Source organism: Roseicyclus marinus (assembly GCF_036322625.1).
Lineage (GTDB): Bacteria > Pseudomonadota > Alphaproteobacteria > Rhodobacterales > Rhodobacteraceae > Roseicyclus > Roseicyclus marinus_A.
This window is the reverse complement of the sequence record NZ_AP027266.1, coordinates 1,366,966-1,592,820: the sequence shown is the minus strand read 5'-3', so window position 1 is coordinate 1,592,820 and position 225,855 is coordinate 1,366,966. Positions and strand designations below refer to the sequence as shown.

Below are 225,855 nucleotides of genomic sequence, written 5' to 3'. Positions count from 1 at the left end.
GCGATTTCGCGCTCTTCATGGGCCAGCTTTTCCGCCGCCCGCACCAGGTGGTGGCGCTTGCCCCCTCCTCCCGCTTTCTCTGCGCCGAAATGGCGGCGGGTATCGACCCCGCAGCGGGTCCCGTGATCGAATTGGGGGCCGGCACCGGCAACATAACGCAAGCCATCCTCGATCGCGGCGTAGCCCCCGAAAACCTCCATTCGATCGAGATGAACCCCGATTTCTGCGAGCGCCTGCGCGCACGCTTTCCCCGGATCAACGTGCACCAGATGAGCGCGGGCGATGTCGGCACCCTGCCTGTCGCAGGCGCACAGGCCGTGATCTCGGGCCTGCCGCTCCTGTCCATGCCGCTGGCGCTCCAGCGCGACATCCTCACCGGCACCTTCCAGCGCGTGAAACCCGGCGGCAGTTATGTCCAGTTCACCTATGGCCCCAAGCCCCCCGTGGCCCGCGCTGTGCGCGAGGAACTGGGGCTCGACTGGACGGTCTCGCGCAAGATCTGGTGGAACATGCCCCCCGCCCGCGTCTATCGTTTCACCAAACCCGCCTGAGGCAGCTTGGCCGCATTGCACGACGCGCAAGGGGCCGCTAAACGGCATGCAACGGCATACCGGAGGGATCAAAATGACCGCCACACGCACAGAATCGGACAGTTTCGGCCCGCTCGAGGTGCCCGCCGACCGCTATTGGGGCGCACAGACCCAGCGGTCGATCATGAATTTCCCCATCGGCTGGGAAAAGCAGCCCGTGGCCATCGTCCGTGCCCTGGGCGTGATCAAGCGCGCCTGCGCCGAGGTGAACAAATCCACCGGCAAGCTCGACGCTGATCTCGCCGATGCGATGATCGCCGCAGCCCAGGAAGTGATCGACGGCAAGCTCGACGACCATTTCCCCCTCGTCGTCTGGCAGACCGGCTCCGGCACCCAATCCAACATGAACGCGAACGAGGTCATCTCGAACCGCGCGATCGAGATGCTGGGCGGTACCATCGGCTCGAAAAAGCCGGTCCATCCCAACGACCATTGCAACATGGGCCAGTCCTCGAACGACACCTTCCCGACCGCGATGCATATCGCCGCCGCCGTCACGGCACATGAGGTTCTGATCCCCGGCCTCGAAAAACTGGCCGAGGGGCTCGAGGCCAAGGCGCGGGCCTTCAAGGACATCATCAAGATCGGCCGCACCCATACGCAGGATGCGACGCCCCTGACGCTCGGTCAGGAATTCTCCGGCTATGCCATGCAGATCCGCAACGGCATCGCCCGGATCAAGCTGGCGCTGCCCGGCATCTACGAACTGGCCCAGGGCGGCACCGCCGTCGGCACGGGGCTCAACACCGACAAGGGCTGGGATACCGCCGTCGCCGCCCGGATCGCCGACATCACCGGCCTGCCCTTCATCACCGCCCCCAACAAGTTCGAGGCGCTGGCCGCCCATGACGCCATGGTCTTCATGTCGGGCGCGATCAAGACGGCGGCCATGGCCTGCTACAAGATCGCCAATGACATGCGCTTTCTCGGCTCCGGCCCCCGTTCGGGCCTTGGCGAACTGATCCTGCCCGAGAATGAACCGGGTTCCTCGATCATGCCGGGCAAGGTGAACCCGACACAGGCCGAAGCCATGACGCAGGTCTGCGCCCATATTCTCGGCAATGATGCGGCCATCGCCTTTGCCGGGTCGCAGGGTCATTTCGAACTGAACGTCTACAACCCGATGATGGCCTATAACCTGCTGCAGAGCATGACGCTTCTGGGCAATGCCGCCGACAGCTTCACCGAGCGTATGCTGATGGGCACCGAGGCGAACGTGGACCGCATCGGCAAGCTGATGCGCGAAAGCCTGATGCTGGTGACGGCGCTTGCGCCCACCATCGGCTATGACAATGCGACCACCGTGGCCAAGACCGCCCACAAGAACGGCACCACCCTCAAGGAAGAGGCGATCCGCCTCGGCTTCGTGGACGAGGAAACCTTCGACCGCGTCGTCCGCCCCGAGGACATGATCGGACCCAAGGGATGATCGCCCCGCGCGCCCGGGTTCTGCTGATCTGCCTTGCGCTTGTCGCAACGGCCTTTCTCGGCACCGGGCGCGCAATTGCGCAGGAACCCGCCTTGGCGGAGCTGATCACCGACCGGCTTGCCCTGATGCAGGATGTGGCGGCGTGGAAATATCTCCACGCCCTCCCGGTCGAGGATCTCCCGCGCGAGGCCGCCGTGCTCGAGGCGATGGCCGCACAAGCCACGTCCCTCGGGCTTGATCCCGCCCCCCTCGTCGCCTTTTCCGCCGCCCAGATCGACGCGGCAAAGGCGATCCAGTCCTGCTGGTTCGCGCGCTGGACGGACGGGTCTTTTCCCGCCCCGACCCAAGCGCCCGATCTGGCCGCCGTGATCCGCCCCGAAATCCTGCGCATCGATGCAGCGCTTGTGGCGCTCGTGGCTGCGGGACAGGTGCCCTCGACCATGCCGCCCCCCAGTCTCGACTGCCTCGCCCCGCAAACCGCCGCCACCTTGGCCGAGGCAGCCCTCGGCCTTGCGGGCGCAGGCTGACGGGGGGAAATCACATGGCGCGCGACGTGATCAATCTTGGCCGGGTCCGCAAACAGCGCGCGCGCGACGAAAAGCGCCGGACCGCCGACGCCAATGCCGCACGTTTCGGCCGGACCAAGGCCGAACGCGCCGCCGAAGCCGCCCGCCTGCGGGCCGAGGCCGCCCATCTCGACGCCCACCGCCGCGATCCCGCCGATCCTGCGGGGGAGCCCGAGGCATGAGCGGTACCTCCCGCCCGCGCAAACACTCCCTGACCCTGCGCGGTCACCGTACGAGTGTCTCGCTCGAAGATGCCTTCTGGACCGAGCTTCAGCGGCTCGCCGATCTGGAGGGGAAATCGGTGAACGAGCTGGTCGCGGAAATCGACGCCGCGCGGGGGGTTAAATCCGGGTTAGCCTCCGCCATCCGCGTTCACGTTCTGGAAAGAGTGAAGGCTGAATCTTAGGGCTCCGTTAACCGGAATCGGGGAAAACGGGGTATGGACAGGACACCGCCCCATCTCTCGCCCGAGGCGTATCTGGCCGATGTCTTCGGCAGCAAACTGGTGCGGAACGGCAAGGTGATCCGCAGGTCGCTGCGCGATGTGGATCGCTACTTCGGCCGCGACGCCTTTGTCGAAGAAGTGTACCGCCGTGGTTTTCGCGCGATAGAGAATGCGGGCCAGATCATCATCTTTTGCAACGCGGAACCCGTGCGCATCCTCCGCCCGAAATCTGCGCAGCATCCCGTCGCCTAAGCCGCCGGAAAACCCGGGTTTTCCGGCCTGGAAACCTCGAGGTTTCCAAGCCGTTTTCCTCGAGGAAAACGGCCGCATCTCACACGTCGACCCCAAGCCAACGCGAATGTGACGCGATGGCGCGTGACGCTCCCGCCGGAACAGGCTAGACGAAATTCATGTTCGGGATCGACCTTTTCGACGCCAGCCTTTTGCCCGCGATGCTCGTGGCCTTTGCCGCGGGCATCCTCAGTTTTCTCAGCCCCTGCGTCCTGCCCATCGTGCCGCCCTACCTCGCCTACATGGGCGGCATCACCATGGCCGAGATCGACGGCAACGCCCGCGCCGCGCGCCGCAAGGCCTTGATCGCGGCGCTTTTTTTCGTGCTCGGCCTATCCACGGTCTTCGTCTTCCTCGGCTTCACCGCCTCGATTTTCGGCCAGTTCTTCCTCCAGAACCAGATCCTTCTGGGCCAGATCGCGGGGGCCGTGATCATCGTCTTCGGCCTGCATTTCCTTGGCGTCATCACCATCCCGATCCTGAACCGCGAAGCGCGGCTCGACGCGGGCGATCAGGGCGGATCGGCCTTTGGTGCCTATATCCTCGGCCTCGCCTTCGCCTTCGGCTGGACACCCTGCATCGGTCCGCAACTGGGCGCGATCCTGTCCATCGCCGCGACCGAGGCGAGCGTATCGCGCGGCACGACGCTTCTGGCGATCTATGCCGTGGGTCTCGGCATCCCGTTTTTGCTGGCCGCTGGCTTCATCGACCGCGCGATGGGCGTGATGAACCGTATGAAAAGACATATGAAAACCATCGAACGCATCATGGGCCTCCTGCTCATCGGCGTGGGCGTGGCGCTCATGACAGGGGCGTTTTCCGCCTTTTCCTTCTGGCTGCTCGAGACCTTCCCCGCGCTTGGCCTTTTGGGCTGATCGGCCCTATCCCTGCCGCAATCCCGCAGTATCCTGCGCCGCATGACCAAGGTGGCGCGCAGGCATGTGTTCTATATCCCCGGCTTCGACCCGGTGCCGCCGCGCGCCTATCGGGAACGCTACCGGCGCGAGGCTGCGCGGCAGGCTGCCCTGTCCGGCTACGAGATCACGAAAGCCAAGGCCCCAGATGGCGCGCGGTTCGGCTGGGGCGTGAGCGCAAGGATCGAAGGACAGGAGGTCACGACCGGCTTCGAAATCCTCCATTGGGCCGATATCGTGCAGGCGGGGATGCGGGGCGGCATCCTTGCCACCTACCTGGGGCTGGTGCGCACAGCTTGGGCCTATATCGGGTCGGGCGCGCTGTTTCGCCTGATGCGCCTGAGAAAAGGTCCCGTGATTGCAGCCCTTTACCCGGTTGTGGTCCTTCTGGCCCAACTGGGAATCGCGGCGCTGGCCGGGATGTTGGCGGGCGCGGGGCTTCTTGCGTTGGTCGATGCGGCGGGCTTCACCCTGCCCTTTGCTCTGGCCCTTGTCTTGCAGGGCGCCGTAGCGCTCTTGATTGCCCTGCCCATGCTGCGCTGGTTCCAGCGCCGCGATCATCTCTACGCCTGGTACCTGATGAAGGATTACGCCTTTTCCTCGCGCCACGATGGGGCCTATCCGCCCGCGCAAGACGCGCGAATGCAAGACTTCGCCGACCGCATCGCAAGCGCGCTGGCCAGCGATGTCGACGAAGTGCTGATCGTCGGCCATTCCTCGGGCGCCTATATCGCAATCTCCGTTCTTGCCGACCTGATCCGGGCCGGACACATGCGCCCAGAAGGGCCGGCCCTGTCGCTCCTGACGCCCGGCCATGTCGTGCCGATGGTGAGCTTTCTGCCACGCGCGACACGGCTGCGGGCGGATCTCGCCTTTCTGTCGGTGCAGGATGTGGCGTGGGTCGATGTGACGGCCCCCGGCGATGGCTGCGCCTTTGCGCTGTGTGATCCTGTGGCCGTCTCGGGCGTCGCCCCGGTCGGCAAACGCTGGCCGCTCGTTATCTCCGGCGCCTTCACCCGGACCTTGCGCGCCGAGACGCGCGCAGCCCTGCGCTGGCGGCTTTTCGAGCTGCATTTCCAATACCTAAACGCATTCGACAATCTGCCGGGCAATCCCGATGATTACGATTATTTCCGCATCACCGCTGGCCCAATGACGCTTGGCGCGCGCTTTGCCGATCGCGCACCCTCGGCCAGCCGGATCGAGACGCCGGTGAACCGCCATACCGGGATCGCGGCATGAGCGAAGCACCCGATCTGCCACCGAAACCCCCCGCAAGGGCCGAGCGCGTCTCGCTCTGGCGTTACATGCGGCTTTTCCGGCAAGACATCCTCTCGGCTCAACCCGCCCGCCTGTACCGCGCCTGGATGGCGGAATTTCGCACGCCCTTTTTTCGCAGCTACATGATCAACCAGCCCGCGCTGATCGACGAGGTACTGAAAGCGCGCCCGATGGAATTTCCGAAATCCGACCGCGTGGGCGAAGGGTTGCGCCCCTTGCTCGGGCGCTCCGTCTTTCTGACCAATGGCGCGGAATGGCAACGCCAGCGCCGCATCATCGATCCGGCCTTCGAGGGGGGGCGGCTGCGCGATACCTTTCCCGCGATCTGGGCCGCGGGCGAGGCGGCGGTGGCGCGCATCACCCAAGGCACCCGCGAGATCGAGGAGGATATGAGCCATGCCGCAGCTGACGTGATCTTTCGCACGCTCTTTTCCCTGCCGATCGAGGATCGTGTCGCCGCCCGGGTCTTTCACCAGTTTCGCGCCTATCAGCGCACCCAGCCGATCCTGAATGCGGCGGCCTTCCTGCCCCTGCCCCGCTGGATGCCGCGCGGCCATCGGGCCGAGACGCGGCGCACCGCCAAGGCGATCCGCGCGCTGATCACCCAGATGACCGCCGCCCGCATGGCCGAGATCGTTGCAGGCACGGCGCCCGACGATCTGGCGACCAAGATCATGACAACCGCCGATCCCGAAACCGGCGCGCGCTTCACCACCGAGGAAATGGTCGATCAGGTCGCGATCTTTTTTCTGGCGGGCCATGAAACCAGCGCCTCGGCGCTGGCCTGGGCGCTTTACCTGCTGGCGCGATATCCCGAATGGCAAGAAAGGCTGGCGGCAGAGGCGGAAGAGGCTTTGGCCCAAGGCCCCGATTTCGCGGTCATGGCCAAGCTGCGCCTTGCGCGCGACATCTTCCGCGAGACACTGCGCCTTTATCCGCCCGTGCCCATGATGGTGCGAGAGGCGACCGGCCCGGAATGTTTCCGCGACCGTGACCTCCGCCGGGGCAGCCAGATCGTGATCTCGCCCTGGCACCTGCACCGCCACGCGCGCCTGTGGGACAATCCCGATGGTTTCGATCCCGGCCGCTGGACGACCGAGAACGGCAAAAGCTGCCTGCGAGAGGCCTTCATCCCCTTTTCCGCAGGGGCAAGGGTCTGCGCCGGCGCAGGTTTCGCCATGGTAGAAGGGCCGCTCCTGCTCGCCATGCTTATCCGTGCCTTCCGGTTCGAGGCCCTGCCCGAACGCGTGCCGATGCCGGTCGCTTATCTGACGGTCAGGGCGAAGGACGGGATCTGGTTAGGGATAAGTAAGCGTTAAGCTGCCTAAACATCAGGCATGCGAGCCGAGCCCGCAAATCTGTGCAAGACGCTCTTTCAATATTTCCTCAATTATACTTGCATGTGGCGTGTATTCGGAGCCTGTATATTTGGTCAGTGCAAAAATCTTGTTGTTGTTTATTCTACAAAATGTACTGCCAGCTTGAGTGATCAAATCTTCGCCTTGGTGCCGCAGCCTGATGTTTGGTTCCAGAGCTGTCATAAGTCCGTTCTCTATTCCGAAAACACTCAAATAAAATGCCATAAAGGCCTGCTCCGGAGCCCGCCCAAAGACCCGCCTGAGCTCTGGCCTGGCCAAGGCCCGTGCGAGGATCGGATCGAAAACACCGCCATGGGAAATGAAACCACCCATATTGTAGCCTGTTTGCGAATTCAGTCCAAGCTCACTCATCGACTGCGCGATGTGCCCGTTCAATATGGTCCTGCTTAACTTGGAAGGTCCGCGGAAATAAACTGAGCGTTGGCCCATCTTGGGGAAGTACCAAGAGGCACCCCAGGTAGACAAGACAATCGAATTGGCATCCAAGAATACAAATGAGTGGTTGTGACCACAGAAGGCATTGAACTTTCTGAAATAACGCCAAGATGGCACATTTGACCGATAGCATTCGCTTCCATAGATATTCCTGCCAATGTCATCGATTTCTGGATTAACGTCGATAATTTTTATCCGAGTGCAGTTCGATGAAAGGCGTGAAATCCTCGACATCGCCTCGTCAAACGGAATGACATAAAGGTCAGAATCGGGGTTGAAGGCAAAAAAGAAACGACAAAAGCGCGAAAAATCGTTATATCGGGCATCGCTCGCCATGGTAAAGAAACGGATCATTTTCTCCAAAACCTCTTATCGACCATGGGCATCAAAGCTGCCTTCAAGATGACGACTGTACCCGAGGTTTGCGAAATCAGTTTCATAAGCGGCCAGCACCATTTCTATAGCTTCCGCATCGTAATATTTTTGAACAAGCTCTACCGCGCCCGTCTTGGTGGGAGAGGTCATGATTTGGTCTATATCAGACGAATCCTTCGTCAAATCGACCTTCGGATAGATTTTCGTTGCTATGGAAATAAAGTCTTCCTTGAGCGTTTCGAAACGTCCGATCTTCACCTCGGGAAAAACTGTCAATCCCGATTGAGGAACCTGCGCGCGAGCATGGATTTCTCGCTCATCATCAGGAACTTCCAGGATTATAGACAACATCTTCTTGAATTCAAAATCGTCCCTGTCCGCACGATCACGGATCATCTTGTAGAGACCGGTATTCTTGCGTTGTGCGCGATCAAGGTAGGCGGAAAGCACCCGGGTAAAGGGGTTGCGTACGAAAGAAAATTTAAAAAACTCTTCTTGCGTCGCCAGGCGCATGTCGATGTCTTGAAAATTAGCAATTTGCCAGGGTGTTAGCAAAGGTCCATAGAGATTATCATGCACCAATATTTTCTGGTTTTGGTTGCGAAACGCTTTGGAGCTTTCGTCGTTGATCCTTCCATGCGTTTCAAGATTGTAAAGCATCCATTTCACGGTGCTGTTTGCTGCCTTGGCAATCGGGAAATAGACATAACGATTTCGCAATGAAATCCGGGGACGCATCATGCCTATCCCAGCCGAACGACATCTGTAGCAAAATCCCTGATCTCTGGATTTCACTTGGGGTCCTGGCACGGAATACACTCCTGGCACTGACACTTGAACAAAGGATACAACCCGCCCAGATCGCAGGATGAATATCATAGCGTAGTTGTTTAGCGGTAAAAAGCCTAGGCCGGAAAACTCAGGACAAAAGGATTTTTTCTTAACTCACCCGCAGAACATCACCATCGACCGTGGGTCCCAGGCGAGCCTTGCGCGTGCGCCGAAGTCCAGAACCTTGCGGCCGGGCATGTTGCGCATCGAGACGCGGACGGGCGATGGTGCGCCGTCGAGCAGGACGTCGTAATAGGTCATGTCGCCGTAATAAACGACCTCGCGCACCGTTCCCTCGGCCTCGCGCCCGCCTTCGGCGCTCTGGCCTTCGTAGAGGATCGTCAGGCTTTCGGGGCGGACGCCGATCTCTGCCGCGCCGATCGTGGCGCCGTTGGGGCATTGCGCGGCCTCGAGCTCGGCAGGCCCGAGCCCCGCAACCTCCAGCGCCACGCGGCCCCCGCCCGGACCTGTCGGCAGCACTTGGGCGGGCAGGAAATTCATCATCCCGATGAATTCCGCCACCCGCCGCGACTTGGGCCGGCGATAGAGCGTTTCGGGATCATCGAGCTGCGCAATTTCGCCCTCGAACATCACGGCGATCCGGTCGGACATGACCAGCGCCTCTTCCTGGTCGTGGGTGACGAGGATGAAGGTGATGCCGACCTCCCGCTGCAGGCGCATCAATTCGACCTGCATCACCTCGCGCATCTTCTTGTCGAGGGCGGACAGGGGCTCATCGAGCAACAGGACCTTGGGCTTCATGATCAGCGCGCGCGCAAGCGCCACGCGTTGCCGCTGGCCGCCCGACAGCGCATGGGCCGCCCGCGTCCCGAATTTGCCCAAGCCCACCATCTCCAGCGCCTCGCCCACGGCGCGGCGTTTTTCCTCGGCCGACAGGTTCGACCTGCGCAAGCCGAAGCCCACGTTTTCCGCGACGTTCATATGGGGAAAGATCGCGTAGGACTGGAACACCATGTTGGTCGGCCGCTTGTTGGGCGGCACGCCCTCCATGTCGCGCCCATCAAGCAGAAGCTGCCCCGAGGAGATATCCTCGAACCCCGCGATGGACCGCAGCAAGGTGGTCTTGCCGCAGCCCGAGGGACCCAGCAGCGAAAAGAATTCGCCCTGCCCGATATTGGCCGTGATCCCCCGCAACGCGTGGTAATCGCCGTAATATTTCTGAACGCCCGTCAGCGTGACGATGGGGGTTTTCTGGCTCACAGGAAGCCTCCGGTGTCTTTCAGGCCGGCCCGTTTCAGACCACGGCGGCGGAAGGTTTCGGCAAGGATCAGGAGAAGGACGGACAAAAGCACCAGGATCGTGCCAAGCGCCATGACCATCGGCAATTGCGCGGGAAACCGCAAAAGCGACCACAGGTAGACCGGCAGGGTCGGCGAATTGCCCGACAGGAAAAAGGCGATGATGAATTCATCGAGCGAAATGATGAAACAGATCAGAAGCGAGGCGACGATCCCCGGCGCGACAAGCGGCAGCGTGATCAGCCGAAAGGTCGACCATGGCGTTTCGCCAAGATCCACCGCCGCCTCCTCGAGGCTCTTGTCCATGTTGGCGAAACTGCCCTGCAGGATGGCGATGGCAAAGGGCGTGCAGATCAGCGTGTGGCCCGCGATGATCGACCATGTGCCGCTGTTCAGACCCATCTGCATCAGCACGATCAGAAGCGAGATCGCCACGATCACTTCGGGCAGTACAAGGGGCAGCATGATGAACCCCACGATCCCCGCCTTGCCCGGAAAACCATAGCGCGTTGCGGCGCGCGCGGCGAACAGGCCAAGGATGGTGGAAAAGATCGCGGTCGACACGGCGATGATCAGCGAATTCAGCGTGGCCGCGTGAAGCGCCGGCGTATCGAGCAAGGCGCCGAACCATTCGGTGGTGAAACCCCGGAGCGGAAAGGCGATGACCGAGCCGCTGTTGAAGGCGAAGAGCGGCAAAAGTACGATGGGCGCGTAGAGCACCACGAGATAGAGGCCCGCGAAAACGGCCAGCAGGTTCAGTTTCATATCCCCCACCTCCCCTTCGGCACCCGCGCAAGGATCAGGGCGGATGCGGCACTGACGATCAGCAACAGGCCGATGATCGCGGCCTCGGGTCCGACAAGACCCGGTGCTGCCGAAAACACGACACGGATCAAAGCGATTTCCGCGACAGCCGCGCCAAGGGCGATGGCCCCGCCCCGCAGGCCGCCGCCCATGCGATCGGCCAGCCACAGCCAGAACCGCAGGCGGCTGATGCCCCACAAAAGCGTCATGGCCACGATCAGCATCGCCAGAACGGCGAGCGTCGCACCCATCGGCCTGTTGTTGAAGGCAAAGATTTGCGCATGGATATTGTTGGCGATCATCAGGCCGCCCGATCCACCCACCAGTTGCGGCGTGACGTAATCGCCCACCGTGGGGATGAAGACGATCAGGACGGCGGCCAGAACACCGGGCATGGCAAGCGGCAGGGTGACGCGCAGGAAGGCCATGGCGCGGCTTTCGCCCAGATCGCGCGCCGCCTCCAGCAGGGACCGATCGATCTTTTCCAGCACGACGAAGATGGGCAGGATCGCGAATGGCGCATAGGCATGGGCGAGCGTGATGACGACCGAATTCGCGTTGTAAAGGATCCAGCCAAGCGGCTCGTCGATCACCCCAAGCGCCAGAAGCCCGCTGTTCACCGGCCCGTCATAGGCCAGGATCACCCGCCACAGGAAAACCCGGATCAGGTAGCTGGTCCAGAACGGGATTGTGATCAGGAAAAGCCAAAGCGACTTGCGCTCGGGCCGGACGTGGAAGGAGATGTAATAGGCGACCGGAAAGGCCAGAACGACCGTCACAAGCGTCACCGTGGCCGAAATGCGCAAGGACCGCAGCATCAGCGCGCTGTAGATCGGATCGCTCAGCGCCTCCTGGTAATTGCCCAGCTGGAACTCGCGGATGATCGTCAGGAAGTCCTGCGTCCAGAAGGACAAGAGCAGGATCATCGCCAAGGGGGCCGCAAGCAAAAGCAGCGCATAGACAAAGGTGGGCGAGATCAGGGTCAGCCCCTTGCCCGCTTCGCTGCGCATCATCTTGCCGATTCCGGCACCCTGACCCATTCGCGCCCCCATGCGCCCCGTTTCACACCACGTTGCGGATTTCGGCAGCGCCCGCAAGGGGATTGCTGCAGTGCAGCCCGAACAGGAGGGAAAGCGCAAGAGCCGCAGGCAGACGGCGCGCGCCTGCCTGCGAAAGGATCAATTCCCGGTTGCAGGTGCCTCGGGCGGCGCGACGGGATCGTCGGTTCTTACGCGCAGGGCCACCATGCGATCGGGTTCCCCGACCACCGCGCCGTTCTGGCCGCGCCCGCGCTTGATCGCATCGACCACATCCATGCCTTCGACCACCTGGCCGACGACCGTATAGGAACCGTCAAGGAATGGACCCGGCGCGAACATGATGAAGAATTGCGAATTGGCGCTGTCGGGGTTCTGGGCTCGCGCCATACCAACAACACCCCGGTCAAAGGTGATGTCGGAGAATTCGGCCGGCAGGTCGGGGTATTGCGACCCGCCCATGCCCGCATAGCGCATGTCCTGGCCCATCCGGCCGAATTCCACGTCGCCCGTCTGCGCCATGAACCCGTCGATCACGCGGTGAAACACCACATCCGAATAGGCACCCTCGGCCGCAAGCGTCGTGATCCGCTCCACGTGCTGGGGGGCCACATCCTCGAACAGGTCGATGACGATCGTGCCCTCGGCCTCGCCCGCGATGTCGATCTCGAGCCCGGTGGCCAATGCCGCGCCCGGCAGCACCGCGATCAGGGCAGCGGCGATTGTGTTACGCATCGGCGGCCACCTTGACCGAGATCATCTTGTCGGGGTTCGCGGGCGGCTCGCCGCGCGTGATCTCGTCGACATGTTCCATGCCCGAAATCACCCGGCCATAGACCGTGTACTGGCGGTTCAGGAAATGGTTGTCGGTGAAGTTGATGAAGAACTGGCTGTTGGCCGAATTGGGGTTCGAGGACCGTGCCGCCCCCAGCGTGCCGCGATCATGCGGAATGCCCGAGAATTCCGCCGGAAGATCGGGCTTGTCCGACCCGCCGGTGCCTGCACGGCGGATGTTGCCGCCCTCTTTCCCGTGTTCCACATCGCCCGTCTGGGCCATGAAGCCTTCGATCACGCGGTGAAAGATCACGCCGTCATAGGCACCTTCGCGCGCCAGTTCCTTCATCCGCTCGGAATGCTTGGGCGCGATGGCGGGCATCAGTTCGATCACCACGGTTCCGGTCTTGAGCTCGATGAGAATCGTGTTCTCGGGGTCCTTGATCTCGGCCATGTGCCAAGTCTCCTGTTTCAATGGTTGGGATATTTCAGATCCAGCGCCGCCTTGACCGGCGGCGTGACAAAGGCCGACACATCGCCGCCGAGACGGGCGATTTCCTTGACCAGTTTCGAGGCGATCGCCTGCCGGTCGGCTTCGGCCATCAGGAAAACGGTGTCGATGGAATGGTCGAGTTTCCGGTTCATGCCGACCATCTGGTATTCGTATTCGAAATCGGCAACGGCGCGCAGGCCCCGAATGATGATCGAGGCGCCCACATCGCGGGCGCAATCGATCAGAAGGTTCTCGAACGGATGGGCGATGATCTCGGTGCCGGTCTTTTCGGACAGCTTGGCGCATTCCGCCTCGACCATCGCCACACGCTCTTCGAGGGAAAACAGTGGACCCTTGTCACGGTTGATCGCCACGCCGATCACGAGCCGATCCACAAGCAGGCAGGCCCGCTTGATGATGTCTATATGACCCAAGGTGATCGGGTCGAAAGTGCCCGGGTAAAGCCCTGTCCGCATTGCCTGTCCCTGCCGCCGGTGCATTGCGGGCGCGACCCAATCACCGGGCGCGCGCCGATGCAACCCCCCCGCGCGTCGCAGGTGTCAGAAGCCCTTGATCATCCCTTCGAGCGCTTCCTTCTCCATGGCCAGTTCCGACAGCTGCGCCTTGACCACGTCCCCGATGGAGATGAGGCCCACCATCTCGCCCGCCTCCACCACGGGCAGGTGGCGGAACCGCCCCTCGGTCATCAGCGCCAGAACGGCATCGGATTTGTCGTTGCGCCCGCAGGTCACGATATCCCGCGTCATCACGCCGTCGATGCTCTCGGCCATGCAGCCCACGCCCTTGTTGGCCAGTTCCCGCACGATGTCGCGTTCCGACAAGATGCCCGCGACCCGCTTGCCATCGGGCGACACCACGACCGCCCCGATCCGCCGCTGCGCCAGAAGCCGCGCGGCATCGGCCAGGCTCGTGCCCGGCGCGATCGTCACCACGCCATCGTCGGATTTGGATTTCAGGATCTGCTGAACCAGCATGGCTTACCTCCCTTGGTGGCCGTCGTGTCTTCGGTCCCGTGGGCTCAGCGTCCACCCGCATGGGTTGATCTGTCAAGAAAAACACTTGCCTCAGCCAACCAGCGCCTCCAGCCGCGCGATCTCGGTGCGCATGCCCTCGCGCAGAAGCGTGGTGAACCGGTCAAGCCGCGCATCCCTCGGTCCTGCATGGGTGACAAGCCAGAAGGTCCGCGTCAGCCGCACCTGATCGGGCAGCACACGCACCAGCCCCGGCGCTGCGGGCAGCGCGAAATCATGCACGATGGCCAATCCCGCACCTGCGCGCGCAAGGTTGAGCTGCACCGACACCGCGTTCGACGCCATGGGCACCCGCGTCACGCCAAAGGCCGCGAGGTAATCCAGTTCCGCATCGAAAATCATGTCGGGGATATAGCCGATCATCCGCGCGCCCTTCAGCGCCTCGGGGCTTTCGGGCGTGCCGTGCCGCGCCAGCCAGTCGGTCGAGGCCGCCAGCGACAGGCGATAATCCGACAAACGCTCGGCGCTCAGGCGCTGGGTGGCGGGGGCAGACACCGTGATCGCCAGATCCGCCTCGCGCCGCGACAGGTTCACGACACGCGGCAGGGCCAGGATCTGGATGTCGAGATCGGGATGAACGGCCCCGATCGCGGCGCAGACCTGCGGCAGGAGGTAATTGGCGCAGCCATCGGGCGCGCCGATGCGGATCGTGCCCGATAGCCGCCCTGCCCCGTCACCGGCCTCCAGCCCTTCGGCCAAGGCCGCCTCGGCTGCTTCGGCGCGGGGCAACAGGCGTTGGCCGGCCTCGGTCAGGGTATAGCCCTGCGGCGAGCGGGCAAAAAGCACCGCGCCAAGGCTTTGTTCGAGCCGCGCGATGCGCCGGCCCGCCGTGGCCGGATCAAGCCTCAGGCGCGGGGCCGCTCCCGACAGCCCTTCGGCGCGGGCCACCGCCAGAAACACGCGCAGATCGTCCCAGTTCATGCCATTCCCATCCGTTGCGGCGCGAAGCTGCAGCTTCGCGGCGCGTTTTGCTCGAGCAAAACGGCACGGAAAACTCGAGTTTTCCGCCCGCTTGCCCGAGGCCATCTTGCAATTTCGCAAAACGACTTTGGCAACCTGCCGCTTTTCCCGGCATTCCTGCAAGGCTAGACTGAGCGCGAACACCAGATCACCCCAAGGGAGGGACAGATGCAGCAGATCGGACATTGGATCGACGGCAAGCACGTCGCGGGCACTTCGGGCCGCACAGCCGATGTGATGAACCCCGCCACCGGCGAGGTTCAGGCGCAGGTGGCCCTGGCCTCCAAGGCAGAGCTGGACGCCGCCGTCGCCAGCGCCGCCAAGGCACAGCGGGCCTGGGGCGCGACCAATCCGCAGCGCCGCGCGCGCGTGATGATGGAACTCGTGCGCCTCTTGAACCGCGACATGGACAAGCTGGCCGAAGCCATCAGCCGCGAACATGGCAAGACCTTTCCCGATGCCAAGGGCGATGTGCAGCGCGGGCTCGAGGTGATCGAGTTCTGCATCGGTGCGCCGCACCTGCTGAAGGGGGAATTCACCGACAGCGCGGGCCCCGGTATCGACATGTATTCCATGCGTCAGCCGCTGGGCGTGGTGGCGGGCATCACGCCTTTCAACTTCCCCGCCATGATCCCGCTGTGGAAAATGGGCCCGGCGCTGGCTGCGGGCAATGCGATGATCCTCAAGCCGTCCGAGCGCGACCCCTCCTGCCCGATGATGCTGGCCGAGCTCTGCCAGGAAGCGGGGCTGCCCGACGGCATCTTGCAGGTCATCAACGGCGACAAGGAAGCGGTCGACGCCATCCTCGACAACGAGGTTGTGCAGGCCGTGGGCTTTGTCGGCTCCACGCCCATCGCGCAATACATCTACAGTCGGGCGACGGCGAACGGCAAACGCAGCCAGTGCTTTGGCGGCGCCAAGAACCACATGATCATCATGCCCGATGCCGACCTGGACCAGGCCGCCGATGCGCTGGTGGGTGCAGGCTACGGGGCGGCGGGCGAACGCTGCATGGCGATTTCGGTCGCCGTGCCCGTGGGCGATGAAACGGCCGATCGCCTGATCGAGAAACTGGTCCCCCGGATCGAGGCGCTCAAGGTCGGCCCCTACACCGCGGGCAATGATGTCGATTTCGGCCCCGTCGTCACCGCCGCCGCCAAGGCCAATATCCTGCGCCTTGTCGAAACCGGCTTGGCCCAGGGCGCGAAACTCGTCGTCGACGGCCGCGATTTCAGCCTGCAGGGCTATGAGAACGGCTATTTCGTGGGCGCGCATCTTTTCGATCACGTGACCCCCGACATGGACATCTACAAGACCGAGATCTTCGGGCCTGTCCTGTCGACCGTCCGCGCGAAAAGCTACGAGGAAGCCATCGGCCTTGCCATGGACCACGAATACGGCAACGGCACCGCGATCTTCACCCGCGATGGCGACACGGCGCGCGATTTCGCCAACCGCATCAACATCGGGATGGTGGGCATCAACGTGCCGATCCCGGTGCCCTTGGCCTATCACACCTTTGGGGGCTGGAAGAAATCGGGCTTCGGCGATCTGAACCAGCACGGCCCCGACGCCTTCCGCTTCTACACGCGCACCAAGACGATCACCGCGCGCTGGCCCTCGGGCATCAAGGAAGGCGCCGCCTTCAACTTCAAGGCGATGGATTGAGCGTATCGGCGGGGGGCTGATCTGCCCCCTGCCCCAGCATCATCGGCGGCGCTGTCTCGACCGGGGGCGGCGCCGTTTCCTTTTGCGCCATGGCGAATGCGCGCAAGGCAAGCGCCTCGGCCCCGCGATGCTGGCGTGCCTTGAGACATTCGAAACTGCCCGCACGAAAGGCACGGCAGGCTTCCGGCCGGTCCGCGTAGATGGCGCACAGCGTCTGCCCATCGGGCGCGATCGTCAGCTGCGCACAATGCCCGCAGGCCATTTTCATGTAGCGCCGCCCCTCGATCTCATGGGTGGCGGTCTCTGGGATGGGGCGGTCGCGGTCCATGGGCAGGATGGCGATATAGCGGTCGTGACCGCCAAAGCAGCAGGCCCCGCAGGCCGTGCAATCGAATGTGGGGGAGGACACCGAGGCACCCGTATGATGCGCCGGCAGGGCCGGCCCGATGCCGCCCGCGATGCGCCGATCCGCGATATATCGCTGCTCCCGATGGCTCGCAATGGGGGTCGCGGGGCTTGCAAAACTGCTGCAACAGTCGGAAATTAAACAAGCGTTCAATTCCACGACACGCAAAGGGGAGGTGCGGGAATGGATTTCGCTTTGTCGCCGGAGGCAGAGGCCATATTCGACATGGCCCGCGACGTGGGCCGGGCCGAGATCGCGCCCCATGCCCGCGACTGGGAACGCGAGGGCACGATCCCCCGCGATCTTTGGCCGAAACTCGCCGAACTGGGCTTTGGCGGGCTTTACGTCTCCGCCGACAAGGGTGGCACGGGATTGTCCCGGCTCGAGGCGACGCTCGTCTTCGAGGCGCTGAGCCAATCCTGCCCCTCGGTCGCGGCCTTCCTGTCGATCCACAACATGTGCGCCAAGATGATCGAGTTGTACGGATCGGAGGATCTGCAAGACCGCTACCTGCCCCGCGCGCTTTCGATGGAAAGCTTCTTTTCCTATTGCCTGACCGAACCGGGATCGGGCTCGGATGCGGCAGCGCTCAAGACGCGGGCGGAGCGGACGAACGAAGGCTATCTCCTGACGGGGACCAAGGCCTTCATCTCGGGCGGCGGCTATTCGGACGCCTATGTCGTCATGTGCCGCACCGGGGAGGCGGGACCGCGCGGCGTGTCGGCGGTGATCGTCGATGCGGATGCGCCGGGCCTTAGCTTCGGCGGGCTCGAGGACAAGATGGGCTGGCGGTCGCAACCCACGCGGCAGGTGCAATTCGACGCCTGCGCGGTGCCGGCGGAAAACCTCCTGGGCGAGGAAGGCCATGGCTTTCGCTATGCCATGGCGGGGCTGGATGGCGGGCGGCTCAATATCGCGGCCTGTTCGCTGGGCGCGGCGCGCGCGGCGCTCTCGTCGACGCTGGATTACATGGCCGAACGCAAGGCTTTCGGTCAATCGATCGACCAGTTCCAGGCGCTGCAATTCCGGCTTGCGGATATGGAAATCGAGCTCGAAGCCGCGACCGTCCTGTTGCGTCAAGCGGCCTGGAAACTCGACACCGGCGCGGCGGACGCGACCAAATCCTGCGCCATGGCCAAGAAATTCGTGACGGAGGCAGGCAGCCGGGTGGTCGACCAATGCCTGCAACTGCATGGCGGCTACGGCTATCTTGCGGATTACGGGATCGAGAAACTGGTGCGCGACCTGCGGGTGCACCAGATCCTTGAAGGCACGAACGAGATCATGCGCCTGATCGTGGCGCGCCAGATGCTGGCCGCGCGCTGAACGGCGGGCGGGTTTGCATATTTTTGGAAAGATGAAGCCATGACCGAGGGGATCGGGATCCGGATCGAGGGGCGCGCGGGGCGCATCACGCTTGACCGGCCCCAGGCGCTGAACGCGCTGAGCTATGACATGTGCCGCGCCATCGATGCGGCCCTGATCGATTGGGCCGAAGATGACCGCGTGGCGCTGATCGTGATCGATGCCATGGGCGACAAGGCCTTTTGCGCAGGCGGCGATATCGCGCAGATGCACGCCACGGGCATGGCGGGCGATTACGATTACGGGCGACGGTTCTGGGCCGATGAATACCGGATGAACGCGCGGCTGTTCCATTTCCCCAAGCCCGTGATCAGCCTGATGCAGGGGTACACCATGGGGGGCGGCGTCGGTGTCGGTTGCCATGGCTCGCACCGGGTGGTCTGCGAGACGAGCCAGATCGCCATGCCCGAATGCGGCATCGGGTTGATCCCCGATGTGGGCGGCACGCTGTTGTTGTCGCGCGCGCCGGGGCGGCTTGGCGAATACCTGGGCGTGACCGGGGCACGGATGGGACCCGGGGATGCGATCCATGCGCAATTCGCCGATTACTTCATCCCGCGCGCCGATTGGCCCGCACTGATCGACACACTCTGCGCCACCGGCGATTGGGAGGCGGTGGACCGCGCCGCCCTACCCCAGCCCGAAAGCCCGCTTGCCGCGGATCAGGCCGAGATCGACGCGATGTTCGGGGGCGAGACGATCCGCGACGTGCTCAACCTGCTGCCCTTTTCCGAGAGCGCGGTCGCGCCCCGCGCGCTGGCGATGATGGAACGCGGCAGCCCGCTGTCGGTTGCCTGCACCATCGAACTGGTCCATCGCGCCCGGATGCGCGACACGATCGAGAATGCGCTGGAACAAGAATATCGCTTCACCTCCCGTGCGATGGAACGGGGCGATTTTCTCGAAGGGATCCGGGCTGCGATCATCGACAAGGACAAATCGCCCAAGTGGCGGCATCCGGCGCTCGACGCCGTGCCGCAGACCGACGTGTCGGGCATGTTGATGCCCTTGGGCGCACAGGGATTGAAATTTTGAACGGGGACAGGAACGCCATGAAGATCGGATTCATCGGTTTGGGCAACATGGGCGCGCCGATGGCCGCCAATCTGGTGGCCGCAGGCCATCGGGTGACGGGATATGACACCGCAGCCCCCGCGCCCGAGGGCGTCATCCCTGCCGCAAGCGCCGCAGAGGCGGCAAAAGGAGCCGAGGTCGTCATCACGATGCTGCCCAATGGCGCGATCCTGAAAGCGGTCGCAGCCGAGATCATCCCCGCGATGGAACAGGGTGCCGTGCTGCTCGATTGCTCGACCGTCGATGTCGCGAGCGCCCGCGAGGTGGCCGCCCTCGCGGCAGCCGCAGGCCTCGGTGCGCTCGATGCGCCCGTCTCGGGCGGGGTTGGCGGGGCTGCGGCGGGCACGCTCACCTTCATGGTGGGTGGCGATGCGGCGGATTTTGCCACCGCGCGCCCGCTTTTTGACATGATGGGCCAAAAGGCCGTCCATTGCGGCCCCTCGGGCAATGGTCAGGCGGCCAAGATCTGCAACAACATGATCCTCGGCGTCACCATGATCGCGACTTGCGAAGCCTTTGCTCTGGCCGACAAGCTGGGCCTCGACCGGCAGGCGATGTTCGATGTCGTCTCGACCTCATCTGGGCAATCGTGGTCGATGAACACCTATTGCCCGGCCCCCGGCATCGGCCCCAAAAGCCCCGCCGACAACGAGTACAAGCCCGGTTTCGCCGCCGATCTGATGCTCAAGGATCTGCGCCTGAGCCAGGAAGCCGCCGAAGGCGCGGATGCCGACACGCCCATGGGTGCGCTCGCTGCCACCCTATACGCCCGCTTCGTGGAGGATGAGGACGGACGCGGCCGCGATTTCTCGGCCATGCTGCCCCGGTTCGAAAAGCGGGGCCGCAAGGGCGAGTAACAGGCTTTCGAGATTTTTCTTGGAGATGTTGCCATTTTGTGGCACCTTGCCGGTGACACTCCAAGATATGTCCGCTCAAGTGCCCGGCAGGTCGGCGCCGAAGTTCAGGTGCACCTCATGCCGCCCCGCCGGGCCGCGGACAAACCTGTCCCGAAAGCCCAAATCCCTCAGACCAGTTCGATGGTGATGCGCCGGTTCTGACGGCCCTTTTTCTCCATCTTGCCGATGGCAAGCTTTCCGATCTCGCCCGTGCGCTTCACATGCGTGCCCCCGCAGGGTTGCAGATCGACCTGCCCCGCCCCTTCGCCGATGCGGACAAGCCGGATACGGCCCGCGCCGCGCGGCGGCTGGACCGACAGCGTCTTGACCAGGCCCGGATTGGCGTCAAGCTCGGCTTCGGTGATCCAATCCTCGCTCACCGCCAGATCGCGTGTGATGAGCGCGTTCAACCGCCCCTCGATCAGCGCCTTTTCCTCGGGCGCATCCGGCATGTCGAAATCGAGCCGCCCCTTGTCCGCGCCGATGGCCCCGCCCGTCACCGGAAAGGGCATGACGACCGACAAAAGATGCAGCGCGGTGTGGATGCGCATATGGCCATAGCGGCGGTCCCAATCGATGCGCTGGTTCACCTCGGCCCCCACGGGCGGCAGACGGCCGGGTTCGGCGGGGACCAGAACGATGGCCGCGCCCTCGCCCTTGACGGCGGTCGCCACCGGGATGCGCCCCCCCTCCCAATCGAGGATGCCGCTGTCGCCCGGCTGGCCGCCGCCCCGCGCGTAGAAAATCGTGCGGTCCAGAACGATCCCGCCCTCCTCGGTCAGCGCGATCACCCGGGCGCTGGCGGATTTGCGGTAGGCATCGGTCATGAACAAGGGCTCGGTCATCATGCCGGTTGGTCCTTTTGGGGGGCGGCTGCGTGCGGCAGCGCCTCGGATGGGGGGCGCAAGGCTTCGGGGTTGCGCAGCCAGATGTCGCGCTGTGCAAAGGGAATCTCGATGCCTTCTTCCTTGAAGCGCTCGGCGATCTGGTGATGCACCTCGGTCTTGACGGCGACCAGCTTGTTGATGTCGCGCAAGATCATGCGGACCCGGAAATCAAGGCTGTCGGCACCGAAGCCCAGGAAATCGACACCCGGTTCGGGATATTTCGCGACATCGGGATGCCCGCGCGCGATCTCGAGCAAGATCTCCTGAACGCGGCGCGTGTCATTGCCATAGGCAACGCCCACCAGCACCACGGCCCGCCCGATCGTGTTGCCGCGCGTCCAGTTCGTCACCGTGCCCGCGATCAGGTCGGTATTGGGCACGATCACATCGGTCTTGTCGAAGGTCTCGATCGTGGTGGAGCGCACCGAGATCGCCTTGACGATCCCCATGGTCGGGCCGACCTCGATCCAGTCGCCTTCCGAAATCGGCCGCTCGATCAGCAAGATGATGCCGGAGACGAAATTGCTCACCACGTTCTGCAGGCCGAAACCGATGCCGACCGACAAGGCCCCCAGAACAACGCCAAGCGCGGTCAGATCGATGCCAGCGGTGGTGATGGCGATGACAGCCGCCAGCGCGATCCCCACATAGCCCACGCCCGATGAGACGGCGTTGCGCGCGCCCACATCCATCTTGGTGCGCGGCAGGATCGTGCTGCGCAGCGCCCCTTGCATCATGCGGGTGGCAAACAGTCCGATGGTGAAGACAAGGATGACCGCCAGCACGATACCGGGCGTGATCCGCGTATCGCCAAGCGTGAAGCCAGCCGACAGGCGCTCGTAGACCTCGCCCAGTTGTTCGGGCCGCATCCCCCAGATCAGCGCCACCACCGGCAGGGCCGACAGGATCAGCAAGAGGTTCACCAGAACCGGCAACAGCGCCTGCGCCGCCTCGTCATAGCTCTTGCCCGAGATCAGCGCGTAAAGATCACGGATCGGCCCCTGTAGCGCCAGCAACAGACCGATAAGGCCCAGCGTCATCGCCGTGGGCGTCATGATCGCCTCGGTCAGGTTCAGGTAGCCCGCCGCCGCCAGAAGCGGACCTGCCACCGCCACCAGACGCAGCAATTGCCCGATGATGGCGATGCTGCGCCCGGCAAAGCCGGTATCACCGCTGGGCTCTTCGGCCTCGCTGCCGCGCGCGGCCAATTCGGCCCGCCGCACCCGCCGGATCAGGGCGGCAAGCCGGTAAAAGCCCCAGGCCAGCCCCAGGTAGACAGGCAGGACGAAAATGCCCCGCGCCTCGAGCGGCACGGCATCGAGCGTGGACAGCGTTTCGGCAAACCCGCCCAGTCCCAGGAAGACGCCGATGGTCACCACCGCCCGGCGCAAGGCTGGCCGCAACTCAAGCGCTGCGCCAAGCGCGCCGGGGCTTTCCTCGTTGACCGGAAACAGCCGCCCCGCCAACCACAGCGCGGCAAAGATCGCGGCAAAGACCCCGATACCGCTGCCCAAAAGCGCGATGCCCGAGGCCCCCAGAACATCCACCGTGGCCACCGCGACCCCGAACAGGATCAGCCCGACCATCGGCAACAGCACCTGCAACAGCGACACGAGGAAGGCGAGCGCGATCCGTCCGCGCCGCGCGCCAAGCCGCATTTGCACCCGCTCGGTCCAGCGCCCGACGAAATACCGGCTCCGGGTCAAAAGCCCCAGACCCACAAGCCCAAGCAGCCCGGCAAAGGGCAACCTGTCCCAGGGCGATTGATCGGCGCGGCGTTGCGTTGCGATCTTGGCTTCGATCTCGCGGTCGAGATCCATCACCACGTCGCCGAGTGCTGCCAGTGCCGTACCCCAATGCAGCGGGTTGACCGGTGCGGGGTCGCGTTCCAAGAGCGCGCGCGCCTGCCGTGCGGCAAGGATCGCGTCGATCTCTCCGATCAGGCCATTGGCGCGGTTGAAGGCTTCGGTCGCAGTCACCCGCGGCACCTGGGCCTCGGCCAGCTGCGTGGCCAGCTGCGCGCGGCGCTCGGCGATGGCGGCAGGCTCGCTGTCCCCCTCGGCGGGCGGCGGCCCCAGGGCCGTCAGCTGCGCCTGGATGGTCGCGATCCGCGTGGCATTCGCCCCCTGCCCTTCGAGAAAGCGCGCCCGCCATCCCACCAGCGTGTTGCGCAGATTGGCCAGAAAGGCGGTCGAGGCCGTGCCTGCCGCGATGATGTTCTCGGCGCGGGAGGCTTCGGCCTCCCAGGCGGCGAAATCGATCGCGCCCGCATCCGCCGGGGCCGATGCCGCAGGGGGTGCCGGTTCCTGTGCCCATGCCGGTGTGACGACGCTGCCCAAAAACAGCGTCAGTATCAGGACAAGGCTCAGGGAAATCCGGTTGATCATGCGTCCTCGTATACGTCGGGAATATCGGCGGGGCCGCGCACCAGCCATTCCGGCACCGGCAGCCCCTTTTCCTGCAGAAAGGCAGGGTTGAAGATCTTGGATTGGTAGCGCGTGCCGTAATCGCACAGGATCGTCACGATCGTGTGGCCCGGCCCCATCTCGCGCGCCATGCGCACGGCACCCGCCATGTTGATGCCGGACGATCCGCCCAGACAGATGCCCTCCTCGGCCAGCGTGTCGAACACGATGGGCAGCGCCTCGGCGTCGGGGATCTTGTAGCAGACATCGGGGGTGAAGCCTTCGAGGTTGCCGGTGATCCGGCCTTGCCCGATCCCTTCGGTGATGCTGTCCCCACCCGCGTCACGGCCGGTGTAAAGCTTGTACAGCCCAGACCCCTCGGGATCGGCCAATCCGATCTTCACGCCCTTGGGCTGCAGCGCCATGCCCACGCCCGCCAGCGTCCCGCCCGATCCCACGGCACAGACGAAGCCATCGACCTTGCCTTCGGTCTGTTCCCAGATCTCGGGGCCCGTCATCTCGACATGGGCCTGCCGGTTGGCGACATTGTCGAACTGGTTGGCCCAGATCGCGCCATTGGGCTCGGATTGCGCCAGCCTTTGCGCCAGACGCCCCGAATAGCGCACGTAATTGTTTGGGTTGGAATAAGGCACCGCCGGCACAAGGATCAGCTCCGCGCCGGCCAAGCGGATCATGTCCTTCTTTTCCTGGCTCTGCGTCTCGGGCATCACGATGACGGTCCGAAACCCCATCGATGCGCCGACCAGCGCCAGACCGATCCCGGTGTTGCCCGCCGTCCCCTCGACGATCGTGCCACCGGGCCGCAGCATTCCCTTGGCCATGGCATCGCGGATGATGTAGAGCGCCGCGCGATCCTTGACCGATTGACCGGGGTTCAGGAACTCGGCCTTGCCGAGGATTTCGCAGCCGGTCTCCTCGCTCAGACGGCGCAGGCGGATCAGAGGGGTGTTGCCGATGGCGGCGGCAAGATCGGAATGAACATTCATCGATAGGGCCCTTATGCGGCAAACGCCGGAAACGAGACCTAAGGGATAGGGGCGCGCGGCGGAAACCTCAACCCGATCCTCCGTGTCCGCCCGATCACGCCAGCGCGAGATGTCAGGCCCCGGCGCGCAGCCTGTCTCGGTTCAGCATCAGCCATTGCATCGACAAGACCAGCGGCGCATTGGCCATGTCGCCCCGCTCCAACATGGCGCGCGCCGTCTCCCAATCGACCAGATGGGACAGGATATCCTCTCCCTCCGAGATGTGGCCGCCCGTCCCCGTCACCCCGTCGGGCAGATCGGCCAACGCCACGTAGGAAATCAGCACCTGCGCCAATCCTCCCGGGCTGGGATAATAGCGCGCCACAAGATGCAGCGCGCCCAGCTCCAGCCCCGCCTCTTCCACCGTTTCGCGCCGCGCCGCCGTCTCGGGCGTCTCGCCTGCATCGATCATGCCCGCCACAGGCTCGAGCAGCCAGGGATGCGCATCCCCATGCACGAAAGGCCCCATGCGCAATTGCTCGATCACCAGGATCCGGTCGCGCACAGGGTCATAGGGCAGCACCGTCACCGCATCGGCCGCCCGGAACACCGACCGCCGCTGTGGATCGGACAGGGCGCCGTCGAATTGCCGGTGCCGCAGAACCAGCTCCTCGACCGTGTGAAACCCGGAATAGGGGTGGTGACGCTCGATCACCTCGACCTTGTCGCGCGCAGGGCTTTGCCCGACCAGCGCGGGCCTGCGCCATGCGCCTGCCGACACTTCCGCTTGCGCGCGCGCCGCGATCATCCAGTAGCGCGCGCCCACCTCCGCCGCCCCGGCCCCGCCCGCGCGCTGGCGCATCACCTCTGCCGCCGCGATCACCGCCAGATCGCCCCAGTCGCGCGCCCAATCGACCAGCGACCATGATCCATGGGCCGCCACTCCGGCGGCGCCGGGATCGGGCCGCCAGACCTCCGCCTGACGCATGGCTCCACCAACCACGACCCCCACGGCCTCGCGCCGATAGCCGAAACAGGCCTCGTAGAAATCGAGCCGCGCCAGCGCCTCGCCCGCGACCTCGATCAGCGCGCCGTCAGCCCGCCCGCCCTTTTGCGCCACCAGAACCGGATAGGGCGCGCCCTGCACCCCCGCGACCGCCGCATCGGGCAGCACGGCGGGAACCATGGCCAGATCTTCCCCCGCCACCGCCCGCAACAGGGGCGCATGCAACAGCGTGCCAAAGAGAAAGATCGCCGCCATGAAAACCCCGCCCCGGCCCAGCCTCAGGCCGGCCGGGTCACCGTGATCTGCGTCACATCCGTATTGCCGAAATGAAAGGTCGCGGCACAAGACGTCAGGTAGAAATTCCACATCCGGCGGAACCGGTCATCGAACCCCAGCGCCGCCACCTCGGGCCAGCGCGCGTTGAACGTCTCGTGCCAGCGCCGCAGCGTCTGGCTGTAGCTTTCCCCGAATTCGATGGAATGCGAGACGCGCAAGCCCGCCTTCTCGACCTCGGCGCGCAACACCTTCGGTGCGGGCAGCATGCCGCCCGGAAAGATGTATTTCTGGATGAAATCCACGCCGCGCTTGTAGACCTCCCAGCGGCGGTCCTGCACCGTGATGATCTGCAAGGTCGCGTTCTTGCCGGGCTTCAGGTTCTCGCGCAGCGTCTTGAAATAGACGGGCCAGTAGCGCTCGCCCACCGCCTCGAACATCTCGATCGAGGCGATGCCGTCATATTGCCCGCGCTCGTCGCGGTAATCTTGCAGCTTGATCTCGACCCGGTCCTGCAGCCCCGCCCGCGCCACCCGCGCGACCGCGTAATCGTATTGCTCGCGGCTGATGGTCAGCCCCGTGACCTTCAGCCCCCGCTCCTTGGCGGCATATTCGGCAAAGCCGCCCCAGCCGCAGCCGATCTCCAGCACATGGTCGCCCGGCACTGCGCCCATCTGGTCGACCATGCTCGCGTATTTCGCGATCTGCGCGGCCTCGGTCGATTCCTGCCCCGTGGTGAACAGCGCCGACGAATAGGTCATCGTTTCGTCCAGCCACAGGCCGTAGAAGTCATTGCCCAGATCATAGTGATGGGCGATGTTCTTCTTGGCCTGGCGCTTGGAATTGGATTGCAGCCAGAACCGCAGCCGCTCATAGGCGCGCACCAGCCCCATCCCCAGAAAGCCGTCATAGACCTCCTCGTTGTCGGCATGGACAAGATCCATGAAGGCCTGAAGATCCGGCGTCGACCACCATTCGTCCAGATAGGCTTCGCAAAAGCCCAGATCCCCCTCGCGGATCAGCCGCGCGAAAATCTCGGGATTGTGGATATCGAGCTCGGCCACCGGCCCCGGCGCATGCCCGCCCGCGCGAAACACCCGCCCATCGGGCAGCACCATGTCGAGCCTGCCATGCTTCATCTTGGTCGCGGTCTCGAACACCGCCGCGAAATACCGGGGGAGATTGTCCTCTCCCTTCGTGCTTGTCTTGATATCCATGCAATCCTCTTGTCTGGCGCCCGATTTGGACCGAACAAACCACGTCGCACAAGTCCTGATTGTTTCGACCTGCCGAATTCGCCCCCTTTGCGACGCTCGCCTCAGAACCCCGCCTCAGAACCCCCTGTTTTCATAGGCGGCAAGCGCCCGTTTGCGCCCCTCGGCCGCATCCACCACGGGCCGTGCCGGATAGGGTTGACCGGGGTGCATCTCCCACGACCTTGGCACCGCCTCGAAATAGGCCAGCGCCGTCTCGGGCGGCCGCCCGGACAATTCCGCCACATAAGCGCGCCGATAGCGGCCCAAGGGGTCGAATTTCTCGGCCTGCGTCTCGGGGTTGAAGACGCGGAAATAGGGCGTGGCATCCGGCCCCGATCCCGCCGACCATTGCCAGCCCATGGCGTTCGACGCCGGGTCCCAATCCACCAGGCAGTCCGCGAACCAGTCCATCCCGATCTTCCAATGCGTCATCAGATGCTTGGTGAGATACGAGGCGACAAGCATCCGCGCCCGGTTGTGCATCCGCCCCGTCACATACATCTCGCGCATCGCGGCATCGACGATGGCCATTCCCGTCCGCCCCCGCATCCAGGCCTGCACATGGGGATGGTCCGCATCCGTGTTCCAGGGGAATGCCTCCCAATCCTCGCGCCAGTTCCGCGCGACGATATGGGGCGTGTGATGCATCAGGTGATAGGCGAAATCGCGCCAGATCAGTTCCTTGAGGAATGTCTCGGCCCCGGCCTTTCCCTCCGCCATGGCCCGCATCCCGGCATGCCAGCAAACCCGCGCCGAAATCTCGCCATGGGTCAGGTTCTCCGACAGGCCCGAGGTGCCATCGACATCGAGCCTGTCGCGCGCCTCCCCGTAATCCCCGATCCGATGCGCGATGAAAGCGCCAAGCCGCCCCTGCGCCCCCGCCTCCCCGATCACACAATGGGGGCGCACCACCGCCGCACCCCGATCCATCGCGCGGCCCATCCCCCAGGCCGCGACATCCTCGCTCGCGGGCCAGACCTCGGGCATCTGCAACTTGGGCACGGCGAGGGGCTCGGCCACCTCGCGCCCCCGCACCGCTTTCCAGAACGGCGTGTAGACCTTGTAAAAGCCTCCCGTCCCCGTCTCGACCGTCCATGGTTCATGGACCAGGTGGCCCGCATGGCTCACCACCGTCACGCCCTCTGCCTTCAGCGCCGCCTTGACCGCCTCGTCGCGCTTGCGGCTCACCGGATCGTAAAGCCGGTTCCAATGCACCGCCCGCGCCCCCGTCTCGGCCACCAGCGCGCGCAAGACCACCAGCGCCTCGCCCCGCCGGAACACCAACCGGCTGCCGACCTCCGCCAGCCGCGCGCCAAAGGCTTCCGCGCCAAGCCCCAGCCGCCACTTGGGCGCCGCCCCCAAGGCGTCGATCGTCTCGTCATGGACAAAGACCGGGATGACGGGCGCGCCGCTCTCGCAGGCGGCGACAAGGGCCGGATTGTCCGACAGGCGGAAATCCCGGCGGGTCCAGTAGATCACGGGCTCGGTCATGGCGGGTCTGGTCTTTCGGCTGCTCTTTGCCGCGTGAACCTAGCGCTTGCGCCGGACGGTCAAGCCAAACCCTGCCCTTCATCTTTCCCCAAATATGCACGGCCCGACGCCGCCGCCGCCCCAGCGCCCGTCAAGAGCGCTCAGAACGGCCCGTCCTCCAGCACGCCATCGGCCGACATCTGCGCATAGAGCAGCCCCTCGCGCAGGCCCCTGTCGGCCACGCTCAACCGATCCGTCGGCCAGGCGCGCAACAACGCCTGCAAGATCGCGGCCCCCGACATGATCAGCGTCTGCCGGTCGCGCCCGATCCTCGGGTCCTTGCGCCGCCCCTCGGGCCCCAGCACCAGGTAATCCTGGATCACCCGGTCGATCTGGTCCGAGGTCATGCGCAACCCGTCCACCTTGTTGCGGTCATAGCGCTTGAGCCCCAGGTGCGAGGCCGCGACCGTCGTCACCGTGCCGCTCGTCCCGATGATCTGGAACCCCTCACGCGCCTGGTCGGCGGCATCCTCATAGGGCGAAAACCCCGCCAGCTGCTCCTCGAAATACCAGCTCATCAGCGCAAAGCGCGCGCCGTCATCGGCGACATCGGCATACATGTCCTTGAGCGTCGCCACCCCCAGCGGAATGGAAATCCAGTCCACCACCTTGGCGCGGGGGAAAACCGTCTCCTCGTGATCGAAGCCCTGGTGCAGCCGCATGATCGCGCGCGGCCGCTCCACGGGGGGCACGCGGCTCAGGTCGATCCAGACCAGCTCGGTGGACCCGCCCCCGATATCGACCACCAGCAATTGCTCGGTCTTCATCGATACGAGCGGCGCGCAGGATACGACCGCCAGCCGCGCCTCCTCCTCGGGCTTGATGATCTCGAGCGCGAGCCCCGTCTCCCGCTTGACGACCGAGATGAACTCCCCCGCATTCGAGGCCCGCCGACAGGCTTCCGTCGCCACCAGCCGCATCCGGCTCACCCGGTGCTTCTCGAGCTTTCTTTGACAGATCTTGAGCGCACCCACCGCGCGGGCCATGGAGGCGCGCGACATCCGCCCCGAGGCCTCCAGCCCCTGACCCAGCTGGACGCTTTTCGAAAAGCTGTCCACGACATGCAACTGGTTGCCCTTGGGCTGGGCGATCAGCATCCGGCAGGAATTCGTGCCCAGATCGAGCGCCGCATAAAGATCGGCGGGGTCGGGCCGGGAATCGGGCCTCAATTCGGGCGCAAGGCGCCGTTCGACTGCTGGGTCGGGCATCGGGACCAAGGGGATCACATTTGCCGCGACACCGGGGAACGGACCGGCGCCGCCTTTGCGCTTGCGCGACATGCGGGGCCTCCGGGAATGGTGTGTCGCCTTGAATGTAGCAACCGCTGCGCCGGCTCACAATGACATTGATGGCCAGCCTTGCGCACGGATTACCCGGCCACGTTCCCGGGCCCTCAGGCATGCGCGGCCCCCCTCGGCCAACCCGCTTCAACATCTTCATGAGAATTATGGGCCGCCCCGCCCCTCGCCCCTAACCGCCCTTCCGGCTATTTCCCGATGCAGGCCGGGTCGCTCCCGCCCCGGCTTGTGTCGAATTCGGAACCCGCGCCGCACCCGGCCTCGCCTATGGTGCGCCTCAACCACAGGCCCCAGGCCAGAACAAAGGACCCGCCCCATGCCCGCAATCACCCATGTCTTCTGGCGCGACATCCCCGCCCAGGTCATCGTGGGCAAGGGCCGGACCGGGGCCAAGGCCGTGCTGCCCGAGCGTTTCGAACAGGCCATCGACCGCTGCGCGATGAAGATCGGCGCCAAGGACGAGGATGCCTATCTCGCCGAATGGCGTCGCATCCCCGCAGGCGAGGCCGAGGGCGATCCCGCCACCATCGCCGCGGCCGAGATCGCGCGGCTTGACGCGGAATACGACACCGACCGCCTCAAGCGCCTGATCGCCAATGACGGCCACGACACAGACAGACCCGCCGCCTGACACCATGGCCGCCTTCCGGGAGACACTCATGGCACTTCTCAAATTCCGCTCACGCGACACGGCCCCCACCCCTGCGGGCCTGGCCGATCTCTTGTCGGGCTATTCGATCGAGGTCATGCCGCGCACCGCCGAAAAGGTGGAGGATTTCCGCAGCCTCCTGCCCGCCGGCACAAGGGTCTATATCGCCCATATCGACGGCACGCCCTTCGAGGACATGCTCGCCACCGCCCGCCGCCTGCGCGCCGAGGGCTTCGAGCCGATGCCGCATTTCCCCGCCCGCTCCATCGCGGACCGCGCCACGCTCGCCGACATGGTCGCCCGCTACCGGGGCGAGGCGGATGTGAAACAGGCGCTCCTCCTCGCAGGCGGCATCGCGAGCCCCCGCGGGCCGTTCCACTCCTCCATGCAGCTTCTGGAAACGGGTCTCTTCGACGGCTTCACCCGCCTCCATGTCGCAGGCCACCCCGAGGGCAACCGCGACATCGATCCCGACGGCGGCGAGGCCGAGGTGATGGCGGCGCTCAGCTGGAAACAGGATTTCGCCGACCGTTCCGATGCCGCCTTCGCCATCGCCACCCAATTCGCCTTCGAAGCGCCCCCCGTTCTGGCCTGGGCCGACAGGCTTGCCGCCAATGGCATCACCATGCCGATCCATCTGGGCATCGCGGGGCCCGCGAAACTCCAGACGCTCATCAAATTCGCCATCGCCTGCGGTGTCGGCGCCTCGCTCTCGGTCCTGCAAAAACGTGCCCGCGACGTGTCGAAACTGCTCCTGCCCTTCGAGCCGGACGAGATCCTGACCGATCTGGCCCGCGCCCGCGCCGAAGGCCGGGGCAAGAACATCCAGTCGATCCATTTCTTCCCCCTTGGCGGCATCAAGACCAATGCCGAATGGGCCACGGCCCATGGCGGCACCGCGCCCGCGCCCCAAATCTGATCAGGAAAGCAAGAACACATGACCCGCACCGTCATCGAATCGCAGACCCGCACCACCGTGATCGGCTTTGATCAGCCCTTCTGCGTCATCGGCGAACGGATCAATCCCACCGGCCGCAAGATCCTGAACGAGGAACTGGAGCGGGGCGATTTCTCCCGCGTGGAATCCGATGCCGTGGCCCAGGTCGAGGCCGGCGCGACCGTGCTCGACGTGAATTCCGGCGCGGTCTTTTCCAACAAGATGGGCGAAGACGCCCGCTACGCCGACAACAATTTCGTCGAACCCATGCTGATGCCGGAACTCATCCGCGTGGTTCAGGGCGTCACCGATTGCCCGATCTGCATCGACAGCTCGGTCCCCGGCGCGCTCGAGGCGGGGCTCGCCGTCGCCCATGGCCGTCCGCTCGTCAATTCCGTGACCGGCGAGGAGGAACGCCTCGAAATCGTCCTGCCCCTGATCAAGAAATACAACGTCCCCGTCGTGGCCATCTCGAACGACGACACCGGCATTTCCGAAGATCCCGATGTCCGCTTCGCCGTGGCCAAAAAGATCGTCGAACGCGCCGCCGATTTCGGCATTCCCGCCCATGACATCGTCGTCGACCCGCTCGTCATGCCCATCGGGGCCATGGCAACGGCAGGCCAGCAGGTCTTCACCCTCGTGCGCCGCCTGCGCGAGGAATTGGGCGTGAACACCACCTGCGGGGCCTCCAACATCTCCTTCGGCCTGCCCAACCGCCACGGCATCAACAACGCCTTCCTGCCCATGGCCTATGGCGCGGGCATGACGAGCGCGATCATGAACCCCGTGGCGCTCCCCGTCGGCCCCAAGGCCATCGCCGCCAAGAAGGCCGAGATCGAGGCGGCAGGCATCATGCTGCCCCCCGACATGGACGACGAGACCTTCGTCAAGCTCTTCGGCATGGGCTCCACCAAACCCCGCCCCGGCAAGGAGATGGAGGCGATCCGCGCCGCCAATTTCCTGATGAACCAGGATGATGGCGGCGGCGCCTGGATCAGGTTCAACCAGGACCCCGACGCGGCGCTGCGCGGCGGGCGCGCGGGCGGACGGCGGCGGCGCGCCGGGTGAGTAACAAAGGTTTAACCAGAATCGGGACAGGGTCGCGGCATGACCATGCTGCGCCCCGTCATCCCGCTTCCCTCGGCCCCTTGGGTCGAACAGGTCTTTTCGGCCAAGGCCGTGGATCGGGGCGGTGTCGTGCGCCGCTCGCTCCGCTGGGTGGAGGCCGAGGTGGGCCGGCAGGTTTTCGAGGCCGAGGTGCGCCGCCGGGGCTGGCATCTGGTGGAATGCAACGGCCAATTGGTCGTCTTCTGCACCCGTCGCCCCATCCAGGTTCTGTTCTGACCCGAAAATTCGTACGAATTTTCGCCCCCACCAAATTTTCGTACGAAAATTCGGCCCCTACCCCCGCGAGACATCCATGACAATCGATCCCCTCGTCATCTTCACGCCCTCGGGCAAGCGCGGCCATTTCCCGGTCGGCACCCCGATCCTGACCGCCGCGCGCCAGCTGGGCGTCGATCTCGACAGCGTCTGCGGCGGGCGCGGCATCTGCTCGAAATGCCAGATCGCCCCCTCCTACGGCGATTTCCCCAAACATGGCGTCACCGTGCGCGAGGGCGCGCTGTCGGACTGGAACGCGGTCGAGGACCGCTATGACCGCGTGCGCGGCCTGAAACCTGGTCGCAGGCTTGGCTGCCAGGCGACCGTCCAGGGCGATATCGTCGTCGATGTCCCCCCCGAAAGCCAGGTCCACCGCCAGGTCGTGCGCAAGGCCGCCTCGACCCGCGCCATCACCATGGACCCCGCCACGCGCCTCGTCCTGGTCGAAGTGGTCGAACCGGACATGCACGAACCCTCGGGCGATTTCGAACGCCTGCAAGCGGCGCTGCGCGACCAATGGCAGATCGACAGCGTGACCGCGCCCCTCAGCGTCCTGCAAAAACTGCAACCCGCACTCCGCAAGGGCAATTGGCAGGTCAGCGTCGCCCTCCACCAGCCCGCGCATTCAGACAGTTTCCAGATCCTCGATGTCTGGCCCGGCCTGCACGAGGGCGGCCTTTACGGCCTCGCCATCGACCTCGGCTCGACCACCATCGCGGCCCATCTGTGCGACCTCGCCGATGGGCGCGTGCTGGCCTCCTCGGGTCTCATGAACCCCCAGATCCGCTTCGGCGAGGATCTGATGAGCCGCGTCAGCTACGCCATGATGAACCCCGGCGGTGACCGGGAAATGACGCAAGCCGTCCAGCAGGCCATCGCCACGCTTGCCACCGAAATCGCCGCCGAAGGCGGGATCGACCCTCGGCTGATCATGGAAACCGTGATCGTCTGCAACCCGGTCATGCACCACCTGCTTCTGGGCATCGACCCCGTCGAACTGGGCCAGGCACCCTTCGCGCTCGCCACCTCGGGCAGCCTGACGCTCTCTGCCCGTGACATCGGCCTCACGACAATCGCGCCCGCGGCCCAAGTCTATCTCCTGCCCTGCATCGCGGGCCATGTGGGGGCCGATGCCGCAGCCGTCGCCCTGTCCGAAGAACCCGATCAGGCCGACCAGCTCACCCTCATCGTCGATGTCGGCACCAATGCCGAAATCCTCCTCGGCGACAAGACAGGCGTTCTCGCCTGTTCCTCGCCCACCGGCCCGGCCTTCGAGGGCGCACAGATCAGCGCGGGCCAACGTGCCGCCCCGGGTGCCATCGAACGGATCGAGATCGACCCCGTGACCAAGGAGCCCCGCTTCCGCGTCATCGGCTGCGATCTGTGGTCCGACGATCCGGGCTTTACGGAGGCCACCAAGGATACCGGCGTCACCGGCATCTGCGGCTCGGGCATCATCGAAGCCGTGGCCGAAATGCGCATGGCGGGCCTTCTCGACGCCTCGGGCCTCATCGGCGGGCCGGAGGCGACCGGCACCCCCCGCGCCGAACCCACGGGCCGCACCTTCGCCTATCTCGTCCATGACGCGACCGCCACGGGCGGCCCCCGCATCACCGTGACCCAGGGCGATATCCGCGCCATCCAGCTGGCCAAATCCGCGCTCTACGCGGGCGCGCGCCTCCTCATGGACAAGCGCGGCGTGGATCGCGTCGACCGCGTCGTCCTCGCGGGTGCCTTCGGGGCCCATATCAGCCCCAAACATGCCATGGTTCTGGGCATGATCCCCGATGCCACGCTCGACAATGTCACGAGCGCGGGCAATGCCGCAGGCCATGGCGCGCGCATCGCGCTCTGCAACCGCGAGGCCCGCCAGCGGATCGAACGGATCGTGCGCCGCATCGACAAGATCGAGACCGCCATCGAACCCCGCTTCCAGGAACATTTCGTCAACGCCAATGCGATCCCGCATGCGACCGACCCTTTCCCGGAACTCGCCAAGATAGCCCCCCTGCCACAGGTGGCCTTCGGGGCCAGCGGCAGCGCACCGGGCGGCGAAGGCGGGCGCAGGCGCCGCCGGGGCTAGACCGGTCATCGGACGGGGCTGCGTCGCGGCCAAGACAGGATCAAAGCGGGGCCGAGGGGCCTTGACGCCCCCGCCCCCGCAGGACTATCTCACCCTCGTGATGCGGGTATGGTGAAAAGGTATCACGAAAGCTTCCCAAGCTTCAGTTACGGGTTCGATTCCCGTTACCCGCTCCAAACCTCCCGGACGCAGGCAGCTTGAACAGCGCCACGCGCGGGCCTCCGTAATACCCCCGAACCATCCCGAACGCGCCCCATTCCCGCCGCGATGCGGGGGCAATCTCCTCCCATCGAAACCTCGGGCCTCTCTCCCTCCTCCCAGCCCACACGGTTTTTCCTCCCTGACCCGACTTCGGGCCGCGCTCCCCCCGGCGCGGCCCGTTTTTCACGAGGACCCAAGCGGCCCGATCCCCCCGCGCCGCGCCCTTGCGATCATCACCGGCACCAGCACCGTCAGAACCAGCAGGCGGAACACGTGATGAGCCGCCACCAGCGCAGGCTCGAGCCCGGTTTCCACCGCGATCGCCGCCATCACCTCCACCCCGCCGGGGGCAAAGGCCAGCAACAGCGCCGCCGCAGGCAATCCGATGATCCAGGACGCCACCACCGCCCCGACCGAGGCCACGGCACAAGCAACCAGCGTCGTCACGATCCCCGCCCCCAGCGCGCCCCAGACCCCCCTCGGGTCAAAGCCGCGAAACCGCGTCCCGATCAGAACGCCCATGCACAAAAACGCCCCGATCTGCAGCCAGGCCGGGATCACACCGGGGGTCAACCCGCTGCCATGCCCGATGGCCGATACCGCCATCCCCCCCAGCACCAGCGCCGCAGGCACATGAAGCCGCAAGAACACCCAGCCAAGCGCCAGCGCCGCCGGGAATGTCAGCGCCAGCGCCAGCGGGGAAATCGCCCCGTAATCGGTCAGATAGGCCTGCCCCTCCACCCCCCAGAGCGCGATCAGAACCGGCACCGCCAGCGTCAGCAGCAAGACCCTGACCGTCTGCACCAGCGCCACGCGCGGCACATCCGCCCCAAGCTCGGTCGACAGCGTCAGCACGTAACTCAGATGCCCGGGCGTCGCGCACAACAGCGCCGTCATCTTGTCATAGCCAAAGAGCGCCACAAGCGCCCGCTGCGCCACCACGATCACCGCAACCAGCGTCGCCACCAGAACCGCCAAGGACACGGGCCAGCTCAAGGCGGTGGCGATCACCTCGGGCGTCACCGTGCTCCCGATCGTCACCCCGATCACCAGGAAAACCCCGTCGCGCAGCCGCGCGGGCATCAGCGTCGGCACCCCCATCAGCGTCGCCACCGACACCGCCGCCGCAGGTCCCGTCAGAACCGCCGCCGGAAAGCCGATCAGCCAGAACAGGACCGCCCCCGCCGCCCCGATCGCCAGCGTCACCAATGTCTCGAAGATCGCCCTGCCCATCCTGCCCGCCATGCTGCGCCCGCCCACCGCACGAAAGCGCGATTGCAGCCTGGGTTCAAGCGGGCTTGCACCGCGCGCTTGCCCGCGCCAAACCATCCCCATGGATCTGCGCTATCACACCCCCCTCGATGCCCCGGCGCTGCGCGCACAGGGCATCCCCGCGCCTTGGGGCTTCGGCCTCGCCGACCGCGTCCGCTTCGGCGAGATCGACGCGCTGGGTCACGTCAACAACACCGCCTATCTGCGCTGGTTCGAAAGCTTCCGCCTGCCCTATCTCTCGGCGCGCCATGTCACCGATTACGGCCCCGACAGCCCGCGCCTTGTCCTCAAACACGCCAGCTGCGACTACCTGGCCGAGATGGTTCAGGCGATGGATTACGTGGTCACGGGCCGCACGCGGGCCTTTCGCACCACGTCTTTCACCATGGATTACGCCGTCTGGCTCCCCGATCCCGCAGGCGCGCGCCAGACCGCGGCGGGCAGCGCGATCATCGTGCTCCTCGACCGCCACGGAAACGGCCGCCACAAGATCCCCGTGGAAGCCCGCGACGCCCTCCAAAATCTCGACGGCGCCGTCCCTGAAAGCGCCTGATCCTTCATCTTTCCAGAAATATGCAGGCCAGCAAGCCCCGCATGGCGCCGCGCCGGGGGTCAGCCCTCCCCCCGCGCAAAGGCGACAAGCGCCAGCGTGGAGCCGTCCTTGCCACGGCCATCGCTTGCCCCCGACAGAACCGGCTCGAGCGACTTCGCCAATTCCTTGCCCAGCTCGACCCCCCATTGGTCAAAGGAATTGATGCCAAGGATAACCCCCTCGACAAAGACCCGATGCTCGTAAAGCGCGATGATCCGCCCCAGCATCGCAGGCGTGAGCTTGGGATAGATCAGCGTGGTCGAGGGCCTGTTGCCCGGAAAGACCCGGTGGCGCGCCTGCCGCTCCAGCTCCGCCCCCTCAAGCCCCTTTGCGGCCATGATCGCGCGCGCCTCCGCAAGGCTCCGACCCCGCATCAAGGCTTCCGATTGCGCCAGGCAATTGGCGACCAGCAGCCGGTGATGATGCGCCAGTTCCGGCTCATGGCCTTCGGCGGCGACAAGGAACTCGCAGGGCACCACCCGCGTGCCCTGGTGGATCAACTGATAGAACGCATGCTGCCCGTTCGTCCCCGGCTCGCCCCAGACAACCGGCCCCGAGGGTAGCGCCAGATCGCTCCCATCCATCGCCACGCGCTTGCCGTTGCTCTCCATCTCCAGCTGCTGAAGATAGGCGGGCAGCCGCGACAGCCGCTGATCATAGGGCAGCACCGTGCGGGTCGCATGGCCCTGCACCTGCGCATGCCAGATCCCCACCAGCGCCAGCAGCACGGGCAGGTTCTCGTCCAACTCCGCAGCCCGGAAATGGTCGTCCATCTCGCGCGCGCCCTGCAGGAATTCCCCGAACCTTTCCGGCCCGACCGCCAGCATCAGCCCCAGGCCGATGGGCCCCCACAGCGAATAGCGTCCGCCCACCCAATCCTCGAAACCAAAGACCCGCTCGGGGTCGATGCCAAAGGCGCTCGTCAGATCGACGGCACTCGACAGCGCCACGAATTGCTTGGCCGGATCGGCCACAGCGCGCCCCATCCAATCCCGCGCCGTCTGGGCATTGGTCATCGTCTCGATCGTGGTAAAGGTCTTGGAGGCGACGATCACCAGCGTGCGCGCAGGGTCCAGCCCCTTCAGCACGTCATGGATATGCGCCCCGTCCACGTTCGAGACGTAATGCACCCTCGGCCCGTCATGCCAAGGCGCCAGCGCCAGCGTCGCCATCGCAGGGCCCAGATCCGATCCCCCGATCCCGATATTGACCACATCGCTATAGCGCCCACCCGCGCCTTTGATCTCGCCCGCCCGGATCTTGTCGGCGAATGCCGCCATCCGCGCCCGCGTTTCCAAAACCCCCGGCATCACGTCCTGACCATCGACGCGGATCGGACCGCTCTCGGCCCTCAGCGCCGTATGCAGCACCGCGCGCCCCTCGGTCTCGTTGATCTTGTCGCCCGAAAACATCGCCTCGCGCCGCGCCTCGACACCCGCCGCCCGCGCCAGATCGATCAGCCGCGCCAGAACCGTATCGTCGATCTGCGTCTTGGAAAAATCGAACAGCATGTCGTCCATGCGCCGCGAAAACCGCGCAGCGCGGCTGTCATCCTCGAACAGCGAGACAAGGCTCCGCCCCTCGACACCCGCCGCCAAAGCCTTGAGATCATTCCAGATCGCGTCCATTTCCCTCACTCCGCCCAATGCACCACGGCCTGCCCCAGCACGGCGCGCACCGGCGCTTGCGTCGCGGACAGATGCTGCGCCCGTTCCAGGGCCGCGCGCTTCTCCGCCCCCGTGATCAGGATATGCAGGCTCAACGCGCCCTTCAGCACGGGGGCCGTCAGCGTGATGCGCGGCTCGCCCGCGCCCTCGGCCCGCATCGCCATCAGGGGCGGCGCATCCTCGGCCAGCGCCGCCTCAAGATTGTCGGCACCGGGAAAGAGGCTCGCGGTATGCATATCCGCCCCCATCCCGAGCAGCACGACCGACAGCGGCAAATGCGGCACCAGCCCCTCGGCCAGCTCCGCGATCTTGTCCTCGGGCTGTGCGGCGGGCGCGTAAAGCGGGATCAACGTCGCCGCCGATGCCTTTGACACCAATAGCCTTTTGCGCAGCAGCCCCGTGTTCGACCGGGGGCTGTCCTCGGGCACCCACCGCTCGTCGTTCAACACCACCGACACCCGGTCCCAATCGAGCGCCTGCTCGCTCAACAGATCGAACACCGGCCCGGGTGTCGTGCCCCCCGGCACGCTGAAACTCGCCCGTTCGTTCAACCGCAAGGCTTCGGCCAGATCGGCGGTCAGCCGGTCGGCCAGACCCAAGCTCAACAGGTCGCGGTCGGGATATTCGATCAGCTCCATCTCAGATCTCCCGCCAGCGGCGGTTGTCGCGATGCATCAGGATCGCGGCTTCTTCCGGCCCCGAACTGCCCGCGTGATAGGGCACGGGCCGGTCGCCCCGCGCCTCCCATCCCGCGATGATCGGGTCGGTCCAGCCCCAGGCCGCCTCCACCTCGTCGCCGCGCATGAACAGCGTCTGGTTGCCCCGGATCACATCCATGATCAGCCGCTCATAGGCATCGGGCACATCGGCCACTTCCGGTCCCAGCGCATCGGCGAAACTCATGTCGAGCGGCACGTCGATCAGGCGCATGCCCCCCGGCCCCGGCTCCTTGATCGTCACGCGCAGATCGATCCCCTCGTCGGGTTGCAGCCGGATCGACAGCACATTGGCGCGGTTTCCCGCATCCGCATCGAAAATCGAATGCGGCGTCTCCTTGAAATGGATGACGATCTCGGATTTCCGCGCGCGCAGCCGCTTGCCCGTGCGCAGGTAGAACGGCGTCCGGTTCCAGCGCCAATTGGCGACATGCAGCTTCATGGCGATGAAACTTTCGGTGCGGCTCACCTCCGCCTCCACATCCTCCAGGTAACCCGCATGACCACCCGCCGCCTTGTATTGGCCCCGCACGATGTCGATGGGCGCGACCGGATCGAGCGCGCGAATGACCTTCAGCTTCTCGTCGCGCACCGCATCGGGTTCGAAGCGCGCGGGCGGCTCCATCGCGGTCAGGCACAACAGCTGCATCAGGTGGTTCTGCACCATGTCCCGCATGGCCCCGGATTTGTCGTAATAGGCCCCGCGCCCGCCCACGCCCACCTCCTCGGCCACCGTGATCTGCACGTGATCCACGTATTGCGCGTTCCACAGCGGCTCGAACAACGTATTGCCGAACCGCACCGCCATCAGGTTCTGGACCGTCTCTTTCCCGAGGTAATGGTCAATGCGATAGATCTGGGCTTCGTCGAAATGGGTGGCCAGCGTCGCGTTCAGCGCGCGCGCCGTCTCCAGATCGCGGCCAAAGGGCTTTTCCACCACGATGCGCGCGTCCTTCCGCGCGATCTCGAAATGGTGCAGCCGCTCGGCCAAGGCCCCGAAAAGCCCCGGCGCGACCGAGAAATAAAAGGCCTGCACCACGTTCTCGCGCATCGCGGCGCGCAGATCTTCCCAACCCGCATCGCCATGGGCATCGACCGCCACATAGCTCAACCGCTCCAGAAAGGCCGCAAGCCCCTTCGCATCCCGCTTTTGCGCCGGCAAAAAGGTCTCGATCGCCTCGGCCACCTGCTCGGCAAAGGCCGCATTATCCTGTTCGGTCCGGGCCGCGCCGATGATCCGCGCCTCGGGCGGCATCTGCCCGTCGCAGAACCGCCGGTACAGCCCCGGCAGGATCTTGCGCCGCGCCAGGTCGCCCGTGGCCCCAAAGATGACAAGGTCGAACGGATCGACCGGAATGACACGCGATACCATGACTGCCTTTCCCCTGCCAAGCGGGTCCCGTTAGCGCTAACGGACCCTGTGACCGGCAGATACACCCTGCTTGCGCGCAAGTCTAGCAGAAGGCCCGCCTGCGACAACCGCCCGCCCCGGCTTGTGCGCTCACCGGCGGTGACCGGCCCACCATTCGGCCGGTTTCGCACGCCGCGCGACGCCGCGCCGACGCTCCCAGATCCGGGCAAGCCTGCGCCCCGACGGCCCGAACCGCCCCATGGCCAGCCCCCGCCACAGGCGCGCGGACAGCCCCCTCACCGGTCGCGCAAAGGGGCAGACGCGCATGCAGATCGCGCAATCCGTTTTCAGCTTCGCCCAATAGCCGAAACAGGCCTCCGCATCCGACGACCATTTGCGCACCCCCCGCCAGGTCGAGGGCGAACCTTTCGTCACCTCTTCCCCGAAATCGGGCGCGCCAAAGGGCAAGGCCCTGACCGGACAGGCCCGCGCACAGATTTCGCAGCCCTCGCAATAGGCTGCCATCCCCAGCTTGCGGGGGGTGTCCACGGCCAGCGGCAGATCGGTGAAGATCTTGGAAAACCGCACCCTCGGCCCGAATTCGGGGGTCAGCACCATCTGGTTCCGCCCGTATTCCCCCAGCCCCGCCTTGATCGCATAGGGGATGACCAGCGCCGTGTCGTTCATGCTGGCCACCGCCTGATAGCCCAGGTTGCGGATATAGGCCGCGACCTGCATCACGATGGCCGCCTCGTGGCTGTATTCCCGCCCCGTCGCGGCCCCCGCCAGCGCACTGGGATAGGTCTCGACCAATCCCGCATCCATCGCATGGCCCATCACGATGACATGGGTCAGCCCCTCGGGCAGATCGTTGGCGACAGGCTCCATTGTCCGCACATCCGGTCGCTCGGCATAATGCCAGCGCAGGTCCAGATGGGTGATCCCCACCAGATCGGCCCCGAACAGCTTTGCCACGGCCTTGATCTCGGCGGCCTCCGCCTCGGGCGATCCCAATTCCGCCCGCTCCGGCGCAACCGGCGTATCGGCCTGGATCGGGGCCTGGAACCCCTCGCGCAGCCCTTCGGCGGCCGAGCGTTCCGACACGATGTCCGAAATCAGCCAAGCCGCGTTGCGCAACGCGAAATCCTTTTGGGTGAATCCGTCGCCCCGGCGCGGCGCGGCCTCCATCCGGTAGCTGGCGAAAAAGGCGTCGGTGTCCTTCGTCCGCACCCTCTCGTCGCGAAAGGCGCGGGTGAAGATGTCGTTCATCTGGCTGAACCGCCCAGCCCCCGCCACCACCTCGAACCCGGCCCTTCGGTCGGTTTCCAGCAGATGCGCGGGCGTGCGGTCCGCAGGCGTGGTCATTCCGGCAACATCGCGCACAGCAGCTCGAACATCACCGATGCCCCCAGCCATGCCGTGATCCCGCCCGTGTCGAAGGGCGGCGAGACCTCGACCAGATCGGCCCCGATGAGATCAAGCCCCCGCAGCGCCCGCACGCATTGAATTGCCTCAAAGGAATTCGGCCCCCCGACCTCCGGCGTCCCGGTTCCCGGCGCATAGGCCGGATCGACGAAATCGATGTCGAAACTGGCATAGGTCGGGCCATCCCCCACGACCTCCCGCGCGATCTGCATGACCGCAGGCCAGCCAAGCGCGACACATTCCTCGATGGGCAGGATGCGCACACCCCGATCCCAGCCATACTGGAAATCCGCGTTGTTGTAGGACGTGCCCCGCATCCCCGCCATGACGCAGCGCGTAGGGTCCAGACAGCCTTCCTCGATCGCCTGCCGGAACGGGTTGCCATGGGTCAGCGTGCGGCCCCCGAAATAGGGCGGGTAAAGATCGGTGTGGCTGTCGAGCAGCACAAGCCCAAAGGCCTCCCCCCGCGCCGCGCGCAATTCGCGCAGAACCGTCAGGGTGCACAGATGATCCCCCCCAACCATGAAGGGCCGGATCCCCTGCCCCAGAACCCCCGGATGAAGGCCTGCGCATTCCCCAGCGCCTCGTCCTGATCGACCGGGCTCATCGCCACATCGCCCAGGTCGGCGATCTTGACCGCGCGAAACGGCTCTTGCCCGGTCGCGCGGTTCCTTTCCCGGATCATGGTCGAGGCATCGCGCAAGGCCCGTGGCCCATGCCGCGCCCCCGGCCTGTTCGAGGTCGCCCCATCCCAGGGCAGGCCAAAGATCCCGATATCCACCTCCGCCCGGCGCGGATGCTCGGGCGGCAGATAGGGCAACCGCATGAAGCTGGGCACACCCGCATAGCGCGGCAGGTCCGTGCCCGAAGGCGGCTGGAAAAACGGGTCGGTCATGGGCGGCACCTTTGGGTTGGACGGGCTTTGGCACAGGCTAGCGCCCGCCGCCCCGCCCGTCTACGCTCCGCCCGTCTCGGCCCCGCCGCCCTCGGCCTCTTCCTCCTCGGCCATCTGCCTTGCCCACATCGAGGCATAGCGCCCACCGCGCGCCAGCAGCTCCTCATGGGTGCCGCGCTCCACGATCTCTCCTGCCTCGAGGACAAGGATCTGATCGGCCTCCACCACCGTCGACAACCGGTGCGCGATGGTGATGACCGACCGGCCCTGCCCCATCATCCGCAGCTCGTTCTGGATGTCGCGCTCGGTTTCCGTATCCAGCGCCGATGTCGCCTCGTCCAATAGCAGGATCGGCGGGTCCTTCAGCAGCGTGCGCGCGATCCCCACCCGCTGCTTTTCGCCCCCCGACAGCTTCAGCCCCCGCTCGCCCACGGCCGTGTCATAACCCTCGGGCAGGGACAGGATGAAATCATGGATGCGCGCGGCCTTGGCGGCGGCCACGATCTCGGCATCGGTCGCGCCCGCGCGCCCGTAACCGATGTTGTAGCGGATCGTGTCGTTGAACAGCACCGTGTCCTGCGGCACGACGCCGATCGCGTCATGCAGGCTCACCTGCGTCACGTCGCGCAGATCCTGCCCGTCGATCAAGATCGCGCCCCCCGTCACGTCATAGAACCGGAACAACAGCCGCCCGATGGTCGATTTGCCCGATCCCGACGGCCCGACCAGCGCCACGGTCTCGCCGGGCTTCAGCGTGAAATCCAATCCCTTCAGGATCGGACGGCTCGGATCATAGGCAAAGCGCACGCCCTCGAACCGCACCTCGCCGCCCGCCACCCGCAATTCGGGGGCATCCGGCTTGTCCGCGATCTCGCGCGGTTGTTCCAGCAGATCGAACATCTCGCCCATATCGACCAGCGCCTGCCGGATCTCGCGATAGACCGTGCCAAGGAAATTCAGCGGGATCGTGATCTGGATCATGAAGGCGTTGACCATGACGAAATCGCCCACCGTCAGATCGCCTTGCTGCACGCCGATGGCCGCCATCACCATGACGATCACAAGCCCCGCCGTGATGATCACCGATTGCCCGAAGTTCAGAACCGCCAGCGACAGCGCCGTCTTGATCGCGGCCCCCTCGTAACCTGCCATCGCGCGGTCATAGCGCTCCGCCTCGCGCGCCTCGGCCCCGAAATACTTGACCGTCTCGAAGTTCAGCAGGCTGTCCACGGCCTTCTGGTTGGCATCCGTGTCCTGCGCGTTCATCTCGCGCCGGATCTTCACCCGCCATTCCGTGACGGTGAAGGTGAACCAGACATAAAGCACGATGGTCACGATCAGCACGACCATGTAGCCCAGATCGAAATAGAGACCCAGCACGATGGCCGTCAGCAGCAGCTCCACCAAGAGCGGCCCGATGGAAAACAGCATGAAGCGCAGCAGGAAATCGACGCCCTTCACCCCGCGCTCGATGATCCGGCTCAACCCGCCCGTCTTGCGCGTGATGTGATAGCGCAAGGACAGCGCATGGATGTGGTTGAAGGTCTCCAGCGCCAATTGCCTGAGCGCACCTTGCGCCACCCGCGCGAAAACCGCGTCGCGCAATTGCTGGAACCCCACATTCGCCGCCCGCGCCAGACCATAGGCGACCGTCAGGCCCACAGCCCCCAACCCCAACAAAAAGGCAGGGCTCGTGACCTCGCCGCCCAGGCTGTCGACGGCATATTTGTAGAGAAACGGCGTCCCGATCGAGATCAGCTTGGCCAGGATCAAAAAGCCCATGGCCGCCACGACCCGCTGTTTCACCCATGGCTTGTCCTCGGGCCAGAGATAGGGGGCCACCTTGCGGATCGTGCGCAGCCCAGAACGGCGCTCGTCGGCCTCGATACGGTCGGGCTGCGGCGGCGTCGCGCGGCTTGCGCCGGTCCGGGTCTCTGCGCCGTTTCCGGCTGCGCGTGTGTCGGCTGGCATGGTCGATCCTTGCGGGCGTGTCGCCGTCTACCTATGCCCCGCCAAACGAAATGGCCAGAGCCGCCCGCCCTCAGGGGGCGGCGCGCGGCAGATCGGGCAGCGCAAAGATCTGGCCCGGAAAGATCAGGTCCGGATCGCGGATCAGGTCGCGGTTTTCCTCGAAAATCTGCACGTAGCGGATGCCGTCGCCGAAATTCGCCTCCGCGATCCCCCACAACGTGAACCCGCGCTGGACCGTGATGACCGTGGCACCGGGATCGACCAGCATCGGATTGTCGCGGATACGGTCGGGATCTTCCCGCAAGAAGGGCGTTTCGATCCGCCCCGTCACGCTGCCATCGGCGGCCAGCTGTTCCAGCCGCAAGGTATAGGTGCCCGGATCGACATCGGGCAGATCGAGGCTCCATTCCCCGCCCGGACCGACCGCGCCACTCGTGACCTCGCGGTTGTCGAGCGTCGCGCGCACATCGCCCTGACCCGGCGCACGCCCCGCCAGCGTCACGGCCCCCGCGACATCATAGGTGATCGCATCGAGCCGCAATTCCGGCAGGGTTTCCGCAGCCCCCCCCGGCCCCTGCAAGACCCGAACCCCCGTCTCGTCGGCCAAAAGCACCGCCGGGGCTTCGGGCGCGGCCACGGGCGCAGGTTCGACCACCGGCGCTTGCGCGGCCTCCTCGACCGGGGCAGGTGCCACCGCCTCCGCAACCTCGACCGCAGGGGCCGGTTCCGGCGCGACCACGGGCTCGGTGACCGGCTCGGCCACGGCCGCAACCTCCTCGACCGGTTCGGGCGCAGCCTCGGGCGCGCTCTCCACCGTCTCGGCCACAGGCTCCGCCTCGGCCACCACGGCCTCCTCTGCCGCGACCTCGGTCGGCGCGGCCTCTGCCGGGGCTTCCGCAACTGCCTGCGCCTCATCCGCCGGGGCCTCTGCCGGGGCTTCGGCCACGACCTCTTCCACCGTCTCCGGCGCGGGCGCTTCCGGGGTCTCGGCCACCACGGGCCCGGCAAAGGGCGCGATCAGCGCCGTGCCCGCCCCGTCGATCTCCGTGCCATCCGGCATGACCGCCCGCAGTCCCAGAATGCGCGGCGCCTCCGAGGGCTCGAGCGACAAGAACGCCGCGAATTGCCCGCCCGCATCCGCCGTCACCGTCTCGACGATCTCGCCATCCAGAACCAGCACCACCGACGCCTCCGCAGGCGCGCGCCCCGCGATCACCGCGCTGCCCGTCGCATCGACCCGCACCAGATCGAACCGGGGCGGCTCCGGGGCCACCACAGCCTCCTCCGCGACAGGGGCCTCCGATGCGACCTCGGTCGCGCTCTCCTCGGCCTCGGCAGGCTCCGCCGGCGCTTCCGCAGTCGTCTGCGTCGCCTCAGGCGCGCTTTCGGGCGTTTCCCGCATCACGGCAAAGCCGACCGCCACGGCGACCAGCACAAGGCCCACCAGCGCCGCGATCGTCACCTGCGACATCGCCCCCGCAGAAGCCTGTCCCGTCGTCTTGGGGTCCGCCATGGATGTTCCGTCTCCCTGTCTCCGGCGGCGATCCGCCCGGCGACCATGTCCCGGCCTGCTTGAGCGCAAGCCCCTTTGCGCCTATCAGGTGGCAAAACCCGTTCAAGTGCAAGGGATGCCGATGCAAAGCCTCTCCGTCTGTGTCTATTGTGGCGCGCGCCCCGGCACCGATCCCGCCCATATGGAAGCGGCCACCGAACTGGGCCTCAGCCTCGCGGGCGCGGGCCTGCGCCTCGTTTATGGCGCGGGGGATGTCGGGCTGATGGGGGCCGTCGCCCGCGCGGCCCAGGCGGCAGGCGGCCAGACCTTCGGCGTCATCCCCGCCCATCTCATGGCATGGGAGGTCGGCAAGCGCGACCTGACCACCTTCGTCGTCACCGAAACCATGCATGAACGCAAAAAGGTCATGTTCATGAATGCCGATGCTGTGGCCGTCCTGCCCGGTGGCGCAGGCTCGCTCGACGAATTGTTCGAAGTTCTGACATGGCGGCAATTGGGGCTCCACGCCAAACCCGTCTACCTCTTGGACGTGAACGGCTACTGGCAACCGCTTCTGGCGCTCATCGATCACGTGATCGCCCAGGGCTTCGCCGATCCGGGCTTGCGCGATTACCTCACCGTGGTCCCCGATGTGCCGGCCCTCATGGCCCATCTCGCCCCCTGACCGCCGCAAACGAAAACGGCCCGCCAGATCGGGCGGGCCGCATCGCATCGTGACCGTCGGAAATCAGAGGCGCGAGGCCACGTTTTCCCAATTCACCAGCTTGTTGAGGAAATTCTCCAGATAGGCGGGCCGCTTGTTGCGGAAATCGATGTAGTAGGAATGTTCCCACACATCGCAGCCCAAAAGCGCCGTCTGGCCAAAGCACAGCGGGTTCACCCCGTTCTCGGTCTTGGTGACCTTCAGCCCGCCATCGACGTCCTTCACCAGCCAGCACCAGCCCGAGCCGAACTGGCCCGCGCCCGCCGCCGAAAACTGCGCCTTGAACTCGTCGACCGACCCAAAGCTTTCGACCAGCGCCTTTTCCAGCTCGCCCGGCATGCCGCCTTCGCCCGGACCCATCATGTCCCAGAACTGGTTGTGGTTCCAATGCTGCGACGCGTTGTTGAAGATGCCGTTCTGCGCCACAGCACCCGCCTGGTAGGTGCCGGTGATGATCTCCTCGAGGGATTTGTTCTCCCACTCGGTGCCCGCGATCAGCTTGTTGCCGTTGTCGACATAGGCCTTGTGATGCAGGTCGTGGTGATATTCCAGCGTCTCGCGGCTCATGCCGAGGCCTGCCAGCGCATCATGGGAATACGGAAGATCGGGAAGTGTGAAAGCCATGTGTCGGCCCCCCTCGTTGTTGGTTGTCGGTTGCGGCACAGATGGAGGTCGGACCGGGGGGGCGTCAACCCCACGCCCCCGTCCCATCCTGAAAAACCCGGGTTTTTCGGGTGGGAAACCCCGGGGTTTCCCGCCGTCTCAGTGATAGCCGACAGCGCCCCCCTCGCGCGCCGACATCGCCATGAGATCGAACACATAGCGCGCGACCGACCGGAAACAGATCACCCGCGCCTCGCCCTCGCTCTGAAACCAGATGGCCCCCGCCACCTGCTGCACCCGCGTGCGCCGCATCTCGCCCACGGCCAGCGCCCCGATATCGGCGGGCGTGATCTTGGCCAGCACGTCGCGGATGGCCCCGTCCGCGCCCGTGACCGAAAACATCGCCCGCGCATCGCTGATATCGAGCGCCAGGTGATGCTGGCCGGTCAAGGCCTCCGACAGGTCAAAGGCGATCTTGCCCGCCTGATCGGCGTCGCACAGGATCAACAGCTCGTCAGGCGACATCCACGCCACTGCGCAATCCTTGCCCGTGCTGATCCTGCGCCGGGCGGGCATCTCGGCCCCCGTCACGCGGGCCACGGCCCGGGCCGCCTCCCCCAGATCGGCGCGCAGGCTCACCATGCCCTGCCGCCCCATCTCCCTGATCGTGACCAAGCCCCTGGCCTCGGCGCCCTGCAGCGCGCTCACCGCAATCTCAGACATTCTGCTTCTCCCCCTCGGGATCGTAGAAAACCGGGCTGACGATCCGAGCCTTCACGGTCTTGAACCCCTCGCCCTTGGCACCAGGCTTGGTGGTGTTGAATTCGATCACCTCACCCATGCGGTCCGGCCCGTTGAGCACCAGACCCATGGCGATGCCCCGCCCCAGCGTCGGCGAATAATAGGTCGAGGTGACGCGCCCTTGCGTATTCCCCTGCCCGTTCTCGTTCACGCCATCGGCCACCGCATAGCTGCCATCGGGCAGGACCGAGCCATCGAGCGTTTCCAACCCCACCAGCTTCCACCGCGCAGGATCGGTCATGTGGCTGCGCGCCTGCGCCCGCTTGCCCAGGTAATCGTCCTTCTTCTTCGAAATCGCCCAATCAAGGCCCAGGTCCTGCGGAATGACCGTGCCATCCGTCTCGTCCCCGATCATGATGAAGCCCTTTTCGGCCCGCATCACATGCAGCGCCTCGGTGCCATAGGGCGTTGCGCCGAATTCCGCGCCCGCCTCCAGAAGCTTGTCCCAGAATGCCCGGCCCTGGCTCGCCGGAACAGCTATTTCAAAGGACAATTCCCCCGAGAATGAGATACGGAACACCCGCGCGTCGAACCCGCCGATCCGCCCCTCGGCCCAACCCATGAAGGGCAGCGCCTCCCTGGACAGGTCGACATCCGCCCCGATCTTTTCCAAAAGCGCCCGCGCCTTGGGCCCCACGACCGCGATCTGCGCCCATTGTTCGGTGACATTGGCGGTATAGACCTTCCAATCCCACCATTCGCATTGCAGCCAATCTTCCATATGCGCATGGATGCGATCGGCCCCGCCCGTGGTGGTATGCACAAGGAACGTCTCCTCGTCCAACCGCGCGACCACGCCGTCATCCATCAGGAAACCGTTCTCGCTGCACATCAGCCCGTAGCGGCATTTGCCGGGTTTCAGGCTGCTCATCACATTGGTGTAGAGCATGTCCATGAACCGCCCCGCATCGGGGCCTTTCACGATGATCTTGCCCAGCGTCGAGGCGTCGAGCAGGCCCACACCGTTGCGCGTGGCCAGGATCTCGCGGTTGACCGCATCGCGGTGGCTCTCGCCCTTTCGGGGAAAGCAATAGGGCCTGCGCCAATAGCCCACCGGCTCGAAATGCGCGCCATTCTCCTCGTGCCAGCCCTGGATGGGCGTGCGCCTGAGCGGCTGGAACAGCACGCCGCGCGCCTCGCCCGCAAGCGCCCCCATCGAAATCGGCGCATAGGGCGGGCGAAAGGTCGTCGTGCCCACCTGCGGGATCTCCGCGCCAAGCGCATCGGCCAGAATGGCAAGCCCGTTGATGTTGGAAAGCTTGCCCTGATCGGTCGCCATCCCCAGCGTCGTGTAACGCTTGGTATGTTCGACGCTCTCGTAGCCCTCGCGCGCGGCCAGCTGCACGTCCGACACTTTCACGTCGTTCTGGAAATCGAGCCACATCTTCGACCGCTTCTTCGGCCCCGCCTTGGCGGGCATGACCCAGACCGGTTCCATCGGGGCCTCATCAGCGGCAGAGGCGTTAACGACCGGTTGATCGCTCGCGGCGATGTTAAGGGATGCCAAGGATTTGCGCGTGGATTTTAACGCATCCTCAAGGGTTTGGGCCGCCTGTAAAGCGCCATTGGCAGCGCCCGCACAAATGACAAAGCCCGCCCCGTTCTGATCGGTCGGCGGCCTGTCCGGGTCAGGCTTGAAGAAAGAATTTTCTTTGTCCCACAACAGCTTGCCACCGCAATGCGACCACAGATGCACGACCGGCGACCAGCCACCCGACATGGCGACCGCATCGCAGATCACATCCTCGATGACCTCGCCCGAGCCATCCTGACGGCAAAGTTGTGCTGCAACAACGCCGCGCAAGCCCTTGATATTGCTGATTCCCATTCCGGTCAAAACCCGGATGCCCCGCGCCCGAACGGCCCTGGGCAGCGCACCTTCGGCCCGCGCGCGCGCATCGACGACGCAAGGCACCGTCAGCCCCGCATCCGCCAACACCAGCGCCGTGCGATAGGCGTCATCATTATTCGTAACGATTACAATACGTTCTCCGGGGGCGCTGCCGTAATTTATCAGATGGTCCCGCACAGCCGAGGCCAGCATCACCCCCGGCTTGTCATTGCCCGCAAAGCTCAAGGGCCGCTCCAAAGCGCCCGTCGCCGCGATCACGTTGCGACTACGGATACGCCAAAGCCGGTGGCGCACCACATCATCTTGTGGCGCATGATCGCTGACCCGCTCATAGGCCAGCACATAGCCATGGTCATAGACGCCCGCCACCATGCAGCGCAGACGAAGATGGACATTCTTCATCTTTTCAAGCGCTTCAACGGCGTTCTTTATCCAAATCTCGGCTGGTTGTCCCTCGATCTCGACCCCATCCACCGGGGCGCGTCCGCCCCAATGGGCACTCTGCTCGCACAAGATCACCTGCGCGCCCGCGCGTCCCGCCTCGAGTGCTGCCTGCAATCCCGCAATGCCGCCCCCCGCGATCACCAGGTCGGTATGGGCGTAGAATTGTTCATATCTATCAGGGTCTTGCAGCTTCGGATCGGGCGCCTTGCCCAGACCCGCAGACTGCCGGATGAAGGGCTCGAAGACATGTTTCCAGAAGGCGCGCGGATGGATGAAGGTCTTGTAATAGAAGCCCGCCGGCAGAAACCGCGGGATCAGCGCGTTCACCTCGCCGATATCCCAGGCCAGGCTCGGCCAATGGTTCTGGCTAGTGGCTTGCAATCCCTCGAAAATCTCGGTCGTCGTGGCGCGCTGGTTCGGCTCGTGCGTCTTGCCCTTGCCCAGGTTGACAAGCGCGTTGGGCTCTTCCACGCCGCTTGCCACCACGCCGCGCGGGCGGTGGTATTTGAACGAACGCCCCATGATCCTGTGCCCCGACCCCATCAAGGCCGAGGCCAAGGTATCCCCCGCAAACCCCTTCAACCTCTTGCCGTTGAAGGAAAAACCGATCGTTCGGCTGCGGTCGATCAGGCGACCGCCCTGTGGCAAACGCAGGCTCATGTCAGGCTCCAGTCCGGCCGCTTGGCGCGGATCGCGTCGATGATGTCTTTCGGAGGTTCAAGGGTTTGCGCCGAATAGGTTCCAAACACCTCCAAGGTCGCGGTGCAACGTGCCGCAAGGAACCACTTTCCGCAGCCCATCGCATGCCGCCACCGTTCGAAATGCACGCCCTTGGCATTGTGGCGCAAGAACAGGTAGCCCTCGAAATCCTCGTCCGTGGATCCGGGTCCGAAGCGTTTCAGATGCGCCTCGCCACCGGGCGCAAGCTCCGTCTCGCAGGCGTCGATGCCGCAACAGGGGCAGCGGAATGTCAGCATGAAATCACTTCCTTTTCAGGGTCTTGCGCCAGTTCCAGCGGCAATGTCGCCTCGAGTGTCGCCTGGACCTCGGCCTTGGTCATCCCGGATCTTGCCGCATCCTCGGGGGCGTAGCGATCCTTGGTCGTGCCCCAGTGATGCTCGGAATAGACCTGCCCCGGCCCCTCGTATCGCGGCCCGTCCTTGTGGCGCGGGATGAAGGTATAGGCCGGCAGGATGCGGCAATCCCCGACCACCTCCCGGTTGCGCTCCATGAAACCGCGCAAGAACAGGTTGCCGACCGACATCCACGGCTGTTCGGCCTTGGCGGGATCTTCGGCATAGGCCTCGTGGATCTCGTCGATGGTCATGGCCAGCGTCAGCGTTCCGGGCGCGGAGGCGAGCCAGGGCACGATCCTGCAGCGCCCCTTGGGATGGGTTTCATAGCAGGAATAGGTCACAGGCTTGGCAAAGAGCGCATCACAGGGGCGCAGCGCCTCGAAATCCGCGCCGGGGATGAAGCCGCCCGTCTCGAACAGGATCTCGTAGCGCATCAGATCGGCCACGCCCTCAAGCCGCCCACGCCGGAAATATTCGGCCATCAGCCGCTGGTTGCGCCAGCGCCGGCCGGTCAGATAGGCGTTGTCGTAAAGCCGATATTCCCAATCGGGATGGTGGTCGCGCCATGTCTGCATCCAGTGCAGCGGCGGCGGCCGTTCCCCGATCCAGATATGGGCAAGCCGTCTGGGAATGGCCGGGATCAATGCGCCACCCCTGCCGCCACGCTCTCGTCGATGAACCGCCCCTCGCGGAACCGGTCGAGAGAAAAGGCATCGGCGAGCGGCGAATGCCCCTTGGCCATCAATTCCGCCATGGCCCAGCCCGAGCCCGGAATGGCCTTGAACCCGCCCGTGCCCCAGCCGCAATTGACGAAAACCCCCTCGACCGGCGTTTTCGAGATGATGGGGGAGCGGTCGCCTGTCATGTCCACGATGCCGCCCCACCAGCGCAGCATCTTGAGCCGCGAGATGATCGGGAACGTCTCGATCAGCGCGCGCACGGTTTCCTCCACATGGTGGAAAGACCCGCGCTGGGTGTAGTTGTTGTAGCCGTCCGCGCCGCCACCGATGACCATTTCGCCCTTGTCGGACTGGCTCATGTAGCCATGCACCGTATTGGCCATCACGACCACGTCCATCACAGGCTTGATCGGCTCGGACACGAGCGCCTGAAGCGCGACGCTTTCGATGGGCAGGCGAAAGCCCGCGCGCTCGGCCATGACGCCGGAATGGCCCGCCACCACGATGCCAAGCTTGCCGCAGGCGATGGGACCCTTGGTCGTGTCGATGCCCACGACCTTGCCCCCTTCGCGCTTCACGCCGGTCACCTCGGTCTGCTGGATGATGTCCATCCCCATGTCCGAACAGGCCCGCGCATATCCCCATGCGACCGCGTCATGACGCGCGGTGCCCCCGCGCGGCTGCCAGAGCGCGCCCAGAACCGGGTAGCGCGGCCCGTCGAGGTTGATGATCGGGCACAATTCCTTGACCCGGCGCGGGCTGATGAATTCGGTCGCGACCCCTTGCAGCGCATTGGCATGGGCGGTGCGCTGATAGCCGCGGATCTCGTGTTCCGTCTGGGCCAGCATCATCACGCCGCGGGGGCTGAACATGATGTTGTAATTCAGGTCCTGGGACAGCGTTTCATATAGGCTGCGGGCCTTTTCGTAGATCGCGGCCGACGGGTCCTGCAGGTAATTGGAGCGGATGATCGTGGTGTTGCGCCCGGTGTTGCCGCCCCCGAGCCACCCCTTTTCGATCACGGCGACATTGCGGATGCCGTGGTTCTTGCCAAGGTAATAGGCCGTGGCAAGCCCATGGCCGCCCGCGCCGACGATCACGGCGTCATAGCGCGCCTTTGGCTCGGGGCTGCGCCAGGCGCGTTCCCATCCCTCGTGGTGACGAAAAGCCTCGCGGGCGATGGCGAAGGCGGAATAGCGGCGCATCTGTTGCGGCTCCCTCTGGCTGCTTGCCTGATGTGGGACAGGACAGTCCCGAACAGGATACCAAGGCCGACCACATCTGCGCAAATTGCGACGCAGGGGCAGAATGTCTCAAGCCTGCGGCATCTGCCCGGGTTTTCCGGCACAGGCGCAAGGCTTATGTGAGAACGAACAGGATAGGCAAGGGCGCGCAAGGAATGGGATTCTGGATTGCAACGGGGGCGTTTTCGGCGCTGGTGATGCTGGTGCTGATGCTGGCCGTCCTGCGCCCACGCAAGGCGACGGTCCCGGCGGCGGCTTACGACCTGCAAGTCTACCGCGACCAGCTGCGCGAGGTCGAAAAGGACATCGCGCGCGGCATCCTGTCCGAGGAAGAAGGGGTGCGCGCGCGCACCGAGGTGTCGCGCCGCGTGCTGGAGGCGGACCGCGCCCTGCAACAGGCCAAGGCGGCGGAGTTGCGCGCAAGCGGGCTTGACCGCGCCATCCTTGGTGTGGGGCTTGTGGCGACCGTGGCGGGGGCCTTTCTCGTCTATCTCCAGATCGGCGCGCCGGGCTACAGCGACCTGCCGATTGCCACCCGGATCGAACTGGTCGAGGAACGCCGCGCCACCCGACCCGCACAGGCCGAGGCCGAGGAACAGGTGCCCTTCCGCGAAGGTCTGCCACCCGATCCCCGCCGCGAGGAACTGGTGGCGCAATTGCGCACCATCATGGAACAGCGCCCAGACGACGCGCAGGGTCTTGGCCTTCTGGCGACGAACGAGGCTGCCTTGGGCAACTTCCGCGCCGCGCGCGTGGCACAGGAACGCCTGATCGCGCTTATGGGCGATCAGGCGACTGGCTTTCATCACATCGACCTGGCCGAGATGATGATCCTTGCCGCAGGCGGCTATGTCTCGCCCGAGGCGGAGGCGGCCTTGACCCGTGGCCTGCAACTGGAACCGCGCAACGGAACCGGGCGCTATTACGCGGGGCTGATGTTTGCCCAGCAGGGTCGGCCGGATCTCGCCTTTCCGATCTGGCGCAATCTTCTGGCCGATTCGACCATCGACGCGCCCTGGGTCGAACCGATCCTGTTGCAGATCGAAGAGGTAATGTTCCTCGCCGGTGTGCCCGAAAGCATGTCGGACCTGCCCCAGCCCGCCCCTGCCGCCGGCACCGCCCGTGGCCCCAGCGCCGAGGATCTGGCGGCCGCCGAAAACATGAGCGCCGAGGATCGTCAGGCCATGATCGAAAGCATGGTCGAGGGTTTGGCCGCCCGTCTCGCCTCCGAAGGCGGCACGCCCGAGGAATGGGCGCGCCTGATCGGGGCGCAGATCGTGCTGGGTCGCACCGATCAAGCCCGCGCGATCTATGACGAGGGCAGAACCGTCTTTGCCGAAAGCCCCGAGGCCCTGACCATCCTCGATGCGGCCGCAGCCCCCTTGAACGAGGCGCAGGATTGATTTTCGAGGATATCGCCGGTTTCGCCGCCGCCCTGCCAAGGGATCGCGGCCTGATGGGGCTGGACCTCGGCACCAAGACGATCGGCGTCGCGCTCTCTGACCGGCTCTTGTCGGCGGCGAGCGCACTGGAAACCGTGAAGCGGGTGAAATTCACCCAAGACGCCGCAAGATTGGCCGAAATCGCCCGTGCGCGCGAAATAGGCGGCATCGTGCTGGGCCTGCCCGCCAATATGGACGGGAGCGAGGGGCCGCGCGCGCAATCCACCCGCGCCTTTGCCCGGAACCTGTCGCGCCTGCCCGAATTCGAGGGGCTGCCCATCACCTTCTGGGACGAGCGCCTCAGCACGGTTGCGGCAGAAAGGGCACTCCTCGAGGCGGATACGTCACGCAAACGTCGCGCAGAGGTGATCGATGCGGTCGCCGCAGGCTATATCCTGCAAGGAGCGCTGGACAGGCTCCGGCATTTGCGAGGGATAGACCATGACCGATGAGATCTGGAGCCGGGCGGAAATCGAAAGCCCCTGCGTCAAGATCTGCGTCGTCCATCCCGAGGCGCGGATCTGCACCGGCTGCCTGCGCACCATCGACGAGATCACGCAATGGTCGCGGATGAGCCCCGAGGACCGCCGCACCGTCATGGCGGCCCTGCCCGCCCGCAAGAGCGCGCTGGGCCAGCGTCGGGGGGGGCGTGCCGCCCGCATCAAGCGGATGGGCGAAGGCTGAGCCATTCAGGCCGCGCGCGCCGTCACCTCGGCCAGCGCGTGTTCGACCACCTCTGGCCCCGCCCCATCGCGATGGGCATTCTCGCTCAGGTAGCGCTTCCAGCCCCGCGCGCCGGGACGCCCCGCAAAAAGCCCCAGCATGTGCCGCGTGACCTGGTGCAGCCGCCCGCCCGCCTGCAGATGCGCCTCGATATAGGGCAGCATGGCTTGCGCGACCTGTTCGGCGGTCCTGGGCGGGGTCGCCGCGCCAAAGATGTCGCGGTCAGCGAACAGCAAGATATCGGCGGGCGTGTGATAGGCCGCGCGCCCGATCATCACCCCGTCCATCCCGGCCGCCAGATGCGCCTGCGCCTCCTCCAGCGTGGTGATCCCGCCATTGATCGACAGGTGCAGATCGGGAAAGGCGCGCGTCATGGCATGGACCAGCGGGTAATCCAGTGGCGGGATATCGCGGTTTTCCTTGGGGCTCAGACCCTGAAGCCAGGCCTTGCGCGCATGCACCGCAAAGCGGCGCACCCCGGCTGCCGACACCGTTTCCAGAAAGGCCGGAAGCACCTCTTGGGGGTTCTGGTCATCGACGCCGATCCGGCATTTCACCGTCACCTCGACCGGGCTTGCCGCGATCATGGCGGCCACGCAATCGGCGACAAGACCCGGCCGTTCCATCAGGACCGCGCCGAAACACCCCGATTGCACCCGGTCCGAGGGGCAGCCGACATTGAGGTTGATCTCGTCATACCCATAGGAGGCGGCGATCCGCGTGGCCTCGGCCAGTTCGGCCGGATCGGACCCGCCCAGCTGCAAGGCCACCGGATGCTCGGCCGCGTCAAATCCCAAAAGCCTGTCGCGATCTCCGTGAATGACGGCGGGGGCCGTGACCATCTCGGTATAAAGCAGCGCCTCACGCGACATCAGCCGGTGCAGATACCGGCAATGACGGTCGGTCCAGTCCATCATCGGGGCAACCGACAGGCGCGCGGCAGTCGTGGCGGCGGTCAGGGACATTCAAGGCTCTCCTCGGGGGCACTTGGCGTCACAGCGGCCCGATCTGCGCCCTTTTACGCATAATCGATCCCTCGTGCCACCCGGCCCGGCCCGCCACCTGCACATGTCGCGCGGCACATGGCCCGGTGACGGGGGCGCGCAGGACGCCGCCCCATCCCCGGCGCGCCGGACTGTCACGCATCGACCTGTTCCGTTGCGCCCTCCAGCGCGCGCATCTGGTCGCGCAGAACGAATTTCTGGATCTTGCCGGTCGAGGTGCGGGGGATCGTGCCGAAGACGAAATGCCCCGGAACCTTGTAATGCGCGAGGTGGTCACGGCACCACCTGCGCAGGCTGTCGCCATCGGCGGCTTTCCCCTCGACCAGTTCGACAAAGGCGCACGGTGTCTCGCCCCATGTCGCGTGCGGCATGGCGACCACCGCTGCAACGGACACGCTCTCGTGCCGGTAAAGCACCTCTTCGATCTCGATGGACGAGATATTCTCGCCCCCCGAAATGATCACGTCCTTGGATCGGTCCTTGATCTGGATATAGCCGTCGGGATGCACGACCGCGAGATCGCCGGAATGAAACCATCCGCCGCGAAAAGCCGCTTCGGTCGCCGCCGGATTGCGGAAATACCCTTTCATGACGACATTGCCCCGGAACATCACTTCGCCAATGGTCTCGCCATCCCTCGGCACCGGCAGCATCGTCTCGGGATCGCGCACGTCGAGCCCTTCGAGCGGCAGGTAGCGCACGCCCTGGCGCGCGTTCAGGCGGGCCTGTTCTGCAGGCGGCAGGAACGACCAGGCCTCATGCCAGTCATTCACCACCGCAGGTCCATAGGTCTCGGTCAGGCCATACAGATGCGTGACCTCGAAACCGGCCTCCCGCATCTCGGCCAGCACTTTCTCGGGCGGCGGCGCGGCGGCAGTGAAAAAGCGCACGGGCCGGGGCAAGGCGCGTTTGGCCGTGTCGGATGCCGACAGCATCAGCGACATCACGATGGGCGCGCCACACAGATGCGTCACGCCTTCCTCGGCAAGCGCCGCCCAGATCGGCTCGGCCCGGACCTGCCGCAGACAGACATGCGTGCCGACGATCGCGGACAGGGTCCATGGGAAACACCAGCCGTTGCAATGGAACATCGGCAGCGTCCAGAGATAGACCGCGTGCTTCGCCATCGACGCGGTCAGGGCATTGCCCTGCGCCAGCAGATAGGCCCCCGATGATGGGTCACCACGCCCTTGGGGTCGCCCGTGGTGCCCGAGGTATAGCTGATCGCGATGGCGTCCCATTCATCCTCGGGCACAAGCCAGTCGAATTGCGGGTCACCTGAAGCAACGAAGCGCTCGTAGTCGATGGCGTCAAAGACAAGCCTCGTCCCGGCGAATTCGGGATCGTCATACACCACGACGGCCGGTTTCGTCGCCGAAAGCGCCAGCGCCTCCTTCAAGAGCGGCAGGAATTCGGCATCGACGATGACCAATCGCGACAACGCATGATCCAGCTGGAACGCGACAATGGCCGCATCGAGACGGGTGTTGATCGCATGCAGCACCCCGCCACACATCGGCACGCCAAAATGGCATTCCAGCATGGCAGGCGTGTTGGCCAAGAGCACCGACACCGTATCGCCGCGTCCGATCCCCAGCCCCGCCAGCGCCGAGGCCAACTGCCGGGACCGGTCATAGAAGGCCGCGTAACTGCGGCGCAGCCCACCGTGAACGATGGCCGTGTGATCGGGAAACACTGTCGCTGCGCGTTCCAGAAACCCCAGGGGCGTCAGCGGCTGGTAATTCGCCGAAGTCCTGTCCAGCCCCGTGTTGTAGAAACTCTGCATCAGGCATCCACCCAGACGGGCGCGCGCTTTTCGACGAATGCGCCGATCCCCTCTTCGGCATCGCGGGCCAGCATGTTCTCGACCATGACCTGCGATGCATGGGCATAGGCCTCTGCCAGCGGCATCTCGCGCTGCGCGTAGAACGCGCGCTTGCCCGTGGCCAGCGTGAGGGCGGATTTGGACGCGATCTTGCGCACCAGGCTCGTGACCTCGTCCCGCAAGACTTCGGGCGCCACGCTGCGGTTGAGCAATCCGATCTCTGCCGCGCGGGCAGCAGGCATCATGTCGCCCGTAAGCAGCATTTCCATCGCATGCTTGTTCGAGACATTGCGCGACAGCGCCACCATGGGCGTCGAACAAAACAGCCCGATATGCACGCCCGGTGTGCAGAACATCGCCGTTTCGGCGGCAAGGGCAAGATCGCAACTGGCCACAAGCTGGCAGCCCGCCGCCGTCGCGATCCCGCGCACTTCGGCGATCACGGGTTTCGGGCAGGCCACGATCCCCTGCATGACAGCCGAACATTGGCCCAGGATGCGCGTGAAATAGGCCCTGCCCCGGTCCTGTTCGGCGCGGCCGGCGGTCATCTCCTTCAGATCATGGCCCGCGCAGAAAACCGGCCCCTCGGCCGCCAGCACGATCACCCGCACCTCCGGGTCGCGCCCCGCCTCCTCGACGGTTCCGCCAAGGGCCGTCAGCATCGCCTCGGACAAGGCGTTTCGCCGCGCCGGATCGTTCAGGGTCAATCGCAAGACGCCATCGGCATCCTGTTCGCGCAAAAGAATGCTCATGAGCGGGCCTTCAGCAGATGTTGATCTCGACCGTGTCGGCCAGGGTGTTCGCGATGAAACAGTATCGATGGGCGCGATCCTGCATCTCGGCCATGGCGTCATCGGACACGGCAAAGCCCGCATCGAAGCGCACGACCGGATGCAGGTCGATCCGGGTGACCGACATCTGTCCCCTGGGGTTCTTGCCCAGATAGGCCACGGCATGGTCGGAATACCCCGCCACCGGCCAACCCGCCTTGGCCGCAAGCGCGAGGAAAGTCATCATGTGACAGCTCGACAGCGCCGAGGCCAGCGCCTGTTCGGGATTGGTATGGGCCGGGTCACCGCCCCAATCGGGGGCGGCATCCACCTCGAGATCGTGATGCGCATTGAAAGACACCCGGTGCGCATTGGAATAATGGCCCGCCGCAAGCACGGGTTCCGCACGCTGCCAGTGCAGTTGGATCGCCAGATCGGACATCGCTCGACGCTCCCGCTCAGGCCGCAGCCAGCGACTTCTTGGGATCGAAGAAGGGGCGTTCCACGACCGTGGCCGTCGTCGGCCCCGAGGGCAGCACAACCTCCACCTGCAGGCCGAGATGGGCATGATCCACCGCGACCATGGCCAGCGCGATATTGCGCTCGAGCCTTGGCGAATAGACGGCCGATGTCACCTTCCCGATCTCCGCACCGTCGCTGTTGATCGGCCAGAAGGTGGTATTGGGCCCCGTCAGCGGATCGGCATCGATGATCAGCCCGACCTGTTTGCGCGCAACACCCGCGTCGCGGATGCGCCGCAGCGCCGCCTTGCCGATGAAATCGGCCTCCATGTCCAGGTTGACGAGCCGGTCCAGACCCAGCTCGAACGGATTGGTGTTGATGTCGGCATCCGCATGGTAGGACAGCATCCCGCCCTCGATCCGCCGGATCGACGAGGTATGGCCGGGTTTGAGCCCGTATTCCATCCCCGCCGCCATGATCAGTTCCCACAGCATGTCGCCTTTGGACCCGTCGCGCAGATACAGCTCGTAACCCAATTCGCTCGACCAGCCCGTGCGCGAGACGATCAGCGGGATACCGTCCAGCTCGACTTCCCGCAGCCAGTAGTATTTGAGATCGAGGATCTCCTCCCCGAACAGCGCCTGCATGATCAGCCCCGATTTGGGCCCCTGTAATTGCAGGGGCGACACATCGGGTTCACGGATCTGCACGTCGAGGCCGGAATGAACCGCCACACCCTGCGCCCAGAGCAGGATGTCGCTGTCCGCGAGTGATATCCAGAAATGGGTTTCGGCCAGACGCAGCAGGATCGGGTCGTTGAGAATGCCGCCATCGGCATTGGTGATCAGGATGTACTTGCACTGCCCCACCGCCATCTTCGACAGATCGCGCGGCGTGAGCATCTGCACGAAGCGCGCAGCATCCGGGCCGGTGATCTCGACCTGCCGCTCGACAGCGACATCACACAGGATCGCATCATTCACGAGGTTCCAGAAATTCTGTTCCGGATCGCCGAAATCGCGCGGGATATACATATGATTGTAAACGGAAAACCCCTTGGCTCCCCAGCGGATGGTCGCATCGAAAAAGGGGGATTTGCGGATCTGGGTGCCAAAGCCGAACTCATCTGCCTGCATGGTCTTGCGCCCTTCATGAGACCCGGATTGACGCCCGGTGGATGGTGGAACATGCCGCTTTTCTACGCATCGAGGCCCGCCCGATGTGGTCCAAAATTCGCGCCGAAACCTGTCTGATCGGGCTGAATTCAGGGCCTGTTCTAGACCGTTCGGTCGCGGGGAACGGGACCGACGAGTTTCGCGATGTTCGGCCGTGCCGCCTTGATGACCCGAGTCGCGATATAGGTCATGTAGCGGTCGATCCCGAGCTCGGCCTCGACCATGGCCTGCATCATCGCCTGGAATGCGCCAAGCGAGGGGCAAATGACCTTCATCACGTAATCCATGCCGCCGCCGGTCGCCATGCATTCGGTGACCTCGTCATGCGCGCCGACCCAGGCTTCGAACCGGTCGAAATCGGCCTTGCGATGATGCGTCAGGGATACCGTCACGATCACCTGCGAGAAATCGCAGATCCGCTCGAGCGCGATATCGCCGTGATACCCCCGGATGTAGCCCGCAGCCTTGAGCCGGTCGAGCCGCGCCCAACACGGCGTGGCCGAGATGTTCACGATCTCCGACAGCCGCGTCTTGCTGATCTGGCCGTGGCTCTGAATGGCGTTCAGGATACGGATGTCGGTCGCATCAAGGCCGATTTTCTTCACTGGGTCATCGCTTTCGCTGCCGGAAATCAGGGGACGGCCCGCAGTCGGCCCCCCGCGGGAGAGCTGGACTTTAGGTCATGCGCCCGACCTGTCGGTGCCTTTTGCGACCCGCCTTCCGCCAGGAACGGCAAAGACGACAGCGCCTTGTGCCAAACCACCCGGATGATGGATCCATCCTGCAGAAACCATTCTGCTTGGGCATGTGGGCTGTGCCGTCAACGCTCCCATGCGGACAGGCCAGACAGCCACAAGACCGCAGCGCCTTGGCGGGCCTTGCGCCCTCGCATGCCTAGGCCAACACAGGTCCGAGATGTCACGGAAACTGGCGCACCCGACAGGATTCGAACCTGTGACCTCTGCCTTCGGAGGGCAGCGCTCTATCCAGCTGAGCTACGGGTGCTTTCCGACTTGGCGTATAGCGGGCAGCACGGCGGCCCGCAACGCAAAATCAGGGGTCATTCCGCCGCTTGGGTTTCCGCCGCGCGCGCGGCCTCGATCTCGGCGGCCTTCTTTTCCACCTGCTCGACGATATGCTCGATCATGCCTTCGTTCGACAGCTTGTGGCTCTGGACACCGGCCAGATAGACCATCCCCGATCCCGCCCCGCCGCCGGTGAAACCGACATCGGTCATCAGCGCCTCGCCCGGCCCGTTCACCACGCAGCCGATGATCGACAGGCTCATCGGCGTCTTGATGTGCTCCAGCCGCTTTTCCAGCGCCTCGACCGTCTTGATCACGTCGAACCCCTGCCGCGCGCAGCTGGGGCAAGAAATGATGTTCACCCCGCGATGGCGCAGACCCAGCGATTTCAGGATCTCGAAGCCCACCTTCACCTCTTCGACCGGATCGGCCGACAGGCTCACGCGGATCGTGTCGCCGATCCCGGCCCACAGCAGGCTGCCCAACCCGATGGAGGACTTGATCGTCCCCGACATCAACCCGCCGGCCTCGGTGATCCCCAGGTGGATCGGCGCATCCGTCGCCTCGGCCAGACCCTGGTAGGCGGCAGCGGCCAGGAACACGTCCGACGCCTTGCACGAAATCTTGAACTCGTGGAAATCGTTGTCCTGCAGGATGCGGATATGGTCGAGACCGCTTTCGATCATCGCCTCGGGGCAGGGTTCGCCGTATTTCTCCAGCAGGTGCTTTTCCAACGACCCGGCATTGACCCCGATCCGGATCGAACAGCCATGGTCGCGCGCGGCCTTGATGACCTCCTTCACGCGCGTTTCGTCGCCGATATTGCCGGGATTGATCCTGAGGCAGGCCGCGCCCGCCTCGGCCGCCTCGATCCCGCGTTTGTAGTGGAAATGGATATCGGCCACGATCGGCACCGGGCTTTCGCGCACGATCTCCTTGAGCGCGCGGCTGCTGGCCTCGTCGGGCACCGAGATGCGCACGATATCGGCCCCGGCTTCCGCACAGCGCTGCACCTGCTCGACCGTCGCCTTCACATCGGTCGTCAGCGTATTGGTCATGGTCTGCACGCTGATCGGCGCATCGCCCCCCACCGCGACCGGGCCCACCATGATCTTGCGGCTTTTCCGGCGGTCGATGTTGCGCCAGGGACGGATGGGATTGTGCGACATGGACAGGGCCTTTGCGGGATATGCCGGAGCTTTTTCGCGACGATAGCCCTGTCGGCGCGCCACGACAACCGGGGGCACCCGCCCCATGGCTGGGACGCAGAGCCGCGCCTCAGCGCGCGGGATCGCCCGACAGGATCAGCTCCGCCACTTCGGGAAGATCCGGGTCGGCGGCGGCATCGGCCATGGCATAGGTCGTGCTGATTGCATCGGCCGACAGCACGACATCGCGCGCGATCGTGGCACCGGGTCCCGCAGGGCCCATGGTGACCCCGTTCACCGCGAAATAGACCGAACCCGCATTGCCTGACCGCAGCAAGGGCGCCTCGGCGCTTTCAGGCACGGTATAGCTGTCGCCCCGGTTCAACGTCCCCTCGAACAGCGTCGCCCCCGAGGCGGATGTCACCCGCACCCAGGACGGGCGCACCGCAAAGATCACCAGCTCGTCGCTGCGCGCTTCGGTCACGCGCACGCTGGCCGGTTCTTCGGTCGCGCGCGGTTCTGCCGCCACGGACCCGGCCAAGGCCAGCCGCGGCACGTCGCGCGTCGGGGCAACGTCCAGCCCGCCCAGGGTTCCGACCTCGTCGGGATCAAGCTGCGCCAGCGCGCCGTCACGCGGGGTCAGAACGGGGGTTTCCAGCGCCTCGGGCCGGTAGATCCGTCCGAAATTGTCCGGCCCCGGCACGGCGATGTCGAACTCCTGCGCCACGGCAAAGGCCCCTTGGGTCGCCCCCGCCAAGGGGTCGAGCTGCGCCAGCGGCACCGGCGCCTCGTCCACGGGCGCGATCTGCAGGCGCTGGATGTCGTGCAGCACCGACCAGGCCCCGTAGCCCAGCCCCAGCACCAGCGCGACCAGCACCGCCGCCGATCCAAGCGCGCCGGGTTCCATCCCCGAAAACAGCCGCTCGCGTTCCGGCGCGAAACTGATCCGCGCGCTCTGGATCACCTCGTTGGGGTCGACACGGCGGGGCGGCGCATCGCTCACCTCGCGCTTGGCCGCGCGCGCCTGTTGGGCCGAGGGCCCGTGCACCCCGTAAAATCCGGTTTCGTCGCAAAAGCGGCGGAAGGTCCATTCCGGGTCGATGCCAAGATAGCGCGCATAGGACCGCACATAGCCCGCGATGAACCCGGCCGAGGAAAAGGCCCCCACATCGCCATTCTCGATGGCGGCGATATAGGCGGCGCGGATCTTGAGTTCGCGTTCGACATCCAGAAGCGACTTGCCCAGCGTGGCGCGTTCGCCCCGCATCAGGTCGCCCAGCGGCACATCGGTCACGTCATAGCCGTCAAAGGCACCGGCCACGGCGGGGCTTGCGCTGGGTTGCACTTCACCCTGCCCCTGCCACTGGTCGTGGTCTTGACCCATCCCTCGACTGCCTTCCCTGCCCGTGCCCGCGGCAAACTTGGACCAGCATCTGGTAGGTCAGACGCAACCCGCTACCGCATATACTAGTCAAACTTGGGGTGATTCCCCAATACCTCTCACATGATCACGGGTATCATGCGTCCGGCAGGCTTTGCATCAAGAGAATCCGTCAGGCCGACATCTCGGCACGATTCAGCGCACAATGGCTCCAGAGCGCGTCCATCGCCCGCACCAGCGCATCCAGCGACTTGGGGTCATGCACGGGCGACGGCGTGAAGCGCAGCCGCTCGGTGCCACGCGGAACCGTCGGGAAATTGATCGGCTGCACGTAGATGCCGAATTCCGACAACAGCATGTCCGAGATCTTTTTCGTATGCACAGGATCGCCCACGATCACCGGCACGATATGGCTGCCATGGTCGATGATCGGCAGACCCATGCCCTTGAGCCGCAGCTTCAGCACGGCGGCGCGTTCCTGGTGCAGGTCGCGCAAGCCCTGATCGGTCTTCAGATGCCGCACGCTCGCCGCAGCCCCCGCCGCGACGGCGGGCGGGATCGAGGTGGTAAAGATGAAGCCCGGCGCGTAACTGCGGATCGCGTCGCACATTTTCGCGCTGGCCGCGATATAGCCGCCCATCACGCCATAGGCCTTGCCCAGCGTGCCGTTGATGATGTCGATCTGCCCGGCCAGACCCAGCTTTTCGGAAACGCCGCCGCCGCGCGGGCCATACATGCCCACCGCATGCACTTCGTCGAGATAGGTCAGCGCGCCGAATTCGCGGGCCAGTTCCACGATCTCGGCGATGGGGCCGAAATCGCCATCCATCGAATAGACCGATTCAAAGGCGATGAGCTTGGGCGCGGCCGGATCGTCGGCGGCAAGCTTGGCGCGCAGATCGGCAAGGTCATTGTGCTTGAAGATGCGCTTGGCCCCGCCGTTGCGACGGATCCCCTCGATCATCGAGGCGTGGTTGAGTTCGTCCGAATAGATGATCAGCCCGGGAAACAGCATCGGCAGCGTCGACAGCGTCGCGTCATTGGCGATGTAGGCCGAGGTAAAGACAAGCGCCGCTTCCTTGCCATGCAGATCGGCCAGCTCGGCCTCCAGCGCCTTGTGATAGACCGTCGTGCCCGAGATGTTGCGCGTCCCGCCCGAGCCTGCGCCGGTCGCCTCCAGCGCCTCGTGCATCGCGTTCAGCACGACCGGGTGCTGGCCCATGCCCAGGTAATCGTTGCCGCACCAGACGGTGATCTCTTGCTCGGTCCCATCGGGCTTTTTCCAGATCGCATGGGGGAAATTGCCCCGACGGCGCTCGATGTCGATAAAGGTCCGGTACCGGCCTTCTTCGTGCAGGCGATTCAAGGCTGCGTCGAGCGCGCTGTCGTAGTTCACTGGCTGTCTCCCCTTCCCGGTTCCCCTCTCCGGGAACCCACCGTCAAGACGCTGGCGTAATCATTCAGGCTTCGGAATATGTCCTTTGCATGTCCCGGGCCAAGTTACAAATTGACGCGCGCCCGACTTTGACCTGTGTCAAGCGGCGCGGGCCTTCTGTCCTAGCCCTCCACCACGGCGCGGCAATCCTCTGCGCCGCAGGCGGCGATCGCGGCCTCCCGGCTTTCCCCGATCCCCCATTGTCCCGTCGCGGGGCTGATCGCCATGGCGCGCGACCGACGCGGCAGGCGGCGGTAATCGCCCGTCAGCACCTCGACCGCCTGCGCCGACAATTGCAGCGGCCGACCCGGCTCCCATCCGGCGGGGCGGATCACCATCACCACCGCGCAATCCTCGCCACAGGCCGCCATGGCGGCGGCACGCGCATTGTCCTCGTCATGGTAATTGGCCGCCAGCGAGGTCCGCTCCGACGCCAGCCCCGAGGCCGGATGCACCGCCATCGCCGCGTAATGGGGCTGCGGCTGGATCAGGTTGATCTGCTCCAGCGTGGCGATATCCGCATCGCTCAAGCCCTCGACCGGGAACACCTCCCATGCGATGCCCGCATCCTCGTAGACCAGCCCCCGCGCCTCGCGCAGATTGGGCAGGTCCTGCGCCATGCCGGCCCCGCAAAGCCCAAGCACAAACGCCCCTGCCAGACCGCCCCGAAAAACTGTTCGCACCATGGCTCTCTCGCTTTGTCCTGCCGCCTGCCCCCGAAATAGCCTCCCCTCGGGCATCCGGCAACCGCTGGACATTCCCCCGATGCGCGGGCCAGTGTCCCCGCGACCGAGTTTCCAACCGAAAGGCCCCGGCCCATGTCGCTTGATGCCGTTCTCGCCCGGCTCGATGCCGATCTCGACGCTGCCACCGCGCGTCTTTTCGAATTGCTGCGCATCCCCTCGATCTCGACCGATCCCGCCTTCGCCCCCGATGTGCGCCGCGCCGCCGATTGGCTCTGCGCGGATCTGGCGGGCATGGGGTTTCAGGCGGCGGTCCATGACACGACCGGCCATCCGATGGTCGTGGGCCACCATGACGGCCCCGGCCCGCATCTGCTCTTCTACGGTCATTACGACGTGCAGCCGGTCGATCCCCTGTCGCTCTGGGACCGCGACCCTTTCGATCCCGAACTGCAGGAGACGCCCAAGGGCCGCGTGATCCGCGCGCGCGGGGCCGCCGATGACAAGGGCCAGCTGATGACCTTCCTGGAGGCCTGCCGCGCCATCAAGGCCGAAACAGGCACCCTGCCCTGCAAGATCACCGTCTTTCTCGAGGGGGAGGAGGAATCGGGTTCCCCCTCCCTCGTGCCTTATCTCAAGGCCCATGGCGATGCGCTCCGCGCCGATCTCGCGCTGATCTGCGACACGGGCCTTTTCGCCGAGGGCGTGCCTGCCATCGTCACCCAGCTGCGCGGCCTTCTGGGCGAGGAGATGACGATCACCGGCCCCCGCATCGACCTGCATTCGGGCATGTATGGCGGCATGGCGATCAACCCGATCCGGGTGCTGACCCGCATTCTCGGCGGGCTGCATGACGATCAGGGCCGCGTGCAGGTGCCGGGCTTCTACGACGGGGTGGAGGAGATCTCCGAGGATCTGGCCGCGCAATGGGCAGGCCTTGGCTTTGATGCCGACGGCTTTCTGGGCGATGTGGGCCTCTCGGTCCCTGCGGGCGAAACCGACCGCACGCCGCTCGAATCGCTCTGGTCGCGCCCCACGGCGGAAATCAACGGCATCTGGGGCGGCTATACCGGCGCGGGCTTCAAGACCGTCCTGCCGTCCGAGGCCCATGCCAAGGTGTCGTTCCGCCTTGTCGCGGGCCAGGACCCGTTCAAGCTGCGCGAGGCCTTCCGCGCCTGGGTCACGGCGCAACTGCCCGAGGATTGCACCATCGCGTGGAAAGACCATGGCGCAAGCCCGGCCAGCCGGATGGATATCTCCCACCCCGCCTTTGCCATCGCGCGCGCGTCCCTCAGCCAGGAATGGCCGGGCGAGGCCGCCTTCATCGGCGGCGGCGGCTCGATCCCCGTCGCGGGGCATTTCAAGGAGATCCTCGGGATGGATTCGCTCCTTGCAGGCTTCGGCAAGGATGACGACGCGATCCATTCCCCGAACGAGAAATACGACCTGGACAGTTTCCACCGGGGCATGCGCGCCTGGGCCCGCATCCTGACGGGCATCGCCGAAAGCTGAGGCTGCGACCGCCCTTGCCCCTCGGATCGCTCGGGGGGCAAGGGCGCGCCGTGAGTATTTGTGAAAGCAAAGACAGGCTGGATCAGGCCGGGGCGGCGCCCCCGGTCATCCGCGCAGGCCCCCGCCAGAAGCGCGCCATCATCAGCCCGCCCGCAAAGGCAAGACCCACGACCAGCCCCGCCCAGATCCCCGGCCCCCCGTAGCCCAGGGGAAAGCCGATGACCCAGGCCGCAGGCAGGCCAAGCCCCCAGTAGGACACAAGCGCATAGATCATCGGCATACGCGTATCCTGCGCCCCCCGGAGAAGACCCAGCGCCATCACCTGCCCCGCATCCGCCAGCTGGAACAACGCGGCCACCAACAAAAGGCTTACCCCCATCGCGATGATCTCGGGCCGCAGCGGATCGGCGGGGTCAAGGAAAAGGCCGATCAGCGGCTCGGGGATCAGCACGAAGGCGAGAATGGTCAAGCCCACCATCCCCCCCGACAGGATCAGCGCGGCAAAGGCGGCCAGCCTGAGCCCCGCCTGGTCCCCCCTGCCCCAGGCGCGCCCCGCGCGCACGGTCGCGGCCTGGCTCAGGCCGATATGCACCATGAACGTCGCCGAACAGATCTGCAGCGCGATGCCATGGGCCGCCAGCGGGTTCGGCCCCAGCCAGCCCATCATCACCATCGTCGCCATGAAAAGCCCCGATTCCGACAAAAGCGTCAGCGCGATGGGCCAGCCCAGGCGGAATACCTGCGCGAACGCCTCCCAATCGGGCCGCCAGAAGCGGGCAAACAGCGTATCCTGCCTCAGGTCCCGGTGCAGCCCCGCATGCAGCGCCAGGATCAGCGCGATCAGGGCCTGCGTCCCGACCGAGGCATAGGCCGCCCCCGCGATGCCCAGTTCCGGCGCGCCGAGATTGCCGAAGATCAGGATCCAGTTGAGACCGGCGTTCAACCCCGCCCCCGCCAGCGTCGCCCAAAGCACCACGCGCGCATGATCGAGCGCGGACAGATGGCTGCGCAGCATCGTCATCACCACCGCAGGCGCGATCCCGAACCCCGCGATCCTCAGATAGCTTTGCGTCATCCCGGCGATGATCTCGCTCTGGCCAAGCGCCAGCAGGATCGCCCCCGAGAACCAGAAGAGCGGCAGGACCAGCGCCGAAAAGATCAGCGCGATCCAAAGCCCCATCCGCGTGATCCGCCGCACCTGCCGCCGGTCGTAATTGGCCGCCGCCGCCGCCACCATCGGCATGACGGCCAGCCCGAACCCCATCCCAAGGATCAGCACGACATGGAAATAGGACCCGCCAAGCGCCACGGCGGCCAGTTCCGGCACCCCGTACCAGCCCATCATCACCGTATCGGTGAGCGTGATGGCGATCTGCGCCAGCATCCCCCCGATCAGCGGCAGGCCAAGCGTCAGCGTCGCGCGGATATGGGCCGAAAGTGTCGTCATGACCGGGCCTTAGACCCGCGCCGCGCCCCCGGCAAGCCTGCCTGCGACCTCAGAGCGCCGCGAGCGCCAGTTGCGCGGCCAGGACCGCCACGACGCCGCCCACCGCGATCTCCAGCACCGGTTGGGCGCGCGCCAGTGCCGCGCTTTCCGCCATCCCCGCCAGAACCCCGCGCCGGAGCGTCACCGCCGCCAGCGCCACCGCCACCGTGACCGAGGCCGTTCCCAGCGCCATGGCAAGCGTTCCCGCGATGCCCACCGCGAAAATCCCCATCTGCGCCGTCACGATCAACACGAAGAGCGCGCCGGTGCAGGGCCTGATCGCGACCGCAGCGATCAACGCCGCGATCTCGCGCCAACCCGTGGCCTGCGCCACAGCGCCCGGATCGGGCGCATGGGCATGGCCGCAGACGGCGCAGGCCGCGCCATCGTCATGGCCGTGGGCGTGGTCGTGACCATGCCCCGCCCCCCGCGTCACGACAATCAGTCGCCGCACCCCGCGCCAGACAAGCCACAGACCGACCAGCGAAATCGCCGCGAAACTCACAGTGGCCAGCAGACGATCGGCCATGTCGGTCATCGCCTCCCGCCCCAACCGCCAGACCCAAAGACCAAGGGCCACAAGCGCGATGGCGCTCGCCCCCTGCGCAAGGCTCGAGGCCAGGGCGACAGCCGACAGTCGAAAGGCCCCGATGGACCGCGCCGCGCCATAGCCACCGATCAACAGCTTGCCATGCCCCGGCCCCGCCGCATGGAAAAACCCGTATCCGAAACAGACCGCCAGGAACCCCGCCAGCGCCGCAGCCTCGCCTGCCCTGAGCGCGCGCAACCCCCGCGCCATGGCCCCTTGCGCCTCTTGCTGGCCCGCCAGCGCCCAGGCCTCGATCACCCGCGCGCCGCCCGACAGGTAGAGCGCTGCCAGACCCGCGATCCCCGCCAGCGCCGCCAGCGCGATCAACCGGGGCATGTCACCTCCACCCGGTCGGCGAAATAGGCCCCCACGGGCGGGAAATTGTCCTCGGCCGCGACCGCGCCCCCGATCTCCTCCAGCGCGGTTTCCAGAACCGCATAGGCCGCATCCAGATCGGCGCGCACCAGGTCGGTCGCACAGGCGGGGCTTCCTGCGACACTCACCGGCAGGATCATTTCAAAGGCGATGTAGAATTCGGGGTCATAGACCTGGGCCACCAGATCGCCCGCAACCGCGCCCTGCACCGCGCGCCGATGCGTGGTTTCCAGCTGTCCCGAGGGCAAAAGCGCCAGCGAAACGGGCTCGGGCGCGCCCAGATCGAGCAGCCTGTCGCCCTGCCGCACCACCAGCCCCCCTTCGAACCCGCCGCTCCAGTTCAGGTCGAAACCCAGCATCTGCGCGACCTCCGCCTCGGTCAGCACCAGGTCATAATCGGGATCGATCCCGTAATCCTCGGTCAAAAGCAGGGTGTAAAGCTCGTCATAGCGCCAGGTCACCTCGACCGCCGTCACCACGCCGGCCTCATCCCGCAACAGCCTCAGCCCCGCATCGACGAAGATATGCGGATGCGCCCCGAGCGGCGCGGCCCAGAGCGCAAGACAGATAGCCGGAAACAGACGCGCGGGCGTGATCATGGCCCCCACTTAGGATGACCATGGCCCCCGGGACAATCCCCCGCCCCGCCTGCCCGCCACCAGGGCCCGTAGGGCGGCGGCGGATTGCCGATCCCGCCGCGCGCAGCGCGGATTGTTTCCGGACCGACGGGACAGTGTTCACAGACATGCAGACAAACGGCCACAATCCTACCCTTTTTCAGCTCTAGAGCAGGTCGGGTAAGTGGTGCGCAGGACAGTATGTCAGCGATATTTTCGAGTTTTCTTTCAGATGAAAGCGGCGCGGTGACGGTCGATTGGGTGGTGCTGAGCGCCGCCTCCGTCGCCATGTCGATCGCGACCGCGGGGGTTCTGACCGGCGGTCTCGACGCGATGGTCTCCCGCCTCGATGCGGAATTGCGCGACCAGCAGATGAGCGACAGTTTCGTGCGCTTCACCTCCGCCCATTTCGAACCCTTCTACGAGCGCGGCCTTGCCACCCCCGAACAGGCCCTCGAAGCCTTCGACGCCATCAACCTGATGATGAACCAGGAAATCATCGACTGGCTCGAAGCGGGCATCGCCCAGCTTCAGGCGGGCCAACTGACGCCGGAGGACATGCTCTACCTCACGGCCATGGCCTCCGTCGCGCGCCAGCGCAACATCATCGACGCCCAGATCCTCGATCAGTATTTCGGCGTCGACGGCGGCACGGGCAGCCTCGAATCCTACCTCTGACACAAGGCGCCGTCAGCCCTCCGCCCGCGCCCGCCCGCGCCGGATATCGGGGTGGAGCGAGGCGCCCAGGATGTGATCGGCCTTGTGGATCACATGCCCCGCCTGCCCCACGATCAGCGGATCGGGCGCATGGACCAGCCGGCGGTCCTTGCCCGGATAGTCCAGACCGCTCAGGAAATGCAGCATGCAGTTGATCCTTGCGCGTTTCTTGTCGTCCGACTTGATCACCGTCCAGGGCGCATCGGCCGTGTCGGTGTAAAAGAACATCGCCTCCTTCGCCTCGGTGTAATCCTCCCATTTGTCGAGGCTCGCGCGGTCGATGGGCGACAATTTCCACTGTTTCAGCGGATCGCTCTCCCGGCTCAGGAAGCGGCGGCGCTGCTCGTCGCGGGTGACCGAAAACCAGTATTTGTAAAGCCGGATCCCCGAACGCACCAACATCCGCTCCAATTCGGGGGTCTGGCGCATGAACTCGAGGTAATCATTGGGCTCGCAAAACCCCATCACCCGCTCGACACCCGCCCGGTTGTACCAGCTGCGATCATAGAAAACGATCTCGCCCGCGGTCGGCAAATGGTTGACGTAGCGCTGGAAATACCATTGCCCGCGCTCCTCGTCGGTGGGTTTGTTCAGCGCGACCACCCGTGCCTCGCGGGGGTTGAGATGTTCGGTGAAGCGCTTGATCGTCCCGCCCTTTCCCGCCGCGTCCCGCCCCTCGAACAGGATCACGATCTTCTGGCCGGTCTCGCCCACCCATTTCTGCACCTTCAGCAATTCCGCCTGCAGCCGCGCCTTCTGCGCCTCGTAGCTTCGGCGCGACAGCCGCCTCTGATAGGGATATTCCCCCGTCTCGAAAGCCGCGCGGATCTCGGCCACCGAGGGCGCGGGGCGGCGCAACCGCGGCGCGGGCGCCTCCTCGGCCGGATTGGCTTGCGGGGCGGTTTCGGCCTCCACGGGGGCGTCCACGATCTCTGCGCTCATGTCTTTCACGGGGTCTGTCCCTCCTCTGGCCGGGTGTTCCTGCGCGCCCATCCTCGCAGATCCCGCCCCCCCCCCGCCTTGAGGCAGGTCAATCTCGCGCCCACCTCCCCTTTCCCCGCGACCCCAAACCTGCCATGATCGCGCAAAACGCCCACAAGATAGAGCAGAGGCAGCGAAACCCCATGGCCGATGACCTGCTGAAAAACACGCCCGACCCCTCCACCTACGACGCCTCCTCCATCGAGGTGCTCGAGGGGCTGGAACCCGTCCGCAAACGCCCCGGCATGTATATCGGCGGCACCGATGAACGCGCGCTCCACCATCTCGTGGCCGAAGTGCTCGACAATTCCATGGACGAGGCCGTCGCAGGCCACGCCTCCCGCATCGAGGTGGAGCTTCACGCCGATTTCTCCGTCACGATCCGCGACAACGGGCGCGGCATCCCCGTCGATCCGCATCCGAAATTCCCCGACAAATCCGCGCTCGAGGTGATCCTCTGCACCCTTCACGCGGGCGGCAAATTCTCGGGCAAGGCCTACCAGACCTCGGGCGGTCTGCATGGCGTGGGCGTCTCGGTCGTCAACGCGCTCTCCGACCATGTCCGGGTCGAGGTCGCGCGCAACCGCGAATTGTTCGTGCAGGAATTCTCGCGCGGCATCCCGCAGGGGCCCGTGCGCGCGGCGGGCGCCGTGGCCAACCGGCGCGGCACCTCCGTCACCTTCCATCCAGACGAACAGATCTTCGGCTCGCACCGCTTCAAACCCGCCCGCATGATGAAGATGGTCCGCTCCAAGGCCTATCTCTTCTCCGGCGTCGAAATCCGCTGGAAATCCGAGATCGACGACGGCGAAACGCCCACCGAAGCCGTCTTTCACTTCCCCGGCGGCCTTGCCGATTACCTCAAGGAAACGATGGGCGCTGCGGCGACCTATTCTGAAACCGCTTTCGCCGGAAAAGTGGAATTCCAGCCGCGCTTCGGCCAGCCGGGTTCCGTCGAATGGGCGATCAACTGGACGCCCGCGCGCGACGGCTTCATCCAATCCTATTGCAACACCGTCCCCACGCCCGAGGGCGGCACGCATGAAGCGGGCTTTTGGGCCGCGATCCTCAAGGGCATTCGCGGCTATGGCGAACTGGCCAGTAACCGGAAAGCGGCCAATATCACGCGTGACGATCTGGTCTCGGGCGCAGGCGCGCTTGTGTCGTGCTTCATCGCCGAACCCGAATTCGTGGGCCAGACCAAGGACCGCCTCGCCACGACCGAGGCCGCCCGCATGGTCGAAGGCGCCGTGCGCGACCATTTCGACAACTGGCTTGCCGCCAACACCAAATCGGCGGGCGCGATCCTCGATTTCCTCGTGCTCCGCGCCGAAGAACGCCTGCGCCGCCGCGCGGAAAAGGAAACCGCCCGCAAATCCGCGACCAAGCGCCTGCGCTTGCCCGGAAAGCTCGTCGATTGTTCCCAAAGCGCCCGCGACGGCACGGAACTCTTCATCGTCGAGGGTGACAGCGCGGGCGGCTCGGCCAAGATGGCCCGCGACCGCAAGACCCAGGCCCTCCTGCCGCTCCGGGGCAAGATCCTGAACGTTCTGGGGGCTGCCAGCTCCAAGCTCGGCCAGAACACCGAGATTTCGGACCTCTGCCAGGCGCTTGGCGTGGGCATGGGCACGAAATTCAACATCGAGGATCTGCGCTACGACAAGGTCATCATCATGACCGACGCCGATGTCGACGGCGCGCATATCGCCTCGCTCCTGATGACCTTCTTCTTCAGCCAGATGCGCCCGCTGATCGACGCAGGCCACCTCTATCTCGCCTGCCCGCCGCTCTTCCGCCTGACCCAAGGCGCGCGCCGCGTCTATTGCCTGGACGAGGCGGAAAAGGCCGAATGGATGGCCAAGGGTCTGGGCGGCAAGGGCAAGATCGACGTGAGCCGCTTCAAGGGTCTGGGCGAGATGGACGCGAAAGACCTCAAGGACACCACGATGGACCCTGCCTCCCGCAAACTGATCCGCGTCTCGGTGGACGAGGACGCGCCGGGCGAAACGGGCGACCTGGTGGAACGGCTGATGGGCAAGAAGCCCGAATTGCGCTTCCAGTATATCCAGGAGAATGCGCGGTTCGTGGAGGAGTTGGACGTGTAGGGTGGGTGAAACCCACCATGATACGAAAATGGGGCGATTGGTGGGTTTCACCCACCCTACACACCCGCCTGCGCCACGCTCCCGACGCGGATTTCACGGTGAAGGGACGAATACGGCCAATCGACCGCGCGACACACCAGCCCGTGTTTCACCGGATTGGCCCAAACGTATCGCAACGCGGCTGACAATTCCGCCTCGTCGCGGATGCAGCGCTCCCAATACCGGCGCTGCCAGATGCCGGCCTCGCCCTTGGCCCACTTGCTGGCACTGCGCGGCCGCGTTTCACCGACGCGGACCGTAAAGGACCGTTTGATCCGCTTCCACCGCTCCGGGAAATCGCTGTCGCCCTCGGGCAAGGTCCAGATGGCGTGCAGATGATCGGGCAAGACGACGATCGCCCTCGTCTGCACCGGACGATCACACAGCCCCTCCGCGTAGGCGGCCCGCAAATCCCCGATACGCGACACCAAAAGATCACCCCCCCTCCCGGCCAGCGCGACCGTGAAAAAATAGGTGCCCCCGGGCACGAAGAGACGGCGATACTCCGACATGCCGTCTTGTTGCCGGAACCGGGTTAACAAAGCCTTACCCGTAGGGTGGGTGAAACCCACCATTCAACGCCCCCCCATAATCGTCGCGGACACGTTGGGTTGCACCCACCCTACCTAGCCTCCGTAGGGTGGGTGAAACCCACCACCACCCCCCACCACACCTGTAACGACAGATTCCCTACACATCCCCTACGCATGCCCTACCCTTTCCCTACGCCCCTTGCCCGGTCCCCGTCCCGCCCCTACCCTCCGGCCATGCGCCGCGCCCTTGCCCTCGTCCTGATCCTCGCGCTCGCCGCCTGCGGCCGTCCCCTGACCGAGGCGGAGGTCGCCTATATGGCCGATCTCCAGGGCGACACATTCGACTCCGCCCCCGTCCGCATCGCCGAAAATCCGCTCATCGGCCTGATCGTGCAGCGCTACCCGGCCCGCCCCCAGACCACCTGCCGCGAGCGCGTTCTGCCGCCGCCCGATGGCCCCGTGATCGAAGGCCGCACCGCCGGAATGGTGCTGTTCAACACGCTCCACATCCGCCGCGACATGAGCGTGCCCGACTATACCTTGATGCCGGACGGTCGCCGCCACCTATATGCTGCGATGTTCTTTGCCCATGAGATGACGCATGTCTGGCAATGGCAGAACCGGGAGCTCACCGGCTACCACCCGCTCCGCGCCGCCCGCGAACACGCCCGGATCGAGGATCCCTACCTGTTCGACACCACGGAAAACCGCCGGTTCCTCGACTACGGCTACGAGGCCCAGGCCTCTCTTGTAGAAGAATACGTCTGCTGCCGCGCCCTCGACCCCAGGGGCAGCCGCACCGCGCGGCTCGAAAGCCTGATCGCCCAGGTCATGCCCGTCACCCCCTGGCAGACCCGCGCCGACGCCGTCGAAACCTTCCTGCCGTGGCAGGGAATCGAGCCGAACGGCCTCTGCTCCTAACCCGCGGATTCGGCCTTTTCCTCAAGAAAAAGCCATTCTTCCTCCGCCGCCGACAGCTTCGCCTGACGCTCCGCCATCGCCTCGGTCGCCTTGCGGAATTTGACCGGTTCGCGGCTGAACAGTGCCGGGTCGGAGAGCAATTCCGCAAGCTTCCCGATCTCCGCCTCGAGCCGCGCAATCTCGTCCGGCAGCGCCTTCAGCCGATGCGTCTCGGTGAAAGACAGGCCGGATTTTGCATTCTGCGCCTTGGGCTTGGCCTGAACCACCGGTGCCGCGCCGCGCGCCGGTTTCGCCTCGGCCACCGGGTCAACCTGCCCCCTCTGGGCCGCCATATCGCTCCAGCCGCCAGCATAGACCGTGGCCCGCCCCCGCCCCTCCAGCGCGACGGTCACGCTGGCCACGCGGTCGATGAAATCGCGGTCGTGGCTGACCAAAAGCACCGTGCCGGGATAGTCCCCCAACAAATCTTGTAGAAGATCAAGCGTCTCGATATCCAGGTCGTTGGTCGGTTCGTCGAGCACCAGAAGGTTTGAGGACCGCGCCATGATCCGCGCCAGCAAAAGCCGCGCTTTTTCCCCACCCGACAAGGACTTGACCGGCGCGCGGGCCTGCGCCTCGTCGAACAGGAAATCCTTGAGGTATCCCACCACGTGCCGCGGCTGGCCGCGCACCAGAACCTGGTCCGACGCGCCGCTGACCCGGGCCGCGGGATCATCGGTCAGGCTGTCCCAGAGCGTCGCCTCGGGGTCGAGCTGCGCTCGCGTCTGGTCGAACACCGCCATCTCGATGCCGGTCCCAAGCGTCACCTCGCCTGTATCGGGCGCAAGCTGGCCGGTGAGCATGTTCAAAAGCGTCGTCTTGCCCGCCCCGTTCGGCCCGACAAAGGCGATCCGGTCCCCTCGCAGCACCCGCAGATCGAAGGGTTCGAGGATCGTCTGCCCGTTGTAAGCCTTTGAAATCCCGCGCGCTTCGATCACGCGCTTGCCGCTTTGGCTCCCCGCCTCCAGCGCCATATCGGCGGTGCCTTGCCGCCGGATCTGGTTCGCGCGTTCCTCGCGCAAAGCCTGCAGCGCGCGCACGCGACCCTGGTTGCGCTTGCGCCGCGCGCTGATGCCTTCGACGGCCCACCGCGCCTCGGCCTTGATCTTGCGGTCCAGCTTGTGGCGGGCGGCGTCCTCTTCCTCCCAGGTTTTTTCGCGCCAGGCCTCGAAGGTGCCGAACCCCTGATCCTGCCGCCGCACCACGCCACGGTCGAGCCAGAGCGTGCCGCGCGCCAGTGCCGTCAGAAAGGCGCGGTCGTGGCTGATCAGCACGAAACCCGCCCGCGTTTCCAAGAGGTTACGCTCCAGCCAGCCGATCGCCTCGATGTCGAGGTGGTTGGTCGGCTCGTCCAGAAGCATCAACTCGGGTGCCTCGGCCAAAAGCCGCGCGAGCGCCGCGCGCCGCCGTTCCCCGCCCGAGGCGCGCCCCGGTTCCGCGTCAAGGCGCAGCTTCAGCCCCTCGGCCGCCGCCTCCACCCGCCAGGCTTCGGACGGGTCCAGCGTGGCCGTGGCGAAATCGCCCAATGTGGCAAAGCCCGCGAAATCGGGGTCCTGTTCCATGTAGCCCACGCGCACGCCATCGGGCGTGACCACGCGGCCCGTATCGGGCAGGACAAGACCCGCCATCACCTTCATCAGGGTGGATTTTCCCGATCCGTTGCGCCCGACGAGCGCCAGCCTGTCGCCCTCCTGGACCACGAGGGACATGTCGGAAAACACCGGGTTCCCGCCAAAGGTCAGCGAGATATCGGTCAATTGCAAAAGGGGTGCGCGCGCCATGGCGGGCAGCTAGTCACAGCGCGCGGCGGCGTCAAGCGCCCTCGGACGGCACCGGGGCGCTTGCGCCGATGCGCGGTCAGTTCTTGGTCTCTGCCCCTTGGCACAGGGGCATGGTGCCATCCTCGGTGCAATCGGTCATCGCCTGCGTCACCTGCTGGACAAAGGTGTCCTTCTTGCTGGCGATCACGGCCTCGACCTCGGCCTCGGTCACGCGCACGAGCGTGGCATCGGCGGGCTTGGCGTCAGGGGCTGTCGGTCCCTCGAGGCCGCTTGTGGCCAGTCCGGCACTGGCCAGAACGAAAACGCCGGAAAGAAGCATGGATTTCATGCGAAAACCTCCATTGCTGACGTCCACGGCGCGGGATTTGGGACGCTCTAACGGGGCTTGAAGACCCGCTCGCGAAAGCGTGATCGGACATGCAAAAAGGCCGCCCAAAGGGGCGGCCTTTCCATGATCCCACGAAGGGAAAGATCTTCAGCGCTTGGAGAACTGGAAGCTGCGGCGGGCCTTGCGGCGGCCGAACTTCTTGCGTTCCACGACGCGGCTGTCGCGGGTCAGGAAACCTGCCGCTTTCAGCGCACCGCGCAGGCTCGGTTCATAGAGCTGCAGCGCCTTGGAAATGCCATGCTTGACCGCGCCGGCCTGGCCGGACAGGCCACCGCCCTTGACGGTCGCCATCACGTCGAACTCGTTCTCGACCCCGGCCACCTGGAAGGGCTGGCGCAGGATCATCTGCAGAACGGGACGCGCGAAATAGGCGTTCATTTCCTTGCCGTTCACCACGACCTTGCCCGAGCCGGGCTTGATCCAGACGCGGGCGACCGCGTCCTTGCGCTTGCCGGTGGCATAGGCGCGACCCAGCGCGTCGCGCTGCGGCTCGCGGGGGGCGTCGGACAGGGTGATTGCGGCGGGGCTTGCATCCACGGCGCCTTTCAGGGCGTCGAGCGAACTCAGGGTCTCGGCCATGGTCATGCGCTCCGGGTGTTCTTGGGGTTCATCGACTTGACGTCGAGCACGGTGGGCGATTGCGCCTCATGCGGATGCTCGGCGCCGGCATAGACGCGCAGGTTGGTCATCTGCTTGCGCGACAGCGGGCCGCCGGGCAGCATGCGCTTGACGGCCTGCATCACGACGCGCTCGGGGTGGTCACCCTCGAGGATCTGGCCGGTCGTGCGCGACTTGATCCCGCCCGGGAAGCCGGTGTGCCAGTAATTGGGCTTGTTGCGCTTGTTGCCCGTCACCTGCACCTTTTCGGCGTTGATGACGATGACATTGTCGCCCATGTCCATGGAGGGGGTGAAGCTCGGCTTGTGCTTGCCGCGCAGCCGCATGGCGATGATCGAAGCGAGACGGCCCAGAACAACGCCCTCGGCGTCGATCACGACCCACTGCTTGTCGATATCCGCCGGGGTGGCAGAAAAGGTCTTCATTTCACTCGGTCCTTTCGGGGGCGGGCATGAGGGCCCGGCCGGAATGGCGAAAGACGGCCCATGGCCGCCCTGCGATGGCGTGCTTTTACGGGATTTCCACGGCGCGTCAACCGGCATGTTTTTGTATAAACCGTGCAAAAACAATATCTTACTGATAAGGTATCATTTTACCCCATAATTTTCACCCCGATCCCATGGTGACGGACGCACGACAGCCTTCGCACTTTCGTGAATTTTTCCTTGATCCCGGGGGTCCGGGGGCTTAGGTGCCCCCCCACGAGAACCGGGACCGATCCCAACTTCGAGGGCAACCTCGGGGGGGCGCTAAGGACCCACCACATCACTCTGCTGGTAAGAAGGGGGAGCGCTCATGACCCGCGCCAACCTCTTCCAACTGGGGACTGGTCTGGAGACAGGCGCCCATGCGGAAGACTCCCGCGGCCTTTTGGCCGCTGACATCGTGTTTGAAGATCCTGTCGCACAGCGCGACGTGCTCGATTGCGACCGTGACGATCACTTCATAAGGCGCGACGGCGTCGTCTTTGCCGGAACGCATCTGATCATCGAGGTCGAGAACGGCCACGGCCTGGATGACGAGGACCGGATCGAACAGGCGTTTCGCGATTGCGTCGATGCCTGCGGCGCCACGCTGTTGCACATCCACACCCACAAGTTCAGCCCGCAGGGCGTATCGGGCGTGGCCGTTCTGGCCGAAAGCCACATCTCGGTCCACACATGGCCCGAGATCGGCTACGGGGCCTTTGACGTGTTCATGTGCGGCGATGCCGATCCGTGGAAGGCCGTGGGCGTGCTGAAACGCGCTTTCGGAACCGAGACGGTGCATGTCAAGGAATTGCGCCGCGGTGAGGGCCTGGTGCGCGACACCGCCGCCGCCTGACACAGACCAGATAGCGGAGGCTGCGATGGCAGCCTCCCCCCTCCTCCTGCCTGCCGGAGATTGCCATGACCGATCGCGGACCCTCGCCTGCGGACTGGCCCGGGGACTGGAATGTCGAGCGTCTGCACGCCGATCATTCGCAGGCCCTGCGCATCACCGCCGAATTCTATGACAGCGCCACCGAACACCAGCGGCTGCGCGTTTTCGAAAACCCGACCTTTGGCCGGATCATGACGCTCGATGGCGTGGTGCAGGTCACGGAAGCGGACAATTTCATCTACCACGAGATGATGACCCATGTGCCGATCTTCGCCCATGGGGCGGTGCGGCGCGTGCTGATCGTGGGCGGCGGCGATGGCGGCATGGCGCGCGAGGTGCTCAAGCATCGGGATATCGAACAGGTCACCATGGTCGAGATCGACGGAACGGTGGTCGATTTCTGCAAATCCCACCTGCCGGGCATTTCCGCCGGAGCCTTCGACGATCCGCGCCTTGACCTCGTGATCGCGGATGGCGCGGATTTCATGCGGCAGAACGCCGATGTCTATGACGTGATCATCGTCGATTCCACCGATCCTGTCGGCCCGGGCGAGGTGTTGTTCACCGACACCTTCTACGGCCATGCCAAGGCACGGCTTGCGCCGGGTGGCATCCTCGTCACGCAAAACGGCGTGCCGTTTCTGCAGGGTGCGGAGCTCACGAACACGATGCGCGCCTTCACCGCGCTTTTCGCCGATGCGACCTGCTATCTTGCGACGATCCCGACCTATGCGGGCGGGCCCATGGCCTTTGGCTGGGGCACGGATGGGGCAGCGCGGGGCGTCGATCTGGCCACGCTGACCGAACGCTTCGCGGCGGCGGGGTTCGAGACCGATTATTATACGCCCGCGGTGCATCTCGGCGCTTTCGCCCTGCCCCCCTATGTCGCGCGGCTGATCGGCTGAGGGCAAGACATGCGCTCTCGCCCGGGCCTATTCCGGGCGGCAGATCTCGTCACGCAAGATGGCAAGGCCCGTGCGATACAACAGGCCCGCCACGACCAGAACAAGGGCTGCCAGAACCACCAGCCCGATGCCGACATGGGTCCCGCTCGCCGCCTCGCGCCCATAGACGAAACTGGCCACCGACAGCGCCGCGAGGGGAAAGCTGAGCGCCCACCAGCTGAGCGCGAAGGGCAGTTTCATCAGCTTTGGCACCTGCATAAGCACAAGTGCTGCAAAGACATAGGCGCTGTTCAGCAGCACATGCCCAAAGGCATCGACCCCGCCCGCCAGCCGAAAATAGCTGACGAAAGCGACGGCCGGCGGCGCGATCAAGATGACCAGCGTCGGGAACAAGCGCCCCGGGATCGGCGCGTGAAAGATCAGGCGGTTGAAGACCAGAACAAGCAAGATCAGCCAAAAGATCATGCCAGCCGAAAAGAACAGCCAGCTCGTCTCGATCCAACCCATCTGCGCGCCGGCAAGGGGGACGATCACATTGCCCACCGCCGGGATGAACCAGGCGGGCGTCAGATGCCCGACCTCGAAGGCACGGTGGCTGATCCAGCCCGATATGACGGCGATGGTCAGCGCGCCCTGCCCCACCACCCCGACAAGCCAGACCGGTTGGGCGAGATCGGGGCGATAGCCGTGGATGGCCGTGGCCATCAACAAAAGCGAGATGGTGATGGTCGGGAAAAACGCCAGCTTGACCGGATGATGCCATTCCCCAGCGACAGCGTCGGGATGGCGGATCGCCTTGGCAAGATAAAAGCCCGCGATCACGGCGAAACAGCCAAGCCCCGCCCAAAGCAGCGCGCGCGCCGGTGTTTCGATCCAATCGTAACTGCCCGCCGCCGCATGCAAGGCCAAGGCCAGCCCGAACAGCCCCATGGTGATCGCAAAGAAGGTGACAGGCAGATGTTCCAGCCTGCTGAAATCTTCCTTTGCGTCTTTGGCGGCCTCGGTCATCCTGCGTCTCCGGCTGATTTGACGTGGTCAATCACTCTTATCCCGCGCCGTCATCGCGGACAGCGCCGCGCGGTGTCGCAGGGTCGCCCTAGCGCTCGGGCGGAATGGAATAGGTGAGCGAGGCGCGCGCAACGGGCTCGGCTTGGCCCACCGAATAGAGCAGGCAATCGCCGACCGCCAGAACGCGACCCAGTTTCAGGATGCGACACTCGCAGATCATGTCGACCCCGGCGGCGGGTTTGCGCATGAAATCAATCGCGCAATTCGTGGTGACGGCCAGCGCCTTGGGCCCGATCATGGCCAAAATGGCAAGATAGACAGACACATCGGCCAGCGCGAACATGGTCGGCCCCGACACGGTGCCGCCGGGCCTGAGGTGGCGATCCTCGACCTTCAGGCGCACGGTCAGATGCTTTTCGGCAAGATCCTCGATCACGAAATCCTGCGCGACCTGCGGAAAAACCTCGTCCAGAAACCGCGTCAGCGCGGCCACATCCATTGCCAATGCCATGATACCCTCCCCCTTCCCTGACGCGGCCATGCCGCTATACAGGGTCACCGCATAGGGGTTAGGGCAGACGACAAGGGAAGGAAAGACCATGACCGAGGAACTGGTGATCCGCGAGGATCGGGGCGCTGTCACGCATCTGACGCTGAACCTGCCCGGCAAGCTCAATGCGCTTTCCGATGGCATGATCGCCGCCCTGACCGAGGTTTTCGGCGCGCTCATGATCTCCGAAACCCAGCGCGTCATCGTTCTTAAGGGCGCGGGCAAGGCATTCTGCGCCGGTCACGACCTCAAGGAGATGCAGGCCAAGCGCGACAGCAATGACCGGGGGGCTGCCGCGCTTCGTGACCTGTTCGACCGGTGCGCGCGGATGATGCAGATGATCCCCCGCCTGCCCCAGCCCGTCATCGCCCAGACCCATGGCATCGCCACTGCGGCCGGTTGCCAGCTGGTCGCAAGCTGCGATCTGGCCGTCGCGGCCGAAGATTGCCGTTTTGGCGTCAACGGGGTGAATATCGGGCTTTTCTGTTCGACCCCCATGGTTGCCCTGTCGCGCAACGCGCCCCGCAAACAGGTGTTCGAGATGCTGGTGACGGGCGATTTCATCTCTGCCGCCCGCGCCCGCGAGATCGGCCTGATCAACCGCATCGCCCCCTCCGAAACGCTGGAGGCCGAGACAGAAGCCCTTGCCGAACAGATCGCCGCCAAGCTGGGGTCCGCCGTGCGCGTGGGCAAGCGCGCCTTCTACGACCAGATCCAGCTGCCGCTCGACAAGGCTTACGAAATGACGGGGGCGGTGATGGTGGAAAACATGCTCGACCGCAACACGGCCGAGGGGATCTCTGCCTTCCTCGACAAGCGCAAACCGGATTGGTCACAGGGCTGATCGCCCGTCAGACGGCTGTCACCAGATCCTCGGGCGGGCGCAGTTCATAAGCACTGCGCGCATCCGAGCGCACCGCCAGTTGGACATGCCGCATGAAGGCGCGCGCGGCCCGCGTCATGGGCCGCACGGTGGAGACCGCAAAAGAGGCGCGATAGACGAATTCCGGCTCGAAGGGGCGCACGGCGATATCGGCATCGGCCTGCCGCACCAGCGGAAAGGGGCAGATCACCGCCACGCCCACACCCGCCCGCGCCAGCGTGATCGCGCTGACGCCCGTTGCCACCTCGGCCACCGTGCGGGGCCGCACATTGGCATTGGCAAAGACCTGATCCAGCCGCGTCCGCACCATGTGCCGCCGCATCAACGCGATATGGTCCTGACCATGCAGGATTTCCGGCGTGATTACCTTGTGGCGGGCCAGCGGGTGGTCATGGGCCATGACGCAGACCGCGCGGGTGCGGTGAAAGGGGATCAACTCCATCGCCGAATGGGTCAGTTCGGCAAGGGTGAAGCCCAGATCGATCGTGTCATCGACAAGGCGGCTCACCAACCCGTTCGAGGTGCAGGTTTCGAGCGAGACCATCTGGCCGGGGTTTTGCTTGATGAAACTGGCCATGAGACCGGCAAGGAACCGATGCCCCAGCGTCGGCGGCGCGGCGAGCCGAAGGGGCTGGCTGGCCGGATCCGTGGGATCGGTGCCATCGAGATAGGCCAGAGCATCGAACAGCCGGTCAAGCCGCCCGTTCAGCCGCACCGCTTCTGCCGTGGGGCGCAACCGCCCGCCACGACGCTCGAAGAGCGTCACGCCGACATTGGATTCAAGCTGCGCCAATAGCCGGCTGACAGCGGGTTGCGAGATGCCCAAGCGATGCGCCGCCGCCGTCACCGTCCCCGAGGTGATGACGGCGCGCAGCACCTCGTATTCCCGGATCGACGCGCGTGGACGCATGGTCTTCCCCCCGTTCTGCCGGGTCATGCGAAACCCTTATGGGTCCATAACACCAAAACATGCAGTTTCCAATTCCCGCTCCCGACCGCTCGGATAGGGTGCCCCTGTCACGAAACAGAAACGAGGCCGGGTGCGAAACCCGTCCCGACCGACAACAGAGGAGACTACCCCACATGTCCAGACCCGTTTTCCGTGGGCTGGCCGCGGCGCTGCTTGCCAGCGCCATCCCGGCCCTGCCCCTTGCCGCGCAGGAATTGCGCATCGGACTTGCCTCCGAACCGTCCTCGGCGGACCCGCATTTCCACAATCTCGGGCCCAACAACCAGTTGCGCCGCAACATCTTCGAATCGCTTGTCGGCACCGACGAGGCCCAGCAGCTGACGCCGCTTCTGGCGGAAAGCTGGGAACCGGCCAGCGACACGAGCTGGCGGTTCAACCTGCGTCAGGGCGTGACCTTCTCGGATGGATCGCCCTTCGATGCCTATGACGTGGTCTATACCGTCTGCCGCATTCCCGGCGTGCCGGATTCGCCTTCGCTCTTCACCACCTATACTGGCGGGATCACCGGGATGGAGGTCGTAGACCCCCACACCCTGATCGTCCACAGCGCCGACCCCTATCCGCTGATGCCGACGGAATTCTCGACCTTCGGGATCATCTCGGCACGCGCCAATGGCGTCGACACCTCGAGCCTTGAATTCAGCACCGAAGGCTGCGGCGACGATCTGCCCGTGCCGGCCACCCAGGCCTTCAACGACGGCACCGCCGCTGTCGGCACCGGCCCCTTCCTTCTGGAAAGCTTCCGCCGGGGTGAAGGGATCGAGCTGGTCCGCAACCCCGATTACTGGGGCGAGGCCGCGCCGTGGGAGCGCGTGACGATGCTTCCGCTGACCTCGGACGGTCCGCGTGTCGCAGCGCTGATCGCGGGCGATGTGAACTTCATCGAGAACCCGCCGCTGCAGGATCTTGACCGCCTGCGCGCCGACAGCGACCTGCGCGTGGTGCAGGGTATCTCGAACCGGGTGATCTACATCCACCTCGATCACGCGCAGGTCCCCTCGCCCATGATCACCGGCACCGACGGGGCCAACCCGCTGCAGGATATCCGCGTGCGCGAGGCACTGACCATCGCGGTCAACCGGGACGCCATCGTGGAACGCATCATGGGCGGCGTGGCCGTGTCGGCGGGCGAATTGCTGCCGCCGGGCATGTTCGGCGCGCATGAGGACGGCGATCTTCCGCCCCGCGCCTATGACGCGGAACGCGCCCAGGCGCTTCTGGCCGAGGCGGGCTATCCGGACGGGTTCGGGATCACCATCGGCACGCCCAATGACCGCTACATCAACGACGCGCAGGTCGCACAGGCCGTGGCGCAGATGTGGTCGCGCATCGGGATCGAGACCGAGATCGACGCCTCCACCGCCTCGACCTTCTTCTCGCGGCGCAATGCCTTCGAATTCTCGGCCTATCTTGCAGGCTGGGGTGCGGGCACGGGCGAAATGTCCTCGCCGCTGCGGGCGCTTCTGGCGACGCGCAACAGCGATCTGGGTCTGGGCGGCACCAACCGTGGCCAGTATTCCAACCCCGAGATGGACGCCGTCCTGATCGAGGCGCTGCGCACGGTGGATGACGATGCCCGCGAGGCGCTGCTGCGCCAGGCATCGCGCATGGCGATGGATGATTACGCCATCATCCCGCTGCATTACGAGGTGACGCCCTGGGCGATGCGTGCCAGCATCGACTATGTCCCGCGCGCCGACCAGTACACGCTGCCCTACATGATCCGTCCGGCCCAGTAAGGCCTGGGATCACCGCCGCGCGGGGGCGCAAAATCCCCGCGCGGCACATCCGAAACTCCTGACACCGGGACGCATCCACGATGCTCGTCTATTTGCTCCGACGCCTTGCGCAATCGGTCTTCGTGCTGATCGCCATGATGATCGTCGTGTTCTTCGGCGTCTACATGATCGGCAACCCCGTCGACATCCTCATCTCGCCCGACGCCACGCCCGCCGAGATCGAAGAGACGATGGCGCGCTTCGGCTTTGACCAGCCGGTCTATATCCAGTTCCTGAAATTCGTGGGCAACGCGCTGCAGGGCGATCTGGGGCGCAGCTTCGTGCATGGCGAACCCGCCGTTCAGCTGATCCTGTCCTACATGCCCGCCACGCTCGAACTTGCCGCGCTCGGCCTGCTCTTTTCGGTCGCCATCGGCGTGCCCTTGGGCGTTTACGCAGGCTACAAGGCCGACCGCTGGCAGGGCCGTGCCATCATGACGGGCTCCATCTTCGGCTTTTCGCTGCCCAATTTCTGGGTCGGCATGCTGTTCATCCTGATCTTCGCGGTCCAGCTGCAATGGCTGCCCTCGACCGGGCGCGGTGACACCGTCGAGGTTCTGGGCATGCGGCTGTCGATCTTTTCCTCGAACGGCCTGCAATACATGATCCTGCCCGCCCTGACGCTGGCGCTTTACAAGGCCTCGCTCGTGACGCGGCTGGCCCGCGCCGGAACGCAAGAAGCCCTGACGCAGGATTACGTCAAATTCGCCCGCGCCAAGGGCGTGTCGGAATCCCGCATCCTCTTCGTGCATGTGCTGAAGAACATCATGATCCCGATCATCACGGTTCTGGGTCTGGAACTGGGCTCCATGATCGCCTTTGCCGTGGTGACCGAAACCGTTTTCGCCTGGCCCGGCATGGGCAAGCTCTTGATCGACAGCATCACGACGCTGGATCGCCCGGTGATCGTCGCCTACCTGATGCTGACCGTCATCATCTTCATCGTCATCAATTTCACGGTCGACGTGATCTACACGCTGCTTGATCCGCGCGTGCGTGTGAAAGGGGAAGCGGCATGAGCGCGTCCACGCCCAGCCTGCCCGAAGCGGTCACGACGGACCCCAACCGTCCCTGGCGCATCGCTGCACGGGTGGCGGGCCTCGCCGTCGCAGCCGCGCTTGCGATGCTCTTGTCCGGTGTCGGCCTGCCGCCCATCGTGTCGCGCATCATCTTGCTGGTGGGTCTGGTCGTTCTGGCGGCACTGCTTTTGCGCGGCAAATACGCCAAGTTCTTTTCCGGTCCCTCCGCCTATGTGGCGACGGCGAGCCTTCTCTTGCTCGTCGTTCTGGCGATCTTCGCGACGGAACTCGCGCCGCAAAACCCCTACGACCTTCGTCAGCTCGACATCATGGATGGGCGCCAGCCCCCCGGTTCGACCAACTTCGACCGCAGCATGACCTTTCACCTCGGGACCGATGAACAGGGGCGTGATATCCTGTCGGGCATCCTTTACGGGCTTCGCGTCTCTCTCTCGGTCTCCATCGCCGCGACGCTTGCGGCCATGGCCATCGGGGTCGTGGTCGGCATCTATGCCGCCTGGGCGGGCGGGCGGATCGAGGCGATCTTGATGCGCATCGTCGATTTCCAGCTCTCCTTCCCCTCGATCCTTGTCGCGCTGATGCTGATGGCGGCCTTTGGGCGTGGTCTCGACAAGATCGTGATCGCGCTGATCATCGTGCAATGGGCCTATTACGCCCGCACCGTGCGCGGCACCGCCCTGTCGGAGGCACGCAAGGAATATATCGATGCCGCGCGCGGCCTTGGCCTGCCGTCCTGGCGCATCATCTTCGGGCATCTCCTGCCCAACTGCATCCCGCCGCTGATCGTGATCTCGACCGTGCAGGTCGCCAATACGATCGTGCTGGAAAGCTCGCTGTCCTTCCTCGGCGTCGGTGTGCCGATCACCCAGCCCTCTCTCGGGCTGCTGATCGCCAATGGCTATGGCTACATGCTGTCGGGGCAATACTGGATGAGCATGTATCCCGGCGTGGCGCTCCTGGCGATCGTGGCCTCGATCAACATGGTGGGCGACCGCCTGCGCGACACCCTGAACCCGAGGTTGACCCGATGAGCGTTCTCGATGTGCGCAACCTGCAAACGCATTTCTTCACCGATGCGGGCGTGGTCAAGGCCGTGGATGGCGTGAGTTTCTCGCTGGGCGAAGGCGAGGTGCTGGGATTGGTCGGCGAAAGCGGATCGGGAAAATCGGTCACCGGCTTTTCCATCCTGCGCCTCGTCGATCCGCCGGGCCGGGTCGTCGGCGGACAGATCGACTTCCGCGGTCAGGATCTGGCCAAGCTGTCCGAGCGCGAGATGCGATCCCTGCGCGGCAACAAGATCGCGATGATCTTTCAGGACCCGATGATGACGCTGAACCCGGTTCTCAAGATCGAGACCCAGATGGTCGAGGCCGTCCGGGCCCATGACCGCGTCAGTCCTGCCGCCGCGCGCGACCGCGCGATCAAGGCTCTGGCCAAGGTCGGCATCCCCTCGCCCGCCGAACGGCTCATGGCCTATCCGCACCAATTCTCGGGCGGGATGCGCCAGCGCGTGGCGATTGCAATCGCGCTTCTGAACGGTCCCGACCTGATCGTGGCCGATGAACCGACAACCGCGCTGGACGTGACGATCCAGAGCCAGATCCTGGCCGAGGTGCAGGAGCTAGCGCGCGAAACCGGAACCGCGCTGATCTGGATCACCCATGACCTTGCCGTGGTGGCAGGCTTGGCCGACAAGATCTCCGTGATGTATGCAGGCCGGATCGTGGAAAGCGGACCGACCGATGCCGTGCTGACCGCCCCCGGCCATCCCTATACCGAGGGGCTCTTGGGCTCGATCCCCGGCCATGGTCGGCGCGGTGAACGACTGGCGCAGATCCCCGGCATGGCCCCCAACATGGCCCGCCTGCCCCGGGGTTGCGCCTTTGCCGCGCGCTGCACGCGGACAAGCGAGCAATGCCTGCAAGCCGCGCCCGAGATCACCGAACCGGCCACCGGGCGCGCGCTGCGCTGCTACCATCCCAATCTCGTGTCGGAGGGGGCTGCATGACCGCGATGCTGGAACTGCACGGCGTCTCGCGCCGCTTCGAAAAGAAGCTCGACGGGGTCGAACGGCTGGCCCGCCGTCTTGGGGCCGATCTGCGCGAGACCTGCGTGAACGCGGTGGATGGCGCAAGCTTCACCGTGGCGCGCGGCGAGGTGGTGGGGCTTGTGGGCGAAAGCGGCTGCGGCAAGTCCACGCTGGGGCGCATGGTGGCGGGGCTCTTGCCCGTGTCGGACGGCACGATCCGGTTCGAAGGCGTCGATGTGACCGACACGAAAAGCGCGCAGGCCCGCGAGAAACGCCTGCGCATCCAGATGATCTTTCAGGATCCGATGTCCTCCCTCAACCCCCGGATGAAGGTGCAGGACATCATCGGAGAGGCTGCCGTGCATCACGGCCTGACCAGCCGCGCCGACATGCCCGCCTATGTCGCGGGCCTGATGGAAAAGGTGGGTCTCGACCCGGCCTATGCGCAGCGCTACCCGCACCAGTTTTCCGGCGGCCAGCGCCAGAGGATCGGCATCGCCCGCGCGCTCGCGGTGCAGCCCGAATTCCTGATCTGCGACGAAAGCATCGCGGCGCTGGATGTCTCGATCCAGGCGCAGGTGATCAACCTCTTCCAGGACCTGCGCCGCGATCTGGACCTGACCTATCTGTTCATCAGCCATGATCTTGGCGTCGTGGAACATATCGCCGACCGCGTCGTCGTCATGTATCTGGGCCGGATCGTGGAGGCCGCCCCGACCGAGGCGCTGTTCGACGCGCCGCGCCATCCCTATACGCAGGCGCTTCTGGATCAGGTGCCACGCCTTGGGGCCGGGCGACAGGAATTCCGCACCGTGAAGGGCGAGATCCCCTCGCCCCTGAACCCGCCGCCCGGCTGCCATTTCCACCCGCGCTGCCCCATGGCCGGCCCCCGCTGCCGCCGCGAGGTGCCGCGCACCCTGACCGACGGCGCACATGTGACCGCCTGCCACCTGCATGACGGGGGAACCGAATGACCGAAACCCTTCCCGGTGTCCTCAGCCTTCATGGCCTGTCGTCGCAACGCTTGCCGCTCGTCTTTGACAGCCCGCATTCGGGCACCGACTACCCGGAGGATTTCGGCCATATCGCCGATCCCGCCACGCTCAGGAACGCCGAGGATACCCATGTGGCCGATCTGTGGGCGGGGGCCGTCGCGGCCGGCGCAGTCTTGCTCGAGGCGCATTTCCCGCGGTCCTATGTCGATGCCAATCGCGCCCCCGACGACATGGACCCCGACCAGATCGAGGGCAGCTATCCCGCCCCCCTCAACCCCACGGTCAAAAGCACGCTCGGCATCGGCCTGTGCTGGACGCGTGTGCCGCCCGCGGGCGGGCCGATGTATGACCGCCGCCTGACCGCCGAACAGGTGGCCGCCCGCGTCGCGCGCTATCACCGCCCCTACCAGGAACGCCTGCGCGCCATCCTTGACGCGTCGCATGCGCGCTGGGGTGCTGTCTGGCACGTCAATTGCCATTCCATGCAAGAGGTCGCCTCCGCCATGTCGACGCAGGCGCGCGGCACGCCACGGCCCGATTTCGTGCTGGGCGACCGGGACGGCACGGCCTGCGAACCGGGCCTTACCGCGACGATCCGCGATTTCCTCACCGCGCGCGGCTATTCGGTCGCCGTCAACGATCCCTACAAGGGGATGGAGCTGATCCGCGCCAATGGCGATCCCGCGCAAGCCCGCCATTCGATGCAGATCGAGGTCAACCGCAAGCTCTACATGGACGAGACGACCCGCGAACCGAACGCGGGCTATGACGCGCTCAAGACCTGCTTCACCGCGCTGGCCGCGCATCTGGCCGACCATGTCGAAACCCGGCTCGAAAGGACGCCCGCAGAATGACCGAAACGCGCAAGGGCTCGGCCACCGGCCTGCCCAATCCCTTTCCCGTCGAACTGACGCCCCCCGACATCACCGCCTATGCCAAGGGCAATACCGGCATCCCCTATGTCTGGACCTTCGACAGCGGCCTGCCCGGGCCCCATGTGGCGATCACTGCCATCGTCCATGGCAACGAACCCTGCGGTGCGCTGACGCTCGATTGGTTGATGAAACGCGACACGCGCCCCCTGCGCGGCAAGCTGTCCTTGGCCTTCATGAATGTCGCGGCGCACGAGGCTTTCGACCCGGATGTCCCCGATGCCTCGCGCTGGATCGACGAGGATTTCAACCGCCTCTGGTCCGCCGAAACCCTCGACGATCCCGACCGCAAGCTGACCGAGGAACTGCGCCGCGCGCGCGAGGTGCGGCCGTGGCTCGACACGGTCGATCTGCTGCTCGACATCCATTCCATGCAGAACCGCAACGCGCCGCTCACCATCGCGGGTCTGCGGCCCAAGGGCCGGGAATTGGCCCGCGACGTGGGCTACCCCGATCTTGTCATCAACGACCACGGCCATGCCGAAGGGATGCGGATGCGCGATTACGGCGGGTTCTCGGACCCGGCCTCGGGCAAGAACGCCATGCTGGTCGAATGCGGCCAGCATTGGGAAGCCGCCGCCGAAGGTGTCGCGATGGAAACCGCCATCCGCTTCCTGCGGACAACAGGCGTTGTCGCCCCCGATTTCGCCGCCGACTGGATGGCCAGCCGTCCCGCGCCCGAACCGATGCAATTCTTCCAGGTCTCGCGCGCGGTGACGATCGAAACCGATGATTTCCGTTTCGCCGAGAACTGGACCGGGCTGGAGCGCCTGCCCCAAGGCACGCTGATCGGCTATGATGGCCCGACCGAGGTGCGTGCGCCCCATCCGGTGACCGTGCTCATCATGCCCTCGCGCAGGCTTTGGCGCGGCAAGACCGCCGTGCGATTGGCCGAACCCGTCGCAGGCTGAGACAAAAGGAATATCATGCAAAATACCTCCGCCATCCCGGGCCTTGTCGCGCGCCACCAGGACGATCTGACGGGCCTTGCCGACCGCGTCTGGGGCATGCCCGAGACGCTTTACGGGGAATTCCGGTCCTCGGCCGAACATGCCGCGATGCTGCGCGCCAAGGGGTTTCGCGTGACCGAAGGGGTGGCGGGCATCCCCACCGCCGTCACGGGCGAGGCAGGCACGGGCGGGCCGCTGATCGCGATCCTGGGCGAATACGATGCGCTGCCCGGCTTGAGCCAGGTCGCAGGGATCGACCGCCCCGAGGAGCTGGAGGCCGGCGGGCCGGGCCATGGCTGCGGCCACAATCTCCTGGGGTCGGCCGCCATGCTGGCCGCCTGCGCGGTCAAGGATTGGCTGGAGGCCACCGGCACCCCCGGCCGCGTGCGCTACTACGGCTGCCCGGCGGAGGAAGGGGGGGCTGCCAAGACCTTCATGGTGCGCGACGGGGCCTTCGACGATGTGGATGCCGCCGTCACATGGCATCCGGGCGGCATGACGCGGGTCGATGACCCCCTGTCGCTCGCCAATACACGGATGGATTTCCATTTTTCGGGCCGTGCCGCCCATGCCGCAGCGCAACCGCATCTGGGGCGGTCCGCGCTCGACGCGGTCGAACTCATGTCGGTCGGCGTCAACTACCTGCGCGAGCACATGGTGCAGGATGCGCGCATCCATTACGCCTATCTCGACGCAGGCGGAAAGGCCCCGAATGTCGTGCAGGCGCGCGCCAGCGTGCGCTATTCCATCCGCGCGCTCGATCTGCACGAGATGCTGGCGCTGGTCGAACGGGTGAAAAAGGTGGCCCAAGGAGCCGCGCTGATGACCGAAACTTCCGTTGAATTCCAGATGTTCGCCGCCGTCTCGAACCATTTCGAGAACCTGACGATGGACAAGGTCATGCAGCAGGCGCTCGATGAGCTGGGCGGCGTGCCCTTCGATGACCTCGACCGCGCCTATGCCGCGAAGATCCGCGCGACGCTGTCCCCCTCCGACATTGCCGCCGAATGGTCGGTGGTGAACCAGGCGCCGTCGGATGCCGTGCTGTGCGATTGGGTCGTGCCGATGCGCCCGAACGGCAAGGTGCTGATCGGTTCGACCGATGTGGGCGATGTGACGTGGAAAGTGCCGACGACCGAGGTTCTGGTCGCCACCGCGGCCATCGGCACGCCGCTCCACAGCTGGCAGATGACGGCGCAGGGCAAATCGGGCGCGGCGCACAAGGGGATGATCCATGCCGCCAAGGCGATGGGACGGGTCGCCGAAATCCTGATCAGCGATCCGGCGCGGCTGGCCGAGGCCAAGGAAGAACATGCCCAAAGACTGGCGCTGACGCCCTATACCTGCCCCATGCCGTCCGACCACAAGCCGCCGCTCGTGCCCCGGCCGGATGCCGCCTAAACCTTGTAAAGGCTGAGGAATTTCGCCTCGAGGTAATCGAGAAGCGGCCCCTCGCCGACGGGGCCGCCGATGGCATGCTCGATCGTCTGGCGCGGCGGGCGCAGGCCGCCATGTGTCTGCACGCGCGTCTTCAGCCAAAGAAGCGCGCCAGACAGATCGCCGCGCGAAAGGTCATCGTCGAGCGCGGGCAGATCGGCGCGCAGCGCCGCATGCAGGCAACCCGCATAGACATTGCCGAGGCTATAGGTCGGGAAATATCCGAACAGCCCCACGGGCCAATGCACATCTTGCAACATCCCGTGCGAGGGGCGGTCCACCGCAACCCCGAAATCCGACAGGAAACGGTCGTTCCAAGCCGCCTCCAGGTCGCCCAAGGCCAAATCGCCCCGCATCAGCGCGCGTTCCAGATCGAAGCGCAGCATGATGTGCAGATTGTAATGCACCTCGTCCGCCTCGGTCCGGATATAGCCCGATGCCACCCGGTTCACGGCGCGGGCGAAATCGTCGGGGCCCGCGACGGAGAGCGGGCCGAAACGGTCCACCATCCGTCCGTAAAGCCAATGACAAAAGGCGGACGAGCGCGCGAGCTGGTTCTCGTAGATCCGGCTCTGGCTTTCGTGCACGCCCATGGACACGCCCTGCCCCAGAACCGTAAGCCCATGGGATTGATCGATATTCTGCTCGTAGCCCGCGTGGCCTACCTCGTGGATCGTGGAATAGAGCGCGCCGAGCGGATCGGTTTCATCCACCCGCGTGGTGATGCGCACATCGTTGAAGGAGCCGGATGAAAAGGGATGGACCGCCTCGTCGATCCGCCCGCGCGCAAGGTCATAGCCAAAGGCCTGGGCGATCTCGGCCGACAGGGCCAGTTGCGCCGCTTTCGGGAAATGCCCGGTCAGTTCGGGCGCCGGCGGGGCTGCCATGACCCTCTCGCGCAAGGCCACGATACGGGGGCGCATCGCCTTGAAAAGAGACGCGATTTCGTCGCCGGTCAGGTCGGGTTCATAGCCGTCGAGAAGCGCGTCATAGGCATCGCCGCCATCGGCCAGCGCCGCCCCTTCCTCTTGCCTAAGCGCCACGACCTTACCCAGAACCGGCAGGAAACCGGCCAGATCCTCGGTCTTGCGCGCCTCGGCCCATTTGCCTTGAGCGACGGAGGTGACGCGCGCGATCTCGGCGGCGAGGCGGGCCGGAACCTTGCGCGTGCGGTCGTAACTGCGCGAAATCAAACGCAATTGTGCGTGCTCGGCCTCGGTTTCGGCTTGCGCCTTGGCCAGCCAATCGCCGAGCTTGGGGTCGGTGCGGCGGGCATGCAGCACGCTTTCGAGGGCGGCCATTTCATCGCCGCGCTGATCAGCGGCCCCGCGCGGCATCATGGTTTCCTGGTCCCAGCCAAGTCGCCCCATGACCTGCGCCAGCGCCTCCGTCTCGCGCTGGAAGGCCAAGAGCTCGGCAAGTGCGCTCATGATTTCAACGCCTTGACCGATTGCGGCAGCGGATAGATCGACAGGAAGCGCGCCCGCAGAACAAGCGTCAGGACCGCGACCGCGCCCAGCTGGTGCCAGATCGCGATATACCAGGGCGAGGAATGCATGACCGTGACGATGCCCAGAACGATCTGGCCGAAGATCGCGACGAGCACCCAGTCGAAGGCCCGGCGGGTCGCCACGCGCGCATTGCGGCGGGCGGCAAACCACGCGCCGATTGCTAACAAAAGGATAACATAACCGACCATTCTGTGAATGAATTGTACCGTGCCGTCATTCTCGAAAAGGTTTCGGAAACCAAGTTCCGAGACCCAGAAATTCGGCGGCAGAAAGCCCCCGGCCATCAGCGGCCAGTCGATGTAATTGCGCCCCGCATCGATGCCCGCCACCAGCGCGCCGATCAGGATCTGGACGAAGGAGAGATGCAAGAGACCCGTCGCCATCCCCTTGAGCTTGCGGTCGCCATCGCGGCGGGCCTGCATCAGGAGCGCCTCTTCGCGGCCGAGTTTCATCAGGTACCAGGCGATGAGCCCGAGGATGAGGAAGGCAAGGCCCAGATGCGTGGCCAGCCTGTAGGAGGCGACATCGAGCATCCCTTCTTGCAGGCCGGAATGGACCATCCACCAGCCGATGGCCCCTTGGGTGCCACCGAGCACGCCCAGAAGGAACAGACGACCGGTCCAGCCGGGCGGGATGTTGCGGGTGAGCAAGAGGCCGAAAAAGCCAAGTGCCCAGACAAGGCCGATGACCCGGCCAAGCTGGCGGTGACCCCATTCCCACCAGTAGATCACCTTGAATTCGGCCATGCTCATGCCGCGGTTCTGCAACTGGTATTCGGGGATCTGGCGGTAGGCGTCGAATTCGGCCTGCCATTCCTCCGCCGACAGGGGCGGGATTGCGCCCGAAAGCGGGGCCCATTCCGTGATCGACAGGCCGGAATCGGTCAGACGCGTCAGCCCGCCCACGGCGATCATGGTCACGACGAGCGAGAAGAGCATGATCAGCCAGATCCGCACGCGGCGGCGGGCCTTGGCGTGGTCGCGCGTCACGCCGCCGGGTGTGGCGGCGGGTTTCTGCGTCTCGGTGACCTCCTCGAAGATGCTGCGCGACTTGGCCATGAGCGGTCCCTCCTGTTTCGGGCCAAAGACCTATCGCGCCCTGCCCCCCCCTTCAAGCGACCGCGTCATCCTGCCCCGAGGCGGAAATCGCCGCACCCTGCGCGGCATCGGCGCTGCTGGACGGCACGGGGAATTCCGGCTACCGCAATGGCATGACGGATAGATCAGCGCCCATCGCCCCGACCCCTGCCCCGCATGACGATGCCCGTGCCCGGCGCAATGTCGCGGTGCTGGTCATGGCGCAGGCCATTCTGGGCAGCCAGATGCCGCTGATCTTTACCGTGGGCGGGCTTGCCGGGCTGATGATCGCGCCCGCGCCTGCGCTGGCCACGATCCCGATATCGCTGATCGTGTTCGGCTCGATGACCACGGCGCCATGGCTGTCGGCGCTGATGCAGCGGTACGGGCGGCGCGCAGGGTTTCTGGCCGGATCGCTTGGGGGCGCCATCGGGGCCGCGACGGCGGGCTATGGGCTGTGGATCGACAGTTTCGCGCTGTTTCTTTTCGGCTCCTACCTGACCGGAATCTACATGTCGGCGCAGGGCTTTTACCGCTTTGCCGCTGCCGATACGGCAAGCCCCGCGTTCCGGCCCAAGGCGATTTCCTATGTGATGGCCGGTGGCCTGATGTCGGCCTTGATCGGGCCGCAGCTGGTCAAGCTGACGGTGGATGCGACGGTGGTGCCCTTTGTCGGGGCCTATATGGCGGTCGTGGTGCTGAACCTTGGCGGTTCGATCCTGTTTGCCTTTCTCGATGTCCCGAAACCCGCGCCGCCCGCGCCGGGGGCTGCGACGGGGCGGACGCGGATGGAATTGCTGCGCGATCCCAGGATCGCGGTCGCGGTCATCTGCGGGATGGTGTCCTACGCGCTGATGAACCTCTTGATGACCTCGACCCCCTTGGCGGTCGTGGGCTGCGGCTTCACCACCGGCAATGCCGCCGACATCGTGTCGGCCCATGTGATCGCGATGTTCGCGCCCTCGTTCTTCACCGGGCACCTGATCGCGCGCTTTGGCGCGATGCGGATCGTGGCCATAGGCCTTGTGCTGCTGGCGCTGGCGGGTGGTGTCGCCTTGAGCGGGGTGGAGCTGACGCAATTCTTCGTCGCGCTCGTTTTGTTGGGCGTGGGCTGGAATTTCGGCTTCATCGGGGCCACCGCGATGCTGACGCAGGCCCATACGCCCGAGGAACGGGGCCGCGTTCAGGGGTTGAACGATTTCCTCGTCTTTGGCTGCGTCACCTTTGCCTCGCTGTCGTCGGGATTGATGATGAGCTTTGGCGATGACGTGCAGCAGGGCTGGACGGCAGTGAACCTTGCCATGCTGCCCTTCCTGATCCTGGCAGGTGCGGCGCTGATCTGGCTGGCGCTGCGCCCCAAGGATGCGCTGGCGGCCTGATCGCCCCTACCAGCGCCCGGTCGCGGCAAGCCGCGCAAGGCGCAGGCTGTCGCGCAGACCCGCCCCCGGCAATTGCCCGGATGCGACGAGGCGCGGATCGGCGAGCGCGGCCTTGAGCGTGGGTTCGGCCCGCCATCCGGCATAGAGCGCAGGCAGGGCGTGGCGTGCCACCATGGCCCGTCCGGCGCGGGCCCGGGCAAGGCGCGCAAGACCCTCTTGGGCAAGGGCGCGCAGGGCATCGGGCGTGCCCTCGACCAACGGCACGCGGCCTGCGGCCTCGAGCGCGGGGATGGCGCGCAGGAAAGCGGCAAGGCCATAGGCCCACGCGGCGTCTTGCAGGATCGGTTCGGCCCCTGCCCCCGCGCCGAGCGCGCGGGCGGCGACGGTCACAAGGGGCGCGGATGTGTCGGCGATATAGGCGTCGAAGGCCGCGCGGTCCTCGAACGGGTCCTTGTGGATGTCCCAGCGGCGGGCGGCGACCAGCGCATCGAGCGGGCCGATCAGATCGGCGGGGATGGCCGCGGCCAAGGGTTGGGCCACCTCATGCGCGCGGGTCGTTTTGCCGGCGGCGATTTCCTCCACCACGTCGCGCCAGAATTGCAGGCGCATTTCGGCGATGAGCGGCTCGTCGGTGACCCAAGGGGCGCGGCTCACCTCGATGTTGAAGGCGTAGAGCGGGAACAGGATCTGCCGCGCGGCCAAGGGGGAAGCCATGGCCGCGCGGAAGCGGTCGGGATCGCCGCGCGCGACAAGCTCTGCGCAGGCCTGAAGGCTCATGCCGGGCGCACCAGCGACAGGAGATAGCCGGTTTCGGCGCGATGGGCGCGCCAGAGCGCGACTTCCGCCTCGGCCTGATCCAGAACGGCGGCAAGCGCCGCATCCGCGCCGGGGCGCAATTTGGCGATGCGCGCCTCCATCGGGCGGAAATAGCTTTCCCAGCCGATATCGCCGATGGCCCGCGTGGCGAGCGTTTCATACCCCGCCGCCGTGGCCTGTGCCGCGATGCCGGCCGCATCGGTGAGACGCGCGTAGCCCTCCCAAAAGGCGATGGCGCCGTCGGTGGGGGTATCGGTGAAGAGACAGGGTTCGGAAAAGGCGATGACGCCGCCGGGGGCAAGGCGCGGGGCCCATGCCGTGAGGGCGGCCTCGATCCCGAGGAAATAGACCGCGCCCGCGCACCAGATGAAATCGAAGGGGCCGCTTGGTTCGGTCATGTCGCCTGTCATCAGCGTGACGCGCGGGTCCGCCCCCCAGCGGGCGCGCGCCGCCTCGATGAACGGAGCGTGGAGGTCGATGGCGGTCACATGGCCCGTGGGGGCCGCGCGCAACAGCGCCCCGATATCGCCGCCGGGACCGGAGGCCGCATCGAGGATGCGCGCATCGGGGCGCAGGCCCGCCGTCTCGGCGGCCCAGGCCACATCGGCGGTTTCCCCCGGCCCCTCGCGCGGCAGGTCGGCATGGAGGGTGAAAAAGGCGTCATCCGGCCGATCGCTCATGTCGCGGGTGCCCCGTCACGGACCAGTTTCCACATCACGGCATCGATCAGCGCCTCGAAGCTCGCATCGACGATATTGGCCGAGACGCCCACGGTCGACCAGCGCCGCCCGGTGCCATCCTCGCTGTCGATGATGACGCGGGTCACGGCCTCGGTCCCGCCTTGGGTGATGCGGACCTTGAAATCGACAAGGCGGATGTCGTCGATATAGCGCTGATAGGGGCCGAGATCCTTGGCCAAGGCCTTGGCCAGCGCGTTGACGGGGCCGCGATCGGTGCCCGCCTCGTCCATGGATTCGGAGACCGAGAGCATCTTGTCCTCGCCGATCTTCACCACCACCACCGCTTCGGAGAGGCTGACCATGCGGTCATACTTGTTCTTGCGGCGTTCGACGGTGACCTTGTAGCGCTTGACCTCGAAGAACCGGGGCATGTCGCCAAGCGCCCGGCGGGCAAGCAGTTCGAAGCTCGCCTGCGCGGTGTCGTAGGAATAGCCCTGATCCTCGCGGGCCTTGATCTCTTCGAGGATGGCGGGAAGGGCCGGATGGTCACGCGGCACGTCGAGGCCCATGTCGGAGAGCCGCTGGCGCAGGTTCGACTGCCCCGCCTGGTTCGACATCGGGATGATGCGCGCATTGCCCACCATCGCGGGGTCGATGTGTTCGTAGGTGGCGGGGTTCTTGACGATGGCCGAGGCATGCAGCCCCGCCTTGTGCGCAAAGGCCGAGGCGCCGACGTAGGGAGCCTGCCGCATGGGCACACGGTTCAGGATGTCGTCGAGCATCCGGCTGATCCGGGTCAGCCCGCGCAAGCCGTCGCGGGTGATGCCCGTCTCGAAGCGGCTGGCATAGGGTTCTTTCAGAAGAAGCGTGGGGATGAGCGTGGTCAGGTTCGCATTGCCACAGCGCTCGCCCAGACCGTTGAGCGTGCCCTGGATCTGGCGCGCACCCGCCATGATTGCGGCAAGGGCCCCCGCGACGGCGGTTTCGGTGTCGTTATGGGTGTGGATGCCGAGCCGGTCGCCGGGGATGCCCGCCGCGATCACCTCGGCCGTGATGCGGCCGATATCGTCAGGCAGCGTGCCGCCATTGGTGTCGCAGAGCACGATCCAGCGCGCGCCCGCGTCGCGCGCGGCCCGCAGGCAGGCGAGCGCGTAATCGGGATTGGCCTTGTAGCCGTCGAACAGGTGCTCGGCGTCGAAGAGCGCCTCGCGCCCCTGGGCCACGCAATGCGAGATGGAGGCGCGGATGTTGTCGAGGTTTTCGTCGAGCGTGATGCCGAGCGCCTCGGTGACGTGGAAATCATGGGTCTTGCCGACAAGGCAGACGGCGGGGGTATTGGCATTCAGCACGGCGGCCAGAACATCGTCGTTTTCGGCGGACCGGCCCGCGCGCTTGGTCATGCCGAAGGCAGTCATCGTGGCGCGGGTTTCGGGCGCGGCGTCGAAAAAGGCGCTGTCGGTCGGGTTCGCGCCGGGCCAGCCGCCTTCGATATGGTCGAGGCCGAGCGCGTCGAGGGCCTGCGCGATGCGGATCTTTTCAGGGGTCGAGAATTGCACGCCCTGGGTTTGTTGGCCGTCGCGGAGGGTGGTGTCGTAGAGATAGAGGCGGTCAGGCATGGTGGACCCTCTGAATTTTCGTACGAAAATTCAGGTTTTGCGGATTTTCGTACGAAAATCCGGGATGAGTGACGGACATCTAGAGGCCCTCCAGCTTGGCGGGGTCGAAGCCGGGTCCGGGGATCAGCTCGACCCCCTCCTTGGACATGCGCACCTCGACCCCTGCGGCGGTGAGGGCGGATTTGAGGGCATCGACTTCGGTGAAGTCCTTGGTTTGCTTGGCCAAGGCGCGCGCCTCTTCGAACCTTTGCCGGTGGGGCACAAGATCGGCGGCATCGATTCTTGCCACCGACCAATCGCCCATGCCGTCTTCCAACAGACCAAGAAGCAGCGCGGAGGCTTTCAGACGCGCCGGGTCCTGCACAAGGCTGTGCAAGACCGCAATAGCACCCGCCGTGTTGAGATCATCGGCGATCGCCTCCAGCACGCCATCCGCCGGGGCCGCCGCTGCCTCGACCCCCGAGACGATATCACGCCACTTGCGCAGCACCTTTTCCGCCTCCTCCCGCTTCTTCTCCGTCCAATCCATCGGCTTGGAATAATGCGTCGAGAGGAAGACAAAGCGGATCACCTCGCCCGGCACGCCTTGGTCCAGCAGATCGCGCACGGTGAAGAAATTGCCCAGGGACTTGGACATCTTCTTGCCCTCGACAAGCAGCATCTCGTTGTGGAGCCAGATCTGCGCCATCTGCTCGGTATGATTGGCGCAGCAGCTTTGGGCGATCTCGTTCTCGTGGTGGGGAAACAGCAGATCGTTGCCGCCGCCGTGGATGTCGAAGGTTTCGCCAAGCAAAGCCTTGGACATGGCCGAGCATTCGATGTGCCAGCCGGGGCGGCCCCGGCCCCATGGGCTGTCCCATCCCGGCAGATCGCCCGAGGAGGGTTTCCACAGGACGAAATCCATCGGGTCTTCCTTGAAGGGGGCGACCTCGACCCGCGCGCCCGCGATCATGTCATCGACCGACCGGCCCGAGAGCGCGCCATAGGCCGCGAAGGAGCGCACGCGGAAGAGCACGTGCCCCTCGGCCGGATAGGCATGGCCATCCGCGATCAGCCCTTCGATCATCGCGATCATCTCGGCGATGTAGCCTGTCGCGCGGGGTTCGTGATCGGGCGGAAGGCAGCCAAGCGCGGCCATGTCGTCGCGATACCAGCCGATGGTTTCCTCGGTGATCTCGCCGATGGAGCGGCCCGTTTCGGCGGCGCGGGCGTTGATCTTGTCATCCACGTCGGTGAAATTGCGCACGTAGACGGGCGGGGCCCAGCCGTTCCCCGGCGAGACATGGCGCAAGAGCCGGTAGAGCACATCGAACATGATCGAGGGGCGCGCATTGCCCAGATGGGCGCGGTCATAGACCGTGGGGCCGCACAGATACATCCGCACGCCTTGGGCCGGATCGAGCGGGCGCAGCGTCTCGACCGAACGGCTACGGGAATTGCGCAGGCGGATCTCGACCATGGAACGGGCCTTTCAGCGGACAGGAAACCGGCGCAAGCCGCCTATCAGGTTGCGGGCGCGTTGAAAACCGGCAGTTGAGCGGTCCCGCGCGGTCGTCGCAAAGCCCCTTTGACTCTTGGCCCACAAAAAGTTGTATATGCAACCATGCGCCATGAATTCGTCGATCGGCACTGCAGGGCGATGCCCAGAACCGAAAGGGTCACGCCCTTCGGTCCCGATACGGTTGTCTGGAAGATCAACGGCCATATGTTCGCCGCTTATACCGAAACCGGCGCGGGCCTGTCGGTGCGCACCACGGACCTGCCGCGCGCGCTGGCGGTGATAAGGCGGAGCCGCCCCGCCTCGGCCCCGTTCCTGACCGGTGGGGGATGGGTGCTGTTGCCCTGGGAAACCCCGCCCGAGGAATTGCGGCTGAGGCTCATCGAAAGCTACAACCTTGTGCGGCGCGACTGGCCGCTAGATACCGGCCCGGCGGAGGATTAGGGGCAAGCCCGCCTTGCGCCCGTCCGCGCCCCATGCGCATCTCGGGGCAGACAGGACCCAAGCCGGAGATTGCGCCATGCCCCGCCCCTCGACCCGTATCGCCACCCTGACCGGAGAGGGCGACGATGGTTGGGGTATCTTCTACAAGGCGCGCGCGATGAAGGCCGCGGGCCGCGAGGTGCTGGAACTGACCATCGGCGAGCATGACATCGGCACCGCCCCCGATATCCTGACCGAGATGCACCGCGCGGCCATGGCGGGCCACACCGGCTATGCCGCCGTGCCGGGCATCGCCCCCTTGCGCGACGCGGTGGCGGGGCGGTTGAGCGCGCAGCATGGCGTCACCTATGGGCGGGAGAATATCCTGATCGTACCGGGTGCGCAGGCGGGGCTGTTCGCGGCCCATCACGCGGCCTGCGACGAGGGGGACCCTGCGCTGTTGATCGATCCGCATTACACGACCTATCCCGGCACGATCCGGGCGGTGGGCGCGCGCCCCGTGCCGGTGGCCGCCCGAAGCGAGGACGGGTTCCAGCCCGATCTGGCGGCCATCGAAAGGGCCGCCCCCGGCGCGCGGTCGATCCTGATCAACAGCCCCAACAATCCCACCGGCGCCGTCTACAGCGAAGCGAGCCTGATGGGCATTGCCCGGATCGCGGAGGCGCAGGATCTTTGGGTCATCTCGGACGAAGTCTATGACACGCAGGTCTGGACCGGGCGGCATATCCCCTTTGCCGGGCTGCCGGGGATGGCGGCGCGCACGCTGACGGTGGGGTCCTTGTCGAAAAGCCATGCGATGACGGGATCGCGGCTGGGCTGGGTGGCGGGCCCCGAGGCGGTGATCGCGCGGTTGATCACGCTGGCCACCCACACGACCTATGGCGTGCCGGGCTATATCCAGGAGGCGGGGCTTTACGCGCTGCGGCAGGGCGCGGCGCGGGAAGCGGAGATCGCGGCCCCCTTTCGCCGTCGCCGCGACGGGTTGGCCGCACGGCTTTCGGGGCAGAATGTCTTGCGGATGATCCCGTCCGAGGGCGCGATGTATACGATGCTCGACATCCGGGCGACCGGGTTGTCGGGGGAGGGATTTGCCGAACGACTGCTCGAGGAGACGGGCGTTGCCGTCATGCCCGGCGAAAGCTTCGGTAAGGCCGCGGCGGGGCATCTGAGGATCGCGTTGACCCTGCCCGATCCGCTGTTCGAGGAGGCCATCGACAGGCTTGTGGGTTTCGCGCTCGGCCTCTGAGGATCAGGCGCGCGGCCCAAGCTGTGCGGCCTGCCGCGCCAGCGTCTCGATCGCGGCCCAGTCGCCCGCCTCCATCGCGGATTTGGGCGCCACCCAGGAGCCGCCCGCGCAGATCACGTTGGGCAGCGACAGATAGGCGGGCGCATTTTCCGGCGTGACCCCGCCCGTGGGGCAGAAGGAGACCTGCGAGATCGGCCCGCCGATGGATTTGAGCGCAGGCGCGCCGCCTGCCGCCTCGGCGGGGAAGAATTTGAGCATGTCATAGCCCTGTTCGAAAAGCGCCATGACCTCGGAGGCGGTGGCAGCCCCCGGCAGAAGCGGCAACCCCTCTTCCGCGCAGGCCGCGATCAGGCGCGGCGTGGCACCCGGCGACACGCCGAAGCGCGCCCCCGCCCGTTTGGCCGCCTGCACGTCTTCGGGGGTCAGAAGCGTTCCGGCCCCCACCACGCCGCCCGGAACCGCGGCCATCACCCGGATCGCCTCGAGCGCGCAGGGGGTGCGCAGCGTCACCTCGAGCGCGGGAAGGCCGCCTGCGATGAGCGCCCTGGCGAGCGGTTCTGCATGGGCCAGATCCTCGATCACGAGGACGGGGATGATCGGGGCCAGGGCCGCGATGTCACGCGTGGCGGCGGATTGGGCCTTGGGGGTCATGGTTCGTGCCTCTTGCGCGGTCATGTCTGCATATTTGGGGAAAGATGAAGGGGAGAGGCCCGCCTAGACCACGACGCCCGCGCCTTCGCTCGCGGGGCCTGCGGTCTGGCGGAATATCTCGAACAATTCGCGGCCGACGCCATGGGCATTGGCCGAAAGGTCGGGGGTGGCGGGGGGGCGGTCGGCCACGCCCCCGGTCAGCACCTCGAGCTTTCCATGGGTGGCATCGACGCGGATCAGGTCGCCGTCGCGCAGTTTGCCGATCAGCCCGCCGTCGAGCGCTTCGGGGGCGACATGGATGGCGGAGGGGACCTTGCCGCTCGCCCCCGACATGCGGCCATCGGTGACGAGCGCGACCTTGTGGCCGCGATCTTGCAGGACGGCGAGAATGGGGGTGAGGGCGTGAAGCTCGGGCATGCCGTTGGCCTTTGGCCCCTGGAAGCGGACGACGACGACGACGTCGCGGTCGAGCTGCCCGCTCTGGAAGGCCTTTTTCACATCGGCCTGGTCTTCGAAGATGGCGGCGGGCGCTTCGATCACATGGCGGTCCGGGGCGACGGCGGAGACTTTCATCACGCCGCGACCGAGATTGCCCTCGAGGGCCACGAGGCCGCCCTGCGGTTGGAACGGGTCGCGCGCGGGGCGCAGGATGCGGTCGTTGAGGCTGTCGCGGGGACCATCGGTCCAGGTGAGCCTGCCGTCCCTGAGCCTGGGTTCCTGCGCGTAGAGCGACAGGCCCTGCCCCGCCACGGTCCTGGTGTCGGGATGGAGAAGCCCCGCATCGAGCAGATCGCCGATCATGTAGGCCAGCCCGCCTGCCGCGTGGAAATGGTTCACATCCGCGAGCCCGTTGGGATAGACGCGCGCCATGAGGGGCGTGGCGGCCGAGATATCCGCGAAATCGGCCGGATCGAGGATCACGCCCGCCGCCCGCGCCATGGCGACAAGGTGGATCACGAGATTGGTGGACCCGCCCGTGGCCATCAGCCCCACGATCCCGTTCACGAAGGCTTTCTCGTCGAGGATGTCGCAGACGGGCGTATAGGCATTGCCAAGCGCCGTGATCGCGGCGGCCCGTTCGGTCGCGGCCTCGGTCAGCGCATCGCGCAATGGGGTGCCGGGGTTCACGAAGCTCGCCCCGGGCAGGTGGAGGCCCATGAATTCCATCAGCATCTGGTTGGAATTGGCCGTGCCGTAGAAGGTGCAGGTGCCGGGGCCATGGTAGCTGGCCATTTCGGCTTCCATCAGCGCCTCGCGCCCGACCTCGCCGGCGGCGAATTGCTGGCGAACCTTGGCCTTTTCGTCATTGGGCAGGCCGGAGGTCATGGGGCCTGCGGGCACGAAGATGCCCGGCAGATAGCCGAAGGTGGCCGCCGCGATGATCAGCCCCGGGACGATCTTGTCGCAGACGCCGAGATACATGGCCGCGTCAAACGTGTTGTGGGAGAGCGCCACACCGGTGGCGAGCGCGATCACGTCGCGCGAGAAAAGCGACAGCTCCATCCCTACCTGCCCTTGGGTCACGCCATCGCACATGGCGGGCACTCCGCCTGCGACCTGGGCCGTGGCGCCGGCGCGGCGGGCGGCTTCCTTGATGCGGTCGGGGTAATCCTTGAAGGGCTGATGGGCCGAGAGCATGTCGTTATAGGCGGTGACGATCCCGATATTGGGCGCGCGGGCGGCCACCAGCGCATCCTTGTCGCCCGCCATCGCGGCATAGGCATGGGCCTGGTTGCCGCAGGTCAGATGCGCGCGGCGCGGCCCGTCCTGCGCGAGGCGGCGCATCCGGTCGAGATAGGTGCTGCGCGGCCCCGCCGAGCGCGCGATGATGCGATCCGTGACGGCGGCGATGCGGTCATCAAGCACCATGGGCCCAGTTCCCCCTGTTCGAGTCGGGGGCGGTGTAGCATGTTAGCGCTAACAAGGCCAGAGGCCGGTCGAAAGGTGGGGTATGGCGTGCTCACTCCCCGCATTCGAACTGCAGGTTGGTGGCCGTCGGCACGGAAATGAGCCGCGCGGTCGCGGCACCCCGGGCCGCGCAAACTTCGCGTGTTCTGAATTCGGCCACTTCGGCGAAACCGGGTGGCGGCACCGAACCATGGGATGCATAGGCGATCTGTCCGTCCTGCATCGTGATCGTTTCGGCATTCATGGGTGCCGCGGATTGCGTTGCCCGCCAATCAGGCAAGAGAAAACCGCAATTGGCCAACGACATGACCAATGCACATGCGAGGGCGGGTCTGGCCGAGATGGCTGATAACCTGCTTGGCACGCGCAATACCCCTCACTTTACTATCGAGCGTATCAGGGCGCAGACGCGCCCATCACGCCGCTGGCCCTATCGGCTGGCGCAGGCGACCTCTCGCAAGACGATCCGCGCCTCCCGCACCAGCGTGCGGCGTTCTTCGTAGACGGCTGGCGTTTCCCGCAATTCCACGATGCCATTGGCCCGCCTGAAATAATATTGCACGGCAGGCGTCACCAGGATTTCCTCGACATCATATTGCGCGGGAACGTGAAGCTCCCGGTAGCAGGCGATGCGGCGGTCGGTTTCGCGCGCGTGAACCGTAACCTCCTGCGGTCCGTTCGCCTGTGCCATCCATGGCGTCACCATGACGATCCCGATCGCGGCGATTAGCCCCTTCATATCACACCTCGATACACCAGTTCGACGGGCCGAGCCTGCACTGTCGAATGGGTCTCAATTTGGTGAGAAATCGGCCATTTCTTGTCGGAAGGGGAATTGCCCCCCTTCCGACGGGTGATCGCCTTACCGGCAGGCGGCGGGACGGTTCACGTAACGCTCGGGCCGTGTCTCATGCCGCACTTCGACATAGACGGCCGGATAGTGAACACGCACGGCCTGACCATTGCGGTGTTCCCATTCCGTGCGGGCCGGGCGCACAAGCTCTTCTCGCACGGAATATTGTGCCGGAACGAGAATGGTATCGTAGCAGGCGACAACCTCGCCTTCCCAAGCCTGGGCGGAGGATGTGGCAGCGACGATGGCGAAGGCGGCGACAAGAGATTTTTTGTACATACTGTTCCCCCAAATAAATTTACGTGGGGTAAGCGTAGCAGCCAAATGTCGGCGGCAAAGAAAAATCCATCCGGCGTTGTGAAATTTTCTTTATGTAATTCAATTATTTGGGAAAGGCGCGCGTAAAAAATTCGTGACGCTGTTTCCAATGCTTGAACAATCGCGTTAAGGGCGCTGATTGTCGCCAATTTCTCTACGCAGAGCGATTCGCCTTACGGCCAGAATGCGGCGCTTTCAGGGCGATGACGTGAAATATGCTGAGCGGCCCGCGTAGCGGCGATACTCTGCCTCGCAGGCCCCATGACGCCGCGTCAATGCGGCTGCACGCCGGGCAGGAACACCGTTTCGTCGCGGTGCAGGAGCGAGATGCCGTCCTTGAACACATGCACCTTTTCGGGCTTCGCGGTCAGGCGCACCGATTTGCCGCGCAATCCGGGGTGGATGCCTGCGAGCTTGCCGATCACGGGGTCATGGTCGGGGGCGGATTTCTGGAAATAGAGCAGCGTGACCTCGCCCAAGGCTTCGGTGATCTCGACCTTGCCCTCGTAGGCGAAGGTGTCGCCATCGGTCGCCGCCATATCCTCGGGGCGGATTCCGACCTGCACGGCGGCGCCCATGTCGCTGTCGCGGGAGGGGTAATGCGAGGTGATCCGCCCTGCCCCGTCCGCCAGTTCCAGTGTCGTCACCTCGCCCGTGCCGACGATCTTGCCGCCCAGCAGGTTCATCGCCGGGCTGCCGATGAATTGCGCGACGAAGGTGGAATTGGGCCGTTCGTAAAGTTCCAGCGGCGTGCCGACCTGCGCGATGCCGCCACCGGCCAGAACCACGATACGGGTGGCGAGCGTCATCGCCTCCACCTGGTCGTGGGTGACGTAGATCATGGTGCTGTCGGGCATCTGTTCCTTGAGCTGGGCGATCTCGATCCTTGTGGCGACGCGCAGCGCGGCATCGAGGTTCGAGAGCGGTTCGTCGAAAAGATAGACCTTGGGGTCGCGCACGATGGAACGCCCGATGGCCACCCGCTGCCGCTGCCCCCCCGAGAGCGCCTTGGGCAGGCGGTCGAGGAAATTGGTCAGCTGCAGCTTTTCGGCCGCCGCGCGCACCTTTCGGTCGATGGTGGCGGCGTCGACCTTGGCGATGCGGAGTGAAAACGCCATGTTTTCATAGACCGTCATATGCGGGTAGAGCGCGTAGGACTGGAACACCATGGCGATGCCGCGCTGGCTGGGGGGCACGTCATTGACCACCTGCCCGTCGATTTCCAGCGTCCCGCCCGAGATCTTTTCCAGCCCCGCGATCATCCGCAGCAGCGTGGATTTCCCGCAGCCCGAGGGGCCGACGAAGACGATCAGCTCGCCCGTCTCGATGTCGAGATTGATGTCGCTCAGCACCCTGACGGTGCCGCCATAGACCTTTTCGACATCGGTCAGCTTCAGTTCGGCCATTGTCCCCGTCTCCTCCCTCGTATGTCCCGTCTCAGGCCGTTTCGGCCGCCGCGAAATAGGCCTGCCAGGGCGGCAGCGTCACCTGCCCGTTCCCCGCATCGGGAAGGGCTGCGAACGGCGCGCCCTTGTCCTGTCGCCAGGCACCGTCCGGCAGGGTGACAGGCGCGGCCGCCCCGCCCAGGTTGAAGGCGCAAAACAGGCGTTGATCCCCATGGCTGCGCTGGAAGCTGACCACGCTGCCCTCGGCCTTCAGATCGCTCAAGCCACCCTTGGAGAGCGCATCCCAGGCGTGACGGAAGCCGATCATCTTGCGGTAGAACTGCAGCGTGCTGTCGGGGGCCGTGGCCTGCGCGCCGACCGACCGTTGCAGGTGCTCGACCGCCACGGGCAGCCAGGGCTTGTGGTCCGAGAAGCCGCCGTTCTGGTTGTCGGACATCCAGGGCATCGGCGTGCGGCACCCGTCGCGGCCCTTGAATTTGGGCCAGAAGCGGATGCCGTAGGGGTCCTGCAGATCCTCGTAGGAGACATAGGCTTCGGTCAGGCCCAATTCCTCGCCCTGGTAGAGGCAGACGGACCCGCGCAGGCACAGCAAGAGCCCGGCATAGACGCGGCGGGCCTCTTCGCCCAGGTTCCAGCGGCTGGCGTGGCGCACCACGTCATGGTTGGAAAAGGCCCAGCAGGCCCATCCATCTCCGATCTGCTCCTCGTAATCCCTCAGCACCTCGACCACGCGGTCGGGCGTGGGCGTGATGCCCGACAGGAATTCGAAGGAATAGCACATATGCACCTTGTCCCCGCCCGAGGTGTATTCGGCCTGGATCTCCATGCCGCGCTGCGCATCGCCCACTTCGCCCACGGCGGTCGCGCCGGGGTATTCGTCAAGAAGCGCGCGAAACCGGCGCAGGAATTCGAGGTTCTCTGGCTGGTTCTTGTCGTAGAGATGTTCTTGCCAATTGTAGGGGTTCACCTCGGGCGCGATGGTCGCGTTGCGCCGTTCGGGGGCAAGCGCGGGGTTGTCGCGCAGCTGTTGGTCGTGGAAGTAGAAATTGATCGTGTCGAGCCGGAACCCGTCGACGCCCCGATCCAGCCAGAAGCGCGCGACAGACAGCAATTCATCCTGCACATCCGGGTTGTGCAGGTTCAGGTCGGGCTGTTCCTTCAGGAAATTGTGCAAGAAATATTGCATCCGGTCGCCCGACCATTCCCAGGCCGAGCCGCCGAAGATCGACAGCCAGTTGTTGGGCGGGCTGCCATCGGGCTTGGCATCGGCCCAGACATACCAATCCGCCTTGGGATTGTCGCGGCTGGTCTGGCTTTCGTGGAACCAGGGATGCTGGTTCGAGGTATGCGACAGCACCAGGTCGATCAGCACGCGCAGGCCCAATTCATGCGCGCGCGAAATCAGCGCGTCGAAATCGCCAAGCGTGCCGAACATCGGGTCGACATCGCGGTAATCGCTGACGTCATAGCCGAAATCGAGCATGGGCGAGCGGAAGAAGGGGCTGATCCAGATCGCATCGACGCCCAGCTCGGCGATATAGCCCAGCCGGTGGATGATCCCCGCCAGATCGCCGACCCCGTCGTGATTGCTGTCCTGGTAGCTGCGCGGATAGATCTGGTAGATCACCGCCCCGCGCCACCAGTCACGGTCGGGCGCAAGAATGTGTTCGGGCTTGAGATCCTGCATAAGGTTCATGGCAGGGCAGTCTTTCCTTGGGTTATTTCACCGATCCCGCCAAAAGGCCGCGGACCAGGTAGCGTTGCATGGTGAAGAAGACGACGAGCGGCACGGCGATCATGACAAAGGCCGCGGCGGCAAGGATGTGCCATTCGCCCCCGCGTGACCCCAGAAGCGAAGTGACGACAAAGCGCGTCATGACGGTGCTTTCGGTGTTGGAGGGCAGGAAAACGGAGGCGACCAAAAGGTCGTTCCATGTCCACAGGAACTGGAAGATCGCGAAACTGGCCAGCGCCGGAAAGGACAGGGGCAGCACGATCTTGCGGAAGATCTCGAAATCGGTGGCCCCGTCGACCTTGGCGCATTCGATGATGTCGCGCGGCAAGCCCACCATGTAGTTGCGCAAAAGGTAGACCGCGAGCGGCAGTCCAAACCCCGTATGCGCAAGCCAGATGCCGAGAAAGCTTTTGCCGATGCCGAACCATTCATGGATGATGGTGATGGGCACGAAGGCCAGCTGCAGCGGCACGACCAAAAGACCCACCACCATGGCGATCAAAAATCCGCGCCCCGGAAAATCCATCCACGCCAGCGCATAGGCCGCGAAGGCCGCGATCACGATGGGAATGACGGTGGCCGGGATGGCGACGGTCAGCGTGTTGACGAAGGGGCCGAACAGCGCCTCGTCCGAGAACAGGAGCCGGTCGAGCGTCGTGCCCTGTTCGCGCAGCGCCGCGCGTTCCTCGGCCGTGGTGTCGGTCAGGACCTCGGCGTAATTCTCGACCGTCATCTGCGGCGGGGCCACGAGCGAGACCGGGATCGACAGGTCGGACAATTCCTCGGGCGCCGTGGCGCGCAGGCTGCCATCGGCCGCGATCGTCACGGCGACGCCCTGGCGCGTTTCCACCGTTTCGCCCGCGGGCGTGTCGGCCCCGCGCAACCGGCTGACGCCAAAGGCATCGACCGCGCGGCGTTCGACGACGGACGGGGGAAGATCCGCTGCCGCGACCGCGAAGATATTGGTTTCCAGAACCCATGTGCCGCCGTCGATCTGGCGCTGTCCCTCGACCGGGATGGACAGGACATAGGGCTGCGGCGCCCCTTGCAGCGCGCGCCACCAGCCCGTTTGCGAAATGGCATCCTGATCGCGGAAGGATGTCACCAAAAGCCCCAGCGTGGGGATGATCCACAACAGCACCAAAAGCGCCGTTGCGACATGGGTGACGATGGAAAGACCCGATTTCTGGCCGGCGATATTGTCCATTGTGCCCCTCCCCCTCAGCGCATCTCGGCGCGCGACTGGCGGATGTTCCAGATCATCACCGGCAGGACGAGAACCATGATGATGACGGAGATCGCCGTGGCAAAACCGTAATTCCCGCTGTCGAAGCTCTGCATCATCTGCGTCGGCAGGATCTCGACATTGCGGTACTGGTTCCCCATCGCGGCCACGATGTCATAGACCTTGAGCACGAGGATCGTGATCGTCGTCCAGACGACAAGGATCGTCGGCATGATCTGGGGCACCTTGATCTTGAAGAAGATCTGGAACGGGTTGGCCCCGTCCACGATGGCCGCCTCGATCGTGTCCTCGGGCACACCGCGCAGCGCCGCCGACAAGATCACCATGGCAAAGCCCGTCTGGATCCAGATCAGGACGACCATCAGCCAGAAACTGTCGATGATGTCGCCATCGATGAAGGTGCGCCCGCCCTCGGCCCCGAACGCGGCGCGGATGGCGTTGAGTATGCCGATCTCGGGATCGGGATGATAGACGAAGGACCAGATCAGCGACGCGCCCACGAAACTGATCGCCATGGGCATGAAAACCAGCGATTTCGCGATATTGCCCCAGGACAGCCGGTCGGTCAGCTGCGCGGCCAACAGCCCGAAGAAGGTCGAGGCCGAGGGCACGACCAGCACCCAGAGGAAGTTGTTCAAAAGCGCGATCCGGAATTCGGGATCGGACAGGACGGCGGCGTAATTGGCCAAGGGGCCGCGCGCCTCGAGATTGTCGGAGGCAAAGGAGGTGACCGACAGCCAGGCCGAATAGAACACCGGCACGACAAGATAGAGCGACAGGGCAAAGACCGCCGGAAAGACGAAAAGCCATGGCCGGATCGCCGTCGCGCGGCGCACGTTTTGCCCGATGTTCTCGCCCTTGGCCGGGAACAGCACCTTGTCGAGGATGTAATTCGACACCCAGAAATAGGCGATCATGCCGCCCACGCCGATGAGGATCGTGATCAGTCCCGTGACGATGATCGGCATCCTGTCTCGCTCCCCTGTCGATTGGCTTTGCCACGGCGCGCCGCGCGTCCGGCGGGCCTGTCGGCGTCGGATCGGAACGGGCGCCCCTGTCGGGCGCCCGTCCCCGGATCATGGGATCCGTTTACTGGATCGCGTCCCAGGCATCCTGGATGCGCTGCGCCTCGCCGGCCGCGTCACCGGTGCGCAGGTATTCCACCATCCCGGTCCAGAAGGCGCCCGCGCCGATCTCGGCCGGCATCAGGTCCGAGGCATCGAAGCGGAACGAGGTCGCGTTGAGCAGGATTTCCCCCATGCCGCGCAGCGTGTCATCGCCATAGAGCGCAGGATCGACGCCCGAATGCGGGGTGAGGAAGCCCGATTGCGCCATCCAGATCTCATGCGCGATCGGCGTCTTGAGGAACTCGATCATCACGCGGGCCGCCTCGCTGTCCTCGGTGATGGCCCAGACGGTGCCGGCACCCAGCACCGGGCTGCCCAGATCCTCGCTCGCGAAGGGCGGGAAGTAGAAGAAGTCGAAATCCGCGCCTTCGGGGAAGAAGGTCGGGATGAACGACGCCTGGCGGTGCATCAGGCAGGTCGGCGGAACCGAGAAGACACCATCGGGGCTGTCACGGAAATCGGTGGCGACCACCTGCGACGGGCTCATGCCGGTATAGGCCTCGTTGCGGGCAAAGGAGCCAAACGTCTCGATCGCCCCCACGATGCGCTCGTCGGTGAAGGGGATCTCGTTGGCGACCCACTGGTCATAGACATCGAGCGGCTGGGTGCGCAGCATGATATCCTCGACCCAGTCGGTGGCGGGCCAGCCGGTCGCGGCCTCCGACCCGATGCCGATGCACCAGGGCGCGATGCCTTCCGCGACGGCGGCATCCGACAGCGCGATCAGCTCTTCCATCGTAGTCGGGATCTCGAAGCCCAGCTCCTCGAACACGGCGGGCGAATACCAGACCAGCGATTTCACATCGACCTTGTAGAAAAAGCCGTTCAGCGCCGTGCCGCCCGCCTGCGCATTCTCGCCGGTCGCCAGCGCCACCCAGGACGGGCCGGCGGCGTAATTCGCCTCGACCCAGGCCGCGTCATCGGCGGTGAGGGGCGCGACCGAGCCACCACGCGCCAGATCCGCCAAAAGACCGGGCTGCGGGATCACGGCGATATTGGGCAGGCCGCCGGTCTGCGCGGCACGCCGGATTTCGGCCTCGAAACTGTCCGAGCCATTGTATTCGACCGTCGCACCCGTGGCGGCGGTGAAATAGGCAAAGACCGAATTCACCAGGTCCCGGTCCCCGCTCAGCCAGGGGCCGGAGACGGTGACGGTCTGGCCCGTCAGGTCATGGGCCGCTGCGAATTCCTCGTAGCTGGACCAGTTGAAGCCACCCTCGCCGGGGGCAAAGACCAGGTCCTGCGCCTGCGCGGCGACGGTCGAAATCGCCAGCGCCGCAACGCTCGCGTAAAGACTGCGTTTCATTTTTTCCTCCCAGATCGGCCGAACACACCGGCCGTTTCGTTACCCCAGGCGCAAGATGTTTCAAAGCGCTTTGGGTTGCCTCCACAGTTTCGAAAGCAAGCGAGTCTGTCAATCCGCCAATCATCCGCCCCGAAAAAATTGAACAATCTTTGCAGGTGCAGCATTTTTGGGCGCTTTAGAATCTTTGACATCGCCCGCGACAGGGCGATAGCTTCGGTCGGAATTCAAACCGCTTTGGCCGATCTTTCACATGAATCTCAAGGAGCTGGCGGCAGCCCTCAACCTCAGCCAGACCACCGTCAGCCGCGCGCTGAACGGCTATCCCGAAGTGCGCGAGGAAACCCGCGCCCGCGTTCTGGCCGCCGCCAAGGCCGCGCATTACGCCCCCAACAGCCGCGCCCGCAGGCTCGCCACCGGCCGCGCCATGACCATCGGCCATGTCATCCCGCTGACCGGGCGGGCTGAAATGGTGAACCCGATCTTTGCCGATTTCCTCATCGGCGCGGGCGAGGTCTATGCCCGCGAAGGCTATGACCTGCTCTTGTCCATGGTCACCGACGGCGACACGGACAAGGCGTTTCGCCAGCTCGCTGCCAATGGCTCGGTCGATGGCGTGATGGTGCAGGCCCCGCAAGACAACGACCCCCGCATCGCTTTGCTCAAGGAACTGGACCTGCCCTTTCTGGTCCATGGCCGGACAGGCGACGCCAAGGGCTACAGCTGGCTCGACATCGCCAATATCCGTGCCTTTCGCAGGGCGACCGATTTCCTGCTCGATCTGGGCCATACCCGGATCGCGCTCTTGAACGGTCAGGCGAATTTCGATTTCGCCCAACGCCGCCTCAAGGGCTACACGGAGGCGCATGAGGCCCGCGGCCTTGCCCCCCTGCCCCATCTGATCGCCCATGACGCGATGACCGAAAGCTTTGGCTATCTCGCGGCCAGCGCCATGCTTGACGGGCCCGAACCGCCCACGGCCTTCCTTGCCTCCTCGGTCATCATCGCCATCGGCATCAGGCGGGCGGCGGCCGACCGGGGGCTGCGGCTGGGCCGCGACCTGTCGGTCATCTGCCACGACGACGAATTGAGCTATCTCAACAACGATGTGGGCGGACAGGCCTTTACCGCCACGCGCTCGTCGATCCGGGCGGCGGGACGGCGCTGTGCGGAGATGCTGATCGACCTGATCCGCGATCCGAACCAGCCGCCGCTTCAGGAATTGTGGGATGTGGATCTGACGGTCGGCCAATCGACCGGCCCCTGCCCCCGCTGAGAAAGGACCAAGATGCAGTTCCGGCGCAAGGATTTCCCCGAAGGCTTCCTGTTCGGGGTCGCCACCTCGTCCTACCAGATCGAGGGGCATGGCTTTGGCGGCGCGGGCCCCACGCATTGGGACAGTTTCGCGGCCACGCCCGGCAATGTCGTGCGGGCCGAACATGGCGCGCGCGCCTGCGACCATTACCACCGCTGGGAGGAAGATCTCGACCTGATCCGGGACCTTGGCGCGGATGTCTATCGCTTTTCCACCAGCTGGGCGCGGGTGCTGCCCGAGGGCACGGGCCAGCCCAACCCCGAGGGCCTCGATTTCTACGACCGGCTCGTCGACGGGATGCTCGCGCGCGGGATCAAGCCTGCCGCCACCCTCTACCACTGGGAATTGCCCCAGGCCCTGGCCGACCGGGGCGGTTGGCGCAATGCCGACATGCCCGATTGGTTCGCCGATTATACCCACACGATCATGTCGCGGATCGGCGACCGCATCTGGTCGGCGGCCCCCATCAACGAGCCGTGGTGCGTGGGCTGGCTGTCGCATTTCGACGGCATCCATGCCCCCGGCCTGCGCGATATCCGCGCGACGGCGCGGGCGATGCACCATGTGCTCGTCAGCCATGGCCGCGCGATCGAGGTGATGCGGGCCTTGGGCATGTCGAACCTGGGCGCGGTCTGCAATTTCGAATGGACGACACCGGCCAGCGACGCCCCCGAAGATATCGCGGCCGCCACCCGCTATGACGCGATCTACAACCGCTTCTTCCTCGGCGGTCTTTTCAAGGGCGCCTATCCCGCCGAAGTGCTCGAGGGGCTGGAACCGCATCTGCCCAAGGGCTGGCAGGACGATTTCGCCACGATCCGCGCCCCCATCGATTGGCTGGGGGTGAATTATTATACAAGAAAGCTCATCCGCCATGCCGATGGCCCCTGGCCCAATTACGCAGAAGCGCCCACGCGCCTGCCCCTCACCCAGATGGGCTGGGAAATCTACCCCGAGGGCTTGCGCGATTTCCTGATCCGCAACGCCGCGGAATATTCGGGCGATTTGCCGATCCATGTGACGGAAAACGGCATGGCCAATCCAGATACGCAAGATCTGCCCGATGCGGCCCGGATCGCCTATCTCGATGCCCATCTGCAGGCCGTGCAGGAAGCGATTGCCAAGGACGCACCGGTTGCGGGCTATTATGTCTGGTCACTCATGGACAATTACGAATGGTCGCTTGGCTATGAAAAGCGCTTCGGCCTTGTCCATGTCGACTTCGACAGCTTGGCAAGGACGCCCAAAGCATCCTATCACGCGCTCGCGCGCTGGTGGCGCGGCTGAGGGGCAGGAAAAAGCATGGGCGATCTGACGGGCGAGACGGGCTTGAGCCTTGTTGCCGATATCGGCGGCACCAACACCCGTGTCGCGCTGGCGCACGGGGCCGCGGTCGACCGTGCGACCGTCACGCGCTACGCCAATGCCGACCACGCCGACCTGTCGCAGGTGCTGGCCCGCTACCTCGACGAAAAGGGCGTGACCGACACCCAGATCACGGGCGTCTGCGTGGCGGCGGCAGGCCCCGTCCATGACGGGGTGGCGACGCTCACCAATCTCGACTGGCGCATCGACCGCGCAAGCCTCGGCCAAAGCCTCAGCGCCGACAAGGTGGCGGTCCTGAACGATCTCCAGGCACAGGGCCATGCCATCGGCAACATCGACCCCGCCGACCTGGTGGAGATCGTGCCGCAGCCCCCCGTCTCGGAGCTTGCGGCAAAGCTGGTCGTGGGGCTGGGCACGGGGTTCAACGCCTGCCCCGTCTTCGACACAGCGGGGGGGCGTTTCGTGCCCCCCTCCGAGGCGGGCCATGTCAGCCTGCCCTCCTGCGGCGGCGCGATGCAGGCGCTGGTCGAGGCGATGCGCAAGGATCACGGCTTCGCCTCCGTCGAAGAGGTGCTGTCGGGGCGCGGCATCAGCTACCTGCACCGCGTCCTGCACGGGCAGAGCTGCGAGCCTGCCACCATCATGGACAGGCTGGACAAGGGTGAGGCGCAGGCAGTCGCAACCGGCCGCGCCTTCGTGCAGGTGATGGGGATTGTCGTGGGCGATCTGGCGCTCAACCACCTGCCCTTTGGCGGCATCTACCTCGTCGGCGGCGTCACCCGCGCCTTTGCGCCCTGGCTCGGCCCCTTCGACATGGCGGGAGCGATGCGCGCCAAGGGGCGGTTCTCGGGCTTCATGGAGCAATTCGGGGTCTTCGTGGTCAAGGATGATTACGCGGCCCTGACGGGATGCGCCTCCCATCTTGCGCGGCTGTGAGGGTGGAGTGGGCGCTGCCCCCGTCGCCAGAGGCGACGATTCCTTGATTAGGGGGCTCTGCCCCCGTCGCCAGAGGCGACGATTCCTTGGTTAGGGGGCGCTGCCCCCGTCGCCAGAGGCGACTCCCCCGGAGTTTTTTGGCCAAGATGAAGGGGCGGGCCGCGTTAACCTTGATTGACCGTTAAAGCACCGCGTCCTTGACAGCCTGCATCGACACATGGGTCGAGGTGGAGGCGACATGGGGCAGGTTCGACACGACCTCGGCCAGGATGTCGCGATAGGCACGCATGTCGCGGCAGCGGATCTTCATCAGGTAATCGAATTGGCCCGCGATCAGGTGGCATTGCTCGATCTCGGGCACATCGCGCACCGCCGCGTTGAAGGCCGAGAGCGCCGGTTCACGCGTATCGGTCAGTCGCACCTCGACGAAGGCCACATGTTCGAGGTCCAGCCGCGCCGGATCGAGCAGCGCCCGGTAGCCCAGGATATAGCCCTGCGCCTCAAGCCGCCTGAGTCTGGCCTGCGTCGGGCTTTTGGACAGGCCGATGCGGCGGGCCAGTTCCGTGACCGGCAGGCGGCCATTGCGCGACACCTCGGCCAAGAGCTTTCGGTCGAAGGCGTCCAGTGGGCTGTCGTCGATCCGGTTTTCCATACTTTCGCCCGCTATTTTTGGTATAATCGGACGATAAGATTGAAAATCTGTCATTTCAAGGAAAACCGCCTGCAGGCGGAATGCTATTCTGGATCATCTCTTTCCCAGGATCCCTCCCATGCCGCTCGACCGCCCCGCCCCCGATCTTGCCCCGCTGCGCGCGGCCATCCGCGCCGCCCATCTCGCCCCCGAGGATCAGGCGCTGGCCGCCCTCATCGCGGCCCATGGGCCCGATGCCGATCTGCGCCAGAGGGCCACGGCGCGCGGCGCGGCGCTTGTCGGGCAATTGCGCGAGGATCGCAGCCCGGGCCTGATGGAGGTGTTCCTGGCCGAATACGGCCTCTCGACCAAGGAGGGCGTGGCGCTCATGTGCCTGGCCGAGGCGCTGCTCCGCGTGCCCGATGCCGCCACGATGGATGCGTTGATCGAGGACAAGATCGCGCCCTCCGAATGGGGCGCGCATCTGGGACATTCCGCCTCTTCGCTGGTCAATGCCTCGACCTGGGCGTTGATGCTGACGGGGCGTGTGCTGCAAGATGGCGAAGGGATGGCGGGGGTTCTGAAAGGGGCCGTGCGCCGCCTGGGCGAGCCGGTCATCCGCGCCGCCGTCGCCCGCGCCATGCGCGAGATGGGCCAGCATTTCGTCCTGGGCCAGAGCATGGCCGAGGCGATGAAACGCGCCAGCGTGGAAGAGCGGCGCGGTTATGCCTATTCCTATGACATGCTGGGCGAGGCCGCGATGACGGCCCGCGATGCCAGCGCCTATTTCGACGCCTATCGCGGGGCGATCCGGGCGCTTGCGCCCGCCTGTGCGGCGCAGGATGTCCGCCGCAATCCCGGCATTTCGGTCAAGCTCTCGGCGCTTTTCCCGCGCTTCGAACAGGGCCAGCGCGACCGCGTCATGGCCGAGCTGGTGCCGCGCCTCGTGGCGCTGGCGCGCGAGGCGCGCGCGCTCCACATCGGGCTCAGCATCGATGCGGAGGAGGCAGACCGCCTCGATCTGTCGCTCGACGTGATCGCGGCGGCGCTGGCCGATCCCGCACTTGCCGGATGGGACGGGTTCGGCGTGGTGGTCCAGGCCTATGGCAAGCGCGCGGGCGCGGTCATCGACTGGTTGCATGCGCTGGCCAGTCAACACGACCGGCGCATCATGCTGCGGCTGGTCAAGGGCGCCTATTGGGACACCGAGATCAAGCGCGCGCAGGTGGCGGGCCTGAGCGATTTCCCCGTCTGGACCCGCAAACCCGCGACCGATGCCGCCTATCTGTGCCTTGCGCAAAAGCTTCTGGGGCTGACCGACCGGATCTTTCCGCAATTCGCCACCCACAACGCCCACACCGTTGCGGCAATCCTCGAGATGGGGGCCGATCCCACCGCCTATGAATTCCAGCGCCTCCATGGCATGGGCGAGGCGCTGCACGAACTGGTGCGCAAGGGCAATGGCCCGCGCTGCCGGATCTATGCGCCGGTGGGCAAGCATCGTGATCTTCTGGCCTATCTGGTGCGGCGCTTGCTGGAAAACGGCGCGAATTCCAGTTTCGTGAACCAGCTGCTGGATGCATCCGTGCCCGTCGAAACCGTGGCCCGCGATCCTTTCGTGGCGCTCGAGACGGCGCGCGCCCGCGCGGTCACGGCCCCACCCGATCTGTTCGCGCCCGCCCGCGTCAATTCCAGGGGCTTCGACCTGACCGATCCCGTGACGCTTGCGCGGATCGAGGCGGCGCGCGCCCCCTATGCCGGCGCGACATGGGCGGCGGGACCGCTCGTGGCGGGCGAAATTGCCGGGGGAGAGGTCTGGACCCTGGCCAACCCCGCCCGGGGGGATGACAGGCTCGGCACCCTGACCCTTGCCGCCCCTGCCGATATCGAAACCGCGCTGACCAGCGCCCGACCCTGGTCCGCGCCCGTGGCCGATCGTGCCGCAGCGCTCAACCGTGCCGCCGATCTTTACGAGGCCGAGTTCGGCCAGATCTTCGCCCTTCTGGCGCGGGAGGCGGGCAAGACCCTGCCCGATGCCATCGGCGAATTGCGCGAGGCGGTGGATTTCCTGCGCTATTACGCCGATCAGGCGCAGGGCCTCACCACGCCCGCGCGCGGGACCTTCGCCTGCATCAGCCCGTGGAATTTCCCGTTGGCGATCTTCACCGGCCAGATCGCGGCCGCCCTTGCCGCGGGCAATGGCGTCATCGCCAAACCGGCCGAGGCGACGGGGCTCATCGCGCATCTCGCCGTCACGCTTCTGCATCAGGCGGGCGTGCCGCGTGACGCGCTTCAGCTCTTGCCCGGACGGGGCGCGGATGTGGGCGCGGCGCTCAGCTCGGATCCCCGCATCGCGGGGGTCTGCTTCACCGGCTCGACCGAAACCGCGCAGGCGATCAACCGCACCATGGCGGCCCATCTCGACCCTGCCGCGCCGCTCATCGCGGAAACCGGCGGGCTCAACGCGATGGTGGTCGACAGCACGGCCCTGCCCGAACAGGCGGTGCGCGACATCATCGCCTCCGCCTTCCAATCGGCGGGCCAACGCTGTTCGGCGCTCCGCATCCTTTATGTGCAGGAGGATGTGGCAGCCCCCCTGATCGAGATGTTGACCGGCGCCATGGCGGAATTGCGCCTTGGCGACCCTTGGGCAATCTCGACCGATATCGGCCCGGTGATCGATCAACGGGCCAAGGCGGGCATCGCCGCCCATATCGAAACGGCCCGGGCCGAGGGGCGCGTTCTGGCCGAACTGGCCGCGCCGTCGCAGGGCACCTTCGTGCCCCCCACGATCCTGCAGCTCAACGGCGGCATCGCAGCACTCGAGCGCGAGATCTTCGGCCCCGTCCTGCATATCGCGACCTACAGGGCCGAGGATCTGGAACAGGTGATCGCCGATGTGAATGCGCGCGGGTTCGGCCTGACCTTCGGGATGCACAGCCGGATCGACGACAGGGTCCAGACGGTGGCCGCCGCCATCCGTGTCGGCAACACCTATATCAACCGCAACCAGATCGGCGCGGTCGTGGGCAGCCAACCCTTTGGTGGCGAGGGGCTTTCCGGCACCGGGCCCAAGGCGGGCGGCCCGGCCTACCTGCCCCGCTTCACGCAAGCGCCCGCAGGCAAGGCCCATGGTCTTGCCGAGGGGACCATCGAGCGCGCCACGCTCGCCCGCGCGCTGGCAGCCCTGCCCGATCCGCGTGATCGCACGCTTTCGGCCCATAGCCTGCCCGGCCCCACGGGGGAATCGAACCGGCTCACCACCCATCCGCGCGGGCGTGTCCTGTGCCTTGGTCCGGGGATCGCGGCGGCAGAGGCGCAGAAACGCGCCGCCGAGGCTGCAGGCTGCACGGCGCTGGCCGTGGGCGAGCATGTGCCGCCCGAATGGCTCATCGATCTCGCACCGCTCGATGCCGTGATCCTGTGGGCCGATGCCGCAACCGCCCGCCCCTATGCAGAGGCCCTGGCCGCGCGCAAGGGCGCGATCCTCCCGCTCGTGGCCGAGGCCGAGCCTGCCCTGCGCCTCACGCTGGAACGGCACCTGTGCATCGACACGACAGCCGCCGGCGGCAATGCCGCGCTTCTGGCCGGGATAGGTTAAGCTGTCAGCTGTCCGGGCGGCTGTTGTAATCGCCGCGATAGCCCCCGGCCTCCAGCGCCTCGGTCACTTCGGCGGGCATGTAGGTCTCGTCGTGGCGGGCAAGAATCTCGGTCGCGACAAAGGTGCCATCGACCAGCCGCCCGGTGCCCACCATCCCCTCGCCCTCGCCGAACAGGTCGGGCAGGATGCCGGTATAGGTCACGGGGATCGACGCGCCGCCATCGGTCACGACAAAGGTGATCGTCTCGCCCGCATCCCGCACGAGCGAGCCTTCCTCCACCATGCCGCCGATGCGGAACACCTCGGTTTCGGGCGGCGGGTTGGCCACCACCTCCGAGGGCGGACGAAAGAAATTGATCCCGTCGCGCATCGCATAGCCGATCAGCCCCGCCGACAGCGCAAGGGCGGCCGTGGCCGCCATGATGATCTGGATCCGCCTTTGTTTCTTCAGGCCACGCATGGCTGGCGCTCTCCTCTCGCTCGACTGCGGGCTGGCACGACCCCGATGACCGACGCTGCCCCGCCGGTTCCGATATGGTGTGACCCTATTTCCCCGCCAAGTCGAGAGGGACGCGCCAAATCGCAGCACGCCCCAGGGGCGCGACCTCAATAATCGGCCGCCTCGAACTCGATCTTGCGGCGCAGGAATTGCGTGGCCTTGTTCGACACCGATTTCGGGTCGCCCGAGGTCAGGAACCTCGACTGCGTCCCGCCCCCGATCTTGTCGGGATGCCGCCCAAGGTAATCGGCCAGCGCCTCGGCCACCAGATCGGGTTGCGAATAGACCGCCACATCGGGTCCCAGCGCCTCGCGGAACACCTCTTCGACCAGCGGATAATGGGTGCAGCCAAGGATCGCGGCCTGCGGTTTGGGCATCCGGCGCAGCAGCGCCTCCACATGCGACCGCACCAGCGCATCGGCCAAGATCATGTCCCCCATCTCGATCGCATCGACGACGCCCGCGCAGGGCTGCGCCTCGACATCGACCCCGATGGCGCGGAATGCCAATTCGCGCTGAAAGGCGCGGCTCGACACGGTCGCGGGCGTGGCGAACAGCGCGACGGTCTGCACCGCCACCGGGCGCGGCGGGGAATTGTCGCCCCATTTGCGCTCGGTCAGCGCCTCGATCAGCGGCACGAAAACGCCCAGCACCCGCTTGTCCGCAGGCACCCATCCCTCCTGCATCCGCCTCAGCGCCGCGGCCGAAGCCGTGTTGCAGGCCAGGATCACCAGGTCGCAGCCCTGGTCGAACAGGATCTGCACGCCCTTGGTGGTCAGCTCGTAGATGTCCTGCGCATCGCGCACGCCATAGGGTGCATGGGCATTGTCGCCGAAATAGACCAGGGGCACCTCGGGCAGCCGCCGCGCCACCGCATCCAGAACGGTCAATCCGCCAAGGCCGCTGTCGAAAATGCCCACTGCCATCAGTATCTGTCCTTCAATCCACCAAGCCTCCGGCCCTGACGGGTCTCGGGGTCGCGGTGGCGTTCCTCGAATTCGAACCCGCGCTGGCGCCCGTCCAGCGGTCTCGGGCTCAAGCCATAGGTGGTTTCGCGCAGGAACTCCATCATCGCCTTGGGGTCCTTGGCATGCGCCTCGAGCGCCGCGCGCGGGATCGGCTCGCCGATCACCACCTCCACGGGGCTGTTCACCCTTGCCCGGAATTCCTTGATCAAAAGCCCCATCCGCAGCGTCGTGTGCAGATGGCTCATCAACTGGAAGAGCCGCGAATTGTGCCCGTCGAAAAAGACCGGGACGACCGTCGCCTCGGATTTGGCGATCATCTTTGCGGTGAAACTGCGCCAGCCCGGATCCATCGGCCGACCAAAGGGTCGGGCCGCCGTCGATACCGTGCCGCCCGGAAAGATCCCGATCGCGCCCCCATCGGCCAGGTAGGACAGCGCCTCCTTCCGGGTCTGAAGGTTCAGCGCCATCGCCTCCTTTGTCTCGTCAAAGGAAATCGGCAAGATGACGCGGTTGATATCCTCCGCCTTGCGAAAGATGCGATGGGCCATGATGCGGAAATCCCCCCGCACAAGGCTCAGGATATGCCCCATCATCAACCCGTCCAGAATGCCGTAGGGATGATTGGCGATCAAAACCAGCGGCCCCTCGCGCGGGATCAGGTCGAGCGATCCGCCCACCACCCGCAATTCCAGCCCGTAACGCTCGACGATCACCTGCCAGAAATCGCGCCCCTGCGCGACCTCGGCGTCATAGCCCTCCGCCCGCTTGATCAGGCTGATGCGGCCCGTGGCATTCTCCATCACGCGGATCAGCGCCCGCCCGCCCCGCGACGCGGCCGAAGAGGCATAGGAAATCTCGCGCGCCACCGCACGCGCTTCATCGGTCACACGGCGTCGCGGCATGCCGGCCTGTCCTCCCGCGAAAAGCTTGGTCTTGCCATCGGTCTAGCCAGCCTGCCCGAGTCGGTCCAGCATCCTCAACGCCGCGTCCATCCCCACAGACAGATCAGCTCCATCGCGACATGCGCGCCCGCCACCGCCGTGATCGCGCCATGGTCATAGGGGGGCGAAACCTCGACCACATCCCCGCCCACCAGGTTGATCCCCGCAAGCCCCCTGAGGAGTGCGGCGGCCTGCGCGCTCGACATCCCGCCCCAGACCGGCGTTCCGGTCCCCGGTGCAAAGGCCGGGTCAAGCCCGTCGATGTCAAAACTCAGATAGACCGGCGCCGCCCCCACCCGCGCCGTCAGATCCTCCGCGATGGCCGCCGCCCCGCGCGCATGCACCTCGGCCGCGTCATGGATATGTATCCCGAGGTTGTCTTCCACCACGGTGCGGATGCCCACATGGGCGGAGCGGGCCACATCGATCAGCCCTTCCTTGACCGCCGTGTAGCAGAATGTCCCGTGATCGATCCGCCCCGGATCGTCGTCGCGCCAGGTATCGGTATGCGCATCGACCTGGATCAGGGCGAGCGGCCCGTGCCGCCTGGCATGCGCCCGCAGGATCGGCAGCGTCACCGAATGATCGCCCCCCAGAACGATGCATCCCGCCCCCGCCGCCAATATGCCCGCCACATGCGCCTCGATCCGCGCGGGCACATCGGCGGTGTGGGCATAATCGAACGCCATGTCGCCGTAATCGGCGATGGCAAAGCGCTCCAGCGGCGAAAACCCGTCCCAGCCATAGGGCGGATCGAAAGGTTGCAGGCTCGACGCCTCCCGGATCGCGCGCGGCCCGAACCGCGTGCCGGGCCGGTGCGTCACCGCCTGGTCGAACGGGATGCCCGTGATGGCCAGGTCCACGCCCGCCAGGTCCTTGGTGTAGCGCCGGCGCAGGAAACTCGTGGCCCCGCCAAAGGCATTCTCGAAGGCCAATCCCTTCAGATCCGACCGGCCAAAGGCCCCGTCCACCTCGGATTTCGCATCTTCCAGTGCCATGCTCGACCCTCCGCCCGGCAGCCATCCTGCGCTCCGGCCTGCCGCGTTGCGAAAAGAAACGCAATCCCCGCCGTGACTTTCGCGAGCTTGCCCCTAGCTGGCGCTTGAGGCAGGAACGCCGGCGCGAGGCGCAAAATCCGCGCGGCAGCAGGAGAGACAGGCCATGATCGACACCAAACCCGAGGCCACCGCCGAGGCCGAAGCGCTGCGCGCAGCCTTTCTCGACGGGATGAGCCGGGCCGCCGCCTCCGTCTCGGTCGTCACCACCGACGGACCTGCGGGCCGCGCAGGCGTCACCGTTTCGGCCATGACCTCGATCTCGGCCGATGGCCCCTTCCCCACCATGCTCACCTGCCTCAACGCCACCTCCTCGGCGCTGCCCATGGTGCTCGAAAACGGCTGTTTCGCGATCAACGTGCTGCGCACCGGCCAGACCGACATTTCCGATGTCTTCTCCTCGCGCCGCCCTGCCCCGGGCGGGGACAAGTTCAACGCCGTCCTGATCGAAACCCTCGTCACCGGCGCGCCCTGCCTGTCGGAGGCGCTCGTCAGCTTCGATTGCCGCCTCGTCTCGGCCGACCGCGTGGGCACGCATCACATCTGCATCGGCGCGGTCCAGGCCGTGCGCACCACCCCCGAGGGCAGCCCGCTTCTCTACGGCATGCGCCGCTACCTGCGCCCCGAAGATCACTGAGACCCAAGGGCGCCCCGCCCGAGACCCTCCCCAAAAGAACCGCTCCCCTTCATCTTGGCCGAAAAACTCCGGGGGAGTCGCCAAAGGCGACGGGGGCAGAGCCCCCTGACTCAAGGATCGTCGCCTCTGGCGACGGGGGCAGAGCCCCCTCACTCGAGGATCGTCGCCTCTGGCGACGGGGCAGAGCCCCCTCACTCAAGGATCGCCGCCTCTGACGCGCCTCACCCCCCGATGGGGGCCGCCCGTTCCGCCAACCGCGCAAACAGGCTCGCGCCGATGGGCAGGATCTCGTCGTTGAACTCGAATTCCGGGTGATGCAGCCCCGCCCCGGGTCCCGCGCCGAGGAACAGATAGGCCCCCGGCCGCGCCTCGAGCATATAGGCGAAATCCTCCGCCCCCATCTCGCGCCCGGACTGCCCCTCGACCAGGGCCTCGCCCACGACCTCGCCCGCCACCTCGGCAGCGAAAGCCGCGCGCGCGGGATCGTTCACCGTCGCCGGATAGCCCACTGCGTAATCGAGCGCCGCCTCGACCCCGAAACTCGCCGCCTGGCCCGCCACGATCTCCTCCATCCGGCGCATCACCATTGCCTGCACCTCAGGGTCAAAGGTCCGCACCGTCCCGTTGATCATCGCGCTTCCGGGGATCACGTTGTCGGTCGTGCCCGCATGGATCTGGGTCACCGACACGACCAGCTCCTGCATCGCATGGTGGTTGCGCGACACGATGGTCTGGATCGCCTGCACCATGGACACCGCCGCCGGGATCGGATCGGCGGTCTCGTGCGGCATCGCGCCATGTCCGCCGCGCCCCTCGATCCGGATGGTGAATTCATCGACCGCCGCCATGATCGGCCCGGGCGTGGTCAACACGCGGCCCAGCTCCAGCCCCGGCACATTGTGCAGCGCATAGACCTCCGCGATGCCGAAGCGCTCCATCATGCCTTCGGCCACCATGACCCCCGCGCCGCCGCCATCCTCTTCGGCGGGTTGAAAGATCAGCGCGACCTTGCCGCGGAAATTCCGCGTCTCCGCCAGGTAGGCCGCGGCCCCCAAAAGCATCGCGGTATGCCCGTCATGGCCGCAGGCATGCATCCGCCCCGCAATCGTCGAGGCATGGGGCAATCCCGTCCGCTCCTCCATGGGCAGCGCATCCATGTCGGCGCGCAAGCCCACGACCGGCCCCGGCCCCCGCCCCTCGATGATGGCGACGATGCCTGTCTCGGCGATCCCCTCGTGGATCTCGTCCACCCCGATCTCGCGCAGGCGCGCGGCCACGAAAGCCGCCGTCTCGTGACAGGCGAACCCGATCTCGGGATGGGCATGCAGGTGGCGGCGCCATTCGGTCATCTGCGGATGCAGCCCCGCGATGCGGTTGAGGATCGGCATGGCTGGACTCCTTGCGCAGGCTTTTGTCTAACCGGACCATCCCTGACCCAAAGCCCCGGCCCGCGCAATGGATGACCTGACCCACCTGCCCCCGCTCGACCGCCTGCGCGCGATCATGGCCGCCTTGCGCGATCCGGCCACGGGCTGCCCCTGGGACGTGGAACAGAGCTTTGCCACCATCGCCCCCTACACGATCGAAGAAGCCTACGAGGTCGCCGATGCGATCGAGCGGCAGGATTGGGCAGAGCTCAAGGGCGAATTGGGCGATCTTCTCTTCCAATCCGTCTTTCACGCCCGCATGGCCGAGGAAGCGGGGCTCTTCGATCTCGACGACGTGGCCACAGCCATTTCCGACAAGATGATCGCGCGCCACCCCCATGTCTTCGGCAGCGAAAGCAACGCCAAATCCGCCGAACAGCAGGTCGCCGATTGGGAAAGCGTCAAGGCCGCCGAACGCGCCGCCAAGGCGCGCGGCGGCGTGCTCGACGACGTGGCCCTTGGCCTGCCCGCCCTCATGCGCGCCGAGAAACTGCAAAAACGCGCGGCCCGCGTGGGCTTCGACTGGCCCGATATCGGCCATGTGGTGGACAAGATCGCCGAGGAGGCCCGCGAACTGGCCGAAGCGCGCGACACCCTCCCCCAGGACAAGATCGAAGAGGAAATGGGCGATCTTCTCTTCGTCATGGCCAATCTCGCCCGCCACCTCAAGGTCGATCCCGAAACCGCGCTCAGGCGCGCCAATGCGAAATTCACCCGCCGTTTCGCCTATATCGAGGCGGCGCTGGCCCTTCACGGCAAACGCCCCGAAGACAGCGACCTGCCCGAGATGGACGCGCTCTGGGACAGGGCCAAGGCCGATGGCCTGTAACGTGCCGCTCGGGCCCCTGCGCGCTCCTTCGCGCACTGGCCCTTGGACCTGCCCGCGCCATATGACGACCCGTGCGGGCCTCTTCCCGCCCCAGATCCCAGGACGCGCCCGCGCATGACCGACAGCCCCAATCCGGCCCCGATCCCCCCGATCGTCGCTCCCGCCCCCAACCAGCCGCTGCGCGCGGCGGTCTGGATGCTGGGCGCGATCGTGGCCTTTTCGGCCATGGCCGTGGCGGGCCGCGCCGCCTCCTTCGAACTCGACACCTTCGAGATGATGACCTACCGCTCGATGATCGGGCTTGTGGTGGTGCTTGTCGTGGCACGGCTCGCGGGCACGCTCCACCAGGTCACGCTGCGCCACCAGCGCATCCACTGGCTGCGCAACCTGGCCCATTTCACCGGCCAGAACCTGTGGTTCTACGCCATCACCGTGGCCCCGCTCGCGCTTGTCTTCGCGCTCGAATTCACCTCGCCGCTCTGGACCATGCTGCTGGCCGCCCTGTTTCTGGGCGAAAGGCTCACCTGGTGGAAGGTCGCGGCGGGGATTTTGGGCTTTGTGGGCATCCTCACCGTGGTCCAGCCCGGCGCGCAACCCGTCAGCATCGGCATGATCGCCGCCGCCGTCGCCGCGATCTTCTTTGCCACCACGGCGATCTTCACCAAGCGGCTCACCCGGACCGAGACGATCACCTGCATCCTCTTCTGGCTGACCGCGATGCAACTGGTGATCGGGCTTGTCGCCTGTCTTTGGGACGGCGACATGGCGCTGCCCTCGACCGCGATGCTGCCCTGGCTTCTCGTGATCGGCCTGGGCGGTCTGACCGCCCATTTCTGCCTGACCAACGCGCTGTCCATCGCGCCCGCCTCCATCGTGATGCCGATGGATTTCGCCCGCCTGCCCGCCATCGCGGTCGTGGGGGTTGTGCTCTATGCCGAACCGCTGGAATGGGGCGTGATCCTGGGGGCGGCGCTGATCTTTGCGGCCAACTACCTCAACATCCTCACCAGCCAGCGCGCGGCCCGCAGCCCAAGGGTGTAGCAGAACCGACACAATCGAAAGATGATGGAGATACCATCGACAATTTGACGCTGCGGAAGAATTGACCACCCGCCCCGCCTCTCCGCTTATGCGCAGAAGGACGAGAGAACGGGACCACGGGGAGGATATCCATGTATCGTTTCGCAGCCGCCACCGCGGCGCTTCTGGCCAGTACCGCCATCGCACAGGCCGGTGGGCTTGATCGCAACCAGACCACAACAAGCATTCTGTTCGAATCCGGCACCTACGTGGAGCTTGGCTACACGAACGTAAGCCCAAGCGTCTCCGGCGCGCTTGCTTCCAACGGCACGCCCTCGGGCGATATTGCGCCCTCCTTCGGCTATGCCACGCTGGGCTATCACCACGACGTCAACGATACACTGTCCTTCTCCTTGATCGTCGACGCACCCTATGGCGCGGATGTGTCCTATCCGGGCAGAGTGGCAACAACCGGCTATCCTTTCGCCGGATCGCGCGCCGAGGTTCGCAGCCAGCAGGTGACCGCAGCCTTGCGCTACCAGTTGACCGACAGTGTCTCGGCATATGGCGGCATCCGCGCCCTACGTCTTCAGGGCGAAGCCGACGTTTCGGCGGCGACCTCTAACGCGGGCGGCTTCAATTACACGCTCCGTGCCGAAAGCGATTGGGAATACGGCTACATGCTCGGTGCAGCCTACGAAATTCCCGAGATCGCGATGCGCGTCGCGTTGACCTATTTCTCGGACATCGAGGCAACCCTGACGGGTACCGAAGGGGCTGCGACCGTAGGCCTTGCTGCACTCAACCAGCCAGTTCCCGCTGCAAACATCAGCCCGACGAGCTTCAAGGTCACGATGCCGCAGTCCGTGCTGCTCGAGGCACAATCGGGCATCGCCGAAGGGACCCTGCTTTTCGGTTCGGTGCGCTGGACCGACTGGGAAGGCTTCCAGATCCGTCCCAACAGGTATCCCGCCGGATCCCTCGTATCCTACACGGATGATGTCTGGACGTGGAACATCGGCATCGGGCGCCGCGTGACCGAGGAACTCGCACTTTCCGCGACCCTTGGCTACGAAGCCGAGCAGGATGGCTTCTCAGGCAACCTCGGGCCGACCGACGGGCGCCTGTCGATTGGTCTGGGTGCCGAATACACCGTCGGCGCCATGTCCATCGCGGGCGGCATCCAGTATTCCATGATCGGCGATGCGCAGACGGCAAATGCCGCCAATACGCTTCTGGCCAACTTCAACAACAACGATGCCTTGGCCGTCGGGATCCGGATCGGGTATCAGTTCTGACCACACGCCCACCGCGACAAACCTCGAACCCCGCGCCACCGGCGTGGGGTTTTTCCGTTCCGCCCCTCACAACCGCCGAAACGCCTGCGCCTGTCGGTCGGTCCAATGCACATTGAGCCGGGTCTCCCCCTCGCCCGCTGCCTCTCCCTCGACCACGCCTTGGGCGAACAGCCAGGCCCGCCTGCGCCCGTCGCCATGGGGCAGCACCACCTCCGTCCGGTGACGGGGCGGCGACAGCGTCTCGCCCACGGCGGAGAGCATCTCGGCCACCCCCTCCCCGGTCAGGGCCGAGACCGCGAAAACCCCCTCGCGCCGCGCGGCCATGGCGCGCAACGCCTCTGCCGCCTCGGGGGCCACACGGTCCATCTTGTTCCAGACCTCGATCATCGGCGCGGTCTCGGCCACGCCCAGATCGCGCAGGATGGCGCGCACATCGCTTGCCTGTTCCTCGGTCTCGGCATGGCTGATGTCGCGCACATGCACGATCAGATCGGCGTCCAGCACCTCTTCCAGCGTCGCGCGGAACGCCGCGACCAGCTGCGTCGGCAGATCGCTGATGAAGCCCACCGTATCGGACAGGATCACCTCGGTCCCGTCGGGCAGCGCCACCGCCCGCATCGTGGGATCGAGCGTGGCGAACAGCATGTCCTTGGCCATCACCTCGGCCCCGGTCAGATGGTTGAACAGCGTGGATTTCCCCGCATTCGTATAGCCAACCAGCGCCACCACCGGATAAGGCACCTTCTTGCGGGCCTTGCGGTGCAATTCGCGCGTCTTGACCACCTTGGCCAATTGCCGCCGGATACGCGTCACCGCCTCGTCGATGGCGCGGCGGTCGGCCTCGATCTGCGTCTCGCCCGGACCGCCGACAAAGCCCAATCCGCCCCGCTGCCGCTCAAGATGGGTCCAGGCCCGCACCAGCCGCGTCCGCTGATAGCTCAGCGCCGCCAATTCCACCTGCAACACGCCCTCGCGCGTCGCGGCCCGGTCGGCAAAGATCTCGAGGATCAGCCCCGTCCGATCCAACAGCTTGACGCCCCATTCCTTTTCGAGATTGCGCTGCTGCACCGGCGTCACCGGCCCGTCGATCAGGACAAGCCCGACCTCCAGCTCCGTGATCCGCTCCTTCAGCTCGGCGATCTTGCCCGATCCGAACAACAGCCCCGGCTGCGCCTTGGGCAGGCGCACCACCTGCGCCTCCGCGACCTCCAGATCGGGAAGCGCTGCGGCCAGCGCCACCGCCTCCTCCAGCGCAGGCCCCGGGTCACGGCGGTCGCGGTCGGACTTGATGTCGGGATGCAGGACAAGCGCGCGCATCGGCCCCTTGGCCGTGGCGTCACCGTCGCGCGCGGGCGTTGACGTTTCCGTCACTCTTCCCCGTCATACAGGTTGATCGGCTGCGCCGGCATCACGGTCGAAATCGCATGCTTGTAGACCAGCTGGCTCTGCCCGTCGCGGCGCAGAAGCACGCAGAAATTGTCGAACCACGTGATCACGCCCTGCAACTTGACCCCGTTGATCAGAAAGATCGTCACGGGCACCTTCGTCTTGCGGACATGATTGAGGAATGCGTCCTGAAGATTCTGTTTTGTTTCGGCCATTTCGTTGTTGCCTTCTTGAGGTTGGGCTGCCGGTCGTCGGGCAAGGTCTCGGTGAGCAATCCGCGTCAATACCTATTGTGTGCCGATATTTGTGTCCAAAGATCAACCCCCAGCCATGAAAATGGCCCCGTGTCGCTAGTTCCGCCAGAACCCCGGTGACAGCACCGCAAGGAAAACCAGCGATTCCATCCGCCCCACGATCATCGCGGCGCACAGGATCATCTTGGTCGCATCCCCCAGCGCCAGGTAGATCACCGGATCGGTCCCCGCCACGCTTGCGAGCGGCCCGCAGGTCGCCAGCGCCGCGATGGCCAGCATCAGCGCCTGTTCGAACGGCAGGCCCGTGGCCGTCAGCGCCAGCACCACCACCGCGATCGAGGACAAAAACAGCATGAAGAAAATCCATGCCACGAAGGCCCCCTCGCGCCGGATGCGCCGCCCCAGCCGCCCCGCACCCGCCACCGAATGGGGATGCACCAACCGCTCGATCTCGCGCGCGCCATGCTTGTAGAGCGCATAGACCCTGAGCAGCTTCAGCCCCCCCGCCGTGGTCGCCACCCCGCCCCCCATGATGGCCACGCCCACAAGGATCAGACCCGAGGTTTCCAGCCCCGACCAGCTTTGCGCGCCCCCCAATGGTCCGACACGAATCCCGTCGTCGTCAGAAAGGACAGGACGGTAAAGACACTGCCCCAAAGCGCCGTCAGCGCGCCGTCCGCATTGGCCAGCTCGTCCACCTCATAGGCGCCCAGCCAATGACGCATGAACAGGAATGTGGGCAGCACGACCACTGCGAACAGCGCCAGCCGCACCTCCCGGTCATGCGCCACCCGGTCCAGCGCCGCCATCCCGAACCCGGATGTGAAACTCCGCCGCGTCAGCGCAAAGACGAGGAAAAGCGCGATCAGCATCTCGCCCGGAACGCCCGTCTCCGTATCCTTGAAGCCGCCCGTGGCCAGAATGCCCGAGGTCGACAGCGTCGACATCGCATGGATGACCGCATGCAGGGGCCGCTCCCCCGCCAGCGCCAGACCCAGCGCCAGAACCACGGTCAACCCCAGGTAGATCGGCGCCAGCACGCCCGCCTGCCGCCACAGCCGTTCGGCCGGCGCCGCCGCCCGCATCTGCCCCGATTGCGGCATGCGCTGGCCGATGGCATTGGCCTCCGACGTCACCTCGAACCCGCCAAGGTTCAGGGGGGCAAGGATCGCCATCGCCGTGACCCAGGTCAAAAGCCCGCCCAGCCAGCCCACCGTCGCGCGCCACAGATGCACCGTATCGACCAGCCTGAGCGGCTCGAAAACCGGCGCGCCGGTCGTGGTCAGCGCCGACACCATGTCGAGATAGACATTGACCGCCCGCGTGTTGCCGATCACCTCGAACATCGGCACGCCCAGGATCACCGGCAACCAGACATAAGATGCCAACAGCGACACGAGGTATTTCTGGTCGCTGTCGACCCGCCCCCTGGCCCAGCCCTGCGTCGCAAAGCCCAACAGCGTCGCAAGGATGGCCACAAGGATGCCGGTGTAGAAAAACACCCGCGCCGCATCATGGTCGCGCACCGCCAAGCCGTAGACCGACGGCACCAGCATCGCGCCCGCCGCCGCGAACAGCAGCACGACGAAAAACGGCAGGTTGCGGAAATAGCCCCCCATCGGCTCAGAAGAAATCGATCGAGACCTGAAGCAGCGTCTCGACCGCCGGAACATCGGCGGCCAGCGCAAAGATCACGATGCTGTCACCTTCCTCCAGCCGCAAGGACCCCGTGGGCCGCATCACCTTGCCACCCTTTTGCACGGCGGCGACCAGCGCGCCTTCGGGGAAATCGATCTCCCGGATCTGCCGCCCCGCGATGGACGAGGTCGACAGGACCTGCGCCTCGATCACCTCCGCCTCCGCATCCCCGATGGAATAGACACCGCGCACCCGCCCATGGCGGATATGGCGCAGGATCGAACTGACGGTCGAGGCGCGGGGGTTGATATGCGCGTCGATCCCAAGGGGCCCCATCATCGGCAACAGCGTCGGGTCATTGACCAGCGCGATGGCCAGCCCCGCCCCCGCCGATTTCGCGCGGACCGAACTCAGCAGGTTCGTCTTGTCGTCATCGGTCACGCACAAGACCGCATCGACCCGTTCGACCCCCGCCTCGCGCAGGATATCCATGTCGAGCCCGTCGCCGTTCAACACGATGGTCCGCTCCAGCGCATCCGCCGCCACCTCGGCGCGCGCGCGCGATTTCTCGATCACGCGGGTGCGCACCCGGTCCGTGCCCTGCTCCAGCGCGCGGGCCACGTTCAGCCCCACATTGCCGCCGCCGATGATCAGCACCCGCTCGGGCCGCTTGGCCGTCTTGCCGAAAATCTCGAGCGTGCGGCCCACATCCTGCGCATGGGTAAAGACATAGATCTGATCGCCCGCGAACAACTGGTCGCCCGGTTCCGGCGCGAACAGCTTGCCCTTGCGCCTGACCCCCACCACGATGGCCCTGAGCGTCGAAAACAGCTCCGACAATTGCCGAAGCGGCGTGTCCAGAACCGGGCAATCCGCGTCGAGCTGGATCCCCAGCATCTTGGCATCGCCCGACAAGAACGTCTCCGTGTCGAATGTCGCGGGCGAGCGGATGCGCGCAAGGGCGGCCTGCGCCACCTCCTCCTCGGGCGAGATCACCACGTCGATCGGCAGATGGTCGCGCCGGTACAGATCCGAATAGATCGCATCCAGGTAGCTGCGCGCGCGCAATCGCGCGATCTTGCGCGGCACCGCGAAAACCGAATGCGCGACCTGGCAGGTGACCATGTTCACCTCGTCCGAAAAGGTCGCGGCGATGATCATGTCCGCATCCCGCGCGCCCGCCTTCTCCAGCACATCCGGGTAGGAGGCAAAGCCCGTCAGCCCCTGCACATCCAGCGTCTCGGTCGCCCGGCGCACCAGTTCGGGGTTGCTGTCCACAACCGTCACATCGTTGTTTTCGCCGGAAAGATGGCGCGCGATCTGCCAGCCGACCTGGCCCGCGCCACAGATGATGACCTTCATGAACCGTTCGTCCCTTCGGCCGCGTCACGCGCCCTGACTGGCACGCAAGCAACCCAAAGGTCAATCCACATGCAACGGTCCGCCCCGCCCTCAGGCTTCCAATTCGCTGTCCCAATACAGGAAATCGAGCCAGCTTTCATGCAGATGCCCAGGCGGAAACTTCCGCCCCATGTTGCGCAATTCCTCCGCCCCCGGCTGGCGCGGCGGCTTGCGCAGGCTCAATCCCGATTGGCGCAGGCTCTTCGACCCCTTGTGCAGGTTGCACCGCGAACAGGCCGCCACCACGTTTTCCCAGCTCGTCACGCCGCCCCGCGCGCGCGGCACCACGTGGTCAAAGGTCAGATCGCCCTTGGCCCCGCAATACTGGCAGGAAAATTCGTCGCGCAGAAACAGGTTGAACCGGGTAAAGGCCACGCGCTTTTGCGGCTTCACGTAATCCTTCAGCACCACGACCGACGGAATGCGGATCCGCATCGAGGGCGAATGGACGAAAGCATCGTACTCCGCCACGATCTGCACCCGGTCGAGCCAGGCCGCCTTGATCGCTTCCTGCCAGGGCCAGAGCGACAGGGGATAATAGCTCAGGGGACGGTAATCGGCATTCAGGACCAGCGCGGGGTGGCTTTTCAGCGCGCCCGGTTCGCGCACGAACTGGGTCCGAAATTCGACCTCGGTGGCTGGTTGCATGAGTGACTCCGATCCCGCCCTGTCTGCCCGCATTCCCGGCACCAGAGCGGGAGCACCCCGCTCCAGCAACGATTCCACTATATCTAGCCTTTTCGATCCGGCAAGCCTTACCAGATGCTGTGGCCCGACAGGTTCGGGATAGCCGCCCAAGCTGACAGTTTCGTGACGTTATCCACGAGATCGCGGGACGCAGGGCCGGTCAGTCGAGCCCGAAGCGTTCCCGCAAAAAGGCCAGCGCCACCGACAGGCCATCGGGCGCGATGCCATGGGCCGTGCCCTTCATCACATGGGCATAGACCTCGCTCCAGCCCGCGCCCTGCAACGCCTCCGCCGCGGCGGGCAGCGACGAGATCGGGACGACATCATCCTGATCGCCATGGATCAGCAGAACGGGCGGGCGCACCACCACCTCGTCGACGAGCGTCTCCGGCGCGAGGAGACGGCCCGAAAAGCCCACGACGCCGGCAAAGGCCTCGTCCCTGCGCGGCGCGACATGTAGGCTCATCATCGTGCCTTGCGAAAAGCCCACCAGCGCCACCTGTTCGGGGATCATGTCCGCCTCGACCATCACCCGGTCGAGAAAGGCATTCAGATCATCGGCGGCCCGCGCCAGACCTTCGGCCGCTTCCTCCTCGGACGATCCGTCGATCCAGGGGATCGGGAACCATTGATAGCCCATCGGGTTCATCCCGCAGCGTTCGGGCGCATTGGGGGCCAGGAACATCGTGTTGGGCAGATGCGGGGCCAACGGTTCGGCCAGACCCAACAGGTCCTGCCCATCGGCCCCGTAGCCATGCAGGAAGATGACCATGCTGTCGGCCTCGCCCGAGGCGGCCTCGACGCGCCCGAAATCCAGTCCCTTGCTCACAGCACACCCTCCCGGCTCGTGTCCAGACGGTAGTAGGCCCAAAGCGCGCAGGCGGCAACCGCGCGCACGGGCGACCAGTCTTCGGCCATGGCGCGCAACCGCGCCTCGCTGGGCCGCGCGCTCAGGCCAAAGGCGCGGGCAGCCGCCACCTGCAAGGCCAGATCGCCCGCCGGAAAGGCATCGACATGCCCCAGCGCGAACATCGCGTAGATCTCGGCGGTCCAGCGCCCGATCCCCGGCAAGGCGACCAGCCGTTCCACGACGACATCTGTCGGCTCCGACCGCAACCCCGCGTAATCAAGACGCGCCTCCGCCAGCGCCCGGATATAGCGCAGCTTGGGCCGCGACAGCCCGCAGGCGCGCAAATCCTCGTCGGACGCGGTCAGAACCGCGCCCTCTTCGGCATAGCCCGCCGCCTCGAGCCGCCCGAGGATCGCCGCCGCCGAGGCGGTCGAGACCTGCTGGCCCACGATGGCCGCCAGAAGTGCCGCAAACCCATCGGGCCTGCGCCGGAGCGGCAAGGGGCCTGTTTCCGCGAGAATGGGGGCAAAGCGCGCATCGCGCGCCACCAGAACGGCCGCCCCCAGCCCCAGATCGGCCTCCGTCTCGATCCGGTCGGGGGGCGCGAGGCTCACCCCTTGGGCCTCTTGCCCTCGGCCCAGCGGACCATCTGCCGGAACATGCCGTGAAAGGTCTGCACATCGGCCCGCGTCAGCGGCAAGCGCCCCCAGATCTGGCGCAGGTTTTGCCGCATCGCAGGCGCCTTGCCCTCGGGGAAAAAGAACCCCGCCTCCGTGAGCCGCGTCTCGATGTGATCGCCAAGCGCGGCCAACTCCGCCCCGGTGGCGAAATCGGTGCCCGCCATCTCCATCACCTCGGGCGGCGTGGTGTCGCCCGCGCGGCGGAATTCATAGGCGCACAAAAGCACGCATTGCGCGAGGTTGAGCGAGGGGAAATCCGGGTTCACCGGGACCGAGATGATCGCATTGGCCCGCGCGATATCGGCGTTTTCCAGCCCCGCGCGCTCGGGCCCGAACAGCACCGCCACCTTGCCGCCCGCTTCCAGCATCGCGCGCGCCTGCTGCATGGCGCGTTCGGGCGTGACGATGGGCGTGGTCATGCCGCGCGGGCGTGCCGTGGTGGCAAAGACATAGGTGCAATCCCCGATCGCACCCGCCACATCCTCGTAAAGCCCCGCATGGTCCAAAAGCCGCCCCGCGCCCGAGGCCAGCGCCACCGCGCGCTCGTTGGGCCAGCCGTCGCGGGGGCTGACCACCCGCATCCGGTCCAGTCCGAAATTCCACATCGCGCGCGCCGCCGCCCCGATGTTCTCGCCCATCTGGGGGCGGACAAGGACGAAAGCGGGCTGGCGGGTGTCTTGCATGTCACTCATGGCTTGGCCGATACCGCGCGGCAGGCGTCGGGGCAAGAACCCCCGCGCTGATCGCGCCTGCGAGACGCCAGTTGCCCAAATGCGCCCGCCCCGTTATCACCCGCGCCACCAGCAAGGGGCCAGATCCATGTCCGACCGCGACCAGAGCGACCAGCCGAACCTCTATCTCGTCACCCCCACGCGGTTCGAGATCGACGCCTTCGCCCCGCGCCTTGCCGCGATCCTCGATGCCGAGCCCATCGCCTGCCTGCGCCTTGCCCTCGCGGTCGAGGACGAGGATGATCTCGCCCGCGCCGCCGATGCGCTCCGCGAGATCGCCCATGCCCGCGACGTGCCGCTTGTCTTGTCGAACCATGCCGGCATGGTCGAGCGTCTGGGCCTTGACGGCGTGCATCTGACCGACGGCTCCCGCTCCGTCCGCGCCACGCGCAAGGCGCTCGGGGCCGATGCCATCGTGGGGGCATTCTGCGCCGCCTCCCGCCATGACGGGATGACGGCGGGCGAAACCGGGGCCGATTACATCGCCTTCGGCCCCTTGGGCGAGAGCAAGCTGATGGAAGGCCCCCGCGCCGAGCATGATCTCTTCGCCTGGTGGTCCGAGATGATCGAGGTGCCGGTCGTCGCAGAAGGCGCGCTGGACGTGGCGCTTGTCGAGGCTTTCGCCCCCGTCACCGATTTCTTCGCCATCGGTCCCGAGATCTGGCGCGAGGAAGATGCCGTGGCAGCCCTCCGCGCGCTCATCGCGCCGATCCGCTAGCGGGCAACGCGATGGGGGGCTCTGCCCCCACGGCCCTTGGCCGTTCCCCCCGGGATATTTTCGAAACAGAGAAGATCACTCCGCCAGAGCGGCGTAGAAGCCTTCGCGCACCATGGCCTCCGCCGCCGCCGACAGGCGCTTGCGGTCGGGATGATCGGCGACCCTGAGGGGGGCGTGATAGATCACCTCCACCCGCCCCTGCCGCGCGGCGGCCAGCGTCGACAGGATCGCGGGCGCCAGCGGCATATCCCCCCACCAGCCGTAAAAGCGGGGATCCTCCCCCTCGGGCGCATGGTAGACCAGGGTCACGGGCTGCACCTGCAACAGATCGCGCAACCCGTCAGAGAGAAAGGCCTGAAAGAGCGTGGGCTTGAAGGGCAGGATGCGCCGCCCGTCGGTCGATGTGCCTTCGGGAAAGAACAAGAGCCTGTGGCCCGCCCTGAGCCTCTCCTCGAACAGCCGCGTCTGCGCCTGCGCCTGTTTGGGGTCGCGCGCGATGAAGACCGTCCCCGTCCCCCGCGCCAGCCAGCCGATGCCGGGCCAGCCCGCAACCTCCGCCTTCGCAACGAAATAGAGCCGCTTGGAGGCGTTGAGCACGAAGATATCCAGCCATCCCACGTGATTGGCCACATAGGCCCCCGGCCCCTGCATCGGCGCGCCCCGCACGACCAGCTCAAGCCCCAGGATACGGCACGAGACCCGGCAGACGACTTGCGTCAGATGGGGTGTCACCGGGCGGTTCAGGCCAAAGATCAGGCGTTCGGGCACCCGGAGCAGCAAAAGCGCCGGAAAACAGACCAAAAGCAGCGCGAGGATCGCGCCGCCACGCAGCGCCACGCGCCCCAGATCGCCCGGACCAAGCCGGCGCGCCGGGGGCGGGGCCGCCTCCCGCCAGCCCTCGCTCACGCGCCCCCCCGCCGATAGATCGCGCGGTGCTTTTCGGGGATCAGCGCCACATCCATCACCAGACAGACATCGATGCAGTTGAACTCCCGGTCGAGATAGGCCCCCTGCCCCACGAAACCGCCCAGCCTCAGATAGGCCTTGATCAGCGCAGGCATGGAACGGATCGCGGCGGGCCGGTCGAGATCCGCCTCCGCCACGGCATCCATCGCCAGGAACCCTTCGGACCGCGCCACGGGCCGGATCGCCTCCGGCGCCAGGTGGCGGTGGTGCAACAGCGACAGGGGCCCGGCCAGGGGCGCGGGGTCAAGCCCGTGAAAACTCGCAACCCCGAACATCACCTCGATCCCGTGCTGGGCGATATACTCGGCCAGCCCCGCCCAAAGATGCATCATCGCCGTGCCGCCGCGATAGTCGCGATGCACGCAAGACCGCCCCAGTTCCAAAAGCCGCCGCCCCGAGGCCCGGAGCGGCCCGAGGTCATATTCCCCCTCGGAATAGAATTGGCCCGCCGCCGCCGCCCCTTCGGCGCGCATCACCCGGTAAACGCCGATGACCTGCTCATCCTCCGCCCTGCGGCGGTCGAGCAGCAGCAGATGGTCGAAATGCGGATCGAACCGATCCGCCTCCAGCCGCGCGGCGTGATCGACCATCGGCCCGTCCCCGCCCAGCTCGGCCACGAACACCTCGTAGCGCAGCCGCTGCGCCGCGCGCAGATCGGCATCGCTTGCGGCCAGACGCAGCTCGAAATGATCGTCGTCGATATCCATGCGCGTTCCGCTGTCACCCCTCAGGCCCGCGCCCCTTAGCAGGAGAGGACCCGCTTGCAAACTGCGCGCGAAAGGCAGGCGACGATGTTAAACCCGTGTTAACCTCCGCTCCGCTAGGGTCAGCCAAGCAAACCCGCGGGGACAGGATGGGTCAGTCGAGAAACACCAGCTCCAGCGCCACGCGCGCGCCATCCAGCACCAGCTTGCCCGCATTCTCGAAATTGATCGTGATGCGCCCGCCCACGTTGGATTGCACCTGCCCCAGCCCCCAATCGGGCTGGTCGGGGCAGCGCACCAGCATCCCCGGCTCAAGGATCGAACTCAGATCGCCCGCCATGATATGTCCCGCCTGAAAGGATTGCCTGATGAATGACCAGTCCCCGCATGGCGACCAGACGCTGGCGGACCTGATCGGGTCGCGCCTGTGCCATGACCTCGTAAACCCGCTGGGCGCGATCGGCAACGGGGTCGAACTGATCGAGATGACAGGTTCGGCGCAGGGCCCGGAAATGGCGCTGATCCGCGATGCGGTGCGCGATGCGCAGGCGCGGCTGCGCTTTTTGCGCGTGGCCTTCGGCGCGGCCGGGGCCCGCCAGATGATGAGCGCGCGAGAGGGGCGGGAAACCGCCCTCGCGCCTTGGCGCGACAGCCGCCTGACGCTCGATTGGGCCGTGACCTGCGATCTTCCCCGGCTCGATGTGAAACTGGGCTACCTGATCGCGCTTTGCGCCGAAACCGCCCTGCCCATGGGCGGCACCCTGCGCCTTGCGCTGGACGGGTCGGGCCACTGGCAGGCGCAGGCCCAGGGTCCGCGCCTGTCGCTTGATGAGGATCTCTGGTCGGTGTTGCGATTCGGAATGGCCGCCGCCGGCCGCCCCCTCCGCCCGGCGGAGGCGCAGTTTCCCACCCTCCACGCCACCGTGACGCCCCTGGAACGGACGATCAATTACGTGGCCAAGGATGACATCCTGACCATCGCCACCGCCTGAGCCCTCCGGCCCTCAGACCGCGACAAGCCCCGCACGGAACCGCCGCATCCGGTCACGGTAATGCGCGGCCGAGGCCAGAAGCTTGTCTTGTGCTGCAGCATCCAGCTCGCGCACCACCTTGCCCGGCATGCCCATCACCAGGGATCCATCGGGGATCACCTTGCCCTCGGGGATCAGCGCACCCGCCCCGATCAGGCAGCCCTTGCCGATCACGGCCCCGTTCAGGATCGTGGCCCCCATCCCCACCAGCGACCCGTCCCCGATGGTGCAGCCATGCAGCATCGCCTTGTGCCCGATGGTGCAATTGCGGCCCACCGACAGCGGATAGCCCATATCGGTGTGAAAGACGCAGTTTTCCTGCACGTTCGAGCCCGCGCCGATGCGGATTTCCTCGTTGTCGCCGCGCAAGGTGACACCGAACCAGACGCTTGCGCCCTCCTCCAGCACCACGCGGCCGATCACATGCGCACCGGGTGCGACCCATGTGTCCTCGTGGATCTCGGGGGCGATACCGTCGAGCGCGTAGATCATTCTTCCTCCTCCCGGAATTCGTCGTGCAAGTTCAGCACATGGGCGGCCAGTCCCGGCTGCTGCTCGCGGCGCAGCCTTTCGGCGCTGACGATGGTCTTGAGCCTGTCGAAGGTCGCGTCCAGATCGTCATTGACCAGCACGTAATCATAGCCGTCCCAATGGCTGATCTCGTCCCAGCTTTTCAGCATGCGCTTGGCGATCACCTCGGGCCCGTCCTGCCCCCGGCTCACCAGCCGCCGCTTCAGCTCGGGGATGGAGGGCGGCAGGATGAAGATCGACAGCGTATGCCGCCCCAGCGCCGAATTGCGGATCTGCTGCGCACCCTGCCAGTCGATGTCGAAGAGCACATCGCGCCCCGCCTCGATGGCCTCCGCCACGGGGGCCATGGGCGAGCCGTAGAAATTCCCGAAGACATGGGCATGTTCCAGCATCGCGCCTTGGGCCACCATGCCCTTGAAATCCGCCTCGCTCAGGAAATGGTAATCCGTGCCATCGACCTCCCCCGGGCGCGGCGGGCGCGTGGTGGCCGAAACCGAAAAGCGCAGGGATTTGTCCCAATCCATCAACCGCTTGGCCAACGTGGATTTTCCCGCGCCCGACGGCGAGGACAGGATGATCAAAAGACCCCTTCGGGACAGGCTGGCAGCGGCCATGACTACTCCACGTTCTGGACTTGCTCGCGGGTCTGGTCGATGGCCAGTTTGAGGTCAAGCCCGATCGCCGTCAGGCCCGCATCTTGCGACTTGGAACAAAGCGTGTTGGCCTCGCGGTTGAATTCCTGCATCAGGAAATCAAGCTTGCGGCCCACCGCACCGCCTTGCGCCAGCAGCGCGCGGGCCGCCGCCACATGGGCGCGCAGCCGGTCGATCTCCTCGGTCACATCGGTTTTCAGCGCCAGCGCCGCAACCTCCTGCGCCAGCCGTGCTTCGTCGATCTCGGTCGCCTCGACCAAGATCGCGATGGCCGCGCGCAGACGTGCGGCCTGCGGTTCGGCGCGCGCGGCAGCGGCGGTTTCGGCACCTGAGACAAGGTTTTCGATCCGGTCGATCTGCGCGTCTAGCAGGGCCGCCAGCGCGCGCCCTTCGTCTTGCCGCATCGCGGTAAAGGCCGACAAAAGCGGCTCCGCATCGGCCAGAAGCGCCTCGGGCGCGGGCATCGTGGCGGCCTCCCCATTCTCCGACAGCGCGCGCAGCGACAGGATCGTGGCCGGATCGACGGGCGCGCAGGCGATGCCTTGCGCCTCGGCGGCGGCGCGCACCTGCGCCAATTGCGCCAGAACCGCCGCAAGCTTGGCCGGATCGGTCGCGCCCGGCCCGCCCTGTTCGCGCACCACCCGCAAGGACAGGCTGACCGAGCCGCGCCCGATCACCTCGGACAGGCGCTTGCGCAAGGGTGCCTCCAGCGCGCCCAGACCATCGGGCAGACGCAGCCGCAGGTCGAGCCCGCGACCGTTCACGCTGCGCAGCTCCCAGCTCCAGCTGGCCCCCTGACCGTCACTTCCCTCGCGCGCGGCGAAGCCGGTCATGGAAGCGATGACGCCGCCGCCTGTCGTGTCGTTACCCAAATGCTAACTCCCCCGGCAGCGGTCAGGAAAACCGCAAGGAATGGCGCGATCTGGTAAGGAAATCGCAAGGAATGGCGCGATTTGTTAGGAAAATCGCAAGGATGTCTCGGCCCGGCGCGGCACCCCTCCGGGCCCCGCGCCGCACCCGATCTCAGACCGCCGCGCGCAGCGCCTCGCGGCTCTTTTGCAACTCTTCCGCGACCAGAAAGGCCAGTTCCAGCGACTGGCTCGCGTTCAGACGCGGATCGCAAGCCGTGTGATAGCGCGAGGACAGATCCTCGTCCGTCACAGCCCGCATGCCGCCGGTGCATTCGGTCACGTCCTTGCCCGTCATCTCGAAATGCACGCCGCCCGGAACCGTGCCCTCGGCGCGATGAACGGCAAAGAATTCCTGCACTTCGCGCAAGATCGCATCGAAGGGGCGCGTCTTGAACCCGGTCGAGGATTTGATGACGTTGCCGTGCATCGGGTCGCAAGACCACAACACGTTCGCGCCCTCGGCCTCCACCGTCTTGATCAGGCGCGGCAGGTGATCGCCCACCTTGCCCGCACCGAACCGCGCGATCAGCGTCAGACGACCCGGCTCGTTCTCGGGATTGAGCTTTGCCATCAAGACCTTGAGGTCATCCTCGGTCGTCGTGGGCCCGCATTTGAGCCCGATCGGGTTCAGCACGCCCCGGCAGAATTCAACATGCGCCCCATCGGGCTGGCGCGTGCGGTCGCCGATCCAGATCATGTGCCCCGACCCCGCCAGCCACTTGCCCGAGGTGCTGTCGACACGGCACAGCGCCTCTTCGTATTCCAGAAGCAGCGCCTCGTGGCTGGTGTAGAAATCGACCGTCGCGAGCTCATGGTTGGTCTCGCTCGTCAGCCCTGCGGCCGTCATGAAATCAAGGCTGTCCTGAATGCGATTGGCCAGATCGCGGTATTTCTCGGCATCGTCGTGATCGGTGAAGCCCAGCGTCCAGCTGTGCACCCGGTGGATATCGGCGAACCCCCCCGTCGAAAAGGCGCGCAACAGGTTCAACGAGGCCGCAGCCTGCGTATAGGCCTGCAACATCCGGTTCGGATCGGGGATGCGCGCCTCGGGCGTGGGCGCGATATCGTTGATGATGTCGCCCTTGTAGCTGTCCATCTCGACGCCGCCGATCACCTCGGTGGGCGCGGAACGCGGCTTGGCGAATTGCCCGGCCATGCGCCCGACCTTCACCACCGGCACCTTGGCGCCATAGGTCAGCACCATCGCCATCTGCAGCATCACCTTGAAGGTGTCGCGGATATTGTCGGCGGAAAATTCCGCAAAACTTTCAGCGCAATCGCCGCCCTGAAGCAGGAACGCCTCCCCGCGCGACGCCGCGGCCAGCGCCTTTTTCAGGCGGCGTGCCTCGCCCGCGAACACGAGCGGGGGGTATTTCGTCAGCTGCGTCTCGACCGCCTGCAGGGCCGCGGCATCGGGATAGCTCGGCATCTGCACGCGCGGCTTGGCGCGCCAGTCGGATTTGGTCCAGGCCGGTCCGGTCGTGCGGGTCATGGCGCGGTATCTCCTTCAGGGTCGTCTCTCGGGGGGTGCTTATAGGGGTATGACCGCGACCATCCAATCCCCTGAATCGCCGCCTGCAGGGATTGCGTCTGCCTGAAAAAACTGCTTTCGCTCAAGGAATGCGCGCGGAAGCCCCGCGTGCGCACGACAGGCAAAGGCCCCAATATGCCCGACCACACTGGCCCCCGGCGGTTCGTTTTCGTCCTTCTGGACCAGTTCACCATGCTGTGCTTCTCCAGCGCGGTCGAAGCCTTGCGCATCGCCAACCGCATGTCGGGCCGATCGCTTTATTCCTGGACCCTGGTGGGCGATGGGGGCGATATCGCCTATTGCAGCGCAGGCATCGGCTTTCGGCTCGACAGCGACCTCGAAGAGGTGACGCGCGACGACACCGTGCTGGTCTGCGGTGGGATCGACGTGGCCGCGGCCACCACCAAGCGTGTGGTGGGATGGCTCCGGCGCGAGGCGCGCAAGGGCGCGATCATGGGGGGCCTTTGCACCGCGGGCTACACGCTGGCCAAGGCGGGGCTTCTGGACGGCAAGCGCGCCACGATCCATTGGGAAAACCAGGACAGTTTCACCGAGGAATTCGAAGAGGTCATCCTGACCAAATCGGTCTTCGTCATCGACGGCAACCGCATCACCACGGCGGGGGGCACGGCCTCCATCGACCTGATGCTCAAGATCATCGCCGATGAGCATGGCGAGGATCTGGCCAACCTGGTGGCCGATCAGTTGATCTACACCTCGATCCGTACCGACCAGGACACGCAGCGCCTGTCGATCCCCACCCGCATCGGTGTGCGCCACCCCAAGCTGGGGCAGGTCATCCGCATGATGGAACAGGCGATCGAGGATCCGATCAGCCCCGCGACCCTGGCCAAGGAGGTCGGCATGTCGACCCGCCAGCTTGAGCGGCTGTTCCGGCGCTACCTCAACCGCAGCCCCAAGCGCTATTACATGGAATTGCGGCTGGGCAAGGCGCGCAACCTGTTGATGCAGACCGACATGAGCGTGATCAACGTGGCGCTGGCTTGTGGGTTTGCCTCACCCTCGCATTTCTCGAAATGCTACCGCGCCCATTACAACACCACGCCCTACCGCGAGCGTGGCACCCAAGGAACGCGGGACAAGATCTGATCTTTCAATCGGCCACGCGCGCCGCACGGCCCCCGCGACGCCGGGGGGCGGCCGCTTCGGACAAGCCTTCGCGCAGGACCAGCGTCATCGGATGATCCGACGGCGCATCGGCGTGACGTTCCAGCAACGCCGCAATCGCCGCGCGCGGGTCCGGTCCGCTCAGGCTCAAGGCCCAATCAACGAGGATCGAGCGGCATTCCGCATCCCCGATCCCCTCGATCCGGTAGGCTTCACGGATCAGGTTCTTGGGGTCGATGGGGTCGCGGTCCGCTGTCATGGGATGTCCTGTTCGGTCACGCTGCCGAAAACGGCATCGATGCAGCAAAGCGCATCCATGCGCGCCTTGTCCAGAGATGTCGCAAGCTCGCCCTCATCCGCAGCCCCCGCGATCCGGGCGAGAAACGCCTGTCCCCCCGTGCCGATGGCATCCGGATCGAGCCTTTCCTCGGTCAAAAGCCGCGCGGCCCCCTGCACCCGGTTGAAGAGCGCATGGGCCGATTGTAGAACCGCCACGCCCCGTCCATCCAGCCAGCCAAGGCGCTCAGCCTCGGCCAATTGCGCGGCACTGACGCGATGGGGCACACCGGCAGCCAGCGCTGCCGCCTGGCCCAAAAGCTCGATCTCCTGCAGGCCGCCGGGGCCCTCCTTGACGGCAAAGGTGGACCCTGCCCGCCCTGCCGCCGCAAGCCGCGCGCGCATCGTTGCAGCCTCGGCCCGGACATGATCGGGCGCGGCTTTCTCGGCGATCACGGCCGAACGGATGCTTTCGATCTCGGCTGCCAGGGACGCCGGTCCGGCGACGACCCGCGCGCGCGTCAGCGCCATATGCTCCCAGGTCCAGGCCTCGTCGCGCTGGTAGCTGGCAAACCCCGTGACCGAGGTCGCGACCGGCCCCTGCCGTCCCGAAGGGCGCAGGCGCATGTCCACCTCGTACAATTTGCCCGCCGCCGTGGGGGCAGACAGCGCGGTGATCAGCGATTTCGTGGCCTTGGCATACCAACCGCGCGGATCGAGCGGGCGGCGCCCCTCGCTCATCTCGACGCCTGCCGCATCGTAGATGACGATCAGGTCGAGATCCGAGCCTGCGCTCATCCGCCCCGAGCCAAGGCTTCCCATGCCCAGAACAGCCCCCCCCACACCCGGCGGCGGGCCGTGGCGGCGGGCGATGTCATCGCAGACGAGCGGCCAAAGCGCCCCGATGACCGCATCGGCCAGGTCGGTATATTGCGCCGCAGCCTCTTCCGGTCCGATCAGGGCGCGCAGCTGGTGCACGCCGATGCGGAAATGCCAATCCTTCTGCCAGCGCCGCGCCATGTCGAGCTGCGCCTCGTAATCGCGGCCCGACAGCAACCCGGACAGGTCGTCACGCAGGCCCGCAGCCCCCGGCCAAGGGGCAAAGAAACGCCCGTCGAGAACCGCATCCAGAACCCCGGAATGCCGCGACAGGTAGCGCGACAGACCGGGCGCGGTGGCACAGATATCGGCCAGAAGATCGACGAGCGGCGGGTTGGCATCAAAGAGAGAAAAGAGTTGAACACCGGCGGGCAAGCCTTTGAGAAAGCTGTCGAAGTTTGACAGCGCCTCTTCCGGTTTGGCCGCCGTGTGAAAGCGGCGCAGCAATTCGGGCTTCAGCCGTTCGAAGATCAGGCGCCCCCTCTCGCTGCGGAGTGCGGGATAGCTTGGCCAACGCGCCATGATTTCCGCCTCGGCCTCGGAGATCTCGAGGCTGGGCTTGGAACCGCCGCGCGTGGGCTGAAACAGATCGCCGGTCAGATGTTCCACCCGCCGGATGCGCGTGGCCAGCCCCTCCCGGAACCTGTCCGTATCCGCCTCGCCGCAAAGCCGGGCCAGACGGTCGAAACCTTGGGAAGATTTCGGCAAATCATGGGTTTGCGCGTCGTCGATCATCTGGACGCGATGTTCGATCTCGCGGTGATGGGCGTAAAGTTCGGTCAGTTCGCCCGCCACCTCGGCGGGAATCCACCCCGCTTCGGACAGGGCGGCCAGCGCCTCCACCGTGCGGCGGGACCGGAGCGAGGGGTCGCGGCCACCGGCGACCAATTGGCGGGTCTGGGCGAAGAACTCGATCTCGCGGATGCCGCCCGCGCCGAGTTTCATGTTGTGACCCTCTAGCTTAAGATTGCCGTGCAAACCTTTGTGATCGCGTATTTTTTGGCGCATATCCATGGTGTCTTGCACCATCGCGAAATCGAGATGCCGCCGCCAGACAAAGGGTTTGAGCGTCTCCAGAAACCGCCCGCCCGCCGCCAGATCGCCCGCCGCAGGCCGCGCCTTGATATACGCGGAGCGTTCCCAGGACCGCCCTTCCGCCTCGTAATAGCGTTCGGCGGCGGTCATCGAGATGCAGACCGGCGTGACGCTCGCATCGGGGCGCAGCCGCAGATCGGTGCGGAACACATAGCCCTCTGCCGTCGTGTCGCCGAGGGTTGCGGCGATCCTGCGCGTGGCCCGGATGAAGGCGGCGCGCGCCTCCATCACGTCGGACCCGTCGAAACGGTCATCATCGAAAAGGCAGATCAGGTCGATATCCGAGGAATAATTCAGCTCGCCCGCGCCCATCTTGCCCATGGCCAGCACCACCATGCCCGCCCCGTCGCGCGCGCCATCCTCCTCCGTCTGGCCGGGCAGCTTGCCGCGCCGCGCCTCGGCCCCGACATGGACGCGCAGCGCTGCGCAAAGGCAGGCATCGGCGATATCCGTCCAATGCTGCGTGACGGTCGCAAGCGGCCAGACACCCCCCAGATCGGCCAGCGCCACGATCAGCGCCGCCCGCCGCTTGATCCGGCGCAGGCCCGTGTCGATCTCGGCGGGACCAAGCGCCCCCGCCTCGGCGATCAGAGCCGCGACCGCCGCTTCGGGTTCGCCTGCCAACGCCTCGGTGAGCCAATCGGCCTCGCGCGCGATGAGCCCGCCCAGATAGGGCGATGAGCCCCCCATACCCTCGATCAAGGGGCACAATTCGGGCGCAAGCCCCGGCAGCTGCGACAACGCCTCGGCCCCGCGTTCGGGGGAATGTGGGATCGGATGGCGGGTCAGGCGGGATGCAAGGCTCATGCGGCCAAACTGGCGCGGCGCGCGGGGGCGGTCAACGGCTTGCGGGCGGATCGAAGGCTTGGCATCACCATGCCGCAGGACAGGGGGAATGCGCGATGTCGAAAAGCCTGAACCGGGTGAAACGGGCGCTGGAGGAGGCGGGCATCCCCGCCGAGGTGCTGGAGATGACCGAAGGCACCCGCACCGCCGAGGACGCCGCACGCGCCGCCGGATGCGCGCTGGACCAGATCGCGAAATCCATCATCTTCGGCGCGGAAGACAGCGGCGATGCCGTCCTTTTCATCACCGCGGGCGGCAACCGTGTCGATGCCGCCAAGGCCAGCGCGCTGGCGGGCGAAGCCTTGGGCAAGGCCGATGCCGGGCTGATCCGGGAACAGACGGGGTTCGCCATCGGTGGCGTCGCGCCGGTCGGGCATCTGACGCCGATCCGGGCGTGGTTCGATCCCAGATTGCTGGACTTCGACGTGGTCTGGGCCGCCGCCGGCACGCCGCGCCATGTCTTTGCCATCGCCCCCGATGTGCTGTTGCAGCTAAGCGGTGCGCAAAAGGCCGATTTCACGGCCTGAAACGCCAAAGGCGGGGAAAACAGCGGCCTCAGATCACCGAAAGAACCGAGCGTGCCGCCCGTAGCCCCGGTGCCTCGCCCCCCTTGCCAAGCCGCATCATGGTGAGCGCCATGGCGTCGAGCTGATCGATCCGCGCGCCCTCATCCTCCAGGAGCCGGTTCAGCGCAGCGCCGATCGGGGCGGGTCGGCATTCCTCGCCGATGAATTCCGGGATCGTGCGGCTGTCCGCGACCATGTTCACCAGCGTCACGGTATCGACCTGCAACATCGACAGGACCAGCTTTCGGCTGAGCCAGCTCATGTCATAGGCGATGACCATCGGCGTCTCGCTGGCGGCCAGCTCGAGGCTGACGGTGCCCGAGGCCGCCAGCGCCACATCCGCCACGGCAAAAGCCGCCCGTTTCTCGGCGGCAAAGGCGGCAGCCGGGACGCCGCGCGGGTCAAGCACATGGGGCCGCCCCGGCCAGCCCGCGATCCGCTCGCCGATCATGCCCGCCACGGCGGGGGCCGCGGGCAGGATCACATGGGCCTGCGGATGGCGGGCCAGAACCGGGCGCAGCGCCTCGCCGAAAACGGGCGAGAGGCGCTCGATCTCGGACCGGCGCGACCCGGGCAGCACAAGGATCGCGGTCTCGCCCTCGGCTACCCCGTATTTGGCCCGAAAAGCCGCAATCTCGGCCGCGCTGGCCTGTGGTTCGGTGACGACCGGGTGGCCCACGAAATCGCACGACATGCCCTCGGCCTGCATATAGGGCGGCTCGAAGGGCAAAAGCGCCAGCACATGGTCGATGCTGCGCGCCATCTTGCGCGCGCGTTTGGGCCGCCACGCCCAGACGGTGGGGGCGACGTAATGCACAGTCGGCATATGGGTCGCGCGCGCCTTGACCTGTGCCGCGACCCGCAGCGAAAACTCGGGGATGTCGATGGTGATGAGCGCGTCCGGTTTCCAGCCGATCACGGCATCGGCCGTATCGGTCACGCGGCGCGCAAGGCGGCGGTAATTGGCGATGATCTCGGTCAGGCCGATGACAGACAACTCCTCCATCGGGAACAGCGGCACCAGACCTTCGGCCTGCATCAAGGGGCCGCCGATGCCGTGGAATTCGATGTCTTCCTCGACAAGCGTCTTGAGCCCCGCCATCAGCGCGGCCCCCAGACGGTCGCCCGACGGCTCGCCCGCCACAAGGAACAGCCGCAGCGTCATGGCACGGCCCAAAGCGCGAGGCCGCGTGCCGCGCAGGAAGCGCAGACGGCATCGGGATCGACCAGCAGAACGTGACCGGCCTGCACCTCGATCCCCGACAGGCCCGCATCTGCGGCAAGCAGGACGGTATCGGGGCCGATCACCGGCATGTCGACGCGCAGATCCTGCCCGGGCTTGGCGCGCTTCACCAAGACACCGCCCGATCCGGGTGCGGTCCTGCCAACGAAGCGCAGCATGGCATCGGTGCCCTGCAAGGTTTCGATGCCCAGCATCTGCCCCCCCGCCGCAACCGCTGCCTGCCCCACGTCAAGCGGCCCCAGCGCCGCCAGAACGCCCCGCGCGCGGGCGGCATCGCCTTCGGGACGGGGAATGCCCGCGATGGCCCCTTCGGGCGCAACAAGGTCGGGGCGCAGCTCATGCGCGCCCCGGATCGTGAACCCCTGCCCCTCGAAGATCGCCACGATATCGCGCAGGAGCGCATCATCGCCCTGCCCCATCGCCTTGGTCAGGCGCGGCAGCAAGTCCCGGGTCACGGCATCGAGCGCCTCCGCCTCGACGGCGACACGCCGCATCGCGCCCGCGAAACAGACCTCGGTCACGCCCGCCCCCTGCAGATCGGAAAAGAGCGCCCCCAGCCGTTCCAGCCGCGCGACGATATCGGCCCCATCGGTGCCGCCCGGCATGCCCTCCAGCCGCACGATCAGGGCAGGCCCCGCCGCCGCCAGAAGCCCCGGAAGCGCGCCGTCGCCCGCGATGATGGCCCGCGCGCCCATCGCACTCAGCCGGGCGTGAGAAAGGACCGGTCGCTTTCGCCCAGGACGAAGGACACGATCTCGCGCACATAGGGGCTTTGCCCGGCCTCGTCGTCCTGCAAACGCCGCGCGCGGTCCTGGAACGCCCCTTCGCCCTGCGCCAGCGCCTGAAAGGCGGCGCGGAGCGCCATGATATCCTCGCGCGCGACACCGCGCCGCTTGAGCCCCACGAGGTTCAGCCCATCAAGCCCGCCGCGCGGCCCCTGCACCAGGCCATAGGGGATCACGTCATGGGTCACCATCGTGACCGCCCCGATGATCGCGCCACGCCCGATGCGCACGAATTGATGCACGCCCGACAGCCCGCCGATGATGACATCGTCGGAAATGATGCAATGGCCCGCCACGGCGGCATTGTTGGCCATGATCACGCGGTCGCCCACCTGTGCGTCATGGGCGACATGGGCACCGGCCATGAACAGCCCGTCATCGCCCACCCTCGTGATGCCGCCACCGCCCTCGGTGCCGGTGTTCATGGTGACGCCTTCGCGGATGCGGTTGCGCTTGCCCACGATCAGCCGGGTCCGTTCGCCGCCATATTTCAGATCCTGCGGCACATCCCCGATATTGGCGAAGGGAAAGACCACGCTGTCCTCGCCCAGATCGGTCCAGCCGGTGACGACGACATGGGATTTCAACGCCACCCGCGCGCCAAGCGTGACCTCGGGCCCGACGACACAGAAAGGGCCGATATGGCAGTCCGGGCCGATGACAGCCCCCTCCTCGATCACCGCCGAAGGGTGGATCACGGCGCTGGGATCGATCGCCATCACGCGGCCCCGCCCATCGCCTCGAGATCCATCATCGCGGTGAACTCGGCCTCGCAGGCCAATTCGCCCTCGACCGTGGCCCGCCCGCCGAATTTCCAGACCTTGCCGCCCGGTTTGCCGCGCAGCGTCGTGACTTCCATTTCCAGCACATCACCGGGCACGACCTTGCGGCGGAATTTCACCCCGTCGATCCCCATGAAATAGACAAGCAGGTTCTTGTCGGCCAGATCGGCGGAAACCCCGACCATCACGGCGGCGGTCTGGGCCATCGCCTCGACGATGGTGACCCCGGGCATGATCGGCGCGCCGGGGAAATGGCCCTGGAAATGGGGCTCGTTGAACGTCACGTTCTTCACGCCCACGGCCGATTGGAACGGCACGATATCGCGCACCCGGTCCACCAGCAGGAACGGGTAGCGGTGCGGGATGATCCGCTGGATCAGGTCGATATCGGCGGTGGTGGGGGTCTCGTCCGTCATGCGGAGGGCTCCTGCATCGTCATTTCAGGGCGCTCCGCCCGTGTCGGGGTGGTGGTAGCAACTCGGCCCGGTCGCGGCAAGCCGCCGCTCAGGGTGCGTTGGCAGGCGGTGCATCCGCGCCGCCCGTCCCGTCCAGATCGATCAACGGCGCATCGCCGCCGTCGCCCAGCCTTTCGTCGATCAGGGCGATCGCCTCATCCGTTATGTCGATCCCGTCCGCCGACAGCAAAAGCGCGCGATTGTCCATCAAAACGCTGGCCCCTCGATTGCGCAGGATTTCCACCAGGATCGGAAAAACCGTCTCGAAAAACGCTTGCTGCGCGGCATCCGCCTGCTGCTGCAAGGCACGGCCCTTGGCCTCTTGCGCGGCGCGTATGCCATTGACGCGGCTGTCGAATTCCTCGGCGATAGGGCGAAAATCCTCGGGCGTCATCTGGGTCCGGCGCTCGGTCAGCGCCAGTTCCTCTTCGGTCAGCTGCGCCTCGATCTGGCGGTTCTCGGCCGCGAGCGCGGCACCTGCCGCCTCAACCTCGCGCTGGATGCGCTGCCCGTAAAGCGATTGCGACAGCAGCCTTTCCTGGTTCAGCACCAGCACGGCCGAAGCCGGGGCCGCACCGACATCCTGTGCGACAGCCCCAGCGCCGGTGCACGACAGCACCAGCGACAGGATCAGGCCGAAAATGGATCGGGCGTCGCGGACCATGCCGCCGCCCTCAGAACCGCGCTTCGACGGTCAGATCGAAATCGCGGGTGAGGTCGTAGCTCTCGAAATCCAGCGCATGCGAGAAATTGAACCGCAGCGGCCCGATCGCCGTGTCCCAGAAGATCGAGACGCCGACCGACTGACGCCAATGCAGGCCGTCATCCACCGGGTTCGCGCCCGCAGCCCCGCCATTCACGTTGTCGAGCCCCCAGACGGTGCCGACATCGTAGAACATGCCGCCCGTGATGCCGTATTCATCCGGCAAACCCAGCGGGAAAGCCGCCTCGAACCGGGCGACGGCAAAGTAGTTGCCGCCAAGCGCATCGCGGTTGGCCACGTTCAGATCCCGCGGACCAAGACCATTCGCCTCGAAGCCGCGCATCTGGCGGCTGGAGAGGAAAAAGCGGTCCGCGAGGCGGCTGTCGCCGTCCAGCATCTGCAGCGCGCCGGCTTCGAAGCTTGCGCGCAGCGTCACCTCTTCGCGCATCACGTCGCGCTCGGCGATGCCGAGGAAGGTGGTCTCGAGGTATTCCGCATCGCCACCCAACCCGGCCAGTTCCGCGCCGAATTGCAGGCGCACACCCTGCGTCGGATCAAGACCGGTGTTGCGGGTGTCATAGGCATATTGTGCGCCGACAAAGGAATTGATCCGGTCCGTCGCCTCGCGCCGCAGGATCGCGGAGCTGTTGGTCGTGCTCAGCCCCGAAATCTCGTTGCTTTCGATGCCGTAATACACGTCCATCCGGCCAAATTCGCTGACCGGAAAGCCGAGCCCGAAGGTCGCCCCGATATCGAGCGTGTCGAAGGACCGGTTCTGCGAGCTTGTTTCGGTGTAGAAGACGGCAACGCTCCCCGACAGGTCCCGCGCCAGGAGGCTGGGTTCCGTGAAGGAGAAATTCAACGACTGGCTGCCCTCGGTCGTGTTGAAGCCAAGCCGCACGGCCTGCCCGCGCCCGAGGAAATTCTCTTCGGCGAAATTGACCGCCAGCCCTGCGCCCGTATCGGTCGAGAAACTGACCGAAAAGCCAAGCGAGCCGGTCGGCTGCTCTTCGACATCCACGTCGACGATGACCTGATCGGGAGAGCTGCCCGGCCGCCCTTCGACCGCGACATCGCTGAAAAAGCCCGTCGCGCGGATGCGTTCGGCCGCCTGGCGGATCGCGCGCGGATCAAAGGGGTCGCCCTCGACGGCGGTGAACTGGCGGCGGATGACCTGGTCGATCGTCGTGGTGTTGCCCTCGATGTCGATCCGTTCGACGAAGACGCGCTCGCCGCGCGAAATGACGAATTCCACGTCAAGCGTCAGATCGGCATCGTTGCGCGTGATGCGCGGCTCGATCCGCACGAAGCGTTCGCCCTGCTGGGTGGCCAGCGCCTCCATCCGGCTGATCGTGTTGTCGATCAGCCGCGGGCTGTAGGTCTCGCCCGTGCGAATGCGGATGACATCCTGATATTCGGCCGCATCGATGCCCGGGATCTCGGAGACCGTGGTGATCTCGCCGATGTCGAAGCTCTGCCCTTCCTGGATGTTGAAGGTCACGAAATAGGCCCCGCGATCGCGCGACAATTCGGGCGTTACGCTCAGGATGCGGAAATCGACATAGCCGCGATCCTGGTAGAAATCGGTCAAAAGCTGCCGGTCGAGCGCGATACGCTCCGCGATGAACGTGTCGCGGCGGATGATCTGGCGCAACAGACCGGCTTGCGTGCTTTCCAGAACCCGGCGCAGGCGACGATCCGAATAGGCGCGGTTGCCCACGAAGGACAGGCGCTCGGTCTCGACCACGCCGCCTTCTGCGACTTCGAACACCAGGTCGACGCGGTTGTCGGACCGGCGGATGATGCGGGGCGTGACCGTGGCGGTCAGACGGCCCGAGACGCGATAGGCCTCGGCGATGGCATTGGCATCTTGTTCGGCGACGGCGGGCGAAAAGGTCCGGCGCGGCACGGATTGGATGTTCGACAGCAAAACCTCGTCATCCAGACGGCGGTTCCCCTCGACCGTGATCTGGTTGATGGTGGGGTATTCCTGCACCTCGATGACCAGCGTGCCGCCGCGCGGAGTGATCTCGACCGCTTCGAACAGACCGGTGTTCTGAAGCCGCTGCAGCGCGTCGTTCACCTGTGCGCCGGTGACGGCGCTGCCCGGGGCGATTCCCGCATATGTCAGGATGGCCGCGTCCGAAATCCGCGCATTTCCCTGCACGTCGAAACTCGAGAACCGGAAATCCTGCGCCTCGGCCATTTGCGCCAGAGGCAGCGAAACCCCAAGAAAACCTGCAATAACCATGGGTCCGAGACCGAACCGCACCAGGCGTGAGGGGGTCGTGGCCGCGGGGCACGTCGACAGGTTCAGACGGGCGCGCAAACGCAGGTTCATGGCTTCCAATCCCAGGTTTCTTCGAGCAGCTGAACCCTGCCTAGCCGAGGGTCCTGGGGTTGTCAAAACCAACTGGTCCGGGCACCGCGCATCATGTGCGCGCTGCCGCATTTTCGCCATGATCCGCGAGCTGCGGATTCTGGGTGCAGCGCACCCGCCCTGCCCTATGCCTCAGACATGCATCGCGTGGCTGAAGATCATGCTTCCCAGCACCAGCGCCGCCACGATCAGCAGCGGAACCAGCAGGCGATCGGTGTTCAGCCACAAAATCTGCGACATGCCGCGCGTATTGTGGATCAGGGTCTTCATGTCACTCTCCACGGCCTTTCCACGCGCCACCGCGCAGTTCTACCCCACGCTAGGCCGCCATTATGGCAGCACTTGGACCCGGCCATGGCAAAGACGCGCCATTCACGCCGCAGCTTGAGCTTTTCGCGGGAAACCCCGCGCGCCTGTCAGGGGCAGAAAATGTCGTTGGTCAGCGCAAAGAGCATCAGCGACAACAACAGCGTCAGGCCGATGGTCATGAAGACGCGCATCACCTTGTCGGATGGCGGCTTGCCCGACACCGCCTCGTAGGCGTGGAACACCAGGTGCCCGCCATCCAGAACCGGGATCGGAAACAGGTTCAAGAGCCCAACCGCCGTCGACAGGACCGCGACGAACCAGATGAAATTGTCGATGCCCTGGCTTGCCGCCGCACCCGAGGTTTCGGCGATGCCGATCGGCCCTTGCAGGTTGCACGAGGAAATCGCCCCCGTGATCATGTGCCAAAGCCCCGACAACGAGCTTTGCACCACGAAAACCGTCTGCTCGGCACCATAGCCAAGCGCCGCAAGCGGGCCCACGGATTCGCGCACCGGCTCGAAACTCAAGCCCCCCGTGACGCCGATCAGCCAGCGCGTCTCGAACCGGCCATCTTCGGTCGGCAGATCGGTGCGGCGCGGGGTCAGGGTCACGTCACGTGTTTCCCCCCGGCTCCAGATCGTGAGCGTCAGGGGCGTTCCCTGCGCCGCGTCGACGGCCTCGCGCAGCTGGCGGAAGGCGTAGACGGGCACCCCATCCACCGCCCGGATCACGTCACCCTCGCGCAGCCCTGCGGCCAATGCGGCCGATTGCGGCGCAACCGATTGCACTAGCGGGATCAGCGGAAAGGCCGCCTCGATCTCGCGCAGGATGCCGTCGCGTTCCACCGTATAGGCAGCGGTGGGTTGCGGCGTCAGATCGGCCGCGATCTCGAACAAATCGCCAAAGGCGCTGACCGGTTGGCCCTCCATCGACACGATCAGGTCGCCGGGCTCGAATTGCGCGATATCGGCGGGCAAGGCCACCTGTCCGCCCACGCGCGGCTCGTCCACCGCGCGGCCCGTGAAGGCCAGAAACAGCGCAAAGACGAGAATGGACAGGATGAAGTTGAACACCGGCCCCGCCGCCACGGTCAGCGACCGCGCCCAAAGCGGCGCACCATGCATGGACCGCCGCCGCTCGCCCGCATCCAGCGCATCGATGGCAGCCCCGTCCTTGCCGCTGGCCGCATCCGCATCGCCCAGGAATTTCACGTAGCCGCCAAAGGGCAGCGCCGCCACCTGCCACCGCGTGCCGCGCCGATCCGTGCGGCTGAACAGGACCGGACCGAACCCCAGCGAGAACACCTCGGCATGGATGCCGCTCCAGCGGCCGACGATGTAATGCCCGTATTCATGGATCGCCACGATGATCGACAGCGCCGCCACGAAAGCCACAAGCGTAAAGGCAAGGCTGCCGAACTGGGGGATGAATTCCATGAGTTAGCTCTTCTCCATCTGGGCGATCTGGGCCGTGGCCGTGTCACGGGCCATGTGGTCGGTCTCGAGCACATCCTCAAGGCTTGACATGGACGAAGAAAGGCAAAGCCGGGGCGATATCGCGTCAAGCGTCCGGTCCACCACCTCGGCCATCTGCATGAAGCCGATGCGACCGCCGATGAACCCGTCGAGCGCGATTTCCTTGGCGGCGTTGAACACCGCGCCCGACCGCCCGCCGGTTTCCATCACGGCGCGTGCCAGCGCCAGCGCGGGATAGCGCGCGGGATCGGGCGCGCGGAATTCCAGCGTCGCGACCTGCGCCAGATCGATCCGCGACACCGGCAGGTCGCGCCGGTCGGGCCAGTGCAGCGCGTAGCCGATGGCATGCCGCATGTCGGGCGCGCCCAGATGCGCCATCAACGCCCCGTCGACAAAGCCCACCAGCGCATGGACGATGGATTGCGGATGGATCACCGTCTCGATCCGGTCCGGGGCGATGCCGAAGAATTCCTTGGTTTCGATCAGCTCCATGCCCTTGTTGAACATGGAGGCGCTGTCGATCGTGATCCTTTGGCCCATGGCCCAGTTGGGATGCGCGCCCGCATCGGCCACCGTCGCCTTGGCCAGCGCCTCGAGCGGCCAGTCGCGCAAGCCCCCGCCCGACGCGGTGATGATGATGCGCTCGACAGCGCCCATGTCCTCGCCCACCAGCGCCTGGAAAACGGCGGAATGCTCGCTGTCGACGGGCAGGATCGTCGCGCCATGGTCGCGCGCTTCCTGCATCAGGAGCGGGCCTGCCGTGACCAGGCTTTCCTTGTTGGCCAGAGCCAGCGTCGTGCCGTGGCGGAGCGCCCGGAACCCCGGCGCAAGACCTGCGGCCCCCACGATGGCGGACATGATCCAGTCGGCGGGACGGTCGGCCACCTCGACCAGCGCGCCCTCGCCTGCCGCGGCCTCGATCCCAGTCCCGGCCAGCGCCGCGCGCAGATCGCCCAGACGGGTCTCGTCGGCGGTCACCGCGATCTCGGCCCGGAGCCGGATGGCGTCCGCGGCCAGCCGTTCGATATTGCCCGCCCCGGTCAGGGCCACGACCCGGTATTCGTCCGGGGCCCGCGCGATCAGATCGACGGTGTTCTGCCCGATGGACCCCGTGGCCCCGAAGATGCTGATGCTGCGCATGACCGAGTGCTATCTCAGACCGGCGGCGGCGGAAAGGCCGTCAGGCTTTCGACGATGACCAGGAGAAAGGCCGCGCCCAACAGCCCGTCGAACCGGTCATAGACCCCGCCATGCCCCGGCAACAGGTTCGAGCTGTCCTTGACCCCCATGCGCCGCTTGACGGCGGATTCCGCGATATCGCCCATCTGGCTTGCCATCGACAGGGCCACCGAGATCCCGATCAGCTCGCCCCCCGAGCCCGTCAGCGACATGAACACCCAGCCGATCAGCCCCGCCCCGACCCATCCCGCGATGGTGCCCGACCATGTTTTCTTGGGACTGACGCGCGGCCAGAATTTCGGCCCGCCGATGATGCGCCCCGCGAAATACCCAAGGATGTCGGTCCCAGCCACCACAAGCACCAGCCACAGCATCCATGTGAACCCAAAGCTGTCGCGGTGCAGGATCAGCCCAAAGCCCGCCAGCATGATGACCGTGGTCATCACCAGGTAGAGCGTCCGGTTGCGCTCCAGCACGCCGATACCCGCGATCGCCACCAAAAGCAGGAGTGGCAGCGCGATCCCCGGCGGCAACAGCTTGGAGGACAGGATCGCCACGGCAGCCATCCCGCCCAGCGCGAGCGCGCGATTGGGCCCGCCGCCCAGCATCCGCACCAATTCCCAGACAAGCGTTGCAACGATCACCACGACCAGCCCGGTGAACCACCAGCCGCCCGCCCAGACCGCTGTCAGCCCGACACCGGCCAGCACAAGACCGGTGATCATCCGGGTGGCCAGATCGGCGAAACTCTCCGGGGCCAGAGCCAAGACTGCCTCAGGCCTTGACCGCGCCGAAACGCCGCTCGCGCAGGCCGAACCGCGCCAGCACCTCGGCGAACACCTTGGCCGTGAAATCGGGCCAGAGCGTGTCGATGAATTCGTATTCCGAATAGGCCGATTGCCAGAGCAGGAAATTGGAGATCCGCGCCTCGCCGCTCGTGCGGATCACGAGGTCGGGATCGGGCAGCACATGCGTGTCGAGATAGCGGGGAAAGGTCTCGTCGTTGATCTGGCGCGGGTCGAGATTGCCGGCCTTCACGTCATGGGCAAGACGGCGGGCGGCGCGGGTCACCTCGTCGCGGCCGCCATAGTTCAGCGCGATGGTCAGGTTGGTCCCGGTGTTCTGCGCCGTCATCAGCTCCAGCCCGTCCATCAGATCGACCAGCGAAGGCTCCAGCCGCACGCGGTCCCCGATGAAACGCACCCGCACGTTTTCCTCGTGCAGATTGGTGGCCTCCTTGCGGATGTAGCGCTTGAACAGCCGCATCAGCCCCGCAACCTCGGTCTGCGTCCGCTTCCAGTTCTCGGTCGAAAAGGCAAAGACCGTGAGGTAATCGACCCCAAGCTCGGGGCAGGCGCGCACGATTTCCTTGACGCGCTTGGCGCCCTCGTGATGGCCGAACAGGCGCGGCCGCCCGCGCAGCTGTGCCCAGCGCCCGTTCCCGTCCATGATGATCGCCACATGGGCGGGGGTCCGATTGTCCGATGTCACGGGGCTGTCCTCACGGCTACATCCTGCCTCGAGGGGCGGCACTCGCGCCCTGCCCCTCCCTATGCCGGGACCAAGATCGCCCGACACGCCCGCCCACGCAATGCCCGCCCGCCATTCCCCCGACGGGTGCGACCGGGCGGCAACGCCGAGGGGCGGCCCAGGTCAGACCTGCATGATCTCGGCCTGCTTGGTTTCCAGCGCGGCATCGACCTTGGCGATATGCGCATTGGTCAATTCCTGCACCTCGGCTTCCCAGAGCTTCTGGTCATCCTCGGACATGCCCTGCGCCTTGGCCTTCTTGATCTGGTCCATGCCGTCGCGGCGGACGTTGCGGATCGCGACGCGGGCATGTTCGGCATATTGCGCCGCCACCTTGGTCAGCTGGGTGCGCCGTTCCTCGTTCAGCTCGGGGATCGGCAGCATGATGATCGTGCCGTTGAGCTGCGGGTTGATGCCGAGCCCGCTGTCGCGGATCGCCTTTTCCACCTTGCCCACCAGCGCCTTGTCCCAGACGTTGATCGTGACCATGCGCGGCTCGGGCACGTTGACGGTGCCCACCTGGTTGATCGGGGTCGGCTGGCCATAGGCATCGACCATCACCGGCTCCAGCATGGACGCCGACGCGCGCCCCGTCCTGAGCGAGGCGAATTCCGTGCGCAGCGCGGCTATCGCGCCATCCATCCGGCGCGTCAGGTCGTCGAGGTCGATATCCAGATCGTCTTCTGCCATGGGGGATAGCCCTTCGTTCGGTCCTTTTGCGACGGTGATAGCGCGCCGCGCCCCGGGTTTCCAGAACCCAAGTGCGCAGCCCGCCCCTCAGGACACCCGCGTATAGGTGCCCTGGCCTGCCAGAATACCCTTGAACCCGCCCGGCTCATCGAGGCTGAAGACGATGATCGGCAGGTCGTTTTCCCGCGCCAGGGCAATGGCCGAGGCATCCATCACGCCCAGGTGCTGGGCCAGAACCTCGTCATAGGTGACCGTTTCATACCGCTTGGCATCGGCGTGTTTCTTGGGGTCCTTGTCATAGACCCCGTCGACCTTGGTGCCCTTGAAGATCGCCTGGCAATTCATCTCGGAGGCGCGCAGCGTCGCCGCCGTATCGGTCGTGAAATAGGGGTTTCCGGTGCCCGCCGCGAAAATGCACACGCGCTTTTTCTCGAGGTGGCGCACGGCGCGGCGGCGGATATAGGGCTCGGCCACCTCGTTCATGGTGATGGCGCTGATCACACGGGTAAAGACCCCGATCCCTTCCAGCGCCGATTGCATGGCGAGCGCGTTCATGACGGTCGCCAGCATCCCCATGTAATCGGCCGTCGTCCGCTCCATCCCCTGCGCCGAGCCCTGAAGCCCGCGAAAGATGTTGCCACCCCCGATGACCATGCAGATCTCGACGCCCAGATCATGGACCGATTTCACCTCGCGCGCGATCCGTTCGACGGTCGGCGGGTGCAGGCCGAATCCCTGGTCGCCCATCAAGGCCTCGCCGGAAATCTTGAGCATGACGCGGCTGTAGAGCGGCGCGAACGAGGTCTCGGTGTCGTCCGGCATCTGGGTCTCCTTGGGGCTGTTTGGATGTGCGGTTGCGCGGGGCGGACCATGGGCTAAAAGCGGACGGTGTTCAACGCCCCTTCCGTTTGTGCCGCAGCGCAAACCCGCCAGATCGAGCCGCATGATCGACCCCGCCACCATCCCCCCCTCCCAGCCGGTGCTGATCGCCGGGCCGACGGCCTCGGGGAAATCCGCGCTGGCGCTGGCCATTGCCGAGGCGGGCGGCGGCGTCATCGTCAATGCCGATGCCCTGCAGGTCTATGACGGCTGGCGAATCCTGACCGCCCGCCCCAGCGTTGAGGAAGAGGCGCGCGCGCCCCATGCGCTTTATGGCCATGTTCCCTTTACCGGCGACTATTCCGTGGGCGATTGGCTGCGCGCGCTCACCCCCCTGCTTGAGGGGCCCGCGCGCCCCATCATCGTGGGCGGCACCGGCCTGTATTTCCGGGCCCTGACCGAAGGCCTGGCCGAGATCCCCCCCACACCCGCCGATATCCGCGCGCGGGCCGATACGCTCGATCCCCCCGCGCTCATCGCCGATCTGGAACGCATCGATCCTGCCATTCTTGCCCGGATCGACACGCAAAACCCCGCGCGCCTGCGCCGGGCTTGGGAAGTGTGGCATGCGACCGGGCGCGCCTTTTCCGATTGGCAGGCCGATACCGGGCCGCCGCCCCTGCCCCTCGACCATGCCCTGCCGTTTCTGATCGACGCCGACCGCGATTGGCTCAGTGCTCGCATCACGCGCCGCTTCGACGCCATGCTCGCCGCAGGCGCATTGGAGGAGGCGCGCGCGATCCTGCCCCTTTGGGACAAGGCCGGGGGCGCGCGAAAAGCCATCGGCGCCCCCGAATTGATCGCGCATCTGCGGGGCGAGATGACGCTTGCCGAGGCCCGCGAGGCCGCGATCATCGCCAGCCGCCAATATGCCAAGCGCCAGCGCACATGGTTCCGCGCCCGCATGGGCAACTGGACCCGCATCGCGCAACCCGCCCCCTGATCTTGCACAAATCCGGCCCGTTTTCGCCAATCGGCGCGAAAGCCCTGCGGCGCGCTTGCAAATTTGCCACCCGCGCCCCAGCCTCGCGCCATGAACGACTCACGTCCCCCCTACAGTGTCCTGTCCCTGGGCAAGATGCGCATGCAGGAACCCTGGCGGATCGAACTGCTGCACGGGCGCGGTTTGCATCGTCTCTACTGGATCACGCGCGGACAGGGACGGGTCACGGTCAATTGCGTGACGCGCGGCTATGGGCCGAACACCGCCGTCTTCGTGCCGGCAGGAACCCAGATGGCGCTGGAACTGCCCGCCCAGATCCAGGGGATCGAACTCTGCCTGCCTGCCGGGACCGAGCTTGGCCTGCCCGCCGACCCCTTCCACCTGCGCATCTCCAGCATCGAGGCGCAGGCAAGCCTGACCGGCCACCTGGAACGAATCGAACGGGAACTGGGGGCCGCAGCCCCCGCCATGGACCGTGCCGTCACAGGCTACGGCCTGCTTGTCTCCGCCTGGATGGAACGCGAATTGACGCGGGCCGAAGGCGCGATCTTGCGGGAAAAGACCCATAGGCTTGCCGAATTGTTCGGCAGCATGATGGAAAGCCGGTTCCGCAGCGGGCGCGGCATCGCCGATTACGCCGAGGCGTTGCAGGTCACCCCCACCCATCTCAGCCGCATCTGCCGCGAGGCCGCGGGCCGCCCGGCCCATGCCCTGCTGACCGAACGGATCATGTACGAAGCCCGCCGCCTCTTGCGCGACACCGACATGCCGGCCCGCGAAGTGGCCGAAACATTGGGCTTTTCCTCGGCGGCCTATTTCACCCGCGCCTTCCAGCAATCGACCGGGCGCACCCCCTCCGAATTCCGCGCGCCCCGCAATCGCGCCTGATGGACAACGGCCTCGGAGCGCACGATCCTGGCATTGTGTGCGCGACCCTTGCGTCAAAAAAGGCCGAAAAGGGGTTGCGCCTCAAGGCCTTGTCGTTTTTCCTACCGGTCGATGTCGCAAATGAACGATAACCCTTCGCAACTTGCGATTGACGGCTGTGCGGAAACCCTGCGGAATGGTGACGTGTTCACTCAAGGGTTGCAGCCGGCTCCAAGACCGCGCGTGGCCTTTCCGCGCGACACGACCCATGACGTCACAGGGAGAGACGAAACATGAACGACCCCACCAAACCGGCGCGTCCGGCCAGCCATCCTGCGGCCGAGATGTACGCACGGGAATACAAGGCGGGCCAACTGAGCCGCCGCGAATTCCTCGTGCGTTCGACCGCGCTGGGCCTCAGCGCCGCCGCCGCCTACAGCCTGATCGGGCTCAAGCCCGCCATGGCACAGCGCGCGACGCCCCCGATGGGCGGCAGCCTGCGCATCCAGCAAGGAGTGCTCGCGCTCAAGGACCCGCGCACCTATGACTGGTCCGAGATGGGCAACGTGTCCCGCGGCCTTCTGGAATACCTCGTCGAATACAACCGCGACGGCAGCTTCAGCGGCATACTGCTCGAAGGCTGGGAAACCAATGCCGACGTGACCCAGTACACGCTGCGCGTGCGCCCCGGCGTCACCTGGAACAACGGCGATGCCTTCACCGCCGAAGACGTGGCCGCCAATTTCCGCGGCTGGTGCGACAGCACGGTCGAGGGCAACTCGATGGCCGCGCGCATGGGCGGGCTCGTCGATGCGGATACCGGGCAGGCGCGCGAGGGCGGTATCGTCGTCGTCGATGACCTGACCGTGCAGATCAACCTGCCCGCGCCCGACATCACGCTGATCCCCGGCATCGCCGACTACCCGTCCGCCATCCAGCACCGCGACCTGATCGGCACCAACCCGCTCGATCACAACGTGGGCACCGGCGCCTACCGGTTCGCCGATTACCAGGTCGGCATCTCGGCCCGGCTGGAACGCACCCCCGATCACGCCTACTGGGGCAATGCCTATCTGGACGATGTCACCTTCGTCGACCTCGGCACCGATCCCGCGGCATGGTTCGCGGCCGCCGAAGCCGGTGAATTCGACATGACCTACCAGACGGTCGGCGAATTCGTCGATCTGTTCTCGGCCGTCGGCTGGGAACGCTCCGATGCCACGACCGGCGCGACGCTGGCGGTGCGTTTCAACCAGCTCAACGCGCCCTACGACAATGTCGAGGTGCGCCGCGCGATCCTTGAAGCCGTCGATCTGAACGTCGTCCTGGAACTGGGCATCAACGGACAGGGCACGGTCGGCGAAAACCACCATGTCTGCCCGATCCACCCCGAATACGCCCAGCTGCCCCCGATGACCGTGGACAAGGCCGCGGCCATGGCCCGGCTTCAGGCGGCAGGCCACGGCGACACGGAACTGACCCTCATCTCGCTCGATGACGGTCTGGGCCGCTTCACCTGCGACGCGGTCGCAGCCCAGATGCGCGATGCCGGCATGACCGTCACGCGCGAGGTTCTGCCGGGCTCCACCTTCTGGAACGACTGGCTGAGCTATCCGTTCTCGGCGACCGAATGGAACCACCGCGAACTGGGTGTGCAGATCCTCAACCTCGCCTATCGCTCGGGCGTGGCCTGGAACGAAACCGCCTTCTCCAACGCGGAATTCGACAGTCTGCTCGACCAGGCGAACGGGATCCAGGACGCCGATGCCCGCCGCGAGGTGATGGCCCGCCTGCAACAGATCATGCAGGAAGAGGCCGTGACCATCGTGCCCTACTGGCGCTCGCTGTTCCGGCATTACCGTCCGGGCGTCGTGAACGCCGACATGCATCCGAAGTTCGAGATCAACATCCACCATCTCGGCCTTTCGGCCTGATCCGGACCGGGCGGGGGCTTGCACCCCGCCCGTCTCCCACAGCCCAGCGACCGGATGGCCCGCCCCCGGCGGACCCTCCCAAAAGACCCGCAAGACGGGCCGCAATGACAGGGAAAATCGATGGCGTTCTTCATCCTCCGCCGGATCGGCGTGATGGCTCTCACGGCCCTGTGCCTGACCTTCGTGGTCTTCTTCCTCACCAATCTCGCCCCCAACCTCGAGAAACTGGCCAAGACCCAGGGCAACGCCCGCATGAGCGATGCCGAGGTGATCTCCTGGCTCGACCGCAACGGCTATGGCGGCCCCCTGGTGATGCGCTACGGCGAATGGCTGGGCGTGGTGCCCGGTTGGCTGCGCGAAGACCCGGTGACCGGCGAATGGCGCGGCCGCTGCCTCGAAGACGGACAGGCCCCCGAGGATGCGGACCGTTTCTGCGGTCTCCTGCAGGGCGATCTGGGCTATTCCACCGTTTCGGCCGACGAGGTGTCCAACATCATCGGCGGGCGCTTGCAGCTCACCGGCATCCTGATGTTCTGGGCCTTTGCCGTCATGGTGCCCTCGGCGCTTTTCGTGGGCGTTCTGGCAGGCATGCGCGAAGGCTCGCGGCTGGATCGATCCCTCTCGACACTCTCCATCGCCTCGACGGCCACGCCCGAATATGTCTCGGGCGTCATCTTGATCGTGCTTCTGGCCTCCTCCCAGATCGGGCTGTCGCCGCTTCTGGTCGAATGGGGCTGGCTTGACAGCGGCACGCTGTTCCTTGGCTCGGCCCGCAGCGCGATGGATGATGTCACCTTCTGGAACTTCACCCTGCCCGTGATGACCATCGCCCTTTACGGCATGGGCTATATCGCGCGGATGACGCGCGCCTCCATGGCCGAGGTGATGACCGCCCAATACATCCGCACCGCGCGGCTCAAGGGCGTGAGCTTCCGCAACATCGTGCTCAAACACGCGCTCCGCAACGCGCTGATCGCGCCCTTCACCGTGATCATGCTGCAATTCCCGTGGCTTTTGACGGGCGTGGTGATCGTCGAGACGCTCTTCAACTACAACGGCTTTGGCTGGACGCTGGTACAGGCTGCCTCCAACAACGACATCGAACTGCTTCTGGCCTGTTCCATCGTCGCCGTGTTCGTCGTGCTGGTGACGCAGCTCATATCCGACATCGGATATGTCTTCCTCAACCCGCGCATCCGCATCGCCTGAAGGAGGGACGCACCATGGAACCGCTCACATGGTCGGGTGATCTGGGCCCCTTCCTCAACCCCATCCTCGCGCTTTCCGCGGCGCTCTTTGCCACGGGCTTTGTCGCCAATTTTGCGCTCAGCCTCGTCGGCGTCAGACCGGGCGAGGTGGTGGTGAACGCCGATCGCACGCTCACCTTGCGCCGCACCCCTGTCGATCTCGCCGTGGCCGCGATGAAATTCGCAACGCTTGTCTTCGCGCTGGGGGTGCTGGGCTATATCCTTGGTGGCATCCTCCTGGCCGATCCGCTGCACGCGGGCATCATCGGCGGGGTTGCAGCTCGCCTCACCCCGGTCTGGGTTTCCCTTGCAGCCCTTTTCGCGCTCTCCATCGCCTTCAAGCGCAAGCTCGGCCTTTACGGCAAACTCTTCGACAGCCCGATCGGGATGATCGGCCTTGCCCTCGTGATGTTCTGGGTCTTTGCCGCGATCTTTTCGGGCATGATCGCCACCCACGGCCCGATCAGCGTGGTTTCGGGGATGCGCAACGAGGTGCCGGGCACGCCCCTTCCCAACCCCGCCGAAGGGCAATTCGCATGGTATCTCCTGGGCGGAGATGCGCTTGGGCGCGATGTCTTCAGCCGGATGATCTTCGGCGCCTTCGAGGTGCTCAAGATCGCGCCGCTCGCCACGCTCTTCGCCTTCATGGTCGGCATCACGCTGGGCCTGCCCGCGGGCTATTTCGGCGGCAAGCTCGACACGATCATCACCTTCCTCGCCAATCTCGTCCTCGCCTTCCCGGTGATCTTGCTCTTCTACCTTCTCGTCACGCCCGAGATCGTGGCCGCAGGAATTCCCAATTACCTGTCGATGGTGCTGTTCATCTTTCCCATCGTCTTTCTCGTGGTGCTCTTCAACTCGCGCTTCCGCACCGATCCGCCGCGCCGCAACCTCTTGGTGGGGGCGACCGTGATCGTCGGCGGGGTGGCCTATCTCTCGCTCATCTCGAACCCGTCGGACCCGGAACTGCCGCGTCTCTTCCGGCTCTGGCCCGAGATGCTCGATCTTTTCGACGTTCCGGGCAATCTCCTGATCGTCTTCGTTTCGGTCGTCTTCGTGAATTCGCCCACCGTCTTCCGGATCGTCCGGGGCATCGTGCTCGACATCAAGACGCGCGATTACGTGGCCGCCGGTCAGACGCGCGGCGAGGGCCCTTGGTACATCATGCTCTGGGAAATGCTGCCCAACGCGCGTGGCCCCCTGATCGTCGATTTCTGCCTGCGCATCGGCTACACCACCATCCTTCTGGGAACGCTGGGCTTTTTCGGCCTCGGCGTCAGCCCCGAAAGCCCCGATTGGGGATCGACCATCAACGAGGGGCGCAGGCTCCTGACGATCTATCCCCATCCCGCCCTTCCCCCTGCCCTTGCCCTCATGAGCCTTGTTCTTGGCCTGAACCTCTTGGCGGACGGGTTGCGCGAAGAAAGCCTGAAGGACTGACGATGCCGAATTTTCGTACGAAAATTCGACCCGCAAATCTTCGTACGAAGATTTGCCCGCCCCCGCAGAAAGGAGCATGAGCATGCTCGACCAAGCCCCCGACGCCAGCGCCCTCCTGCCCGAGGCCTATGACGGCCCGATCCTCGAGATCGAGAACCTCTCGATCTCCTTCTTCACGCGGCTGCGCGAAATCCCCGCGGTGATGGATTTTTCCTGCACCGTCATGCCGGGCGAGGCGATGGGTCTGGTGGGCGAAAGCGGTTGCGGCAAATCCACGGTGGCGCTTGGCGTGATGCAGGATCTCGGCGTCAACGGGCGCATCGTCGGCGGCTCGATCAAGTACAAGGGCCGCGACCTCAACACCTTGTCGCCGCAGGAATTGCGCGCCATCCGCGGCCGCGAGATCGCGATGATCTACCAGGAACCCATGGCCTCGCTGAACCCGGCCATGCGCATCGGCGAACAGCTGATGGAAGTGCCCATGATCCACGAGGGCATTTCCCGCGAAGAGGCCCGCAAACGCGCCCTCGAGGTCGTGACCGATGTCCGCCTGCCCGATCCCGAACGGATGCTGCGCAGCTATCCCCACCAGCTCTCGGGCGGCCAGCAGCAGCGCATCGTCATCGCCATGGCGCTGATGTCGAAACCCTCGCTCCTGATCCTCGACGAACCCACCACCGCGCTCGATGTGACGGTCGAGGCGGCCGTGGTCGATCTGGTCAAGGATCTGGGCCGGAAATACGGCACCTCGATGCTCTTCATCAGCCACAACCTGGGTCTGGTGCTGGAAACCTGCGACCGGATCTGCGTGATGTATTCCGGCGAGGCGGTGGAAACCGGCGCCATCACCGATGTCTTCGACCAGATGCGCCACCCCTATACGCAGGCGCTCTTCCGCTCGATCCCCCTGCCCGGTGCCGACAAGACCTCGCGCCCGCTCGTGGCGATCCCCGGCAATTTCCCCCTGCCCCATGAACGCCCGCAGGGCTGCAATTTCGGTCCCCGCTGCGACTATTTCCAATCGGGCCGGTGCGACGGCACCGATATCCCCATGGCCGATCTCGATCAGGGCGACCGCCACGCCACCCGCTGCCTGCGCCATGCCGAGATCGACTGGGACGCGCCGATCACGGCCGGCGACAGCACCGAGAAATCGCAGGCCGGCGACGTGGTGCTGCGCGTCGAGAACCTGCGCAAATACTACGAGGTCGCGGCCAATTCCATGTTCGGCGGCGGCGAGACGCGCGTGGTCAAGGCCAATGAAACCCTCAGCTTCGAGGCCCGCGAAAGCGAAACGCTCGCCATCGTGGGCGAAAGCGGCTGCGGGAAATCCACCCTCGCCAAGGTCCTGATGGGGCTCGAGACCGCGACCGAGGGGAGTGTTTTTCTCGACAATCGCGCGATCGAACAGATCCCGATCGAAAAGCGCGATACGCGCACGATCTCCTCGATCCAGATGGTGTTCCAGAACCCTTTCGACACGCTCAACCCCTCCATGACCGTGGGCCGCCAGATCATCCGCGCGCTCGAAATCTTCGGCGTGGGCGACAGTGACGCGGACAGGCGGGCGCGGATGCTCGACCTGCTCGATCTCGTGAAACTGCCCCGCGCCTTTGCCGACCGCATGCCGCGCCAGCTCTCGGGCGGACAGAAACAGCGCGTCGGCATCGCGCGGGCCTTTGCGGGCGGTGCGCGCATCGTGGTGGCCGATGAACCGGTCTCCGCGCTCGACGTGTCGGTGCAGGCCGCCGTCACCGACCTCCTGATGGAAATCCAGCGCCGCGAGAAGACAACGCTTCTCTTCATCTCCCACGATCTGAGCATCGTGCGCTATCTCAGCGACCGGGTGATGGTGATGTATCTGGGCCATGTGGTCGAGATCGGCACCACCGATCAGGTCTTCAGCCCCCCCTATCACCCCTATACCGAGGCGCTCTTGTCGGCTGTCCCCATCGCCGACACCTCCGTCCAGAAACAGCATATTGTGCTCGAGGGCGATATTCCCTCGGCCATGAACCCGCCGCCCGGCTGTCCGTTCCAGACCCGGTGCCGTTGGAAATCCGACGTGCCGGGAAATCTCTGCGAAACCACGGTGCCCCCCACCCGCACCCTGGCCGAGGGGCATCAGATCAAATGCCATCTCGCCGATGACATCCTTGCCCGCATGAAGCCCGTGATCACCACCTCGGCTGATTAGAGCATGTCGCGCAAAAGTGGGAACCGGTTTTGCGCTCCCCGGACATGCGAAATCAAAAGGTTGGAGAGCGGTGCGTGAATGCGAATGAGCGCGACGCGCTCTAACGCTTGCGCTCCGCCAGCAACCGGCGGCGCGCGGGGACCAGCAGATGATCGGGCAGCGCGCGCCCCGCCTCGCAATGGCCCAGCGACAGCGCCAGCCTGTCCGCCCGCCTGAGCGCCAGACCGAACAGCACGGCAGCAAGGCACAGGTTCATCGCGCTCCCGAAAACACCGTGTTGCGCCACAAGACCCGCCGCCATCGCGATCAGCAGGCAGCCCCAGACCTGCGCCTCCGTCCGCATGGCCGTGGCGACCAGGTGCGCCGAAACCTCCGCCTCGGCCTTGGGCCATATCCCCAACAGGCGCAGCACCAGCACGCGGCGCAGATCAGCGGCGTTGCGATAGCCCGGCGGCGGCCGGTCCCGCCCGAACAGGTCCGAGACGATATTGTCCTCCAGCCAGCAGATCCGCAAAAGCGCCAAGAGCGCCAAGGCCCCCAGCAGCCCTTGCGGCACCCACAAGGCCGCCAGCGCGCCCGCCGCGACCAAAGCCGCCCCCGTCACGATCTGTCCTGCACCCGGCATGTCGCACCCTCCGGTCATCCGCGCCCCTGCCGCCATCATGCAACCATGGGATGCAAAGCTGCATCGATTCGGTGAACCGACCGACAAGACGCCGATTTCCGCCGATGACAGCTCAACATATCCGCTTTCCTGCATGTGTTGCCCGCGCTAGGCTCCCCCCGTAACGGGGAGGAGACCCAGACCATGCACATCACACGCCGCCAGCTCATGGCCACCGGCACGGCCCTTCTGGCCGCAAGCGCCCTGCCCCGTCGCGGCTGGAGCCAGACAATTCTCACCCTGGGCGATGCCGAGCTGATCACGCTCAGCGACGGCAATCTCGAATTGCCCGCCGATTTCATCTTCGGCCCCATGCCGCAGGATGAGCTTGGCCCCCTCCTGTCCGGTTTCGGGATCGACCGGGGCGCGGCGCTGACCCCGCCCTGCAATGTCACGCTCCTGCGCCGGGGCGACACGCTCGCGCTCTTCGATGCGGGCTCGGGCCTTACCTTCCAGCCCGGTGTGGGCCGCCTGCCCGAGGCGCTGGAGGCCGCAGGGATAGATCCCTTCGACATCACCCATGTCATCTTCACCCATGGCCATCCCGACCATCTCTGGGGCGTGCTCGACGATTTCGACGAACCCTTCTTTCCCGATGCCGAACACATGATGGGCGCGGTCGAATTCGACTACTGGATGGATGACGGCACCGTCGCCAGCATCGGCGCGGAACGGGCGGCCTTTGCCGTGGGCGCGCAGCGCCGGCTCGAGGTGATCGCGGATCGCATGACCCGCATCGCCGACGGGGACGAGGTTCTGCCCGGCGTCACCGCCGCCCTCACCCCCGGCCATACACCGGGGCATCTGGCCTTCGCGGTCGATGGCGCGGCGATGATCCTGGGCGATGCGATCGGCAATGACCACGTGGCCTTTGCCCGTCCTCAATGGATCTCCGGCTCGGATCAGGATCCGGCCATGGCCGCCCAGACGCGGCTTGCGCTGTTCGACCGGATCACGGCGGATGACATGGCGGTCGTGGGCTTCCATTGCGGCCATGGCGGCATCGGCCGGGTGGAACGTCTGTCCGAGGGCTTCGCCTTCCGCCCCGCAACCTGAAGATTGCACCACAACCCATTGATGCAAAAGAAAAGCGGGGGGCAAAGGCCCCCCGTTCAAGTTTCGCGTATCAGGCTCTGATATTCCGCCCGAAGTTTCTGCCTGCGGCCTGATCCGCGTCAGGGGCGAGCGCACCCACCCCGTGTGTCAGACGCGCCCGCATGGGACAGGGGCGCGCCCGATCTGCTGTGCTCAGCTGCAGCCGCTCGTGCCGCCGCAGGTGTTGCACTTCATGCAGGTGCCGTTGCGGACCAGCGTGTAGTTGCCGCATTCGCCGCAGGCCTCGCCCTCGTAGCCCTGCATCTTGGCCCGCGTCGCCGCATCCATGCTGACCGTGCCGGTGGTCACCGCCGTGGTCGTGGCGACCGCGGCAATCGTGCCCCCGCCCCGCACCTCTGGTATCAGCGTCTCCAGCGTCGCGACCGGATCGGCCCCGCCCTGGAACACCAGCAATTCCTGCGGTGCGCGCTTGCGCAGATAACCGGTCGATGCGACCTGCTTGAGCACTTCGATCGGCGTCGACCCCCGGCTTTCGGGAACCTCGCGGATGTTCGACACGCCTTCCTCGGCGCCCCGGCCCACATCGTCAAAGCTCGTGCCCTGCGGGGCCACATGCGCCAGATCGGTGCGGTCCAGGTAGCTGACAGCCAGCTCGCGGAAGATGTAGTCGAGGATCGAGGTCGCGTTCTTGATCGAGTCGTTGCCCTGCACCATCCCGCTCGGTTCGAACTTGGTGAAGGTGAAGGCATCCACGAATTCCTCCAGCGGCACGCCGTACTGAAGACCGACCGACACCGCGATGGCGAAATTGTTCATCATCGCCCGGAACCCGGCACCTTCCTTGTGCATGTCGATGAAGATCTCGCCCAGCGACCCGTCCGAGTATTCACCCGTCCGCAGATAGACCTTGTGGCCGCCCACGATCGCCTTCTGGGTATAGCCCTTGCGGCGGTCGGGCATCTTTTCGCGATGCGCCTTGATCACTTCCTTGACGACGATCTTCTCGACGATCTTCTCGGCGATGACCTGCGCCTTTTCCATGGTGGTGCCATTCTCCAGCACCTCCTGCGCCTCCTCGTCATCCTCGACCAGCGCCGATGCCAGCGGCTGCGACAGCTTGGAGCCGTCACGGTAGAGCGCATTGGCCTTCACGCCCAAGGACCAGGACAGCTCGTAAGCCTTCTGGCAATCCTCGATGGTCGCGGAATTGGGCATGTTGATCGTCTTGGAGATCGCCCCCGAGATGAAGCTCTGCGCCGCCGCCATCATGTAGATATGCGCGTCGACACCCAGGTAGCGCTTGCCCTTCTTGCCGCAGGGGTTGGCGCAGTCAAAGACGTGGTAATGTTCCGTCTTGAGGAAGGGCGCGCCTTCCAGCGTCATGGTCCCGCAGACATGGTCGTTGGCAGCGTCGATCTCGGCCTTGGTGAAGCCCAGGTGACGCAGCATGTCAAAGGTCGGGTCGTTCAGCTTTTCGGCCGGAATGCCCAGCGTCTTGGTGCAGAATTCCGCCCCCAGCGTCCACTGGTTGAACACGAACCGGATGTCGAAGGCCGACGGCAGCGCCGCTTCGATCTTCTCCAGCTCGGCCCGGCCGAACCCGTGCCCGATCAACGAGGTATGGTTGATCCCCGGTGCCTGGCCCAGCGTGCCATGGCCCACGGCATAGGCGACGATCTCTTCGATCTGGCTCGAGCTGTAGCCCAGCGTCTCCAGCGCACCCGGAACCGACTGGTTGATGATCTTGAAATAGCCGCCACCGGCCAGTTTCTTGAACTTCACCAGCGCGAAATCGGGCTCGATGCCGGTCGTGTCGCAATCCATCACCAGACCGATGGTGCCGGTCGGTGCGATCACGGTCGCCTGCGCATTGCGGTAGCCGTGCTTTTCACCCAGGGCCAGCGCCTCGTCCCAGGCCTGCTTGGCCAGCGCCACCAGCGTCCGGTCGGGGCAATTGGCATGGTCGAGCGCCACCGGGTTCACGTTGACCCCCTCGTAGCCGTCGGTCTTGCCATGGGCGGCGGCGCGGTGGTTGCGGATGACGCGCAGCATGTGCTCGCGGTTCTTGGCAAAGCCGGGGAAAGCGCCCAGTTCCGACGCGATCTCCGCGCTCGTCGCATAGGACACGCCGGTCATGATCGCCGTCAGCGCCCCGCACATCGCGCGGCCCTCGGGGCTGTCATAGCCGAGACCCATGTTCATCAACAGGCCACCGATATTGGCATAGCCCAGACCCAGCGTGCGGAAATCATACGAGCGTTGCGCGATCTCCTTGGACGGGAACTGCGCCATCATCACGCTCACTTCCAGCGTCAGCGTCCACAGACGGCAGGCGTGGATGTAGCTTTCCGCATCGAACTTGCCGCCCGCATAGAAGGTCAGCAGGTTCATCGACGCCAGGTTGCAGGCCGTGTCGTCGAGGAACATGTATTCCGAGCACGGGTTCGAGCCGCGGATCGCCCCATCCTCGGGGCAGGTGTGCCAGGCATTGACCGTGTCATGGAACTGGATGCCCGGATCGGCACAGGCCCATGCCGCATGGCCGACCTTTTCCCACAGCTCGCGCGCCTTGATCGTCTTGGCAACCTTGCCGCCGACCCGGTTCACGAGGTTCCAATCTGCATCCTCCTCGACCGCCTTGAGGAAGGCATCGGTGACGCGGATCGAGTTGTTGGAATTCTGGCCCGAGACGCTGGAATAGGCCTCGCTGTCCCAATCGGTGTCATAGGTGGGGAATTCGATGCCGGTGTAGCCCTGCTTGGCGTAATCCAGCACGCGCTTGATGTAGGTCTCGGGGATCGCGGCCGATTTCGCGGCCCGGATCGCCTTTTTCAGGCCCTCGTTCTTGGCCGGATCGACCGCATCCTCGATCGCGCCGTCCCAGGCCCCGATCGCGGCAAAGATCGCGTTCAGCATCTTCTCATGCGTCTTGGAGCCCGCGACAAGGCTTGCCACCTTCTGCTCCTCGATCACCTTCCAGTCGATGAAGGCTTCGATATCGGGGTGGTCTGCATCCACGATCACCATCTTGGCCGCGCGGCGCGTGGTGCCGCCCGACTTGATCGCGCCCGCCGCCCGGTCACCGATCTTGAGGAAGCCCATCAAACCGCTCGACTTGCCGCCGCCCGACAGTTTCTCGCCTTCGCCACGCAGGTGGCTGAAATTGGTGCCCGTGCCCGAGCCGTATTTGAACAGACGCGCCTCGCGGACCCACAGGTCCATGATCCCGCCCTCGTTCACCAGGTCGTCCGCGACGGACTGGATGAAGCAGGCATGCGGCTGCGGATGCTCATAGGCGCTCGACGACTTGGTCAGCTTGCCGGTCTTCCAGTCGACATAGAAATGCCCCTGGCTCGGGCCGTCGATGCCATAGGCCCAGTGCAGGCCGGTGTTGAACCACTGCGGGCTGTTGGGCGCGGCCATCTGGCGCGCCAGCATCAGCTGCATTTCCTCGAAATAGGCGCGGGCATCGCTCTCGGCGGTGAAATAGCCGCCCTTCCAGCCCCAATAGGCCCATGCGCCCGCCAGACGGCGGAACACCTGCTTGGCCGAGGTCTCGCCGACATAGCGCGCCTCTTCGGGCAGCGTCTCCAACGCCTCCTCGTCGGCCACCTGCCGCCACAGGAATTCGGGAACGCCCTTTTCCTTGACCGGCTTTAGCCGTGCCGGCACGCCCGCCTTGCGGAAATATTTCTGCGCGATCACGTCGGATGCGACCTGGCTCCAGCCTGCGGGCACTTCGACATTGTCGAGCTTGAACACTACCGTGCCGTCCGGGTTGCGGATTTCGGAGGTCGTCGTGGTGAAGTCCAGATCGGCGTAGACGTCTGCGCCATCCCGCGTGAACCTGCGTTCGATTTTCATGTCGGCTGCCCCTTGTTAGCCCAACGGTTCCCTATCCGCGGTCTGCCAGCATCTGCGCGCTCTGACCGTCTTTCTCTTCGGAACAGGCAAACCCCGTCGCGCCGCGCCAAAGGCGCGTTCCCCTTGCACCCGAAGGCACAATCACGCCCGCATCCGCAGGCTGGTTCGCGATGTCGATGGGTAGATCCCCGTCCCCGCCTCTGGCCACCATATCTAGTGGGCGGCTCGTCGGCCCACACAAACTGACGTAGGTTGCCGGGTGCGGTCAACGTTTTTTTTGGACGGCTGCGGGTGTTTTTTTTGTTGCAATCACAAGACTGTCCCGATCCGTCCGGGGCGCCTGATTCACCCCCAGATCGACCGCGACCACCCCCCGAACGGATTTCCCTTTCCGACAGGACATTTGGCCCCTGCACGTCAGGCGATGGATGAAGCTTGTCCACAGGCCCGCCCAACCCGCCGCGCGCCCTCATGCTGCCGTTGGCCAGTGCAGGACCACAACATGTTGTGACACGTTCGAGCGCACCACATATCGATAGATAGCAAATAGAGGGATTTGGTCGGGGCGGCGAGATTCGAACTCACGGCCTTCTGTACCCAAAACAGACGCGCTACCAGGCTGCGCTACGCCCCGACTTGCGCCCTGTTAGCGCGGGCGCGCCGCCTTGGAAAGCCCCGGCTCACTCCGCGGCGCAGGGCCAGGCGGCAAGGTTCTGGGCAATCGCCGGATGGCGCATCTCGTCGCCCACCCCAAGACCCAGCAGCGCGGCCATCCCGCCATTGATCTCCAGCACGTACTGGATGCCCTCCCCCCCGGGGATGGGCGTGCGGTCCAGGGGGATCGCGTTCTCGTGGATGCGCCGCACCACGCCGGTCTCGTCGGCAAAGATCATGTCGAGCGGGATCAGCGTGTTTTCCATCCAGAAACTGACCGCCTGCGGACGTTCGTAGACGAACAGCATCCCGCTCATGCGCGGCATCTCGGGGACATGCATCAGGCCCTGCGCCCGCTCCTGCGGCGTGTCGGCCACGACGACGCGGAACCGCACGCTGCCGAAATCGCCCCGCATCTCGAGCCGTTCGGCACTGCACGACGCTTGGGCCCAGCCGCCCGACACGAACACGAGACTGGCCGCAAAGGCCGCGATCACAACCGCAAGACGCATCCCCACTCCCCGCTCCGGGCGCGGATGCCCCCGGTCAGACGTAATCCCAGCTGCGCACCTCGACGGCCATCTTGCCGCGTGGTCCTTCGACGACCTTGATCGCCACGGCCTCGCCCGGTTGCAGATCCGCCAGGCCGAACCGGCGCAGCACCTCGACATGCACGAACACATCTTCGGGGAAACCGAAGACATTGGCAAACCCGAAGCCCTTGGCCTTGTCGAACCATTTCACCCGTGCCGCGACGAAGGGCACGTCGGGGGCCACGTCGCCGCCCTCGATGTCATCGCCTTCCAGCCCCTCGGGGGGTTCGATCTCCAGCACCTCGACGGCCTGGATGCCGCGCGGCGTCTCCTGCGCCAGGATCACGATCCGCGCATCTTCGGCGACCGATCCCTGTCCGAAATTCCGCAAAACATTGGCATGCAACAGGATGTCCCCGCCACCATCATCGTTCAGCACGAAGCCGAAGCCCTTGCCGGCATCAAACCACTTCACCCGTCCCCGTATCTGGGTCGGCGCACTCTCCGTAACATCAGCCATGGTGGCATATCCCATTTCACAAACTCATGTGTATCGTCCCGACCCTAGATTTGTCGTGACGGCGCGTTGCATACAAGGACAAAATGATGTTCGGATTCAGTCATTTGCAAATTCACGCCACGTGAATTCGTTTGACGGTGTATATCAAACCGCGCGAAAACTCACGGGTTGAGCCGCGCCACCGACCAGCTCGACCCCGCATCGGCACGGGTCCAGCGGAACCGGTCATGCAGGCGAAACGCCCCGTCGGCCCAGAATTCGATCTCGACCGGCGTGATGCGGAACCCGCCCCAATGCGGCGGCCTGGCCGGGTTGGGCCCGTGCTGTGCGGTCACCTTGGCCACCTCGGCCACCAACGCCGCGCGCCCCGACAGGGGTTGCGACTGTTTCGACGCCCAGGCCCCCAGCCGGCTCTTGAGCGAGCGCGAGGCGAAATAGGCATCCGCCTGCGGCCCGTCCTCGCGCGTCACATGCCCCCGCACCCGCACCTGCCGATGCAGCGATTTCCAGTGCATGACAAAGGCGGCCTTGCCCGCAGCGCTGATCTCGCGCCCCTTCACGCTCTCGTAATTGGTGTAGAAGACAAAGGCCCCCTGCCCTGCGCCATGGGCCTCGATCTCCTTCAGCAGCACCATCCGCACATTGGGCATCCCCTCGGCATCGACACTTGCCAGCGCGATCGCATTGGGATCGTTGATCTCGCTGGCCTCCGCCTCCTTCAGCCAGGATTGCGCGATCACGAAAGGATCCTCGCCCGCGAAAATACCGCCCCTGTCGCTCATATCCCGCTCCCTCGCATGGCCATTGGTGTCACATCATGGTGCCAAGTAGCGCCGCGACAAGCCCATGGGCAAGCCTGCCTCTCTTGAAGCCGTCCGGGCGATGGCTTACGAGAACGGCAAAAGCATCGCGGCAGATACGGGGACACCGATGGGTTTGATGACGGGCAAACGCGGGCTCATCATGGGTCTTGCGAATGATAAATCCATCGCCTGGGGCATCGCCAAGGCCTTGGCGGCCGAGGGCGCGGAACTGGCCTTCTCCTACCAGGGCGAGGCGCTCTTGAAGCGCGTGCAGCCCCTGGCCGAAAGCCTCGGCTCCTCGCTCATGGTGCCCTGCGACGTGGGCGACGAAGCCTCGCTCGACGCGCTCTTCGACACGCTCAAATCCGAATGGGGCAGCCTCGATTTCGTGGTCCATGCCATCGGCTTTTCCGACAAGAACGAGCTGCGCGGCCGCTACGTCGAAACCAGCCCCGCAAATTTCGCGATGACCATGAACATCTCGGTCTATTCCTTCACCGCCGTCTGCCAGCGCGCCGAAAAGATGATGCCCAATGGCGGCAGCCTGCTCACGCTCACCTATTACGGCGCCGAAAAGGTCATGCCGCATTACAACGTGATGGGCGTGGCCAAGGCCGCGCTCGAGGCCTCCGTGATGTATCTGGCCGAGGACCTGGGCCGCGACGGCATCCGCGTCAACGCGATCTCGGCGGGCACGATCAAGACGCTGGCGGCCTCGGGTATCGGCGATTTCCGCTACATCCTGAAATGGAACGAATACAACTCGCCGCTCCGGCGCACCGTGACCCAGGACGAGGTCGGCCAATCCGCCCTCTATCTTCTGTCCGACATGTCCAGCGCCGTGACGGGCGAGGTGTTGCACGTCGACGCGGGCTACCACGTCATCGGCATGAAAAACCCCGAGGCCCCCGACCTGAGCCTCGAGAAAAAGGAAGGCTGACGCCATGATCACGCCGCTTCCCCATGAAAAGGGCTTCCACGTCTCCTGGGACCAGCTGCACCGCGACGCCCGCGCGCTGGCCTGGCGTCTCGACAAGCGCGGCCCGGGCGAAGACGGCGCCTGGCGCGCTGTCGTGGCCATCACGCGCGGCGGCATGGCGCCCGCGATGATCGTCGCGCGCGAACTCGACATCCGCACCGTCGACACGATCTCGGTCAAATCCTACCACGCCGGCGGCGGCAAGGCCCACCAGCGCCGCGAGGCCGAAGTGCTCAAAAGCCCCGACGCCGCCATCATGGGCGATGGCGAAGGGGTCTTGATCGTCGACGACCTGGTCGATACCGGCAAGACGCTGGAACTGGTGCGCCAGCTCTACCCCAGGGCCCATTTCGCCACGATCTACGCCAAGCCCAAGGGCGAACCGATGGTCGACACCTTCATCACCGGGGTAAGCCAGGACACCTGGATCTTCTTCCCCTGGGACATGGCGCTGCAATACGTCGAACCCTATCGCGGCAAGGATTGATCCGCGCAGGGACGCAACGGTTCAGCGCGTGATCGCGCCGACCCCGCCGCCGATCACCGCGCCCTCGACGCAGCGGCCATTGACAAGAACTTGGCCCGCGACGCAGCCGATCGCGGCCCCGATCGCCGCACGCTCGAGCGTCGGGTTGCACGCGGACAGCCCCATGACAAGGGCGATGGCGATAACAGGAAGTGACTTGATCACGACGGATCTCCTTTTGCTGTGATCCGATCATGTGCCCGAAACGCGCGCGGAACAATCATTTCGATCATGTCAGGCGGCAGCCCGCTCAGCGCCCCGCCCCAAGACCTTCGCTCAAAACCTCCCGCACCGCCTCTCCCGGCACGTCATCGGCGACAAAGGCCTCCCCGATCCCCCGCGCCAGGATGAAGCGCAGCTTGCCGTCCACCACCTTCTTGTCCTGACCCATCAGCGCCACCAGCCCCTCGGCATCGGGCAAGTCCCCCTCGATCTCCGACAGGTCGCGCATCATCCCCATCTCGGCCAGATGCGCCCTGACCCGGCTCGGGTCCTCCTGCGCGCACAGCCCCAACCGCGCCGACAGCGCGAATGCCAGCGCGCAGCCGATCGCCACCCCCTCGCCATGCAACAGCCGGTCGGAATAGCCCGTCGCCGCCTCCAGCGCATGGCCAAAGGTGTGGCCCAGGTTGAGCAGCGCCCGATCCCCCTGCTCGGTCTCGTCGCGGACCACGATATCGGCCTTCATCTGCACCGAATGGCGCACCGCCTCGGCCCGCAGATCCGCATCGCCCGCCGCCAGCGCCGGGCCATGGGCCTCCAACCAGCCGAAAAAGCCGGCATCCCCCAACAGCCCGTATTTCACCACCTCGCCATAGCCGGCCCGGAAATCGCGCGCCGTCAGCGTGCCCAGCACCCCGATATCCGCCAGCACAAGCGCGGGCTGATGGAACGCCCCCACCAGGTTCTTGCCATGGCCCGTGTTGATCCCGGTCTTGCCGCCGACCGAACTGTCCACCTGCGCCAGAAGCGAGGTGGGCACCTGCACGAAGCGCACACCGCGGCGCAGGATCGCGGCGGCAAAACCCACCAGGTCCCCGATCACGCCGCCGCCAAAGGCCAGGACCACGTCGCGCCGTTCCACCCGTTCCTCGAGCAGCCATTCGACCACCCGGATCAGATGCGGCCAGCTCTTCGTGCCCTCGCCCGGCGGCAGCACCAGCGCGGCACTCTCCACCCCGCCTGCGCGCAACCCCGCCTCCAACGCCGCCAGATGCAGCGCCGCAACCCGCTCCTCCGTCACGATCCAGACCTTCGGCCTGCGCAACATCGGCGCGATCTCGGCCCCCGCCCGCCCGATCAGCCCCTGGCCGATCCGCACATCATAGGCCCGCTCGCCCAGCGGCACATGCACCGTCACGCTCATCGCGCATATCCTTCCACAGCACCTGCCTCTGCCAGCACCGCCAGCACCCGCTCGGCGGTCTCCTCGATCGACCAATCGGCCTGCACATGCACCGACAGCGGCGCCAGCGCATAGACCGGCTCGCGCGCCGCCAACAATTCCGTCAAGGTCTTCTTGGGGGCCGAGGTCCGCAACAAGGGCCGCGTGGTCTTGTGGCGCACCCGCGACCACAGAAGTTCCAGATCCGCCTTCAGCCACAGGACCGCCGCCCGCTCCGTCAACAGCGCGCGATTGCCCTCCGACATCCAGGCCCCGCCCCCCGTCGACAGGATGCAGGGCTCCCCCTCCAGAAGCCGCGCGATCACGGCACTTTCCTTCTCCCGGAAAAACGGCTCGCCGTAGCGCTCGAAGATCTCGGCGATGCTGAGCTGGCTCGAGGCCACGATCTCGGCATCCGAGTCGCGCATCTCCACCCCCAGCCGCGTGGCCAGCGCGCGCCCCACGGCGGTCTTGCCCGCCCCCATCATGCCCACCAGCACGATCGTGCGCGCAAGCCTTGGGGCCTCGTCCTCACGCGATTGTGGCGTCGTTTCGCCCATCATCCCGAATTTTCTTCTTCCCGACTGGCGCAATCCGCCGCCGGATGCCTTATAAGGTTTCCAGAACGGCGGCAAACGCCGATCCGCGCCAGCATCGCGCGGGACCATCGACCGAGGCAAGGGGCACATAGGCCATGGGACGCATCATCCGGTTTTTCCTTCTGCTGGCACTTCTCGCCCTGCTGGGGCTGATCGGCTATTCCTATTCCGGCTATCTCGTCCCCCAGCAGCAAAGCGTCACCACCCCGGTGGAGCTCGATGTCGACTAGTCGGGCCGCCCTCGCGCTCACGCTCTGCCTCGCCCTGCCCGCCTGGGCGCAGGACCCGCCCGATCTTGGCGATCTGCCCGCGCTGGCCCCGCCCGACTGGCTCTCGGACACGATCACGCGGCCCCATGGCGATGTCGCGACCTCGGCCCTGCCGCCGCCCATCACGGTCATGCCCATCGGCGCGGTCGAGATCGAGGCGATCGGCCTCCTGCCGCCCGCGATCACTGGCCTGCCGCGCGATCTCTGGGGGGCCTCCGACACCGAAACGCTCACCCGGCTCTTCGGCGCGCAACCGCTTCAGGGCCTGCCCGCGATCCAGGCCTTCACCGAAACCCTCGCGCTGGCCGAGCTTGATCCGCCCGCCGATGCCGACCCCGACCGCGCGGCGCTCTTTCTCGCGCGCCTCGACATGCTGCTCGCGCGCGGTGCGCTGGAACCGGCACAGGCGCTCATCGAACGCGCCGCCCCCCGCAATCCCGATGTATTCCGCCGCTGGTTCGACATCTCGCTCCTCCTTGACCATCCCGAACGCGCCTGCGCGGCGATGCAGGCCAATCCCGACATCGCCCCCACCCTGCCCGCGCGCATCTTCTGCCTCGCGCGCTCGGGCGATTGGTCTGCCGCAGCCCTCACCCTCGGCACGGGCGAGGCGCTCGGCCGCATCAGCCGCGACGAGGGCGATCTGATCGCCCGCTTTCTCGATCCCGAATTGTTCGAGGGCGAACAGCCCCTGCCCCCCGATCCGGGCCTGACCCCCCTCACCTTCCAGATGCGCGCGGCCATCGGAGAACGCCCCGCCACCACCGGCCTGCCGCTCGCCTTCGCCCATGCCGATCTGGGCGATCTGGCGGGCTGGCGGGCGCAGCTGGATGCGGCCGAGCGTCTGACCCGGTCGGGCGCCATCGAACCCGGCCAATGGCTCGCCATCTACACCCAGCGCGTCCCCTCCGCCTCGGGCGGCATCTGGGACCGGGTCGCGGCGCTGCAACGCTTCGACGGGGCGATCCTCGCGGGCAATCTCGCGGCCACCACCGACCACCTGCCCACCGCCTGGTCCGCGATGGAGGAGGCCGGGCTCGAAGCCGCCTTCGCCGAAACCTATGCCGATCACCTGATGCGCCTGCCGCTCACGGGCGAGGCGGGGCTTCTCGCCCGCCGCATCGCGCTCCTGTCCTCGCGCTACGAACAGGTGGCCCAGACCGCCGTGCCGCAAAACCCGACCGAGGCTTTCGCCTTCGCGCTGGCCCGGGGACAGGCCGCCGCCGCCCCGCAAGATGCCGATGTGGTCTCCCGCGCCGTGGCCGATGCGTTCGCGGCCACGCCCCCCGATCACCGCTACACCTGGTTCCTCCAGAACGACCGGCTGGGCGAGGCGCTCCTGCGCGCCGCCCTCGTCCTCTCCGACCCCGCCCGCGATCCCGACGACATCACCGATGCGCTGACCCTCTACCGCGCCGTCGGGCTCGAGGATGTGGCCCGCCGCACGGCGCTGCAACTCGTCCTCCTGCGGGGCTGAGGCGATGGCCGCTCCGCGAACGGACCAGGGCTGGATCAGCGCCTTTCTCGACGCCCAGGCCGCCGAACAGGGCGCCGCACGCAACACGCGGCTCGCCTATGGCCGCGACCTGGTGGATGCCTCGGGCTGGCTCGCCCGCCGCGCCGAAAGCCTCGCCACCGCCACCCGCCCGGGCCTCGAGGCCTATCTCGCCCATCTCGACGCGCAGGGGCTCGCGCCCGCCACCCGCGCCCGCCGCCTCTCGGCGCTGAAACAGCTCTACCGCTTCGCCGTCGACGAGGGCTGGCGCGCCGACAATCCCGCCCTCCAGATCAAGGGACCGGGCAAGGCCCGCACGCTCCCCGACACGCTGACGATGGCCGAGGTCGAGGCCCTGCTCGCCGCCGCCCGAACCCATGGCCGCACCGACACCGACCGCCTGCGCAACATCTGCCTGATGGAAGTGCTCTATGCCACGGGCCTGCGCGTGAGCGAACTGGTCTCGCTCCCCGTCGCTTCCGTGCGCGGCGATCCCCGGCTCCTTCTCGTGCGCGGCAAGGGCGACAAGGACCGAATGGTCCCCCTCTCCGGCCCCGCCCGCACGGCGCTGGCCGCCTGGCTCGCCCGCCGCGACGCGGATGAGGACAGCGCCCGCTTTGAGCGCGGCGCGAAACCCTCGCCCTTCCTCTTTCCCTCGCGCGGCCAATCGGGCCACCTGACCCGGATCCGCTTCTTCACGCTGATCAAGGAAATCAGCCTCGCCGCCGGTCTCGACCCCGCCCGCATCACGCCCCATACCTTGCGCCACGCTTTCGCCACCCATCTGTTGCAGAACGGCGCGGATCTGCGCGCGATCCAGACGCTTCTGGGCCATGCCGACATCGCCACGACCGAGATCTACACCCATATCCTCGACGAACGCCTCAAACGCCTCGTCCTCGAAAACCACCCGCTCGCCACCGCCCCCCCGCCGCGAACGTAACCCTTCATCAAGGTTAACGCGCCCCGCCCCTTCATCTTGGCCGGAAAACTCCGGGGGGAATGGCCAAAGGCCATGGGGGGCAGAGCCCCCCTCTCAAAAACAATCGGGCAGAGCCCCCTCTTCAAAACAAACGACCAGCACCCCCTGCAACATCTCCACCGCCACCGCATCTGCCCATCTTGCGACAAGCCCCGCCGCACCCCATAACCACGCCATGGACCCCACACCCCTGACCGACAGCGTCTCCGCCCTTGCCGATCCCGGCACCTGGATCACCGCCGCCGTGATCCTCTTCCTCCTCTTGTGCTCGGGCTTCTTCTCGGGCTCGGAAACCGCGCTCACCGCGGCCTCGCGCGGCAAGCTGCGCTCGATGGCCGACCGCGACGAGCCGGGTGCCAAGGGGGCGGAGCGCGCCCTCACCCTCAAGGAGGACAACGAACGCCTGATCGGCGGCATCCTCCTGGGCAACAACCTCGTCAACATCCTCGCCACCTCGCTTGCGACCGCCCTTTTCACCGCCCTTCTGGGCGAAGGCGGCATCGCGGCGGCGACGCTGGTGATGACGGCCCTCGTCCTCATCTTCGCCGAGGTCCTGCCCAAGACCTATGCGATCAACGATCCCGAACGCACCGCGTCCCGCATCGCGCGCCCCATCGGCCTTGTCATCGCCATCATGGCCCCCGTGGTCAGCCTCGTGCGCATCGTGGTGCGCGGCGTCTTGCGGCTCTTCGGCGTGCGCATCGACGCCTCCGCCAACATGCTCTCCGTCCACGAAGAGATCATGGGCGCGCTGTCGCTCGGCCACCAGGAAGGCACGGTAGAAAAGGAACAGCGCGACAGGCTTCTCGGCGCGCTCGACCTGCATGAACGCACGGTCGAGGAAATCATGCTCCATCGCTCCGGGATCGAGATGATCGATGCCGATGCCGACCCCGAGGAAATCCTCTCCCAGGCGCTGCAATCCTCCCATACCCGCCTGCCCGTCTACCGGGGCGAACCCGAGAACGTGATCGGCGTCATCCATGCCAAGGACCTGTTGCGCGCCGTCGACCGGCTCACGCGCGGCGACAATGCGCCGGGGCTGCAGGGCTTCAAGATCATGGATGTGGCGGTGAAACCCTATTTCATCCCCGAAACCACGACCCTCGACGACCAGCTGCGCCAGTTCCTCAAGCGCCACACCCATTTCGCCCTCGTGATCGACGAATATGGCGCGCTGCGCGGCCTCATCACGCTCGAGGATATCCTCGAGGAAATCGTGGGCGAGATCACCGATGAATTCGACGTGGCCGAAACCCCCGTCCTCGCGCCGGGACCGGACGGGAATTTCGTGATCGACGGGGCGATGACGATCCGCGATTTCAACCGCGCCACCGATTTTTCGCTCCCCGATGACGAGGCCAATACCGTCGCGGGCCTCGTCATCCACGAGGCGCAATCCATCCCCGTGGTCGGCCAATGCTTCAGCTTCCACGGCTTCCGCTTCGAGGTGGCCGAACGCGACCGCAACCGCCTGACCCGGCTCAAGGTCCGGAAACTGGGCTGAGACAGGCGGCCTGAAACCGCGCGCGATCGGCCTCGTCCGTCAGCGCCGCCATGGCGCGGCGCGCATGATCGGCGGCAGCCTTGCGCGCCTCGTCGGCCAGCCCCCCATCGCCGAGCCGCGTGAGCGATGCCAGCGCATCCTGCACCGCCAGGTGCACCTCGAGCGCATGTCCCGCATAACGCGCCAGCGCCCCGAACCCGACCTCGAACAGCCGCGCGCGATCGACCGGCAGCATCCAGACCCGCGCGCAGCGCGGCCCGCCCTCGGGCTCCAGCGCCAAGGACCCCATCACGCGGCCCAGCCGATAGGTCACATCCACCCCCGTATTGGGGTCGTTCACCCCCGGCGACAGCGCGCGCACCCCCACCTCGGCCAGGCTCGCCACCGCATGGACCGGGTCCATCTCGAAGGTCCGCGCGCCCCCCACCGGGATCGCGGCGCGGATCGCGGCCAGAACCTCCTCGCCCGCAGGCTTGCCCCCGATCACCCGGGCCAGCACCTCGCCCGGCTGGACAAAGGACCCGACAGGCTGCACCACGAAAATCTCGGCTCCCAGAAAACTGGCGCTGTCCTGCAGGGCCGCTTCGAAGACCTGCGTGACATGGCCCGCGCGCCTTGCCGTGACCGCGACCCCGCCCTTGGGCGGGCGTGTTCCCGCCTCCATCACGCGGGCGCCCTGCGCCGGTCGCCGCGCCAGCGCCTCCAGCGCCTGCCGCGCGCGCGCCTCCAGCAGATCGGCGGTATATTCAAGGCTCCCGTAGCGATCGAGATGGATGATCCAGCGGATGATCGTCACCACGATCCACAGCGCCACCCCCACCGTGGTGAAGAACAACACCACCAGCTCCCGCTCCCCGAACAGGTCGGCCGCGCGCAGGATCATCGCCAACAGCGCGTAGAGGAACGCCCCCAGAAAGGTCGCCAGCACCGAATGCGTGGTCTTGTCTTCCTGCAACAGGCGGTGACTGCGCGGCGTCCACCGCGCCTCGGCCCGCGAGAATCCCGTCACCATGATCGTGAGCGAAAAGGTGACGACCGCCAGCATCGAACTGGCCAGAACCGGCAGGATCTCGTCGACCGCGCCCGCCCCCACGACGCCCCCGAATCCCTCCGGGATCAGCGGCCCGATCACCGTGGCCACCCCCAGCGCGACCAGCGCCATCACCGCCACAAGGATCACCCGCACATGGATGCGGCGCGATTGCTGGCGTAGCCAGCGCAGGAAGGTGGCGAACATCGGGGCAGCCTCCGCTCTGCGACAGGGCATGTCGCTTTTGGACAAGTGGGCCGCGCAGGTCTCGCGCGAGTTTGCCCGCACAAGGCTAACGGAGGCGGAACATGAAGACCACAACGCGCGTCTGCATCATCGGGGGGGGCGTTGTCGGCTGCTCGGTCGCCTATCACCTGACCAAGCTCGGCTGGACCGACGTGATGCTGCTCGAACGCTCGGAACTGACCTCCGGCTCGACATGGCATGCGGCAGGCGGCTTTCACACGCTGAACGGCGACACGAACATGGCGGCCCTTCAGGGCTACACGATCCGCCTCTACCGCGAACTCGAGGCGATCACGGGCCTGTCTTGCGGTCTGCATCACGTGGGCGGCCTGACGCTCGCCGATACGCCCGAACGCTTCGACATGCTCAAGGCCGAACGCGCCAAGCATCGCCACATGGGCAATGAAACCGCCATCCTCGGCCCCGAGGAGATCGCCAAACTCTCGCCCATCACCAATCTCGACGGCATCCTCGGCGCGCTCTACGACCCGCTCGACGGCCATCTCGACCCCTCGGGCACGACCCATGCCTATGCCAAGGCCGCGCGCATGGCCGGTGCCGAGATCGTGCTTCATACCAAGGTGATCGAAACCAACCCCCGCCCCGACGGCTCCTGGGATGTCGTGACCGACAAGGGCACGATCCATGCCGAACACGTGGTCAATGCCGCAGGCCTCTGGGCGCGAGAAGTGGGCGCCATGGCAGGCTGCGTCCTGCCGCTCCACCCGATGGAACACCAATACATCGTGACCGAAGAAGTGCCCGAGATCATGGCGCTTCTGGCCGACGGGATCGAACATCCCCACGTGATGGACCCCGCGGGCGAAAGCTACCTGAGGCAAGAGGGGCGCGGGCTCTGCATCGGTTTCTACGAACAGCCCTGCCGCCCCTGGGCCGTCGACGGCACGCCCTGGAATTTCGGGCACGAGCTCTTGCCCGATGATTTCGACAAGATCGAGGACAGCATCGCCTTTGCCTACAGGCGCTTTCCGGTGCTGGAACGCGCAGGCGTGAAATCGGTGATCCACGGCCCCTTCACTTTCGCCCCCGACGGCAACCCGCTGGTCGGCCCCGTTCCGGGCCTCAGGAACTACTGGTCGGCCTGCGGCGTGATGGCGGGCTTTTCGCAAGGGGGCGGCGTGGGCCTCATGCTGGCTCAATGGATGGTCGAGGGCGAATGCGAACGCGACGTGATGGCGATGGATGTCGCCCGCTTCGGCCGCTGGATCGGTCCGGGCTACACGCTGCCCAAGGTGATCGAGAATTACCAGACGCGCTTTTCCGTCAGCTACCCGAACGAGGAAAAACCCGCCGCCCGCCCCCATCGCACGACGCCCATGTATGACACGTTCGACGCCATGGGCGCGGTTTGGGGGCAACAATACGGGCTGGAGGTGGTGAATTATTTCGCCGATGGAAACGAACCCCGCTACGAGACCCCCAGCTTCCGCCGCTCCAACGCCTGGGAGGCCACCGCGCGCGAGGTTCGCGCGGTGCGCACAGGCGTCGGCATCAACGAATTGCAGAATTTCGGCAAATACCGCGTCACGGGCCGCGATGCCCGCGCCTGGCTCGACCGCCTCATGGCCGGCCGCATCCCTGCGCCGGGGCGGCTCTCGCTCTCGCCCATGCTGTCGCAAAAGGGCCGGATCGTGGGGGATTTCACCATATCCTGCCTGTCGCCGACCGAATTCCAGCTCACCGCCAGCTATGGCGCGCAGGATTACCACCTGCGCTGGTTCGACCAGTGGCGCGAGGGCGATGTGCAGATCGCCAATGTCTCGGACACGCGCACCGGCTTCCAGATCGCAGGCCCACGCGCCCGCGATCTTCTGGCCGCCATCGCGCGGCAGGATGTGGGCGACATGGCCTTCATGGATGTCCGCCGCCTGACCATGGGCCTCAGCGATGCCATCGTCCAGCGCGTCAGCTATACCGGCGATCTGGGCTACGAGATCTATGTCGACGCGATGGAACAGCGCGCGCTCTGGCGGGCGCTCTGGGACAAGGGGCAGGCCTTCGGGATCAAACCCTTCGGCATGCGCGCGATGATGTCCCTGCGGCTCGACCGGGGCTTCGGGTCGTGGATGCGCGAATTCTCCCCCGATTACACCCCTGCCGAGACCGGCCTCGACCGGTTCATCGCCTGGAGGAAACCCGTCGATTTCATCGGGCGGCCCGCGGCCGAGGCCGCGCGCGCCGCGCCGCCTGCCCGCCGTCTCGTGCAGATGGTGGTCGAGGCGCGCGATGCCGATGTCGTGGCCTATGAACCGATCTGGCTTGACGGGGCGGTCGTGGGCTTTTGCACCTCGGGCGGCTATGCGCATTGGTCCGGGGTGTCGACCGCGTTCGGCTTCTTGCCCGCCGACAGGATCGCGGATGGCCTCGAGGTCGAGATCGAGATATTGGGCGAGATGCGACCGGCCCGCGTGGTCATGGCGCCCTTGTGGGACGATCCGCGCATGCGGGCGTGAGGGGAGCTCTGCCCGTGATCTTGAGAAAGGGGGGCTCTGCCCCCCACGGCCTTTGGCCGTTCCCCCGGAGTTTTCCGGCCAAGATGAAGGAGGATCATCGGGATGAGCGCAGCCGAGGCCACGATCCTCCTCCTTGCCGCAGGCCGGTCGAGCCGGATGCAGGGCCGCGACAAGCTGATGGAGAATATCGACGGAGAGCCGCTCGTGCGCATGATGGCGCGCCGCGCACTGCGCACGGGCGTGCCGGTGCGCGTGGTGCTGGGCGCGGATCACGCGGCGCGGCGCGCGGCGCTCGAGGGGCTCGATCTGCAGATCCTGGAGGCAACCGGCCAGGACGGCATGGCCGCCTCGATCCGGGCCGGTGTCGTGGGCGTGACCGGGCCGGTCCTGCTGGTTCTGGCCGACATGCCCGAGATCACGGCAAGCGACCTGCACCTGATGCTGTCGCTCGGCGCGCAGGCCCCCGATGCGATCCTGCGCGCGGCAAGCCAGGACGGGCGGCCCGGTCACCCGGTGCTTTTCCCCGCCGATCTTGTGCCCGAGCTTGCCGCGATCCGGGGCGACATGGGGGCCCGCGACATCCTGCGCGCGGCGGCGGCGCGCGTGCATCTTCTGCCGCTCGAGGGCGAAAGGGCGCTCATCGACCTGGATACGCCCGGGGATTGGGCCGACTGGCGCGCGAAGCGCGGCGGCTGAGAGGCCCCGATCAGGCCCGCTGCTGCAGCCGCGCGACCGCGTCTTCGCTGGGCGCGGGGCGCAGCTCAGCCCCCTCGGCCTCTCCCAGGCCATCGAGCGTGGCCAGTTCGGGAAACCGCGCCAGCATCTCGGCGCGCGCCGGCACCTCGAGCCTGCGCAGGGCGGCGGCACCGGGCTGAAAGCTTTCGGTCCAGCAGCCATTGGACAGGACCAGTTCGTGCCGGTCGCACAGGATATGGATATAGGTCGTGCGCAGCGTATCCATCTGCACGATGCCCGGCCGCCCCAAGAGCTGCAGGGCGGGAACCAGCACCTCGGGATCATCGAAACCGGGCTCGCCCCACGCGCGGGTCACGAGCATGCCATGCCGGGGCGAGACGGCCATGTCCCGGTCCGGCAGACCATGGCCAAGACTGCCCTTGCGCAGCACGACGGGCCGCAGGGCCGGGGTATCGGCCAGCGCCGCGCGATCGAGCCTGCGCAGACCGACCCAGCGGATCTCCTGGATGCCGTTGTCGCGGGTGATGACCCTGTCGCCCTCGCGCAGGGTTTCGACCGGCACTTCGCCACGGGGGGTGGCGATCAGCGTGCCGGGGGTGAAACAGACCGGATCATCGCCCGCGCCCTGCAGGCTGTGCGCCTCTGCCTCGCCCAGGGCGGCTGTCCCGGTCCCGTCGACGCCTGTCATGTCCACGGTCATATCGCGTTCTCCCGTTTCTGGGGCTTGGTCGCACGCCGGGCCTCGGCGGCGATGCTCCCGGTGTCCCGGCCCGCATATCCCGCACGAAAACCCCGCGCCGACGCGCAGGTGGAACGGCCGCCCCCGGCCAGAAAAGGAACGCCCCCCAGTCGGACGCGGCGCAAGTATCGGACAATCGGGAGATTCTCGAAAGAGAAAACTTTCGGGGGGCGCACCCGCCTTGCCCAGGCACCACCCCCTCCGCACATGGGGCACAGCACCCCGCGGACCAACCAAGCCGCCTGCTCACAACCCCTTGTTCTCAATATCATTTTCGCACAATGCGCGGCGTCTGGCCCCTGGGCGGCAACCGCCCTGCCCAAGCGGCCGCGCGCAAGCCTGCGCCCTGCGGATTCGGGAAACAATATGTTGCCGCGCCCCATGGCCGCGCGATCCAAGGTCCGGGCCGCGCCCATGCCCCGACACCGTGGTGTCGCGCTTCCCCAAGGAAACTGGAGCAAATCGGCGGGGATTTGGCGATGGTACCCGAGGTCGGACTCGAACCGACAAGCCTTGCGGCGGCGGATTTTGAATCCGCTGCGTCTACCATTCCGCCACTCGGGCAACGCGTGATGCGATAGCGAAGTCCCTTGGGTCCGTCCAGCCCAAATCCTTGCCGGTGCATGCTGACACAAGCGTGTTTGCGCGCGCGCCCCTGTCGTCTGGCGGCCCTTGGCGGGGTTTGCTACCGGTGCGGGGGGATTCGGCGGATCCCGCCTGCCGACCGGGCGACGCTTCGGGCCGATACGAGGAGTTCCATCGATGACCATCGACCCGATGCAGGAGGCAGCGCACATGACGCCCGACGCCGCCGCGCCCTCCACCATCTCGGAACGGCTCGACCAGCTGGCGCAAGAGGCCGGCGGCGGCGGCGTCACGCTCGACTGGATTCTCGCCCAGCTCCATGAACGCGCCTTTGGCCTGTTCCTGCTGGTTCTGGCCCTGCCCTGCTGCATTCCCTTTCTCTATGGCGTACCGCAGATCGTGGCCCTGCCGCTCATGTTCGTCTCGGCGCAGATCCTGATGGGGCGCTCCACGCCCTGGCTGCCGGCAAAGCTCGGCGCGCGCCGCGTCACGGGGGCAAGCCTCTCGGCGCTGGCCACGCGCGCGGGCCCCTGGCTCCGCCGGATCGAGGCGCTCAGCCGCCCGCGCCTTGCCGCGTTCACGCGTCGCCCGATGGACCAGCTTGTGGGCGTGGCGCTTGTCGTCTTCAGCGCCTCGATCCTCGTGCCCTTGCCGGGCACCAATACCGTGCCGGGGATCGCGGTGGTGATCGTGGCCATGGGCCTGTTGCAGCGCGACGGCATCCTCGTCCTTCTCGGCAGCCTGCTCGGCACGGCCTGGATCGCGACGCTGCTTGTCGCGGGGGCGACGCTGGCCAGCTTGATCAAGACTTGGCTCGGTTTCTGAGGGTACCCGGATGGACAAGACGCGGATGCAGACCCGGATGCTGATCGCCCTTGCCGGGGCCGGTTCGGCGGCGCTGCTGCTGGGGGCCTTCGGCTTTCAGTACCTGGGCGGGCTTGCGCCCTGCGCCATGTGCCTGTGGCAGCGCTGGCCCCATGCGGTGGCGATCGCCCTGGCCGCTGTCGGCATCGCCCTGCCCCATGCGCTCGTGGCGGTGGCGGGCGCGGCCAGTGTCCTGACGGGGGCGGGCATCGCGCTGTTGCACACCGGGGTGGAACGCGACTGGTGGACCCTCAACCTTGCCTGCACCGGCGGGGCCGAGGATCTGGGCGCGATGGATGTGACAGCGCTTCTGGACCCGACCCAAGGGGCGGGCATCGTGCTGTGCACCGAGGTGGCATGGTCCTTCCTCGGCCTGTCCATGGCGTCGTGGAACGGTCTGGCCAGTCTTGTCCTGGCCGGGGTCTGGATCGCCGCCGCGTGGTCTTCCTTGAAAAAGGGTTGAGGACCCGCCGGGGCGGCAAACCTTTCTTCATGTTCGCCCCGCCCCGGCAGGGTTTCGTCAACCTTTGGCGGGGTCTGGCAAGGATTGCTTAACCTTAGTGATAGGTGAATTCCCCCGTCACGTTGCGCCATTCGCCGGGCGAGATCAGCTTGCGATGGACAAAGCGCACCGAATGCAGCGGCCCCTCGATCTGGTCCTGCCAGAACTCGATGAAGTCGAAAAGCCGCGGATAATCGGGCGCAAGATCATAGTCCTGCCAGACGAAAGTGTTGAGAACATTGCGATAATCGGGCATCCGATAGACCATCTCGGCGGTCGTGAGCCCGTATCCTTTCAGCATCAGCTCGGTCTCGGTCGGTTGCACTGTCGGTTGCACTGTCGGTTTCATGGGCACCTCTGGTGTTGCCTCTTCCACGACTCAAGGATGCCAAAGACCCGTTAAAAATCAACGAAAACAATCTGTTGGCACTCAATTCCCGATGCTGCCAACCCATCCGGCCCTCCGGCATTGCACCCCATATGCGGGGAGCCTATACTGCGCCCCAACAAGATATAGCGAACAGCAGAAAAACAGGCGGACAGCGTGAGCGACACCCCCGAACCCCCTGAGAACGATCAAGAAATCGCGCCGGAACGCGCGCCGCATCACGGGCCGTCGATCGATATCGCGGCCGAGATGAAGACCTCGTTCCTCGATTACGCGATGTCGGTGATCATCTCCCGCGCGATCCCCGATCTGCGCGACGGGCTCAAACCCGTGCATCGGCGCATTCTCTTCGCCATGCATGAGACTGGAAACACGCACGAAAAATCCTACCGCAAATCCGCGCGGCCCGTGGGTGACGTGATGGGGCAATACCACCCCCATGGCGACTCGGCGATCTACGACGCACTCGTGCGCATGGCGCAGCCTTTTTCCATGTCCCTGCCGCTTCTGGACGGTCAGGGCAATTTCGGCTCCATGGACGGCGACAACCCCGCGGCCATGCGCTACACCGAAGTGCGGATGGACAAGCCAGCCGCCTATCTCCTTGCTGATATCGACAAGGAAACCGTTGATTTCCAAGACAATTACGACGGCAAGCAGCAAGAACCCACGGTTCTGCCCGCGCGCTTTCCCAACATGCTCGTCAATGGCGCGGGCGGCATCGCGGTGGGCATGGCGACCAATATCCCGCCCCATAATCTTGGCGAAGTGATCGACGCCTGTCAGGCGCTCATCGCCAATCCCGACCTCTCCTCCGAACAGCTGATCGACTATATCCCCGCGCCCGATTTCCCCACCGGCGGCCTGATCCTTGGCCGTTCGGGCGCGCGCAAGGCCTATCTGGAGGGGCGCGGCAGCGTCATCATCCGCGCCAAGACCCATGTGGAGGAGATCCGCAAGGACCGCTTCGCCATCGTCATCGATGAAATCCCCTACCAGGTGAACAAGGCCTCCATGATCGAGCGGATCGCTGATCTGGTGCGCGAGAAAAAACTCGAGGGAATCTCGGGGGTTGCCGACGAGAGCGACCGGATCGGCGTCCGCGTCGTGATCGAGCTCAAGCGTGACGCCACGCCCGAGGTGGTGCTGAACCAGCTGTTCCGCTTCACCCAGATGCAGACCTCATTCGGCTGCAACATGCTGGCGCTGAACGGCGGCCGCCCCGAACAATTGACGCTGCGCGGCTTTCTCACCGCTTTCCTCGACTTCCGCGAAGAGGTGGTGGCCCGCCGCACGGCCTTCGAGCTGCGCAAGGCCCGCGACCGCGCCCATGTGCTCTGCGGTCTGGCCGTCGCGGTCTCGAACGTGGACGAAGTCGTGCGCACCATCCGCGCCTCCGCCGATGCGGGCGAAGCGCGCGAGAAACTGATGACCCGGCGCTGGCCCGCCGAGGAAATCCTGCCCTTCATCAAGCTGATCGACGATCCGACCCATACCGCGAACGAGGACGGCACCTACAACCTGTCCGAGGTTCAGGCCCGCGCGATCCTCGATCTGCGGCTCCAGCGCCTGACGCAACTGGGCGTCAAGGAAGTCACCGACGAGCTCGAGGAACTGGCCGGCAAGATCAAGGAATACCTCGCCATCCTCGCCTCGCGCGAGCGTATCCTCGAGATCATCTCGAACGAACTCGCTGAAGTGAAAGAGCTTTTCGCCGTCCCCCGCCGGACCGAGATCACCGAATGGTCCGGCGACATGGATGACGAGGATCTGATCGAACGCGAGGATATGGTCGTCACGATCACGCAGGGCGGCTATATCAAGCGCACGCCACTGGCCGAATTCCGCGCCCAGAAACGCGGCGGCAAGGGGCTTTCGGGCGGCGCGCTCAAGGATGACGATGTCGTCACCTCGCTCTTCGTGGCCAATACCCACACGCCGCTTCTGGTCTTCACCACCAGCGGCATGGTCTACAAGCTCAAGACATGGCGCCTGCCCTTGGGCTCCCGCGCCTCGCGCGGCAAGGCCATCGTCAACATCCTGCCCATCGAGATCGGCACCGGCATCGCCGCCGTCATGCCCGTCGACCGGGACGAGGCGCATTGGGACGAATTGCAGATCGTCTTTGCGACAAGCGAGGGCGAGGTGCGCCGCAACGCGCTGTCGGATTTCACCAATGTCATGCGCAACGGCAAGATCGCGATGAAATTGCCCGAGGATGGCTCGGTCAGCCTCGTGAATGCGCGCATCTGCTCCGAAAGCGATGACGTGATGCTCGTCACCGCCTTGGGCCGGGCGATCCGCTTCCCCACCACCGATGTCCGCGTCTTCAAGGGCCGCGATTCGACCGGCGTGCGCGGTATCCGCCTCGCCTCGGGTGACCGCGTGGTCTCCATGGCCGTGATCCGCCATTTCGATGCCGAGGCGCAGGAACGCGCCGCCTATCTCAAGCAGCGCCGCCTGATGGCCGGCACGCCCGAAGAAGAGATCGAACTCGACGAAGACGAAGAAAACGTGGCCGAGGGGCAGCTTTCCCCCGAACGCTACGCCGAGATGTCGGCGGCCGAGGATCTGATCCTGACCATCACGGCGGGCGGGTCGGGCAAGCTCAGCTCCAGCCACGATTATCCCGTGCGCGGGCGCGGCGGTCAGGGCGTCATGGCCATGGACAAGGCGATGCGCGGCGGCGCGCTTGTCGCCTCCTTCCCGGTGGAAATGGGCGACCAGATCATGCTCGCCACCTCCACCGGCCAATCGATCCGCGTGCCCGTCGATGGCATCTCCTTCCGCTCGCGCAGCGCGGGCGGGGTCAAGGTCTTCAACACCGGCAAGGGTGAGGAAGTGGTGAGCGTCGCCTGGATCGCCGATCAGGGCGAGACCGAGGGCGAGACCGACACCGCCCCCGACATCACCCCAGACACCGGCGCCGAATGACAGGCGGCGGGAGGTGCCAAGCCTCCCGCCCACCCTGCGCCAGCGCACAGCGCTTATGCGAAACCTCGCATTTCTGTGCACGCCTACCTCCTGTATCTGTGCCGCATCGACGCGCAAACCTGCGTGCCGCTTTCGCGTTCAGGGATAGGAAACCAAACGATGCAAGCACTTACCACCTTCGGCCCGCTCGTGGGCCGCGTTCTGATCGGCCTTCTGTTCTTGCTGGCGGGCCTGGGCAAGCTCGGCGATGTGCAGGGCTTTTCGGGCTATCTCGCCTCGGGCGGTCTGCCTGCCGTGCTGGCTTGGCCCGCCGTCATCTTCGAAATCGTCGTGGGCGTTCTTCTGATCGTGGGCTACCAGACCCGGATCGTGGCGCTCCTGATCGCGGCCTTCTCCATCGTCGCGGGCCTGCTCTACCATTTCGCGCCTGCCGACCAGATGCAGATGGCCATGTTCCTCAAGAACCTCGCCATTGCGGGCGGCGTCTTGATGTTCGCCCTCCACGGCCCGGGCCGCTACGCGCTCGACAAGGCATAAGACCGGCGATCGGGGCGGCCCCGCCGCCCCTTTCCTTGTCCGGCCAAAACGCCTAGATCTCGGCCATGTCCAAAACGCTCCATATCATCGGCGGCGGCATGGCCGGGTCCGAAGCCGCCTGGCAGGCGGCCAATGCCGGCATCCCCGTCGTCTTGCACGAAATGCGCCCCACGGTCGGCACCTTTGCCCATCGCACCGGGTCGCTGGCGGAAATGGTCTGTTCCAATTCCTTCCGCTCGGATGACCACGAACAGAATGCCGTGGGCCTTCTGCATTGGGAAATGCGGAATGCAGGCTCGATCATCATGGACACGGCCTATGCCCATCGCCTGCCCGCAGGCGGCGCGCTGGCCGTCGACCGCGATCCTTTCGCCGAGGCCGTGACCGCGAAACTCCGCGCCCATCCCAACATCACGATCGTGGGCGAGGAAATCACCGCCCTGCCCGACGGCCCCACGATCATCGCCACGGGTCCCCTGACCTCCGGCGCGCTCGCCAATGCCATCGCCGCCGAAACGGGCCAGGATGCACTGGCCTTTTTCGACGCCATTGCCCCCATCGTCTATGCCGACACGATCGACATGAGCATCGCGTGGGAACAATCGCGCTACGACAAGGGCGAAACGCTCGAGGAACAGCGCGCCTATATCAACTGCCCGATGACCCGCGACGACTACGAGGCTTTCATCGACGCGCTTCTCGCCGCCGACAAGACCGAGTTCCACGAGGGCGAAACCGCCGGCTATTTCGACGGCTGCCTGCCGATCGAGGTCATGGCCGAACGCGGCCGCGAAACGCTGCGCCATGGGCCGATGAAACCCGTGGGCCTGACCAATCCGCACAACCCGACGGTCAAGCCCTGGGCCGTGGTGCAACTGCGCCGCGACAATGCGCTGGGCACGCTCTACAATATCGTGGGCTTCCAGACCAAGATGAAGTACGGCGCGCAAACCTCTGTTTTCAAGATGATTCCCGGACTTCAGGACGCCAGTTTCGCGCGGCTTGGCGGCATCCACCGCAACACCTTCATCAATTCGCCAACCCTGCTCGATGACCAGATGCGCCTGCGCTCGCGGCCCAATATCCGCTTCGCAGGCCAGATCACCGGGGTGGAGGGCTATGTCGAATCCGCCGCCATGGGCCTGCTTGCGGGCCGTCTGGCCGCCGCCGAGCTCAAGGGCGAAACGCTGCCCCCCGTGCCGCAGGAAACGGCCATGGGCGCGCTGGTCCATCACATCACCGGCGGGGCCGAGGCCAAGACCTTCCAGCCGATGAACGTGAATTTCGGCCTTTTCCCCCCGGTCGAGGGGCTGAAAGCCGGGCGGCGTGGCCGCAAGGACCGCTACAAGGCCTATACCGACCGCGCCAAGGCGGCATGGACCGCGTGGCTCGGGCGCGAGGCCGAGGCGAAACCCTCCTCCTCCGCTGCATGAGGATCGGGGCGAAAGTGATTGTTCCGAAATGACGTTCCGAACACGCTTTGCCCCATCCCCCACAGGCCCCCTGCATCTCGGCCATGCCTATTCCGCGATCCTCGCCCATGACATGGCGCGGGCAGCACAGGGCCAGTTCCTCCTCCGGATCGAGGATATCGACCGCGACCGCGCCAAACCCGAATGGGAGGCGCTGATCTTCGAGGATCTCAGCTGGCTCGGCCTGACATGGGACGAACCCCCGATCCGCCAATCGGACCGACGCGACAGCTATGAGGCGGCGCTTGATGCGCTCTGGGCGCGCGGCCTCCTTTATCCCTGCAGCTGCACAAGACGCGACATCGCCGAAGCGCTCACCGCCCCGCAAGAAGGCTCCGCCCCCCCCATCGGCCCCGATGGCCCGGTCTATCCCGGCACCTGCCGCAATCGCCCGCGCAAGGGGCCCCGCCCCCGCGACGCCCATCTGCGCCTCGACATGGGCGCGGCCCTCGCCGCCATAGGCCCGACCGCGCCCCGTTTCACCGAAACCGGCCCGGATCACGCCGGCACGATCTTTACCGCGCCCGAAAACTACCTGGGCGGCATCGGTGACATCGTGCTCGCCCGGCGCGATTTCGGCACCTCCTACCACCTCTCGGTCGTGCTGGACGATGCGGCGCAGCACATCACCGATGTGACGCGCGGCGCGGACCTGTTCGAGGCGACGCGCATCCATGCGCTTCTCCAGCGCCTCCTCGACCTGCCCACGCCCAGCTACCACCACCACCGCCTGATCCGGGACGAGACAGGCAAACGGCTCGCCAAACGCGACGACGCCCGCGCGATCCGCCTCTACCGCGCGGAAGGCGTCACGCCAGAGGATATCCGCCGCAGGATCGGCCTTTGACCCTTCTCTGTTTCAAAAATATCCCGGGGGAGTCGCCAAAGGCGACGGGGGCAGAGCCCCCTTTCTCAAAGCCAACGGGCAGAGCCCCCCAAAAAACATCACCGAGCACCCCCCCTATTCGGGCCGCATCAGCTCCACTTCCCCCCATCCCGGACCGCCGTGTAGAAACAGCTGCGCCGGTTGGTGTGGCAGGCAGGCCCCGTCTGGCGCACCAAGGCCAGCAGGCAATCGCGGTCGCAATCGATGCGCAGCTCGACCAATTCCTGCACATGGCCCGAGCTTTCGCCCTTGACCCAGAACGCCCCCCGCGACCGGCTCCAATAGGTGACGCGCCCCGTCTCCAGCGTGCGGGCCACGGCGGCGGCATTCATCCAGGCCATCATCAGCACCTCGCCCGTCCCGGCTTCCTGCGCGATACAGGGGATCAGGCCATTGGCATCATATTTCAGGCCTGCGGGATCAAATTCGGGCTGGTCTGTCATGGCATCGGCCTTTGCAAACGGGGGCATTGGGGCTACCTATAAAGCCACGGCAGCAAAGGCTATACCCATGTCCGGCGACACCGACCTGATCAAGCTCTATTCCCAGCGCATCCTCGCGCTCGCAGCCGATATTCCCCATGCCGGGCGGCTCGATGCGCCGCAGGCCAGCGTGCGCAAACGCGCGCCGCTCTGCGGGTCCACGGTGACGGTCGATCTCGACATGGCCGGGGGCCGGGTCACCCGCTTCGGGCAGGATGTGAAGGCTTGCGCCCTTGGGCAGGCGGCAGCGAGCCTCATGGGCGCCGCCATCATCGGCCGCACCCGCGCCGAGGTGGAAGACGCCCGCGACAGCTTGCGCGCCATGCTCAAGGAGGGCGGCAGCCCCCCCGGCGCGCCCTTCGCAGGTTACGAGGTGCTGGAACCCGCGCGCGAGTATCGCAACCGCCACGCCTCGATCCTCCTGTCGCTCGAGGCCACCGCCGAAGCCATGGCCGAAGCCGAACAGGCCAGCGCCTGCGCCTGACCCTGCGCCCGAGCAACACGCATCCGGGCCATTCCGCCCCAAAGCCCCCCCGCACCCGACCCGCAAGAAAAAACCGCCGCACCCGGTCAGGGGCGCGGCGGCAGTCAGCGTGTCTTTGGACAGGACCAACCCCAAGAGGCAATCGGGGTCAAGGATGGTCGGGCATCGGCGGGGACAGTCGCCGCGCCCTTGGCCCTGCCGGACCGCAGGCAGAAATTCGTGGATCAGACCAGACCGGGCAGATGCAGCAGCCCGTAGGTGAACAGCGTCAACGCAAGAACCCCCAGCGCATCCCCGATCAGAGTGTCACCGGAGCGGGTCAGGATATCGGCGATGCGGCTCATGGAAGCTCTCCCTTGATCAGCGTGTTGTCGCTTTGTTCTCATATTCCGCCCCGTCAGTCCAGAACTTTTTGAGAACATTCGCGAACAAAAAGGGTCAGCCCGCCGAAATCAGCCGGATCGCCTTTTCCTGTTCCAGCAAATACAGAAGCACGCGCGCCGATTGCCCCTGCGGTCCGATCAGCTGCGGATCGCGCGCCAACAACGTGCGCGCCGCCGATTGCGCCAGCGCCATCAGCCCCGCCTGCGCCTCCAGATCCGCGATGCGGAACCGGGGCAGGCCCGATTGCGCCGTCCCGATCATGTCGCCCGCCCCCCGGATCGCCAGATCCTCCTCGGCGATGCGGAACCCGTCCTCCGTGTCGCGCAGAACCATCAGGCGGCGCTTGGCGGTCTCGCCCAGGGGCGGGCGATACATGAGCAGACAGGTGGAGGCCTGAGCCCCCCGCCCCACGCGCCCCCGCAACTGGTGCAATTGCGCAAGGCCGAAGATCTCGGCCTGTTCGATCACCATGATCGAGGCATTGGGCACATCCACCCCCACCTCGATCACCGTGGTGGCGACCAGCACCCGCGTCTCCCCCGCCTTGAAGGCCGCCATGGCGGCCGTCTTGGCATCGGGCGGCATCTGGCCATGGACCAACCCCACCACCCCCTTGCCCAGCGCCGCGCGCAGCAGGCGGAACCGTTCCTCGGCGGCGGTGGCGTCGAAGCTTTCGCTTTCCTCGACCAACGGACAGACCCAATAGGCCTGCCGCCCCTCGGCCACGGCGCGGCGCAGATGGTCGATCACCTCGTCCATCCGCCCCGCGGACACCAGCGCCGTGGCAACCGGTGTGCGCCCGGGCGGCTTTTCATCCAGCACGCTCACATCCATGTCGCCATATTGCGCAAGGCTGAGCGTGCGGGGAATGGGCGTGGCCGTCATGACCAGGAGATCCGCCCCCTGCCCCTTTTCCCCCAGCAAAACACGCTGGCGCACCCCGAACCGATGCTGTTCATCGACGATGGCGAGCCGCAGATCGGCGAATTCCACATCCGACTGGAACACCGCATGGGTGCCCACAAGGATCCGGATATCGCCGCGCGCGAGCGCGTCGAGCTTGGCGCGCCGCTCCGCCCCCTTGTCCTGGCCCGACAGCATCTCGATCACGACGCCGGCGGCTTCGGCCAGCGGCTTGAGATTGGCGTAATGCTGGCCCGCAAGGATGGTGGTCGGCGCCATCATCACGCCCTGCCCGCCCGCCTCGACCGCGACCAGAAGCGCCATCAGCGCGACCAGCGTCTTGCCCGCCCCCACATCACCCTGCAACAACCGGTTCATCCGCACCGGCTCCGCCATATCGGCGGCGATCTCGTCCATGGCGCGCATCTGCGCCCCCGTGGGCCGAAAGGGCAGGCTCTCCAGAACCTTGGCCCTCAGCCGCCCATCGCCCTGCGTCACCCGCCCCTTGCCCCGCCTGAGCGAGGCGCGCGCCAGCGCCAGGGTCAGCTGATGGGCGAACAATTCGTCAAAGGCCAGCCGCTCCCGCGCGGGATGGCTGCGCGACAGATCCCCCGGACCCTGCGGCGCATGGGCCATGGCCAGCGCCTCGTGCCAGGCGGGCCAGCCCTTTTTCTGGTAGAGCGGGATATCGATCCATTCGCCCAGCATCGGGGCCCGCGCCAGGGCCGAGGCGACGGCCCGCCGCATCCCCTTTTGCGTCACACCCGCCGTCAGCGGGTAGACAGGCTCAAAGGCCGGGATCTCGCCCGCCTCGTCCATCGGCAGGATATGATCGGGATGCGGCATCTGCGCGATCCCGTCGAACAATTCGACCTTGCCCGACACGATCCTGCGGCTGCCCGTGGGCAGGATGCGCGATAGGTAATCGCCCTTGGCATGAAAGAACACGAGCTGGAACGTCGTCTGCGCATCCTCCACCTCGATCCGGTAGGGACGACCGCGCCCGGTCGGCGGGCGATGGAGCCCCACTTTGACCGCCACCGTCGCCATCCCCGGCAGGACCACGTCGCGGATCGATCCGACGCGGGCCCGATCCACGCCCCCAAGTGGCAGGGTCAGCAACAGGTCCTTGGGCGTTTCCACCCCCAGCCCCTTGTAATGCTTGGCGGTTTTCGGCCCGACACCGTCCAGCGCCTCGAGCCCCGCAAAGAGCGGCCACAGCTCTTCGGGCCGCCCGCGCGGATGGTCCGGGGCCTCAGCCATCGCCCGGCCCCGCGCCCGCGATCAGCGCAAGCCACCCATCCTCGTCGATCGTCTCGATCCCCAGTTCGGCGGCTTTCGTGGCCTTGGACCCGGCCCCCGGCCCCGCCACCAGGAGATCGGTCTTGGCCGAAACGCTGCCCGCGACCTTGGCCCCCAGCGCCTCGGCCCGCGCCTTGGCCTCGGCCCGCGTCATCTTTTCGAGCGTTCCGGTAAAGACCACGGTCTTGCCCGCGACAGGGCTGCCGTCGGTCTTGCGCGCGGGCGGCGGCACGATGTCCAGATGCGCGACCAAGCGGTCGACCGAGGCGCGCTCGGCCGCCTGCGTGAGCGTGGTGGTAAGCGCGACCGCCACCGCCTCCCCGATCCCGTCAATGGCCGTGATCTCGGACCATGCGGGGCTTTCGGCCAACAGCGGCTTGCGCGCCTTTGCATCGGGCGCGTGGGCGGCGGGCTCGGCTGCGGCGCGGTCCACGGTCTGGGCAAAGGCCTCCCATGTTGCGAAATGACGCGCGAGGTCATTTGCCGCCACCTCGCCCACATGCCGGATGCCCAGCGCAAAGATCACCCGACCCAGCCCGATCCGACGCCGCTCGTCGATCGCATCGAACAGGTTCGCCGCGCTCTTCTCGCCCCAGCCCTCCCGGTTCTTCAGCTGCTGCAGGCCCGACCCGTAGCGCGCCCGCAGCTCGAAGATATCGGCAGGCTCCCTGATCCAGCCATCGGCGTGAAAGGCCTCGACCTGTTTCGCCCCCAGCCCCTCGATGTCGAAGGCCGCGCGGCTGACGAAATGCTTGAGCTTTTCCACCGCCTGCGCCGGACAGATCAGCCCGCCCGTGCAGCGGCGCACGGCATCCCCCTCCTCGCGCACGGCCTCCGACCCGCATTCGGGGCAATGGCCTGGAAAGACATAGGGCTCCGTCCCCTCGGGGCGGCGCGCAAGATCGACATCGGCGATCTTGGGGATCACGTCGCCCGCGCGATAGACCTGCACCCAATCGCCCACGCGGATATCCTTGCCCGCGCGGATCACCTGCCCCCGCGCATCGCGGCCCGCGATGTAATCCTCGTTGTGCAAGGTGGCATTCGACACCACCACCCCGCCCACCGTCACCGGCACAAGCCGCGCCACGGGGCTGAGCGCGCCGGTGCGGCCCACCTGGATGTCGATGGCTTCCAGCCGGGTCCAGGCCAGTTCGGCGGGGAATTTATGTGCGATGGCCCAGCGCGGCGTGGTCGAGCGCAGGCCAAGCCGTGCCTGCAGGCCCAGATCGTCAAGCTTGTAGACCACCCCGTCGATATCATAGCCGAGGTTCGCGCGCCCCGCCTCGATCCCCGCGTAATGGGCCAGCATGTCCTCGATCGTGTCGCAGCGCCGCGTCAGCGGATTGGTCTGGAACCCGAGTTCCTCCAGACGCGCAATCGCCCCCATCTGCGTCTCGGCCAGGGGGTCTGACAATTCGCCCCAGGAATAGGCGAAAAAGCGCAAGGGGCGCGCGCGCGTGATCTCGGCGTCAAGCTGGCGGAGCGACCCCGCGGCCGCATTGCGCGGATTGGCGAATGTCTTGGCCCCCAGTGCCGCCTGCCGCGCGTTCAGGGCGGCGAAATCCGCGTGGCTCATGTAGACCTCGCCCCGCACCTCCAGCACCTCGGGCGCATCAGTCAGCGTCTGGGGAATATCCCCTATGGTGCGGGCATTGGCGGTCACGTTCTCGCCGGTTTCCCCATCGCCGCGCGTGGCGGCAGAAACCAGCCGCCCCCCCTCGTAGCGCAGGGACAGCGACAGGCCGTCGATCTTGGGCTCGGCGCAGAAGGCCAGCGGCGCATCCTCGGGCAGGTTCAGGTAGCGCCTTATCCCCGCGACGAAATCCTCCACATCCTGCCCGTCGAAAGCATTTGCAAGCGACATCATCCGCTGGGCATGGACGATCTTGCCGAACCCCTCGGCGGGGGCGGCACCCACCTGTTCGCTGGGGCTGTCGGCGCGCTTGAGCGTCGGGAACCGCGCCTCGATCGCAGCATTCTCGCGTTTCAGCGCGTCGTAATCGGCATCCGACAGATCGGGCGCATCCTCTTGGTAATAGGCGCGATTGGCGGCATCGAGCAGATCGGCGAGGTCCGCTAGCCGCGCCCGCGCCGCATCCTCGGTCAGGGCGTCCACGTCAAAGCCTGCGCCCTGCGCGCGCGTTGCGTCTTCGGTCCGGGCGTCGATGGCAGCGCCTTTGCCCCCCGCGCGCGCCGCATCTTCGGTCCGGGCGTCGATGGCAGTGCCTTTGCCCTGCGCGCGCGCGGCGTCTTCGGTCCGGGCGTCGGTGGCAGCGCCTTTGCCCTCCGCGCGCGCCGCATCCTCGGTCAGGGCGTCGATGGCAGCGCCTTTGCCCTCCGCGCGCGACTGATCCCGCTCTGCGCCCTCGTCCGTCCGCCCGCTCTTTCCGGCCATGTCGACACCCCCCGCTGATGCCCGATCCCTCAGGATCGGGTTTAGGAGGCCCGCGCCCGGATTTCCAGCCGCCTCAGGCGTTCATCGCGATCCCGAGCGCGCCTTGCGCCGCCGCCGGGTCGCGCAGCACGTAGCCGCGTCCCCAGACGGTTTCGATGTAATTCTCGCCGCCCGTCGCCACCGACAGCTTCTTGCGCAGCTTGCAGATGAAGACATCGATGATCTTGAGCTCGGGCTCATCCATCCCACCGTAAAGGTGGTTGAGGAACATCTCCTTGGTCAGGGTCGTCCCCTTTCTCAGGCTCAAAAGCTCCAGCATCTGGTATTCCTTGCCCGTCAGATGCACCGCCTGCCCATTGGCCTCCACCGTCTTGGCATCCAGATTGACCGCGATCTGGCCGGTGCGGATCACCGATTGGGCATGCCCCTTGGACCGGCGGATGATCGCATGGATGCGCGCCACCAATTCCTCGCGGTGAAAGGGTTTGGTCAGGTAATCATCAGCGCCGAACCCGAACCCCTTGAGCTTGGTCTCGGGGTCGTCCAGCCCCGACAGGATCAGGATCGGCGTGTTCACCCGGGCGCTGCGCAGCTGGCGCAAGACCTCGTGGCCATGGATGTCGGGCAGGTTCAGATCCAGCAAGATGATGTCGTAATCATAGAGCTTGGCCAGGTCGATGCCCTCTTCGCCAAGGTCGGTGGCATAGACGTTGAGATTGGCGTGACGCAGCATCATCTCGATGCTCCGGGACGTGGTGGGGTCGTCTTCGACTAGCAGAACACGCATCATGTCACTCCGAATCTCGTTAAGGTCGCGTTCAGCCTCGACTCGATTGGTTAATTTCAAGTTACCCTTTTGGACAGGCTCCAATACCCTTATCGCAGCCAATCGCACTTTCGCTACCGATAGCGCTGCAGCGCCGTGGTCTTGAGCGCCGCAGGCCCGTAGCGCGCCACCGCCTGCCGCCACGCCGCCAGTTCCTCCTCCGACAGGTCCCAGGTCCTCAGCGCCTCCTCTGCGGGGATCAGGCCCGAATCGACCGCCTGCACCACGATCGCCTTGCGGCTGGCGACCCAGCGCCGCGTTTCCGGCGGGGGCAGATCCCCCCGTGTCAGCCTGCGACCATCGGGAAGCGTGACCGCCGGGGGCCCTTCGATACGACGGATAAACATGGGCGAACGATCCTCCTGCCTGGTCCTTGGCCCGAGTGATGCACCCATCCCCTTAATTCGCGGTAACCGCGACGCTTGTGAATGGATGCGATTTTCCTATATTCCCGATGAACTCCCCGACCCCGACCCAAGGATGCCTCCCATGGCCCTCGACCGGCCCGTCCCCCTCAATTCGCTCGGCCTGCCCAAAGCCCCCTCCGAGACGCGGGTGGTCGTGGCCATGTCGGGCGGCGTCGACAGTTCGGTCGTGGCCGCCCAATTGGCCGAGGAAGGCTATGACGTGGTGGGCGTCACGCTGCAGCTCTACGACCATGGCGCGGCGCTGGCGAAAAAGGGGGCCTGCTGCGCGGGCCGCGACATCCATGATGCGCGCCGGGTGGCCGAGACGATGGGCTTTCCCCATTACGTGCTCGATTACGAAAACACCTTCCGCGAGGCGGTGATCGACGAATTCGCCGACAGCTACCTGGCCGGTGCCACGCCCGTGCCCTGCATCCGCTGCAACGAACGGGTCAAGTTCAAGGATCTCCTGAACACCGCCCGCGATCTCGATGCCGATTGCATGGCGACGGGCCATTACATCCAGCGCAAGATGGGCGCGCAGGGCGCAGAGCTGCATTGCGCCGCCGATGCCGCGCGCGACCAATCCTATTTCCTCTTCTCGACGACGCAGGAACAGCTCGATTTCCTGCGCTTTCCCTTGGGCCATCTGGCGTCCAAGGCCGAAACGCGGGCGCTCGCGGCCAAATACGGCCTGCCCGTCGCCGACAAGCCCGACAGCCAGGACATCTGCTTCGTGCCCAACGGCGATTATGCCGCCGTGATCGAGAAACTGCGCCCCGGTGCTGCCGATCCGGGCGAGATCGTGGATATGGACGGAAACGTTCTGGGCGAACACCGGGGCGTGATCCATTACACGATCGGGCAACGGCGCGGCCTTGGCATCGGGGGGCTGGCCGATCCGCTTTACGTCGTGAAACTCGACCCCGACACGCGCCGCGTCGTCGTCGGCCCCAAGGAGCTGCTCTCGACCCGCACCATCCCCGTGCGCGAGATCAACTGGCTGGGCGATGCCCCCCTCACCTCCCGCCCCGAATGGGAGGTGGAGGTCAAGATCCGCTCGACCCGCCCGCCGCGCCCGGCCCTGATCCGCCCGATCACGGACACCACGGCCGAGGTCACGCTGATGACCCCGGAAGAGGGCGTAAGCCCCGGCCAGGCCTGCGTTTTCTACGCGCCCGAGGGCAGCCGGGTGTTGGGCGGCGGCTGGATCCATCGCGGCTGATCCCCCGCCACGGCAACACCATCGCCCCCGTAGGGTGCGCCTTAAGGCGCACCACCAGACACACACCGCAGGGTGCGCCTTAAGGCGCACCACACCCCAGCGCCCGCAAAACTCGTCACAGGCGTCTCATCATGTCTTGGGAGGGGAAAGTGGCGCGGTTGACGGGGCTCGAACCCGCGACCCCCGGCGTGACAGGCCGGTACTCTAACCAACTGAGCTACAACCGCGCGTGAGGGGTGCTTTAGGCAATCACCGGGGTGGCGTCAATGGCAGGTTGCAGGGTTTTCCCGAATGCGCAAGGCGGACCGGCTTCCCCGATGCGGCGGACGGGCCCATCGCCCTTGGGCAAGGATGGCATCGCAGGTGCGCCACAGGCAGCAGACGCGACGCCCATCATCGAACCATCCCGACCCCTGCGTAGGGGGCCGCCTTCAGGCGCACCGCACAGCCCGACCCTCCGCCCTGTGGCGCGCCGGTCCCGACGCACCAAACCCACGGAAAAGCCACCGCTCAAAGCGGCGTGTGATCATCATGTCTTGGGGGAAAGTGGCGCGGTTGACGGGGCTCGAACCCGCGACCCCCGGCGTGACAGGCCGGTACTCTAACCAACTGAGCTACAACCGCGTGGAGGCTCGTCTATTGCCCTGCGACCGGCCCGTCAAGCGCCCTTTCGCACCATCTTGCGGTTTTCTCAATCGCGCCGCACCGGCCGGGCCGAGGCCAGCGCGCGACCCTGCGCCCGTTCCCGCGCAAAGACATACAATCCCGCCCCCGCGATCAGCGCGATCCCCAGCCAGACAGCCGGGCGCGGCACCTCGCCAAACACCGTCCAGCCCCAGAAAATCGCGAGGGGAAGCGCCGCGTATTCATAGGAGGCCACGACCGATGCCCGGCCCAACCGATAGGCAAGCCCCATGAAATACCCGATCATCGCCGACATCACCCCGATCATCCCGAAAACGGGCAGATCCTCCGGCGCGGGCCAGACCCAGGCCCGCAGCAAAAAGATCACCGACGGATGCGTCGCCCCTTGGGCAAACCGCCCATCGCCCGCCACGGCGAAAACCGCCAGCGACACCAGAAGGAAGCAGGCCTGGATATAGACCGCCATCGCCGATGCGGCCGAGCGCGCGCCCAGTTTCCGCGTCAGCACCTGCATCCCCGAATAGCACGCCGCCGCCGCCAGCGGCAAAAACAGGCTCACCCGCCCGATCTCGCCCCAATCCACGCCCGGTGCCATCATCACCGCCACCCCCGCCAATCCCACCCCGATCGCCGTCAGCCGGTAGCGCCCCACGGGCTCGCCCAGAACCGGGATCGCCATCAGCGTGATGAACAGCGGCGCGACAAAGAACAGCGCCGTGGCGGCCGCCAGGGGCATCACCGCAAGCCCCGCGAAAAACAGCATGTTCGACAGCATGACCAGCCCCGCGCGCAGCATATGCAGGCCGGGCCGGTCGGTGCGCAACAGGACCAGACCGCCCTCGCGCCACAAGAACACGAGACAGACCGACAAGGCCACGACCGAGCGGAAGAACACCGTCTGGTGCAGCGGGTAATCCCCGGACAACAGCTTGATGCCCACGTCGTTCAGCGTCCCGCAGACCACGGCGACAAGGACGAAAAGGATCGCCCGCCCCTGATCGCTCATCGCGCCGCCCGCGCCTCCAGACACGCCGCCAAAGCCGCGCCACAGCGCCAATGCACCCGATGCGCGGGCAGGCTCACCCCCAGCATGCTGTCCGCGAATACCGGCCCCTCGACCCCGCCCCAGCGGGCATAGACCGCGCGCGCAGGCCCATTGCCCGCCAGCACCTCGAGCCAGACGGCCCTCCCGCCCGCCAGATCGGCCACCCCAAGCATCAGCGCAGCGCCGATCCCCCGCCCCCGCGCCTCCGGGGCGACATGAAGCGCGTCGACATGAACCCCCTCCGCATGCTCGGGATCAAAGGCGACGAACCCGGACATCACCGCCCCCTCGCCCACCACACGCACCTGCAACGGCCCCGCCAGCGCCTCCGGGTGCCATTTGCGCGCCATGGCCGCCGCAAGCGGCGCAGCCAGAACCGCATCGGGCAGAATGCCCGCATAATCCTTGCGCCAATTCGCGACATGCAGCGCCGCGATGGCGGGCAGGTCGGAGGGCATGGCGGGGCGCGGGGTCATGGCGCGACCCTGCCCCGCCGCAAGGCCGCCCGCAAGCGCCCCGTTCACCGCCCCCGCAGCGCGCCCCTCACCGCTCCGGCAGCGGGATGAACTCCGCATCATCGGTGGGTGGCAGGCGAAACCGCCCATGCGCCCAATCGCCCGCGCGCCAGGCCTCCTTGGCCTCCTCGATCCGCTCCCGGGAACTGGCCACGAAATTCCACCAGATGTGCCGCGGCCCCTCCAGCGTCGCGCCCCCCAGCAGCATCACCCGCGCGCCCGCCTCGCCCGCCATCATCGACACCCGGTCGCCGGGCCGGAACACCATCATCCGCCCCGCCTCGAACCGCTCGCCCGCGATCTCGACGGCCCCCGCCACCACATAGGCCCCGCGATCCTCGTGATCCTCGGGCAGCGGCAGTTTCGCGCCCGCCTCCAGCACCGCATCGATGTAGAATGTCTCAGAGGCCACGGGCACAGGCGCGCGTTCCCCATAGGCCGTGCCAAGGATCAGCCGCAGCCGCTTGCCCTCCCCCTCCAGCATCGGCAGGCTGTCGCGCCCGGCATGGACGAAATCGGGCGGCGCATCCTCGTGATCCTTGGGCAGCGCCATCCAGGTCTGGATGCCCGACAGGCTGTAGGGCGCCTTCAGCATCTCGCCATCGACCCGTTCGGAATGGGTGATCCCGTGGCCCGCCGTCATCAGGTTGACCGCGCCGGGCTCGATCCATTGATCCGTGCCCAGGCTGTCGCGGTGATGGAATCGCCCTTGGTACAGATAGGTCACCGTCGCCAACCCGATATGCGGATGCGGGCGGATGTCGATTCCCTGCCCGGTCAGGAATTCCGCAGGCCCCATCTGGTCGAAAAAGATGAAGGGACCGACCATCTGCCGCTTGGGCGCAGGCAGCGCGCGGCGCACCTCGAAGGCCCCCAGATCGCGGGCGCGCGGCACGATGATTGTTTCGATGGCATCCACCGCATCGCCGGTCGGGCAATGCGGATCGAGGGCGGGGTTCCAGCTCATGACATGCGCTCCTTGCCTGTGGTGGGTCCCAATGGACCTAGACCACAAGCGCCACGCACAAAACCCAACGGAAAGCGCCTGAACTGTGCGTTTTTGCAAGGTTCAAAACAGCTTGGGCAAAACCAGCCGCAGCCCCGAACGCGCTTTCAAACCGTCTTCTCATACGAGCAAGGGGAGTGGTGGTGGGTGGTGAGGGACTCGAACCCCCGACATCTTCGGTGTAAACGAAGCGCTCTACCAACTGAGCTAACCACCCGGACGCGGGCCTGATACCCGCTCGGCATCGGCCCGGCAAGAGGCAGGCCCGATCCCGCGCAAACCGACGCGCGCCAAGGTCAGGCAGATCGATCTCGGCGAAAAGGGAAAATGGTGGGTGATGAGGGATTTGAACCCCCGACATCTTCGATGTGAACGAAGCGCTCTACCACTGAGCTAATCACCCGCCGGGTGGGAGGGTCTTTAGCCATCCTCGTCCGGGTCTGCAAGGGGGCTTTCATCCCCCCTGGCCGCGCCCGCCGGTCCGCCGCGCCTGAGCTTGAGCGTCAGCACATCCGCCGCCCCGCCCTCGGGCTTGCGGCGCTTGACCGACAGCTTGCCCAAGGGCGGCAGGATCAACTCGTCCCGCCGCTCGATCGCCTGGCCCAATTCGTCCAGAACCAGTTCCAGCAAGACCTTGGCGTCCGAGCGCTTCATCGGGCTGCGCGCACAGACGGCTTCCAACAGATCGCTGCGCCGGAACCGCCCGTCCTGCGCGCCCTCGCCCTCGGCCAGGCTGTCCGCGCCTTCGGTGACGGCGGGTGCCTCGCTCACCGGCTCGACCGCGCGCAGATGCGGACGGCCCGCGGCTGCAGGCGCCTCCCCTTTCGCGGCGCTGCGCCGCTTGGGCCCTGCGGGCGTGGCCTTGGGGCCTGATCCGGTGCTCTTGTCGCGGCTGTTCGCCATCCTCGTCTCCCTCGTCACGCGCATTTTGCACTTTTGACGAAAGACTACCGAAAGTTTTCCGTGACGGCCAGATCCCGCGTGAGGGGGGCGGCGACTTAACTCTGGCGCGCGGCCAACCTTATGCGCCGCGTATCCCAGCGCGGCCAGCCGATCAGCTCGGACACGGTCACGAACTGGTAGCCCCGCGCCATGAGCGTATCGAGGGTGGCGGGCATCGCCCTCACCGTGCCCGACTGGATGTCATGGGCCAGGATCACCCCGCCCGGATGGCTGCGGCTGACGATGCGTTCGGCGACAACACCCGGTCCCGGCCTGCGCCAATCCTCGGGATCGACCGACCACAGGATCGTCGGCAGGTTGCGCTCGCCATGCACCATCAGGCGCTGGCGGCTTGTCAGGTTGCCATAGGGCGGGCGCATCGTGACGGGCGGACGGCCCACCGTGTCAAAGATCGCATGGCTGGTGCGGTCAAGCTCCGACAGGATGGCCGCATCCCCCATCCCCGACAGGCTGGGATGCGACCAGGTGTGATTCCCGATCTCGTGCCCCTCGTCGGCGATCCGCTGCATGATGTCGGGGTGGCGCACCACCCGTGACCCGATCACGTAAAACGTGGCCCGAATGCCCCGCACCGCAAGGATATCCAGCAATTGCGGGGTCAGGCTCGCATGGGGACCATCGTCAAAGGTCATCGCCACGACCGGCCGCGCCGTGCGCACGCGCGTGATCGTGGCCGCATCGCCCTGCGTGATGTCGCGCGGCAATCCGATGGGGGCGGACGCCATGGCTGTCTGCGCCGCCGCAGGCCGCAAGACGGCGGGGGACGCCAACAGGACCGCACCCGCGGCCAACATCATCTGTCGGCGGGAAAGCCTGTCGGTCATCACAACTCGGTCCTCGGCAACACTTATTTATCCACAGCCTGCCGAGACCGGACCGGGGCCACAAGGCCCGGAATGAAAAAGATGAAAAGCCGCCAGCGCAGCGCGGTATCGATGCAACAGGCAGCGCGCCTGCCCCGCCTTGCATCCTGCAACGATCCCGTCCCGGCACAAGCGCGCCGGGACGGATACATCAGGCTCAATGCGCGATGGCCGCGCCCTCACTGCCCCGTTCGGCCGCCTTGGCTGCCGCGGCGGCTGCCTCGGCCTCCTCGTCCCAATCGACCGCCTCGGGCTGACGGGTCAGGGCGCGTTGCAGAACCTCGGTCACGTGGCTCACGGGGATGATGGTCAACCCCTCCTTCACGTTGTCGGGGATCTCGGGCAGATCCTTGGCATTGTCCTCGGGAATCATGACCGTCGTGATGCCGCCCCTCAGCGCCGCGAGCAGCTTTTCCTTCAACCCGCCGATGGGCAGCACGTTGCCGCGCAGCGTCACCTCGCCCGTCATGGCGATATCCTTGCGCACCGGGATCTGCGTCAGAACCGACACGATGGAGGTCACCATGGCGATACCCGCGCTCGGCCCGTCCTTGGGCGTGGCACCCTCGGGCACGTGGACATGGATGTCCCAACTGTCGAGCCGGGGCGGCTTCACCCCGATCCGGGGCGCGATGGACCGCACGTAGCTGGCCGCCGCATCGATCGATTCCTTCATCACGTCGCCCAGCTTGCCGGTGGTCTTCATCCGGCCCTTGCCCGGCAGGCGCAGCGCCTCGATCGACAACAGATCGCCGCCCACGCTGGTCCAGGCCAGCCCCGTGACGACCCCCACCTGGTCCTCGCGCTCGGCCAGGCCGAACTTGAACCGCTTGACGCCCAGCATGTCTTCCAGCGTCTCGGGCGTGACCACGACCTTGTCGGTCTGCTTCTTGACGATGGAGGTGACGGCCTTGCGCGCCAGTTTCGCGATCTCCCGCTCCAGGTTCCGCACCCCCGCCTCGCGTGTGTAGTAGCGGATCACATCGGTCAGCGCGGCATCGGACAGCTCGAATTCCTTCGCGCGCAGCCCGTGGTTCTTCATCTGCTTGGCCACAAGATGCTGCTTGGCGATCTCGCGCTTTTCATCCTCCGTGTAGCCGGCCAGCGGGATGATCTCCATCCGGTCCAGAAGCGGCCCGGGCATGTTGTAGGAATTCGCCGTGGTCAGGAACATCACGTTCGACAGGTCGTATTCGACCTCGAGGTAATGATCCATGAAGGTGGCATTCTGTTCCGGGTCCAGGACCTCCAGCATCGCGCTGGCCGGGTCGCCCCGGAAATCCTGCCCCATCTTGTCGATCTCATCGAGCAGGATGAGCGGATTGGTGGTCTTGGCCTTTTTCAGCGCCTGGATGATCTTGCCCGGCATCGAGCCGATGTAAGTCCGCCGATGACCCCGGATCTCGCTCTCGTCGCGCACCCCGCCGAGGCTGATGCGGATGAATTCGCGCCCCGTGGCCTTGGCCACCGATTTGCCGAGGCTGGTCTTGCCCACGCCCGGCGGCCCCACAAGGCACAGGATCGGCCCCTTCAGCTTGGCCGAACGCTGCTGCACGGCCAGGTATTCGACGATCCGCTCCTTGACCTTTTCGAGGCCATAGTGATCCGCGTCCAAGATCGCCTCGGCCCGGCCAAGATCCTTTTTCACGCGGCTTTTCACGCCCCACGGGATCGACAGCATCCAGTCCAGATAATTGCGCACCACCGTCGCCTCGGCCGACATGGGCGACATGTTCTTGAGCTTTTTCAGCTCTGCTTCCGCCTTGTCGCGCGCTTCCTTGGACAGTTTCGTGGCCGCGATACGCTCTTCCAGCTCGGCGATCTCGCCCGCGCCTTCCTCGCCATCGCCCAGCTCGCGCTGGATCGCCTTCATCTGTTCGTTCAGGTAATATTCGCGCTGCGTGCGCTCCATCTGGCTTTTCACGCGGCTCTTGATCTTCTTCTCGACCTGCAGAACCGACATCTCGCCCTGCATCAGGCCATAGACCTTTTCCAGACGCTCGGCGACATCGAGCGTCTCCAAAAGCTCCTGCTTCTGGCCCACCTCGACGCCCAGATGCCCCGACACAAGGTCCGCGAGCCGCGCGGGATCGGTCGCCTCGCTGACGTTGGTCAGCGCATCCTCGGGGATGTTCTTTTTCACCTTGGCGTATTTGGCGAATTCCTCGGCCACGGCGCCGATCATCGCCTGCACGGCGGCGCGGTCGCCCTCCAGCTCGGTCAACGCCTCGACACGCGCCTCGAAAAACGGCTCGGTGGCGGCAAAGCCCGTGATCCGCACCCGCGACCGCCCCTCGACCAGCACCTTGACGGTGCCATCGGGCAGTTTCAGCAATTGCAGGACATTGGCCAGAACACCGGTGCGATAGATCCCCTCGGCGGTCGGATCGTCGACAGCCGGGTCGATCTGCGAAGACAGCAGGATCTGCTTGTCATCCTGCATCACCTCTTCGAGCGCGCGCACCGATTTCTCGCGGCCGACGAACAGCGGCACGATCATGTGGGGAAACACCACGATGTCGCGCAGGGGCAGGACGGGATAGGTTTCTTGGGTCACTGGCTCTAGCCTTCCTTGGTCTTGGCAAGGGGGTTGGGCTCCGCCCGGCGGCCGCCCTGCCCCCCTCCGGGTCAGGATGTCATAAGGTGGGGCGCGGCGCGCGGGGTTTCAACCGCCCCTCTGGCCCCTGTCGGCGCGCATCCTGCGCCCATGCCCGCGCAGGCGCAAGGGAGGGATGGCGGCAAAACCGTGACAATGCGCGGCACCCGCCGCGCCCTGCCTCACAGCGGCTCGATATCGCCCTCGGCCCGCAGCGCATGGAACCCCGCCTCCCAGGCCGCGAAGCGCCCCTCGGCGATCGCCGCCCGAATGCCCGCCATCATCTCCTGGTAATAATGCAGGTTGTGCCAGGTCAGCAGCATGCCCGAGATCATCTCGCCCGCCCGGAACACATGGTGCAGATAGGCCCGTGAATACCCCCGGCAGGCCGGGCAGGTGCACTCCTCGTCCAGCGGGCGCGGATCATCGGCATGGCGCGCGTTCTTGATGTTGACCTGCCCCCGCCGGGTCCAGGCCTGCCCCGTCCGCCCCGACCGCGACGGCAGCACGCAATCCATCATGTCGATCCCGCGCTTGACCGCGCCCACGATATCGTCGGGCTTGCCCACCCCCATCAGGTAGCGCGGCTTGTCTTGCGGCAGCATCCCCGGCGCGTAATCGAGACAGGCAAACATCGCCTCTTGCCCCTCGCCCACCGCCAGACCGCCGACCGCGTAGCCGTCAAAGCCGATGGCCTTCAACGCCTCGGCACTCTCCTCCCGGAAATCGCGCTCCAAACCGCCCTGCTGGATGCCGAAGAGCGCATGACCGGGCCGGTCGCCAAAGGCCTCCTTCGACCGCTCCGCCCAGCGCATCGACAACCGCATGCTCTCCGCGATCCGGTCGCGGTCCGCAGGCAGCGCCGGGCATTCGTCGAAACACATCACGATGTCCGATCCCAAAAGCTTCTGGATCTCCATCGACCGTTCCGGGCTCAGCATGTGTTTCGACCCGTCCACATGGCTGCGAAAGGTCACCCCCTCCTCGGTCAGCTTGCGCAGATCGGCCAGGCTCATCACCTGGAACCCGCCCGAGTCGGTCAGGATCGGCTTGTCCCAGTTCATGAACCGATGCAACCCGCCCAAACTGGCGATCCGCTCCGCCGTGGGCCGCAACATCAGGTGATAGGTATTGCCGAGCAGGATATCGGCCCCCGTCGCCGCCACGCTCTCGGGCAGCATCGCCTTGACGGTCGCAGCCGTCCCCACCGGCATGAAGGCGGGCGTGCGGATATTGCCGCGCGGGGTCGAAATCTCGCCCGTCCGCGCCGCGCCATCCGTCGCTGTCACATGAAAGTCGAAGAGCTGACCCATTGTCATCCTTGCCCGCGGCCCCGAAACCCCGCAGGTCATGCCCCGATTCCCCCCCGATGCCAAGGAGCGCGCCCCAATGGTCATGCAACACCGCCCCCTGACGCTTGGTTGGGAAGAATGGGTGGCCCTGCCCGGTCTCGGCCTGCCCGCGCTCAAGGCCAAGGTCGATACCGGCGCGCGCACCTCGGCGCTGCATGCCTTCGACATCGAGCCCTTCGGCCCGGCGGCGCGGCCCAAGCTGCGCTTTGCCGTCCATCCCGTGCCCGGGCGCACCGATCTGACCATCGCCTGTTCCGCCCCCCTCCGCGACCGGCGCGAGGTGACCTCCTCGAACGGCGAATCCGAATTGCGCTACGTGATCGAAACGACCCTGCGCATCGGCGAGGCCGAGGTGCCGATCGAGATCACGCTCACCGACCGCACCAACATGGCCTACCGGATGCTCATCGGCCGGCAGGCGATCCAGCCCGACTGGCGCATCAGCCCCACCGCCAGCTTCTGCCAGCCCAAGCTCTCCTACGACATCTACCACAGTGCCGAGGTGAAACTGGCCGCCCCCGCCCGCAGCTTGCGCATCGCCGTCCTCAGCCGCGAGGACAACCATTCCACCCGCCGCCTCGTGACCGAGGGCGAGGAACGCGGCCACACGATCGAAGTGATCGACACGACCCGCTGCTACATGGCGATCAACACGCTCGCCCCCGAGGTGCATTACGACGGCACCCGCCTGCCCCGCTACGATGCCGTCATCCCGCGCATCGGTCCCTCGATCACCGCCTATGGCACCGCCGTCCTGCGCCAGTTCGAATCGCTCGGCACCCATTGCGTGAACGGCAGCGCGGGCATCACCGCCAGCCGCGACAAGCTGCACGCCCACCAGCTTCTGGCCGCGCGCGGCATCGGCATGCCCCAGACGGCCTTCGCCGCCAGCCCCAAGGATACCGACAACCTGATCGGCCTCGTGGGCAGCGGCCCCCTGGTGGTCAAGCTTCTGGAATCGACCCAGGGCAAGGGCGTGGTGCTCGCCGAGACCCGCAAGGCCGCGCAATCGGTCATCGACGCCTTCCGCGGCCTGCGCGCCAATTTCCTCGTGCAGAGCTTCGTCAAGGAAGCGGCGGGGGAGGATATCCGCTGCCTCGTCGTCGATGGAAAGGTCGTGGCCGCGATGAAACGCAGCGCCTCGGGCGATGATTTCCGCTCGAACCTGCATCGCGGCGGCACCGCCAAACCCGTCCGCATCACGCGCGAGGAACGCGACACGGCCTTGCGCGCCGCCCGCGTCTTCAACCTCGGGCTTGCGGGCGTCGACCTGTTGCGCGCCCATGACGGCCCCAAGGTGCTCGAGGTCAATTCCTCCCCCGGTCTCGAAGGGATCGAACTGGCCACCGGCAAGAACATCGCGGCGCTTCTTTATGACGCCATCGAACGCAAGGTCCGCCCCGCCCCCGTCCGCAAACGCCGCACCGCCCCGTAGGGTGGGCAATCTGCCCACCACCACCACCCACGGCCCACCACCCACGGCCACCGTGGGCGCAACCCACCACCGCGCAACCCCGCCCGCAAACGCCGCACCACCCCCTCGGCCAGCCCCGCTCCGCGATCACCCGGCGGCGCGGGTCAGGTCAGCCCCCCGCGCCCGCGACGAAAATCGGCTCGAACCCGCCCCACATCATCCGCGTCCCGTCGAACGGCATCTCCGCGCCCATCGCCTCCTGCAGTTCAGGCTCCGACATGATCCGCCCCCAGGCCGCGTCATGCGTCGCCTTGTCGGGCCAGATCATCCAGGCGAAAACGACCGCCTCGCCGGGCTCGAGCTTCACGGCCTGCGGAAAGGACGTGACCTTGCCCGGCTCCACATCGACGCCCCAATTCTCCTGAACCCGCAGGCAGCCAAGCTTCTGGAACACCGTCCACGATTGCGCGGCATGGCGGCGATACTCGTCCTTGCGCGCCTCCGGGACCGCCAGAAGAAATCCCTGCACATAAGTCATGGTCATGGTTCCCCCTTTCATGACGCCACGGGGGCAGCTTGCGCCCAATCCCCGCAACGATCCACGATTCCCTCGGTCATCCGCGTCCGGCATGCCCCCCCGCGATGGCCCGCGCACAGATTGCCGCCGCCCCGCCCTTTACGCCCCGCCCGCCTTTCCTTATATCTTCGCTCAGGAATACCACGGGACGACCACACAATGTCAGACGCGCAGCCACAGCTCGAGGGGACCCCCCTCATCAAGCCCTCCAGCACCGATCACCCGCTCTACGAACCGGTGGTCGAGGCCTGCCGCAGCGTCTATGACCCCGAAATCCCCGTGAACATCTTCGATCTGGGGCTCGTCTACACCATCGACATCGATGCCGAGAACGCGGTCAGGATCACCATGACCCTCACCGCCCCCGGCTGTCCCGTCGCGGGCGAGATGCCCGGCTGGGTCGCCGATGCGATCGAACCTCTTCCCGGCGTCAAGCATGTCGATGTCGATCTCACCTGGGACCCGCCCTGGGGCATGGACATGATGTCGGACGAGGCGCGTCTCGAACTGGGCTTCATGTGACCCATACCCCGCGCCCCGGTTGAGTGGCGCGCCAAGACGCCCTACATTGCACCCAAGGTCGCGTTCCGACCACCCTACCGCAAGGACAGCGTCCATGTTCGGCATTCCCGGCAAACAGGCCGTCACCATCACCCCCGCCGCCGCGCGCCAGATCGCGAAACTCATGGCCCGCGACAGCCATCAGGGCCTGCGCATCGGCGTGAAAAAGGGCGGCTGCGCGGGCATGGAATACACGATGGATTACGTGACCGACATCGATCCCCATGACGAGATCGTGGAAAGCGACGGCGCGCGGGTCATGATCGCCCCCATGGCGCAGATGTTTCTCTTCGGCACCGTGATCGATTACGAAACGAGCCTGCTCGAATCCGGGTTCAAGTTCCGCAATCCCAACGTGGCCGATGCCTGCGGCTGCGGGGAATCGATCAAGTTCAAGGATGTCTCCGAGCTCGAGGCCGAACAGCAGGCCGCGCGCCGCTGATCCTTTTGCCCGCGCCTTGACCTCGCCGCCTGCCCCTGCGAACCCTCGGAGGGTCACATCAGGCCAGAGGATCCCGAACATGCCCCGCAAGATCGCCGCCGGAAACTGGAAGATGCACGGCGACGGTGCCGCGCTCGCGGAAATCGACGCCCTGATCGCCGCCCATCCCGCGCCGACCTGCCGCATCGTGATCTGCCCGCCCGCGACGCTGATCCACCGCATGGCCACCCGCGCGCAGGGCAGCGCCATCGCCATCGGCGGCCAGACCTGCCACAGCGCGACCTCGGGCGCGCATACCGGCGACATCTCCGCCCCCATGCTGGCCGAAGCCGGGGCCACCCACGTGATCCTCGGCCATTCCGAACGCCGCGCCGATCACGGTGAAACCGATGCGCAGGTGCAGGCCCAGACCGAAGCCGCCCTTGCCGCCGGCCTCACCGTGATCCTCTGCATCGGCGAGACAGAGGCCCAGCGCGATGCGGGCGTCACCCTTGCCGTCGTCGAAACCCAGCTTCAGGGCTCGATCCCCGCGGGCGTCACCGCCGCCACGCTCGTCATCGCCTATGAACCAATCTGGGCCATCGGCACGGGGCGCGTGCCCACCACCGACCAGATCGCCGAGGTGCATGCCGCCATCCGCGCCCATCTGGTGGAGCGTTTCGGCGAACAGGGCCGCGAGATCTCGGTGCTCTACGGCGGGTCGGTCAAACCCTCCAACGCCGCCCAGATCTTTGCCGTCCCCGATGTGAACGGCGCGCTCGTGGGCGGCGCCTCGCTCAAGGCCGCCGATTTCGGCGGCATCATCGCAGCGCTTGACGAGGCCTGAGCGCCCTCAGGGCGCTCTACCCAGCCCGCGCGCCCTCAGGGCGCACTACCCAGCCCGCGTCCCTCAGGGCGCAGGCACGAAGCGCTGCACGCCCAGACGGATGATCCCGTCATACCCGTCCGAATACTGGCGCAGCGCGATCAGGTAGCGCCCCGGCGGCGTGCGCACCGTCAGCTCCGAATTGAGCGTGCCATTGGCATCATCGTTGAACCCGAGATTGCGCCCGAATTCGTCAAAGACACTCAGCATCGGGTCGCTGTCCGTCACCTCGTCGGCATTGATCAACAGCAGGCCGTATTCGGGCACATCCACCACGAACCATTGCGCCTTCGACCCCGAAACGGTCACATCCTGCGTCAAGCCGCGCCCGACCACGCCCAGCTCCGTCACCGGGTAGCTGCCATCGAGCGGCGGTGCCGCCTCGCCCCGGTCATAGGCCTCCATCGCCATGGCCCGCGCATCGAAGCCCGACACGCGCAGTGTCACCGGCAGGTTGGGGTCCGACAGCGCCCGCATCCCCACGCAATAGCTGCCCGCCGCCAGCGGCGCGGTGAAATCGATCCGGCTGTTGAGGCTTTCGTAATCGTCGTTCTCGGCCAGAAGCTGCCCCTGCCCGTCGAAGACGTAGATATAGGGATCGGCCTCCGGGTTCTCGGCCCGGATCGTGACCGATTGCGGGCTCGACAGGGTGAAGCGGTAATAGGGGGCAGCCACCGTGCTGTTGACGGCACTCACCCCGCCCTGCCCCAGCAGCGCGTCGATCGGCCCCTGCCCCAGCAGGGTCGCGGGCGTATCGGCCAGGCACGGCTCCACCCCCACGAACAGAGGGAAATCCTCCGTCCCGGCGAAACCACCCGACAATCCCTGCGTCAGGGCGGGCTGCTCCAGCCGGCTGACCTGGAGATCGGCCACCACCGGCCCGCCGCCAAATCCCGTGACGGCCAGGCAATAATCGCCCGCCGCGAGCGGCAATTCCGACCGGCTGGCCAGCATGCCGCCGGAATCGTCATCCATGACCACCAGGTTGCCCGCCGCGTCAAAGACCTCCAGCACCGTATCGCCGTATTCATCGGCCGGGGCCGCCTCCACCCGCACATCGGCAGGACGGCCAACCGTGAACAGCGCAACCCCCCGCGTGCCCGGCGCGACACTCACCCCCGACAGCGCCAACACCCCCGAGGCCGCCGTCACATCCGACGCCATCCGGCTTCCCCCGATCCAGGGCGCCCCCGCCCCGATCCCGCCGCAAGACAACTCTTGCGCCAGCGCGGGCAAACCGAATGTGGCGACGGCCAGCGCCGTGGCGGCGGGCGCGATGAAACTGCGAGCCATGAACAAATCCTCCGGTACGATCTCGTGGCGCGGCAGATGCGCCTCGCACCGACCCTAGCCAATCCGCCCCCGCCAATGCCAGTGAAATGCAGCACCGGCCCCTAGGGAACAGATCGCCCCACTGGCCAGCGCCCCGCACGCCCGCCATACTGCGCCCATGACTGCGCTGCCGCCCCCATCCCCCCGCTTGACCCGGCGCCCCCTCGGCGGTCCCGCGGGGTTCGTGCTGGCAGCCCTTGCAGCGCTCCTCCTCGTTGCGGTGCTGGCCTTTCCCCGGCTCGAACGGGCCTATCTCGTGGCCACCGGCGACCGCGACCGCGCCACGCTCGATCTGGCGGTGCAGGTGCTGCGCGGTGCGCTCAACCGGACCGAGGCGCTGCCAAGCCTTTTGGCCGAACGCCCGATCCTGGCCGAGCTTCTGGCCGATCCCGACAATTCGGGCCTTTTGCCCTTCGTCAACGAACAGCTGCGCCAGACCGCGCTGTCGCTCGGCGTCTCCGATGTCTACCTGATCGACCGCGACGGGCTGACCATCGCCGCCTCCTCCTATCGCACCGACCGATCCTTTGTCGGGCAAAGCTTCACCTACCGCCCCTATTTCACCGAGGCGCTGGCCGGCGGGCTGGGCCGCTTCCACGCGCTGGGCACCACCTCGGGCGAGCGCGGCTATTTCTTCGCCGCCCCCGTGCTCGACGGCACCCGCATCGCGGGCGTGATCGCGGTCAAGATCACGCTCGACGCCTTCGAGGCGACCTGGGCCGAAAGCGGCTCCACCATCATCGTGCAGGACAGCTCCAACGTGATCTTCCTGTCCGACCGCGCCGAGTGGCATTTCCGCACGCTCGGCCCCATGCCCGAGGCCGCGCTCGAAACCATCGCCGTCACCCGCCAATACCCCGTCTCCCGGCTCCGTCCCCTGCCCGCACGGCGCATGCCCCTGCCCGGCTCGGACTATGAGATCGTCACGATCGAGGATGACGAGACGCGCCAGACCATGGTGATGCAGACGGGCCTCATCGCGACCTCGGGCTGGCGCGTCTCGATCCTGTCGCCCACGGCCCCCGCCCGCGCCCAGGCGCTCGTGGCGCTGGCCATCGCGGGGCTTGTCGCCCTCTTCGTGGTGCTCCTCGCCGCGACGATCTGGCAACGCCGCCTCCGGCTCGAGGATCGTCTGGCCCGCCAGGCGGGCGAACAGGCACGGCTCGAGGCGCGCGTGCGCGAACGCACCCGTGACCTCGATGCCGCCAACGCCCAGCTCCGCCTCGAGATCGAGGAACGCACCCGCGCCGAGGCGCAATTGCGCAAGACCCAGACCGACCTGATCCAGGCGGGCAAACTGGCCGCGCTGGGCCAGATGTCGGCGGCGCTCAGCCACGAATTCAACCAGCCGCTGGCCGCCGTCAAAGCCTATGCCGAGAATGCCGCGACCTTCCTCGACCGCGGCCGCATCCCCGAGGCGCGCGAGAATATCGGCCTGATCTCGGCCATGGCCGACCGCATGGCCGCGATTTCGCGCCACCTGCGCAACTTCGCCCGCCGCCCGCAGGACAAGACGGGCCCGGTGCCGCTGCGCGCCGTGATCTCGGATGCGCTCGACCTCATGCGCCCCCGGATCGAGGGCGCGGGCGCGCGCATCCTCTACGACCCGCCCGCGACCGAGGTTTGGGCCACGGGCGGCCGCGTG

The 225,855-nt window shown here is 66.0% G+C and carries 209 protein-coding genes, 8 tRNA genes and 4 pseudogenes (2 of these 221 cut by a window edge); 82 read left to right on the top strand and 139 right to left on the bottom strand.

Annotated elements, in window-relative coordinates; genetic code table 11:
* The 9 genes from AABA51_RS07620 to AABA51_RS07580 form a co-directional block, all read left to right on the top strand.
* Positions 1-551 carry the 3' portion of a class I SAM-dependent methyltransferase gene (locus AABA51_RS07620; protein WP_338276107.1) on the top strand. Its footprint begins 10 nt before the window's first position, so only the last 551 of its 561 coding nucleotides appear in the window; its start codon lies off the left edge, out of view; its stop codon occupies positions 549-551.
* 73 nt (positions 552-624) lie between these two features.
* Positions 625-2,019, top strand: coding sequence for a class II fumarate hydratase (gene fumC, locus AABA51_RS07615; protein ID WP_338276106.1), 1,395 nt, complete (start codon positions 625-627; stop codon positions 2,017-2,019).
* A complete protein-coding gene (aroQ, locus tag AABA51_RS07610; protein ID WP_338276104.1) occupies positions 2,016-2,546 on the top strand; it encodes a gamma subclass chorismate mutase AroQ in 531 nt (176 codons plus the stop codon). Before fumC ends, aroQ begins: the two co-directional genes overlap by 4 nt.
* 14 nt (positions 2,547-2,560) lie before the next feature.
* Positions 2,561-2,767, top strand: a complete 207-nt coding sequence (locus tag AABA51_RS07605) for a DUF4169 family protein (RefSeq protein ID WP_338276102.1) — start codon at positions 2,561-2,563, stop codon at positions 2,765-2,767.
* Complete coding sequence (locus AABA51_RS07600; RefSeq protein WP_338276100.1) at positions 2,764-2,991, top strand: ribbon-helix-helix domain-containing protein; 228 nt, start codon at positions 2,764-2,766, stop codon at positions 2,989-2,991. Before AABA51_RS07605 ends, AABA51_RS07600 begins: the two co-directional genes overlap by 4 nt.
* A gap of 33 nt (positions 2,992-3,024) precedes the next feature.
* Positions 3,025-3,282, top strand: coding sequence for an N-(5'-phosphoribosyl)anthranilate isomerase (locus tag AABA51_RS07595; RefSeq protein WP_338276098.1), 258 nt, complete (start codon positions 3,025-3,027; stop codon positions 3,280-3,282).
* Positions 3,283-3,440: 158 nt separating this feature from the next.
* A complete protein-coding gene (locus tag AABA51_RS07590; protein WP_338276096.1) occupies positions 3,441-4,196 on the top strand; it encodes a cytochrome c biogenesis CcdA family protein in 756 nt (251 codons plus the stop codon).
* A gap of 42 nt (positions 4,197-4,238) precedes the next feature.
* Complete coding sequence (locus tag AABA51_RS07585; RefSeq protein WP_338276094.1) at positions 4,239-5,477, top strand: hypothetical protein; 1,239 nt, start codon at positions 4,239-4,241, stop codon at positions 5,475-5,477.
* On the top strand, positions 5,474-6,835 hold the full coding sequence (locus AABA51_RS07580) for a cytochrome P450 (RefSeq protein WP_338276092.1): 1,362 nt from the start codon (positions 5,474-5,476) through the stop codon (positions 6,833-6,835). The genes AABA51_RS07585 and AABA51_RS07580 overlap by 4 nt, the downstream gene beginning before the upstream one ends.
* A 12-nt stretch (positions 6,836-6,847) precedes the next feature.
* Here AABA51_RS07580 and AABA51_RS07575 read toward each other — a convergent pair whose 3' ends face one another.
* From AABA51_RS07575 to AABA51_RS07530, 10 genes and pseudogenes are all read right to left on the bottom strand, one after another.
* Positions 6,848-7,684 carry a hypothetical protein gene (locus tag AABA51_RS07575; protein ID WP_338276090.1) on the bottom strand — a complete coding sequence of 279 codons (837 nt, stop codon included), beginning with the start codon at positions 7,682-7,684 and terminating at the stop codon, positions 6,848-6,850.
* Between the two features lie 15 nt (positions 7,685-7,699).
* The gene (locus AABA51_RS07570) at positions 7,700-8,446 is read right to left on the bottom strand and encodes a sulfotransferase family 2 domain-containing protein (RefSeq protein ID WP_338276088.1); all 747 of its coding nucleotides are present in this window, start codon (positions 8,444-8,446) and stop codon (positions 7,700-7,702) included.
* 204 nt (positions 8,447-8,650) lie between these two features.
* Entirely contained in the window at positions 8,651-9,757 is a 1,107-nt protein-coding gene (locus tag AABA51_RS07565) for an ABC transporter ATP-binding protein (protein WP_338276086.1), read from the bottom strand.
* Positions 9,754-10,560: an ABC transporter permease gene (locus AABA51_RS07560; RefSeq protein WP_338276084.1), complete on the bottom strand. Its 807-nt coding sequence runs from the start codon at positions 10,558-10,560 to the stop codon at positions 9,754-9,756. The genes AABA51_RS07565 and AABA51_RS07560 overlap by 4 nt, the downstream gene beginning before the upstream one ends.
* 206 nt (positions 10,561-10,766) lie before the next feature.
* Positions 10,767-11,639: pseudogene (locus AABA51_RS07555) on the bottom strand (ABC transporter permease); the annotation flags it as partial.
* Between the two features lie 138 nt (positions 11,640-11,777).
* Positions 11,778-12,371 (bottom strand): peptidylprolyl isomerase, encoded by a 594-nt coding sequence (locus AABA51_RS07550; RefSeq protein ID WP_338276082.1) that lies wholly within the window; start codon positions 12,369-12,371, stop codon positions 11,778-11,780.
* Positions 12,364-12,864, bottom strand: coding sequence for a peptidylprolyl isomerase (locus AABA51_RS07545; RefSeq protein WP_338276080.1), 501 nt, complete (start codon positions 12,862-12,864; stop codon positions 12,364-12,366). The genes AABA51_RS07550 and AABA51_RS07545 overlap by 8 nt, the downstream gene beginning before the upstream one ends.
* 17 nt (positions 12,865-12,881) lie before the next feature.
* Complete coding sequence (gene coaD, locus AABA51_RS07540) at positions 12,882-13,379, bottom strand: pantetheine-phosphate adenylyltransferase (protein WP_338276079.1); 498 nt, start codon at positions 13,377-13,379, stop codon at positions 12,882-12,884.
* Between the two features lie 84 nt (positions 13,380-13,463).
* Positions 13,464-13,898 carry a CBS domain-containing protein gene (locus AABA51_RS07535; RefSeq protein WP_338276077.1) on the bottom strand — a complete coding sequence of 145 codons (435 nt, stop codon included), beginning with the start codon at positions 13,896-13,898 and terminating at the stop codon, positions 13,464-13,466.
* Between the two features lie 90 nt (positions 13,899-13,988).
* Complete coding sequence (locus AABA51_RS07530; protein WP_338276075.1) at positions 13,989-14,876, bottom strand: LysR family transcriptional regulator; 888 nt, start codon at positions 14,874-14,876, stop codon at positions 13,989-13,991.
* A gap of 207 nt (positions 14,877-15,083) precedes the next feature.
* Between AABA51_RS07530 and AABA51_RS07525 the strand changes: the two genes are divergently transcribed.
* Positions 15,084-16,583: a CoA-acylating methylmalonate-semialdehyde dehydrogenase gene (locus AABA51_RS07525; RefSeq protein ID WP_338276073.1), complete on the top strand. Its 1,500-nt coding sequence runs from the start codon at positions 15,084-15,086 to the stop codon at positions 16,581-16,583.
* Here AABA51_RS07525 and AABA51_RS07520 read toward each other — a convergent pair.
* Positions 16,567-16,992, bottom strand: coding sequence for a YkgJ family cysteine cluster protein (locus AABA51_RS07520; protein ID WP_338276072.1), 426 nt, complete (start codon positions 16,990-16,992; stop codon positions 16,567-16,569). The two genes, AABA51_RS07525 and AABA51_RS07520, sit on opposite strands and share 17 nt — an antisense overlap.
* Positions 16,993-17,172: 180 nt before the next feature.
* Here AABA51_RS07520 and AABA51_RS07515 point away from each other — a divergent pair, with 180 nt between their 5' ends.
* The 3 genes from AABA51_RS07515 to mmsB are packed head-to-tail and all read left to right on the top strand — an operon-like array spanning position 17,173 to position 20,285.
* The gene (locus AABA51_RS07515) at positions 17,173-18,315 is read left to right on the top strand and encodes an acyl-CoA dehydrogenase family protein (RefSeq protein WP_338276070.1); all 1,143 of its coding nucleotides are present in this window, start codon (positions 17,173-17,175) and stop codon (positions 18,313-18,315) included.
* A gap of 39 nt (positions 18,316-18,354) precedes the next feature.
* On the top strand, positions 18,355-19,389 hold the full coding sequence (locus AABA51_RS07510; RefSeq protein WP_338276068.1) for an enoyl-CoA hydratase/isomerase family protein: 1,035 nt from the start codon (positions 18,355-18,357) through the stop codon (positions 19,387-19,389).
* A 17-nt stretch (positions 19,390-19,406) separates the two neighbouring features.
* Positions 19,407-20,285, top strand: coding sequence for a 3-hydroxyisobutyrate dehydrogenase (mmsB, locus tag AABA51_RS07505; RefSeq protein ID WP_338276067.1), 879 nt, complete (start codon positions 19,407-19,409; stop codon positions 20,283-20,285).
* Positions 20,286-20,452: 167 nt separating this feature from the next.
* On the opposite strand, the gene AABA51_RS07500 is transcribed toward mmsB, so the two are convergent.
* The 7 genes from AABA51_RS07500 to AABA51_RS07470 form a co-directional block, all read right to left on the bottom strand.
* Positions 20,453-21,169, bottom strand: a complete 717-nt coding sequence (locus AABA51_RS07500; RefSeq protein ID WP_338276483.1) for an alanyl-tRNA editing protein — start codon at positions 21,167-21,169, stop codon at positions 20,453-20,455.
* On the bottom strand, positions 21,169-23,598 hold the full coding sequence (locus tag AABA51_RS07495; RefSeq protein WP_338276065.1) for a DUF3772 domain-containing protein: 2,430 nt from the start codon (positions 23,596-23,598) through the stop codon (positions 21,169-21,171). Before AABA51_RS07495 ends, AABA51_RS07500 begins: the two co-directional genes overlap by 1 nt.
* Positions 23,595-24,623, bottom strand: coding sequence for a cysteine synthase A (locus AABA51_RS07490; protein WP_338276063.1), 1,029 nt, complete (start codon positions 24,621-24,623; stop codon positions 23,595-23,597). The genes AABA51_RS07495 and AABA51_RS07490 overlap by 4 nt, the downstream gene beginning before the upstream one ends.
* Positions 24,624-24,735: 112 nt before the next feature.
* Positions 24,736-25,863, bottom strand: a complete 1,128-nt coding sequence (locus AABA51_RS07485; RefSeq protein ID WP_338276062.1) for an NUDIX domain-containing protein — start codon at positions 25,861-25,863, stop codon at positions 24,736-24,738.
* A gap of 23 nt (positions 25,864-25,886) precedes the next feature.
* Entirely contained in the window at positions 25,887-27,098 is a 1,212-nt protein-coding gene (locus tag AABA51_RS07480) for an SAM-dependent methyltransferase (RefSeq protein WP_338276060.1), read from the bottom strand.
* Positions 27,099-27,212: 114 nt separating this feature from the next.
* A complete protein-coding gene (locus AABA51_RS07475; RefSeq protein WP_338276058.1) occupies positions 27,213-28,628 on the bottom strand; it encodes a cryptochrome/photolyase family protein in 1,416 nt (471 codons plus the stop codon).
* Between the two features lie 140 nt (positions 28,629-28,768).
* Positions 28,769-29,875, bottom strand: coding sequence for a Ppx/GppA phosphatase family protein (locus AABA51_RS07470; RefSeq protein WP_338276056.1), 1,107 nt, complete (start codon positions 29,873-29,875; stop codon positions 28,769-28,771).
* Between the two features lie 406 nt (positions 29,876-30,281).
* On the opposite strand from AABA51_RS07470, the gene AABA51_RS07465 reads away from it, so the two are divergent.
* The 6 genes from AABA51_RS07465 to AABA51_RS07440 all read left to right on the top strand — a co-directional run bounded on the left by AABA51_RS07465 (position 30,282) and on the right by AABA51_RS07440 (position 35,196).
* On the top strand, positions 30,282-30,596 hold the full coding sequence (locus tag AABA51_RS07465) for a virulence factor (RefSeq protein WP_338276054.1): 315 nt from the start codon (positions 30,282-30,284) through the stop codon (positions 30,594-30,596).
* Positions 30,597-30,624: 28 nt separating this feature from the next.
* The gene (locus AABA51_RS07460; RefSeq protein WP_338276052.1) at positions 30,625-31,533 is read left to right on the top strand and encodes a methylenetetrahydrofolate reductase; all 909 of its coding nucleotides are present in this window, start codon (positions 30,625-30,627) and stop codon (positions 31,531-31,533) included.
* A gap of 18 nt (positions 31,534-31,551) precedes the next feature.
* Positions 31,552-32,622, top strand: a complete 1,071-nt coding sequence (locus tag AABA51_RS07455; RefSeq protein ID WP_338276050.1) for a methyltetrahydrofolate cobalamin methyltransferase — start codon at positions 31,552-31,554, stop codon at positions 32,620-32,622.
* A 39-nt stretch (positions 32,623-32,661) separates the two neighbouring features.
* Positions 32,662-32,898: an N-(5'-phosphoribosyl)anthranilate isomerase gene (locus AABA51_RS07450; protein ID WP_338276048.1), complete on the top strand. Its 237-nt coding sequence runs from the start codon at positions 32,662-32,664 to the stop codon at positions 32,896-32,898.
* Between the two features lie 76 nt (positions 32,899-32,974).
* Positions 32,975-35,020, top strand: coding sequence for an ASKHA domain-containing protein (locus AABA51_RS07445; RefSeq protein WP_338276046.1), 2,046 nt, complete (start codon positions 32,975-32,977; stop codon positions 35,018-35,020).
* 102 nt (positions 35,021-35,122) lie between these two features.
* Positions 35,123-35,196 (top strand) — tRNA-Gly (locus tag AABA51_RS07440).
* A gap of 208 nt (positions 35,197-35,404) precedes the next feature.
* Here the strand turns inward: AABA51_RS07440 and AABA51_RS07435 are convergent.
* On the bottom strand, positions 35,405-36,454 hold the full coding sequence (locus AABA51_RS07435; protein WP_338276044.1) for an AbrB family transcriptional regulator: 1,050 nt from the start codon (positions 36,452-36,454) through the stop codon (positions 35,405-35,407).
* A gap of 100 nt (positions 36,455-36,554) precedes the next feature.
* Between AABA51_RS07435 and AABA51_RS07430 the strand changes: the two genes are divergently transcribed.
* Positions 36,555-37,046 (top strand): acyl-CoA thioesterase, encoded by a 492-nt coding sequence (locus AABA51_RS07430; RefSeq protein ID WP_338276042.1) that lies wholly within the window; start codon positions 36,555-36,557, stop codon positions 37,044-37,046.
* Between the two features lie 59 nt (positions 37,047-37,105).
* Here the strand turns inward: AABA51_RS07430 and pgi are convergent, their stop codons facing one another.
* The 7 genes and pseudogenes from pgi to AABA51_RS07395 all read right to left on the bottom strand — a co-directional run bounded on the left by pgi (position 37,106) and on the right by AABA51_RS07395 (position 46,623).
* Positions 37,106-38,713 carry a glucose-6-phosphate isomerase gene (gene pgi / locus AABA51_RS07425; protein WP_338276040.1) on the bottom strand — a complete coding sequence of 536 codons (1,608 nt, stop codon included), beginning with the start codon at positions 38,711-38,713 and terminating at the stop codon, positions 37,106-37,108.
* 5 nt (positions 38,714-38,718) lie between these two features.
* On the bottom strand, positions 38,719-39,390 hold the full coding sequence (pgl, locus tag AABA51_RS07420; RefSeq protein ID WP_338276039.1) for a 6-phosphogluconolactonase: 672 nt from the start codon (positions 39,388-39,390) through the stop codon (positions 38,719-38,721).
* A 1-nt stretch (position 39,391) separates the two neighbouring features.
* Entirely contained in the window at positions 39,392-40,840 is a 1,449-nt protein-coding gene (gene zwf, locus AABA51_RS07415; protein WP_338276037.1) for a glucose-6-phosphate dehydrogenase, read from the bottom strand.
* Positions 40,841-40,969: 129 nt separating this feature from the next.
* The gene (locus tag AABA51_RS07410) at positions 40,970-42,184 is read right to left on the bottom strand and encodes a reductive dehalogenase domain-containing protein (RefSeq protein WP_338276035.1); all 1,215 of its coding nucleotides are present in this window, start codon (positions 42,182-42,184) and stop codon (positions 40,970-40,972) included.
* A pseudogene (locus AABA51_RS07405) lies at positions 42,181-43,139 on the bottom strand (agmatinase). Before AABA51_RS07405 ends, AABA51_RS07410 begins: the two are co-directional and overlap by 4 nt.
* A 60-nt stretch (positions 43,140-43,199) precedes the next feature.
* Positions 43,200-45,110 carry an ABCB family ABC transporter ATP-binding protein/permease gene (locus tag AABA51_RS07400; RefSeq protein ID WP_338276033.1) on the bottom strand — a complete coding sequence of 637 codons (1,911 nt, stop codon included), beginning with the start codon at positions 45,108-45,110 and terminating at the stop codon, positions 43,200-43,202.
* 70 nt (positions 45,111-45,180) lie between these two features.
* Entirely contained in the window at positions 45,181-46,623 is a 1,443-nt protein-coding gene (locus tag AABA51_RS07395; RefSeq protein ID WP_338276031.1) for a LysM peptidoglycan-binding domain-containing protein, read from the bottom strand.
* Between the two features lie 121 nt (positions 46,624-46,744).
* Between AABA51_RS07395 and AABA51_RS07390 the strand changes: the two genes are divergently transcribed.
* Positions 46,745-47,287 (top strand): TIGR00730 family Rossman fold protein, encoded by a 543-nt coding sequence (locus tag AABA51_RS07390; protein ID WP_338276030.1) that lies wholly within the window; start codon positions 46,745-46,747, stop codon positions 47,285-47,287.
* A gap of 63 nt (positions 47,288-47,350) precedes the next feature.
* Here AABA51_RS07390 and AABA51_RS07385 read toward each other — a convergent pair whose 3' ends face one another.
* The 6 genes from AABA51_RS07385 to AABA51_RS07360 form a co-directional block, all read right to left on the bottom strand.
* Complete coding sequence (locus AABA51_RS07385) at positions 47,351-47,950, bottom strand: superoxide dismutase (protein WP_338276028.1); 600 nt, start codon at positions 47,948-47,950, stop codon at positions 47,351-47,353.
* A gap of 138 nt (positions 47,951-48,088) precedes the next feature.
* Complete coding sequence (locus tag AABA51_RS07380; protein WP_338276026.1) at positions 48,089-48,652, bottom strand: sarcosine oxidase subunit gamma; 564 nt, start codon at positions 48,650-48,652, stop codon at positions 48,089-48,091.
* Positions 48,645-51,686, bottom strand: coding sequence for a sarcosine oxidase subunit alpha family protein (locus AABA51_RS07375; RefSeq protein WP_338276024.1), 3,042 nt, complete (start codon positions 51,684-51,686; stop codon positions 48,645-48,647). Before AABA51_RS07375 ends, AABA51_RS07380 begins: the two co-directional genes overlap by 8 nt.
* A complete protein-coding gene (locus AABA51_RS07370; RefSeq protein ID WP_338276022.1) occupies positions 51,683-52,003 on the bottom strand; it encodes a sarcosine oxidase subunit delta in 321 nt (106 codons plus the stop codon). The genes AABA51_RS07375 and AABA51_RS07370 overlap by 4 nt, the downstream gene beginning before the upstream one ends.
* Complete coding sequence (locus AABA51_RS07365) at positions 51,997-52,746, bottom strand: hypothetical protein (RefSeq protein WP_338276019.1); 750 nt, start codon at positions 52,744-52,746, stop codon at positions 51,997-51,999. Before AABA51_RS07365 ends, AABA51_RS07370 begins: the two co-directional genes overlap by 7 nt.
* Positions 52,743-53,987: a sarcosine oxidase subunit beta family protein gene (locus AABA51_RS07360; protein WP_338276016.1), complete on the bottom strand. Its 1,245-nt coding sequence runs from the start codon at positions 53,985-53,987 to the stop codon at positions 52,743-52,745. The genes AABA51_RS07365 and AABA51_RS07360 overlap by 4 nt, the downstream gene beginning before the upstream one ends.
* A 194-nt stretch (positions 53,988-54,181) precedes the next feature.
* Between AABA51_RS07360 and ccmI the strand changes: the two genes are divergently transcribed.
* Genes ccmI through AABA51_RS07345 form a run of 3 tightly spaced genes read left to right on the top strand, consistent with a single transcriptional unit; the run spans position 54,182 to position 56,152 of the window.
* A complete protein-coding gene (ccmI, locus tag AABA51_RS07355) occupies positions 54,182-55,429 on the top strand; it encodes a c-type cytochrome biogenesis protein CcmI (RefSeq protein WP_338276013.1) in 1,248 nt (415 codons plus the stop codon).
* Positions 55,426-55,920, top strand: coding sequence for a Holliday junction resolvase RuvX (gene ruvX, locus AABA51_RS07350; RefSeq protein WP_338276011.1), 495 nt, complete (start codon positions 55,426-55,428; stop codon positions 55,918-55,920). Before ccmI ends, ruvX begins: the two co-directional genes overlap by 4 nt.
* Positions 55,910-56,152, top strand: coding sequence for a DUF1289 domain-containing protein (locus tag AABA51_RS07345; protein ID WP_338276008.1), 243 nt, complete (start codon positions 55,910-55,912; stop codon positions 56,150-56,152). Before ruvX ends, AABA51_RS07345 begins: the two co-directional genes overlap by 11 nt.
* Before the next feature lie 5 nt (positions 56,153-56,157).
* Here the strand turns inward: AABA51_RS07345 and dusA are convergent, their stop codons facing one another.
* From dusA to AABA51_RS07290, 11 genes and pseudogenes are all read right to left on the bottom strand, one after another.
* A complete protein-coding gene (gene dusA / locus AABA51_RS07340; RefSeq protein WP_338276005.1) occupies positions 56,158-57,156 on the bottom strand; it encodes a tRNA dihydrouridine(20/20a) synthase DusA in 999 nt (332 codons plus the stop codon).
* A 173-nt stretch (positions 57,157-57,329) separates the two neighbouring features.
* Positions 57,330-58,981 (bottom strand): annotated as a pseudogene (locus AABA51_RS07335) (acyl-CoA synthetase).
* On the bottom strand, positions 58,981-59,772 hold the full coding sequence (locus AABA51_RS07330) for an enoyl-CoA hydratase (protein WP_338276002.1): 792 nt from the start codon (positions 59,770-59,772) through the stop codon (positions 58,981-58,983). The pseudogene AABA51_RS07335 and the gene AABA51_RS07330 overlap by 1 nt, the downstream one beginning before the upstream one ends.
* Before the next feature lie 10 nt (positions 59,773-59,782).
* Entirely contained in the window at positions 59,783-60,232 is a 450-nt protein-coding gene (locus AABA51_RS07325; RefSeq protein ID WP_338276000.1) for an OsmC family protein, read from the bottom strand.
* 16 nt (positions 60,233-60,248) lie between these two features.
* The gene (locus tag AABA51_RS07320; RefSeq protein ID WP_338275998.1) at positions 60,249-61,388 is read right to left on the bottom strand and encodes a glycine cleavage T C-terminal barrel domain-containing protein; all 1,140 of its coding nucleotides are present in this window, start codon (positions 61,386-61,388) and stop codon (positions 60,249-60,251) included.
* Positions 61,389-61,528: 140 nt separating this feature from the next.
* Complete coding sequence (locus AABA51_RS07315) at positions 61,529-62,032, bottom strand: Lrp/AsnC family transcriptional regulator (protein ID WP_338275995.1); 504 nt, start codon at positions 62,030-62,032, stop codon at positions 61,529-61,531.
* A 323-nt stretch (positions 62,033-62,355) separates the two neighbouring features.
* A tRNA-Arg gene (locus AABA51_RS07310) sits at positions 62,356-62,432 on the bottom strand.
* A 55-nt stretch (positions 62,433-62,487) separates the two neighbouring features.
* Complete coding sequence (gene ispG / locus AABA51_RS07305; RefSeq protein ID WP_338275992.1) at positions 62,488-63,621, bottom strand: flavodoxin-dependent (E)-4-hydroxy-3-methylbut-2-enyl-diphosphate synthase; 1,134 nt, start codon at positions 63,619-63,621, stop codon at positions 62,488-62,490.
* A 109-nt stretch (positions 63,622-63,730) separates the two neighbouring features.
* Positions 63,731-64,984 carry a helix-turn-helix domain-containing protein gene (locus AABA51_RS07300; RefSeq protein ID WP_338275989.1) on the bottom strand — a complete coding sequence of 418 codons (1,254 nt, stop codon included), beginning with the start codon at positions 64,982-64,984 and terminating at the stop codon, positions 63,731-63,733.
* A gap of 169 nt (positions 64,985-65,153) precedes the next feature.
* On the bottom strand, positions 65,154-66,377 hold the full coding sequence (hemA, locus tag AABA51_RS07295) for a 5-aminolevulinate synthase (RefSeq protein ID WP_338275985.1): 1,224 nt from the start codon (positions 66,375-66,377) through the stop codon (positions 65,154-65,156).
* Positions 66,378-66,538: 161 nt separating this feature from the next.
* Complete coding sequence (locus AABA51_RS07290; protein WP_338275982.1) at positions 66,539-67,102, bottom strand: 5-aminolevulic acid synthase; 564 nt, start codon at positions 67,100-67,102, stop codon at positions 66,539-66,541.
* Positions 67,103-67,234: 132 nt separating this feature from the next.
* Between AABA51_RS07290 and AABA51_RS07285 the strand changes: the two genes are divergently transcribed.
* A complete protein-coding gene (locus AABA51_RS07285; protein WP_338275979.1) occupies positions 67,235-68,611 on the top strand; it encodes a M20/M25/M40 family metallo-hydrolase in 1,377 nt (458 codons plus the stop codon).
* An 82-nt stretch (positions 68,612-68,693) separates the two neighbouring features.
* Here AABA51_RS07285 and AABA51_RS07280 read toward each other — a convergent pair whose 3' ends face one another.
* From AABA51_RS07280 to AABA51_RS07270, 3 genes are read right to left on the bottom strand one after another with little or no spacing between them, the layout of a single operon-like run.
* A complete protein-coding gene (locus tag AABA51_RS07280; RefSeq protein ID WP_338275977.1) occupies positions 68,694-70,058 on the bottom strand; it encodes an MATE family efflux transporter in 1,365 nt (454 codons plus the stop codon).
* A gap of 49 nt (positions 70,059-70,107) precedes the next feature.
* Positions 70,108-71,022: a nickel/cobalt transporter gene (locus AABA51_RS07275; protein ID WP_338275972.1), complete on the bottom strand. Its 915-nt coding sequence runs from the start codon at positions 71,020-71,022 to the stop codon at positions 70,108-70,110.
* Entirely contained in the window at positions 71,010-71,660 is a 651-nt protein-coding gene (locus AABA51_RS07270; RefSeq protein WP_338275970.1) for a DUF1007 family protein, read from the bottom strand. Before AABA51_RS07270 ends, AABA51_RS07275 begins: the two co-directional genes overlap by 13 nt.
* Before the next feature lie 219 nt (positions 71,661-71,879).
* Between AABA51_RS07270 and AABA51_RS07265 the strand changes: the two genes are divergently transcribed.
* Positions 71,880-72,356: a hypothetical protein gene (locus AABA51_RS07265; RefSeq protein WP_338275968.1), complete on the top strand. Its 477-nt coding sequence runs from the start codon at positions 71,880-71,882 to the stop codon at positions 72,354-72,356.
* Positions 72,357-72,368: 12 nt separating this feature from the next.
* Here the strand turns inward: AABA51_RS07265 and ppk2 are convergent, their stop codons facing one another.
* The gene (gene ppk2, locus AABA51_RS07260; protein ID WP_425328839.1) at positions 72,369-73,337 is read right to left on the bottom strand and encodes a polyphosphate kinase 2; all 969 of its coding nucleotides are present in this window, start codon (positions 73,335-73,337) and stop codon (positions 72,369-72,371) included.
* 182 nt (positions 73,338-73,519) lie between these two features.
* Between ppk2 and parE the strand changes: the two genes are divergently transcribed.
* Positions 73,520-75,481, top strand: coding sequence for a DNA topoisomerase IV subunit B (gene parE / locus AABA51_RS07255; RefSeq protein ID WP_338275962.1), 1,962 nt, complete (start codon positions 73,520-73,522; stop codon positions 75,479-75,481).
* 56 nt (positions 75,482-75,537) lie between these two features.
* Here the strand turns inward: parE and AABA51_RS07250 are convergent, their stop codons facing one another.
* Positions 75,538-76,032, bottom strand: a complete 495-nt coding sequence (locus tag AABA51_RS07250; protein ID WP_425328838.1) for an REP-associated tyrosine transposase — start codon at positions 76,030-76,032, stop codon at positions 75,538-75,540.
* 255 nt (positions 76,033-76,287) lie between these two features.
* Here AABA51_RS07250 and AABA51_RS07245 point away from each other — a divergent pair, with 255 nt between their 5' ends.
* Entirely contained in the window at positions 76,288-76,974 is a 687-nt protein-coding gene (locus tag AABA51_RS07245) for a hypothetical protein (protein ID WP_338275956.1), read from the top strand.
* Here the strand turns inward: AABA51_RS07245 and AABA51_RS07240 are convergent.
* The 4 genes from AABA51_RS07240 to rplM all read right to left on the bottom strand — a co-directional run bounded on the left by AABA51_RS07240 (position 76,971) and on the right by rplM (position 80,225).
* Complete coding sequence (locus AABA51_RS07240; RefSeq protein ID WP_338275954.1) at positions 76,971-78,794, bottom strand: ATP-binding cassette domain-containing protein; 1,824 nt, start codon at positions 78,792-78,794, stop codon at positions 76,971-76,973. The two genes, AABA51_RS07245 and AABA51_RS07240, sit on opposite strands and share 4 nt — an antisense overlap.
* A 76-nt stretch (positions 78,795-78,870) precedes the next feature.
* A complete protein-coding gene (locus AABA51_RS07235) occupies positions 78,871-79,122 on the bottom strand; it encodes a hypothetical protein (RefSeq protein ID WP_338275950.1) in 252 nt (83 codons plus the stop codon).
* Positions 79,123-79,269: 147 nt separating this feature from the next.
* Complete coding sequence (gene rpsI, locus AABA51_RS07230; protein ID WP_338275948.1) at positions 79,270-79,761, bottom strand: 30S ribosomal protein S9; 492 nt, start codon at positions 79,759-79,761, stop codon at positions 79,270-79,272.
* 2 nt (positions 79,762-79,763) lie between these two features.
* Positions 79,764-80,225, bottom strand: a complete 462-nt coding sequence (rplM, locus tag AABA51_RS07225; RefSeq protein ID WP_277822791.1) for a 50S ribosomal protein L13 — start codon at positions 80,223-80,225, stop codon at positions 79,764-79,766.
* A 370-nt stretch (positions 80,226-80,595) separates the two neighbouring features.
* Between rplM and speD the strand changes: the two genes are divergently transcribed.
* Together speD and speE are read left to right on the top strand one after the other, a co-directional pair.
* A complete protein-coding gene (gene speD, locus AABA51_RS07220; protein ID WP_338275944.1) occupies positions 80,596-81,123 on the top strand; it encodes an adenosylmethionine decarboxylase in 528 nt (175 codons plus the stop codon).
* 65 nt (positions 81,124-81,188) lie between these two features.
* Positions 81,189-82,067: a polyamine aminopropyltransferase gene (speE, locus tag AABA51_RS07215; protein WP_338275943.1), complete on the top strand. Its 879-nt coding sequence runs from the start codon at positions 81,189-81,191 to the stop codon at positions 82,065-82,067.
* Positions 82,068-82,094: 27 nt separating this feature from the next.
* Here speE and AABA51_RS07210 read toward each other — a convergent pair whose 3' ends face one another.
* Both AABA51_RS07210 and AABA51_RS07205 read right to left on the bottom strand, forming a co-directional pair.
* Positions 82,095-83,075, bottom strand: coding sequence for an SLAC1 anion channel family protein (locus AABA51_RS07210; protein WP_338275940.1), 981 nt, complete (start codon positions 83,073-83,075; stop codon positions 82,095-82,097).
* Positions 83,076-83,163: 88 nt separating this feature from the next.
* Positions 83,164-83,586 (bottom strand): PaaI family thioesterase, encoded by a 423-nt coding sequence (locus AABA51_RS07205; protein ID WP_338275936.1) that lies wholly within the window; start codon positions 83,584-83,586, stop codon positions 83,164-83,166.
* 88 nt (positions 83,587-83,674) lie between these two features.
* Between AABA51_RS07205 and AABA51_RS07200 the strand changes: the two genes are divergently transcribed.
* Positions 83,675-84,469 (top strand): enoyl-CoA hydratase, encoded by a 795-nt coding sequence (locus AABA51_RS07200; RefSeq protein ID WP_338275933.1) that lies wholly within the window; start codon positions 83,675-83,677, stop codon positions 84,467-84,469.
* A gap of 7 nt (positions 84,470-84,476) precedes the next feature.
* On the opposite strand, the gene AABA51_RS07195 is transcribed toward AABA51_RS07200, so the two are convergent.
* Positions 84,477-85,418 (bottom strand): LysR substrate-binding domain-containing protein, encoded by a 942-nt coding sequence (locus AABA51_RS07195; protein ID WP_338275931.1) that lies wholly within the window; start codon positions 85,416-85,418, stop codon positions 84,477-84,479.
* A gap of 173 nt (positions 85,419-85,591) precedes the next feature.
* Between AABA51_RS07195 and AABA51_RS07190 the strand changes: the two genes are divergently transcribed.
* The 8 genes from AABA51_RS07190 to AABA51_RS07155 all read left to right on the top strand — a co-directional run bounded on the left by AABA51_RS07190 (position 85,592) and on the right by AABA51_RS07155 (position 94,603).
* The gene (locus AABA51_RS07190) at positions 85,592-87,217 is read left to right on the top strand and encodes an ABC transporter substrate-binding protein (protein WP_338275929.1); all 1,626 of its coding nucleotides are present in this window, start codon (positions 85,592-85,594) and stop codon (positions 87,215-87,217) included.
* A gap of 80 nt (positions 87,218-87,297) precedes the next feature.
* A complete protein-coding gene (locus AABA51_RS07185; RefSeq protein WP_338275927.1) occupies positions 87,298-88,275 on the top strand; it encodes an ABC transporter permease in 978 nt (325 codons plus the stop codon).
* Positions 88,272-89,327 (top strand): ABC transporter permease, encoded by a 1,056-nt coding sequence (locus AABA51_RS07180; RefSeq protein WP_338275924.1) that lies wholly within the window; start codon positions 88,272-88,274, stop codon positions 89,325-89,327. The genes AABA51_RS07185 and AABA51_RS07180 overlap by 4 nt, the downstream gene beginning before the upstream one ends.
* The gene (locus AABA51_RS07175) at positions 89,324-90,304 is read left to right on the top strand and encodes an ABC transporter ATP-binding protein (RefSeq protein ID WP_338275921.1); all 981 of its coding nucleotides are present in this window, start codon (positions 89,324-89,326) and stop codon (positions 90,302-90,304) included. Before AABA51_RS07180 ends, AABA51_RS07175 begins: the two co-directional genes overlap by 4 nt.
* Positions 90,301-91,299 carry an ABC transporter ATP-binding protein gene (locus AABA51_RS07170; RefSeq protein ID WP_338275918.1) on the top strand — a complete coding sequence of 333 codons (999 nt, stop codon included), beginning with the start codon at positions 90,301-90,303 and terminating at the stop codon, positions 91,297-91,299. Before AABA51_RS07175 ends, AABA51_RS07170 begins: the two co-directional genes overlap by 4 nt.
* A complete protein-coding gene (locus AABA51_RS07165) occupies positions 91,296-92,174 on the top strand; it encodes an N-formylglutamate amidohydrolase (protein WP_338275914.1) in 879 nt (292 codons plus the stop codon). Before AABA51_RS07170 ends, AABA51_RS07165 begins: the two co-directional genes overlap by 4 nt.
* A complete protein-coding gene (locus tag AABA51_RS07160) occupies positions 92,171-93,163 on the top strand; it encodes a succinylglutamate desuccinylase/aspartoacylase domain-containing protein (protein ID WP_338275911.1) in 993 nt (330 codons plus the stop codon). The genes AABA51_RS07165 and AABA51_RS07160 overlap by 4 nt, the downstream gene beginning before the upstream one ends.
* Before the next feature lie 15 nt (positions 93,164-93,178).
* On the top strand, positions 93,179-94,603 hold the full coding sequence (locus AABA51_RS07155) for a M20 family metallopeptidase (RefSeq protein WP_338275910.1): 1,425 nt from the start codon (positions 93,179-93,181) through the stop codon (positions 94,601-94,603).
* On the opposite strand, the gene AABA51_RS07150 is transcribed toward AABA51_RS07155, so the two are convergent.
* On the bottom strand, positions 94,600-96,069 hold the full coding sequence (locus AABA51_RS07150; protein WP_338275909.1) for a carboxypeptidase M32: 1,470 nt from the start codon (positions 96,067-96,069) through the stop codon (positions 94,600-94,602). The two genes, AABA51_RS07155 and AABA51_RS07150, sit on opposite strands and share 4 nt — an antisense overlap.
* Positions 96,066-97,208, bottom strand: a complete 1,143-nt coding sequence (ctaA, locus tag AABA51_RS07145) for a heme A synthase (RefSeq protein ID WP_338275907.1) — start codon at positions 97,206-97,208, stop codon at positions 96,066-96,068. The genes AABA51_RS07150 and ctaA overlap by 4 nt, the downstream gene beginning before the upstream one ends.
* 152 nt (positions 97,209-97,360) lie before the next feature.
* Between ctaA and AABA51_RS07140 the strand changes: the two genes are divergently transcribed.
* On the top strand, positions 97,361-98,605 hold the full coding sequence (locus AABA51_RS07140; RefSeq protein WP_338275906.1) for an MFS transporter: 1,245 nt from the start codon (positions 97,361-97,363) through the stop codon (positions 98,603-98,605).
* 6 nt (positions 98,606-98,611) lie between these two features.
* Here the strand turns inward: AABA51_RS07140 and AABA51_RS07135 are convergent, their stop codons facing one another.
* From AABA51_RS07135 to cysS, 4 genes are all read right to left on the bottom strand, one after another.
* Positions 98,612-99,382, bottom strand: a complete 771-nt coding sequence (locus tag AABA51_RS07135; protein WP_338275904.1) for a squalene/phytoene synthase family protein — start codon at positions 99,380-99,382, stop codon at positions 98,612-98,614.
* Complete coding sequence (locus AABA51_RS07130) at positions 99,379-100,101, bottom strand: class I SAM-dependent methyltransferase (protein WP_338275902.1); 723 nt, start codon at positions 100,099-100,101, stop codon at positions 99,379-99,381. Before AABA51_RS07130 ends, AABA51_RS07135 begins: the two co-directional genes overlap by 4 nt.
* On the bottom strand, positions 100,098-101,717 hold the full coding sequence (cimA, locus tag AABA51_RS07125; RefSeq protein ID WP_338275901.1) for a citramalate synthase: 1,620 nt from the start codon (positions 101,715-101,717) through the stop codon (positions 100,098-100,100). The genes AABA51_RS07130 and cimA overlap by 4 nt, the downstream gene beginning before the upstream one ends.
* 79 nt (positions 101,718-101,796) lie before the next feature.
* Positions 101,797-103,176 (bottom strand): cysteine--tRNA ligase, encoded by a 1,380-nt coding sequence (gene cysS, locus AABA51_RS07120; protein ID WP_338275899.1) that lies wholly within the window; start codon positions 103,174-103,176, stop codon positions 101,797-101,799.
* A gap of 180 nt (positions 103,177-103,356) precedes the next feature.
* On the opposite strand from cysS, the gene AABA51_RS07115 reads away from it, so the two are divergent.
* Together AABA51_RS07115 and AABA51_RS07110 are read left to right on the top strand one after the other, a co-directional pair.
* Positions 103,357-103,659 carry an MmcQ/YjbR family DNA-binding protein gene (locus AABA51_RS07115; protein ID WP_338275897.1) on the top strand — a complete coding sequence of 101 codons (303 nt, stop codon included), beginning with the start codon at positions 103,357-103,359 and terminating at the stop codon, positions 103,657-103,659.
* A gap of 76 nt (positions 103,660-103,735) precedes the next feature.
* Positions 103,736-104,905 (top strand): pyridoxal phosphate-dependent aminotransferase, encoded by a 1,170-nt coding sequence (locus AABA51_RS07110; protein WP_338275896.1) that lies wholly within the window; start codon positions 103,736-103,738, stop codon positions 104,903-104,905.
* Positions 104,906-104,908: 3 nt separating this feature from the next.
* On the opposite strand, the gene eda is transcribed toward AABA51_RS07110, so the two are convergent.
* From eda to AABA51_RS07060, 10 genes are all read right to left on the bottom strand, one after another.
* On the bottom strand, positions 104,909-105,556 hold the full coding sequence (gene eda, locus AABA51_RS07105; protein WP_338275895.1) for a bifunctional 4-hydroxy-2-oxoglutarate aldolase/2-dehydro-3-deoxy-phosphogluconate aldolase: 648 nt from the start codon (positions 105,554-105,556) through the stop codon (positions 104,909-104,911).
* 63 nt (positions 105,557-105,619) lie between these two features.
* On the bottom strand, positions 105,620-107,425 hold the full coding sequence (edd, locus tag AABA51_RS07100; protein WP_338275892.1) for a phosphogluconate dehydratase: 1,806 nt from the start codon (positions 107,423-107,425) through the stop codon (positions 105,620-105,622).
* 91 nt (positions 107,426-107,516) lie between these two features.
* Positions 107,517-107,708 carry a hypothetical protein gene (locus AABA51_RS07095; protein ID WP_338275889.1) on the bottom strand — a complete coding sequence of 64 codons (192 nt, stop codon included), beginning with the start codon at positions 107,706-107,708 and terminating at the stop codon, positions 107,517-107,519.
* A 186-nt stretch (positions 107,709-107,894) separates the two neighbouring features.
* A complete protein-coding gene (locus AABA51_RS07090; RefSeq protein ID WP_338275887.1) occupies positions 107,895-108,203 on the bottom strand; it encodes a hypothetical protein in 309 nt (102 codons plus the stop codon).
* A 123-nt stretch (positions 108,204-108,326) separates the two neighbouring features.
* On the bottom strand, positions 108,327-108,596 hold the full coding sequence (locus AABA51_RS07085) for a hypothetical protein (protein WP_338275882.1): 270 nt from the start codon (positions 108,594-108,596) through the stop codon (positions 108,327-108,329).
* Between the two features lie 311 nt (positions 108,597-108,907).
* Positions 108,908-110,041 carry an ABC transporter ATP-binding protein gene (locus AABA51_RS07080; protein WP_338275879.1) on the bottom strand — a complete coding sequence of 378 codons (1,134 nt, stop codon included), beginning with the start codon at positions 110,039-110,041 and terminating at the stop codon, positions 108,908-108,910.
* Positions 110,042-110,072: 31 nt separating this feature from the next.
* Positions 110,073-111,737, bottom strand: coding sequence for an alpha-amylase family glycosyl hydrolase (locus AABA51_RS07075; RefSeq protein WP_338275877.1), 1,665 nt, complete (start codon positions 111,735-111,737; stop codon positions 110,073-110,075).
* A 22-nt stretch (positions 111,738-111,759) separates the two neighbouring features.
* Entirely contained in the window at positions 111,760-112,983 is a 1,224-nt protein-coding gene (locus tag AABA51_RS07070; RefSeq protein ID WP_338275875.1) for a carbohydrate ABC transporter permease, read from the bottom strand.
* A gap of 14 nt (positions 112,984-112,997) precedes the next feature.
* Positions 112,998-113,990 (bottom strand): carbohydrate ABC transporter permease, encoded by a 993-nt coding sequence (locus tag AABA51_RS07065; protein WP_338275872.1) that lies wholly within the window; start codon positions 113,988-113,990, stop codon positions 112,998-113,000.
* A 121-nt stretch (positions 113,991-114,111) separates the two neighbouring features.
* Positions 114,112-115,455, bottom strand: a complete 1,344-nt coding sequence (locus AABA51_RS07060) for an ABC transporter substrate-binding protein (protein WP_338275869.1) — start codon at positions 115,453-115,455, stop codon at positions 114,112-114,114.
* 250 nt (positions 115,456-115,705) lie between these two features.
* Between AABA51_RS07060 and AABA51_RS07055 the strand changes: the two genes are divergently transcribed.
* From AABA51_RS07055 to AABA51_RS07045, 3 genes are read left to right on the top strand one after another with little or no spacing between them, the layout of a single operon-like run.
* The gene (locus AABA51_RS07055) at positions 115,706-116,728 is read left to right on the top strand and encodes a substrate-binding domain-containing protein (protein WP_338275867.1); all 1,023 of its coding nucleotides are present in this window, start codon (positions 115,706-115,708) and stop codon (positions 116,726-116,728) included.
* Between the two features lie 12 nt (positions 116,729-116,740).
* Positions 116,741-118,054, top strand: coding sequence for a GH1 family beta-glucosidase (locus AABA51_RS07050; RefSeq protein WP_338275864.1), 1,314 nt, complete (start codon positions 116,741-116,743; stop codon positions 118,052-118,054).
* A 15-nt stretch (positions 118,055-118,069) separates the two neighbouring features.
* The gene (locus AABA51_RS07045; protein ID WP_338275859.1) at positions 118,070-119,029 is read left to right on the top strand and encodes a glucokinase; all 960 of its coding nucleotides are present in this window, start codon (positions 118,070-118,072) and stop codon (positions 119,027-119,029) included.
* A 181-nt stretch (positions 119,030-119,210) separates the two neighbouring features.
* Here AABA51_RS07045 and AABA51_RS07040 read toward each other — a convergent pair whose 3' ends face one another.
* Positions 119,211-119,681 carry an Lrp/AsnC family transcriptional regulator gene (locus tag AABA51_RS07040; protein WP_338275856.1) on the bottom strand — a complete coding sequence of 157 codons (471 nt, stop codon included), beginning with the start codon at positions 119,679-119,681 and terminating at the stop codon, positions 119,211-119,213.
* Between the two features lie 118 nt (positions 119,682-119,799).
* Between AABA51_RS07040 and putA the strand changes: the two genes are divergently transcribed.
* Positions 119,800-123,261 (top strand): bifunctional proline dehydrogenase/L-glutamate gamma-semialdehyde dehydrogenase PutA, encoded by a 3,462-nt coding sequence (gene putA / locus AABA51_RS07035; RefSeq protein ID WP_338275853.1) that lies wholly within the window; start codon positions 119,800-119,802, stop codon positions 123,259-123,261.
* A 4-nt stretch (positions 123,262-123,265) separates the two neighbouring features.
* On the opposite strand, the gene ccmE is transcribed toward putA, so the two are convergent.
* The 4 genes from ccmE to speB form a co-directional block, all read right to left on the bottom strand.
* Positions 123,266-123,721 carry a cytochrome c maturation protein CcmE gene (ccmE, locus tag AABA51_RS07030; RefSeq protein WP_338275850.1) on the bottom strand — a complete coding sequence of 152 codons (456 nt, stop codon included), beginning with the start codon at positions 123,719-123,721 and terminating at the stop codon, positions 123,266-123,268.
* Positions 123,722-123,867: 146 nt separating this feature from the next.
* A complete protein-coding gene (locus AABA51_RS07025; protein ID WP_338275847.1) occupies positions 123,868-124,686 on the bottom strand; it encodes a glutamate racemase in 819 nt (272 codons plus the stop codon).
* Positions 124,686-125,630: a lysophospholipid acyltransferase family protein gene (locus tag AABA51_RS07020; RefSeq protein WP_338275844.1), complete on the bottom strand. Its 945-nt coding sequence runs from the start codon at positions 125,628-125,630 to the stop codon at positions 124,686-124,688. The genes AABA51_RS07025 and AABA51_RS07020 overlap by 1 nt, the downstream gene beginning before the upstream one ends.
* Positions 125,631-125,704: 74 nt before the next feature.
* Positions 125,705-126,667 (bottom strand): agmatinase, encoded by a 963-nt coding sequence (speB, locus tag AABA51_RS07015; RefSeq protein ID WP_338275840.1) that lies wholly within the window; start codon positions 126,665-126,667, stop codon positions 125,705-125,707.
* A 163-nt stretch (positions 126,668-126,830) separates the two neighbouring features.
* On the opposite strand from speB, the gene AABA51_RS07010 reads away from it, so the two are divergent.
* Positions 126,831-127,361 (top strand): flavin reductase family protein, encoded by a 531-nt coding sequence (locus tag AABA51_RS07010; RefSeq protein ID WP_338275838.1) that lies wholly within the window; start codon positions 126,831-126,833, stop codon positions 127,359-127,361.
* Positions 127,362-127,582: 221 nt separating this feature from the next.
* Here AABA51_RS07010 and AABA51_RS07005 read toward each other — a convergent pair whose 3' ends face one another.
* Positions 127,583-128,749 carry a M20 aminoacylase family protein gene (locus tag AABA51_RS07005; RefSeq protein WP_338275835.1) on the bottom strand — a complete coding sequence of 389 codons (1,167 nt, stop codon included), beginning with the start codon at positions 128,747-128,749 and terminating at the stop codon, positions 127,583-127,585.
* 67 nt (positions 128,750-128,816) lie between these two features.
* Between AABA51_RS07005 and mazG the strand changes: the two genes are divergently transcribed.
* From mazG to AABA51_RS06990, 3 genes are all read left to right on the top strand, one after another.
* Entirely contained in the window at positions 128,817-129,617 is an 801-nt protein-coding gene (gene mazG / locus AABA51_RS07000; protein WP_338275834.1) for a nucleoside triphosphate pyrophosphohydrolase, read from the top strand.
* Positions 129,618-129,731: 114 nt separating this feature from the next.
* On the top strand, positions 129,732-130,658 hold the full coding sequence (locus tag AABA51_RS06995; protein WP_338275832.1) for a DMT family transporter: 927 nt from the start codon (positions 129,732-129,734) through the stop codon (positions 130,656-130,658).
* A gap of 131 nt (positions 130,659-130,789) precedes the next feature.
* Entirely contained in the window at positions 130,790-131,935 is a 1,146-nt protein-coding gene (locus AABA51_RS06990) for an OmpP1/FadL family transporter (protein ID WP_338275830.1), read from the top strand.
* Between the two features lie 66 nt (positions 131,936-132,001).
* On the opposite strand, the gene hflX is transcribed toward AABA51_RS06990, so the two are convergent.
* From hflX to AABA51_RS06945, 9 genes are all read right to left on the bottom strand, one after another.
* Positions 132,002-133,252: a GTPase HflX gene (gene hflX, locus AABA51_RS06985; RefSeq protein WP_338276481.1), complete on the bottom strand. Its 1,251-nt coding sequence runs from the start codon at positions 133,250-133,252 to the stop codon at positions 132,002-132,004.
* 50 nt (positions 133,253-133,302) lie between these two features.
* Positions 133,303-133,536: an RNA chaperone Hfq gene (gene hfq / locus AABA51_RS06980; RefSeq protein WP_277822891.1), complete on the bottom strand. Its 234-nt coding sequence runs from the start codon at positions 133,534-133,536 to the stop codon at positions 133,303-133,305.
* Between the two features lie 135 nt (positions 133,537-133,671).
* Positions 133,672-134,172, bottom strand: a complete 501-nt coding sequence (locus tag AABA51_RS06975) for a potassium transporter TrkG (protein WP_338275827.1) — start codon at positions 134,170-134,172, stop codon at positions 133,672-133,674.
* Positions 134,127-135,194: a hypothetical protein gene (locus AABA51_RS06970; protein ID WP_338275824.1), complete on the bottom strand. Its 1,068-nt coding sequence runs from the start codon at positions 135,192-135,194 to the stop codon at positions 134,127-134,129. Before AABA51_RS06970 ends, AABA51_RS06975 begins: the two co-directional genes overlap by 46 nt.
* A gap of 4 nt (positions 135,195-135,198) precedes the next feature.
* Positions 135,199-136,575 carry a Trk system potassium transporter TrkA gene (trkA, locus tag AABA51_RS06965; RefSeq protein ID WP_338275821.1) on the bottom strand — a complete coding sequence of 459 codons (1,377 nt, stop codon included), beginning with the start codon at positions 136,573-136,575 and terminating at the stop codon, positions 135,199-135,201.
* A 90-nt stretch (positions 136,576-136,665) separates the two neighbouring features.
* Complete coding sequence (locus AABA51_RS06960; protein WP_338275818.1) at positions 136,666-137,262, bottom strand: HNH endonuclease; 597 nt, start codon at positions 137,260-137,262, stop codon at positions 136,666-136,668.
* A gap of 199 nt (positions 137,263-137,461) precedes the next feature.
* The gene (locus AABA51_RS06955) at positions 137,462-138,130 is read right to left on the bottom strand and encodes an alpha/beta hydrolase (RefSeq protein WP_338275816.1); all 669 of its coding nucleotides are present in this window, start codon (positions 138,128-138,130) and stop codon (positions 137,462-137,464) included.
* Positions 138,127-138,765 carry a DNA-3-methyladenine glycosylase family protein gene (locus tag AABA51_RS06950; RefSeq protein ID WP_338275814.1) on the bottom strand — a complete coding sequence of 213 codons (639 nt, stop codon included), beginning with the start codon at positions 138,763-138,765 and terminating at the stop codon, positions 138,127-138,129. Before AABA51_RS06950 ends, AABA51_RS06955 begins: the two co-directional genes overlap by 4 nt.
* Positions 138,762-139,523 (bottom strand): RNA methyltransferase, encoded by a 762-nt coding sequence (locus AABA51_RS06945; protein ID WP_338275811.1) that lies wholly within the window; start codon positions 139,521-139,523, stop codon positions 138,762-138,764. The genes AABA51_RS06950 and AABA51_RS06945 overlap by 4 nt, the downstream gene beginning before the upstream one ends.
* Positions 139,524-139,650: 127 nt before the next feature.
* On the opposite strand from AABA51_RS06945, the gene AABA51_RS06940 reads away from it, so the two are divergent.
* Positions 139,651-140,280 carry a thiamine phosphate synthase gene (locus AABA51_RS06940; RefSeq protein WP_338275809.1) on the top strand — a complete coding sequence of 210 codons (630 nt, stop codon included), beginning with the start codon at positions 139,651-139,653 and terminating at the stop codon, positions 140,278-140,280.
* 75 nt (positions 140,281-140,355) lie between these two features.
* Here the strand turns inward: AABA51_RS06940 and AABA51_RS06935 are convergent, their stop codons facing one another.
* The 3 genes from AABA51_RS06935 to AABA51_RS06925 all read right to left on the bottom strand — a co-directional run bounded on the left by AABA51_RS06935 (position 140,356) and on the right by AABA51_RS06925 (position 142,290).
* A complete protein-coding gene (locus AABA51_RS06935; protein ID WP_338275807.1) occupies positions 140,356-141,186 on the bottom strand; it encodes a lysophospholipid acyltransferase family protein in 831 nt (276 codons plus the stop codon).
* A complete protein-coding gene (locus AABA51_RS06930; protein WP_338275805.1) occupies positions 141,183-141,953 on the bottom strand; it encodes a GNAT family N-acetyltransferase in 771 nt (256 codons plus the stop codon). Before AABA51_RS06930 ends, AABA51_RS06935 begins: the two co-directional genes overlap by 4 nt.
* A 151-nt stretch (positions 141,954-142,104) precedes the next feature.
* Entirely contained in the window at positions 142,105-142,290 is a 186-nt protein-coding gene (locus tag AABA51_RS06925; RefSeq protein ID WP_338275803.1) for a DUF3553 domain-containing protein, read from the bottom strand.
* Between the two features lie 28 nt (positions 142,291-142,318).
* On the opposite strand from AABA51_RS06925, the gene AABA51_RS06920 reads away from it, so the two are divergent.
* Positions 142,319-142,942, top strand: a complete 624-nt coding sequence (locus AABA51_RS06920) for a histidine phosphotransferase family protein (RefSeq protein WP_338275800.1) — start codon at positions 142,319-142,321, stop codon at positions 142,940-142,942.
* A 12-nt stretch (positions 142,943-142,954) separates the two neighbouring features.
* Here the strand turns inward: AABA51_RS06920 and AABA51_RS06915 are convergent, their stop codons facing one another.
* From AABA51_RS06915 to AABA51_RS06900, 4 genes are all read right to left on the bottom strand, one after another.
* Positions 142,955-143,473, bottom strand: coding sequence for a gamma carbonic anhydrase family protein (locus AABA51_RS06915; protein ID WP_338275797.1), 519 nt, complete (start codon positions 143,471-143,473; stop codon positions 142,955-142,957).
* Positions 143,470-144,126 (bottom strand): guanylate kinase, encoded by a 657-nt coding sequence (gene gmk / locus AABA51_RS06910; protein ID WP_338275795.1) that lies wholly within the window; start codon positions 144,124-144,126, stop codon positions 143,470-143,472. The genes AABA51_RS06915 and gmk overlap by 4 nt, the downstream gene beginning before the upstream one ends.
* Positions 144,127-144,128: 2 nt before the next feature.
* Entirely contained in the window at positions 144,129-144,998 is an 870-nt protein-coding gene (locus tag AABA51_RS06905) for a YicC/YloC family endoribonuclease (RefSeq protein WP_338275792.1), read from the bottom strand.
* 190 nt (positions 144,999-145,188) lie between these two features.
* Positions 145,189-146,568 carry a class II 3-deoxy-7-phosphoheptulonate synthase gene (locus AABA51_RS06900; protein WP_338275789.1) on the bottom strand — a complete coding sequence of 460 codons (1,380 nt, stop codon included), beginning with the start codon at positions 146,566-146,568 and terminating at the stop codon, positions 145,189-145,191.
* Positions 146,569-146,742: 174 nt separating this feature from the next.
* Between AABA51_RS06900 and AABA51_RS06895 the strand changes: the two genes are divergently transcribed.
* The gene (locus AABA51_RS06895) at positions 146,743-147,717 is read left to right on the top strand and encodes a GlxA family transcriptional regulator (RefSeq protein WP_338275786.1); all 975 of its coding nucleotides are present in this window, start codon (positions 146,743-146,745) and stop codon (positions 147,715-147,717) included.
* 4 nt (positions 147,718-147,721) lie between these two features.
* Here the strand turns inward: AABA51_RS06895 and AABA51_RS06890 are convergent, their stop codons facing one another.
* Positions 147,722-147,994, bottom strand: coding sequence for a hypothetical protein (locus AABA51_RS06890; protein ID WP_338275783.1), 273 nt, complete (start codon positions 147,992-147,994; stop codon positions 147,722-147,724).
* The gene (locus AABA51_RS06885) at positions 147,991-150,792 is read right to left on the bottom strand and encodes a glutamine-synthetase adenylyltransferase (protein WP_338275780.1); all 2,802 of its coding nucleotides are present in this window, start codon (positions 150,790-150,792) and stop codon (positions 147,991-147,993) included. The genes AABA51_RS06890 and AABA51_RS06885 overlap by 4 nt, the downstream gene beginning before the upstream one ends.
* 95 nt (positions 150,793-150,887) lie before the next feature.
* Here AABA51_RS06885 and AABA51_RS06880 point away from each other — a divergent pair, with 95 nt between their 5' ends.
* The gene (locus tag AABA51_RS06880; RefSeq protein ID WP_338275778.1) at positions 150,888-151,358 is read left to right on the top strand and encodes a YbaK/EbsC family protein; all 471 of its coding nucleotides are present in this window, start codon (positions 150,888-150,890) and stop codon (positions 151,356-151,358) included.
* 28 nt (positions 151,359-151,386) lie between these two features.
* On the opposite strand, the gene lpxB is transcribed toward AABA51_RS06880, so the two are convergent.
* From lpxB to pyrH, 13 genes are all read right to left on the bottom strand, one after another.
* Positions 151,387-152,556, bottom strand: a complete 1,170-nt coding sequence (gene lpxB, locus AABA51_RS06875; RefSeq protein WP_338276479.1) for a lipid-A-disaccharide synthase — start codon at positions 152,554-152,556, stop codon at positions 151,387-151,389.
* Between the two features lie 2 nt (positions 152,557-152,558).
* The gene (locus AABA51_RS06870; RefSeq protein WP_338275776.1) at positions 152,559-153,335 is read right to left on the bottom strand and encodes an LpxI family protein; all 777 of its coding nucleotides are present in this window, start codon (positions 153,333-153,335) and stop codon (positions 152,559-152,561) included.
* A gap of 5 nt (positions 153,336-153,340) precedes the next feature.
* Positions 153,341-154,144, bottom strand: coding sequence for an acyl-ACP--UDP-N-acetylglucosamine O-acyltransferase (lpxA, locus tag AABA51_RS06865; RefSeq protein ID WP_338275774.1), 804 nt, complete (start codon positions 154,142-154,144; stop codon positions 153,341-153,343).
* Positions 154,144-154,623: a 3-hydroxyacyl-ACP dehydratase FabZ gene (fabZ, locus tag AABA51_RS06860; protein WP_277822938.1), complete on the bottom strand. Its 480-nt coding sequence runs from the start codon at positions 154,621-154,623 to the stop codon at positions 154,144-154,146. Before fabZ ends, lpxA begins: the two co-directional genes overlap by 1 nt.
* An 88-nt stretch (positions 154,624-154,711) precedes the next feature.
* The gene (locus AABA51_RS06855) at positions 154,712-155,326 is read right to left on the bottom strand and encodes an OmpH family outer membrane protein (RefSeq protein ID WP_338275769.1); all 615 of its coding nucleotides are present in this window, start codon (positions 155,324-155,326) and stop codon (positions 154,712-154,714) included.
* A 10-nt stretch (positions 155,327-155,336) separates the two neighbouring features.
* Positions 155,337-157,571, bottom strand: a complete 2,235-nt coding sequence (bamA, locus tag AABA51_RS06850; protein ID WP_338275766.1) for an outer membrane protein assembly factor BamA — start codon at positions 157,569-157,571, stop codon at positions 155,337-155,339.
* A gap of 306 nt (positions 157,572-157,877) precedes the next feature.
* Positions 157,878-158,015, bottom strand: a complete 138-nt coding sequence (locus tag AABA51_RS06845) for a hypothetical protein (protein ID WP_338275763.1) — start codon at positions 158,013-158,015, stop codon at positions 157,878-157,880.
* 146 nt (positions 158,016-158,161) lie between these two features.
* The gene (gene rseP / locus AABA51_RS06840) at positions 158,162-159,490 is read right to left on the bottom strand and encodes an RIP metalloprotease RseP (protein WP_338275761.1); all 1,329 of its coding nucleotides are present in this window, start codon (positions 159,488-159,490) and stop codon (positions 158,162-158,164) included.
* Between the two features lie 3 nt (positions 159,491-159,493).
* Complete coding sequence (gene dxr, locus AABA51_RS06835; RefSeq protein WP_338275758.1) at positions 159,494-160,669, bottom strand: 1-deoxy-D-xylulose-5-phosphate reductoisomerase; 1,176 nt, start codon at positions 160,667-160,669, stop codon at positions 159,494-159,496.
* A gap of 14 nt (positions 160,670-160,683) precedes the next feature.
* Positions 160,684-161,475 carry a phosphatidate cytidylyltransferase gene (locus AABA51_RS06830; RefSeq protein WP_338275756.1) on the bottom strand — a complete coding sequence of 264 codons (792 nt, stop codon included), beginning with the start codon at positions 161,473-161,475 and terminating at the stop codon, positions 160,684-160,686.
* A 7-nt stretch (positions 161,476-161,482) separates the two neighbouring features.
* Complete coding sequence (locus AABA51_RS06825; protein ID WP_425328836.1) at positions 161,483-162,199, bottom strand: isoprenyl transferase; 717 nt, start codon at positions 162,197-162,199, stop codon at positions 161,483-161,485.
* 162 nt (positions 162,200-162,361) lie between these two features.
* The gene (gene frr, locus AABA51_RS06820; protein WP_338275753.1) at positions 162,362-162,928 is read right to left on the bottom strand and encodes a ribosome recycling factor; all 567 of its coding nucleotides are present in this window, start codon (positions 162,926-162,928) and stop codon (positions 162,362-162,364) included.
* Positions 162,929-163,015: 87 nt separating this feature from the next.
* On the bottom strand, positions 163,016-163,750 hold the full coding sequence (gene pyrH / locus AABA51_RS06815; protein ID WP_338275751.1) for a UMP kinase: 735 nt from the start codon (positions 163,748-163,750) through the stop codon (positions 163,016-163,018).
* A gap of 121 nt (positions 163,751-163,871) precedes the next feature.
* On the opposite strand from pyrH, the gene miaA reads away from it, so the two are divergent.
* The 6 genes from miaA to AABA51_RS06785 all read left to right on the top strand — a co-directional run bounded on the left by miaA (position 163,872) and on the right by AABA51_RS06785 (position 172,435).
* Complete coding sequence (gene miaA, locus AABA51_RS06810; RefSeq protein WP_338275748.1) at positions 163,872-164,750, top strand: tRNA (adenosine(37)-N6)-dimethylallyltransferase MiaA; 879 nt, start codon at positions 163,872-163,874, stop codon at positions 164,748-164,750.
* Positions 164,751-164,840: 90 nt separating this feature from the next.
* Entirely contained in the window at positions 164,841-165,638 is a 798-nt protein-coding gene (locus tag AABA51_RS06805) for an AraC family transcriptional regulator (protein WP_338275745.1), read from the top strand.
* A 272-nt stretch (positions 165,639-165,910) separates the two neighbouring features.
* On the top strand, positions 165,911-167,551 hold the full coding sequence (locus tag AABA51_RS06800; protein WP_338275744.1) for an ABC transporter substrate-binding protein: 1,641 nt from the start codon (positions 165,911-165,913) through the stop codon (positions 167,549-167,551).
* 120 nt (positions 167,552-167,671) lie between these two features.
* Positions 167,672-168,760 carry an ABC transporter permease gene (locus tag AABA51_RS06795; RefSeq protein WP_338275742.1) on the top strand — a complete coding sequence of 363 codons (1,089 nt, stop codon included), beginning with the start codon at positions 167,672-167,674 and terminating at the stop codon, positions 168,758-168,760.
* A gap of 14 nt (positions 168,761-168,774) precedes the next feature.
* Complete coding sequence (locus AABA51_RS06790; protein ID WP_338275740.1) at positions 168,775-170,238, top strand: ABC transporter permease; 1,464 nt, start codon at positions 168,775-168,777, stop codon at positions 170,236-170,238.
* Positions 170,239-170,320: 82 nt separating this feature from the next.
* The gene (locus AABA51_RS06785) at positions 170,321-172,435 is read left to right on the top strand and encodes an ABC transporter ATP-binding protein (RefSeq protein WP_338275738.1); all 2,115 of its coding nucleotides are present in this window, start codon (positions 170,321-170,323) and stop codon (positions 172,433-172,435) included.
* A gap of 100 nt (positions 172,436-172,535) precedes the next feature.
* Here the strand turns inward: AABA51_RS06785 and AABA51_RS06780 are convergent, their stop codons facing one another.
* A complete protein-coding gene (locus AABA51_RS06780; RefSeq protein WP_338275735.1) occupies positions 172,536-173,060 on the bottom strand; it encodes a hypothetical protein in 525 nt (174 codons plus the stop codon).
* 183 nt (positions 173,061-173,243) lie between these two features.
* Here AABA51_RS06780 and AABA51_RS06775 point away from each other — a divergent pair, with 183 nt between their 5' ends.
* Positions 173,244-174,155, top strand: a complete 912-nt coding sequence (locus tag AABA51_RS06775; protein WP_338275734.1) for an MBL fold metallo-hydrolase — start codon at positions 173,244-173,246, stop codon at positions 174,153-174,155.
* Positions 174,156-174,347: 192 nt separating this feature from the next.
* Here the strand turns inward: AABA51_RS06775 and AABA51_RS06770 are convergent, their stop codons facing one another.
* The 5 genes from AABA51_RS06770 to pdxH all read right to left on the bottom strand — a co-directional run bounded on the left by AABA51_RS06770 (position 174,348) and on the right by pdxH (position 180,508).
* Positions 174,348-178,019: a vitamin B12-dependent ribonucleotide reductase gene (locus AABA51_RS06770; RefSeq protein WP_338275731.1), complete on the bottom strand. Its 3,672-nt coding sequence runs from the start codon at positions 178,017-178,019 to the stop codon at positions 174,348-174,350.
* Positions 178,020-178,576: 557 nt separating this feature from the next.
* Positions 178,577-178,653, bottom strand: a tRNA-Pro gene (locus AABA51_RS06765).
* Between the two features lie 46 nt (positions 178,654-178,699).
* The gene (locus tag AABA51_RS06760; RefSeq protein WP_338275728.1) at positions 178,700-179,185 is read right to left on the bottom strand and encodes a DUF192 domain-containing protein; all 486 of its coding nucleotides are present in this window, start codon (positions 179,183-179,185) and stop codon (positions 178,700-178,702) included.
* 34 nt (positions 179,186-179,219) lie between these two features.
* Positions 179,220-179,726: a cold-shock protein gene (locus tag AABA51_RS06755; protein WP_338275726.1), complete on the bottom strand. Its 507-nt coding sequence runs from the start codon at positions 179,724-179,726 to the stop codon at positions 179,220-179,222.
* A 161-nt stretch (positions 179,727-179,887) separates the two neighbouring features.
* Positions 179,888-180,508: a pyridoxamine 5'-phosphate oxidase gene (gene pdxH, locus AABA51_RS06750; RefSeq protein ID WP_338275723.1), complete on the bottom strand. Its 621-nt coding sequence runs from the start codon at positions 180,506-180,508 to the stop codon at positions 179,888-179,890.
* 148 nt (positions 180,509-180,656) lie between these two features.
* On the opposite strand from pdxH, the gene fabI reads away from it, so the two are divergent.
* Both fabI and gpt read left to right on the top strand, forming a co-directional pair.
* Positions 180,657-181,469, top strand: coding sequence for an enoyl-ACP reductase FabI (gene fabI / locus AABA51_RS06745; RefSeq protein ID WP_338275720.1), 813 nt, complete (start codon positions 180,657-180,659; stop codon positions 181,467-181,469).
* A gap of 4 nt (positions 181,470-181,473) precedes the next feature.
* On the top strand, positions 181,474-181,995 hold the full coding sequence (gpt, locus tag AABA51_RS06740) for a xanthine phosphoribosyltransferase (protein ID WP_338275719.1): 522 nt from the start codon (positions 181,474-181,476) through the stop codon (positions 181,993-181,995).
* Positions 181,996-182,016: 21 nt separating this feature from the next.
* Here the strand turns inward: gpt and AABA51_RS06735 are convergent, their stop codons facing one another.
* From AABA51_RS06735 to AABA51_RS06725, 3 genes are all read right to left on the bottom strand, one after another.
* Positions 182,017-182,199, bottom strand: coding sequence for a hypothetical protein (locus AABA51_RS06735; protein ID WP_338275717.1), 183 nt, complete (start codon positions 182,197-182,199; stop codon positions 182,017-182,019).
* A gap of 85 nt (positions 182,200-182,284) precedes the next feature.
* Positions 182,285-183,400 (bottom strand): 3-dehydroquinate synthase, encoded by a 1,116-nt coding sequence (gene aroB / locus AABA51_RS06730; protein ID WP_338275716.1) that lies wholly within the window; start codon positions 183,398-183,400, stop codon positions 182,285-182,287.
* A complete protein-coding gene (locus tag AABA51_RS06725) occupies positions 183,397-183,978 on the bottom strand; it encodes a shikimate kinase (protein ID WP_338276475.1) in 582 nt (193 codons plus the stop codon). Before AABA51_RS06725 ends, aroB begins: the two co-directional genes overlap by 4 nt.
* A 134-nt stretch (positions 183,979-184,112) precedes the next feature.
* Here AABA51_RS06725 and AABA51_RS06720 point away from each other — a divergent pair, with 134 nt between their 5' ends.
* The 4 genes from AABA51_RS06720 to AABA51_RS06705 all read left to right on the top strand — a co-directional run bounded on the left by AABA51_RS06720 (position 184,113) and on the right by AABA51_RS06705 (position 188,270).
* Positions 184,113-184,247, top strand: a complete 135-nt coding sequence (locus tag AABA51_RS06720; protein ID WP_338275715.1) for a hypothetical protein — start codon at positions 184,113-184,115, stop codon at positions 184,245-184,247.
* Entirely contained in the window at positions 184,237-185,763 is a 1,527-nt protein-coding gene (locus AABA51_RS06715; protein WP_338275714.1) for a hypothetical protein, read from the top strand. Before AABA51_RS06720 ends, AABA51_RS06715 begins: the two co-directional genes overlap by 11 nt.
* 4 nt (positions 185,764-185,767) lie before the next feature.
* On the top strand, positions 185,768-186,724 hold the full coding sequence (locus tag AABA51_RS06710; protein WP_338275712.1) for a tyrosine recombinase: 957 nt from the start codon (positions 185,768-185,770) through the stop codon (positions 186,722-186,724).
* A gap of 214 nt (positions 186,725-186,938) precedes the next feature.
* Complete coding sequence (locus AABA51_RS06705; protein WP_338275709.1) at positions 186,939-188,270, top strand: HlyC/CorC family transporter; 1,332 nt, start codon at positions 186,939-186,941, stop codon at positions 188,268-188,270.
* On the opposite strand, the gene AABA51_RS06700 is transcribed toward AABA51_RS06705, so the two are convergent.
* On the bottom strand, positions 188,248-189,507 hold the full coding sequence (locus AABA51_RS06700; protein WP_338275706.1) for a DUF2254 domain-containing protein: 1,260 nt from the start codon (positions 189,505-189,507) through the stop codon (positions 188,248-188,250). The genes AABA51_RS06705 and AABA51_RS06700 overlap by 23 nt on opposite strands.
* A gap of 101 nt (positions 189,508-189,608) precedes the next feature.
* Here AABA51_RS06700 and AABA51_RS06695 point away from each other — a divergent pair, with 101 nt between their 5' ends.
* Both AABA51_RS06695 and AABA51_RS06690 read left to right on the top strand, forming a co-directional pair.
* Complete coding sequence (locus AABA51_RS06695; protein ID WP_338275705.1) at positions 189,609-192,020, top strand: GcvT family protein; 2,412 nt, start codon at positions 189,609-189,611, stop codon at positions 192,018-192,020.
* 102 nt (positions 192,021-192,122) lie between these two features.
* Positions 192,123-192,716 (top strand): nucleotidyltransferase family protein, encoded by a 594-nt coding sequence (locus AABA51_RS06690; RefSeq protein ID WP_338275702.1) that lies wholly within the window; start codon positions 192,123-192,125, stop codon positions 192,714-192,716.
* A 10-nt stretch (positions 192,717-192,726) separates the two neighbouring features.
* Here the strand turns inward: AABA51_RS06690 and AABA51_RS06685 are convergent, their stop codons facing one another.
* Positions 192,727-193,416 (bottom strand): Hint domain-containing protein, encoded by a 690-nt coding sequence (locus AABA51_RS06685; RefSeq protein ID WP_338275699.1) that lies wholly within the window; start codon positions 193,414-193,416, stop codon positions 192,727-192,729.
* Positions 193,417-193,935: 519 nt separating this feature from the next.
* Positions 193,936-194,019: transfer RNA gene (locus tag AABA51_RS06680), tRNA-Leu, on the bottom strand.
* 198 nt (positions 194,020-194,217) lie between these two features.
* Here AABA51_RS06680 and AABA51_RS06675 point away from each other — a divergent pair.
* Together AABA51_RS06675 and AABA51_RS06670 are read left to right on the top strand one after the other, a co-directional pair.
* The gene (locus AABA51_RS06675; RefSeq protein ID WP_338275698.1) at positions 194,218-194,865 is read left to right on the top strand and encodes an exopolysaccharide biosynthesis protein; all 648 of its coding nucleotides are present in this window, start codon (positions 194,218-194,220) and stop codon (positions 194,863-194,865) included.
* Positions 194,866-194,875: 10 nt separating this feature from the next.
* Positions 194,876-195,367, top strand: a complete 492-nt coding sequence (locus AABA51_RS06670; RefSeq protein ID WP_338275696.1) for a disulfide bond formation protein B — start codon at positions 194,876-194,878, stop codon at positions 195,365-195,367.
* Between the two features lie 94 nt (positions 195,368-195,461).
* On the opposite strand, the gene AABA51_RS06665 is transcribed toward AABA51_RS06670, so the two are convergent.
* Positions 195,462-195,731, bottom strand: coding sequence for an usg protein (locus AABA51_RS06665; RefSeq protein WP_338276473.1), 270 nt, complete (start codon positions 195,729-195,731; stop codon positions 195,462-195,464).
* A gap of 219 nt (positions 195,732-195,950) precedes the next feature.
* Here AABA51_RS06665 and gyrA point away from each other — a divergent pair, with 219 nt between their 5' ends.
* The 4 genes from gyrA to gluQRS all read left to right on the top strand — a co-directional run bounded on the left by gyrA (position 195,951) and on the right by gluQRS (position 201,584).
* A complete protein-coding gene (gene gyrA, locus AABA51_RS06660; RefSeq protein ID WP_338275694.1) occupies positions 195,951-198,728 on the top strand; it encodes a DNA gyrase subunit A in 2,778 nt (925 codons plus the stop codon).
* 159 nt (positions 198,729-198,887) lie between these two features.
* Entirely contained in the window at positions 198,888-199,265 is a 378-nt protein-coding gene (locus AABA51_RS06655; RefSeq protein WP_338275691.1) for a DoxX family protein, read from the top strand.
* A gap of 65 nt (positions 199,266-199,330) precedes the next feature.
* Positions 199,331-200,698 carry a methylenetetrahydrofolate--tRNA-(uracil(54)-C(5))-methyltransferase (FADH(2)-oxidizing) TrmFO gene (trmFO, locus tag AABA51_RS06650; RefSeq protein WP_338275689.1) on the top strand — a complete coding sequence of 456 codons (1,368 nt, stop codon included), beginning with the start codon at positions 199,331-199,333 and terminating at the stop codon, positions 200,696-200,698.
* Positions 200,699-200,726: 28 nt separating this feature from the next.
* Positions 200,727-201,584, top strand: coding sequence for a tRNA glutamyl-Q(34) synthetase GluQRS (gluQRS, locus tag AABA51_RS06645; RefSeq protein ID WP_338275687.1), 858 nt, complete (start codon positions 200,727-200,729; stop codon positions 201,582-201,584).
* 114 nt (positions 201,585-201,698) lie between these two features.
* On the opposite strand, the pseudogene hisI reads toward gluQRS, so the two are convergent.
* Positions 201,699-202,066 (bottom strand): annotated as a pseudogene (hisI, locus tag AABA51_RS06640) (phosphoribosyl-AMP cyclohydrolase).
* A gap of 67 nt (positions 202,067-202,133) precedes the next feature.
* Between hisI and AABA51_RS06635 the strand changes: the two are divergent.
* Positions 202,134-202,589, top strand: coding sequence for an iron-sulfur cluster assembly scaffold protein (locus AABA51_RS06635; protein ID WP_338275680.1), 456 nt, complete (start codon positions 202,134-202,136; stop codon positions 202,587-202,589).
* Between the two features lie 438 nt (positions 202,590-203,027).
* On the opposite strand, the gene recG is transcribed toward AABA51_RS06635, so the two are convergent.
* From recG to AABA51_RS06615, 4 genes are all read right to left on the bottom strand, one after another.
* Complete coding sequence (recG, locus tag AABA51_RS06630) at positions 203,028-205,139, bottom strand: ATP-dependent DNA helicase RecG (protein ID WP_338275678.1); 2,112 nt, start codon at positions 205,137-205,139, stop codon at positions 203,028-203,030.
* Complete coding sequence (ligA, locus tag AABA51_RS06625) at positions 205,132-207,576, bottom strand: NAD-dependent DNA ligase LigA (RefSeq protein WP_338275676.1); 2,445 nt, start codon at positions 207,574-207,576, stop codon at positions 205,132-205,134. The genes recG and ligA overlap by 8 nt, the downstream gene beginning before the upstream one ends.
* A gap of 73 nt (positions 207,577-207,649) precedes the next feature.
* Positions 207,650-208,363, bottom strand: a complete 714-nt coding sequence (ctrA, locus tag AABA51_RS06620; RefSeq protein WP_338276470.1) for a response regulator transcription factor CtrA — start codon at positions 208,361-208,363, stop codon at positions 207,650-207,652.
* A gap of 113 nt (positions 208,364-208,476) precedes the next feature.
* Positions 208,477-208,749, bottom strand: a complete 273-nt coding sequence (locus tag AABA51_RS06615; protein ID WP_338275674.1) for a DUF1153 domain-containing protein — start codon at positions 208,747-208,749, stop codon at positions 208,477-208,479.
* Positions 208,750-208,891: 142 nt separating this feature from the next.
* On the opposite strand from AABA51_RS06615, the gene mnmA reads away from it, so the two are divergent.
* Positions 208,892-210,034 carry a tRNA 2-thiouridine(34) synthase MnmA gene (gene mnmA / locus AABA51_RS06610; protein WP_338275672.1) on the top strand — a complete coding sequence of 381 codons (1,143 nt, stop codon included), beginning with the start codon at positions 208,892-208,894 and terminating at the stop codon, positions 210,032-210,034.
* A gap of 150 nt (positions 210,035-210,184) precedes the next feature.
* Here the strand turns inward: mnmA and AABA51_RS06605 are convergent.
* The 11 genes from AABA51_RS06605 to tgt form a co-directional block, all read right to left on the bottom strand.
* Positions 210,185-210,261: transfer RNA gene (locus tag AABA51_RS06605), tRNA-Asp, on the bottom strand.
* Between the two features lie 320 nt (positions 210,262-210,581).
* Positions 210,582-210,658, bottom strand: a tRNA-Asp gene (locus AABA51_RS06600).
* A gap of 67 nt (positions 210,659-210,725) precedes the next feature.
* Positions 210,726-211,685, bottom strand: a complete 960-nt coding sequence (locus tag AABA51_RS06595) for a DMT family transporter (protein ID WP_338275671.1) — start codon at positions 211,683-211,685, stop codon at positions 210,726-210,728.
* Positions 211,682-212,200, bottom strand: a complete 519-nt coding sequence (locus tag AABA51_RS06590; protein WP_338275669.1) for a GNAT family N-acetyltransferase — start codon at positions 212,198-212,200, stop codon at positions 211,682-211,684. Before AABA51_RS06590 ends, AABA51_RS06595 begins: the two co-directional genes overlap by 4 nt.
* Positions 212,201-212,267: 67 nt before the next feature.
* Positions 212,268-213,206, bottom strand: a complete 939-nt coding sequence (locus tag AABA51_RS06585; protein ID WP_338275667.1) for a pirin family protein — start codon at positions 213,204-213,206, stop codon at positions 212,268-212,270.
* 180 nt (positions 213,207-213,386) lie between these two features.
* Positions 213,387-213,462, bottom strand: a tRNA-Val gene (locus AABA51_RS06580).
* A gap of 111 nt (positions 213,463-213,573) precedes the next feature.
* Positions 213,574-213,648, bottom strand: a tRNA-Val gene (locus AABA51_RS06575).
* A gap of 17 nt (positions 213,649-213,665) precedes the next feature.
* The gene (locus tag AABA51_RS06570; protein WP_338275665.1) at positions 213,666-214,148 is read right to left on the bottom strand and encodes an HU family DNA-binding protein; all 483 of its coding nucleotides are present in this window, start codon (positions 214,146-214,148) and stop codon (positions 213,666-213,668) included.
* A gap of 95 nt (positions 214,149-214,243) precedes the next feature.
* Entirely contained in the window at positions 214,244-215,032 is a 789-nt protein-coding gene (locus tag AABA51_RS06565; RefSeq protein ID WP_338275661.1) for a polysaccharide deacetylase family protein, read from the bottom strand.
* Between the two features lie 196 nt (positions 215,033-215,228).
* A complete protein-coding gene (gene lon / locus AABA51_RS06560; protein WP_338276468.1) occupies positions 215,229-217,571 on the bottom strand; it encodes an endopeptidase La in 2,343 nt (780 codons plus the stop codon).
* 278 nt (positions 217,572-217,849) lie between these two features.
* Positions 217,850-218,980, bottom strand: a complete 1,131-nt coding sequence (tgt, locus tag AABA51_RS06555) for a tRNA guanosine(34) transglycosylase Tgt (protein WP_338275658.1) — start codon at positions 218,978-218,980, stop codon at positions 217,850-217,852.
* A gap of 76 nt (positions 218,981-219,056) precedes the next feature.
* Here tgt and rimK point away from each other — a divergent pair, with 76 nt between their 5' ends.
* Positions 219,057-220,454 (top strand): 30S ribosomal protein S6--L-glutamate ligase, encoded by a 1,398-nt coding sequence (gene rimK / locus AABA51_RS06550; protein ID WP_338275655.1) that lies wholly within the window; start codon positions 219,057-219,059, stop codon positions 220,452-220,454.
* Positions 220,455-220,602: 148 nt separating this feature from the next.
* Here rimK and AABA51_RS06545 read toward each other — a convergent pair whose 3' ends face one another.
* Positions 220,603-220,977, bottom strand: a complete 375-nt coding sequence (locus AABA51_RS06545) for a DUF1428 domain-containing protein (protein WP_338275653.1) — start codon at positions 220,975-220,977, stop codon at positions 220,603-220,605.
* Between the two features lie 192 nt (positions 220,978-221,169).
* On the opposite strand from AABA51_RS06545, the gene AABA51_RS06540 reads away from it, so the two are divergent.
* From AABA51_RS06540 to tpiA, 3 genes are all read left to right on the top strand, one after another.
* Positions 221,170-221,532, top strand: coding sequence for an SUF system Fe-S cluster assembly protein (locus AABA51_RS06540; RefSeq protein ID WP_338275650.1), 363 nt, complete (start codon positions 221,170-221,172; stop codon positions 221,530-221,532).
* Between the two features lie 94 nt (positions 221,533-221,626).
* Positions 221,627-222,013, top strand: a complete 387-nt coding sequence (locus AABA51_RS06535; protein ID WP_338275648.1) for a HesB/IscA family protein — start codon at positions 221,627-221,629, stop codon at positions 222,011-222,013.
* A 79-nt stretch (positions 222,014-222,092) separates the two neighbouring features.
* Positions 222,093-222,839 carry a triose-phosphate isomerase gene (tpiA, locus tag AABA51_RS06530; RefSeq protein WP_338275646.1) on the top strand — a complete coding sequence of 249 codons (747 nt, stop codon included), beginning with the start codon at positions 222,093-222,095 and terminating at the stop codon, positions 222,837-222,839.
* A 63-nt stretch (positions 222,840-222,902) separates the two neighbouring features.
* On the opposite strand, the gene AABA51_RS06525 is transcribed toward tpiA, so the two are convergent.
* Complete coding sequence (locus AABA51_RS06525) at positions 222,903-224,171, bottom strand: DVUA0089 family protein (RefSeq protein ID WP_338275644.1); 1,269 nt, start codon at positions 224,169-224,171, stop codon at positions 222,903-222,905.
* Between the two features lie 223 nt (positions 224,172-224,394).
* Here AABA51_RS06525 and AABA51_RS06520 point away from each other — a divergent pair, with 223 nt between their 5' ends.
* Positions 224,395-225,855, top strand: the 5' portion of a protein-coding gene (locus AABA51_RS06520; RefSeq protein ID WP_338275642.1) for a sensor histidine kinase. 348 nt of this gene lie beyond the right edge of the window; the window shows 1,461 of its 1,809 coding nt (coding positions 1-1,461); the start codon lies at positions 224,395-224,397; the stop codon falls past the right edge of the window.

Bases quoted from the DNA above. Each gene is read 5' to 3' on its own strand.
- fumC (WP_338276106.1), top strand. From the start codon at position 625: ATGACCGCCACACGCACAGAATCGGACAGTTTCGGCCCGCTCGAGGTG.
- aroQ (WP_338276104.1), top strand. From the start codon at position 2,016: ATGATCGCCCCGCGCGCCCGGGTTCTGCTGATCTGCCTTGCGCTTGTC.
- AABA51_RS07605 (WP_338276102.1), top strand. From the start codon at position 2,561: ATGGCGCGCGACGTGATCAATCTTGGCCGGGTCCGCAAACAGCGCGCG.
- AABA51_RS07600 (WP_338276100.1), top strand. From the start codon at position 2,764: ATGAGCGGTACCTCCCGCCCGCGCAAACACTCCCTGACCCTGCGCGGT.
- AABA51_RS07595 (WP_338276098.1), top strand. From the start codon at position 3,025: ATGGACAGGACACCGCCCCATCTCTCGCCCGAGGCGTATCTGGCCGAT.
- AABA51_RS07590 (WP_338276096.1), top strand. From the start codon at position 3,441: ATGTTCGGGATCGACCTTTTCGACGCCAGCCTTTTGCCCGCGATGCTC.
- AABA51_RS07585 (WP_338276094.1), top strand. From the start codon at position 4,239: ATGACCAAGGTGGCGCGCAGGCATGTGTTCTATATCCCCGGCTTCGAC.
- AABA51_RS07580 (WP_338276092.1), top strand. From the start codon at position 5,474: ATGAGCGAAGCACCCGATCTGCCACCGAAACCCCCCGCAAGGGCCGAG.
- AABA51_RS07575 (WP_338276090.1), bottom strand. From the start codon at position 7,684: ATGATCCGTTTCTTTACCATGGCGAGCGATGCCCGATATAACGATTTT.
- AABA51_RS07570 (WP_338276088.1), bottom strand. From the start codon at position 8,446: ATGATGCGTCCCCGGATTTCATTGCGAAATCGTTATGTCTATTTCCCG.
- AABA51_RS07560 (WP_338276084.1), bottom strand. From the start codon at position 10,560: ATGAAACTGAACCTGCTGGCCGTTTTCGCGGGCCTCTATCTCGTGGTG.
- AABA51_RS07550 (WP_338276082.1), bottom strand. From the start codon at position 12,371: ATGCGTAACACAATCGCCGCTGCCCTGATCGCGGTGCTGCCGGGCGCG.
- AABA51_RS07545 (WP_338276080.1), bottom strand. From the start codon at position 12,864: ATGGCCGAGATCAAGGACCCCGAGAACACGATTCTCATCGAGCTCAAG.
- coaD (WP_338276079.1), bottom strand. From the start codon at position 13,379: ATGCGGACAGGGCTTTACCCGGGCACTTTCGACCCGATCACCTTGGGT.
- AABA51_RS07535 (WP_338276077.1), bottom strand. From the start codon at position 13,898: ATGCTGGTTCAGCAGATCCTGAAATCCAAATCCGACGATGGCGTGGTG.
- AABA51_RS07530 (WP_338276075.1), bottom strand. From the start codon at position 14,876: ATGAACTGGGACGATCTGCGCGTGTTTCTGGCGGTGGCCCGCGCCGAA.
- AABA51_RS07525 (WP_338276073.1), top strand. From the start codon at position 15,084: ATGCAGCAGATCGGACATTGGATCGACGGCAAGCACGTCGCGGGCACT.
- AABA51_RS07515 (WP_338276070.1), top strand. From the start codon at position 17,173: ATGGATTTCGCTTTGTCGCCGGAGGCAGAGGCCATATTCGACATGGCC.
- AABA51_RS07510 (WP_338276068.1), top strand. From the start codon at position 18,355: ATGACCGAGGGGATCGGGATCCGGATCGAGGGGCGCGCGGGGCGCATC.
- mmsB (WP_338276067.1), top strand. From the start codon at position 19,407: ATGAAGATCGGATTCATCGGTTTGGGCAACATGGGCGCGCCGATGGCC.
- AABA51_RS07500 (WP_338276483.1), bottom strand. From the start codon at position 21,169: ATGACCGAGCCCTTGTTCATGACCGATGCCTACCGCAAATCCGCCAGC.
- AABA51_RS07495 (WP_338276065.1), bottom strand. From the start codon at position 23,598: ATGATCAACCGGATTTCCCTGAGCCTTGTCCTGATACTGACGCTGTTT.
- AABA51_RS07490 (WP_338276063.1), bottom strand. From the start codon at position 24,623: ATGAATGTTCATTCCGATCTTGCCGCCGCCATCGGCAACACCCCTCTG.
- AABA51_RS07485 (WP_338276062.1), bottom strand. From the start codon at position 25,863: ATGGCGGCGATCTTTCTCTTTGGCACGCTGTTGCATGCGCCCCTGTTG.
- AABA51_RS07480 (WP_338276060.1), bottom strand. From the start codon at position 27,098: ATGGATATCAAGACAAGCACGAAGGGAGAGGACAATCTCCCCCGGTAT.
- AABA51_RS07475 (WP_338276058.1), bottom strand. From the start codon at position 28,628: ATGACCGAGCCCGTGATCTACTGGACCCGCCGGGATTTCCGCCTGTCG.
- AABA51_RS07470 (WP_338276056.1), bottom strand. From the start codon at position 29,875: ATGCCCGACCCAGCAGTCGAACGGCGCCTTGCGCCCGAATTGAGGCCC.
- AABA51_RS07465 (WP_338276054.1), top strand. From the start codon at position 30,282: ATGCCCGCAATCACCCATGTCTTCTGGCGCGACATCCCCGCCCAGGTC.
- AABA51_RS07460 (WP_338276052.1), top strand. From the start codon at position 30,625: ATGGCACTTCTCAAATTCCGCTCACGCGACACGGCCCCCACCCCTGCG.
- AABA51_RS07455 (WP_338276050.1), top strand. From the start codon at position 31,552: ATGACCCGCACCGTCATCGAATCGCAGACCCGCACCACCGTGATCGGC.
- AABA51_RS07450 (WP_338276048.1), top strand. From the start codon at position 32,662: ATGACCATGCTGCGCCCCGTCATCCCGCTTCCCTCGGCCCCTTGGGTC.
- AABA51_RS07445 (WP_338276046.1), top strand. From the start codon at position 32,975: ATGACAATCGATCCCCTCGTCATCTTCACGCCCTCGGGCAAGCGCGGC.
- AABA51_RS07435 (WP_338276044.1), bottom strand. From the start codon at position 36,454: ATGGGCAGGGCGATCTTCGAGACATTGGTGACGCTGGCGATCGGGGCG.
- AABA51_RS07430 (WP_338276042.1), top strand. From the start codon at position 36,555: ATGGATCTGCGCTATCACACCCCCCTCGATGCCCCGGCGCTGCGCGCA.
- pgi (WP_338276040.1), bottom strand. From the start codon at position 38,713: ATGGACGCGATCTGGAATGATCTCAAGGCTTTGGCGGCGGGTGTCGAG.
- pgl (WP_338276039.1), bottom strand. From the start codon at position 39,390: ATGGAGCTGATCGAATATCCCGACCGCGACCTGTTGAGCTTGGGTCTG.
- zwf (WP_338276037.1), bottom strand. From the start codon at position 40,840: ATGGTATCGCGTGTCATTCCGGTCGATCCGTTCGACCTTGTCATCTTT.
- AABA51_RS07410 (WP_338276035.1), bottom strand. From the start codon at position 42,184: ATGACCACGCCTGCGGACCGCACGCCCGCGCATCTGCTGGAAACCGAC.
- AABA51_RS07400 (WP_338276033.1), bottom strand. From the start codon at position 45,110: ATGCCAGCCGACACACGCGCAGCCGGAAACGGCGCAGAGACCCGGACC.
- AABA51_RS07395 (WP_338276031.1), bottom strand. From the start codon at position 46,623: ATGGCGGACCCCAAGACGACGGGACAGGCTTCTGCGGGGGCGATGTCG.
- AABA51_RS07390 (WP_338276030.1), top strand. From the start codon at position 46,745: ATGCAAAGCCTCTCCGTCTGTGTCTATTGTGGCGCGCGCCCCGGCACC.
- AABA51_RS07385 (WP_338276028.1), bottom strand. From the start codon at position 47,950: ATGGCTTTCACACTTCCCGATCTTCCGTATTCCCATGATGCGCTGGCA.
- AABA51_RS07380 (WP_338276026.1), bottom strand. From the start codon at position 48,652: ATGTCTGAGATTGCGGTGAGCGCGCTGCAGGGCGCCGAGGCCAGGGGC.
- AABA51_RS07375 (WP_338276024.1), bottom strand. From the start codon at position 51,686: ATGAGCCTGCGTTTGCCACAGGGCGGTCGCCTGATCGACCGCAGCCGA.
- AABA51_RS07370 (WP_338276022.1), bottom strand. From the start codon at position 52,003: ATGCTGACATTCCGCTGCCCCTGTTGCGGCATCGACGCCTGCGAGACG.
- AABA51_RS07360 (WP_338276016.1), bottom strand. From the start codon at position 53,987: ATGCGCCGCTATTCCGCCTTCGCCATCGCCCGCGAGGCTTTTCGTCAC.
- ccmI (WP_338276013.1), top strand. From the start codon at position 54,182: ATGGGATTCTGGATTGCAACGGGGGCGTTTTCGGCGCTGGTGATGCTG.
- AABA51_RS07345 (WP_338276008.1), top strand. From the start codon at position 55,910: ATGACCGATGAGATCTGGAGCCGGGCGGAAATCGAAAGCCCCTGCGTC.
- dusA (WP_338276005.1), bottom strand. From the start codon at position 57,156: ATGTCCCTGACCGCCGCCACGACTGCCGCGCGCCTGTCGGTTGCCCCG.
- AABA51_RS07330 (WP_338276002.1), bottom strand. From the start codon at position 59,772: ATGAGCATTCTTTTGCGCGAACAGGATGCCGATGGCGTCTTGCGATTG.
- AABA51_RS07325 (WP_338276000.1), bottom strand. From the start codon at position 60,232: ATGTCCGATCTGGCGATCCAACTGCACTGGCAGCGTGCGGAACCCGTG.
- AABA51_RS07320 (WP_338275998.1), bottom strand. From the start codon at position 61,388: ATGCAGGCAGATGAGTTCGGCTTTGGCACCCAGATCCGCAAATCCCCC.
- ispG (WP_338275992.1), bottom strand. From the start codon at position 63,621: ATGTCGCACAATCCCATCCGTCCCTGGCGCAACATCGACCGCCGGAAA.
- AABA51_RS07300 (WP_338275989.1), bottom strand. From the start codon at position 64,984: ATGGGTCAAGACCACGACCAGTGGCAGGGGCAGGGTGAAGTGCAACCC.
- AABA51_RS07290 (WP_338275982.1), bottom strand. From the start codon at position 67,102: ATGGTGCGAACAGTTTTTCGGGGCGGTCTGGCAGGGGCGTTTGTGCTT.
- AABA51_RS07285 (WP_338275979.1), top strand. From the start codon at position 67,235: ATGTCGCTTGATGCCGTTCTCGCCCGGCTCGATGCCGATCTCGACGCT.
- AABA51_RS07280 (WP_338275977.1), bottom strand. From the start codon at position 70,058: ATGACGACACTTTCGGCCCATATCCGCGCGACGCTGACGCTTGGCCTG.
- AABA51_RS07275 (WP_338275972.1), bottom strand. From the start codon at position 71,022: ATGCCCCGGTTGATCGCGCTGGCGGCGCTGGCGGGGATCGCGGGTCTG.
- AABA51_RS07270 (WP_338275970.1), bottom strand. From the start codon at position 71,660: ATGATCACGCCCGCGCGTCTGTTTCCGGCTATCTGTCTTGCGCTCTGG.
- AABA51_RS07265 (WP_338275968.1), top strand. From the start codon at position 71,880: ATGTCAGCGATATTTTCGAGTTTTCTTTCAGATGAAAGCGGCGCGGTG.
- ppk2 (WP_425328839.1), bottom strand. From the start codon at position 73,337: ATGAGCGCAGAGATCGTGGACGCCCCCGTGGAGGCCGAAACCGCCCCG.
- parE (WP_338275962.1), top strand. From the start codon at position 73,520: ATGGCCGATGACCTGCTGAAAAACACGCCCGACCCCTCCACCTACGAC.
- AABA51_RS07250 (WP_425328838.1), bottom strand. From the start codon at position 76,032: ATGTCGGAGTATCGCCGTCTCTTCGTGCCCGGGGGCACCTATTTTTTC.
- AABA51_RS07245 (WP_338275956.1), top strand. From the start codon at position 76,288: ATGCGCCGCGCCCTTGCCCTCGTCCTGATCCTCGCGCTCGCCGCCTGC.
- AABA51_RS07240 (WP_338275954.1), bottom strand. From the start codon at position 78,794: ATGGCGCGCGCACCCCTTTTGCAATTGACCGATATCTCGCTGACCTTT.
- AABA51_RS07235 (WP_338275950.1), bottom strand. From the start codon at position 79,122: ATGAAATCCATGCTTCTTTCCGGCGTTTTCGTTCTGGCCAGTGCCGGA.
- rpsI (WP_338275948.1), bottom strand. From the start codon at position 79,761: ATGGCCGAGACCCTGAGTTCGCTCGACGCCCTGAAAGGCGCCGTGGAT.
- rplM (WP_277822791.1), bottom strand. From the start codon at position 80,225: ATGAAGACCTTTTCTGCCACCCCGGCGGATATCGACAAGCAGTGGGTC.
- speD (WP_338275944.1), top strand. From the start codon at position 80,596: ATGACCCGCGCCAACCTCTTCCAACTGGGGACTGGTCTGGAGACAGGC.
- speE (WP_338275943.1), top strand. From the start codon at position 81,189: ATGACCGATCGCGGACCCTCGCCTGCGGACTGGCCCGGGGACTGGAAT.
- AABA51_RS07210 (WP_338275940.1), bottom strand. From the start codon at position 83,075: ATGACCGAGGCCGCCAAAGACGCAAAGGAAGATTTCAGCAGGCTGGAA.
- AABA51_RS07205 (WP_338275936.1), bottom strand. From the start codon at position 83,586: ATGGCATTGGCAATGGATGTGGCCGCGCTGACGCGGTTTCTGGACGAG.
- AABA51_RS07200 (WP_338275933.1), top strand. From the start codon at position 83,675: ATGACCGAGGAACTGGTGATCCGCGAGGATCGGGGCGCTGTCACGCAT.
- AABA51_RS07195 (WP_338275931.1), bottom strand. From the start codon at position 85,418: ATGCGTCCACGCGCGTCGATCCGGGAATACGAGGTGCTGCGCGCCGTC.
- AABA51_RS07190 (WP_338275929.1), top strand. From the start codon at position 85,592: ATGTCCAGACCCGTTTTCCGTGGGCTGGCCGCGGCGCTGCTTGCCAGC.
- AABA51_RS07185 (WP_338275927.1), top strand. From the start codon at position 87,298: ATGCTCGTCTATTTGCTCCGACGCCTTGCGCAATCGGTCTTCGTGCTG.
- AABA51_RS07180 (WP_338275924.1), top strand. From the start codon at position 88,272: ATGAGCGCGTCCACGCCCAGCCTGCCCGAAGCGGTCACGACGGACCCC.
- AABA51_RS07175 (WP_338275921.1), top strand. From the start codon at position 89,324: ATGAGCGTTCTCGATGTGCGCAACCTGCAAACGCATTTCTTCACCGAT.
- AABA51_RS07170 (WP_338275918.1), top strand. From the start codon at position 90,301: ATGACCGCGATGCTGGAACTGCACGGCGTCTCGCGCCGCTTCGAAAAG.
- AABA51_RS07165 (WP_338275914.1), top strand. From the start codon at position 91,296: ATGACCGAAACCCTTCCCGGTGTCCTCAGCCTTCATGGCCTGTCGTCG.
- AABA51_RS07160 (WP_338275911.1), top strand. From the start codon at position 92,171: ATGACCGAAACGCGCAAGGGCTCGGCCACCGGCCTGCCCAATCCCTTT.
- AABA51_RS07155 (WP_338275910.1), top strand. From the start codon at position 93,179: ATGCAAAATACCTCCGCCATCCCGGGCCTTGTCGCGCGCCACCAGGAC.
- AABA51_RS07150 (WP_338275909.1), bottom strand. From the start codon at position 96,069: ATGAGCGCACTTGCCGAGCTCTTGGCCTTCCAGCGCGAGACGGAGGCG.
- ctaA (WP_338275907.1), bottom strand. From the start codon at position 97,208: ATGGCCAAGTCGCGCAGCATCTTCGAGGAGGTCACCGAGACGCAGAAA.
- AABA51_RS07140 (WP_338275906.1), top strand. From the start codon at position 97,361: ATGACGGATAGATCAGCGCCCATCGCCCCGACCCCTGCCCCGCATGAC.
- AABA51_RS07135 (WP_338275904.1), bottom strand. From the start codon at position 99,382: ATGAGCCTTCAGGCCTGCGCAGAGCTTGTCGCGCGCGGCGATCCCGAC.
- AABA51_RS07130 (WP_338275902.1), bottom strand. From the start codon at position 100,101: ATGAGCGATCGGCCGGATGACGCCTTTTTCACCCTCCATGCCGACCTG.
- cimA (WP_338275901.1), bottom strand. From the start codon at position 101,717: ATGCCTGACCGCCTCTATCTCTACGACACCACCCTCCGCGACGGCCAA.
- cysS (WP_338275899.1), bottom strand. From the start codon at position 103,176: ATGGTCGAGATCCGCCTGCGCAATTCCCGTAGCCGTTCGGTCGAGACG.
- AABA51_RS07115 (WP_338275897.1), top strand. From the start codon at position 103,357: ATGCCCAGAACCGAAAGGGTCACGCCCTTCGGTCCCGATACGGTTGTC.
- AABA51_RS07110 (WP_338275896.1), top strand. From the start codon at position 103,736: ATGCCCCGCCCCTCGACCCGTATCGCCACCCTGACCGGAGAGGGCGAC.
- eda (WP_338275895.1), bottom strand. From the start codon at position 105,556: ATGACCCCCAAGGCCCAATCCGCCGCCACGCGTGACATCGCGGCCCTG.
- edd (WP_338275892.1), bottom strand. From the start codon at position 107,425: ATGGTGCTTGATGACCGCATCGCCGCCGTCACGGATCGCATCATCGCG.
- AABA51_RS07095 (WP_338275889.1), bottom strand. From the start codon at position 107,708: ATGAATGCCGAAACGATCACGATGCAGGACGGACAGATCGCCTATGCA.
- AABA51_RS07090 (WP_338275887.1), bottom strand. From the start codon at position 108,203: ATGAAGGGGCTAATCGCCGCGATCGGGATCGTCATGGTGACGCCATGG.
- AABA51_RS07085 (WP_338275882.1), bottom strand. From the start codon at position 108,596: ATGTACAAAAAATCTCTTGTCGCCGCCTTCGCCATCGTCGCTGCCACA.
- AABA51_RS07080 (WP_338275879.1), bottom strand. From the start codon at position 110,041: ATGGCCGAACTGAAGCTGACCGATGTCGAAAAGGTCTATGGCGGCACC.
- AABA51_RS07075 (WP_338275877.1), bottom strand. From the start codon at position 111,737: ATGAACCTTATGCAGGATCTCAAGCCCGAACACATTCTTGCGCCCGAC.
- AABA51_RS07070 (WP_338275875.1), bottom strand. From the start codon at position 112,983: ATGGACAATATCGCCGGCCAGAAATCGGGTCTTTCCATCGTCACCCAT.
- AABA51_RS07065 (WP_338275872.1), bottom strand. From the start codon at position 113,990: ATGCCGATCATCGTCACGGGACTGATCACGATCCTCATCGGCGTGGGC.
- AABA51_RS07060 (WP_338275869.1), bottom strand. From the start codon at position 115,455: ATGAAACGCAGTCTTTACGCGAGCGTTGCGGCGCTGGCGATTTCGACC.
- AABA51_RS07055 (WP_338275867.1), top strand. From the start codon at position 115,706: ATGAATCTCAAGGAGCTGGCGGCAGCCCTCAACCTCAGCCAGACCACC.
- AABA51_RS07050 (WP_338275864.1), top strand. From the start codon at position 116,741: ATGCAGTTCCGGCGCAAGGATTTCCCCGAAGGCTTCCTGTTCGGGGTC.
- AABA51_RS07045 (WP_338275859.1), top strand. From the start codon at position 118,070: ATGGGCGATCTGACGGGCGAGACGGGCTTGAGCCTTGTTGCCGATATC.
- AABA51_RS07040 (WP_338275856.1), bottom strand. From the start codon at position 119,681: ATGGAAAACCGGATCGACGACAGCCCACTGGACGCCTTCGACCGAAAG.
- putA (WP_338275853.1), top strand. From the start codon at position 119,800: ATGCCGCTCGACCGCCCCGCCCCCGATCTTGCCCCGCTGCGCGCGGCC.
- ccmE (WP_338275850.1), bottom strand. From the start codon at position 123,721: ATGCGTGGCCTGAAGAAACAAAGGCGGATCCAGATCATCATGGCGGCC.
- AABA51_RS07025 (WP_338275847.1), bottom strand. From the start codon at position 124,686: ATGGCAGTGGGCATTTTCGACAGCGGCCTTGGCGGATTGACCGTTCTG.
- AABA51_RS07020 (WP_338275844.1), bottom strand. From the start codon at position 125,630: ATGCCGCGACGCCGTGTGACCGATGAAGCGCGTGCGGTGGCGCGCGAG.
- speB (WP_338275840.1), bottom strand. From the start codon at position 126,667: ATGGCACTGGAAGATGCGAAATCCGAGGTGGACGGGGCCTTTGGCCGG.
- AABA51_RS07010 (WP_338275838.1), top strand. From the start codon at position 126,831: ATGATCGACACCAAACCCGAGGCCACCGCCGAGGCCGAAGCGCTGCGC.
- AABA51_RS07005 (WP_338275835.1), bottom strand. From the start codon at position 128,749: ATGCCGATCCTCAACCGCATCGCGGGGCTGCATCCGCAGATGACCGAA.
- mazG (WP_338275834.1), top strand. From the start codon at position 128,817: ATGGATGACCTGACCCACCTGCCCCCGCTCGACCGCCTGCGCGCGATC.
- AABA51_RS06995 (WP_338275832.1), top strand. From the start codon at position 129,732: ATGACCGACAGCCCCAATCCGGCCCCGATCCCCCCGATCGTCGCTCCC.
- AABA51_RS06990 (WP_338275830.1), top strand. From the start codon at position 130,790: ATGTATCGTTTCGCAGCCGCCACCGCGGCGCTTCTGGCCAGTACCGCC.
- hflX (WP_338276481.1), bottom strand. From the start codon at position 133,252: ATGCGCGCGCTTGTCCTGCATCCCGACATCAAGTCCGACCGCGACCGC.
- hfq (WP_277822891.1), bottom strand. From the start codon at position 133,536: ATGGCCGAAACAAAACAGAATCTTCAGGACGCATTCCTCAATCATGTC.
- AABA51_RS06970 (WP_338275824.1), bottom strand. From the start codon at position 135,194: ATGGGGGGCTATTTCCGCAACCTGCCGTTTTTCGTCGTGCTGCTGTTC.
- trkA (WP_338275821.1), bottom strand. From the start codon at position 136,575: ATGAAGGTCATCATCTGTGGCGCGGGCCAGGTCGGCTGGCAGATCGCG.
- AABA51_RS06960 (WP_338275818.1), bottom strand. From the start codon at position 137,262: ATGCAACCAGCCACCGAGGTCGAATTTCGGACCCAGTTCGTGCGCGAA.
- AABA51_RS06945 (WP_338275811.1), bottom strand. From the start codon at position 139,523: ATGAGTGACATGCAAGACACCCGCCAGCCCGCTTTCGTCCTTGTCCGC.
- AABA51_RS06940 (WP_338275809.1), top strand. From the start codon at position 139,651: ATGTCCGACCGCGACCAGAGCGACCAGCCGAACCTCTATCTCGTCACC.
- AABA51_RS06930 (WP_338275805.1), bottom strand. From the start codon at position 141,953: ATGGATATCGACGACGATCATTTCGAGCTGCGTCTGGCCGCAAGCGAT.
- AABA51_RS06925 (WP_338275803.1), bottom strand. From the start codon at position 142,290: ATGGCGGGCGATCTGAGTTCGATCCTTGAGCCGGGGATGCTGGTGCGC.
- AABA51_RS06920 (WP_338275800.1), top strand. From the start codon at position 142,319: ATGAATGACCAGTCCCCGCATGGCGACCAGACGCTGGCGGACCTGATC.
- AABA51_RS06915 (WP_338275797.1), bottom strand. From the start codon at position 143,473: ATGATCTACGCGCTCGACGGTATCGCCCCCGAGATCCACGAGGACACA.
- gmk (WP_338275795.1), bottom strand. From the start codon at position 144,126: ATGGCCGCTGCCAGCCTGTCCCGAAGGGGTCTTTTGATCATCCTGTCC.
- AABA51_RS06905 (WP_338275792.1), bottom strand. From the start codon at position 144,998: ATGACCGGCTTCGCCGCGCGCGAGGGAAGTGACGGTCAGGGGGCCAGC.
- AABA51_RS06900 (WP_338275789.1), bottom strand. From the start codon at position 146,568: ATGACCCGCACGACCGGACCGGCCTGGACCAAATCCGACTGGCGCGCC.
- AABA51_RS06895 (WP_338275786.1), top strand. From the start codon at position 146,743: ATGCCCGACCACACTGGCCCCCGGCGGTTCGTTTTCGTCCTTCTGGAC.
- AABA51_RS06890 (WP_338275783.1), bottom strand. From the start codon at position 147,994: ATGACAGCGGACCGCGACCCCATCGACCCCAAGAACCTGATCCGTGAA.
- AABA51_RS06885 (WP_338275780.1), bottom strand. From the start codon at position 150,792: ATGAGCCTTGCATCCCGCCTGACCCGCCATCCGATCCCACATTCCCCC.
- AABA51_RS06880 (WP_338275778.1), top strand. From the start codon at position 150,888: ATGTCGAAAAGCCTGAACCGGGTGAAACGGGCGCTGGAGGAGGCGGGC.
- AABA51_RS06870 (WP_338275776.1), bottom strand. From the start codon at position 153,335: ATGGGCGCGCGGGCCATCATCGCGGGCGACGGCGCGCTTCCGGGGCTT.
- lpxA (WP_338275774.1), bottom strand. From the start codon at position 154,144: ATGGCGATCGATCCCAGCGCCGTGATCCACCCTTCGGCGGTGATCGAG.
- fabZ (WP_277822938.1), bottom strand. From the start codon at position 154,623: ATGACGGACGAGACCCCCACCACCGCCGATATCGACCTGATCCAGCGG.
- AABA51_RS06855 (WP_338275769.1), bottom strand. From the start codon at position 155,326: ATGGTCCGCGACGCCCGATCCATTTTCGGCCTGATCCTGTCGCTGGTG.
- bamA (WP_338275766.1), bottom strand. From the start codon at position 157,571: ATGGCCGAGGCGCAGGATTTCCGGTTCTCGAGTTTCGACGTGCAGGGA.
- AABA51_RS06845 (WP_338275763.1), bottom strand. From the start codon at position 158,015: ATGAAGACCCTGATCCACAATACGCGCGGCATGTCGCAGATTTTGTGG.
- rseP (WP_338275761.1), bottom strand. From the start codon at position 159,490: ATGGAATTCATCCCCCAGTTCGGCAGCCTTGCCTTTACGCTTGTGGCT.
- dxr (WP_338275758.1), bottom strand. From the start codon at position 160,669: ATGCGCAGCATCAGCATCTTCGGGGCCACGGGGTCCATCGGGCAGAAC.
- frr (WP_338275753.1), bottom strand. From the start codon at position 162,928: ATGGCAGAAGACGATCTGGATATCGACCTCGACGACCTGACGCGCCGG.
- pyrH (WP_338275751.1), bottom strand. From the start codon at position 163,750: ATGCCGGACGACACCGAGACCTCGTTCGCGCCGCTCTACAGCCGCGTC.
- miaA (WP_338275748.1), top strand. From the start codon at position 163,872: ATGATCGACCCCGCCACCATCCCCCCCTCCCAGCCGGTGCTGATCGCC.
- AABA51_RS06805 (WP_338275745.1), top strand. From the start codon at position 164,841: ATGAACGACTCACGTCCCCCCTACAGTGTCCTGTCCCTGGGCAAGATG.
- AABA51_RS06800 (WP_338275744.1), top strand. From the start codon at position 165,911: ATGAACGACCCCACCAAACCGGCGCGTCCGGCCAGCCATCCTGCGGCC.
- AABA51_RS06795 (WP_338275742.1), top strand. From the start codon at position 167,672: ATGGCGTTCTTCATCCTCCGCCGGATCGGCGTGATGGCTCTCACGGCC.
- AABA51_RS06790 (WP_338275740.1), top strand. From the start codon at position 168,775: ATGGAACCGCTCACATGGTCGGGTGATCTGGGCCCCTTCCTCAACCCC.
- AABA51_RS06785 (WP_338275738.1), top strand. From the start codon at position 170,321: ATGCTCGACCAAGCCCCCGACGCCAGCGCCCTCCTGCCCGAGGCCTAT.
- AABA51_RS06780 (WP_338275735.1), bottom strand. From the start codon at position 173,060: ATGCCGGGTGCAGGACAGATCGTGACGGGGGCGGCTTTGGTCGCGGCG.
- AABA51_RS06775 (WP_338275734.1), top strand. From the start codon at position 173,244: ATGCACATCACACGCCGCCAGCTCATGGCCACCGGCACGGCCCTTCTG.
- AABA51_RS06770 (WP_338275731.1), bottom strand. From the start codon at position 178,019: ATGAAAATCGAACGCAGGTTCACGCGGGATGGCGCAGACGTCTACGCC.
- AABA51_RS06760 (WP_338275728.1), bottom strand. From the start codon at position 179,185: ATGCGTCTTGCGGTTGTGATCGCGGCCTTTGCGGCCAGTCTCGTGTTC.
- AABA51_RS06755 (WP_338275726.1), bottom strand. From the start codon at position 179,726: ATGGCTGATGTTACGGAGAGTGCGCCGACCCAGATACGGGGACGGGTG.
- pdxH (WP_338275723.1), bottom strand. From the start codon at position 180,508: ATGAGCGACAGGGGCGGTATTTTCGCGGGCGAGGATCCTTTCGTGATC.
- fabI (WP_338275720.1), top strand. From the start codon at position 180,657: ATGGGTTTGATGACGGGCAAACGCGGGCTCATCATGGGTCTTGCGAAT.
- gpt (WP_338275719.1), top strand. From the start codon at position 181,474: ATGATCACGCCGCTTCCCCATGAAAAGGGCTTCCACGTCTCCTGGGAC.
- aroB (WP_338275716.1), bottom strand. From the start codon at position 183,400: ATGAGCGTGACGGTGCATGTGCCGCTGGGCGAGCGGGCCTATGATGTG.
- AABA51_RS06725 (WP_338276475.1), bottom strand. From the start codon at position 183,978: ATGGGCGAAACGACGCCACAATCGCGTGAGGACGAGGCCCCAAGGCTT.
- AABA51_RS06720 (WP_338275715.1), top strand. From the start codon at position 184,113: ATGGGACGCATCATCCGGTTTTTCCTTCTGCTGGCACTTCTCGCCCTG.
- AABA51_RS06715 (WP_338275714.1), top strand. From the start codon at position 184,237: ATGTCGACTAGTCGGGCCGCCCTCGCGCTCACGCTCTGCCTCGCCCTG.
- AABA51_RS06710 (WP_338275712.1), top strand. From the start codon at position 185,768: ATGGCCGCTCCGCGAACGGACCAGGGCTGGATCAGCGCCTTTCTCGAC.
- AABA51_RS06705 (WP_338275709.1), top strand. From the start codon at position 186,939: ATGGACCCCACACCCCTGACCGACAGCGTCTCCGCCCTTGCCGATCCC.
- AABA51_RS06700 (WP_338275706.1), bottom strand. From the start codon at position 189,507: ATGTTCGCCACCTTCCTGCGCTGGCTACGCCAGCAATCGCGCCGCATC.
- AABA51_RS06695 (WP_338275705.1), top strand. From the start codon at position 189,609: ATGAAGACCACAACGCGCGTCTGCATCATCGGGGGGGGCGTTGTCGGC.
- AABA51_RS06690 (WP_338275702.1), top strand. From the start codon at position 192,123: ATGAGCGCAGCCGAGGCCACGATCCTCCTCCTTGCCGCAGGCCGGTCG.
- AABA51_RS06685 (WP_338275699.1), bottom strand. From the start codon at position 193,416: ATGACCGTGGACATGACAGGCGTCGACGGGACCGGGACAGCCGCCCTG.
- AABA51_RS06675 (WP_338275698.1), top strand. From the start codon at position 194,218: ATGACCATCGACCCGATGCAGGAGGCAGCGCACATGACGCCCGACGCC.
- AABA51_RS06670 (WP_338275696.1), top strand. From the start codon at position 194,876: ATGGACAAGACGCGGATGCAGACCCGGATGCTGATCGCCCTTGCCGGG.
- AABA51_RS06655 (WP_338275691.1), top strand. From the start codon at position 198,888: ATGCAAGCACTTACCACCTTCGGCCCGCTCGTGGGCCGCGTTCTGATC.
- trmFO (WP_338275689.1), top strand. From the start codon at position 199,331: ATGTCCAAAACGCTCCATATCATCGGCGGCGGCATGGCCGGGTCCGAA.
- gluQRS (WP_338275687.1), top strand. From the start codon at position 200,727: ATGACGTTCCGAACACGCTTTGCCCCATCCCCCACAGGCCCCCTGCAT.
- AABA51_RS06635 (WP_338275680.1), top strand. From the start codon at position 202,134: ATGTCCGGCGACACCGACCTGATCAAGCTCTATTCCCAGCGCATCCTC.
- recG (WP_338275678.1), bottom strand. From the start codon at position 205,139: ATGGCTGAGGCCCCGGACCATCCGCGCGGGCGGCCCGAAGAGCTGTGG.
- ligA (WP_338275676.1), bottom strand. From the start codon at position 207,576: ATGGCCGGAAAGAGCGGGCGGACGGACGAGGGCGCAGAGCGGGATCAG.
- ctrA (WP_338276470.1), bottom strand. From the start codon at position 208,363: ATGCGTGTTCTGCTAGTCGAAGACGACCCCACCACGTCCCGGAGCATC.
- AABA51_RS06615 (WP_338275674.1), bottom strand. From the start codon at position 208,749: ATGTTTATCCGTCGTATCGAAGGGCCCCCGGCGGTCACGCTTCCCGAT.
- mnmA (WP_338275672.1), top strand. From the start codon at position 208,892: ATGGCCCTCGACCGGCCCGTCCCCCTCAATTCGCTCGGCCTGCCCAAA.
- AABA51_RS06595 (WP_338275671.1), bottom strand. From the start codon at position 211,685: ATGAGCGATCAGGGGCGGGCGATCCTTTTCGTCCTTGTCGCCGTGGTC.
- AABA51_RS06590 (WP_338275669.1), bottom strand. From the start codon at position 212,200: ATGACCCCGCGCCCCGCCATGCCCTCCGACCTGCCCGCCATCGCGGCG.
- AABA51_RS06585 (WP_338275667.1), bottom strand. From the start codon at position 213,206: ATGAGCTGGAACCCCGCCCTCGATCCGCATTGCCCGACCGGCGATGCG.
- AABA51_RS06570 (WP_338275665.1), bottom strand. From the start codon at position 214,148: ATGGCGAACAGCCGCGACAAGAGCACCGGATCAGGCCCCAAGGCCACG.
- AABA51_RS06565 (WP_338275661.1), bottom strand. From the start codon at position 215,032: ATGACCGACAGGCTTTCCCGCCGACAGATGATGTTGGCCGCGGGTGCG.
- lon (WP_338276468.1), bottom strand. From the start codon at position 217,571: ATGATCGTGCCGCTGTTCGTCGGCCGCGAGAAATCGGTGCGCGCGCTC.
- tgt (WP_338275658.1), bottom strand. From the start codon at position 218,980: ATGGGTCAGCTCTTCGACTTTCATGTGACAGCGACGGATGGCGCGGCG.
- rimK (WP_338275655.1), top strand. From the start codon at position 219,057: ATGGTCATGCAACACCGCCCCCTGACGCTTGGTTGGGAAGAATGGGTG.
- AABA51_RS06545 (WP_338275653.1), bottom strand. From the start codon at position 220,977: ATGACCATGACTTATGTGCAGGGATTTCTTCTGGCGGTCCCGGAGGCG.
- AABA51_RS06540 (WP_338275650.1), top strand. From the start codon at position 221,170: ATGTCAGACGCGCAGCCACAGCTCGAGGGGACCCCCCTCATCAAGCCC.
- AABA51_RS06535 (WP_338275648.1), top strand. From the start codon at position 221,627: ATGTTCGGCATTCCCGGCAAACAGGCCGTCACCATCACCCCCGCCGCC.
- tpiA (WP_338275646.1), top strand. From the start codon at position 222,093: ATGCCCCGCAAGATCGCCGCCGGAAACTGGAAGATGCACGGCGACGGT.
- AABA51_RS06525 (WP_338275644.1), bottom strand. From the start codon at position 224,171: ATGGCTCGCAGTTTCATCGCGCCCGCCGCCACGGCGCTGGCCGTCGCC.